This window comes from Nocardia sp. NPDC088792, from assembly GCF_044750615.1.
In the GTDB taxonomy this organism is placed as follows: domain Bacteria; phylum Actinomycetota; class Actinomycetes; order Mycobacteriales; family Mycobacteriaceae; genus Nocardia.
In genome coordinates, this window is sequence record NZ_JBIVKC010000005.1 from 170650 (window position 1) to 401335 (window position 230686).

Consider the following 230686-nt stretch of genomic DNA (forward strand, 5'->3'; position numbering starts at 1 on the left):
GCAGTGAGCCGTGCTGGAAGTCGGTTCGCGCCCCGTTCGGCACCGGGTATTCGTTGCTGGTCGGCAGGCCGAGCACGCCCGTGCCCGCGCCGAGTTGCAGGAACCGTTCCAGGATCTTGCCGACCACCGCGAACACCTGCCCGTCGGGTGTCGAGTACACGTAGCCGTTGACGAATTGCGCGTACTGTCCGCCGTCGGCGGTCGTGACGGGTTCCGATTTCGGTTGTCCCAGTGGGCCGTTCGCGCCGCCTTCTTGGTTCCAGTAGCGCGCCACGGAGCTCCGGTTCAGCATGCCCAGCAGCTTCTGGGTCAGATCGGCGAGCGCCGCGAGATCGGAGCTCGTGTCCGGGCTGCTGGGCGCGGTCTGCGGATTGGGGTTGCCCGCATTCTGTCCGGGCACCGGCCGCGGCTTGGTGGTCGTCGGTGCGGGCACTCCGCCCGCCGCGGTCTCGGCCATGGAGCGGATCTTGTCCATGAGCGCGTAGGCGGCGTCTCCCGGGCAGGTGGTGTTGCCGACGTCGCGGTGCGCGAAGATGATCGGCAATTTCACGGCCTGGCCCAGCGGGTATTTGGTGTAGTCGCTGCCCTCGGAGTACATGGTGGTGGACCCTTCCGGGTCGATGCCGGCGACCTTGGCGCGCCATCCGATGTACTGGGTCATGGATTGCACCGCGATATCGGTCGGCGGATCGTCCTCGTGGTCACCCATGAATGCCACGCCCGCGGTATTGATATTGAATCCGCCCGCGTGCGCGCCTTCGACGGGCTTGTCCATTCCGCCGTAGCGGCCTTCGAAGATCTGCCCGTACTTGTCGACCAGTGCGTTGTAGCCGATATCGCACCAGCCCAACGTTTTTGCGTGATACGCGTAGATCGCGCGCACGATGCCGGCGGATTCGGCCTTGGTGTAGTCATTGCGACCTGCGGTGTGGTGCACCGTGATTGCGTTGACGGCATCGTCGTAGGTCGGTTCCTCGCACCGCAGCGATTCGTCCGCGCCCCATTGCGCACGCGTGATCACCTTGGGCCCGCCGCCCGGCAGCGGCGCCGCCACCGCGGACAGGTTCTCGTCGATGGAGCCGCGCCCCGGATCGATGAGGACCGCGGCCAGCTTCTGCAGATCCACCTGCGCCGGATCGGTCTGCCCGGCCAGCGGTGCGGCATCATCCACGGGCGCCGCGGCCTTGCGTGTGGTCAGCACCTGGACGGCCTTGGTATTGCCCACGTAGATCGGCTCGGTGCCCGACTTCTTGGCCGGTGTATCCCGGCCTTCTTCCTGTTCGGCCGAATACCAAGGCCCCCAGGTGCCATCGGGCCGCTGCGCCCGGATCATGGCGGTGGTCCCGATCATGTCCTTGGCGGTCAGCGCGACCATGCTGAACGGTTTGTCCCTGGTCAGCAGCTTGACCTGCGCGCCGACCTTGTCGACGAGGTCGCGCGGCACGGTCCCGGAGTTGAGTGCGGGTGCGTTCGGATCCCCGGGCACGACCTGCTCCTGCGGTGCGGCCGGAGCGGTGGGATCACTCGGTGCGGCGGGCGAGTCGGCAGCCGGCGCCGGGTCCGCGATGAATCCGGGCTGGTTCTGCCCTAGTCGGGGTAGTGGAATTTCGCGGGGTAGCTGTACGCCGGGCGGCAAGGGCAGGCCCTGCGGCACCGGAATCGACTTGGGCAGCGGCAACATTCGCAGATCGGACAGGTGCAGGTCCGGCAGGTTCAACCCGGTCAATTCGCGCAGCGGCAATGTGATGTCCGGCGCCGAAGCCAAGGCCACCTCGGCCAGTTCCGCTGGTATAGCTGCCAGATTGCTCTCATCCGCGTTCTGGACATCTCGGGTGTCACTCAGGGCCAGCAGGCCGAACGGCGCCGTTATGGCCAGCACGGTGACAACCGGAAGGACGTAGGGGCGTTTCGGTCTGCGGTACGGCACGAGCATCTCCCTCATTCAGCTGAAACTCATGAACATCGCCGGGCCGTCAATGTTGATTCCGGACGCGTCAACGATCACACTAGTCCCAACAGTCACAAAATATGAACGTATGGTTGAGGATTAGGTTTGTGAGTAACTCGAATGTAGCCCTGACCTTCGAAAGAACAGGTATGACATGCCGAACGGGTACCTACAGGGGCGCCTCCGACGGCGCCGCCTGATCGTCCTATCCGTCACCGCCGTCACCTTCACCGGCGGCACCGCGGGCCTGCTCTGGGCCTGGCCCGACGGCGCCTTCCGCGCCACCGCGGGCGTCGGCCACGGCCGCGGCATGAGCCAGAACGGCGCCTTCGACCTGGCCGGTCAAGGCTGGAATGTCGACCGCATCCTGGCGAACTACTACCCCGGCGCCGACCTCGCCACCATCGGCGCCGCCACGATCCGGGTCCGCCTTCAGGGCCAGGACGACAAAACCCTCGACATCATCTCCGAATCCCCCTTCTTCGTAGCCGGCCGCCGTGTCATCCCCGGCCAGGCCGCCCATCTCGACCCCACCGCCACCGGCGCCAAGGTCACCATCACCCAGGGCTGCGACGGCAACACCCTCTGGGAGGGCGACACCGACGACCCCTGGGCCTACCCCGCCGCCGACGGCACCGACCGCCCCGCCAACGAACAACTCGAAATCTGCGGCGGCAACGCCTACCGAGGCGACCTCGGCGTAGCCCTCGACAACGGCGCCGCCCGCACCGTCAACGACGTCGACATAGACGACTACCTCCGCGGCGTCGTCCCCGCCGAAATGGTCCCCGACTGGGCCGACCGAGGCGGCGCCGAAGCCCTGAAAGCCCAGGCCATCGCCGCCCGCTCCTACGCCCTAGCCGAAAAGCGCTACTCCTACGCCGAAACCTGCGACACCACCGACTGCCAGATGTACCCCGGCACCGACAAGGAAGACCCCCGCACCACCACCGCCGTCCAAGCCACCACCGGCCGAGTCCTCGTGCACGACAACCACATCCTCCGCACCGAATACTCCGCCGCCCCCGACGGCAGCACCCCCACCCCCGCCTCCGCCATGGAGGTCGGCCCCGCGGTATCGGACTTCCCCGCCCCCCGAATGCCCTCCCTCCCAACAGTTCCGGACCTCCTACCCCCACCCGCAGCCCCCACCCCGGTGGACCCCACCACCCCGCCCGACCCGAACACCCCGCCCGACCCGAATGCCCCGCTGGACCCCAACATCCAGCTGGACCCGACCGCCCCAGCCAACCCCGCCACCCCTGGCGACCCGAATGCCCCAGCGACTCCGGGCATTCCACCGACCCCCGCTGTCCCGGCAGACCCCAACGCCCCCGCCAATCCCACTCAGCCCCCCGCAGTCCAGGACCCAACTCTCGCCGGCCCGACGGCCCCGACCACGGTGGACCCGGCCTCCCCGCGTCCCCCGGGCCAACCCCCGTCGAGGCCCAACCCCCGCACCCGAGTCGGCACCCCCGCCCCGCCGCCACCCAACCTGACCCCGTTACTCGACAACCTCTTCCGAATCCTGGGCGCCCGCAAGGGATCCCCGGACCCGGTGTCCCCGGCCGTGCCGGTACAGCCGGGCGGCACCGCCGCCCCGAGTACCGCCTCGACGCCCACCCCACCCGCCGAGCCCAACACCCGCTACTGATCATGCTGTGGTCAAAAACCCGGTGAAAGCCTCCTGACGGTCGGAAGAACCCATTTGCCGAGGTGGAAAACAGTTGGTGAAGGTTCCCTCCGCCATATTCCTGCGGGCGATAACTCGCGGTTAACTTGCTATCGCAGGTGGAATGGCTAGATCCGTTGCGCAAGAGCGGAACTCAAGAATTCAATGTCCGTTTGTGTATACTTCCGCCCGGCAGCATTACCCGAAGGTGATGCACCGCAGGGCATCACGGACAGGTGGAAGTATGCGTTGAGTGTGGGCGTGCCGTAGCGATTGTCGGGAGATCGCGCGGTGGGGTGTTGCTGTCCGATGGGGATCGAGCCGGCTCGGCGTTGCGCCAGGTTGCCACCATCGACTCGTCGGCGGTCTTTTCATGACTTGATCGGGTCGATTTTGGCAGTCCGCGCTGGCGGATCTTTACGAAGGGGAGTTGCACGGTGTCCGCAGACGCTCTGGTGGCGTGGTTCGTTCGAATTTTCGATCACGATGCCTTGACGATCGTGGCCGAGGGGTTGGGAATCGAGACGGCACAGCGAATCGTGCAAGGCGAGGCCACGATTGCGGACCTGTTCCTGGCATCGAATGTGCTGGGCTGGGAGTTGGGTGATCTGCTACCGGGTTCGTTCGACGAACTCCACGGCTCGGTTCATGATGTCCAATGGCGAGACGCCGAGTGCAGTGCATAACGCGAAGAGCTGATGCATATCGGGTGAGCGCTCCCCGTTTTCGAAGCGCTGAATCGTACTGACCGCCACGCCTGAGGCGGCGGCCAGCTGGGGTCGAGTGAGGCTGCGCCGTGCACGCGCGGCCCGGAGCTCATCACCCACTGCCCCGTTGATGCCGTCGTGGAGGTCCTGCAATTCCATACGGACCATCATGAAGTCCGAACGGCGTTCTTGCAAACACCTCTAAGCAGGTTCACAGCGGATCGTTATAAAGCATAACGATCCGGTAAAGGTCCCATACGGACTTGAGACAGGTCCGTATGGACCTTAGTGTACCCCGTATGGACTTGCTGAACAGACATATCGCCCTACGCGTGTCACAGGCGATGATCGTGGCCGATATGAGCCTCGTGCGGCTCTCGGCCCACACCGGTCTCTCCACGGCAGTCCTGGCCTCGAAGCTCACCGGCTCGGCCGCCTTCCTGGTTACCGAGCTGGTAATCGTCGCGTACGCCCTGAACCGCAGCCCCGACGAATTCCTGCCGCAGGACACCGGATCGCGCCGCGGCCGCGGGCGGAGCACCGCCGCATGATCGAGGTCCTGATTCTCGGCGGCACCTGGGCGCCGCAGGGTGATCCCGTCACCGAAACCTTCGCGCGCACGCTGGATCTCGCCCGCTTCGCGCCGCGCATGATTCCCTACCCGGCGGATTACGGCCGGGCCGTGTCGTTTTCGGAGAGCAGCGCCGCGGGGAAGGCCGCGCTCCTCGCCGCCATCGCCGCCACGCCCGGGCGAATTGTGATAGCTGGATATTCGCAGGGCGCCGCAATCGCCGGCGATGTGGCTGCCGAGATCGGCCGCGGACTGTGGCCGAACCTGGAGATCGAAGCCTGCGCGCTCATCGCGGATCCCCGCCGCCCCGCAGGACAATGCGTCGGCGTCGACCCCGGCGGCTACGGCATCGCCGGCCAGCGCTGGATCGGGAACGTCCCCGCTTTCTGGGCTGCGGCCCAAGGCGATCCGATCACCGCCCTACCCGCGGGAAACGCCCTCCGCCTGATCGCGGACCTGTCCGAATACCTCTGCCTCACCAGCCCCGACGCCGCGATGCGGTGGGGCCGCAGCCTGATCGACATCGCCCGCCACCGCCGACTCCAGCGCTGGTGGACCCCCAAGAACGTCAGCGCCTGGACCGGCGCACTGGCGTATGCGCGCGGCTATCTGACCGACGGCCGCCACACCGAGGACTATGTGCGTTTCGGGCATGCCGCCCGGCTCGCCGAAACCATCAATCGAGAGGTCGCGTGATGCAGTACGACGAGTCGGACCAGCTGTACCCGAGCACGGATGCTCTTCGCGATCTCGTTGCTGTACTGCGTGAAATCCCGGAATTGGCAACCGATCTGGAGGATGCGGTCGCCGGTCGCGTCCGCCTCGGCGATCCCAACTACCGCCTGCACTCCCGCACCAGCGACCAGCCGCTCCCGTTCAATCCGAAGGCGGCCGCCGTTCGCGACCGGTTGCACGCCGTGCTGGTCTCCTGGGTGCGCCTGATCTGTGAACAGCGCGCCCTCGAATACTCGGGCCCGACCTCGACGGGCGGCCTCGCCCGCTGGCTGGAGCGCAATATCATCGCCTTGGCCCTGACCGAGGGCGCGGAAACGGCTCCGAATGAAATCCGCTCCGCCGCTGCGGCTGCCGAGCAGATCGTCTGCCCTCCGCCGCAAAGGATCACGGTCGATGCCGCCGGTCTCGCGGCCGCCCGTCGGGCGCGCCTGAATGTCTCCGGCATCGCCACCCTGGCCAAGGAGCTGGGGGAGGAGTTCCATAACGTGACGGTTCGTCGTCTTCAAACCCTGCGTGATGCCGGCCGTATTCACCCGGTCCCGGGTCCATGGGCGATCGATTGGCCGGAACTCTATGTCGTCGGCGAGGTGCTGGATGCCCACCTGGCCTACCCGACCCGTCAGCGACGCAGTTCGAAAAAGCCTGTAGCCCAGTCTCATTCGAGGTCATCGGCGCTGGTCAACGCGAATTCCGGAACCAGGGCTTGACTTTCAAGATCGCTTAGGTGAAACTGATTGCAGCGCCACAGTTGCGCCTTCTTCCCCACTGAGGGAAACCTCCAAGGCTCGCCCCGCAGGCTACATCGCTTGCCGGCGGGCCTTTTTGCTACCCGACTCCCGATTATTCGAGAGGAGGTGAGACGCAATGCTCGTAGTTCTCCAGGACATCGTGAAGCTGGTCGGTGATCTGCTTCCGCTGCTGCTCCCACTGTTCGGGCTGTGACTCCCCGACCGATCCGGCTGCCACCACGCGAAAGGCCCGTAGTGACGATCTTCGGCATCGACATCTCCAACAACAACGGCCCCGACATCGATATGGCCGAGGTAGCCCGCGAGGGTTTCGCCTTCGTCTTCGCCAAGGTCACCGAGGGCGACTACTTCGTAGACGCCACCTGGCCGGCCTACCGCGAAGCCGCCTGTGCGAACGGTCTTTTCATCGCGGGCTACCACTACCTGCGCGGCGATTGCGATGTCGAGGCCCAGGCCGACCTGTTCCTCGAACACGTCGGCGACGTCCCCACCATGGTCGACTTCGAGGCGAACTCCGGTGACATCACGACCTTCTGGTCCTTCGTCGAAGCCCTGAACGCCTGCGGCCGCCGCCTGGACCTGTCCTACATTCCCCGCTGGTACTGGCAGCAGATCGGCAGCCCCGACCTCTCGCAGGTCCCCGGTCTCATCCAATCCAGCTACGTCAACGGCCGCGGTCCCGCGACCGCCCTCTACCCCGGCGACGACTCGTCGTTCTGGAACGGCTTCGGCGGCAAGGCCGTGGACCTGCTCCAGTTCACCGACTCCGCCCTGGTCGCAGGCCATTCGGTCGATGCCGACGCCTTCCGCGGCACCCTCGACGACCTGTGCTGCCTCTTGGGCACCCCGCACCCCACCGATGGAGGACTCATGGCCCTGACCGACTCCGAACAATCCGACCTGTACCGCAAGGTCACCGACATCTGGACCCAGCTGCACGGCCCGAACGGCCACGGCTGGCCCCAACTCGGCACGAATCCGCAGGGCGAGAACCTCACCCTCGTGGATGCCGTAGCCGGACTGGCGAATCACCTCGCCAACCCCGGCCCGCAGGCAGCGCAATGACCGCGCCCGCCTCCCGCTGGAAGGAAACACTATGCGTATCACCAAGGTTCCCGAACCTGCCTTAATCCGCTCGATCCTGGTCGCGGTCACCGGCATCGTGGCCTACCTCCTCGGCCGCCAGGTGAACACCCACTGGATCGAGGCCGTCCTCACCCTCTACGGCCTCTTCACCCCGGTAATCGCGGGCGCCGCCATCAGGCCCGCCGTCACCCCGATCTCGAAACCGGCCGGTGAGGGCTGATCCCATGTCCGTCAGCCCCGAACTCATCCAAGCCACCGGCGTGGCCATCGCCACCATCATCGGCGCCGTCACCGCCTGGCAGGCCCGCGAGGTAGCCAAACTCCGCGAACGCGTTGCCGCCCTGGAAGACCAAGCCATCAGCGACCAACGCCGCTTCCGGGACGCGATCCGCCTGATCCGCGCCCTCCAAAGCCACATCGACGAACTCCTGGCCTTCCTCCGCCTCCACGTCCCCGGCCAGGACCCACCCCCGGCGACCTACAAGATCCCCGCCACCCTCGAAGAGGAAATCTGACGGCCCTCCGCCGTCCCCAGCCCATGCGGCCGGCCCCCGAAACCACTCCACAGGTTAGTAACGCGGGCTCAGAGCCAGCCGCATGCCCGCCCCTTCGAGCGCGCCCGTCTCCCGCAGGTGGTCCGCGGTAGCAGACAAGGTCGCAGCACAAGGGGCGCAACGGGTCCCGCCCCCGACCCTCCCCTCATCCGGGGGCGGGACCCACCCAAATCCATAGATCCCGAGCCCGGGGAAGGGCTCGGGATTCTTTCATGCCCACACTCCGGAAGGCCCTGATACCGATGCCCGAAAAGGAAGTCGTCGAATCCATCAGCTTCGGCAACCACCAGCCCCCTCCGGAGTACACGAAAACCGACACCGGCCAACTGGTCACCCCCGAATTCCTGGCCCTCATCCAGCAATCCCTCTCCGGCAAGCTCACGCCGAACCAGCAAACCGAAGACCTACCCCCCGAGGTCCGAGCCCTAGCCGAAGAACTTTCGGTCATCCACCTCCCGGAATGGGAAAGCCAGGTAGGCCGAAAACTGGCCGAGCCCACAGTAACCGGCATCAAACAAGCCACCCGAGTAGCCGAATACCTCGTAAAACGCGGCGTCCGCCTCCACCCCGACCTCGAAGAAATCCGCTGGCTCACCACCCCCGGCGGCCAACCCGGCGTCTTCGACACCGGCATCCACATCACCAAAGACGCCAACGGCAACTGGCCCGCCCCCGACCCCGAAGACTTCTACGACCTCGACCAAATCCAGGTCACCCAAACCGAAGCCGGCCTCTGGTCCGCCACCCACCCCCGCGGCCTAGCGGTCGAGGCCCCCACCAAAACCGACGCCTACGCCGACCTCGTCGACCAGCTCCGCCGGCGGATCGAACAGGCCCGGCGGACCCGTGAAGCGTAGCCATGTCGACTACTCAGTTCGAGACGATGAAACCACCACCGTGGGTCGCCCTCCGCTCAACAGCATGGGACCGCCTGACCACCAACACCATTGCACGTGGTGACAACGCATACGGCGCAGAAGACGTTCGTGTTCATGATTTGTCTGTTTCGGGTCCTGTTGCCGCGGCACAGAGGTTTCGTCGGCTCCAGGATGCGCGGGATTTGACTGAATCGGTTGTTCCGGAAGCTGTTTCGGGTCAGCCGGTGGTGTTGCAGGATGTGGCAGGTCACATACCGCCGGTTTTGGTGAGGCCGGATCCTGAGTTGCCGCGCAAGGTGGAGGAGCGTACTGCGCCTCGTCCTGCGCCGGAGTCTCCGGCTCCTGTCCCGCCTGCGCCGCCGCCTCCGGCTGTGAGTCAGCCGCCGCGATCGTCTCCGTTCACTCAGATGTATGAGCTGCCGGGTGAGGGTGATCCGGGGGTGCCTTCTGCGAAGGTTCCGAAAACCTTGGAAGAGTTGGCGATTCCTGGCTATCAAGCTCCTTCGCCGCCGGTCAATCCGGTGATCCAGGAGATGATCAGTCCGGGCCCGACGAGCCCTGCTGCGGATTCCGGCCCGAAATCACTGTTCCCGGGCGTCCCGGGGCTCGAGGACCAGGTTGGTATTCCCAGGCCGGTTGAGGTTCAAGCGACTGCCTCTTGTGGGCTGCCGACGCTGGTTGTGCCTGGTGTGGTGCCGGATTCGATCACGCGTCCGGACATCCGCCTCATCCCCAAACCGGGCTATACCGCACAGCAGTTGAACGATGACATCAAGGCCTACTACCAGGGACGAGTCCCCTGGGTCGGCCCTGTCAATCCTTACGACGCCGCGAGAGCCCGTTTGCTCGCGGCGCAATACACGCCGCTGGAGCAGCGCAACGACCTCGAGTGGGCGTTCTACGAGCCAAAAAACGACGACGATCGGGCCGATCAGCAGGCGGCGTTTCGGCGTTTGCATGATGCCGGCATTCGGTGGAGAGATCCTGCTGTCGAGAAGTATCTGCACGACGACAAAACCCAATGGCTCATCGACCCCACTCAACCCGCGACCAACGCCGCGCCACCGCGGTTCTCACCCGCAGAGATTCGCCGGCAGATCATCGATATGAACCGTCCTGATGTCGATCCGAAGACGTTCCTCAACGATGCCCTGGTCGAGATGACGATCGGTCCGGCGATGGTGCTGTGGGATGCCGCCCATGATCGTGGCGACCACAGCGGCTGGGAAATCACCATGGCTGCAGCACAACTGGGCCTCGACGTACTGATGATCCCCGGCGTCGGCAGCGCCGCGGCGAGAGGTGCGGGTCTGGGCCTGCGCAAGATCGCGCCGGAATTCATGGCCTCACTCGAAGCAACGGACACCGCCGCCGACGCTCTCCGAATCAGCCGCCAATTCCAAGACCAGCAACTACTCAAGCAAATCGACACATACGGCCAACGAACCGGACTACCACCCACCCACATCGCACCCCCCCTGGAGCCAGCACCTACCGGCCTGAATGTAGCCCCGAATGTCGTAGCAAAGCCACCAGAATTGGTAGCTCCGAGCGCGGATTCGATCCTGGCCCGGCCGCTGCCCGAAGTACCTCCCACTTCACCGATCGCATCAGCAACCCACGGGTCGGTTGAGGCCGAGATCGCTGTGGCAACATCCTTTGGCCCCGCGAAGGCCACGATTGTCACACCACGTCCGCAAGAGCTCGGAGTGGGCCTGAACCATGGGGTACCTGATACTGGTCTGGCCGGAGCCATTTCGATTCGAGATATTGCGACGCCGGTTCCAAGTCGTATTTCGGATCCCAATTCACTTGCAATTCACTCTGAGTCGGCAGGCGAGAAGGTTCTTTCGCTCCTCTTCAATCGAGAATATTCGAATTTGATCGCTGTGAACTCGAAGAATTTCCATCTCGGTCTTCCTGGTTACGACCTCAACTGCACTAGGTGTGTCGTCGCAGCCGACCGAACTCTGGCTGGCACTCCGTCGGTCGCGGAACCGCTCAAGAGTATGGATAAAACTACGTACGTGTCGAAGGAACTCGGCGGAGTTTGGCGCGAAATGTCGAGCTATCGACAAATTGTTCGATATATGAATCAATGGGGGCCGGGCTCACGTGGCGTGGTCTTCATCGAGAGGGTGAACCGGGGACGTGGAGCGATCACCGGACATGTCTTCAACGTTGTGCACGACAAGAATGGTATCGTTTTCTTGGATGCGCAGAACGCCAAGTTCGCGCGGCTTGAGAATTTCAAGAAGCTACACTTCCTGAGGACAAATTAGAGATGAATGAAGAAGAGGATATCTCCGCCGCTCGGGTCAAAGCTCGGGAGTTGTTGGCTAGAATTGAAGACGAACCCGGAACGCTGAGGTTCTTCAACGGGGAGTTGGGGGTGCCGGAGTATGATGACTACGGCGATTTCCTGGTCTTCAATTGGAACAGCGTCGAATATATGAAATCGGGCGATAAACTTGATGCACTTATCGTTGGCCCGATTGCGGTGCCCAAGGGCGGCGCGGAAGACGCTTTCTTTGTCGGCACGAGCCTGGATGTGCCAGAGGCTTTGGAGAAGTGGCGTCGAGAACGGCTGAGTCAGCCTGGGTATGAAGTATGCGTTATCGAGGTCTCTTCGGGTGCCGCCGCCGGAACTAGTTTCCTGATGGACAGCAGAAAATTCGATGCTGGTGACGAATATGATAATGCTTGTCTGGACTTCTTTCTAGCGCTCAAGGGGTTGGGGATAGCTGTCGAGTTTGAATCGGAAACGATTCCGTTGAACTCTGATGGGCCTGAACTTCCTGATTGGACCGAACTTCGTGAATTGCTGTCAAATGATGGTCGAGCGGGTTCAGATTCCGAATAGATAGCTGAGGAGAAGTTCGAGTGCCGGATATGCCGCGTCAGCAAGAGCTCATCAATGATGTAGTTACGCATCTCTGGCTGAATGCGCCTTCGGGCAGGGTTGAGATAGATGCGAACTACACGGTCGCTGGAACGACCATGGGATTTGAATCGACTGTCCGCGAACATGGATGGTTCGCAGGGCGACATGGGGGGTCCGATAGGATTTCCGGAGGCGCTAATTGAAATGCGCGAACTCATGCATATTCCTGGAATGGGTTCGCGGTTCACGTTGTGCATGAAGATCATTAACTCGGGGGAGACTATCGCGGACTTCGGTTACGGCAATCCGGGTGATGACGCACTCAGTTGGCTGGATCTCGAAGGTGACCTGCCCCGAAATCCGCCGGATGAAGTGCCAAAATGGTCCGGACACTGTGCTGGTCTGGGAAACGGCGGAGATCTCCGAACCGTCGGGGGTGACAGCGGTTGAAATCGATCCTGTGGAATTTCAGGCTGAATGGCTCGCTGCGGGTGGCTGGTAGCCGCCTTCATCCGAGCGCTGCCTGATTATTGTCTATTGTCCATTGCGGACGACTTTACAATCTCGAGGACATATATGCTCAAGTCTGTTACGTTGCGTTCTCAGCCGAACGTAAATTGGTTTATCCCCGGATTCGTCAATATCGATGATATGCATGCCATCGATGATGGCCGTTTTGGCGCTAATTTCTCCGTGGTGTATGACACTGACAAACTGAATCAGATCAAGTCGGTGAACGTCGTATCGTCGCCGGATTCGTCGCCGGCCGGCACGCGGTCCGTGGGCAAGCTGCATATCAATGGTTCGCAGCCGGTGTATGTCTACTACACCGCCGAGGACGGCAAGACTTCCCATGTCGACAGGACGGTATGTGTGGTCGGCAGCCTGGCTGGGATGGAGTTCTATCTGCCCGGATTTATCGGGGTGGACAAGATCTCCAAAGATGAGTTCTCTGAACAGATCCGGGTTTACGCCCGATACAATCCGGCCGGTTCCCAGGTTCGGCGAGTGAAGATCAGGAGCATCGGCGTCGACCCAGGAGTCGGGATGCCGGCAGGTGCGACCAATCTGGGTCTCTACGAGCACGACGGCGGTTGGACGTACCTCGTTTCCACGGAAGAGATCATTCCGTTCCCGAACTGAAGCGGACCATTACAGGGGCCGGATCTTCATGGCGTACTTATATCTGATGGAAGGTGGTTGATCGATGGTCGAACGGATTGCGTTTCCTGACATCGAGAAGACACTGATCGACTTCCTGGCGAAGGAACTGGTGGCGGTATCGGATACTGCCAAAGTTGTTGCCAGGGTTCCTGATCCGCGTCCGGCGCGGATGGTGCGGGTTTCCCGCAATGATCGGAAGGCTCGGGTTGATGTGGAGGATCGGGAGGGGCGTCGTGGCGCTCATCTGATCCTGGATCGTCCCCGGGTGGTTTTCGAATGCACTGATGACGCCGGTAATGCGGCGGGTTTGGCGGCTCGGGTGCGGGGCATTGTGAATGCTGCTGCGCCGGGGTACGTCGGCTCCGTGTGGTGTGACTACGTGGAGGATGCCGGTGCGGAGAACGATACCGATCCGGTGACTGCCGCTCCGCGGTACACGATCGTCACCGACCTGATTGTGCGAGGCAAGATTCTCGCCTGACTCCACGTTCGTGTGAGTCGACTCTGAATGAACACATCCCTAGGGCCTGCGCAAAATCCCAAGGGAGATAACGAAAATGGCTCTGCCCTCCAGCAAGTTCATTGGCGCCGGCACCCCGAACATCGCCGTTACCGGTGGTGTTCTGGTCGCTCCGCTGGCCACCAAGCTGCCGATCGGTGCCGCCGGCACCATCGATCCCGCGTTCAAGGCGCTCGGCTATGTGTCCGAGGACGGCATCGAATCGATGGGTGAGCGCAAGATCGAGTCCGTCAAGGACTGGAACGCCGATATCATCGCGCAGCTGCAGACCGAGCACTCGGTGCGTTTCGGTCTGACCCTGTACGCGGTGTGGGACCAGGATGTCCTGGGCGAGGTCTTCGGATCGACCAATGTCGTCCCGACGCCGGCCACTTCCTCCACCGGCACGCTGTACACGGTCAAGGAGACCGGTACTCCGCTGCCGCGTCGCGCTTGGGTCTTCGACATGTTGAACGAGGACAAGAAGCTGCGCATCGTGCTGCCGAACGCCAAGATCACCTCGGTGACCGAGAAGAAGTTCGTCTCGAATGCGCTGGCCGGCTTCACCATCACCGTCGAGGCCTTCAAGGATGACGCCGGCGTGAAGGCGTACCGCTACCTGGACGACGGCATCAAGACCGCCTGATTCTCAGGCTCGAGCTCTCTCCGCTGACGGCCCTCGGCCGTCCTGCAAGCCCCCAACGGCGGCGGTACTTCAAACCTATGCGCAGGCCCGCCGCCGCCGTTGGGCCCTTTTTCTGCAACGCCCGTGTACTTCCATCTCACAACTCTTCGAAAGGGTCTGCGTAACAATGACTTCCCCGAAAGCTCCTATCGCGATCGCTACTCCGGCAAAGGTGAAGGACGACTTCTCCTACCGGGTGAACGGCATCGAGATCCAGCTGCCGTCCCTGTCCTACCTCAAGCCGGGCCTGGTCCGCCGGATCCGCCGCCTGGGCGACGTGGACGCGATGTACACCCTGCTGGAACTGGCACTGACACCCGAAGCGCTTGCGGCCCTGGATGATATGGATCCGGACGCCTACCACGAGATGCTGGAGGCCTGGCGCGCGCACTCGGGGATCAGCCTGGGGGAATCCTGAGCCTCGATGCTCTGATCGAAGAGCATTCCGAGGCAATCGAATACGACCTGATAGCCCTCGGCCTACGGCTGCGCCGGCTCGGTGACGAGTCACTGAGCTGGGGCGACCTCAAGGCTGTCGTCAAGTTCCTGCCGCCCGATTCGGCCTTGATGCGCACCCTGCATCCCGAAGCGCACCGCTGGCGGTTGGACCAGTACCTGCTGGCGGACATGGCCGACTGCCTGCGCTGGCTGGCCTGGTCCAAGACCGACGACGCCCGCAACGGGCGCAACCGGCCCGAGCCGATTCCGCGGCCCGGACTCGAATCCGGTCGCGAACGGACGGGGACGGCGATGGGCGTCGACCGGATGAACGAGTTCCTCGGCTGGGGTGAGTAGTTCCTCGCCGGTGGCCGAGCTCGGGCGCAATCGGCCCAGAAAGTGGATGTGAATTGTGGACAAGCAACGCCCACCGGCGATGACACTGCCGGACATTCTCGCGATGACGACCAGTGGGCAACCGGCACCCGGGAAGAAGATCGCGCTTCCCAGCGGGGCACTATGGGAAGGCGGACCCTCGGCGGGAACGTCACTCATCACCCTGCCCGACGGAGACCCGATTCTCGTTGCCGACCAGGGCTCGGGTGTACCGAATTCCCTTGTCGGACGGTCCGGTCCGTTCCGTGCACTGGCGCATGCCTTCGAAGAAGTGCTCGGTCATGTGCCGAGCTTCTTCACCGACCGCGTGGCGGCCCAGGCACTTGCGCTGCTGCGGGACGTCAAGGATCCCGATGACGTCGAGACCGAAACCCGGATCGTCAAGTTCAGCGCCAAGACCACGCTGCTCAACCCGGCCAAACGGGGCAACCGGCCCGGCTCGTCGACCGAGGGCATGGTGGACGAAGCTGCCGGGCAAGATGATTCGGCGCTGGACAGACAGAACCCGGTCCGCCGCGCACGTGGCGGCCTGGTATTCAAACCGGGGGATACGGTCACCGGCGGCGGGACGATCACCGGTCCCGGTGGCAGCGAATCCGACCTGATCCGGCTGGCCGCTTCCCCAGGCGAGTTCGTCGTCAACGCCGCCTCGACAGCGAAAACTCTGTCGTTGCTGGAAGCCATCAACTCCGGATGGGTTCCCTCCGCGCGATTCCTGGAGGGAATGCTGCCGGGTCTCGCAGGCGCTGATCCAGCCCGCACGACTGCACCGGATCCCCAGCAGTGGCGCGACATGCTCGGCCAAGGCGTCATCGCTGACGCATTGGGCGGCATGGGTAATGCTGCGGTCGATGCGGCCTCCTGGGCCGGCGCCGCACTGGGATCGGCGCTGGCCCCGATGTTCGGACCGGGCGGCCTGTTCGCTCCTCGCCCGGGCACCGGAGCCTCTACAGCGGTACAGAATGCGCAGGGCCTGAACGACTCTGGATCGGCAGTGCCGATGACGGCGTCCATCCAGGCCACGCCGTCCACGACGCTGGGCGTCTTCGGCGCAGGAAAATCATCGGGCTCTACCGCTGGCGCGTCCGGCGAGCTCGGATCGCTGGCGTCGGCTCTGAGCTCCGGGATCTCCGGCGCCGCCACTGCCGCGGGTAGTCGTTTGGGTGAAGCCCTGGGCTCGGTCATCTCGCCCGCGCTCGGTCCCGCCGGTGAACTGGCTCCGAAGATCGGCGAACAGCTGGGCCGCTTGATCGGATCTCGATTCGGTGGCGAACTGTCGACGTCCTTGACAGTCCAAGCGGGTGTCGGCGGCCAAACGGGTTCGGTGACCGGAACCGGTGGTGGCGGTGGCGGAATTCCGTCCGGCGCTGTCTACGGCGACGGTGGCGGCGATGGATCCGCGCCTGAACCGTCGAACAACGCCAGTGGTGACAATCGAATCGTCGATGGATCCGGTCCCGCCGGCTCCACTGGTGGCGGCTCGTCCGGTGCCGCAGTCGACCAGGGCTTCTGGCAGTACATGCCAGGTGCCGAGGACGGAAGTCTGGCTTCCGGTTGGGCGTATGTCGTTCCCGAGAACCAGACGAGAACCAACGCGCCTCCTGACGGCATGGCCATTCAGAACTTCGTCCGTGATAAGGGCGATCCGAAACGGATGGTGGAGGACTCGACAAGTCGGAACTGGGTCGATGTACTGACGGGAAAGGCAGAAGCGCCGGGCGCGGAGTCCCTCGCCGGCAACGCACACCAGTACAACCCGAGCGAGGGAAACCTCGCCGATCTGGTCCAACTGTCCGCGCGGAAGGTCGGCGAGGACCTGGGCACGATGCTCACGCCGATACTGGGACCGGATGCCCCCCAAAGTCTTTCGGCTCTCGCTAAAGACCTGATGAAGCCGATCGGGGAGGCGTACAGCGCGGCCGACCCCAACCATGTTTGGACGAACGCGCTGGGATACAAGCTCAGCGAGCTGACCGGTATCGAGTGGAGTCCCACTGGCACGCAGGGATCTTCGTCGTCGACATCACCTGACGCACCACAGCAGATCGGGTTCAGTGCCTTCCAATCCGGTATCCAGGGTCTGCAGCAGCATGGCGCGATCGGTGGAGTCACAGGAGCGATCTCCGGTGTGGCCTCGACCGCTGGCGGTCTACTCGGCGGTTTCATCGGTACCGCGGTGGCGCCATGGGTCGGACCACTCGGCCCAGTTGTCGGCCAGTTCCTCGGTTCGATGATCGGCGGCGCAATCGGTGATGAGCTCGGCCGCCCGATCGAATGGGTGGGCAGCGCAGTCAAAGAGCTGGTCGGAACAGGCTTCGGCCTCACCGACCTGGCAGCGGGCCCGGGCGGTCATACCGCCCGCGGCGATATCTACAACTTCAACGGCACGGACCCCAAGCGCGCGTCGATCGCCGTAGAGCGGGTTCGCCGGCGCCGGGCGGTGGCCCAGCAACGCGGAGGAGGTTTCGGGCGATGACCCACCAACTTTTGGAAACCCACGACACGAAAGTGGTCGTGTGGGACGTCAACGGACGGGTATGGCATCTGTCCGGAGTGAACTCCGGGCGGGAAGGCGTACGCCTGTCGCAGCAAACCGGATTCATGTTCGCGCCGGTGCAGTTGCTGGTTTCGGAAGGTGCGCGCCAGGACGGTGCCACCTTCCAGCGCTCGGTGCGTTCGAAGAAGGAATGGGATTTCCTCACCGTCATCTCCGGAGCGGCCAAAGACGGTGGTATGGACCCGATCCGGGACTTCCACGCCGTCCATGACGCCTGGTTCCGAGGCTGGTCCACCGACAAGCCGGTGACGGTCGGCTACTACACGCGCCATCAGGGCTGGCGATTCCAGCAGGCGCAGCTGGACGGTGCGCCGGAACCGGTGGGTGACGTGGACCCGGCCCGAAATGCCATGGCGGTGTACAAGATGTCCGCCACGGCGATGGATCCACTGGAACACCACTTCGACGAGACTTCCGTCTGGAGCAACACCTCCGGCATTGGTCAGGGTGTTGTCCGCATACGTAATGCCGCCGATCAGCCGGTGTGGCCGCGTTACACGATGAACGGCCCCGGACGCTGGTCGATTCTGGATCCGGTCGTCGGCGACCTGACCAGGATGGTCCAGACACCGACGTTGACCGCGAACCAGACCCTGCGCATCGACACCCATCCGCGCCACCGCACCGCTCGCCTCTACACCGACGGCGCATCGAAGCCGGTCAACGTGTGGGCGCAGCTCGCGGGCCGCCGTTGGCTGCAGTCGATGGCGCCGTGGAGCTCCACCGCCATCACCGTGCAGGTCGACGGCGGCACCACCGCGTCCAGCCTCGTCGCCACGGTGACCCCGCGATCCTCGAGGCCGTTCTGATGAGCGCGGGGACCTGGGATCCGCAGGACGAAGTACGGCGGATGGACGAGGAGTTCCTGGCGGATCAGGAGCGGGCGCGCAATCCCGATGTGCTGGTGCGCTATTGGAACAAGTTCATGGAGGAGGTGGGCGAGGAGCACAGCTACCTCTCCTTGGAGTTCACCTATCCGCGCAACTCCGCCGGCGGCCTGAAGATGATCTGCCCGCGCGACATGGTGCACTTCGACCACCTCTTCAACAACGAGGACGGTGAGGACGCCACCATCCCGATCACCGTGAACACCACGGGGTTCCGGTGGGACGGCTACATCACCAAGGCGTCGATCGTCCGAGATGACAACGGTGTCGAAACCGTCGACATCGAGGCCATCCACGCGTGGAACCACGTCGCCACCATCTGCTGCTGGGCCTCGCCGTTCGCGCCGATCCTGGCGCAGTTCCCGCGGCACCACATCCTGTTCGGTCCGGTCCGGACCCTGGTCACCACGTATCTCACGATGAACCTGATGCGGTTGCAGGCTCCGGGCTGGGCGCCCGCGGACGGTGCGAACACCCCGAAATGGAACGCCGGCGACACCTTGTTCCCGATCGCAGTCGTACCGGTCGATCCGCTGTACGACACCAGCCGATGGAGCGCGGCCTCCGCGCGATTCGATATGGCGGACAAACTGTTCCAGCCCATGCTCGAGGACTCCGGCGTCATGCTGACAGCCCGGTTCTTTCTGCCGGGTGAGGACAAGCAGCCGGCACCGGAGTACTTCTACCTCGAGAAGCCGACCGTGGTGCTGGAGACGGTCGACAAATCCGGCGTCACCGGTAGCACCGGCACGCTGCTGGACGGAATCCAGTCGTGGATCGAGGAATTCGCCGACGACGGCACCACGCCGATTCGATACCCGAATCCCAATTCCACCACCGAGTACGAGGCCGTCTACGGACAGCCCGGGAAGTTCGGCACCACCAAGAACTTCCCGTGGGTGTGGTATTTCGAAGGCGAGTACTCCGGCATCGGCGCATCCGAGATAGCGCTGCACAAGCCGACCGCCACCGATGTCATCATCGGCGGTCGTTCCCCGGGATGGGTCAACGCCGGCGTCGAAATGGTCATCAAGGGCTTCCTGTCGCTGATCGGTCTGGGATGGCTCTATCGAGGTCAGCTCAACGACGTGTTCCTCGCCTGGATGGTGTACCGGGATATGGAGCGCGCACGCCGTGCTGGTCCCTACGCGTTCCGCGAGCTCTACATCACCGGCAGCGACAAGGCGTTCAACCTCGACGGCCTGGTCGCCGCCCGGCAGGGCCTGCACCTGACCCGCGGCTACACCAGCCACAAGGTAACCATCGAGGACAACGCGCCCTACCTGCTCGGCCGGGACTTCGAACTCGGCGACCAGATCGGATTCGTGGTCGGTGAGCACGTTTTCACCGATTACGTCACCGAACTGACGTTCACCGACGACCGGCAGACACCGTCCGTCTGGCAGATCACCGTCGGCGACGGATCCGATGAAGAGGACTCGATCGTCAAGGCCTGGCAGCGGATGGGCCGTTTCGCGGCAGCCATCAAGGATCTGTCCACCGACGTCGGCGCCGACCTGGACTTGCTCATCTTCTAATCCCGCTGGGAGGAAACACTATGGCGGACATCAGTTTTCCCGCCCATCTCACCGTCGCCCGGCAGCCGGACGTGGATGGGGTTCCGGTATTGAACGCGCGGATCTCGGTCTCCGACGAGGTAGCCGGACTCGCCCTGCCCAAAGGCCCTGCCGGTCCACAAGGCCAGCGTGGCCGGCCCCGCACGACTTTCCGCAAGATGGGGGAGATCCCCACCGCTGCGGCCCGGCCCACCGGGCTCGGCGCCGAAGATCGCGGCAAGTGGTGGCATCGGCTGGACACCAACGGTATGGACGTGTGGACGGGCGCTGCGTGGCAGCATTCACCCGACGCGGTCGGGCCGAAGGGACCCGTAGCAACCGCAAACACGATCACCGTCACCGAAACCCGCAAAGATCCGAGCTATACACAGGCCGCCGTCGAGTTCACCGGCACCGGTGCACAGCAACTGACGGTGACCGTGCCGGCCGGCTATCGGGGATCTGCGGGGCCCGCCGGGGCTTCCGGTCCGATCACGAGTTCGCCTGACTACGACCAGGATTCCGCTCCGATCCCCGGCGGTGTCTTCGCTTATCACCGCGCGAGCCAGAAGTTCAGAGCTCAACCGCTGCCCGTGGGCGTCGGTCCCTGGGGCTGGTTCCAGGATGATTTCGCCGCCGATCAGGAAGCCGCCGTACCGCAACTGATCGCCGGAACCGTCAGCATTCCGGCGCAGCCTTTCAGCTGGCGCCCGGTCGTCTACGGACATCTCTGCATCAAGTCGGATGCCAACGGGTCTCAGTTCGCGCGCACCATGGTGCGACTGCACCATTCCCAGGGGCAGGTCGTCGCCGCGTCGGTCGGCGGCAGCGGCGTGTACTTCTACCAGCCGATCATCCCCACGTATCGAGACGAGCAGACAACAAAGACCCTGTCGCCGTCTTCCGCTTTCGCGGTGGTTCCCTCCGGTCAGCCGGCGAATATCGTCCTGGCCGCCGAACGATTCGGAAATGGCGAGGGCGCAATCGGTTTCAAGCGCGCGAACGCATCGCTGATCGTCTACGCCCAGCCCATCTGAACGAGGTCACATGTCCACCGTTGGTGAATACTTCAAATCAACCCTCATTCGCGGTATCGACGAGGGCATCGGCGCACCGGGCACGGTGCAGTCGATGCAGGTCACCCCGGCCGACGGTTCACTCGAACTGCTGACCGGCACCATTGGCCCGAAAGGTCCCGCGGGTGAACCCTGCCGGGCGTTCCGGTGGGAAGGTGATATCGCTGACCAGACCGCACTGGCCGCGCTCGCCCCGAAACTCGGCCCTGCACAGGCCGGCAGAGCATGGCGAGTCGTGGAAGGGAACACCCTGGTCTTCTGGAACGGAACCGGCTTCGACACCTTCACCGACGCCTTCGGTGCGGCGGGCCCGGACGGCGACTCCTGCACGGTGACCATCGGGACCGTCGAGACCGGTCCGGTGGGATCGGATCTCCAGGCCACCGTCACCGGCACCGCACCCAACCTGCGGCTCGATCTGCGGATCCCGCGCGGAGTAGACGGCCTGCAAGGAGATCCGGGCGGGCCCGGGCCGATCCGGAAGGCACCCGACTACGCCGACGGCACTCATGTCGATCGTGCGGTTCCTGTGTGGGACAAGACGATCGGCAAGTGGTCGCCACGTGCCTATCCCGGAATTCGTGGACCCTGGTCGATCGTCGAAAGCCAGGCTTGGGACGGTGGTCCGGGCTACGCCCCATCACAGAACAATGTCTCCGCTTCCCCGAACACGGTGGCGCGGTTGAACATTCCGGCACAGGACACCGATTGGCGGCCGATCATCACGGGTGGCGTCGTGGTCCAGAGCACGGACGGCAACAGCGCCTTCGACTCCCGCATCGACGCCGAAGTTCGCGTCGGCTCGGCGACCGGCCAGATCGTGGCTCTCGGATCGGGCATCGGCGCAGGCATCGACGGGCACTGCCGATTCCAGCCCTACTTCGGGACCCGGGTAACCCCCGGCAGCTCGGTCGGGGTCGTGCCGGCCGGACAGTCCACCACGTTGTACGTCGCGCTGCGCAGGACCGCGAACAGCTCGAACTACAACTACTTCCTGGGCGGCGCCCGGATCACCTGCTGGGCTCGTCCGGTCACCATGAGTACGGAGTGACACAGTGACCGAAGACCTGAACACCGTTTACGACGACGACATCGTGATCACCATGCGGGGCATCGCCGATTCGGTCGGGCTCCCGTACACGGTGAACCCGATCGAACACGTCGACCGCGAAGCACTGATCGAACTGCGGCAGGGTCCGGCCGGGCCGGCCGGGCCGGAAGGTGCGGCGGCCTGGCCCTGGGAATGGCAGGGGGACGTGGCCGATATCGCCGCCCTGCGAGCCCTGAAGCTCACCACGGCGGATGCCCGCAAGGCATGGCGCGTGATTGCCGAGAATGCCGTCTACTACTGGACCGGCCTCGACTTCATCGCATTCGCCAAGGCCTTCAACAGGCCCGGTACGACCGGCGCGACGAATCGGCTGACCGGCTCGGCCGTGGCAGGAGCAGTCGGATCGAAGGCCTCCGCACGAATCACCGGGACAGCTCCGAACCAGAATCTGGAAATCACCTTCCCCCGCGGCGCAACCGGTCCGGTGGGAGACCCGGGCGCGGCAGGCCGCATCCAGGACTCCGCCGATGTGGCCATCGACGCCGCCCACCCGCTCGGACAGGACTATGTCCTGGCCTGGAACACCAAGATCGGCAAATTCCAGCCGACCCCCAGCCCGCGACTCGGCGGCCCGTGGGCGATCGGTCAAGCGCAATTCAACGGTGGCACCGGGCTCACCGAGGATAGAAAAGTCGTCGCGTCCATCACCATCCCGAGCCAGCCGATGGCCTGGCGCCCGCTGGTCGAAGGCTGGCTCAGCTTCGGACCCGACACCGCCCAGCCCCGAACACGATGCGACGTCGAGGTTCGAATCGGCTCGCCGACAGGTGATTTGGTGGCCATGGGCCATGGCACCTCTGCCACGAACGTCAAGTTCGCGTTCATCTCGCCCGAGACCGAATACCCCCTGACGCCCGATTCGAATGTCGGAGTCGTCCCCGCGAATCAGACCGTCACTCTCTACGCCAGCGTGAAGCGCTCGCTCGGAACGGGTCGCTACACCGTCAACGCCGCCGACGCTCAGCTGATCGTTTACGCACAGCCCGTGTAGCACTCCGGCACAAGCGAATTCAACTGCCTCCGCCGCGGGGCCGCTCGCTCTCCTCAACCAGGTACGTCGATTTCGGCTGCCTACTGTTCGAAAGGACTGACCCATGCCCGAACTGCCTCCGCTGAAGTACGGAAAGGTCGTCGGACGCTTCCTCGCGAATATCGCCGATGGCGCCGACACCGGTGACCTCCCGGAATTCGTGCCGCTCACCGGCACTCTGACCTTTACCGCAGAAGCGCGCAAGGTGCTGGTGGGCGCTGCCCAACCGCCCGCCACCTACGTGCAGTTGCCCGAGTACTACGAATGCCCGCTCGACGAATTCGGTTACCTCACCTGGCGCGGTAGGCACGGCGTGCGGCTGGTCGCGCCCGGAGACGCGACGAACCCGAAGGACTGGACCTGGCGCGTGTCGTTCGACCTCTACTACGACGGTCGCTCGATCCCCATGGAACCGTTCAGCTTCAACGTCAAGGAGTACGTCGCCGGTCCGAACCCGGACGACCCCGACACCGGTTCCACCGGTCTGGTCGACCTGACGCTGGCCGCACCGATTCCAGCCAGCGCCGGTAACGCGGTCGTGCGCGGTGAGCGGGGCGCGGGCGTCCAGATCGACGGACAGGTCGCGACATACAACCAGTTGCCCGCCTCGCCGGCAGAAGGCACGCAGTATGTGGTGGCTGCCGACGGACTGTTGTACGTCTATCACGCGGCGGCCGGTGGCTGGACACCCAATGGCCAGGGTGTCGTGATCCGCGGCCCGGCGGGCACCACCGAATGGTCCGGCATCACCGGCAAGCCGGTCACCTTCCCGCCGGCCATCGGCGCCACCGCGACCACCGCTGTCGCGGGCGACGATCCGCGCTTGAACGATGCCAGAATGCCGCTCCCGCATACGCATTCGGTGACTCAGATCAGCGATGTCACGACCATGGGCCGGACGCTGTTGACCGCAGCCGACGACACCGCGGCCCGGACCGCACTCGGCGCTGTCGCGAACAATGACGGCCGCCTCGGTGATGCGCGTGTGCCCACCGCGGCGGGGCAGGCGTACGACATCGCCTTCAAGTCCCACACCGGAACTCGTGTCGCAGGCGCGGGCAATGTCATGCCCGAAGGGCTCCGGATCGAACGCCCGATCAATATCACCTCGATCACCTATCGGGGCGAGACCGCGGGCACCGGCAACCTTGTCGTGGAACTGCGTAAGAACGGCAACCCGGTGGCAGGCACCGCGGCGACCGTCGCCCCCGCCGCTCACGCCGGAGACACCATCGTGACCACCGGTGCGCCTTGGTCTTTCGCGGTCGGCGACCGGCTGACCGTCTTCATCACCACCGCCGACAACCCCGCCGGGAAGGGCCTGCAGGTCAGCCTGAAGGGAGTGACCGTCTGATGAGCGGCATGATCGTTGTCGCCGGGCGCACGGTCATGGAGGTCACCGACGACTTCAACCGAGCCGACGGCGGTCTCGGCGCGAACTACGTCACCATCGCGGCCACGCCCCGAATCCTCGGCGGCAAGGTACAGGGCGGTGTGCCGACCATGAACACGGCCGCCTTCTACGACGCGAGACACACCACCGCCTTCACCGGCGACTCGCAGGAAGTCTCCTTCGCGCTGGCGAATCCGGCCGGGATATTCGGAAATTCGCTCGGTGCCGGTGTCTTCCTGCGGTCCACCGTGACCGGCGACCGCGTGATCGGTGTCGTCACCGGCAGCACGGCTCTCATCGGAACCGTCACAGGCAACAACCCCGCCGACCGGGCTTCCGCACCGATCCCGACACCGACCACCGCGCGATTCACGGCGATCGGGAACACGTACAGCCTCTACGTGAACGGATCGTCGACGCCGACGGTGACCTGGACGGATACCGCGGGCGCTGCGGGAATCGGAGACGACAACCGCAACTGGGGCGTATACGTCACCGCCCAGACCACGTTCGCCGGCACCTCCTACGGGTACGCGATCGACGCGGTGACCGCGCGCGATCTATGAAATCGGCCGCCCACCCGCACTTCGTGCCGCCGGTGGGCGGCCGGTGAGAAAGACGAACCGAATGTCCTGGACCGGAGATCCGATCTGGCTGGCGGACGTCCTGCGTGAGGCAGGACTCCGCGTCATCGAACACGACGGCTGGCGCGACCGCGGCCACGGCGACTTCGCCGACCTCCGCGGCGTGCTCTGCCACCACACCGCCGGCGGCGGCCCCAACGATTGGCGCATAGTCCAATACGGCCGCCCCGACCTGGAAGGCCCACTGGCCCAACTGGTCCTGGAACGCGACGGCACCTACCGGGTCATTGCCGCCGGTGTCTGCTGGCACGCCGGCCGCGGCTCCTGGCCCGGCTGGCCCACCAACAACGCCAACTACCACGTAATCGGCATCGAAGCAGTATCCCGAGGCGACGGAACCGACTGGACACCAGCACAACTCGACGCCTACAGACGCGGCTGCGCCGCCATCCTCCGCCGCATCGGACGCACGGCCCGTGATTGCGTAGCCCACCGCGAATACAGCAGCGAAGGAAAGATCGACCCAGCCGGCATCGACATGCCCACCTTCCGCCGCGACGTCCAGTCCCTCATCGATGGAGAGGAAGCGCCGATGAGCCCAACAGAAGTAACCCAGCTCAAAGAATTCATCACCGCGTTCTGCGGCCCGATCAGCAGCGACGTCAAGGACATCCGCGAACAACTCTGCGGCCTCGCCCAGCGCAACACCGGCCAATACGCCGGCTGGCCCCAACTGGACAACCACACCGTCGTAGACGCCCTCGCAAACATCTACGCCCGCCTGGAACGCCTCGAGCGCTAGGGAGGCATCATGCCCAGTCCGAAACCGCCGGCACCACTCTCGTCCCCCCTCCGTCCCGTCTCCTCCTGGACCCCGGGCAACCCGAGCGCCGCCGGATCCACAAGCCCCACCAATAAGAGCAGAGTCTTCAACTTCAACAACCTCGACCAGCAGCACACCGCGCAACTGGTCACCCGCATCAACCGCGGCAACCAAATGAAGAAGTCCGCCCGAGCCACCAACCCGAGCTGACCTCTCCCAATCTCCGTTCGCCCCAACCGAATCAAATGCCAAAATCCCCATCCCGCGCCGGGATGGGGATTCTTCATGCCCACGCAAGAAGGGGGCCAGCCCGTGCCGATCGATCCTGCACAGCCTCACAACCCCCCTTCCTGGGTCACCACAAACAGCGCTTGGCTCAACCGCGTAACCAGCGGCGTGGACGGCTCACGATCCGACCGCACGGGCACTGCCGGCGGTGGTCGTGTTCATGATCTGACTGTTTCGAGTCCATTGGGTGCGGCTCAGAAGTTCCGGCGAATCCAGGATGTTCGCGAGCTGACCGTTTCGCATGCCCCGGTGCCTGTTTCGGCTCAGCCGGTGGTGTTGCAGGATGTGGCGGGTCGTATGCCTCCGGTGTTGCGTATGCCGGATCCGGAGTTGCCGGCGAAGGTGGAGCAGCGTACTGCACCGCTGCCCCCGGCACCTGCGCCGATTCCGCCGGCTGCTAGTCAGCCGCCGCCTTCGACTCCGTTCACTCAGATGTATGGGCTGCCGGGTGAGGGTGATCCGGGGGTGCCTTCTGCGAAGGTTCCGAAGACCTTGGAAGAGTTGGCGATTCCTGGCTATCAAGCTCCTCCACCGCCGGTCAATCCGGTGATCCAGGAGATGATCAGCCCCGGCCCAACAAGCCCTGCCGCAGATTCCGGCCCGAAATCACTATTCCCTGGTGTCCCAGGACTCGAAGATCAGGTTGGTATCCCGAGACCGATCGAAGTACAGGCAACTGCCTCATGTGAACTTCCGACGCCGGTTGTGCCGGGTGTTGTGCCGGATTCGATCACGAAGCCGGCCACGACTTTCCGCACTGGTTTCGGTTACACGCCACAGCAGTTGGCGGACGATCTCGCGATCTTTCGTCAGGGCCCGGTTGCTTGGGTCGGGCCGGGTAACCCCTATGACGTCGCGCGAGAGCGGTTGGAGGCGGCCCGATACACGCCGCTGGAGCAGCGCAACGATCTCGAGTGGGCGTTCTACGAGCCGCACAACGATGAGGAACGCGCGCTGCAGCAGGCGGCGTTTCGGCGTTTGCATGATGCCGGCATCCAGTGGAGAGATCCTGCTGTCGAGAAATATCTGCACGACGACAAAACCCAATGGCTCATCGACCCCACTCAACCCGCGACCAACACCGCGCCATCGCGGTTCTCACCCGCAGAGATTCGCCGGCAGATCATCGATATGAACCGTCCTGATGTCGATCCGAAGACGTTCCTCAACGATGCCCTGGTCGATATGACGATCGGTCCGGCGATGGTGCTGTGGGATGCCGCCCATGATCGTGGCGACCACAGCGGCTGGGAAATCACCATGGCTGCAGCATAACTGGGCCTCGACGTACTGATGATCCCCGGCGTCGGCAGCGCCGCGGCGAGAGGTGCGGGTTTGGGCCTGCGCAAGATCGCGCCGGAATTCATGGCCTCACTCGAAGCAACGGACACCGCCGCCGACGCTCTCCGAATCAGCCGCCAATTCCAAGACCAGCAACTACTCAAGCAAATCGACACATACGGCCAACGAACCGGACTACCACCCACCCACATCGGCACACCCAACCCCCCACACCCGGACCTACCAGCAATACACCCCGCCGCAGACCCGAAAATCCCGCCGCAACGAGAGGTACTTCCCCAAGCTGTCCCTTACAGCGATGCGGCAGCCCGGAATTCCGTGATTCAGGATTTCGCCGTCACCCTCGAGGGCGTCCCGGCGGTCTCTCCGGGCATCCACGTACCGCTGGATTCCCCGTTCAATCCGCAGGCCCTTCCTGATTTCAATGAATGGCGATTGCCTTCGCCTGATTACTACGCGCAGTGGAGTAGTGGGAGTTCGGCGGGCGACGGGATTTCTCGTATCAGCCCCAGTGAATTGAGATTCGGCGGGGTGCCTCTGGTCAAGGATGCACAGGCGGCAATTGCGCGAACAGGCTCAGATGATCTGCGAATCATTCAAAAGATGCTGGATCAGCACGGTGAGGATGTCGCGGGATTGCTACATCAGTATGGGATAAAGGGTAGAAAGAGCATTCCTGAATTCGATGGAGTGGACGATGTCGTGGCTCGATTGAATGAGAGCCTTGCCAATCTCGCTGAGGTACGGCGGCGGGGATACCCCTACCTTTTCGATTCAAAGAAGCAGTTCGACGAGGTCAAATCCGCGATTTTGGATGTGGCAGGCAAACGCGGCGTTGATCCTGCGGACGTGGAGGTAGTCGTACAAGGTAGTTCCTTGCACAAGCTGACCGCGGGTGACATCGATATCGCGCTGGTGGTAGATGCCGAGACCTTTGAACGGTATGGTCGGCAGTTCTTGGAGAATGCTACCTTGGACAAGGTTGCAAAGCAGATCGGAAAGGATGTGAAGAAAGGAAAGCTACCTGCCAATCGATGGGCGCCAAGAGAAGGGTCGGACAACCTCGGTGTAATAATGTATGAGACACTGGCAAATGGTGCGAAAATACAGATCTCCTTGATGAAGGAAGGTGGCGAGTATCTCGTTGCTCCCTATCTACGGTGAACTATCTGCCGACCGTGTAACCTACGTCGACATTGATCTCGAGACCGGAGTCTGGTCCGAGGTCGAGGCTGGCGGCGAGCTGGTTCCCGGAAGGATACTGGCGGCATTCCAGGGTGGCCAAGTGGTCCAAAAAATTCTCTTCAGTGATGGCACTCCGAGGAATGTGCAATATTTTGGAGTGCCGGAACCTGGCGCTGCACTTCGATGGCACGCGGCGAACTATCCCTCGGTCCGGGGTGAGATATGGCAGCCCTTTGCGAGGGAAGGGAGCGGCTCATGCCGAAAAGGGCACTTTACAGGGTCGAACGCGATTGTCGATATGGTCAAGATGGAATATCTGGATGATGACCTGGATTTGATCTCGGAGGAGTACTACACTCCCGACGGTCGACTGCTCGAGCGATTTGAATATCGCTACGATTCTGAGAAAGAGCTTCTTGAAACGCTGTCGTACAACCGGCATGGTGAGCTGATCGATATCGAGAGTCACGTCGATGAGTAGTCAGCATCCTCGGGAAATCAAGCGGCACAGCCACCATCGGCGGTTCGGGATTTCGGGCGTGTAGACGCGGACGTCTATGCGTGGGGTGAGCATGCGGATGCTGTGGACGAGGCGGTGGATCTACTTGTCCCATTCCGGGAGGAGGTGGAGTCGGCGATTTTTGGGGCAATCGGCAGAGCGTCAGTACGCGATGGCTATCCGGTAGATGCCAAAGTGGTGATTGAAGATGCTGCCCAGCAGTTGAGCGCGAACCTGAGCAGCGTCGATATCGATTTGAAGCTCGTCATCGACTTCCCGTTCGGTAGAGCGAATCTTCCGGCCTGGATGGTATAGATTTGCGGGGTGGATCATGACGGATGGTGACAACGCAGCCTCGGTGGTCGGCATCACTTTCGATCGAGCGGTATCCGCAGGCTTCCGCCCGGAGGCGGTCGAGGGCGCTACAGAATCCGAAATAGACTCAATGGTAGAGGCGCAAGGTGTAAGCCACATCCCCGATGCATTGCGTGCAGTTCTGCGAATTCTCGGTCGTCGCTGGGGGGCTGCCATGCCTGGAACTGTATTTGGGGTTCACGGTATGAGCGAGGATATCCGCGAGCAAGCGTTATGGTGCCTTGAAGAGGGCGGTGATCACGGAATGGTGGACCCGGGACACTTATTTGTCTTCTCGGCGGCGGGAGGCTACAGCTATCTCGTGATCGATGGAGTCGACCTGGAACAGCCAGATCCGCCGGTTTGGCTGCTGATCGAATCGTGCCAAGTAAAGCAGATCGCAAATTCTGTAACCGAATGGTTCGGTCGAGTCATCGACGAAGTTATTAACGAGAAGCGCCGTCTTTCGGAGCGGCGCGCAAAGGGACGGCCAGAACCTGCAAATGAGGCCAATTACCGATGGAGTGACGCCATCAATGAAGACTTCGGGAATGGGCGTCCGCCGGTTGTGACGCCCGAGTGATCCAGAAGGTTCTCTTCAAGAACGATGCTCCGCGAAGCGTGCAATACTTTGAGGTCGCCGCCATGATGACAATTTTTGATCGTTCGGAAGAGTGGCTGGGAGAAGAATGTCATTCGGTACCCCTGATCAATGGGTTCCCACTGTGGCCCCGCTCGACAGGGAAGCCGCGTCCGTACTCGAAGATTGGATCCGCGAAGGTCGACCATATGGACTGGATGCATCGGACTGTGATTTTAGTGGATCCGATCTGTCGGGAGTTGATTTCTCGGGAGCTTGCCTTATAGATGCTAAATTCGTCAATGTAGTACTGGAGCGCGACACTCGACGGTGCGGATCTCACCCATGCTTCGCTTTATGGTGTTGATGCCAGGGCATCGTCGCTTCGGTCGGCTCGAATTATGGGTGCGGACTTGGTTCGGGTAAATTTTTGCGATGCAGATCTTTCGGGCAGTATTCTTCAGCAAAACTTGTTCGAGGTTGCATTGAATGATAATACCAACCTATCCGGAATTACGGGATCTATTTTCGGGCCGGTCACGTTCGTTTCTGGAAATGTGGAATAAGAGATTTCTGGTGCTAATTTGCAGGAGTGGATACGGGAAAGGGGCGGATCTGTCGAAGTGTTGCCCATTCCGGGTAGGTAAGCGAAGTCAGGGCTGAGTGGTCAGTAGTTTCGCTGGATCAGGCGGCACAGCCACCATCGGCGGTTCGGGATTTCGGGCGAGTAGATGCGTACGTCCATCGGACGGGTCTGCTGGGCGACGATGTCACGGACGAGGATTCGGGTTCCGTCGGCTGACCGGGTGGGTGGGGTGTTGTGCCAGAGGTCGTCCCATTCGGGTGCCTGTCGGCAGGGTTGTAGCGCCTTGGCAACCTGCTCGTCGGAATCTATGTGTGGGGTGAGCATGCGGATGCTGTGGACGAGGCGGTGGATCTCCTTGTCCCACTCCGGGAGGATCTTGCGCGCAACGGGGTTCAGGAGCATCCATTCGACGAGGTTGGTGCCGGAGTCGAGGCCGGGGAATGTTGTGCGGTGGGCTGTATTGGCGGCGGCGATCGTGAAGGTCGGCAGTAGGTAGAAGCCGGCGGGATGGGGGAGGCTTTCGAGATCGGCCAGGTCTATTGCGGTCGGGTTCGCCGAGGTGTTCGGTGAGGTTCCGTAGACGCCGGCGAGGCTCGAGTCGAGGATGTATTTACGTTGCATCGAGGGGACACCCAACTGGTCCAGGAGCGCCTGCAGGGTAGGCAAGGTGGTTGGGCGGGTTCCCAGTTCGATCTTTTCGAGGAGGGATACCGAGATGTTGGCCAGGTGGGCGAGTTCCGTGCGGGTCAGCAGGGCATCCTGCCGGCGTTGCCGGATGTACTCGCCGAAATAATTGTCGGCCAACAGGTTTCACCTCTTTCGGGTGATGGGTGGGAGTCTGTGTACCGAGGTTTCCCACGGATTGTGCGGATGCGGGCTGTTGATCTCGCATCTACATACTTCGGATAATAGAACATATGTTCGAACGATAGCTGAAATGGTGCCACACCCTGCGACGGCGCGGGCGAGGCGGCATCGCTCCAGGGGTGGAAGGCGGTCTTGTGGACTGGATGGACAGATGTGTCGGCAACCGGGTCGGGCGGGCGTTGGCAGAGTCGGGCATCGGGACCGGGGAGGTGGCGAGGAAGGCGGGTATCAGGGCGGCTGTCTTTGCCGACCGGATGATCGCCCCCGCCACGTTCACTGTCGATGAGCTCGTGCTCATCGCTGTCGCGCTCGATCGGAACCCCGTCGATCTTCTTCCGGACGCTCGCTGCTTGCCGGACGCCGGATGTGATGTCTGCCTTGGCAGAAGCTAGTCGCGAGCGGACTCACTGCATACATTCATGACGACTTCACCCGACGGGCCTCCGGCTTGGCGGGTCGAGAAAGCGGGAAATCCATGTTCTGGAACGGTCATTCGCAGTCGCATAAACAGGTGCGTGGTAGCTGATGCCGTTGGTCGTTGTCGCCGGCACGGACCCCACCGCGGACTTCACGCCCTCCGCCATGACCAAGAGCTCGACCCATCAGATGGCCACCGAGTTCGGACAAGTCAGCGGCTGGAGCGCGGACGCGAAGAAATATCCGGGCTCCACCGTGCTCAACAATGCGCTCCGAGCGCAGAGCGCCAAATCGCGCGCGACCGTTACCGCCGTCCTTCCGTTCTCCGGAGGAGTCCCGGGTTTCATGGGCAAGCTCACGCAACGAGCACGGCTGGTGGTCAACGGTCGGCCGGTTGAAACCAGCTCAGAGGTGCCCGGGCCGGCGGGCACGATAGAGCTCACCGCGATCGTGGACATCAAGGCCGGTGATCTGGTGTCGGTAGAGGCATTCAGCACCGGTTTCACCTTCGCCGGCTCCCCGTCCATCATTTCTGCAGGCGAAAGCACTTACGTACGCATCGCCTGATACGGCAATGAACAGCGCCTGACCCAGTAGTCGAGAGTTCAACGGGCGGTGCACCTTCGGGTGTACCGCCCTTTTTGGTGTCTTCAGCTCAGGGTGATGTCGCCGAGGGATTCGGAGAGGGCGCGGAGGAGGGGGATGAGGGCTTCTCGGTCCGCTGGGGTGAGGCCGGTGAGGAGGCGTTGCTCGTTGGCCATGTGGAGGGGGAGGAGGTCGTCGACTAGTTGGCGGCCCTTATCCGTCAGGTGGACTCGGATGGCGCGGCGGTCCTTTGTGTCGGGGACGCGTTCGACCAGGCCTTTGGCGGTCAGGCGGTCTATGCGGTTGGTGATGGCACCCGAGGTGACCATGGCGGCTTTGTTGAGTTCGCCTGCCGTCAGGCCGGATTCGGGGTTCGAGCGGCGGAGGGTCGCTAGGACGTCGAATTCCCAGCGTTCGAGGGTGTGGGTGTGGAAGAAGTCGGTGAGGGCTCGGTCGAGGAGGCGGTGGAGGCGGGTTATGCGGCCGACTATTTCCATGGGGGAGGTGTCTACGTCGGGGCGGTGGGTGCGCCAGGCGGCGGTGATCTGGTCTACGGCGTCGGGCATGGGGGGCTCCCTCGGGAGGCGGGAATAATATTAATATTGAGATACTTAGTGTTGAGGTATCTACTGGTTGTTATCTCAACATTGAGATTATCAATGAGGAGCTTTGATGAACGGCTCGCGTGCGGGGTTTGCGGGGACGTTGGCGCTTACCGCGCTGACACCGCTGGTGTGGGGGTCTACCTATGCGGTGACCACGGAGTTCTTGCCGCCTGAGCGGCCTATGTTCACGGCGTTGATGCGGGCGTTGCCTGCGGGGTTGCTGTTGCTGGCGGTCACGAGGACGTTGCCGCACGGGCGGTGGGTGTGGCGGGCGGGGGTGCTCGGACTGCTCAATATCGGGGCGTTCTTTCCGCTGCTGTTCCTGGCTGCATACCGGCTGCCGGGAGGTGTTGCGGCGGTGTTGAGTTCGGCGTCGCCGTTGTTCGCCATCGGGCTTGCCGCGGTGGTGCTGGGGGATCGGCTGACGGGGCGGAAGGTGCTGGCGGCCCTGATCGGGATCGGAGGGGTGGCGCTGGTGGTGCTGCGGGCCACGGCCGCGCTCGACACCATCGGGGTTATCGCGGGATTGTCGGGGGCCGCGTCCATGGCGGGCGGCATCATTATGACGAAGAAGTGGGGGCGGCCCGACGGGGTCGGGCCGCTGGCCATGGCCGGGTGGCAGCTCACCGCGGGCGGGCTGATGTTGCTGCCGCTGGCGCTGATCGTGGAAGGGGCGCCGCCGGCGCTGGACGGGAAGGCCATCGGAGGCTATCTGTTCCTGGGACTGATCGGGACCGCGGCCGCGTATGTGGTGTGGTTCCGGGGCATCGGGAAGCTCAGGGCCACTTCGGTTTCGTTCCTCGGACTGCTGAGTCCGCTGTCCGCGGCGATCATCGGGTGGGTCGCGCTCGGGCAGTCGCTGGCGCCGCTGCAGATCCTCGGAATGGCGATCGCGCTCAGCGGGACCCTGCTGGGGCAGACCGCCCCCGCGCCACGTCCCGCACCGGCGGCCGAGCCCGAGACCGTGCCGGCCTCGCGGGCCGCTTGATACCGGTCATTCACCAGGCGGCAGGAATTCGAAGGAGTCGAAAGATTATGCGTATCACTGTGTTCGGAGCATCGGGGGATGTCGGTAGCCGAGTGATTGACGAAGCGTTGCGGCGCGGTCACCGGGTAGTAGCGGTCGCGCGGAATGCGGAACGATTGAACACGCTTCCGTCCGAAGTCGAAGTACGCCGGGGCAATGCGGCCCGCCCCGAGGATGTGGCGGCGGCCAGTGCGGGAAGCGACCTCGTCATCAGTGCGACCCGCCCGGTCCCGGGCCGCGAGCACGAGCTGCCCGAAGTCGCGCAGGCACTGCTGGAAGGTTTGGCGCACAGCGGGACTCGGCTGCTGGTGGTCGGTGGGGCGGGGAGCCTCACCCCGCCCGGCGCGGAGCTGCCCCTGAACCAGCAGCCGGACTTCCCGGCGGAACTGCTGCCGATCGCCGAAGCCTGCGACAAGCAGCTCACCGTCTTCCGGGCGGCGCAATCGGGGCCGGTGGCGTGGACCTATGTCAGCCCATCCGCGCTGCTCGAGCCAGGAGAACGAACCGGCGTCTTCCGGCTCGGTAAGGATGAGCTCCTGACCGATGACGAAGGGAACTCCTCGATCTCGATGGAGGACCTGGCGGTCGCCCTACTCGACGAGGCCGAGACGCCGCGCCACCACCGCACCAGATTCACCGTCGGATACTGAGTCACTGAAATATCCAGGCACACAAAGAAATACGGCCCGCGGGAGAGATCCCGCGGGCCGTATTCGTCGTTCGGGCAAGAGCCGTCAGAACGGGCGGAATCCCGCGCCAGCGCCACCCTGCGCGTTGATGTCGTCCAGCACGGTCGTGATGTTGGAGGCCAGCTCCGGCTCGTGGATCAGATCCCCCGCACCGGTGCACAACGGCAGCTCGACGTCGATCGGCCCGGCCTTGAAGTCCGTCCCGGCCACCACCATGCCGACCAGTCGGTCGCCCAGCAGTACCGGCGCGCCGGAGTCGCCGTGGTTGGCGCAGACCTGGCTGCGGAAGTAGTAGCTCTTGGTCTCCCACACGGGCCCGCAGGTGTAGCCGGTGGTGCGGCCGTTCTTGCAGACGATATTGCCGATCATCGGCGGGTTGCCGATGCCGTTGATGGTGGTCTGCGCGACCTGGCGGGTCGGGATGACGCGGGCCGGGTCGAAAACGATGACGGCCCAGTCCATATCGGCGTTATTGGCGGCGACCACGCCGATGCCGCCGCTGCGGGTGTACTCGGAGGCGACGCGCGCCCCGACCTCGCCGCAGTGGCCGGCGGTCAGGCCGACCAGCTTGTTATCGCGGTCGTAGCCGATCGCGGTGAGGGTGCAGTTGTTCACGCTGTCGGAGTCGGTGAGGTCCTCGATATAGACGCCGGAGCCGCCGCCCAGGGTCACCACCGGCGCCGCGTCGGCGGCCGTTCCGGTGAGCAGAGCAGTGGAACCGACCGCCACGACGGCCGCGGCCGCCCAGCGCAGAACTCGGGCGCGACCCGCAGTGAACATGTGTTTCCTCATCCCCCAACGCATCAAAAAATGGAGCCGCGCGCCGAAATCCGCTGTCGGGCAACGCGCTGCCGAATCCTTTCACAGCGCCGCAAAGCCGGGCAAGCGGGGTATCCCGGACAACCGATCCGGTGACCGATACCGGGACGGGCGCATACTGGTAATGGCTTGACCTTGACGCTACGTCAACTTGCATCCTGAATTCGTCGAGGAGAACGAGTGCGGAAAGGACGGGGAATGGAAACCGAGTGGTCCATCCAGGAATTGGCCAAGGCCGCCGGCACCACCAGCCGCACGCTGCGGCATTACGGTGAGATCGGCCTGCTGCCACCGGTCCGGATCGGATCCAACGGCTACCGCTACTACGGCCAGGAATCACTCGTTCGCCTGCAACGCATCCTTTTGCTGCGGGAACTGGGACTCGGCCTGCCGGCCATCGCCCAGGTCCTCGACGGACAGCAAGACGCCGCGGCCGCGCTGCGCACGCATCTGGAATTGCTGAAACAAGAGCAAGGCCGGATCGCGCGCCAAATCGCCTCGGTGCGAACCACATTGCGAAAAACGGAAGCAGGTGAGCAACTCATGGCCGACGAAATGTTCGACGGATTCGACCACACCCAATACAAGGACGAGGTCATCGACAAGTGGGGCAAGGACGCCTACGAGAAGAGTGACCGCTGGTGGCGCTCGCAGAGCAAGGCCGAACAGCAGGCCTTCATGCAGACCCACCGCGACATCGCCGCCGACTACGGCCGGGCGCACGCCGCCGGGCTCCCCGTCGACGGCGACGAGGTGCAGGCCATCGTGCAACGCCACTACGACTGGATCGGCGCCTCGCCCACGGGCGGACCCGTGACCGCCCAGTACTTCACCGGACTCGGCGAAATGTATGTGGCCGACCCACGATTCGGGCAGAACTACGACAAGCACGGCGCAGGCACCGCGGAGTACGTCCGCGACGCCATGAAGGCATACGCCGACGCCCGGCTGTAAACCGGATCGCCCCCGTCACCGCCACGCGGTAGAGTCCGCGCGAACGTGAGAGGGGGAGGTCCTGATGAGTTATCCATACGGTCAACAACAGCCCGGCTATCCGAATCCCGAGTATCCCGGTGGCGCCGGATATCCCGGACAGCAATATCCGGCCGCCGGATATCCGCAGCCCGGTTACCAAGCGCCACCGGGATATCCGCCGCAGGGATTTCCGGCATCGGGATATCCGCCCGCCTACCCGCAGCAGCCCGCGACCGGCGGTACCGCCATCACCGCCGGCGTGCTGGGGATAATCATCGGGATTCTCGCCACGATAGGCGGAGTCGCCGCCATGATCGCGGCGTCGGCCTTGAAGAAGGACGACTACTACGACTCCCCGTACAGCACGCACACGCACACCTCGGACAACGCCTCCACGGTGGCGACCGTCGTGGGCGTGGTCATCATCGTGGTGGGCCTGCTGTGGATCATGAGCGCGTGGCTGCTGCTGGCCCGCAAGACCTTCGGCCGCGTCATGCTGATCATCCTGTCCGGCATCGGCGTGGCCGGCGGCCTGGTCGATGCGGCCCGCACCCCCGGGGCCGGCCTTCTAGGGCTGCTGGTGGCGGTCGCCATCCTGGTCCTGGCCTCGGTACCGGCCACCGGTCGCTGGATCGCCGCGGGCAAGAACCGACAGCCCACCTACGCGCCGCCCACTTACTCGCCCTACGGCTACTGACAAGACGGTGAACGGCAAGAGCCGCCCGGCCTTTCGAAGCCGGGCGGCTCTTGTGCTATCCGAATCCTATGCGGCGCACATGGATTGCAGTACGCCCTTGAGAATCGGCATCCCGTAAGTGGTCGGCACGAACGCCAGGGTTTGCGCGATCGACAAGGGGGTCAGGATCGTATTGGCCACGCCCGTCCAGCCGGCGACGGTGTTGGCGACCGTCATCAGCAGGCTGGTGGTGTCCAGTGCCACCGTGATCAGCATGAAGAGGTTCTCCACCTTCACATCCGAGAGGGGCACGGTGTTGAGGCCGCGGCCCTCGTAGATGTCGAAGCCGAGGTTGGCGAGGAAGGTGAGCGGGCCGTAGTCGAGGGCGTCCACGATCGGGCCGAGCTCCTCGGTGCGGCGGATCATCATGACGTCCGCGACCCGGTTGTCGTGCAGGAAGCCCTGCAGCGCGGCCGCATTCGCGTTCACCGCGTTCGGATCCACCGGCAGGCCGGGGGTCGAGGCGAGGAAGTTACGGGTGCGCTCCACCAGATCCGAGGTCTTCAGCTCGGCCAGCGGGGTGCAGCTGCCGTTGGCGAGGGTCAGCTGCTCGGCCAGATCCATGAGCGGCTGCGGGATCTCGATGTGCTCGTCGGGCAGATCCAGCTGCAGCTTCTGGTACATCCCGGCGGCCCGGGTCTGGCAGCCCACCGTCGACAGTTGCCCCTGGACCGCGCGGGCCAGCGATTTCACGCCGTTGAACAGCGCGCCCACGATCGGCTTGAGTATGAACCCGACGGTCGGCACCAGGCTGAAGGCCAGCTGGGTCGGAATCTTCACGATGCGGGTGGCGAGGATGAACACCTCGATCACATCGTTGACGTTCAGCGAGGACGCCGAGACGGTCTTGTCGATGCGGCCGGTCTTGATGGCGTCCAGCGCGTTCACCAGATTGCTGACGATCGGATCGTCGAGGTACTGGGTGCGGTCGTTGGGGCCGGCCACCGGCAGCATATCGCGGTGCACACGGACCGTGGCGATCGTCGTCCGGAAGTCGTTCACCTGCTGGTCGTAGGCGGACTGTTCGGCGGCGGGGACCACGGTGCGGATGGCCGTGGCCGCCGCGTTGACGATGTCGTCGAAGGTCGGTGCGGCATTGCCGCAGATCGGGCCCGCATCGGCGACGGCAGTCGCGGCGAGAGTGTCCCCCTCGTCCGCGAACGCCGGGGCGGCGGCCGGGACGAGGGCGGCAGTGCTCAGCACGGCCGAAATCGTTAGCGCACCCATGAGGGGTGCGAAGCGGGCTAGTCGCAATGTAAGGGTCTTCCGGGTAGGGCGCGGCAGCCCGCGCACCAGCACAAACAACTGAACTGGTCGTACGCTCAGTTCGGGTGCCTATGTAATACAGCCCGTGTGACCGCGTTGTCCCCGTTTCGGTAAACACGGAGCAAAATTTTCGCCAAAGTCAACCCCCGCACGGGGGATCCGCGGACCCCGCGTGGGGGATGCCGGACACCGGTCACTACCGCACCTGTGAGAGCCAGCGCACCGCCGCACCCGATGCCGGTACGCTGGGCCACCGTGACCGTCGCATCCCCCTTCGATCTCATCGTCGTCGGCTCCGGCTTCTTCGGGCTGACCATCGCCGAACGCACCGCCAACCTGCTGGGCAAGCGGGTACTGGTGGTCGAACGCCGCTACCACCTCGGCGGCAACGCGTACTCGGAGGCGGAGCCCGAAACAGGCATCGAGATCCACAAGTACGGCGCCCATCTCTTCCACACCTCCAACAAGCGCGTGTGGGACTACGTCAACCAGTTCACCGAATTCACGAACTACCAGCACCGCGTCTTCGGCCTGCACAAGGGCCAGGCCTACCCGCTGCCCATGGGGCTGGGCATGATCTCCCAGTTCTTCGGCCGCTACTACAGCCCGGACGAGGCGCGCGCGCTCATCGCCGAGCAGTCGGCGGAGGTCGACAGCAAGGACGTGACCAACCTCGAGGAGAAGGGCATCTCGCTGATCGGCCGCCCGCTCTACGAGGCGTTCATCCGCGACTACACGGCCAAGCAGTGGCAGACCGATCCCAAGGAACTGCCGTCGAGCATCATCACCCGGCTGCCGGTCCGCTACACCTTCGACAGCCGCTACTTCAACGACACCTACGAGGGTCTGCCCAAGGACGGGTACGCCGCATGGCTGTCGAAGATGGCGGAGAACGACCTCATCGAGGTCCGCCTCGACACCGACTGGTTCGACGTGCGTGACGAGATCCGCGCCCAGAACCCGGACGCCCCGGTCGTCTACACCGGTCCGCTGGACCACTACTTCGACTACAGCGAGGGCGAACTCGGCTGGCGCACCATCGATTTCCAGACCGAGGTGCTGGAAACCGGTGACTTCCAGGGCATTCCGGTCATGAACTACAACGACGCGGACGCCCCCTGGACCCGCATCATCGAACCGCGCCACTTCCACCCCGAGCGCGACCACTACCCCACCGACAAGACGGTCATCATGCGCGAGTTCTCGCGCTTCGCCCAGACCGGCGACGAACCGTACTACCCCATCAACACCCCCGAGGACCGCGCCAAGGTGCTCGCCTACCGCGAGCGCGCCAAGGCCGAAACCGCCTCCGCCAAGGTGCTTTTCGGCGGTCGCCTGGGCACCTACCAGTACCTGGACATGCACATGGCCATCGGCGCCGCGCTCAGCATGTTCGACAACGTGCTGCGCCCGCACCTGGAGACCGGCGCCACCCTCGTGGACGAGGCCTGATGACCGCCCAACTCACTCGGGAAGACATGAGCACCGAGACCCGCGCCGTATCCCTGCTCCAGCGCATCATCCTGCCCCGGCCGGGTGAACCCCTGGACGTGCGCAAGCTGTACCTCGAGGAATCCGACACCAATGCCCGCCGCGCGCACGCCATCACGCGCACCGCGCTGGCCATCGGCGCGGAATCCGAGGTGTCGTTCTGCACCTACTTCAATGCGGTCCCGGCCAGCTACTGGCGACGCTGGTCCGTACTGAAGTCCGTGGTGCTGAAGCTGGAGATGTCCGGCCACGGCCGCGTCGACGTCTACCGCTCCAAGGCCGACGGCTCCCGCATCCACGTACAGGGCGACGAATTCAGCACGCCCGGCGACGGCGCGGCCGCGGCCGACTACGTCGAATTCGAAGTGGACCTCGGCCCGTTCGAGGACGGCGGCTGGATCTGGTTCGACATCACCACCGACTCGCACGTCGAAATGCGCAGCGGCGGTTGGTATGCGCCCGTCGAGGCGCCCGGCGAGGGCAGCATCGCGGTCGGCATGCCGACCTTCAACCGCCCCGCCGACGCGGTGAAAACCATTGCGGCCCTGGGCTCCGACCCGCTGGTGCTGGAGAAGATCAAGGCCGTCATCATCCCCGACCAGGGGACCAAGAAGGTCGTGGACCAGCCCGGCTTCGCCGAAGCCGCCCGCGCGCTGGGCGATCGGCTGGCCTTCCATGATCAGCCGAATCTCGGCGGCTCCGGTGGGTACAGCCGGGTCATGTACGAAGCGCTGAAAACCACCGACGCCGAATACATCGTCTACATGGACGACGACATCGAGATCGAGCCGGACTGCATCCTGCGCGCGCTCGCGTTCTCGCGTTTCGCCAAGTCGCCCATCCTGACCGGCGGCCAGATGCTGAACCTGCAGGAGCGCTCGCACCTGCACAGCATGGGCGAGGTCGTGGACCGCGGCATCTTCATGTGGACCTCGGCCCCGAACGTCGAATACGACCACGACTTCTCGAAGTACCCGCTGCGCGACCGCGACAACTCGAAGCTGCTGCACCGCCGCATCGACGTGGACTTCAACGGCTGGTGGACCTGCGTCATCCCGCGCCAGGTGGCCGAGGAGATCGGGCAGCCGCTGCCGCTTTTCCTCAAATGGGACGATGTCGAATACGGTTTGCGCGCAAGGGAACACGGCTATCCGACCGTCACCCTGCCGGGTGCGGCCGTGTGGCACATGGCCTGGTCCGACAAGGACGACGCCATCGACTGGCAGGCCTACTTCCACCTGCGCAACCGGCTCGTGGTGGCCTCGCTGCACCTGCCCAACGACGGGCGTCCGATGGTGGTCAACACCATCAAGGCCACGCTGAAACACCTGCTCTGCCTGGAGTATTCGACGGTCGCCATCCAGAACGAGGCGATCCGCGACTACCTGGCCGGTCCGGAGCAGCTGTTCGATCTGCTGCCCACCGCGCTGGGCAAGGTGCACGCCATGCGCAAGGAGTTCCCGGACGCGGTGATCGTGCCGTCCTCCACCGAACTGCCGCTGGCCTCCCACGCCGGAGTCGGCGCGGTCGGCGAACCCGGCAATCCGCTCGCGAAGGTCGTCCGGCTCGGCAAGGGCGTGCTGCACAACTTCCGCAAGGCGGACACCAAGCATCACGAGACCCCGCAGCTGAACGTCCCCACCCTGGACGCGCGCTGGTTCCTGCTCTCCCAGGTGGACGGCGTCACCGTCACCACCGCCGACGGCCGCGGCGTCGTCTATCGCAAACGGGACCCGCGGCAGGCCCTCGAACTGTTCAAGGAAGCCTTGCGGCTGCGCAAGGAGCTGGCCGAGCGTTTCCCCGAAGTGCGCGAGCAGTATCGTCGCGCGCACGCTCATCTCACGAGCAAAGCGGCTTGGGAGAACGTCTTCGGCATCGACACAGAAGGAAAGACGACGGAATGACCGCTGCACAGCCTGCTTCCGGGACCGACCGGAACCTGCATGTGGTCCCGGACGCCCCGGCCGGCGCCGCTGCCGCGCCCGCCGAGGTGAAGATCCTCAACGCTGTCCAGGGCACCATCGGCCGCAATCCCGCGGTCATCAAGGCCGCCCGCGGCATGTCCCACTTCGGTGAGCATTCGCTGGGCTGGCTGGGCATTTCCGCGATCGGCGCGCTCGTCGACAAGCCGCGCCGGCGGGAGTGGATCGGCGTCGGCGTGGGCGCGTTCGGTGCGCACGCGGCCTCGGTGGTCATCAAACGGATCGTCCGCCGGCCCCGGCCGAACGATCCGTCCGTGCAGGTCAACGTGTCGACGCCGAGCAAACTGAGCTTCCCGTCCTCACACGCGACATCCACCACGGCGGCGGCTGTGTTGCTCGGGAGGCTCACCGGGCTACCCTTGCCAGCGGTGCTCGTCCCGCCGATGTTGCTCTCCCGAGTCGTTCTCGGAGTGCACTATCCCTCCGACGTGCTCGCCGGTTCCGCGCTGGGCGCCGCATCAGCTGCCATAGTGCTCAGTGCCGAAAAGAGACTCGCGAAGTGACCACAGCCAAGGAAAGAGCCGTTGGGGATATGAGCGAAGAGCCGACCAGTACCGACCTAGCCGAGGCGGTCATCAAGGGCCCGCCGAAGTCGCTGGGCGCCGGCCTCGTCAAGGCGATCCGCCCGCGTCAGTGGGTCAAGAACGTCCTGGTGCTGGCCGCGCCGGCGGTCGCGGGCAAGACCGCCGCCGGCCATATCGTGCTCTCCGATCCGAAGGTGCTCGGCCACGTCGGCATCGCGTTCGTGGTGTTCTGCCTCGCGGCCTCCGGCATCTACCTGATCAATGACGCCCTCGACGTCGAGGCCGACCGGGCGCACCCGACCAAGCGGTTCCGGCCCATCGCGGCCGGCGTGGTGCCGGTCAATCTGGCCTTCGCGCTCTCGGTCGTGTTCCTGGCCGCCTCGATTCTCGGCTCCTTCCTGGCCAATTGGCATCTTGCCGTCGTGATGGCCGTCTACATCGGCATCCAGCTCGGCTACTGCTTCGGCCTGAAGCATCAAGCGGTGCTGGACATCTGCATCGTCTCGTCCGGCTTCCTGTTGCGCGCCATCGCGGGTGGCGCGGCGGCGGACATCAAGCTCTCCAAGTGGTTCCTGCTGCTCATGGCGTTCGGCTCGCTGTTCATGGCGGCGGGAAAGCGCTACGCCGAGTTGAAGATCGCGCTCGACACCGGTGCCAAGATCCGCAAGTCGCTGGAGTACTACACCCCCACCTACCTGCGGTTCGTCTGGACACTGTCGGCCACCACCGTGGTGGTCTGCTACGGCCTGTGGGCGTTCGACAACGACCCCTCGGTCCGGCACGCCGACAATGTCTGGTTCGCCATCTCCATGATCCCGTTCACCATCGCGATCCTGCGATACGCGGTGGACGTCGACGGCGGCGAAGCCGGTGAACCCGAAGAGATCGCCCTGGGGGACCGGATCCTCCAGTTCCTCGCAATCGCCTGGATCGGAGCGGTAGGTGTCGCTGTCTATCTCACCTGACGTGGTAGAGGGAGAAGAGCGAGGGGAGGGCGCACCGACCGCACAATTGGCGGTCGGTCGCGCCCGACGGCGCGCGGACGGTGCCGCGCGCCGCTTCACGCGACTATCCCGCGCCACGTTCATCGGTGGGATCGTGCTGACCGCGACCCTTTTCGCCACCGGCGCCTGGCAGCGCCGATGGATCGCCGATGACGGCCTGATCGTGCTGCGTACGGTGCGCAACCTGCTCGCGGGCAACGGACCCGTGTTCAACCAGGGCGAGCGCGTCGAAACCAATACCAGCGCGGCCTGGACCTACGTCGTCTGGTTCTTCAGCTGGCTGACCCAGGCGCGACTCGAATACGTGGTGCTCACCATCGCCCTCACCATGTCGGTGGCGGCCATCGTGTTCGCCATGGTCGGCGCGGGCAGGCTGTGGGGCGGAACGTCTTCCGCGCTGCTGGTGCCCGCCGGCGCCATCGTCTACATCGCACTGCCCCCGGCCCGCGACTACGCCACCTCCGGACTGGAGAACTGCCTCGTCATCTTCTGGCTGGGCGTGCTGTGGTGGTGGATGCTGCGCTGGGCGCAGGCCGACCGCGTGCGGCTCGCGAGCTACTTCGGACTGGTGTTCTGGGCCGGACTGTCCCCGGTGATCCGGCCGGAGATGACCGTCATCGGCGGACTCGCGCTGCTCATGGTGTTCTGCGCACCGGTGCCCTCGACGCGGTTGCGGCCGTGGATGTTCCGGGCGCTGGTCGTGGTGGTCGCCGGGCTGCTGCCGCTCGGATATCAGATCTGGCGGATGGGCTACTACGGTCTGCCCTACCCGAACACGGCCGTCGCCAAGGAAGCGGGCGGCGCCAAATGGCATCAGGGCTTCATCTACCTGTGGAACATGGTCGGGCCGTACTGGCTGTGGCTGCCGCTGCTGATCCTGGCCATCGCGGCCGCCGTGGTGGTGCGGGCCCGGCGCGTGACCGGCGGAAATCCGGCCGGCCGCCATGCATTCCGGGTGGGCGAGGACGAAGAGTCCGCACCCGCGGGCCGGAAGGCCCGGCTGCTCAGCCGGATCCATCGCTTCAGCGTGTGGCTGCGCACGCCCGCCGCCGTGGTGACCTTGTTCCCGGTCGGCGGCCTGCTGCTGGTCGTCTTCGAACTGCGCGTCGGCGGTGACTTCATGCACGGGCGCATGCTGCTGCCGCAGCTGTTCTGCCTGCTGCTGCCCGTCGCGGTGCTACCGCTGCCCAAGAGCCTCTTCCAAAGCGGCGAGAACCGGCGACTGGACTGGGTTTTCGTCATCGTGCTGGCCGCCTTCGTCGGCTCGGCGGCCTGGGCGGCGATCGAGGCCAACACCACCGCCATCAAGCTGCGCGGCACCATCGCCGCCAATGGCATTGTGGACGAACGCATCTACTACGTGCTCAACAGCGGGCACGCGCACCCGATCCTGGCCGAGGACTACCTGGACTATCCGCGCATGCGCGCCATGGTCCGCGATATCGCCAACTCGCCCGACGGTGCGCTGCTGCTCAACTCGCCGTCGTTCATGAACTGGTATCTGGATCCGCAGCCCGCACCCGAACCGGGCAGCGACAGCAAGCCGGAACACACCGTGTTCTTCCTGAACCTCGGTATGACCAGCATGAACGTGCCGCTGGACGTGCGCGTCATCGACCAGGAGGGGCTGGCGTATCCGCTTGCCGCGCACACCGATCGGCTCGAAGGCGGGCGGATCGGGCACGACAAGAGCATCTACCCGGACTGGGTGGTCGTCGACGCCGGCATGGTGGACCGGCACCCGTGGATGCCCTGGTATCTCGACGAGAAGTGGGTGGACCAGGCGCGAGTCGCCCTGACCTGCCCGCGGACCCAGGACCTGCTGGCCTCCTCGCGCTCCCCGCTGACCTTCAACCGGTGGCGGCACAACCTGGTGCAGTCACTCGGCTTCGCCAAGTACCGCATCGACCGCGTACCGAAGTACGAGATCGAACGCTGCGGCCTGGTGGACCCCCACCCGTCGGCCCCGGCCATGCCGGTACCCCCGCCGCCGGCGCCGCCGAAGTAGCAGAACAACTGAAGTAGTAGAACAACTCTCGGAACTCTCGGTCGCAAGCCCCTGAAACCCGGGCGGCAGTGAGGCCCCGCGCCCCGAATGGGCGCGGGGCCTCGTGCTTTCAGCGCCCCAGCCCTCGCATCTGCCACAACGGGACGCGGGCCCAATGCTTTCGAGGTGTGCAGGGCCGGGCGCTCACGCCCGGCCTCCTGTTTCGATGCGTCACGAGACCCCGCATCCTGAAAACGGGGTGCGGGGTTTCTTGTTGTTGGGCAATAACGGGTTTGGGGAGGTTTGTAACGTTTATGCTGTGGGATTCCTGTCGGGATCTCGGTTCGGTAACACGTAGGCGGCGGTTACGCGATACGCTCCACGAGGACGCCACTGCGACCCACATGCTATGTGCCGCAACGGTTGTCGCAATACGATCGGGAGGCCGGACGAATGCGGGGCGAGGCTGTGAATGGTGGGGCGCAGACTGGACATGCGCAGGGCAGAAATCCCAGGTCACGGAGTTGGCTGCGGAAGTCGGTGCTGAGTCTGGCACTGGCCGCCACTGTCCCGCTGGGAATCTCGGCGACCGTCTGCGCGGCGCCCGCGCATGCGGCATTCGACAATACGGGGCTGGACTTCTACGTCGACTCGTCGATGGGTCCCATCAAGTCCCGCGTTTTCCGTGCCGCGGACGGCAATACGAACCGCGTGGTCTACGCACTGGACGGTGAACGCGCCCGCGAGGACGACAGCGGCTGGGAACTCGAGACCTCGGTATCGCGCGCACTGACCGCCGCGAACATCAATGTGGTCATGCCCGTCGGCGGTCAATCCAGCTGGTACGCGGACTGGGCCTCGCCCAGCACCTTCCTCGGCCTGCCCGCCGGCACCGCCAGCGGCACCGACACCACCGGCTCCGGCGCCACCCAGGTACTCGCCGGCGGCCCGGGCAAGTCCTACACCTACAAGTGGGAGACCTTCCTCAGCCAGGACCTGCCCAACGCCCTGCACGATCGGCTCGGCTTCAGCTCCACCCGCAACGGCGTGTTCGGCCTGTCCATGAGCGGTGGTTCCGCCCTCATGCTGGCCGCCTTCCATCCGAACCAATTCGCTTATGCCGGTTCGTTCTCCGGTGCGCTGGATCTGTCGCTGCCCGGTATGAAGGACGCCGTCCGGCTGGCCATGGTCGATGCGGGCGGCTACAACATCAATGCGCTCGCGCCCGCGAAGGGTCTCGCCTGGCAGCATCTGGATCCCTTCGAGTTCGCGCCCAAGCTGAAGGCCAACGGCACGCGCCTCTATATCTCCGCGGGCAGCGGCTTGCCGGCCTCCACCGATGCCATCAATGCCTCCACCATCCAGGCCATGGGCATCGAGGCCATCGCACTGGTCGGCACCAAGGCCTTCCAGTCGCGGTACACGGCGCTCGGTGGCGGCAACGTGACCTATGACTTCCCGGCCGTCGGTGTGCACAACTGGAAGAACTGGGAGTCGGAGCTGAATCACATGCTGCCGGATCTCTCGGCCCACATCGGCTGAGTTGATCTTGATATCCCGTGCGCGCCTTCGGCATTCGCCCGATGTGATGGTGGATGCTGAAGTGGCGCAATATAGTTCACGGTAGTGGAGTGATAGCTGATGGATATGGGTCCGCGGGGGCGGAATTCGACTCTCGAGTCATATTCAGGCACTGTGCTGCGCCACATTCCGGGCTGTCAGTGGCCCTCGTCACTTTTGTCACAAACCGATAACGTCCCGTTAGCCCAAACACGATATGGTCGCCGAGACCTCAGCCGTGGTCACGAGCACGCGGTGAGACAGAACGACAGGAAAGGCCGGACAAAATAATGCGAGGCGAGAGACGTCAGAAGTCCCGCGGTTGGCTCCACAGATCCGTGATCGGACTTGCACTGGCGCTACTGCTGCCGTTCGGGGTGTCGGCGGCAATCGCCGCTCCGGCCGCCCACGCGGCACTGGATCCCGACGGGTTCGACTTCTGGGTCGACTCGGCCTCCATGGGCCCGGTCAAGTCCCGCGTCTTCCGCGCGGCCGACGGCAATACCGACCGCGTCGTGTACGCCCTCGACGGCATGCGCGCCCAGCAGGATCTGAGCGGCTGGGAAATCAACACCGACATCGCGCACCAGCTGACCGCCGCGAACATCAACGTGGTCATGCCGATCGGCGGCCAGTCCAGCTTCTACGCCGACTGGAACGCGCCCAGCGCCATCCTCGACCTGCCCGCGGGTTCCGCCACCGGTTCGTCCGGTTCGTCCTCGGGCTCCTCCTCGGGTTCGGGTGGCCTGCAGCTGTTCTCCGGTGGCCCGGGCAAGAGCTACCGCTACACCTGGGAAACCTTCATCTCCCAGGATCTGCGCAATGCCCTGCAGCAGCGGCTGGGCTTCAACCCCAACCGCAATGGCGTCTTCGGTCTGTCCATGGGCGGTTCGGGCGCGCTGACGCTGGCCGCCTACCACCCGGACCAGTTCTCCTACGCCGGTTCGTTCTCCGGCTACCTGAACATCTCCGCGCCCGGCATGCGGGAGGCCATCCGCGCGGCCATGATCGACGCCGGCGGTTACAACGTCGACTCGATGGCGCCGCCGTGGGGCCCGCAGTGGCTGCGCATGGACCCGTTCGTGTTCGCACCGCGCTTGAAGGCCAATGGCACTCGCCTGTGGATCGCGGCCGCCTCCGGTCTCCCCGCGGGTGACCCGGTCGCCTTCTCCACGCTGAACGGCATGGGCCTGGAGGCCCTGGCCCTGGTGAACACCCGTGCCTTCCAGGTACGTGCGGCCAGCCTCGGGCTGACCAACGTCACCTACAACTTCCCGGCCGTGGGCATCCACAACTGGAACAACTGGGCCAACCAGGTAACCCAGATGCTGCCGGACCTCTCGAACAACATCGGCTGAGTCCGATAACCGGATAATTCCGGCAAAAACGAAGGCCCTCACCCCTCCGGGTGGGGGCCTTCGTGCATCACCAGGCGGACTCGCCGCAACAAACGCTCAACACGCCGAGTCGGACGTCCGATACTCGGTGTCTATCGAAGAAGATCAGTTCTGCAGATCAGCGTTCTACTCATTGACGAGAAGGGCTAGGTCGATGCGGGGTCGAGGCTTCAAACGCACAGTGTTGAGCGTCGCTACGGCGCTGCTATTGCCGCTGACCATCGCGGGAATCGAGGCGCCCCCCGCCACAGCGGCACTCAATCTCTCCGGCTTCGACTTCTGGGTCGACTCGGCCACCATGGGTCCGATCAAGACCCGGATCTTCCGAGCCGCGGACGGCAATACCGATCGGGTGGTCTACGTGCTCGACGGTGAGCGCGCCCAGCAGGATCTGAACGGCTGGGAGATCAACACCAATGTCGCCGAGGTACTGCAGAGCTGGAACATCAATGTCGTCATGCCCATCGGCGGCGAGTCCAGCTTCTACGCGGACTGGGATCAGCCGAGCTCCTGGTTCGGCATTCCGCCGGGCGCGGGGTCCTCGGCCACGAACACCGGATCGGGCGTAACCGAGGCGCTCGGCGCCGGTCCGGGGAAGAGCTACCGGTACACCTGGGAGACCTTCCTGACCAATGATCTGCGCTGGGCGATGCGAGATCGGCTGGGCTTCAACCCATATCGCAACGGCGTCTTCGGACTCTCCATGGGCGGTTCGGCGGCGCTCACCCTGGCCGCCTATCACCCCGATGAATACAGCTTCGCCGGTTCCTTTTCCGGCTATCTGAACATCTCCGCGCCCGGCATGCGGGAAGCCATCCGGGTGGCCATGATCGACGCGGGCGGCTACAACGTGGACTGCATGGCCCCGCCGTGGGGTCCGAACTGGTTGCGCATGGACCCGTTCGTCTTCGCACCGACCTTGATCGGCAACGGGACTCGCGTCTGGGTGTCGGCCGGCAGTGGCGCGCCGATGCCGGAGGACCTGAGCATCCCGATCGGTGACGCCGCCGACCGACTCATCCGCGGTGCGCCGCTGGAAGCGCTGGCGCTGGCCAACAGCCGGGCCTTCCAGGTCCGCATGCTGTCGCTGGGCGCACAGAACGTGGTGTGGGACTTCCCCTCCGACGGTCTGCACGCCTGGACCAACTGGCAAGCCGACGCGTACCGCATGATCCCGGATCTGAGCGCGAATATCGGTTAGTCCGAGTCTGTGAAGGCCCTCGCCCCGTCCGGGCGGGGGCCTTCTATCACGATTCGGTATCCCGAGGTGTTTCTCCGGGCGCCACCTCGGTAGCGGGCCTATAGCTAGACGAGCGGCAACAGCTTCTGCATTTCGGCGGTGGTCAATGCTGACCACACTGTGAAAGGCGAGTCGATGCGGTCTGTTCGAGTGCGCGGGCGGTCTGTTCGAGTATGCGAGTGGTTGTCGGGCCGAGGCGGGTTGTTGCGGCGCGCGATGGTGAGTCTGGCATTGGCGGCGAGCCTGCCATTCCTGGCCGCTATCGGCGATGCCCTGCCCGCGCGGGCGTCTTTCGATCCGTCCGGATACGACTTCTGGGTGGATTCCGGTATGGGCCCGATCAAGTCGCGCATCTTCCGCGCACAGGACGGCAATACGCGGCGGGTGGTGTACGCACTCGACGGGTTGCGGGCGCGCAACGACCTTTCCGGCTGGGAGATCGACACCGATATCGAGCGCGTGCTGACCGCGTGGAACATCAATGTGGTGATGCCGGTCGGCGGCGAGTCCAGCTTCTATTCCGACTGGGTGGCACCGAGCAACACCAATGGACAGACCACCCCGTATACCTGGGAAACCTTCCTGACCAGGGATCTGCGTAATGCGCTGGCCGCTCGCCTGGGGTTCAACCCGAGTGGTAACGGCGTGTTCGGCCTCTCCATGGGCGGCAGCGCGGCGCTGGTGCTGGCAGCGTATCACCCGGATCAGTTCCGTTATGCCGCATCGTATTCCGGCTATCTCAATATTTCCGCGCCGGGTATGCGCGAGGGACTGCGCGCGGCGCTCCTGGATGCCGGCGGCTACAACATCGACTCCATGTGGGGTCCGCCGTGGAGCGAATTGTGGCTCCGCAACGATCCTTTCGTATTCGCGCCACTGTTGCGGGACAACGGTACCCGGCTCTGGATCTCCAGCGGTAATGGCCTGCCCGGTCCGCAGGACGTGGTGCACACGCCGATGGATGCCTTCAATGTCACGAATGCGATGGGGCTGGAGACGATAGCGCTTGCGAATACCCGCGCGTTCGAGGCCCGCATGGACTCGATCGGTGCGCGCAATGCGGTGTTCATCTACACGCCGGACGGTATCCACTCCTGGCACTACTGGGCGGATGAGGTGTACCGGATGCTGCCCGACCTGAGCGCCAACCTCGGTTGAGCCGTAAGGGATTTCCCGGCATCGCCGCGACATCACGTGCGATTCGCGATAAGGTCACCGCGACATTACGGTCTACCGTCATGGTGGAAATCGGCCAGCGATTAGCGTGACCTTGCCAACGCCTCGGAAGGTCGAATACTCTCCAGCGAGCGTAAGTGTGACCACACCGTGGAAGCGCTTCGCTCGCATCGAAGTGTCGGGATTCCTTGCGGGTGCTGATCGGGTATGCCGCAGCGGTTTTGCTGTTGCGCCGGCGACTCTGTCGCAGGTGTCAGCGGCTTCGCCGCGCCTGCCCGTTCGACAACTTAAAACACTGCAGTGGACAGGGCTGCGGTAGAGAAGGAGCAGTTTCCATGCGTTTCGGCAGGTCCGCCGTGCCGGCCGGGGTCTCGTCACGCCCGCGCCGCGCGAATCGCGGTTGGCGCACACGACTACTGATCGCCACGGCCGCCGCACTGGCTGTCCCGACCGCCGCACTGGCCACCCCATCGATCGCCTCGGCCGCGCCGGCGTTCGGTATCGCGAAGCGGATGAACCCGGGCGGGTTCGATGAGCTGATGGTGCCGTCCAGCATGGGCCCGATCAAGGTGCAGGTGCGCTGGGCCACGAACGGTGGCGGCTCCGCGGTGTACCTGCTCGACGGTATGCGCGCCCGCGACGATCACAGTGCGTGGAACAACCCGGACGAGGGCAATGCGCCCGGCGTCTTCGCCAATGACGATGTCACCCTGGTGATGCCGGTCGGCGGTCAGTCCAGCTTCTACGCGGACTGGGTGTCGCCGTCGAACACCAACGGCCAGAAGTACACCTACAAGTGGGAGACCTTCCTGACGAAGGAGCTCCCCGACTTCCTCGCCGGCTACGGCGTGGATCGCACCAACACGGCCATCGCCGGTCTGTCCATGGGTGGTTCGGCCGCGCTCATGCTGGCCGCGTTCCACCGTGACCAGTTCAAGCAGGCCACCTCGATGTCCGGCTACCTGAACCTGTCCGCTCCCGGTATGCGCGAGGCCATCCGCATCGCCATGCTCGATGCGGGCCGGTACAACGTCGACGCGATGGCCGCCCCGTGGAGCCCGGCCTGGCTGCGCATGGACCCGTTCGTGTTCGCGCCGCAGCTGAAGGGCCTGCCGCTGTTCATCTCCTCGGGCAACGGTATTCCCGGACCGTTCGATCACCCGGCCTCCGCGGGCGACGTGTTCAACACCGGTAACGCCATGGCCCTGGAGGCGCTGGCGATGGTGAACACCCGTGCGTTCCAGGCTCGCCTGGGACAGCTGAAGATCCCGGCCAACTTCGACTTCGAGGGCGCCGGCACCCACTCGTGGCCGTACTGGCACGACGAGCTGACGAAGGCGCGCCCGGGCATCCTGCAGGCCCTCGGCGTGGCGGGCGCCTGACCTGGTGTTCGACGATTTCCGGATCGTAATTTCATAGCTGTAGAACATGAACCGGCCACCCGTGAGGGTGGCCGGTTCTGTTATGCCTCCCCATGATTCGCGTCGACGGGGTAGAAAACTACTGTGACGCGAGTGGCGAGAGTTGGATGGGGGAGCGGTGGGCGCCGCGCTTGGCTGGCGGCGCTCGCGACGGCCACGGTAGCCCTTCTCACGGGGGGAACGGCCGTTGCGGATCCGGGGGCGGCGCAACCGCCGACCACCCCCGCGATCCGGAATACGGTGTGGCTGAGCAACAGACGCGTGGCCCTGTGGGTGGACTCGCCCGCCATGGGCACGCAGATCCAGGTACAGCTGCTGCTGGCCCGGGAATGGAACAGCAAGCCCGCCAGCAGGTTTCCCGCGCTGTACATGCTCGACGGGCTGCGCGCGACCGACGATCAGAGCGGCTGGACCAAGGATGCGGGGGCGGAGAGTTTCTACGCCGACAAGAACGTCACAGTGGTGCTGCCGATCGGCGGCGCGGCGAGCTTCTACACCGACTGGAAGCAGCTCGACAACAACAAGAACTACAAGTGGGAAACCTTCCTCACCAAGGAATTACCGCCGCTGCTGGATCGCGATTGGCGCACCACGAATGTGCGCGGCCTGGCCGGACTCTCCATGGGCGGTACCGCCGCCATGACGCTGGCGGCCCGCAATCCCGGCTTCGCCCATTACGCGGCCTCCTTCTCCGGTCTGCTCACGCTGACGACTCTCGGTATGCCGCAGGCAATTCAGTACGCCATGCGCGACGCGGGCGGCTACAACTCCGATCACATGTGGGGCACGCCGGACGACGGTGAGTGGCGGGCGCACGATCCCTACGAGCTGGCCGAGAAGCTGCAGGGCACAAGCCTGTACGTATCGAGCGGCAGCGGGCTGGCCGGCGTCTACGACATTCCGTCCGGGATCCCTGGGGTGAGCACCAACTGGGCGGGCATGGCGCTGGAGGTGCTGTCGCGCTTCACCTCGCTGCAGTTCGTGGCGAAGCTGAACAAGCTGAGTATTCCGGTGACGGTGAATTACCGTCCCTCGGGCACGCATTCGTGGCCGTACTGGGATTTCGAGATGCGGCAGTCGTGGCCGCAGGCGGCGGCCGCGCTGGGGGTGGAGGCGGCCAAGCCGGATTGCGCGTCGGCGGGTGCGATTCTGCCTGTGGCGCTGGCGAAGTCGTGGCTGGGGGATTGCCTGACGCCGGAGTATCCGCTGACCGGCGGTGCGGCACAGGATTTCGCGGGTGGCCGGGTGTTGTGGTCGCCGGGCGGGGGTGCGCACCCGGTGGGCGGCATGATCGGTGGCGCGTACGAGGGGTCGGCGGGACCCGGTGGGGCACTGGGCTTTCCGACATCGGACGAAACGCCCATATCTGGCGGGGTGCAGCAGGCTTTCCAGCACGGCATCATCGCCTTTCACGACGGCAGGACCGAGATACACGCCAACGGATAGGGTTACCCGCCGGTTATCTCCGGCCCGCCGGTAGAGTGCTCCGAGTCCCGTGACGCCCGTCACGTTCGGTGTGGATTCCCTGCGGTTCAGGAGCTTGATCTCATGGCAGCACAGGGCTCGTCGTCATGCCCGCGAGTTGGTTCGATCGGTAATACCCCCACCCGGCGCCGGCCGCGCGGCTGGCGGCGCTGGCTCACGGCCGCCGCCGCGGTCCTCACCCTGCCCGCGCTCGCGGGCCCGGCCCTCGCCATGCCGATGCACCCGCTGCACCGCACGCCCGAAGGCGGATTCGAGGAGCTGATGGTCCCGTCCAGCATGGGACCCGTCAAAGTGCAGGTGCAGTGGGCCCGGCACGGCGGCAACGCGGCGCTGTACCTGCTCGACGGGCTGCGCGCCCGCGACGACTTCAATGCCTGGACCTTCGAGACCAATGCCCTGAAGCAATTCGCCGACGACAACATCACCCTGGTGATGCCCGTCGGCGGGCAGTCCAGCTTCTACACGGACTGGCGGGCGCCTTCCAGTACCAACGGCCAGAAGTACACCTATAAATGGGAAACCTTCCTGACCGACGAACTCCCGGCCTTCCTGGAGGGCTACGGCGTCTCCCGCAACAACAATGCGGTGGCCGGACTGTCCATGGGCGGCTCGGCCGCGCTGGCGCTCGCCGCCTACCACCGGGACCAGTTCAAGCACGCCTCCGCGTTCTCCGGTTATCTGAACATCTCCGCGCCGGGCATGCGGGAGGCCATTCGCATCGCCATGCTGGACGCCGGCCGCTTCAATGTGGATTCCATGGCGTGGCCGTGGAGTCCGCAATGGCTGCGCATGGACCCCTTCGTCTTCGCGCCGCAATTGCGCAATCTGCCGCTGTTCATCTCGGCCTCCTGGGGCGTGCTCGGGCCCTACGATCACCCGGATTCGCCGATCGGCATCTTCAATACCGGCAATGCCGTTGCGCTGGAGGCGCTGTCGATGGTGAACACGCTGTCGTTCATGGCGCGGATGAATCAGCTCGGCATCGGCGCGCACTACAACCTGCCGGTGCACGGCACCCACTCCTGGGGTTACTGGCAGGACGAGCTCGCCACCGCGCGGCCGGACATCTTGGCCGCCTTGGGGGTTGCCTGAGGCTTCCCCGTAGGTTGCCTGAAGTGTGCTGAATAGCTGCGATTCCCGCGCGTCGCACCCCTCGATCGCCCGATCGAGGGGTACAAAGCTTGTGTGGTCAGAGTTGTTCGTGGGACGAAGAGGGCGCGCCTGCGTTGGATGGCATGCGCCGCCGCGGTCGTGTTTCCCCTGTCCGCGGGCACTTTCGCGGGAACCGTCCCGGCGCAGGCCGCACCGGACGCGCCACCGAGCGCACCCGCCACCATTCAGAAACTGGTGTGGCTCACCGACCGCCGGGTGGCGATGTGGGTGAATTCGCCCGCCGCCGGCGGACCCGTGCAGGTACAGATGCTGCTGCCGCGCGACTGGGGCGCCAAGCCCGATGCCAAATTCCCCGTGCTGTTCCTGCTCGACGGCCTGCGCGCCACCGACGAGGAGAGCGGCTGGACCAAGGACGCCGGCGCGGCCGGCTTCTACGCCGATAAGAACTCCCTGGTGGTCCTGCCCATCGGCGGCCAGTCCAGCTTCTACACCGACTGGTTGAAGACCGATAACGGCCGCAACTATCAGTGGGAAACCTTCCTCACCAAGGAACTGCCGCCGCTGCTGGAGAGTCAGTGGCGCGCCACCACCACCCGCGCCGTGGCCGGCCTGTCCATGGGCGGCACCGCCGCCATGATGCTGGCCGCCCGCAATCCCGGCTGGGTCAAGAGCGCGGCCTCCTACTCCGGCTTCCTCACCCTGACCACCCTCGGCATGCCGCAGATGGTCAACTTCGCCATGCACGATGCGGGCGGCTACGACTCCAATGACATGTTCGGCCCGCCCGGCAGCCCGTTGTGGAAGGAACACGACCCGTACGAGCTGGCCGACAAGCTCAAGGGCGTCGCCCTATATGTCTCCAGCGGCAGCGGTGTCGCGGGCCCGAGTGACGCGCCCTCGGATCTGCCCGGCATCACCACCAATTACGCGGGCATGGGCCTGGAGATCCTGTCCCGCTTGAGCACCCAGAACTTCGTGGCCAAGCTGAACAAGCTGACCATCCCGGTCTCGGTGAATTACCGTCCCTCGGGCACGCATTCGTGGCCGTATTGGGATTTCGAGATGCGGCAGGCCTGGGCGCAGACCGCCACCGCCATGGGTGTGGACGGCACGCCGCTGGACTGCAAGGTGGGCGGTGCGATCGCCGCTGTCGCGCAGGGCAGCAACTGGCTCGGTGACTGCCTCAGCGGCGAGTACCAGGTGCCGAACGGTGTCGTCCAGGACTTCCGCGGCGGGCAGGTGTACTTCTCGCCCACGGTCGGCGCGCAGCCGGTGGCCGGTGCGATCGGCGGCACGTATGCCGGGCTTTCCGGTGCGGCAAGCGGTTTGGGCTTCCCCACCGGTGGGGAACGACCGCTGCCGGACGGCCGGGGCCGCTTCCAGGGCTTCCAGAACGGTTCGATCTATTGGACGCCGCAGACCGGCGCGCAGCCGGTGCGCGGCGCCATCCTCGACACCTGGGGAAAGCAGGGCTTCGAGCGCGGCCCCGCCGGTTACCCGAACGGCGCGGAGGCGAGCACCCCCAATAAAGACGGTGTGGTGCAAGGTTTCGAGAACGGCCCGATGTACTTCAGCGCCAAGACCGGCGCGCATATGGTGCAGGGCCTGATCCTCAGTAGGTACGCCCAGCTCGGATTCGAGAACAGCCCTTACGGTTTCCCGGCCGCCGACGAGGCTCCGCTCAAGGATCTGGGCCGGTACACCCGCTTCGAGGGCGGCAATATCTATTGGAGTCCGCTCTCCGGCACCTGGGGCGTCCGCAACGGCCCCATCATGGATGCCTGGGGCGCAATCGGATTCGAGAACGGCCCGCTCGGCTACCCCGTGGCCGATGAGGGCCAGAATCCCAATGGCGACCTCCAGCAGAACTTCCAGACCGGCACCGTCGTGGTGCACGACGGCAAGGCCCAGGCGTTCGGCCTCGACGGCCGCCCCATCACCCCGGCCGCCCCGGTGGCCCAGCCGATAGCGCCCGCCACCCCGCCGCCCGCGGGAGCGCGCCCGGAAACCCCGCAGCCGGTGCCCCAGCCCGCCGCGCAGTGGCCGCTGGCCCCGCAACCCACTGCCCCGCAACCCACTGCGCCGCAACCGGTTCCGCCGCCACCCGCCGCGGCACAGCCCGCGGTGCGGCAGCCGGTCGCCCCGCCGCCCCCGGCTCCGGTCCCCCCGGCGCCCGCGGTCCCGGCCGCGCCCGTGGCCCCGCCGGAGGCGCCGCCCGTGGATCCCGGTCCCGCGCCGATTCCCGCGCTCGGCCCGGAAGTGCGTCCCAACTGACTCGATTCGCATTCCACAGCATGAGAACTGCATGAGGTTCCGAATTCGGGGGCGGACGCGCGGGCCGGTTGCCAGTAGCCTGGGGGCGACCTTGTGCCCGTAGACAGATATAGGAAGCGAATAAATGCAACGGATGCGTGGAAAGGTTTTCGGCGTGGTGGCCGCCGTCGCGGCCGCTGGACTGCTCGCGGCCTGCGGTAACAACGACTCGACCGCGACCAGCACGCCGACGCTGACCAAGACCACGTCCGCGACTTCTGTGGCGCCCACCACTACCGCGGGTGGCGACACCGGGTCGGGCCAGCCCGCACCGCAGAGCACCCAGGACGCCGCGCCTTCGGACACCTCGACCTCGACTCCCGAGCGTCCCGCGCCGGTGCCGAGCCAGTTCATCACGCCGCCGAGCGGTTCTCCGGCCTTGTCCGACAAGGAGAAGACCTACATCGACGAGCTGAAGAAGGCGGGTCTCAACCCGGGCTCCACCGATATCGCCATCACCGCGGGCAATCTGGTGTGCCAGGGCAAGGCCGAGAACGCGCCCCAGGATCAGATCATCACCTACGTCACCGCCATCGCCGGGTCCGATCCGTCCTTCGATCCGTCGAAGATGTCGGTCGATCAGGCCGGCAAGATCTACTACGACGTCGCCTCGAAGAGCTACTGCACCAAGTGACCACCCGACGCCGCTCCCGACGCCGGTCGAAACCGGCGGGTTGCCTGCTGCTGATCGCCGCCATCGTGATCGTCGTGATCGTGGCGCTGCTGCTGTGGTACCTGCTGGCCGGCCGGCTGCGGTTGCCGGGTCCCAAGCCCCCGGGTCCGACCCGTCCGACCTCGCAGCCGGCGTCCTGCCCGGATGTGCTGTTCCTGTCGATTCCGGGCACCTGGGAGTCGAATTCGAACGATGACCCGTACAACCCGACGGCGAATCCGAATTCGCTGATGTTGAACATCAGCAACCCGGTTCGGGAGAAGTTCCCGAACGAGCGGCTCGAGGTCTACACCGTCCCGTACGTGGCGCAGTTCTCCAACCCGGTCGCGATCCCGCCGGACGGGCAGTCCTCTTACAACAACAGTCGTTCCGAGGGCACGCAGCGCGCCAACGACAAGCTTGCTGCCACCTACCGCCAATGTCCGCTCACCTCTTACGTTCTGGTGGGCTTCTCGCAGGGCGCGGTGATCGCGGGGGATGTGGCCGCGCAGATCGGCGCGGGCAAGGGCCCGGTGCCGCAGGATCTGGTGCTGGGCGTGATGACCATCGCCGACGGCCGCCGCGACGAGAACGGTGCGAATCCGCCCACCGAGGTCGGTGTTTCGCCGCCCGGTGTGGGTGCGGAGGTGGCGTTGAAGGGCCTGAACGTGCCGGGCATCACGATGACCGGTCCGCGTGACGGGGGTTTCGGTGCGCTCGCCAATCGTTCATTCACTATTTGCGCGCCGGGCGATCTGATCTGTGATGCGCCGCGGCAGGCGCTCAGTCCCCTGAACATCATGGGCAGTCTCAATACCCTGGTCCGGGCCGCCGGCAACCCCGTGCACAGCCTCTACAACGGCGACCGGGTCGAGTCCGACGGCACCACGGCCACCGAGTGGACGGTCAACTGGGCCGCCGGCCTCATCCAGAACGCCCCGCACCCCGCCCACAGTTGAGCAATCGCTTACGTCCACGGACAGAGCCCCCAGTTTCGGGGTCACGTTGTAAGGTACTGCGCACCGGCTTGTCCGGTGCCGCAGCACAATCCGGACAAGCCCAGGAGCACGGTATTCATGACAGCAGTCGCCGCAGGGTCGGTGCTGTGCGGGATGCCTCCGGTCTCGTCCGGTGTGGTTCTCGGCACAGGCCGGGAAACCGCCGAACCGACCCGCCGGGTGCGGCAACTCACATCCGTGTCGGGCGCCGGGGGTATTCCCCACCCACATGGACACTTGACCACCGGTGATCCCGGTGTAGCAGACCGAGTGAGCTGGGATATGTTCGGCTGCTCCGGCGCATGGCCGGGCGGCTCCTCTGTAACATGTCTCTGGTTTGAGAACATCTAGCCAATAGACGGTCACCGCGCAGACCGCAACAAAATTCTGCAGGTTGGCTCTCGCACGGAGCTTCCGCGGGCGAAGAGAGTCGGGGCCTCACAGGTAACAGCGGCGTCAGCCGTCTCATGCCGCGTGTGCCTCGGAGGAGAAGAAGGAATGGACGAGACTTTCGACGATTACCTCGACGAAACGGGGAACATCACGATTCCCGAGGGGCGCACCCTCGTCGACTACGTCGAGAAGCACACCCACGGCAACGACGCCAATGATTTGGCGTACCGCTACATCGACTACTCACGTGAGCGCGACGGTGAGTATCAGGACCTGACGTGGAGTCAGTTCGGCACGCGGCTGCGCGCGGTGGCCGCCCGACTGCAGCAGGTGACCAAGCGCGGCGATCGGGTCGCGATCCTGGCACCGCAGGGGCTGGATTACGTCATCTCCTTCTTCGCCGCCATCTACGCGGGCACCATCTCCGTGCCGTTGTTCGATCCGGACGAGCCGGGTCACACCGACCGGCTGCACGCCGTGCTCGGCGACTGCACCCCCTCGGCGATCCTGACGGCCAGCTCCTCCGCCGCCGGCGTCCGCCAGTTCTTCCGCTCGCTGCCCGCCGCCCAGCGGCCGCGCATCATCGCCGTGGACGCCATCCCCGACAGTGTCGGGGAGTCCTGGGTGCGCCCGGACATCGCGGTGGACGACATCGCCTACCTGCAGTACACCTCGGGCTCGACCCGGACCCCGGCCGGTGTGGAGATCACCCACCGCGGGGTCGGCACCAATCTGCTGCAGATGGTGAACGCGCTCGACCTGAACTGGAATTCGCGCGGCGTCACCTGGCTGCCGCTGTACCACGACATGGGTCTGCTGACGGTGATCCTGCCCGCGGTGGGCGGTAAGTACATCACCATCATGTCGCCGTCCTCGTTCGTGCGGCGCCCGTCGCGCTGGATCAACGAGCTGGCCGCGGTCTCGGACGGCGCCGGAACCTTCGCCGCCGCACCGAACTTCGCCTTCGAGCACGCCGCGGTCCGTGGCCTGCCGAAGAACGGTGAGGCGCTTGATCTTTCGAATGTGCTGGGCCTGATCAACGGCTCCGAGCCGGTGACGGTCGCGTCGATGAAGAAGTTCAACGAAGCGTTCGCCCCGTACGGCTTGCCCAAGACCGCCATCAAGCCCTGCTACGGCATGGCCGAGGCCACCCTGTTCGTATCGGCCACCCGGCACGAGGACGAGGCCAAGGTCATCCATGTCGACCGCTACGAGCTGAACGCCGGCCGGGTGGTCAAGGTCGAGCCGGGTTCGGAGAACGCGATCGCGCAGGTGTCCTGCGGTTACGTCGCCTTGTCGCAGTGGGCGGCCATCGTGGACGACCAGTCCATCGACTCCCCGGAGGGCGCGGTCGAGCTGCCCGAGGGCCGGGTCGGTGAGATCTGGCTGCACGGCAACAACATCGGCATCGGTTACTGGGCGCGTGCCGAGGAGACCCAGAAGACGTTCCGCAACAAGCTGGTCAACCGCCAGGAGACCGGTTCGCACGCCACCGATGTGCCGCTGGACGGCAACTGGCTGCGCACCGGCGACTACGGCGTCTATGTGGACGGCGAGCTGTACATCACCGGCCGCGTCAAGGACCTGGTCATCGTGGACGGCCGCAACCACTACCCGCAGGACCTCGAGTTCTCCGCCGAGCAGGCCTCGAAGGCGCTGCGCCCCGGTTTCATCGCAGCCTTCGCGGTGCCGGCCAACCAGCTGCCGCCGGAGGTCTTCGAGCAGGGCAGCCACTCCGGTCTGCAGTTCGACGCCGACGATGCCTCCGAGCAGCTGGTGATCGTGGCCGAACGCGGTCTCGGCGCCGGCAAGGCCGACCCGGGCCCGATCGCGGACGCGGTGCGTGCCGCGATCTCCTCCCGCCACGGCGTCACCGCCCGCGACATCCTGCTGGTGCCCGCCGGCTCGATTCCGCGGACCTCGAGCGGCAAGATCGCGCGTCGCGCCTGCAAGGCCGAGTACATCGGAGGCACACTGCGTGGGGGTTACACGCAGCAGGCTTTCCCCGATGCACCAGAAGAGGAGTGAGGGAAACCCTCACGGTGAATGGCGCGAGTCCTTCCGGCTCGCGCCATTCATGCTTATCGCAGCGCCGCTCTCGGCGGAACGGCGAGAATCTCAACAACATAACTGCCGCGCACCCTACGCAGACAGGTAGCTTGAGGAACTGATGGCTGAGAACGAGGGCACGCCCCCCACCCAGAAGACCGAGAACGCCCGGAGCGAAGCGGAGACTCCGTCCCCGACCGGCACCGACATGTCGGTGGCGGACTTGCGCGAGTGGCTGCGTAAATGGGTCGCGGACGCGACCGGGCAGCCGATCGAGAACATCACCGCGGACCGGCCGATGGACGAATTCGGCCTGGCCTCGCGGGATGCGCTGGCGCTGGGTGGCGATATCGAGGAACTGACCGGTGTGGTGCTCAATCCCACCATCGTCTTTCAGCACCCGACCATCGAGTTGCTCGCCGAGCGAATCATCAACGGCGAACCGGACGTTCCGGACGAGGCTGCCGACGAAGCGTTCTACACAGCCGGTTTCGAGCCGGGCGAGGCGCACGATATCGCCATCGTCGGGTTGTCCACGCGTTTGCCGGGTGCCGGGGACACCCCGGAGAGCACCTGGGATTTCCTGATCGGCCGCGGTGACGGCATCAGCGATCTGCCCGACGGCCGCTGGGACGAGTTCAAGGGCGACGCCGGCATCGCCGAGCAGATCGCGAACGCCCAGACCAAGGGCGGCTACCTGCCGCAGGACGTGGTCAAGGGCTTCGACGCGGAGTTCTTCGCCATGTCCCCGATCGAGGTCGAGCGGGTCGATCCGCAGCAGCGGCTCATGATGGAGCTGACCTGGGAAGCCTTGGAGCACGCCCGGATTCCGGCGAACGAGCTCAAGGGTGAGCCGGTCGGTGTGTTCGTCGGTTCGTCCACCAACGATTTCGCGTTCATCATGGCGCAGTCGCTGGGCGCTCCCCGCGATCCCAATGTGCCGTTGTCGGCCGAGGCCTATGCCTTGATGGGTGCGTCGAACGGCATCATCGCCAACCGCGTCTCCTACTTCTACGACTTCCGCGGCCCGTCGGTCACCGTCGACACCGCCTGCTCGGCGACCCTGGTCGCGGTGCACGAGGCGGTGCGCGCGCTGCGCACCGGCGATGCCGATCTCGCACTCGCGGGTGGCGTGAACATGATCCTGGCTCCGGTGGCCTCGCTGGGCTTCGACATCAATGGCGCGGTCGCCAAGAACGGCCACATCAAGGCCTTCTCGTCCGATGCCGACGGCATGGTGCGTTCCGAGGGCGCGGGTCTGGTCGTCCTCAAGCGGCTCACCGACGCCGAGCGTGACGGCGACAAGATCTACGCGGTGATCAAGGGCTCCGCCGTCACCAACGACGGTCGTTCCGCCGGCTTGTTCGCGCCCAGCGTGGATGGGCAGGCCGAGGCCCTGCGCCGTGCGTACCGGGACGCGGGAATCGTGCCCACGCAGGTCGACTACATCGAGGCGCACGGCACCGGCACCCCGATCGGCGACCCGATCGAGGCCGAGGCCCTGGCCCGGGTGGTCGGCCGCGGTCGCGACGCCGACAAGCCTGCGCTGCTGGGTTCGGCCAAGACCAACTTCGGTCACCTGGAGTCGGGCGCGGGCGTGCCCGCCCTCGCCAAGGTGATCATGGCGTTGCAGCACAACGTCATTCCGCCGAACATCAACTACGCCGGACCGAGCCCGTTCATCCCGTGGGATCAGGCGCATCTGAAGATCGTCGACGAGCCGACCGAATTCCCGCGCTACAGCGGCATCGCGACCATCGGTGTCTCCGGTTTCGGTTTCGGTGGCACCAATGCGCACGTCGTCATCCAGGAGTACGTGGCGCCCGCTCCGGCCGCGCCCGCCGCCGCGTCCGTCGAGGATGCGCGCGAGGACCTGAGCCTCGAGGAGCAGTTGGACGACGAGGCCACCGATGTGGTCTCCGAGGCCGAGCGCATCGTGGAATCCGCTGCGCCGGAACCGGAGTGGAGCCGCGACGAGCCACTGCCGGTCATCATCCCGGTGTCCGCGTACCTGCCGTCGCGCCGCAAGCGCGCCGCCGAGGATCTGGCCGATTGGCTGGAATCCGAAGCGGGACAGGCGACTCCGCTCGCCGATGTGGGCCGGGCGCTGGCCAAGCGGAACCACAACCGTTCGCGCGGTGTGGTCATCGCCAAGACCCATGAGGAAGCCGTCGCAGGTCTGCGCGCCATCCAGGAGGGCAAGCCGGGTAACGGCGTCTACACCGCCGACGCCCCGGCCGCCAAGGGTGCGCTGTGGGTGATGGCCGGTTTCGGTTCGCAGCACCGGAAGATGGGCAAGCAGCTCTACACCGAGAATTCGATCTTCCGGAAGGCCGTCGACCAGGTCGACGAGCTGGTCGTCGACGAGGCCGGATACTCGGTCAAGGAAATGATCCTCGACGACACCATGGATTGGGATATCGGCACCGGTCAGGTCGGCACCTTCACCATTCAGGTCGGTCTGGCCTCGGTGCTGCGTGCGCACGGCGCCGAACCCGAAGGCGTGGTGGGTCATTCGCAGGGCGAGGTCGCCGGCGCCTACATTTCGGGCGGACTGCCGCTCGAGGACGCGGTCCGGGTCATCTGCGCGCGCTCCCGGCTGATGGCCGAGGGCGAGGCCATGCTGACCGATGATCAGGTCCGCAATATGGCCCTGCTGGAGTACAGCGCCGAGGACATCGAGCAGCTGAAGTCCGAGTTCCCCGACATCGAGGTCGCGATCTACGCCGCGCCGACGAACACGGTGATCGGCGGTGTGCCGGATCAGGTGCAGGCCATCGTGGCGCGCGCCGAGGCCGAGGGCAAGTTCGCCCGCGTGCTGCCGACCCGCGGCGCCGGCCACACCTCCCAGATGGATCCGCTGCTGGGCGAGCTGGCCGCCGAGCTGGCGGGCATCGAGCCGACGAAGCTCAAGCGCGACCTGTACTCGACCTCCCACCAGGACGCCGTCTACCGGGCGGGTCACGCCCCCGTGCACGATGTCGACTACTGGACCGGGAACATGCGCGGCTCGGTGTACTTCACCAATGCCATCCGCCAGGCCGTGGACGCGGGCATCACCACCTACCTGGAGCTGGCGCCGCATTCCGTCACGCTCATGCAGGTGCTGGGCACCACCTTCGCGGCGGGCGTGCACAATGCGGCGCTCATCCCGACCCTGAAGCGCAAGGAAGATGAGGGCGCCGCCGTCATCTCCGCGCTGGCGCAGCTGTACGTGCAGGGCCACAAGGTGGATCTGCCCTCGCTGCTGCCCGCCGGTGACTACGCCGACGTGCCGCGTACCGCCATGATCCGCAAGGAATACTGGCCCAAGACCGGTGCCGGCCTGTCCAATTCGGGCAACTCCCGGGTCCCGGGCGCGCATGTCGCACTGCCCGACGGCCGTCACGTGTGGGAGGTGCAGGCATCCGCCGTCACCGACCTCGCCGCGCTGGTGCAGGCCGCTGCCGCACAGGTGCTTTCGGAGGTCACGCTCGGAGCGACGGTGGCGCACACCGCGATTCCGGCGTCCGGCACCCTCACCACCACGCTGACCCCGCACCTGGGTGGCGCGTCGGTGTCCGTGCACGCCAAGGAGGGCAATGCCTTCCGCGCACTGTTCGACGCCGTCGTCAGCTCGGCCGCGCCGCTCCCGGAATCGACTGTGGCGCAGCCGGTCGCGGCCGTAGCCGCCGCCCCGGCCACCGCGGTCGAGGTGGTCGCGGCCGCAGGTGAGCGCTGGGATCCGAAGGGCAACCAGACGATCGAGCAGCGCCTGGCGCTGATCGTCGCCGAGTCCATGGGCTACGCCGTCGAGGACCTGCCCATGGAGATCCCGCTGATGGAGCTGGGTCTCGACTCGCTGATGGCCATGCGCATCAAGAACCGCGTCGAATACGAGTTCGATATCCCGCAGCTGCAGCTGCAGGCGGTCCGCGACGCGAGCCTGCTCGAGGTCGGCAAGGTGCTGCGCTACGCCATCGAGCACCGGGATCAGCTGCAGGAGCTGGCCGATCGCCAGGCCGCCGGCGAGGACATCTCGGTCGATGCCGATTTCATCGCGTCGGCCCGTGCGGCCGTGGCGGCGGGTACCGACCCGCTGGCAGCCCTGCCGCAGGTCGAGGCGTCGACCGGCACCACCGCGCAGACCAAGGCCGACGAGCTGGACGCGGTGACCGATGACGTGATCGCCGAGGCCACCGAGATCACCGAAGAGGCTGCGGGCGATCAGGCTTCGACCACGACCCCGGCCGACTTCGAGGCCGCGCCGCCGGTGGCCGGGACGGATAAGGACAACGTCCCGCCGCGTAACGGTCCGGAGCGGCTGGCCTTCGCTACTTGGGCGCTGGTGACCGGGAAGTCGGCGGGCGGTGTCTTCAATCCGCTGCCCGAGATCGACGACGCCACCTTCGAGAAGCTGGTGGCCCGGCTCTCCGAACGGGTCAAGGCGGAGGTCGATCCGGCCGAGGTGCGTGCCTGCAAGACGGTCGAGCAACTGGCCGAACTGGTAGAGCGGTTCCAGGGTCAGGGTTCCGATGTCGAAGGCTTCGTGCGCACGCTGCGTGCGAAGGACGCCGGATCCGATGCCCTGCCGGTTTTCGTGTTCCACGCCTCGGGCGGCAACACCCTCGTGTACGAGCCGTTGCTGAATCGTCTTCCGGCGGGTACTCCCATGTACGGCCTGGAGCGGGTCGAAGGCACCATCGAAGAGCGCGCACGCCAGTACATTCCGGAGATCCGCAAGCGGCAGCCGGAGGGCCCGTACTTCCTGTACGGCTGGTCGCTGGGCGGCGTCTTCGCGCTGAAGGTCGCGCAGATCATGCGGGACGAGGGTGCGGACGTACGGGTCGTCGGTCTGATCGATGTGGCAGTGCCGACCGAGCCGTACGACAATTCTCCCGAAGAGCGGGTCGCGCGGATCCGGCGGTACCAGTCCTTCGCGCAGAAGACCTACGGTTTCCAGGGCGAATTGGATGACGAGCAGCTGGAGGAATTGGCGGCTGCGTCCGATGCCGAACAGATCGAAATCATCCTGGAGCTGATCAAGTTCGCCGGGGTGGACATTCCGGGTGGCGTGATCGAGCATCAGCGCACGTCGTTGATCGACAGCAAGGAACTGCAGAAGCTGGCGCCGTCGAAGTACGACGGCCATGTCGCGCTGTACCTCGCGGATCGCTACCACGACGGAATGATCGAGCTGGAGCCACGTTTCGGCGATCGGCTGCCGAACGGTGGCTGGGAGGAGCACATGTCGGATCTGGAGGTCGTCCATATCCCGGGCGATCACATCCAGATCATCGACGAGCCGCGTATTGCGACGATCGGTGCGCACCTCACCAAGCTGCTGAACGAGAGCGACACCACCGCGAAATAGCATCATCGCGAATCAGGTTCTGCGAAAGTAGGTTTTGCCGAAAGGAGAACTCTTGAGCACCACCGCCGAGAAACTCGCCGACCTGCGACAGAAGCTGGACATCGCGAGGGAACCGGCGGGGGATGCTGGAGTTGCGAAGCGGGCCAGGAAGGGTATTCCTTCGGCCCGCGATCGGATCCAGATGTTGCTGGATCCGGGGTCGTTCGTGGAAATCGGTGCGCTGGTGCGCAATCCGGGCGATAAGCAGGCCTTGTACGGCGATGGTGTGGTGACGGGTCACGGGCTGGTCGAGGGCCGGCCCGTGGCGGTGTTCTCGCATGATCAAACCGTGTACGGCGGTTCGGTCGGGGAGATGTTCGGCCGGAAGGTCGCGGGCATCATGGAGTTCGCGGCCAAGGTGGGGTGCCCGGTGGTGGGTATCAATGATTCCGGTGGCGCGCGGGTGCAGGAGGCGGTGACCTCGCTGGCCTGGTATGCGGAGCTGGGTCGCCGGCAGGAGCCGCTTTCCGGTCTGGTGCCGCAGATTTCGATGATTCTGGGTAGTTGTGCGGGTGGTGCGGTGTATGCCCCGATCAATACCGATGTGGTGGTGGCGACCGAAGAGGCGTACATGTTCGTCACCGGTCCCAAGGTGATTCGTGAGGTCACCGGCGAGGATGTGAGCCTGGAGGAGCTGGGCGGCGCCCGCAGTCAGGCCGAGTACGGCAATATCCATCATGTCGCGAAGGATGAACGGGCGGCGTTCGATTGGGTGCGTGAGTATCTGAGTTATCTGCCGTCGAGTTGCCAGGAGTTGCCGCCGATCGTGAATCCCGGTCTGGAGCCGGAAGTTACGGAGTCGGATCTGGAGCTGCGCGGGTTGGTGCCGGATGCGGACAATGCCGGTTACGACATGTACGAGATTCTGATCCGCATCTTCGATGACGGCGCGTTCCATGAATTCGGTGAATCCGCGGGGAAGAACGTGATCTGTGGTTTCGCGCGGGTGGACGGCCGCACGGTGGGTGTGGTCGCGAATCAGCCGCTGGTTTATGCGGGTGCGCTGGATGCGCGTGCTTCGGACAAGGCCGCGCATTTCGTGCGGCTGTGTGACGCTTTCGAAATCCCGCTGGTGTTCGTGGTGGACACTCCGGGTTTCCTACCCGGGGTGGAACAGGAGAAGATCGGCGTGATCAAGCGCGGCGGTCGTTTCATCTTCTCGTTCGTGGAGGCCACGGTGCCGAAAGTGACCGTGGTGATTCGTAAGTCGTACGGCGGCGGTTATGCGGTGATGGGTTCCAAGCAGCTCGGCGCGGATGTGAATCTGGCCTGGCCGACGGCCCGTATCGCGGTGATGGGTGCGGAGAGCGCGGTGTCGTTGATCGGCGCGAAATCGCTGGATGCGGCGCCCGAGGAGCAGCGGGCCGCGATGCGGCAGCAGATGATCGATTTCTACAACGCGACCATCGCGACGCCCTGGGTGGCGGCCGAGCGCGGTTATATCGATGCCGTGATCGACCCGTCGTCGACCCGGTTGGAGATCCGGCGCGCCCTGCACTTGCTGCGCGGTAAGAAACTGGCCCGCAACCCCCGCAAACACCACCTGCTGCCCTTGTGACCTGGGTGTGACCGGTGCGGCTCGCCGATTGTGGCGAATCGACCGGTCACCTGCCCCGGATATGAGAGCCTTCAGCTATGAGTACCTCACCGAAGGCATTGCTCGAAGGTGGGCCGGATGGCCTGGAAACACGCATTGTGCCCATTACGCCACCTGGGGTGGAGTTGCGGGTGGCCTTCGGGGGCGGCTACGAGCGATTCAAAGTGACCTCGCGCTGGCAGGACACGATAGAGGGCAGTCTGCCCGTCTACGAGTGGGTCGCGCACGTAGACCATAAGCACTGACAAATAAAAGCAGTGGCCGCCCGCATTGCGGGCGGCCACTTGGATCATCTCGCGGGGGTAGTCCCCGCTACGACACGCGCAGTTTGCCGGGGGACCAGAGTCCCGAGCGGGTCACCGTATGGGTGTCCAGCTGGGCGGCCTTGGCGTCGTAGTACTGGTCGTAGCGTTCCAGGGAGCCCCAGTCGCGGTCCCAGTTGTCCTTCAGATAGGTCGGCACCGTGGTGGATTTGGCGAGCATCTCGGTCCAGCCGAGCGGGCCGCCGTTCTCCTCGGACTGCCAGGTGTCGGTGGAGCTGACGGCCAGCGGGCGGTCGGGGAGGATGCGGTAGTTCGGTACCTCGGCGACGCCGTCGCGGTGGTTGAACGGCCGCTGGCACGGGAACTGCAGGCCGACGGCCCAGTCCAGCAGGATGGGCTGATCCTTGCCGAGGAAGCTGTTGAGTGACACCAGCTTCGGGACGCGCGGCGGGGTGAAGGCGAGCCACTGGTCGCCGATGAGCACGCGGCGTTCGGCGTGGATGCGGACGGTGTCGGCGTCGCCGGGCAGTGCGGAGCGCGGGATGCGCAGGTTGCGCCACGAGGGGGCGGGCCCGATATCGCGGGGCAGGTATTCACCGAGCTGGGTGACGCTGCCGTCGGGATTGCGGTGGCCGTACTGCAGGACCAGTTTCTGGCCGTAGGTCATGTTCCCGGTGTCGTCGAAGGACAGGATGCGCCCGGCCGCCGACAGCACGATGAGCGGGGAATCCGGTGTGGCCGCGGGCAATCCGTACCAGCTGGAGGTGAGTTCGGCGGGCTGTTGCACACCGTTCTGGTAGCTGCCCTGGACGGGGGTGGTGGCCGGGTCGAGGCCGAAGGGCAGGGCGACGGTGGAACCGTTGACGCCTTCGGCGCCCTTGCCGCCGCCGGTGCCGGCGTTCTGGCCCTTGGCGAAGGCGGGGCCGATGGTCTGGCCGTCGGTGTTGCCGGTGCCCGGTTTCACCTCGACGCTGTCGGCGTCGATCTTGTCGGGAACGCCGTTGGGGGAGAAGCCGGTCGGGTTCTCGCCGGCGAGCGGGTCGCCGTTGGCGGGCGGGTGCGTTTCGTCGACGATCGGGGTGAGCCGGCCACCGTTCGGATCGTTCTCCACCAGTACGTCATTGGCGATGCCGCAGGTCTTGCCTGCCAGCGCATCGAGGTTGGAACGCCCGATGGAGTACGCGGGGTACTGCGTTGTCGCGCCCTTGACCAGCGACAGCACCTCGAAGAGCACCATGAACGCGGCGACGAGGGTGAGCGGCATGGCCGCGAAGCGGCGAATGCGCCGTCCGCGTGCGGTTTTCACGCCTTCCTCGGGTTTCGCGTAGCCCTCGCGCAGCGACTGCCACAGCACCACCGCCAGCGCCAGCGCGAACAGCACGAGCAGCAGTGTGTTCGACTGGTGTCCGTGCAGGGAGACGGTCTTGTCGAACCACGGCACGCCGTAGCTGGACACGTACCAGTAGCCGTTGATGCCGGAGAAGGCGACGGCCAGCATGAACAGCAGTCCGGCCAGGAAGATGGACCGGTTCTTGCGTGACCGCAGCGCGGTGGCGGAGACCGCGACCGCGGTGACGGCGGCCAGGGATCCGGCGATGCCCGCGTACGCGCCGAAGTGGTGGGTCCACTTGGTGGGGTTGAACATCATGAAGAAGAGGGTTCCGAAGACCACGCCCATGAGCCGCCAGGTGGGCCCGGACGCGATGCCCGGCACCTGCCGCCGCCGCAGCAGCACCAGCATGGTGGTGATGAGACAGAGGATCATGACGAGGAACGCGAACCGCCGCGACAGTGAGCCGTCCACGGTCGCCACGAACAGGTAGTAGTAGCGCAGGTAGTCCTCGTACCAGGCCAGGTTGGGCCCGATGATCTGCCGGACCCGGTCGGCCTCCATGATCCCGGCGAAGGTCTGGTCCGCGAAAACGACCACCAGCACCACGAATCCGGCCGCCGCGATGGGTGCGAGCAGGGCGACGGTGCTGCCGCGCCCGTACGCCTTGTGCCGCCGCACCACGATCTTCACGAACGGCCGCAGCCCGGCGAGCAGGGCGGCCACGCACATGAGGCCGGTCGGTGCGGCGGCGAGCGTGAAGGCCGCGAACAGCACCGCCAGGGCGGCGGGCAGCAGGCGTGAGGTGGCGATGGCGCGTTCGATGGACACCCAGGTCAGCAGCGCGCCCAGGGCCACGATGGGCTCCGACCGCAGGCCGTTGTCGTAGGGCAGCCAGAAGGCGAGGAACACCAGGCCGCCGGTCCAGAGCGCGACCTTGGAGGTGGCGACGCCGCGGCCGAGCCGCGGGACCACCTCACGGCTGATGACCATCCAGGAGAGAATTCCGCAGAGCAGCGCGGGAATTCGCACCCACGGGCTGGCGGTGGAGATGTCCGCGAAGACCTGGATGACGTAGTAGTACCAGCCGAACGGCGCTTCGGGGACGCCGAACCAGCGGAAGTAGTTGGCCAGGTAGCCGGCGTGCGGCGCGACCCGGACCATGGTGAGGATGTAGCCGTCGTCGGAGGTGTTGGCGCCCACGAAATGCCATACCAGCAGCGTGCCGATGACGCCGCCGTCGGCCCAGGTCGGCTTCAGCCAGTGCGAGGGGAAGAAGCGCCGGTGCCCGCGCCCGTCACTGGTGTCGAGGACGCCGAGCGCGCCCATGGCCAGCAGGGTCAGCAGCACCGCGGCGACGGTGGCGGCGATCTTGAGGATGCCGGGCACGGAGGAGAAGCGCGAGTCCACCGTCATGTGGAACGAAAGCCCCTCGGGGACCGCGCCTTTCATATCGGTGAAGACGCCGACCACCTGCGGCCGCAGGTCACCGTTCAGTGTCCCGTCGAGCGGGGCGACGGTGCCGTCGGGCAGCGTGCGGGTGAGGCCCTCGAACTGCGCGTACGTCTTGTGGATGTCCGAGGTGATGACGATCCGCGAGCAGCCGGCCATTTCGGACCGTGGCGCCGACGCCACCGGCGCATTGCGGTCGAGTACGTCGACGCTGTCCCCGGAGACGCGGACGAACAGGGCCTGCAGGTCCGCGCCCGTGCCCTGCGGGGGTGCGGTGGCCAGCAGCATGCCGCCGCGCGCATCGACCTGTTCGATTGCGCTGCACGGAATACTGACATTCAGGTCGATCGGGACCTGGGACATGAGCGGCGCCTGGACATTGCCCAGGGTGCCGCTCTGCGGCCAGTTCAACTCCGCGGCAGTCTGTTTCACCGGGAGGAACGGCGTCGCGAGCGCGAAGAGCGCGCCCAGCAGACCTGCGACTATCGCGATGAGCTTGGCGATCCGATAGTCGCGCGGTGTAGCGGGTGCGGTCGCCGGGTTTTCCGGCTTGGTCAACACTGCAGAGGCGTCGGGCACGGTTGCTGATCGTAGTGCCCCCGGGTGTGAGTGTTGCGGTTCACTACGGCAGGTCCGATCGCATGGTTCGCAACACGAAAGAGGCCCGCCCGGAATCGCGTTCCGAGCGGGCCTTTCCTCGCGATTACCGAGCGCGGATCGGTGCGTCCTTAGCGAGTCCCGAGCGCGTCTGCACGGTCACGTCCAGCTTGGCCGGTGCCGCGTTCTGGACATATGGGGTGTACTTCTCCAGCGAACCCCAGTCGCGACCGTAGTCGTGGTTCAGATACGTCGGAATCGTCTGCGACTTCAGCAGCAGCATGGTCCAGCCGAGCGGTCCGCCGCCGATATCGTCCTGCCAGGCATTGGACGCGTCCGCGCCGACCCGGTCGGGCAGGATGCGCCACTCCGGCACCTCGGCGACGCCGTCGCGGTGGTTGAACGGCCGCTGGCACGGGAAGGCCAGGCCGACATGCCAATCCTCCAGCACGGGTGCGGTGCGACCGACCAGCTTGTCCAGGGTCTCCAGCTTGGGCAGTCGTGGCGGGGTGACGGCCAGCCACTGCTTGGGCGTGATGTCGGCGGCGACGGCGACCAGGCGAACGGCATTGGTGCCCTTGGGCAGCTGGTCGAGCGGCACCCGCAGATTGCGCCAGGACGGGTTGGGCCCGATGTCGATGGGCCGGATGCGCCCGGTGTTCGTGACGGTCCCGTCGGCGGCGCGATTGCCGTATTCGACCCACAGGTCCTGGCCGTAGGTTTCGACGCCGTCCTTGTTGTAGGACTTGATGCGCCCGGCCGCGGTCACGATGAGCACCTTGTACGCGGGATTGTCGCGGAGGCTGTCGATATCGGCCCGGTACCACTGGGTGGTGAGGTTGGCGACCTGCTTCTCGCCGGTGGTGTAGCTGCCCATGATCGGCGTGGTGGCCGGGTCGAGGCCGAAGGGCAGGGCGACGGTGCTGCCGTTGATGCCGGTTTCGGCGCTGGTGCCGCCGCCGGTCCCGGCGCCGGTGGTATTGCTGGTCTTGTTGCCGGACTTGTCGTTGTTGACGGAGTTGGCGCTGCCGGTGACGGTTTCCTCGGCGTCGGCGGTGAGGTCGGCGGCCACGCCGTTTGGGGTGAATCCGGTGTTCTGCGCGGCCAATCCGTCGGCGTCGGAGCCCGTCCACGGGTGCAGCAGGGAGTCCTTGGTGTCGGTCTCGGCCAGCACCTCATTGGCGAGGGCGCACGAATCGCCCTTCAGGGCACGCAGATTCGATTCGGCGATGGAGTAGGCCGGGTACTGCGAGACGGCGGCCTTGGCCAGCGACAGCACCTCGAACAGCACCAGCACGGCGGCGGCGATGGTCAGCGGCATGCTGGCGAACTTGTCGAAGCCGCGCACCGGTTTGGGCCGCGCGTACGGCTCCCGGAAGTGCTGGAACGCCGCGATCAGCAGGCACAGCACGGCCAGGCCCAGGAACAGGGTGGAGAAGCCCTTGCCCGCGATGAGCGGCGCCTTGTCGTAGAACGGCACCCCGTAGCTGGATACGTACCACCAGCCGTTGGAGCCGGTGAAAGTCATTGCGAGCAGGAAGAATACGGCCGCCGCGAACAGGGTCCGGTTCCGCGGCGTGCGAATCCCCTTGACCCCCACCGCGACCGCGGCCAGCGCCGCCACCGAGCCCGCCAGGCCCGCGTACACGCCGAAGTGATGCGTCCACTTGGTGGGCGTGAACATCATGAGGAACAGCGACATGAAGATGATGCCGAGAATCCGCATGGACGGCCCGCGCGAGGTGCCCGGAATGCGGCCGTTCTTGCGCAGCGCCACCATGACGCATACGAACAGGCACAGCAGCATGGCGAGAATGCCGAAGCGGCGGGCCAATGACCCGTCGGGCGAGAGCATGAGCAGCGAATCCCAGCGGGTGCGCTCGTCGAACCACGCCACATTCGGCCCGATGAGCTTCCGGACCCGGGTCGCCTCCATGACCGAGGCGAGGGTCTGGGCCGCGAAAACCACGACCAGCACCAGGGTTCCGGCGGCCACGCCCGGCGCGAGCAAGGCGCCGTAGCGCAGCAGCCAGGAGCCTTCGCCCTTGGCGCGCTTGATGATGATCTGCAGCATCGGCCGCGCGCCCGCGATCAGCGCGGCAATGCAGATGAGCCCGGTCGGCCCGGCCGCCAGCGAGAAGGCCGCGACCAGTACGGCCACCCCGGCGGGCAGCAAACGCCCTGTGGCAATGGCCCTTTCGATGGAGGCCCAGGTCAGCACCGCGCCGGCCGCGATGAGCGGTTCGGGGCGCAGGCCGTTGTCGTAAGGCATCCAGGCGGCCAGGAACACCAGTGCGGCGGTCCAGACGGCCACATTGTCGCGGCGCACCCGCGCGCCCAGGCGCGGCAGTACCTCGCGGCTGATGACGAGCCAGCAGACGATGCCGGCCAGCAGGGAGGGCAGTCGTATCCACGGGCTGGAGTCGCTCACCCGGGTCATCCAGGCCAGTACCTCGTACGGCCAGCCGAAGGGGGCCTCGGCGACGCCGAACCAGCGGTAGTAGTTGGCCATGTAGCCCGAAACCCGGGAGGCGCGGGCCATATTCAGGATGTAGCCGTCATCGGAGGTGTTGGCGCCGATGATGTGCCACACCACCAGCGTGCCCAGCACGACGACATCGGCGAGCCGCGGCCGCCACCAGTGCGCGGGCAGCAGGCGGCGGTGCTTGCGGCCGTCGGTGTCGTCCAGCAGGTGCAGGGCGACCAGTGCGATAAGGGTGAACAGCACGGCGCCGACGGTGGCGAGGATCTTGAGCCAGCTGGGGCTGGAGGTGAAGCGGGCGTCGATGTGCAGTTCCGCGTGCGCGCCGCCGAGCTGGTCGCGGTTCAGATCGGTGAACAGGCCCACCACCTGCGGCCGGTTGTCACCGTTCACGCCGCCCTGAAAAGGCGTGCCGTCCTTGCGATTCACGCCGGTGAACTCGACCTTGGTGGCGGTGTTGTCGGAGTGCACGGTGAGTTCGCCGCAGTTCGCGATCTCCGATACCGGCGCCGAGAGCAGCGGGATATTGCGCACCAGCGCGGACACCGTGGGCCCGTTGGCGGGATCGTCCTCGACCTTCACGACCAGGCCGCGGTCGGTGGCCTTGCCGGACCCGACGGGCACCGTCGAGAACAGGTCGGTGCCGGCCGCGGCCTCGCGGATCACCGTGCAGGGCAGGCTCACCGACAGGTTCAGCGGCACATAGGACACGAGCGGCGCTTCCACGCTGGCCGTATCCCCCTGCGGCCACGTCAAAGTCGGCATGTCCTGTTTCACGGGCAGGATCGGCGTGATCACCGCCAGCAGAAAGCCCAGCAGTCCGGAGACGAGGGCGATGAGGCGGATGCGTGTGAACCTTCGGGTATCGCGCACGAGCAACGATGCTAGCCACCTGTCTCTCGGATACCGGCCGCGACTCGTCGCCGCCCACCTCACCCGGGGTTCGGGGGCCTGGCCCCCGAAATCCCCCTGTGCTCGGGGCGCACACGGCGGTAGCCGAATTCGCATTCGTGCGTCAGGATGGTTTGTATCCGAACTGGGCGAGGGGCCGGGCCGGGAAGAACTGAACGAGGAACCATGACCGAGCTGCGACCCGGTGCGGTGATTGCCGGGTATGTGATCGCGCGGCGTATCGGTGCCGGGGGGTCGGGCGTCGTCTTCGCGGCGCGACATCCGCGTTTGCCGAGGCTCACGGCCCTGAAGATCTTGAAGCGTGATGATCCCGGCAACGATGACGAGGTCTGGAAGCGGTTCGAGCGTGAAGCCGACATCACCGCCGAGTTCGATCACCCGAATATCGTGCAGGTCTTCGATCGTGGTGTCGCCGATGACCTGTTCTGGATCTCCATGCAGTTCGTGGACGGCCCGGATGCGGCGCAGCTGCACGATGTTTCGCCGGAGCGGGCGCTGCGCATCGCCGGTGAGATCGCCGCGGCGCTGGACTACGCGCACGGCAAGGGCGTGCTGCACCGGGATGTGAAGCCGTCCAATATCCTTGTGGCCGATCAGGACAGTGGTCGTCCGGAACGGGCGTTGCTCACCGATTTCGGTATCGCCCGGCTGCGGGACGAGACCACGCGACTCACGCATACCGGAAATATCTCCGCCACTTTCGCTTTCGCGTCCCCGGAGCAGGTATCGGGCAAACCGGTCGGTCCGCAATCTGATCAATACTCCTTGGCCTGCACGCTTTTCGTGCTCCTCACCGATCAGCGCCCCTTCCGCGCCGACAATCCGCTCGGCTGGGTCTACGCGCACACCCAGGAGAGCCCGCTGCGCGTCAGCGAGGCGCGCGCCGACCTGCCCGCCGAGATGAACACCGTCTTCGACCGCGCCATGGCCAAGGACCCGCAGGACCGCTACGACACCTGCACCGATTTCGTGGCGGCCGCCACCGCCGCCTACTACTCGGATCCGGCCAAGGCCGTCACCGCCCCGGCCCGCCTCCTCCCGTATCCGCCGCCCCCGCCGCCGCCCCGCCGGATAGCCGCGACGGCCCGGAAAAGCCGCCGGCAGCGGCTGTTCCGCAAGCGGATCCTGGTACCGGCCGCGGTGGTCCTGCTCGCCGCCGCCGGTACCGGTGCCGCCTTCTCGCTCGGCAGCTCACCGCCCGCCCCGGCCCCGGCCGGAGCGGTGCCGGAGAAGTTCCTGGGCACCTGGCTGGATACCGAGGGCCAGACCAATTACCGGCTCGAGGTGCAGCAGGGCCTGATCGGCGATTCGGTGCTCACCAATATCGTGGACGGCGTGCTGCCCGACGGCGCACCGTTCCACTGCTCGTTCTCGGCGCCGCTCACCCAGGTGCCCGGCGACGACCGGCTGCTGATCGGCACGTCCGTGATCGTGGAGAAGGATCCGGTCAATGCCTGCCGCGCCAACGGCCCCACCACCCTCACCCTGCTGCCGGACGGCCGGGTGAGCCGGAAAACCGATGTGAGCGGCCTGATCACGTATACCCGCCGTCGTCAGCTGGCCGAATCCTGGGGCGAACAGCGGGCCCTCGCACAGGCCTTCCCGAGCCTGGTCGGCGAGCTGGCCGCCAACGGCCGCGCGGTGGGCTGGCAGGGTGCGGTCTGCCAGCGACAGGACCCGGGTCCGCGCGACGGCGCGGCGCTCCAGGGAGCGCGGCGCGTCGTCTGCAATGGCGACGACACCACCGGTCAGGTGCATTTCGATGTCCTCGATTTCGGCACCCGGCCGAGCCAATCCGCGGGAGTGCTGTTCTTCGACAATCGGGCCCGGGCCACGCAGTTCCCGCACAAGGACGTGGCCGGCGCGCTGACCGTGACCACCGGCAGCGCCGCCGATCTCGCCGCCGTCACCTTCCCGGACGGCGATCCCCGGTCCCGATTCGTCATGGTGCTGCGGTGGCCGGGCCATACGACCGACAATGTGTTGAACGACTGGCTGTCGCGAGCGCCTTTGAAGTAAGGGGCGAATGCCCATGACCGATCTGCGACCCGGCGAAGTGGTTGCCGGATACGTCATCGAGCAACGGATCGGAGCCGGGGGTTCCGGAACCGTCTATGCGGCAAGGCATCCGCGACTACCCCGGCTGGCCGCCCTCAAGGTGTTCAGCAGGGACGATGTCGACACGGACGCGGAGCAGTTCCACCGCTTCCAGCGGGAGGCCGATATCACCGCCCGCTTCGACCACCCCAATATCGTCTCGGTCTACGACCGCGGAGTCGACGGCGGACGGCTGTGGATAGCCATGCAGTACGTGCCGGGCACGGACGCCGAAACCGAATGGGGCACAACGCCGGAGCGCGCCTTCCGGATCGCCGCGGACATCGCCTCGGCGCTGGACTACGCGCACGGCAAGGGCGTGCTGCACCGGGATGTGAAGCCGTCCAACATCCTGCTGTCCCCGGCGGAGGACGGGCGCGTGGAACGGGCGCTGCTCACCGATTTCGGCATCGCGCGGCTGCGCGACGAATCGACGCACCTCACCCGCACCGGAAATGTCGCGGCCACCTTCGCCTTCGCCTCGCCGGAGCAGCTGGCCGGGCAGCCCCTGGACCCGCGCACCGACCAATACTCGCTGGCCTGCACGCTTTTCGTGCTGCTCACCGGCGTTCGCCCGTTCCGCGCCACCGACATGGTGAGCTGGATGTACGCGCACACCCAGTTGGCGCCGCTACATGTCTCGGAGGTCCGTCCGGACCTGCCCGCGGCCCTGGACCCGGTCTTCGATCAGGCCCTGGCCAAGGACCCGAATCAACGCTTCGGCGGCTGCGTGGATTTCGTGGACGCGGCCTGGTCCGCCTGGGCGACCTTCGGCGTCCCGACGGTCACCGACCCGCAACGCCGTCCCCCCGGCCCCGCCGCCACCACGAACCGCTACCCGTCCGATCCGAGTGCACCACAGGGTGGCGTCCCACAGCGGAGTCCGACCTGGGGCGCGGACCCGCCCGCCGGCGTCCGGGATCGTTCGCCGAGCAACCCGCAGGGCCACTGGCCTTGGGGTGTGGACGCGGCGGCCGCGGGCGGTGCGGCCGACCGATCGCCCGCGGGCGGTGCGAGTTATCCGCGGGACTGGGAGACCATGCTGGCGCCGGAGCGCGGCACCCATCGGGCCGGCGGGGGCGGCGGAAACGGTATCGGCGGGCGGGTCCTGGTGGGCGCCATCGCCGGATTGGTGGCGGCGCTCGTCGTCGGCCTCGCACTGTGGGGCGTGGTGACGGTGGAGAGCGGCAGCCGGGCCCACAACACCCCGCTGTCCGCCTCGGTGCCGACCGCCGGTCTGGCTCCCACCGTGACCCCGGCCACCACGACGGTCACGCCCGTGGCGGCCGGTCAGGTGCCGGCGGCGCTGATCGGCAACTGGGCGGGCACCAGCAATATCAATACCGACGGCTATCAGCTCACCATCCGGCAGGGCGCCGTCAACCAGGTCGTCATGACCTCGATCGTGACGAACTACGGAAACGTCCTGTGCGCCTTCGACTATCAGCTGCTGAATTCCGACGCCGACTCCATCACCGTCGGCAATGGCGTGGTCACCACCGGCGGTTCGAGCTGCACACCCCAGAACCCGGAGACCGTCACCTTGAGCGGTGCCCAGCTCATCCGCGACCTGTCGGTCAGCGGCCGGGTCGTCTACAACCGCGGGAGCTGAGTGTTACTGGGCCTGTACCAGATTGCGGACATCCCAGACCCAGACATCGTCCACCTGCTGGCCGGGGAAGCCGAGCAGCTGGTCCACCGACTGCCGCAGCGCGTCCTCGTTGTCGGTGGGCGGGAGCACCACCACGTCGGCATGCCAGTAGCGCAGGTCGACCAGGGCCTGGGCGCGTTCGGCGTCGCCGATCGCCGGAACCTTGTTGGACTGCTGGGCTTTCAGCAGCAGGCTGGCGGTGGGCCGGTCGTCGGGACCGTAGCGGCCCTTCTTGCTGGTGCCGGTCGGGCCGACGAAATAGCCGCCGGCAATGGGGAATTCGAAACCGGAGTCGGCCTGCCAGCGCAGTGCGCGGGCGTCCACCGGGGTGGGTGGCGGCGCCATCACCACGGAGCCGTTCGAAACGTACTGGCGCACAGTGCCGTCCGCGAAGAATTCGGGCGTGGGCGACCGCTGCACCACCGGCAGGATGGTCGGGGTGAGCGGCACCAGCGCCAGCGCGATCGCCGCGAACCAGGCCAGCGGCCGCCAGTCGGTCGCCGATATGCGCCAATAGTCCAGGGCGCGTTGGGTTCCCATGGCCAGCACCACCGCGATGGCCGGGATGGCGGCCATGGTGAACCGGGATTCCAGCACCGAGTTCAGCAGCGGCACGTTCTCCAGATGCTTCCACGGCAGGCTGATACCGGTGTTGTGCCGCCCGATCATGAGCTGCGCGCCCAGCGACAGCACGGTGCCCGTGACGATCACCGCGGCGGCCGCGCGCACGATGCGCTCACGGAACATGAACATGACGGTCAGGCCGAGCAGGATCCACAGCGGCCAGCCGAAGTACGAGTTCTCCTCGGTGGCATTGATGGCCACGTTCTGCCCGGGCAGGAACATGCCGCCCAGCGATTCCGACGGGAACTGATACAGCGACTTGAGGTCGTTGTTCATCGGACCGTGGTCGATGGACCGGTAGGACTGCGGGCCGAAGAACTGCCACCACAGCGGAATCTCGGTGAAGGCGATGGTGATCAGCGCGGCCAGCAGCAGGGTCGGCGTCATGCCGCGCAGTACGCGCAGTCCGGTGCGCGGGGCGTGCAGGTAGTAGACGACCGCGTACAGGCCGAAGGCCAGCGCGAAGATGAGCAGCGGTTCCTCACCGAGCGCGATCTGCAGCGAGATCAGCAGGCCGAGCACGAACGCGTCCCGCAGCCGCCGCCGCTTGCGCTGTTCCGGCGGGGCGGCCGCGTGCCGGGCCAGCCGGATGAGCTGCAGGGCGATGAGCGGCAGCAGGGCCAGCAGCACGAAGTTCGGGTGGGCGTTGGCGTGCGAGATCATGGCCGGCGCGAAACCGCAGAACAGGCCGCCGACGGCCGCCGCGACCCGGGAGGTCACCAGTTCCCGGGAGAACAGCCAGTACCAGGCGAACGCGGTGCCGGACAGGCCCATGGTGAGCACCAGTACGAAGGTGACGGTCGGGCCGAACAGCAGGGTGACCGGGGTGAGCGGGACGCCGACACCGAACATGGCGGTATTGGCCATCATGTTCACGCCGTCGGGATAGTTCTGCAGGTTGGTGCCCAGCGGGTTGTGCAGATGCGCGACCTGATGCGCGGTGACGGCGAAGAACCATTCCCACATGGTCTGGTCCTGGCCGCTCTTGACGAGGTAGCCGCTGCCGGTGTTCCGCCACTGCCCCGACAGCACCAGCACCGCCAGCGACACGTAGCCGGCCGCGACGACGAGATCGGCCCGCGCCATCCGGATCCGCCGCGCGACACGCTGCGGCGGAGAAAGTCTGGGGGAGGCCGTATCCGGTACGGTCCGTTCGAGAACTGCTACCGCAGAGCCGTCTTCGGTTGTGCGGTCGGTTGCCCACCCCTGTGCCACGCGTTGACTCCTCTTGCCTTACACAATCAGCGGCCCACGCTACCGGGTTCGACTGAGATTGCACTGGCAAGTTGCGGAGTTATCCACAGAAACCATCCTTCATCCCCAGAAATCGACTGATTTCTGGGGATAAGTGATGCTTGTCTCGTTAGGGAGCCGATACTCGGACCACGAGTGTGAACGGGCCCACATTCGTCACCTTGAACCGCGGATCATCGAAGAGGGTCTTGGGGAACCCCACCGTGTACCGCTTCACATTCGGATCGTTCGGGTACACATCGGCGGACAGCCGCAACGTGTACTGATCGCCGGAGTTCCGGAACAGGAACGCGTCCGGCGCCCGCCACGGCGAGTGATTCAGCGCGTCGATCAACTCCGCCGGCGACGTCAGCGCCGACCACCGCTTGATTTCCGTTGCGCGCCCGTCGAAGTCGGCGAGCGGGTTCGCGTAATGCGAAGTGAGCTGCTGGAATCCGTAGTACGGGTAGATCGCCAGGAAGCTGGTATCGGCGGTGAGCACCACGCTCTTGTCGCGCGGCCGCCCGGTCTGCGCCAGCAGATCCGCGTCGATCTCCCGGTAATGCGAGACGGCCGACGGCGGCCGCTTGTCCGCCCGCTCCCCGTTCCCGTCGGTATCGGTGTACGCCGTGGTGATCTCCGCGCGCAGCACATGCGGAATATCCTGCGTGAACGCCACCGCGCCGATGATCGCCAATGCCGCGGCGACGGTCCGGAAGCGATTGGGCTCGTTCAGCATCTGATAAACGGCCCGCGCACCCTCCGCAAACCCGAACACGCCCGCCGCCGCCAGCAGCGTCAGCAGAATCGGCTCCAGCCGGAACGACAGCAGCGTGGTCCCCGCCGCCGTCGCCGCCATGGACAGCAGGCACCACAGATAGATGGCCACCACACTGATCCCGAGCGCCTGCGCGCGCCTCGAACTCGCGGCCCGCACCACCAGCCAGATGGTGCCGACCAGGCAGAAGGCGCCCAGCAGATCGAAATGCGCCATGGGCAGCGGCAATTCCGAACCGGGCTCGGGCAGATAGTGGAATGCGGTGCCGGACTTGGGAATGGTCCCGCCCAGCACCTTCAAGAAGAACGGCAGCCATACGGTGAGCGCCAGCACGCCGGCAATGACACCCATCGTGATGAGCCGCAGCAGAATCGGCCACACCGCCCGCCACGCGCGTTCGCGGCGCAGCTGAACTCCCGCCGACACCAAGGCCATCAGGCACACGGCGAATACGGCCACACCGAAGAACAGGCTGTAGAACGTCGCCGACAGGCCGAGGAAGAGCCCGGTCCCGACCACCGCACCCCAGCCCCCGGCCGTACCCGCGCCATCGGCCCCGAGCTCGGCAGGGCGGTAGAGCGCGCCCCACGCCAGCACCATGGCCGGCGCGAACAGCAGCACCAGCACCGCGCTGTACGCCTCCGGCGACCCGTACGCCAGCACCATCACCGTCACGGCCGCCGCGACGGCGATCGCCCAATCGGCCCGGATCAGCTTGGACCACAACACAAGCGCGATGACCGCCGCCACCGACAGCCCGAGAACGGCGAACGGCTTGAACGCCTCCCACCCGGCCATCCCGGTCAGCGCGGCGAACCGCCCGCCGAACCAGAACCACCCGCCCGGATAGAACGGCGGCAGATCCACGTAGTTCATATCGTGCAGCGCCGCACTGTCGGTCAGCCGCGTCAGATACTGCGTGCGGAATTCCTGATCCACCGAGATGCCGAGCAGATACAGCTTGGTGGCCGCCAGCGGCATTCCCAGCGTCACCGTCACCAGCGACGAAATACCGACCCAGGACAGCAGTTTCGCGACCCGGGCCCACCTGCGCAGCCGCAGCAGCAAGATCGCCACCACCAGCAATGCCAGCGCCACCACCTGACCCACGGTGGTGATGGCCTTGGTGACATTCGACGAATTGAACGCCGGCCAGTGCACCACCGAGAACGCGACCAGCCCGACCCCCGCCACCACCGCCGCAACCACGGCCGCCAGCACGGCCTCCCCGGCCGCACCCCCGGCCTGCCGCGCCAACAGCGACACCCGGCCGCCAGCCTGCTCGCTCATTCGCCTCCGCCTCCGGATTGGTGATCTGGACCGCCCAGCAGCCTAGCCAGCCCGCAAACGAAACGAGCGGTGGCCGGGGTCGGCCACCGCTCGCAGTGTCGTACTGAGTGCCCTTGTCAGATGGGCAGCTTGCGGAAGATCGGGCGCGGGACGTGGCGCAGGATCATCATCACGTAGCGGAAGGTGCCCGGGGCCCAGACGATTTCCTTGCCCTTTTCGGAGGCCGCGACCGCCAGGAGGGCGACGTCTTCCTTGTCGACGGTGAGGCCGTTCTCCTTGGCGTGCGCGGAGAGCTTGGTCCGCACCATGCCGGGCCGGATGACCGTGACACGCGGGCCGAACTTGGCCAGCGCCTCGCCGAGGCCCAGGTAGAAGCCGTCCAGGCCGGCCTTGGTGGAGCCGTACACGAAGTTGAAGCGCCGCACCCGCTCACCGGCGACCGAGGACATGGCCAGAATGCGGCCGAAGCCCTGCGCCTTCATCTTCTCGCCGAGCAGCACACCGACGGAAACCGCGGCGGTGTAGTTGATCTCGGCCATCATGACGGCCTTGCGCTGGTCCTGCCAGAAGATCTCGCCGTCACCGTCGATACCGAACGCGACGATCGCGATATCCACGTCACCGCCGGCCCAGGCCGCGTCGATGACGGCCGGGTGGGTGTCCGGCTCCAGCGCGTCGAAGTCGATGATCTGCACCTCGGCGGCGCCGGCGGACTTCATCAGCGCCACCGAATCCTCGCGCAGCGGATCCCCCGGCAGCGCGGCCAGGATGATGCGTGCGGGACCCTTCTTCAGGTACTCGGCGCAGATCGCCAAGCCGATCTCCGAAGTGCCGCCCAGCAGCAGAATGGATTGCGGGTTTCCTACCGCATTGATCACTGAAGCTCCAGCCTTCTCGCCATATCGGACATGAAAACGCCTGTGGGGTCGACGGTTCGACGAATCTTGATCCACTCGTCGATCCGCGGGTACATCTTGTGGAAGGTCTCCGCCGTGGTGCGGGAGTCCTTCGCGGTGTACAGCCGGCCACCGAATTCCATCACTCGCCGATCGAGTTCGGTGACGAGCTCGTTGAGACCCGGCCGGATCGGGAAGTCACAGCAGATGTTCCAGCCTGGCATCGGGAAGCTCAGCGGAGCCGGGTTACCCGGGCCGAACAGCTTGAAAACGTTCAGCGCCGAGATGTGCCCGGATGCCTGGATGTCGATGATGATCTTCTTGAATTCCTCGACCGCCTCGGTCGGCACCACGAACTGGTACTGCAGGAACCCGGCCGGACCGTACGCCCGATTCCACTCCGCGATCATGTCCAGCGGGTGGTAGAACTGCGTCAGGTTCTGGACCTTGCCGGTGTAGGTGCCGCCCATGGCGTAGTACGCCTCGCCGACCGCGCCCAGGGTGAGCCGGTTGGCGGTGATGCTCGGGAAGATGTTCGGCACCGTGAGCAGCTGCGGCGCATCGAATTTCAGCGGATTGCGCTGCTTCTTCTCGGGCAGCTCGTCCACCTTGGCCAGCCGGCCGCGAGTGATGGTGGCGCGCCCCAGCTTCGGCCGCGGGTTCATCACGTCGAACCACGCGCTCGAATACGTGTAGTTCTCTTCGCTGCCATCGCTGTGCGCGGCGATGGTCTCGTCCAGCGTGCTGGTCTTCACGCCGTCGTTGATGAAGTACGCGGTCTCCGTCGGGATCATCTCGATGGTCGCGCGCAGGATGATGCCGGTCAGCCCGTTGCCGCCGACGGTCGCCCAGAACAGCTTGGCGTTCTTCTTCGGCCCGATGGTCTGCACCTTGCCGTCGGCGGTCAGCAGGTCGACGGACCGGACGTGATTGCCGAAGGAGCCTTCGCTGTGGTGGTTCTTGCCGTGGATATCGGAGGCGATGGCACCGCCGATGGTCACCTGCCGCGTGCCGGGTAGCACCGGGACCCAGAGGCCGAACGGCAGCGCGGCCTTCATGAGCTGGTCCAGGCTGACGCCGCCGTCCACGTCGACCAGGCGGGAGTCGCGGTCGATGCGATGGATGCGGTTCAGCGCCGGCATGTCGATGACCAGGCCGCCGGAGTTCTGCGCGTGGTCGCCGTAGGAGCGGCCGAGACCGCGCGCGATGACACCGCGGCGCAGGTGCGGGGGCTTGGAGTCGTTGTCCTCGGCGACCATGGCGACCGCATTCGCGATCAGCTCCGGGTCACTGGTCGAGAGCACTTCGGAGGTGGTGGGTGCGGTACGACCCCAGCCGGTCAGGGTGCGCGTCCGCGTCGGCAGGCTGTAGTCGCCGCTCGACACGGTGTTCGCGGACGCCTTCGGCACGGTGTTCGCGGACGCCTTCGACGCAGTATCCGCACCGTCGCTGGTGGTCTGAGCTTTCGTGGACATCGGCATAGAGGCTACAGGCATAACCGGATCGAGGCTTGTGTCCGCTGTCCCCGGGACGGGGTCCCTCCAATACCGTCCCTGGGATTACTCTTCTGCGATGTGACCGCGGAACCGCATCTGCCCCTCCCACCCGAGCTGCCTCTCGTCGATGAGCCGGGCGGTACGGACGTCGATCTGAAGACCCAGATCATCCGCTTCGCGGCGACGGGCATCCTGTCCGCGATCGTGGACTTCGGCCTGTACACGCTGCTGTTCAAGGTGGCCGGGCTGCCGCTGCCGGTGGCGAAGTCGATCAGCTTCATCGCGGGCACCACCACGGCGTATCTGATCAACCGCCGCTGGACCTTCAAGGCCGAGCCGAGCCGCAAGCGTTTCATCGCGGTGATCGTGCTCTACGCCCTGACCTTCGCGCTGCAGGTCGGCATCAACCAGATCTGCTACTACGCTCTGCCGGACGAGTGGTGGCGCATCTTCCTGGCCTTCTGCGTCGCGCAGGGCACGGCCACCGTGATCAACTTCATCGTGCAGCGCGCGGTGATCTTCAAGATCAGCTGACATAAAAAGGGGGGTCTGGAGGGAAGCCCCCCAGACCCCCTCAGCTTCAGTACTCGACGAGAGCGTGGGCCGCTTCCTTCGCGTGGAAGTAGTCCCCGCCCTTCGCCCGGGTGCTGTCGGTGCCCCATTCGCGTTCCCGGGGCGCCGGGATCAGATGCGGGATGTGCTTGCGGCAGTGGATGTACGCCTCTTCCACATCGACCACCACCCAGCGTTCGGGCGCGCGGCCGCGGGTCTCGGCGAGCGGGAGGTCGGAGACGCAGCGGCGCATGAGGCTGTCGTCCACGATGCGGGCGGTGCCGTTGACGTGCAGTCCGATGAGGTCCTGCACGAAATCGACCATGAGAATGCCGACATGGGGGTTCTCGAGGATGTTCCCGAGGCTCGCCATCACCCCGTTGCCGCGGTATTCGGGATACGCGACGGTCCGATCGTCGATGACGTGCAGGAAGCCGGGTTGCCCGGCGCGGAAGCTGGTATCGCATTCACCGTGTTTGTCCGCGGTGGCGATGAAGGCCATGTCCATCCGGCGGATGAAGTCGATCATGTACTCGTTGAGTTGATCTCGTACTTGGTCGTGGTAGAAGCGCTCTGCCCGATCTTGGGTTCCGTACCGCTCCTGGAGTTCCCGTTCGCCGTCGCTGCCGTTTCTGATACCGGGCATCGTGCGACCCCTTGTGGTAGCTGAAAACCGGATGGAGAAGCATCGGCCCGCGGAACCAGGCCGCTCGAAATGCTATCCGGTTTAACTAGTTTCATCTGGCGAATGGGTGAACCGGCTATCGGCCCTGGTGGGACCGGTCGACTGTCGCCGCGCAAACCCTTCCGGAGAGAGCATCTCTCCGAACGCAAGATTGCGCTAGGGACCTTCGTCACTTAACCACCAGGATGCTGTCGGCCCCCTTGACGGATCACGGGGGCCGGTCTGCCGGTGGAGGAAAGTTTGCTGGGGCGGATTACGCGGGCGAGAGCGTCACCGGCACGCCGTTGAATACGGCATTCCCGGAGGGCGCGTCCACCAGCGAATCATCGGTCAGCACATTGGCGCTCACGCCGGCGTGCACCCGCGCGACCTGCTGCTCGCTGTCCCCGTGACCCCAGCCGTGCGGCAGGCTCACCACGCCCGGCATGATGTCGGCCGTCGGTTCCAGATCCACGGTGACCGTGCCCGCCGCCGACTTCACCACGGCATGCCCGCCCAGCCCGAGCCGTGCCACATCATCGGGATGAATGTGCAGCGTGCACCGGTTCGATCCGCCCACCAGCGGCGGAACATTGTGCAGCCAGCTGTTGTTGGAGCGCAGCTGCCGCCGCCCGACCAGCACCATCTCCGGTGCGTCGGCATCCAGCCGCGCCTGTAGCCGGGTCACATCGTCGAGCAGCGGCTGCGGTGCGAGTTCCACCTTCTTCGAGGCGGTGCGCAGGACGCCCGGCAGCCGCGGTTGCAGCGGGCCCAGGTCGATGCCGTGCGGATTATCCAGCAGCACTTGCAGATTCAGGGTGCCGCCGTTCCATTCCCCGAACGGGCCCAGGCGCAGCATGAGGTCGATGCGCTGTTCGGTGGTGTCCCGGCCGAGCAGTTCGTGGCGCCGGTCGGCCATGCCCGCCTTGTGCAGCGTTCCGGCGAGCACGATTTCGTCCACCACGGTGAGCGGGTCCAGGCCGGGCAAGCGCGGGGAGGCGGAGCGGGGTTCCTGACCACTCAGGGCGAGGGCCAGGCGGGCCAGCACCTCGGGCTCGGTCATGCGGCCGCCCGCCGCTACCAGGGGCCGGGAGTAGCGGGCGTAGTTGTGCACGGCGAAGTTGAGCAGCGCGAAATCGTAGTGCGAGGACTGCAGGATGCGCGCGGGCGGCAGGATGACATCCGCGTGCCGGGTGGTCTCGTTCAGGTAGCGGTCCACGCTGACCATGAACTCCAGTCCGGCGCAGGCGGTATCGAGCCGCGAGCCGCTGGGCGCGGACAGCACCGGATTCCCGGCCACCGTCACCAGCGCCCGGATCTGCCCCTCGCCCGGAGTGAGGATCTCGTCGGCGAGCGTGGCGACCGGCAGTTCACCCATGGCCTCGGGCAGTCCGCGGACCCGGCTGGCCCAGCGACCCAGACGGAAGGGCCGGCTGCGCACGATGCCCAGCGCCGCGCCGGTGGCGAACATGGCGCCGCCGGGTGTGTCGAAATTGCCGGTGAGCACATTGATCACATCCACCAGCCACTGCGTGAGCGTCCCGAATTCCGCTGTGCAGGTGCCGATCCGGGCGTAGACGGCGGCGGTCGGCGCGGCGGCCAGTTCCCGGGCCAGCCGCACCACCGTCGCGGCCGGCACCCCGGTCCGTCCGGCCACCACCTCGGGGGTGAAAGGCGCTGCGGCGGCGCGGACTTCGTCCAGCCCGGCAACCTCGACGCGGACCTCGGTGAGCTGCTCCGCGAACAGCGTGTGCACGATGCCGAACAGCAGGTAGGCGTCGCTGCCGGGCCGCACGAACAGATGTTCGTCGGCCAGCTTCGCGGTGCGGGTGCGCCGCGGGTCGACCACCACCAGCCGGCCCCCGCGCTTCTTCAGCGCGCGCAGTCGGCCCGGGAAATCCGGTGCGGTGCAGAGGGATCCGTTCGACTCCAGCGGATTGGCCCCGAGCATGAGCAGATAGTCGGTGCGATCCAGGTCGGGCACGGCCACGGTGAGCGGGTCGCCGAACATGAGCCCGCTCGACACCTGTTTGGGCATCTGGTCGGCGGTGCTGGCGGAGAACAGATTCCGGGTGCCCAGCGCCCGGATCAGCAGCGGTACGTACAGCGCCCCCGCCACGGTGTGCGCGTTCGGATTCCCCAGATACAGCGCCGCCGCCTGATTCCCGTGCGCGGCGGTGAGCTGCGGCAGCCGCTCCCGGATGACTCCGAACGCCTCGTCCCAGCTCGCGGTGCGCCAGGTGTCGGTGGCGCGATCCCGGATCATCGGCTCGGTGAGCTGATCCGGGTCCTCGTCGAGGTGCCCGAGCGTCGCCCCTTTGGGACAGATGAATCCCTTGCTGAACGGATCGGCCTGATCCCCGCGCACCGAGACCACATGGTCATCGGCGTCCAGGGTGAGTTCGAGTCCGCAGACCGCCTCACAGAGCGGGCAGGTGCGAAGGAGCGTGCGATGGCCATCCGTGACTTGGGTCATACCCCATGATCGCTCGTCACATCGAAAGTGAGAACAACCTGTTATTGATGTTGATCATCGATCATTTTGCAACGTTTCACTCCGGAGACGACGAAACCCGCGAATGCCGGGGAGCATTCGCGGGTTTCGTTCGATTGTCGGAGCTGTCAGGAAGCGATACGCGAAACCTTGGGCATGGCCCCTTTGGCGGCGGCACGCACGGCCGCGGCGATGGCCACTACCGGCGGAACCCAGCGCGCCTCGTGCGGCGCCACGCCCCAGTTGGCCTCGCCGGCCGAGAGCTGGGTGGGCGGCAACGGGATTCCCGCGCCGTCGGTGTGTACGACCACGCCGGCCGAGCGCAGCGCCTCGATTGCCATGGCCGCCTTGCGGAGACCCGTGACCAGGTGGATCTCGCGGCGCTCGGCGCCCGGGATCTCGATGACCGGTCCGGTCAGGTCGTTGGCCCGCAGGTAGCGACGGACGAATGCGGCGGTGTCGCCGGTGACCTCGATGCCCGCGATCTCCGAATCGGTGATCAGGCAGATGCCATTGGCGGTTTCGGCGACCGTCCAGCCGCGCTGGATGTAGTCCTGCACAGATTCGGCGACGGCTGACGAAAACGTCGTACGCACTGGATTCTCCATTCCCCGGTAGATCTATGTCCTGCTCTGTGCGGGGTATCGGAGGGAGGGGTTGGGGGTGTTACAGGGAGTTTTCCACTTCGAGACCGTTGCGCTCGACGTCGAGCCGTCTTGCGGTCCGATTTGACTCTGTTGTGCCTGTGACATGTCTGGGACATTACGGCGTGGCAACGCTGCTGCCTGGGACAACGCCGTTCGCTTCCTGTGAGGGTGGTGGCGAACTCCTGTGGGATACGGCCGATTACACACAGGAACGTGTTCTACGCCACATCGTCTGGGGCTGCCGCGCGCTCCCGGGACCGGTGAGACTGCGGGTGGGCCGAAATGGTCTGCGGGAGAGGAGAACGTCGGCATGACCGACCAATCGGGCGGCACGGCAGCGGAACTCGAGCAGGAACTGGCGGAAATCGAGGCGGAGGGGCGCTGGGCCGCCTTCAAGGAGTCGGCGGCACGCCGTATATCCCGGCGCGCCGAAGAAGAAGAGGAGACGGCGGCGGCGCCCGTCGAACCCTTCGCCAGTCCAAGCGCTTTCGGCTCCTGGAGCGTGGACGCCGTCCGTGGCCTGCTGGATGTGCAGTTCCATCGCACCGCCACCGCCACCCTGCTGCCACTGGCCTATCTGCTGGGCCTGGCAGGCGCTTTCGCCATCCCGATCGTGGGAACCATAGGGCTGTGGCGGGTTTCGGCCTGGCTGGGCATCGTCTTCGCGGTGGTGTTCGCGGTGCCGCTGGGCCTCACCATCGCCGCGGTGGTGCGCCTGCTGCTGGAATTCGTGCTCAATGCCTCGCGGCTGGCAAGCCGCGTCGAGCACATCTCGGTGCTCGCCGACGATCTTTTCCAAGCCCTTTCGGATGTGGCGGAACCTGTCAATCAGCTCTCGGAAGACATGCGCGCAGTGCAGTTCTGGCGCTACCGTAGGCGCTCCCCTCGCAAGTGAACGCCAAGTCGGTCCATGGATAGCCGAGTTCTCCTGTGCAACAATGCGATCGCACACTGGTATAGGGGGACGGATGGCTCTACCGCAGGGGATTACGGGTTCGACCATGCCGCGCCGGCAACTCGGCCGTCAGCTGCGCGACCTGCGCAATCGCGCGCGGATGACCACGCGCGTGGCCGCCCAGCGCCTGGAATGGTCGGAGGCGAAGATCTGGCGCATCGAGACCGGGCAGACCTCACTGCGCAGTCTCGACGTCGAGGCCATGTGCCGGATCTACGGTGCACCCGAGGAGGTGTTCGAGCCGCTCAGCGCCCTGGCCCGGGAAACCAAGGCGCGCGGCTGGTGGACCGAGTTCAGCGATGTGATCGACGAGGGGTACGAGGTCTACATCGGCCTGGAAGAGGCCGCCGCGCGGCTCACCACCTATGAAAACGAGCTGGTCCCCGGCCTTTTGCAGACCGAGGGCTATATGCGCGCGGTGCTCGCCGGCGCCTATCCCGGCATCTCGCCGGAGCAGATGGATCGCCGGGTGCGGGTGCGCATCGCCCGTCAGGCCCTCTTGACCCGCCCGGATTCCCCGCTGCAACTGGATGTGGTGATCTCCGAGGCCGTGCTCTGGCACCGCATCGGCGGTGAGGACGTGACCCGCGGTCAGCTGGAGCGGCTCCGCAAGATCGCGGAACTGCCGAATGTCCGGCTGCGCCTGATCCCCGCCGAGGGCGGCTACCACCACTGCATGGACGCGGGTCGCTTCGTGCTGCTCGAATTCCCCGTCGCGGCAGGTGAACCCACCGAACCGCCGGTGGTCTACGTCGAGTCCCTCACGGGTTCTTCGTATCTCGACAAGGATCACGACGTGGAGCGCTACCGCGAGGCGTTCGCGGCGGCCAACTCCCTTGCCTCGGACGCGATTCCGGCGATCGAGACCACGCTGGCCTCGATCTAGCCGGGTTCAGGAGAGCTCGCGCTCCAGCACCTCACGATGCGTGGGTGCGGCCTGTTCGTACAGGTCGCGCCCCTTCTCGGTGAGGCAGACGAAGATCGCGCGGCGATCATCCGTACACAGTGACCGATTGACGAGGCCGTCCCGCTCCAGCCGGGCGACGGCTCGCGAGAGCGCGCTCTGACTGAGGTAGATGTCCTGCGCGAGATCGCTCATGCGATAGCTCTCGCACTGCGCGTCCATGAGGCGATCGAGGGTTTCGAATTCACTGAGCCCGATGTGGTGGCGGCCTTGCAGTTCCTTCTCCAGGGCGCAAGAGGTCGTCGCGTGCCGGGCGAGCAGATCGCGCCATTCACTCACCAGTCCCGTGGCTACGGGCCGGGCGACAGGCGCTGTCGACTTCGGCATGCGGTCATCCTAGTCATCGAGAGCAACTCATGCAACCGCATTAAATGCTTGTGCATTTGATGCGTGCGCATGTACTGTCCTCTCTCGTGACTTCCACCGAGATCCGCCCCGCAGTGAGCAATGCGGCCGACGCCACCAAGTGGACCGGCCGGCTCTGGGGCATGCTCATCACTCTGTGCATCGTGCTCTTCCTGGACGGCCTCGACGTGTCGATGATCGGCGTCGCGCTGCCTTCCATCGGCACCGAACTCCACATCCAGACTTCGACCCTGCAGTGGCTGGTCAGCGGTTATGTGCTCGGCTACGGCGGCCTGCTGCTGCTGGGCGGCCGCACCGCGGACCTGCTCGGGCGCCGCAAGGTCTTCCTGATCGCGCTCGCCGTCTTCGCCGTGGCCTCGCTGGCCGGCGGTCTGGTGAGCTCGCCCGCGCTGCTCATCCTGACCCGCTTCATCAAGGGCCTGGCCGCCGCGTTCACCGCGCCCACCGGCCTGTCCATCATCACCACGAACTTCCAAGAGGGACCGGCCCGTAACAAGGCGCTGTCCATCTACACCGTGTTCGGCGCGGGCGGCTACTCCATGGGCCTGCTCTTCGGCGGCCTGATGACCGGCCTCGGCTGGCGCTGGACCTTCCTGCTGCCCGTTCCGATCGCGCTGGCCGCCTTGGTTTCCGCGTACTTCCTGGTCCCGAAGGACAAGCCGGCCGAGGAGGGCGGGCACGACCTGCTGGGCGCGCTGCTCTCCACCGCCACCATGCTGCTGCTGGTCTACACCGTCGTCTCCGCGCCGCAGGCCGGCTGGGCTTCGGCCCGCACCATCGGTTCGTTCGTCGCGGTCGTGGTGCTCGGCGCCGCCTTCGTCTACGTCGAGAGCAAGGTGAAGTACCCGCTGCTGCGCCTGGGCATCCTGCGCAAGGGCACCCTGGTCCGGGCCAGCCTGGCCATCATCGCGGTCGGCGGCTCGTACTTCAGCTGGCAGTTCATCACCACCCTGTACCTGCAGGACACCCTGGGCTGGTCCCCGCTGAAGCTGGCCCTGGCGCTGCTGCCGGTGGGTCTGCTGGTGGTCGCCTCGGCCTTCGTCTCCGACAAGCTGGTCGATCGCTTCGGCACCGGGCCGATCATCGCGGTCACCATGGTGGTCATGGGCATCGGTTACCTGATGTACCTGCGCCTGGACACCGCCCCCGCCTACCTGACGGTGCTGCTGCCCGCCGTGCTGCTGGTCGGCGTCGGCTGGATCGGCTTCCCCGCCATCAATATTCAGGCCACCAGCGGTATCGAGGACGACGAGCAGGGCCTGGCGGCCGGCGTGCTGCAGACCGCCATGCAGGTCGGCGCGGCCATCGTGCTCGCGGTGACCACCGCCATCGTCACCTCCGACGTGCCGAAGAACCCGACTCCGCAGGCCATGCTCGACACCTACCGTCCGGGCCTGGAGTTCGCCGCCGGCGTCGCCATCGTCGGTGCCCTGGTCGCCCTTACGGCCTTCCTCCCCAAGTTCCGGGCCAAGCGTCAGGAACAGCGTGAGGTGGAGGTCGAGCTGGTCGGTTGACGTGAACCCGCCGGGCCGAGCCTGTCGCTCACACGAGCTCGGTTTCCGGCCTCCTGAGATTCAGTCCGGCTGAATCGGAAAAGCGCTGGGGCGCACCGCGATCGCGGTGCGCCCCAGATGTATTTCGAGGATTCGTATGGTGCCGACTGATTTCGTGAGGATCCGGGTAACTCACCGGGTACGTCCAGAATCGGGTTGGGCGTCAACCGCCGGCACGCGTGCGCGGCCGGTGACGGCTCTCAGCCGCGCGCTGAAGTTCCGGGGAAGCGGGGGAGCTCCGCCAGGCGGGGTGCGGCCGCGTCCTTGGTGGAGCGGATGAACTCGAGGGGTTCGCCATTGCGGTTCACGGTCGGCCATTCGATGCCGAGGTCCGGGTCGAAAGCGTCCAGATCCCGGTCGAATTCGGGCGAGTACTCCAGCGAGCACAGGTAGTGGGCGATGGAGTCGTCTTCGAGGGACAGCAGTGCATGGCCCAGGCCCTCGGCCAGGAACACCGACTTGCGTTCCACATCGTCGATGATCACCGCGTCCCACTTGCCGAAGGTGGGTGAGCCGGTCCGCAGATCGACCACCACATCCAGGAAGGCCCCGCGTACGCAGGTCACGTATTTGGCCTGGCCGGGCGGGTTCTCGGTGTAGTGGATGCCGCGCAGCACGCCGGCTGCCGAGGTGGAGATGTTCACCTGCAGCAGATCGAACGGGCGGCCCACCGCCTTCTCGAACTCCGAGGCCTTGAACGACTCGAGGAAGACTCCGCGGTCGTCGCCCAGTAGCCGCGGCGTGAATTCCCACGCGCCCGGCACCGACAGTTCCCGAATCCGCATTTCCGCTACTCCCAGGCTCGCCCGTGCTCGAGCAGATCGAGCAGGTACCTACCGTATCCCGAGCGCACCAGGGGTTGAGCCAGGTCGTGCAGTTGCTCGTCGCCGATGAAACCGAGCCGCCAGGCCACCTCCTCCGGCACGCCGATCTTGAGGCCCTGCCGCTGCTCCACCGTGCGCACGTAATTGGCCGCGTCCAGCAGGGAATCGAAGGTACCGGTGTCGAGCCAGGCGGTGCCGCGGCGCAGCACCTGCACCTGCAGCCGGCCCTGTTCCAGGTAGGTGCGGTTGATGTCGGTGATCTCGTATTCGCCGCGGTCGGAGGGTTTCAGGTCGCGGGCGATGTCGACGACATCGTTGTCATAGAAGTAGAGGCCCGGGATGGCGTAGTTGGACCGCGGTTGCTTGGGCTTCTCCTCGATGGAAATGGCCTTGCCGCCGGCGAATTCCACCACGCCGTAGGCGCTCGGATCGGACACCCGGTAGGCGAACACCGAGCCGCCGTCCAGATCGCGGAAGCGCTGCAGCTGGGTGCCGAGGCCGGGACCGTGGAAGATATTGTCGCCCAGCACCAGTGCCGCCGAGTCATTGCCGATGTGGTCCGCGCCGAGCACGAAGGCGCGGGCGAGCCCGTCCGGTTCCGGCTGCACCACATAGGAGATGGACACGCCGAACCGGCTGCCGTCGCCGAGCAGCCGGGTGAAGGCCGCACTGTCCTCGGGCGTGGTGATGACCAGGATGTCCCGGATGCCCGCGAGCATGAGGGTGGACAGCGGGTAGTACACCATCGGTTTGTCGTAGACCGGGACCAGCTGTTTGCTCACGCCGCGCGTGATCGGGTGCAACCGCGATCCGGTGCCCCCGGCCAGGATGATTCCGCGCATGTCACGACAGTCTGCCAGTTCCGCCGCCGCGTGCGACGGTCAGGTTCCGAGTGGACCTCGAATCGATCACGGCGGTTTGCCGGTAGGCGATCCGGTCGATAAGTGTTGCGTAGGTCACGTTCTCATGGTGTTCTGAAATGACGCTATGTGAGATGTCAGCGCCGACTCTCAACGCGCCTGGGTACCGAGCTGTTTCGGTCCTCCGGACGATGGCTCGGCGCGCACAACAACGAGGTAGGTGCGCCATGGCTCAGGCCCACGAGGCTGGAACGGCCCACGACGACAGTGACCACTCGGTCGAAAACCCGCACGGAATCAGCGCATACGCCCGCGCCCTGACCGTGGCCTGCCGCACCATGATTCGGCCCGCGGGCGAATTGGTCCCGGTGAACGCCCTTTCCATGCCGATCGCGCAGACCGTCATCAACGGTCTCGCCAAACTCCGCCCGGCCCCGCGCGGGGTGGAGCGGGAGCAGGTACGGCTCAATGGTTTCCGCATGGAGATCGTGCGCCCGGCCGGCGCCCGCAAATCCCTGCGGGACGGCGCCATCATGTACATGCACGGCGGCGGCTTCTTCCTCTGCGGCCTCGACACCCACCGTCCCGTGGTCGCATCGCTCGCGCGGCGCACCGGACTGCCGGTGGTGAGCATCGAATACCGCCAGATCCCGGAGACCGATATCGCGGGTTCGGTCGACGACTGCCTGACCGCGTACCGATGGTTGCTCGGACACGGCGTGCCCGCCGCCCGCATTGTCTTCGCGGGTGATTCCGCCGGTGGCTACATGACTTTCGCGACGGCGCTGCGCGCCCGTGACGCCGGGCTGCCGGTGCCCGCCGGGCTGGTCGGGCTGTGCCCGGCGCTGGACCTGGACTGCACGGAGAAGCGCGCGCACCCCAACTACCGCCGTGATTCGCTGATCCCGTTGTCCGCCTTGGAATCCGTGGTCAAGATCGGTGCCGAGGTGGGCGGCCGGCTCGATCCGACCCTGTCACCGGTCAACAATGTGCTGGTCGGGCTGCCGCCCGCGCTGCTCATCGTGGCCGAGGACGAGGTGCTGCGGCGGGACAGCGAGATCATGGCGCAGCGGCTGGCCGCTTCCGGAGTGCCTGCCACCCTGGAGATCTGGCGCGGACAGGTGCACGCCTTCATGGCCATCTTCCCGAACATGCCCGAGAGCCGCGCCGCCCTGGCTCATGTGGCCCGGTTCGTCCGCGCCCGCATCGAGAGCGAGAGCGTGGCTCGTACCGCTTAGCGCGTGAGAACACCGAGCGTGTTTCCAGAATGGGGGTCCGGGGTCGGCGAGCCTCGGACCCCCATTCGCCCCTCCCCGGGGTCCGCGCTATCCAGCAGGTCCTGAGTGTGGTGCCATCTCGGCGACGTAGTGTTTCCGGTGTGCGACTCCTGGTAACCGGCGGAGCCGGCTTCATCGGCGCGAACTTCGTCCATCGGACCGTGGCCCGGCGGCCCGATGTCCACGTCACCGTGCTGGACAAACTCACCTATGCCGGCAATCGCGCCTCGCTGGCGCCGATCGCCGATCGCATCGAGTTCGTGCAGGGCGATATCGCCGACGCCGCGCTGGTGGACCGGCTGGTCGGCGGGGCCGACGCGGTCGTGCATTTCGCGGCGGAATCGCACAATGACAATTCGCTCGCCGACCCCTGGCCGTTCGTGCAGACCAATATCGTCGGCACCTATGCGCTGCTGCAGGCGGTGCGCAAGCACGAGGCGCGCTACCACCACATCTCCACCGACGAGGTGTACGGCGATCTGGAACTCGATGATCCGGGCGCCTTCAACGAGAGCACTCCGTACAACCCGTCCAGTCCCTATTCGGCGACCAAGGCCTCCAGCGATCTGCTGGTCCGGGCCTGGGTGCGCTCGTTCGGGGTGCGGGCCACGATCTCCAACTGCTCCAACAACTTCGGGCCGTACCAGCACGTCGAGAAGTTCATCCCGCGCCAGATCACCAATCTCATCGACGGCGTGCGCCCCCGCCTCTACGGTGCGGGCCATCAGGTGCGCGACTGGATTCACGTGGACGACCACAACAGCGCGGTCTGGGAGATCCTGCAGCGCGGGCGGATCGGGCAGACCTATCTGATCGGCGCCGACGGCGAACGCGACAACAAGTCCGTGGTCCAGCTCATCCTGGAGGCCTTCGGCCGCGCACCCGACGATTTCGACCACGTCACCGACCGGCCCGGCCACGATCAGCGCTACGCCATCGACGCCACCCTGCTGCGCACCGAGCTCGGCTGGGAACCCGAATACCGCGACTTCCGCAAGGGTCTCGACGCCACCATCGAGTGGTATCGCGAGAACGAATCCTGGTGGCGGCCACAGAAGGCCGCCACCGAGCACGCCTACGTCTCCGCGGGCGAGCAGGTCATCTGACCCCGGCGATGCCGCGGCGGACGCATATGCGCCGCGGCATCAGCCCCACACGATCGTCGTGTATTTGACGACCGCCGCGATCATCGCCACGGTCGTCGCGATGGTGACCGTGATCGCCGCCCCGCGCACCGGAATGCGGCCGTCGATACCGGTGAGCCGCAAGGGCATCCAGCGCAACAGCACGCACAGCGTGAGCAGGGCCAGCGGCACGAAGTAGCGGCCCTGCACACCGTCGATGATGAAATAGCCGACCGGCGTGAAGGACATGTACAACGTCACGTAGATCATGGCCACGCTCGCCAGCATGGTCAGCAGCACCAGCCAGGTCCGCAGCCGGTCCGCCGCCGCGCCGGTGAACCGCTCGGCCGTCCCGATGCTCACCGCGAACGCCAGCAGCGAGGCCACGATGGTCAGCGCCGGCACATCCACATAGGAGAAGCCCAGCTCACCGAAGAACTGTGTGAACCAGTGCTGATCGCGGCGCGCGATGCTGTCGCCGAAGACGCGCAGGAAGTGGATCGGATCGCTCAGGATGCCGTGCAGCTGGTCGCCGGGTCGCACCGTGCCCCACTGCTTCTGCGGCCGCATGAGGCTCATGCCGTCGCCGGTCGGCGCGGCGATCTTCATCCACACCGCGAACGCGATGGCGCCCACCGCCGCGGTCACCCACGGAATCACGCGCTGCCACCCGGCGACCGGCTCGGTACCGTCCGCGAGCAGCCGGCGCCGGCCGAAACCGAAGCGCCGCACCGGGATCAGCACGGTCAGCATGGCCAGCAGCACATAGGTCGGCTTGCACACCGGCAGCAGTACGGTGGCGGCCAAGGCGGCCACCGTCTCCGGCCGGGTCAGCCGCTGTCCCAGGAACAGGCCCTTCACGATGAGCGCCGAAACCAGGATGGCCAGCGCGTTGGTGACCGTATCGGCGGTCACCGTGCCCGCCTGGAACACCGCGATGGGCAGTACCGAGACGGTCAGCGCCAGCCACTGCACCCGGTGACCGCGCAGCGCGCGCAGGGCGTAGAAGACGATCAGCAGGTAGGTCAGCAGACCCGCGAGCCGGGTGATCTCCACCGTGTCCCCGACATCGGCGTTCACGGCCTCCGCGATCCGGATGCCCACTGCCGCGGGCACATACGGGATGGGGGAGTAGGCGGCGGTATTGGTGAACCAGACCTGCTTGGTCTGCTCGGAGACCGGCGCCGCGCCCAGCCGGTCGTAGGCGGCCGGGTCCTTGACCATCGGATCCGGCTCGTCCGGCGTGACCTGGTAGTCGTTGAAGGCGTAGCTCATCAGCGCGTCGATGCTGACCGGGACATTGCCGCCCCACGCCGGGCCGCGGTCGTCATGGATCTTCTCGGGCAGGTAGCCGCCGTGCGCGACCTGGTACGCGCGCCCGAACTGGGTGATCTCGTCGTGTCCCCAGAACGCGGGCGTCACCACCGACCACACCACGCCGAACACGCCCGCCAGCAGCAGGAACACCAGTGCCGCCGCGCCGCAGGATCGCTCGGTGCGGGAGATCAGCCCGCGCAGCCCGGATCGCGGGGCCGCCGCGGCCGGTTCGATCCGCTGCGGCGGCGCGAGCTTGCTTTCGCTCTCGGCACTGCCGTTTTCGTTCACTGGAGTAGCCACGATGTCCGATTCTGCTGTGCCGTCACCGGTGTGCGCGGCAAGCGGTGGCACCGTCATCGCCGCGAACCGCCCAGTCGCCCTGCGGTTTCCGTCTCACCCACGGCCGAATAGTGCAGGTACACCAGCCGGGCGGCCTCGTGCCGGGACCGGCGGATGCCGTCCAGGATGAGTCCGGCCGTCCAGGCCAGACTGCCGAGCAGGAGCAGGGTGAAGCCGAGGAACAGCGTGGGGAACCGGGGCACCTCGTGCGTCTGATAGAACTCGATCACGATCGGCACGATGAGAATCACCGACACGATCCACGACACCGTGCCGAACAGGCCGTAGAAGGCGACCGGCCGCTCGTGCCGGGCCAGGCCGGCGATCAGCCGCAGGATCTTGAAACCGTCGGTGTAGGTGCGCAGCTTGGATTCGCTGCCCTCGGGCCGATCCTTGAAACCGACCGGTACGGCGGTCTGCGGCACCCGCAGATGCAGCGAATGCACGGTCAGCTCGGTCTCGATCTCGAATTCCCGCGACACCGCGGGGAAGCTCTTCACGAACCGGCGGGAGAACACCCGGTAGCCGCTCAGCATGTCCTCGACGTTCTCGCCGAACACCTGGCCGACCACGCCGTTGAGGATCTTGTTGCCGGTCTCGTGGCCGGCCCGGTACGCGGACTCGCCGTCGAGCTCGCGGCGCACGCCCAGCACGTGGTCGTACGGGCCGGATAACAGCGCGTCGATCATCTTCGGCGCCGCGAAGGCGTCATAGGTGTCATCACCGTCGATCATGAGGTAGACATCGGCCTCGATATCGGCGAACGCGCGGCGGACCACATTGCCCTTGCCCTTGCGTTCCTCCCGTCGCACGATCGCTCCGGCCTCGCGCGCCTTCTCCGCGGTGGCATCGGTACTCCGGTTGTCGTAGACGTAAACGACGATTTCCGGGACGGCGGCTTTCAGATCGCTCACGACCTTGGCGACAGCGGCCTCTTCGTTGTGGCACGGCACGATCGCGGCAATACGCAACTCGGTGGAGTCCACCCGGTCAATCCTCTGATCGGAAGGCGAATATGAACACGGGGGAGGGTACCCGACCTTCACAGGTATAGGGGCGGGCCGGGCTGGGGTACCGTCGCCGGGTGTCAGCGAGTGAGCCCACGACGGTGAACGAATCGCCCTCGGACGGGTCTTTTATCGGCAAGGTGCGCGGGTTGTTGCAGCGCGGCGGCGCGTTCCTCGTGGTCGGTGCGATCGGGTTCGTGGTCGACGCCGGCGTCTACAACCTGCTGGTCTTCGCCGGCGGCGAGGGCCCGCTGTTCCATCAGCCGCTGCTCGCCAAGATCATCTCGATTGCGGTGGCCACGGTGGTCACCTATTTCGGCAACAAGTGGTGGACCTACTCGGACCATGCGGGCGACACCGGGATCCGGCACATCCTCACCTATGCGGTGCTCAATGTGCTGGCCATCGGACTGCAATTGGGATGCCTCGGCTTCTCCCGATATGTCCTCGGCCTCGACAGTCCGTTGGCGGACAACGTTTCCGGCACCCTCATCGGCCAGGCCGTCGCCATGGGATTCCGATTCTGGGCCTACGGAAAATTTGTCTTCACCCCCGCACGCGCTGCCGTACCGAATAGCGATTGATATTCTCGGGCGCGCCGAGCGTGACAGTGGGTGCGTCCACGTCGGGTGAGCCGGTGTCAAAATTCGAGGGATGTCGAGGGATTCATGGATGCGTCGGCTGGGCAGGCCGTGACCGAGATCAATGATCCGCAGACCGCTCCGGCGGCACTGCGCGCCGACCACGCCGCACCCGAGCGGCTGGTGCTGGCGCGCGGCGTCTTCAGCGGGCCCGCACCGCAGATCAATGACGACCTGTATGCCGTCGTCAAGGGCAAGGTGACGCGCGAGCGCTTCGCGCTACGCCTGGAGAAGGGCGCGAGCGTCTCCACCAACACCTACTTCGGGCGCTTCGCCGCCGCCTATTGGCAGCGCTGGACCCGCGTCACCGCGGTCGAGGTCGGCATGACCCTCGAGGTCACCGGCAAGACCCGGATCCGATTGGCCGCCTCCGATATCGCCGGGCACCGCCGTGTCGTCGATACCGCGGTGGTCCGCGAGGCCGGCCGTGTCACGCTGCACGCGCCGCTCGACATGTACATCGACGGCGGCGCCATCTGGCTCGAAATCGAGGCGCTCGGTGGCGAAGCCGTCATCACCGATCTGGAGTGGACGGCGCCCGCGCCCGATCACGTGCGCCCGGTCGCCATCGCCATCTGCACCTTCAACCGGGCCCAGGACTGCGCGAATACCCTTGCGGCACTGGCCTCGGACGCCATCGTGCTGAACGCCATCGACGCCGTCTACGTCGTCGACCAGGGCACCGACCTGGTGCAGGACCGGCCCCTGTTCACCGAGACCCAGCCGAAGCTGGGCGACAAGCTGCGCTACCTCCGGCAGCCGAATCTCGGTGGCGCGGGCGGCTTCACGCGCGGCCTCTACGAGGTCTCCGCGGCCAACGAGCACGCCGACGTCATCCTCATGGACGACGACATCCTGTGCGAGCCGGAAACCGTGTTGCGGCTCAACGCCTTCGCCAACCTGACCGTGGAACCCACCCTGGTGGGCGCGCAGATGCTGTTCCTGTTCAACCCCGACTACCTGAACGTCGGGGCGGAGGAAACCGATCTGGCCAAGCTCAAGCACGGCCAGAAGGTCGCCAAGGCGCTGCGCAACACCAGCATGCTCAAGAAGCATCAGGAGCGCCGGGTGGACGCCGGCTACCAGGCCTGGTGGACCTGCCTGATCCCCGCCGAGGTGGTCAAGCAGATCGGCCTGCCGGTGCCGGTCTTCTTCCAGTGGGACGACGTGGAATACGGTCTGCGGGCGCGTAAGCACGGCTTCGTCACCGTCACTCTGCCCAATGCCGCGGTCTGGCACGCCGACTTCTACTGGAAGGACTTCGACGACTGGGCGCGCTACTTCTCCTCGCGCAACTCGCTCATCGTCTCCTCCCTGCACCACGACCTGGATCCGAAAGCCATTACCCGCCAGCTGCTCCGGGAGATCGGCGAATACCTGGTCGGCATGCAGTACGGTCTGGCGCACACCACCCTGCAGGGCATCGAGGACTACCTGCGGGGCCCGGAGATCCTGCGCGACGGCGGTATCGAGGCGCTGGCCAAGGCCCGCGGCTCGCGCGGCGACTACCCGGAGACCATCAAGCATCCGGCCGCGACCTCGCCGATCCCCAACGCGCACTTCGGCTTGCGCCGCGCCGGCGGTGAGCCCAGCCGTCCGCTGCTGGTGCTGTTCAAGCGTGCCCTCAAGCAGTGGACCGGGCGCACCATTCCCGGCGTCGTCGGCATCACCCGCGAGGATGCGCACTGGTGGCATGTCGGACTGTTCGAGCAGGTCGTGGTGACCGATGCCTCGCAGTCGGGTGTCCGGATCCGCAAGCGGGACAAGGAAACCGCGCGTCGCCTGCTGTTGCGCGCCATTCGCGTGCTGCGGCAGCTCCGCAAGGAGCTGCCGGACCTCCAGAACCGCTGGCGCGCCGCGGTTCCGGAGCTCACCAGCCGTGAGAACTGGGAACGCCTCTACGGCATCCGCTGAAAACCGTGCGCTGAGTGATCAGCGCCGTTGGGCTTGTGCGGGCCCGGCGTCGGAATCGGCCTCCCAGCCGATGACGACGCCGTGCTGCACCAACTGCCCGATGAAGGCCGGACGCACCGGGTCGACAAGGATTTTCACGATGTCGGCCGCGGCCTCGTCGGGCGACTGAGCCTGCGCCATATCGGTGAACCAGGGGCGGGACGCCTCGGTGTCCACCAGGCCCGGGCACACCGCGCCGATGAACAGGTCCCGCGCCGCGGCGTCGGTGCGGGCGAAAACCCGTGCGGCCGCGACCTGCCCGATCTTGGACGGGTAGTTGATGGAGTCCGGCCAGCCGGCGGTCTTGTCCTTACCCGCCTCGACCAGGTCGGCGTAGGCCAGCATTTCCCGGTCCACATCGGCGAGCGTCATGGTGCCGGTGTCGAAGTGGTCGCGCAGGCTCGGAGCCAGATAGCGCAGACTGCCGAAAGCGCTTGCCACGATGACGAATCGGCCGCCGGTCCGCAGCAGCGGCCCGAATTCGCGGATCATCCGGGTGGCCCCGAGATTATTGGTGTTCACGAATTCCCGGACGGTGTCGGCGTCGCTGCGATCGGCGGACCGCCGCGCCGCCGCATTCGACACCACGACGTCGATCCCGCCGTGCCGCTCCCGCACCTGCGCCGCGGCCGCCGCCACGCTCTCCCCGGACCCGACATCCATCACCAGCGGGACCGCGCCCGGAATCTCGGCGGCGGCCGCCCGCACCCGTTCGGCATTCCGGCCGCTGAGATAGACGGTCGAGTCCGGACCCAGCCGCTCGGCCAGTTGCGCGGCGATCGCCCGCCCGAGACCCTGATTCGCGCCGGTGACAAGAGCAATAGTCATGTCCCGAACGTAATGCCGGGGACCCGGTCGCGCCGCCCGAACCGGGCTGCGGTCAGAGGAAGAGGTCGGTGGTCAGCGGGCCGTCACCCGGGACCACGCGGTACTTCTCCAGATCCGTGATGCCGTGTGCGGCAAGGACATCGTCGTCGAGGAAGAAATTGCCGGTGGTGTCCTTGGCCGGTGAGGTGAGGACCAGATAGGCAGCGTCCGCGTAGATATCGGGGGTGCGGGAGCTGGAGATCATGTCGTCGCCGCCCAGCAGGTTGCGCACCGCCGCCGTGGCGATGGTGGTGCGCGGCCACAGCGAGTTCACGCCGATGCCGTACTTGCGCAGCTCCTCGGCCAAACCCAGGGTGGTGAGCGACATTCCGTACTTGGCGATGGTGTACCCCAGGGCCTGGCCGGCCCACTTCGGGTCCAGGTTCAGCGGCGGGGACAGGGTCAGGATGTGCGGATTGCGGCCGGCCTGCGCGGACTCCTTCAAGGCCGGGATGCTCAGCTTGGACAGCAGGAAACTGCCGCGGCAGTTGATGTCCTGCATGAGGTCGTACTTCTTCATCGGCAGCAGTTCGGTGGGCGACAGGTCGATGGCGGAGGCATTGTTCACCACCAGGTCGATGCCGCCGAAACGCTGAATCGTCTGCTGCACGGCATCGGTCACCGCCTCGTCGTCGCGCACATCGCCGAGGTACTTCAGCACCGTGCCGCCGGCCTCCTCCAATTCCGCCGCCGCCGTGTGGATGGTGCCCGGAAGTTTGGGGTGCGGCGTATCGGTCTTGGCGATGAGGGTGATGTTCGCCCCGTCGGCCGCCGCCCGCTTGGCGATCTCCAGGCCGATGCCGCGGCTACCGCCCGACATGATCATGGTCCGGCCCGCCAGCGGCTTCAGTGCTTCCGTCATGTCAGCTCCTGTTCTCCTGCTTCCGCCCCGGTTCCGATCATCCGCGAGGTTGCGGACGGGCGGGGCAAAAATGCCGGTTAGTCCTCCACCCGTATTGATTACGGGCTTTCCCCCGTTGAAGACACGGTATGTCAGAAATGAGCCATATGCAACCAGTTGCATAGGTGGTGCTGGCCCCACCTCGACTCGGGTGCGCGCGTCATGGGCGCGACACGCACTGATCTCTAGCGTTGCCGAACATGAACAAACGGAACACCGTGTTCGCCGGACTGGCTGCCGCGGCCGCCGTCGCCGTGGGTGCGGCCTTCGCCCTCCACGCGACCGAGACGAGGTCGAGTGCGCCGTCCGAGGCCCTCGACCGGTACTACGGCCAGACCCTCACCTGGCAGCCCTGCCACGAGCCGGACCTGGACCAGGCCGGCGCACAGTGCACCGACGTGACCGTGCCGCTCGATTACCGGAAGCCGCGGGGACAGACGATCACCGTTGCCATCTCGCGCATCCCGGCCACCGACCCGAAGCTGCGGCACGGGGTCATCCTGTCCAATCCGGGCGGCCCCGGCGGTCCGGGCCTCGACTACATGGTCGGCGTCGGCAAGGCCATGACACCCGATGTGCGCGCCCGCTACGACCTGATCGGCATGGACCCGCGCGGCGTCGGCCGCTCCGCCGCGGTGAACTGCCAGTGGCCCACCGGTTTCGGACTGCAATCCGCCGGCATCGACGCCGCGAAATACGCCGAATCCGTGGCCACCCAATCCGATCTCGCCCGGCGCTGCGCCGCCGCCGAAGGAGATCGGCTGCCGTACTTCACGACTCGCAATACCGCCCGCGATATGGACGTCATCCGCGGCGCGCTGGGCGAGCAGCGCATCAGCTATATGGGCACCTCGTACGGCACCTACCTGGGCGCCGTCTTCACCCAGATGTTCCCGGAACGCAGTGACCGCATCGTGCTGGACAGTGCGGTCGACCCCATCCGGTACGGCGCCGTCGACATGGTGCAGGACATGGGCGCGGCCAATGAGGCGGCACTCGACAAGTGGGCCGACTGGACGGCCTTGCGGGACAGCGAATACCACCTCGGCACTACCCGTGAACAGGTGCGCGGCGCGGTCGTGAACCTCATCCACCGGGCCGCCGCACAACCGATCCGGGTCGGTGACAACACCGTCGACGACCACCTGCTGCCCATGCTGCTGTTCATGCGGCTCGATGATCAGCGCAGATTCGACACCGTCGCCGCCCTCGTCCGCACGCTCGCCGACGCCGCCGACGGCCGGGCCATCCAACCCGATCCGAATCTGAAGGACGTCCTCGACGTGTTCGTGCGCGCTCAGCCGCGTGACAAATCCGAGCAGATGGCCATCATGTGCGGTGATGTCGGCGTGCCCCGCGACCCGGCCTGGTACTGGGCCGATATCGAGGCATCACGGGCCACCGAGCCCGTCTTCGGGGCCTTCGCCGACAACATCACCCCGTGCGCATTCTGGGCGCCGCCCATCGAATCGCCGACGGTGGTGCACAATTCGGTGCCCGCACTGATCATCCAGTCCACCGGCGACACCCGCACCACCTACGCCAATGCGCAGGGCATGCACCGGGCACTGACCGCCTCCCGGCTGGTCACCCTCGAAAATGTCGCCATCCATTCCATTTTCGATCGCTGGCCGAACGCCTGCGTGGATGCCGCCGTGAACACCTACTTCCGCGACGGCACCCTGCCCGCAGCCGATCAGAGCTGCCGTGACGACGGCTAGCGCTTGCCACGCTCCTGATACATGCGGCGCTGGTTCTTGTTGATGTCCTTCCACACCTTCTTGCGTTCCGCGCGGAGACGCGAATCGGTGCGGGCCGCCATCCACTCGTTCTCGCGGGTCAGCTTGCGGAAGCTGTCGAGGCGGCGCTGCGGCAGGGCGCCGGCTTCGATGGCCGCCAGCACCGCGCAATCCGGTTCGGTCCGATGCGTGCAATCGGCGAAACGGCATTGTGCGGCCAGGGATTCGACATCGCTGAAGGTGCGGCCCAGGCCCTCGGCGGCATCCCAGAGACCCACCGAGCGCAGGCCCGGGGTGTCGATGAGTGCGCCGCCGCCGGGCAGCGGCCGCAGTTCGCGATGCACGGTGGTGTGCCGGCCCCGCTTGTCCCCGGCGCGAACCTCGCTGGTGGCGAACACCTCCGTGCCGAGCAGGGCATTGGCGAGCGTGGATTTGCCCGCACCGGACGGGCCGACCAGCGCCACGGTGCCGTCCAGCAGCGCGGCCAGCACCTCCATGCCGAAGCCGGTGGACGCACTGAGGGCCAGCACCGTCACGCCGGGTGCGACCGCGCGCACCTCGTCCAGCGAAAGATCCTGTGCCAGATCGGCTTTGGTCAGCGCCACCACCGGCTGGGCGCCGGATTCCCAGGCCAGCGCGAGCAAGCGCTCGACCCGGCCGAGATCCACATTGTCCCCGGGCACGCAGATCAGCACGGTATCCACATTCGCGGCGAGCACCTGCTGCGCCGATCGGGCCCGGGCATCGGAATGCCCCGAAACGGCCGCCCGCACAATGGCGGTGCGACGCGGCAGCAACTGGTGCACGGTGCGAGCGGAATCGATGCCCACCCAATCGCCGGTGCACAACCCGGCGACCTCGGAATCCGAACGCGGGCAGCGCGCCCGGACCACGGCGGCCTGCAGGCGGCTGGCGTAATCGGCGGTGGGCAGGGGTGCGGCGACATCGCATTCGCTGCGATCCATGCGGATCACGCGGGCCGGAATCAGCGAATCACCGAGCAGCGGCAGATAATCGGCGGCCAGCGCAGGGGTCCAGCCGTAGGGAGCGAGCAGGTCGAAATCGACCAGAGACATGATCGGAGAGTCCTTTGTCGGGCCGAGCCCGTTCGTGGACTCAGCGCGGGAGGTTCGAGGGGGATACGCGCGGCGCGAATGTTCGCGCGGGCACGACAATCCGTTCTGTCGTAGTCACGGTCTCCACCTCCTTCTCTCCTTCGATCCGAACAAGACGGCACAACCCTGTCAGGCCGGCCGATTCAACGCAATCTATTTTCCAACCCGACAAGCCGGGGTTTCAGGGGTTTACCCCTGAGAGCTACGAGAGTTGTCTCAACTCTGCGGCTTGTGGAACTGCTCCCGGCGGCCCAATCGCTGTAGCCGTAACCACTCCATGAGCCCCGCGGGGTCCTTCTGCTGCACCAGGAAGAACCAGCCGAAGCGGGCGACCTCCTGCGGCAACAGCTTTCGCATACCGGGCTGAGACATCAGGTAGCCGCGGTTGCGATACGTGAAGTACCGCTTCACCGGGTCGTCCGGGTACTGGGTGTGCATGCGGCCACCCAGGATCGGCTTGAACTCCGCCGAGCCGTTGGGGTGCAGGTAAGCGGTCTGCAAACAGGTACCGAACGGCAGGCCCGAACGCACCAGGCGCCGATGCACTTCCACCTCGTCGCCGCGCACGAACAGCCGCAGATCGGGCACGCCGATCTTGTCCACGGCTTCCGCGGAGATCAGCGCGCCGTTGAACAGCGAGGCGATACCGGGCAGGAAGTCCTCGTCGCCGAGTTCGGACCGCAGCCGCCGCCACACCACGCCGCGGCGCAGCGGGAAGGCCAGCCGGTCCGGATCGTCGATATCCGCCACCACCGGCGACACCTCGACCAGCCGATGCCGCTGGGCGCAATCGAACAGGGTGGCAAGCACTTCCGGGCCCTCGGGCCGGCCGTCGTCGTCGGCCAGCCACACCCAGTCCGCGCCCATGGTGAGCGCGTGCAGCATGCCGAGCGCGAAACCGCCCGCGCCGCCGAGATTGTGTTCCGAACCGAGATAGGTGGTTTCGATCGGCTGCTGCTTGACCAGCTCCCCGACCTCCGGCTCATTGCCGTTGTCCACCACGATCAGATGGTCCAGCGGCCGGGTCTGGCTGCCCAGTACCTTCAAGGATTCGGCCAGCTGGTCCCGGCGTTTATGAGTGACGACGATCGCGACGATGCGGGCATCATCGCTGTAGAGAGGGCCGGCCTGCTGGGTCATGCGGGATTCCGTTCCGGTTCTTTTTCACGTTCCAGATCCCGCAGCACCTGCGCCACGTGATCGCCCGCCTCCGGGCCTTCGTAGGCGCGCACCACTTCCTCGATGCCGCCGTGCATACGAATGTTCCCATGGTCGATCCACAGCGCCGAATCGCACAGCTGCGCCAGGAACTCGTTGGAATGGCTGGCGAACACGAGAATGCCGGAGCGCGAGACCAATTCCTGCAACCGGATGCGCGCCTTCTTCATGAATTCCGCGTCCACCGCGCCGATGCCCTCGTCCAGCAGCAGGATCTCCGGATCGATGGAGGTCACCACGCCCATGGCGAGCCGCACGCGCATACCGGTCGAGTAGGTGCGCAGCGGCATTTCGAGATAGTCGCCCAGTTCGGTGAATTCGGCGATCTCGTCGACCTTGGCGAGCATCTGCTTCCGCGTCTGCCCGAGGAACAGGCCGCGAATGATGATGTTGTCGTAGCCGGAGATCTCCGGGTCCATGCCGACGCCGAGATCGAAGACCGGCGCCACCCGCCCGCGGATCCGGGCGCTGCCGCGGGTGGGTTCGTAGATACCCGCGAGCATGCGCAGCAGTGTCGATTTGCCCGCACCATTGTGGCCGACCAGGCCGATCCGGTCGCCTTCCTTCAGCGACAGATTGATATCCCGCATGGCCTCCACGACCACCACATCGGACGAGTTGCGCCCGATGGCGCCGCCCGCCTTGCCCATGAACGCCTTCTTCAGCGAACGGGACTTGGCGTCGAAGATCGGGAACTCCACCCACGCGTTCTGGGTCTCGATACTCACATGGTCGGTCATTGAGCCTTCACACCCAGTAGGGAACGCGGGAACGGAACTGCTTCATCGCCAGGATCGCGACCGCCCAGCCGACGACGGTGATCACCAGCACCACGAGCCAGGAACGCAGTTCCAGCGGCTGGCCCAGCAGTGGCGCACGCACGATCTCCAGATAATGGTAGGTCGGCACCAGCTCGACCAGCTTCGCGCGATCGCTCACCGCGCCGCCCTGCTCGTGCAGCGAGGTGGTCTTCCACATCACCGGTGTCAGCACGAAGAGCATCAGCGTCATGCTGCCCAGGATCGGCGCGATATCGCGGTAGCGGGTGCTGAAGATGCCGAATGCGATGGTCACCCACATGGCGTTCAGGAACAGCAGCAGGATTCCGGGTATCGCCATCAAGCTGGTCCAGCTCAGGTCCCGCCACACGCCGAACCCGATCACCATGGCGACATAGATCACCACGTTGTGCGCGAAGAAGAGGAACTGCCGCCACACCATTCGATAGACATGCACGCTCAACGCCGATGGCAGCTGTTTGATCAACCCCTCGTTCGCGATGAAGACATCGGAACCCTCGAGAATGCTGGCACTGATCACATTCCAGGTGATCAAGCCGACCGTCACATACGGCAGGTAGTTGCTCAGCGGCTGGTGAAACAGCGTGGCGTACAGGAAGCCCATGGCCGCGGCCTGCGCCGCGGTGGAGATGGTGATCCAGAACGGGCCGAGGACCGAGCGGCGGTACCGCTGCTTGATGTCCTGCCAGCCCAGCGACAGCCACAGCTCACGCTGGGAGAAGCCGTCGCGGAAGTCCTTGTATGCGCGGCGGAGAGTTTGCGAATCCGACACGATCGGCACCCGAGCATTGTCCGGGGTCACTTCGGCCGTGGCCGAGTCGGGGGGAGCAGCAGCAGGCACAGCACCCGACCTTAGCGAATGGCCAGGAGTTTGCGTCGCGAACCTGCCGCCGACCCCGTCATCTATGTCTAGAGATACTGGCCACTTCCGCCGGAGGACGCCTGGCCGCCGCGCGGATCGGCGTGCGAGGCGCCGGGCGGGAGGGCTTGGCGCATCTGTTCCAGTTGGGCGCGGGCGGCCATCTGCTGGGCGAAGAGGGCGGTCTGGATGCCGTGGAAGAGGCCCTCGAGCCAGCCGACGAGCTGCGCCTGCGCGATGCGGAGTTCCGCGTCGGAGGGAATGGTGTCCTCGGTGAACGGGAGCGCGAGCCGCTCGAGTTCCTCGCGGAGTTCGGGGGCGAGACCGGTCTCCAATTCGCGGATGGAAGTGCGGTGGATCTCACGCAAGCGGCTGCGGGAGGCGTCGTCCAGCGGTGCGTGCCGGACCTCTTCGAGCAGCTGTTTGATCATGGTGCCGATGCGCATGACCTTGGCCGGCTGCTCGACCATGTCCGCGAGCGATTCATCCTTTTCGCCCGCGCCGTCCGAATGCACTTCACCGACAACCTGTCCGGTGATCTCGATCGGTTCGCCACCGATCTGCGCCGCCGCGGGGATGAAAAGCTTGCCCTCGGGCCCGACCACGACAATGTTTTCGGGAAGCCCCTCCGATTGCGTCATACCCCCCATCCTGCCGCGTGATCGCCCGCCTTGCCGAGCGCACCCATCACGATTGCGTGCGCGAAGCTGTAACCACGAGGCCGCCTGCGACGAAGGACGGTTGGCGCGGACAGAGACGTCCCGTCCAGTTTGTGCGGTACGTGCAGGTCGAAATGAACCTTCCATGCCTACCGTTACCTTCGCGTGCCATCGCCCTTTAGAGTGGCCACCATGACTTACGACGTCGCACGGGTGCGGGGCCTCATACCGTCCCTGGGCGACGGCTGGATCCACCTCGATCCGCAGGCGGGGATGCTGGTCCCGGATTCGGTATCACGGGCCGTATCAACGGGTTTCCGGACCTCCGCCTTCTCGCACACCAACCGGCACGGCGCCGCGAAACGCAGCGCGGCCATTCTGGAGGCCGCCCGGGAGGCGGTCGCGGACCTGGTGGGCGGGGACCCGGCGGGCGTGGTGCTGGGACCCGATCGGGCGGTACTGCTGGCCTGGCTGGCCGAGTCGCTGAGTTCCCGGCTCGGACTGGGCACCGGGATCGTGCTGTCGCGTCTGGATGACGAGGCGAACGTCGCGCCGTGGTTGCGCATCGCGAATCGCTATGGCGCCCATGTGCGCTGGGCGGAAGTGGAGATCGAGACCTGCGAGATGCCGGCCTGGCAGTTCGAGGAACTCATCGGACCGACCGCCCGATTGGTCGCACTCACCGCGGCCTCCCCGATCGTCGGCTCCGCACCCGCCGTGCGCGTCGCCGCCGACCGCGTGCACGAGGTCGGCGGTTTACTGGTCGCGGACTGCTTCGGCGCGGCGCCCTACGCGCTCATCGATATCGACGAACTCAATGCCGACGTGATCGCGCTCAGCGCGCCCGCCTGGGGCGGGCCGCAGATCGGCGCGCTGGTCTTCCGGGATCCCGCGTTCCTGGACCGCATTCCGTCCATGTCGCTGAATCCCTATGCCAAGGGCGCGGAACGGCTGGAGGTCGGCGGCCACCAGTACGCGCTGCTGGCCGGGCTCACGACTTCCATCGATTACCTCGCCGGACTGGACGAGCGCGCCAAGGGCACTCGCCGGGAACGGCTCGAGGTCTCGATCACCTCACTGCAGGACTATCACGATCAGCTCTTCGAGCACCTGATGGCGGTGCTCGACACCATCCCGAATCTGACGGTCATCGGCCGCGCGTCCACTCGCATTCCGACGGTGAGTTTCACCATTTCGGGCATGCAGGCCGAAAAGGTCTCGGCCAAACTCGCGGACGCCCGCATCGGCACCCTCAGCGGTTCGCACGGCGGCAGCCGCCTGCTGGACGCGCTCGGCGTGAACGACGAGGGTGGGGCCGTCACCATCGGATTGGCCCCGTACACAACCAGATTCGAGATCGAACAACTGGGTCGCGCCCTCGCCGCTCTCGATACGTAGCCAACCCCTGTGCCCGCTATCGGCCCCCGCCACTACTGTGGCGGGGGCCGATCAAATTTCTAGGGCTCGCGGATAGCCAAAACCACCTTGCCGACGGATTCGTCCGAATCGAGCAGGCGGTGCGCCTCGGCGACATCGGTGACCGGAAGCTCGGCGGAGACCACCGGCACCACGGTGCCGTCGGAGATCAACGGCCACAGGTGACGCCGGAGTTCGCTGATGATCTCCGCCTTCGAACCGTGCCCGTGCTCGGGACGGCGGCGCAGATTCGTGGCGTGAATGGAACCCCGCTTGCTCACCAGCACACCGAGATTCACTTCGGCTTTGACGCCGCCCTGCATCCCGATGATCACCAGATGCCCGTCCTCGGCGAGCGCCTCTACATTTCGTTCGAGATAGGACGCGCCCATCACATCGAGAATGATGTCCGCGCCCGGATATTCGGACCGCAGCACGGTCACGAAATCCTGCTCCCGGTAATTGATCAACGTGGTCGCCCCCAATTCCCGGCAGCGATCCAGTTTGAACTGCGACCCGGCGGTGACCGCGACCCGCGCGCCCAGCGCCCGCGCCACCTGGATGGCATGCGTGCCGATCCCGCTGCCGCCGCCGTGGATCAGCAGCAGCTGCCCGCCGTGCATCCCGGCCCGCATCACCAGGTTCGACCACACCGTGGCCGCGACCTCGGGCAGCGCGGCGGCGGCGGACACATCCAGGCCCTCCGGGACCGGCAGGATCTGGGACGCGGGCGCATTCACCCGTTCGGCGTAGCCGCCGCCGGACAGCAGCGCGCACACCACATCACCCGGACGCCAATCCCGCACGCCCGCACCGACTTCCGCGACCACGCCGGAGACCTCCAGGCCGAGGGTCTCGCTCGCGCCGGGCGGCGGCGGATACAGGCCCTGCCGTTGCAGCAGGTCCGCGCGGTTCACCCCCGCGGCCACCACATCGATCGCCACCTCACCGGGGCCGGGTGCGGGCAGATCCGCTACCTCCGCCCACTTCATGACCTCAGGCCCACCGAAACCATCGAGCGTCACTGCATACATGACTCCGAGCGTACGGGCCGAGATCGTCGCCGACCGTCACCACGGAATGTCAGACCTTCCACGGCGGGGCCACAGCTGGAACTCAGGTTCGGGGATCACTGTGTAATCACGACATCCGTTAAGGAGAGTTCCATGATCGCCACAGTGTTTCTGATCGCTGCTTTTGCCCTTTTCGCCGCAATGGCGATTTCCGGGTTCGTCGCCGAGGAAGCGCCGCAGGCTCTGGTCCGTATTCGCCGCCGCTAATACCCTCGCGTCATGGCGTGCAGGTACTAGCGTTCGGTGCATGAGCAGTTTCGTCGACTTCCAGAACGAGATCTACCTCTCCGGCCTCGCGGGCATCGTCCCCTCGCTACCCATGACCGCGGCGGGCCTGGAAGAGCGGGCTCGGGAAGTCCTCGACCCGGCGGCCTTCGCCTACGTGGCCGGCAGCGCCTCCGCCGAACGCACCGCGCACGCCAATCTCACCGCCTTCGACAAATACCGGCTGCTCCCGCGCATGCTGCGCGGCTCGAGCGCCCCCGGCGCCCGCGATCTGTCCATCGAAATCCTCGGAACCCGGCTCGCCGCACCGATTCTCACCGCCCCCATCGGGGTCCTCGGCCTGCTGCACGAGCACGGTGAGGCCGTGATCGCCGAGGTGACCCGCGAACTCGGCATCGGCATGGTGCTGTCCACCGCCGCCTCCACCACCATCGAAGAGGTGGGTGCGCGCGCCGGCGCCTGGTGGCATCAGCTGTATTGGCCCGATGACAAGGAATTGGCGCGTTCTTTCGTCGAGCGCGCCGAAAAGTCCGGTGCGAGCGCCATTGTGGTCACCGTCGACACGCCCGCCTTGGGCTGGCGGCCCCGCGATCTGGCCCTCGGGCACCTGCCGTTCCTGCAGGGCAAGGGAATTGCCAACTATCTGTCCGATCCGGTCTTCCGGGCGAAACTCACCGCCGACCCGGAGGAGAGCCCGGAGGCCATGCGGGCCGCCATTCTCACCTGGACCGGACTGTTCGGGAATCACGGTCTGCGGCCCGCCGATATCGCCCGCCTGCGGGACTGGACCGAATTGCCGATCGCCGTGAAGGGCGTGCTGCACCCCGACGACGCCCGGCAGGTGGTGGATGCGGGCGCGGATGCCGTCATCGTCAGTAACCACGGCGGCCGGCAGGTGGACGGCGCGGTCGCCGCCCTCGATGCGCTGCCGACGATCGTCGCCACGGTCGGTGATCGCGCGGAGGTGTTGTTCGACTCGGGTATTCGCGCCGGATCGGACGTCATGATCGCGCTCGCGCTGGGCGCGAAAGCAGTCCTGTACGGCCGTCCCTGGGCCTACGGTCTCGGTCTCGCCGGCGCGGACGGCGCCCGGCACGCCTTGCGTACCCTGCTCGCGGATTTCGATGCGGCCATGGGGCTTTCCGGCTGTACCGCGCTGCATGATCTGTCCCGGACCATGCTCTCCTCGCATCGTTGACCTATATGTCTGTATCGCTGACGCATTCGAGTCATATCGCTGACGCATATGTACAGCTGCCCCGGGTACTCCAACGTCACTGTGAATAGAATCGAGCCCGTGGTTGTCGAACCCGGGGGACGCTTCGCGGCCGAACCGCGGTGGCTCACCCCTGAGCAGCAACGGGCCTGGCGCGCGTACATGAACGGCAGCCAGCGGCTCATGGCCGACCTCAACAAGCAACTCCAGCGCGACAGCGATCTCTCCTTCGCCGACTACCGCATCCTGGTGAAACTCTCCGAGGCCCCGGGCCGCGCCCTGCGCATGAGCGACCTCGCCGACGGCGTGCTCTCCTCCCGCAGCCGCCTGACCCACCAGATCCGCCGCATGGAAACCCAGCACATGGTCCGCCGCATGGCCGCCGAGGACGACGGCCGCGGTGTCCTCGCCCAGCTCACCGAGGAAGGAATGCGCCGCCTCCGCGCCGCCGCCCCCGGCCACGTAGCCGCCGTTCGCCGCTTCTTCGTAGACCTCCTCACCCCCCAGCAACTCGCCGCCGTAGCCACCGCCCTCGATCTGGTAGACCAGGCCGCCGACCACCGCGCCGCCGTCCCCCCACCACCCACCCCGGACTGACCACCCCGTCCCGCCCCCGGCCGCGCCGGGATCTCCGAAGCGCACCCCCGCCCCGATCGGTTACGATCAAGCGCCTGGAAGCGTGGCAGAGCGGCCGAATGCACTCGCCTTGAAAGCGAGCGTCGCGAGAGCGACCGGGGGTTCAAATCCCTCCGCTTCCGCTGAGAACACGATGCTGGACAACGTACTGCGCGCCGCGCCGGGACTCGGTCCCGGCGCGGCGCGTTCGTATGGGGCGTGCCCCTATCGGCCGGCGGTGGCGGCGTCGTACATTTCCGCGAGGTCGCGCTTCAGCGCGGTCCGCGAATCACCGTCCAGGTAGATCATGTGACCCGACGGGTAGAAGCGGGTCGAAATGTTCTGCCGGACAGTGGGATCCACCAGCGGCATGGCCTGGAGGTCCAGCACCGTCTGGTGGAACGGCGTGACGTAGTCGAAGTAGCCGTTGGCGGACAACACCTTCAGGTCCACATTGGCCGCCATGACGGCGGCCAGGTCGCCGGCGGTGTACAGGGACGCGGGGCCCTGCTTGGTGCCGGTCGGGTCGACGTGGGTGAAGTCCCAGTTGAGGAACGCCTGATTGTTCAGGTCGGTGAACGACGAGGTCGAGGTGTACTTCAGCTGTTCGTTGAGGTACCAGTTCCACATCGTGGTGTAGACGCCGGAGACCGCGGCCATGGTCGGATCGTTGCCGCCGGAGTTGGAACTGACGGTGGCCGAGATGCCGGTTTCGATGGCGGTCACGCGGCCGTCGTAGGCGCCGAGCGCCAGGCCCTGCTCGACCAGCAGCGTGGTCAGGAACGGCTGCCCGATGGCGAGGCTCCAGGACCGCAGCACGGCCTTGTCGATGCCGGTGTAGGCGGCGAGCTTGTCGACCACCGCCGGATCGGCCTTCGGGAACGCCTTCAGCGCGATCCCGTAGTCGCCGTCCGCGAACTGCTCGACCTCCTTCGCGAAGGCGGGCAGATCGGTTGGCGGCGGGGTGATCCCGAGCCGATTGTGGTACCAGGCGTCGGCGGCCGCGGTCGGCAGCAGGCCGGCGGCATTACCCGAGGTCCGGTAGTCGAGGATCGACGACTGCAGCGTGATGCCGTTCAGATCGATGCCGTCCTCGTGCAGCGCGTAGGCGAGCACGCAACTGCGGGCGGTGCCATACGATTCGCCGAACAGGAACTTCGGCGAGTTCCAGCGGCTGTACTTGGTCAGGTACCGCTTGATGAAGTCCTTGACCGATTCGGCGTCCTGATCGGTGCCCCAGAACTCGCGGTTCTTGTGCGGCGCAATGGCGGCCGAGTAGCCGGTGCCGACCGGATTGACGAAGACCAGATCGGTCTTGTCGATCAGGCTGTCCGGGTTGTCCTCCATCGAATACGGTGCGGGAGGCGTGAAGTCGGGCATCTTGGTCTTGATCCGGCGCGGCGCGAACGAGCCCAGCAGGGTGAACACCGCCGAGGAACCGGGACCGCCGTTGTAGACGAAGGTGACCGGGCGATCGGCCTGCTGACCGTCCTGGGTGAACGCGACATAGAACATCTTCGCGTTCGGCTGCGAACTGCTCGGGTCGACGGTGACCAGATGTCCCGCGGTCGCCGTGTACGCGATCTCGCTGCCATTGATGGTGATGGTGTGATGCGTGACGGCCGCGTTTTCCGTTGCGTCCGTGACATTGTCATCGGGGCCCATGCCGTACGCGACGGTATCGTCGAACGGCTGATCGGCGCTGCCGTCGGCGGGGGCCTGCGGGCCGGCTATCGAATCGATGGTCATGCTGTGTCTTCTTTCTCTCGGGGGGAGTGCCTACTCGGGCTGTGCCGGATCGAAACCGGCGAGGCCGAGCTTCTGGCCGATCGCGGCGAGTGCCGTGACGACGTCATGGCCGGCCAGGCACGGGTGGCCGGTGTTCTTCTGGCTGGGTGGCAGGTTCTGCCGGGAACCGATGCCGCCCAGGCCGTCCACGACGAGGTCGGCGTGGTAGGAGATCCATTTGAAGGCGTCCGCGACGGTGAGCGGATTGCCATAGGCATCGGTGAGGGTGTCGGAGAGTTGCATATCGGTCCTTCCTGTGAGGAGATCGGTGAGCTGGGCGGCGGTGCCGCGGAAGGCGTCGGCGTCCACGGATTCGCCTGCGACGGAGGCACTGTCGGTGAACTGCCAGAGCTGCGGGGTGCCATTGCCGTACGGCGCCCAGCCCGGGCCGGAGTCGCCGCCTGCGCCGCCGTAGAGGTCGCTGGCGTAGCCGCCGCCGCTGACCGGGTAATTGGAGGCGACCAGGCCGGAGACCTGGGAGAGGTCCGGTCGGCCGATCTGCTGCCAGTACCAATTCGGCAGGTAGGTGAGGGCGACGTGGACGCCCGCGGAGTTGAAGGCGGCGACGAGATTCCAGTAATCGGTGATGGTTCCGGATTTCGCCTCGAAGTCGATCATCACCTGGGCGCCGCCGCCGTTCCCGACGAAGGTCTGCACCTGCGATGCCGGGGAACAGGATGAAATGGCGTAGTGGTAGCCGATGATCGGCAGTCCGGCGGCCTGTGCGGCGCTCAGGTAGCCGGGCCAGGTGGTGTCCTGGAAGTAATTGCCCTCCGAGACCTTCGCCTCGACCCAGGAAAAGCCTTCCTGTGCAACCTGATTCAGGTTCAGTACCGGGCTGTTGTTGTTGGAGATATCGATTCCGTACAGCGTCATGCGTCCTCCCTTGCGAGCAGGTCGTGGGATGTGCGATTTCGGCCCGGCGCTTCGCCTCGAGGGGGTGCGGGCATGAAAAAACCCGATCCGCGAGTGGGACCGGGTTGGGATGCGATTGATGAATCGCGTTGTGGCGCAAGCCTATCCGACATTCCTTCGGTGCGCCACCCCCATTTTCTCGTGCCGCTTTCTCAGGTCGTGCAGGACGTCACCGGCGTTATAGAGGTTCTGCCGATCGCGGGTCCGGCCCCGGACCGGGATCGGATCCGTCTTCCGGTAGGCCATGTCGTGGATGGTCTTCGGTTTCACGGTGAGGCCGAGCCGGTCCCGGACGATATGGGCGAGCTGTCCGGCGGTGTAGTCGCGGGTCTCGAGTTCGGCCTGGATGCGAGCGTCATTGTCGGCCTTGACCGTCACGGTGCCGCAGCCGCCACAGGTGATCCGGAGATCGTCGTGCGCGGCGCGCAGATCGCCGCCGCAGCCCGGGCAAGGCCCCTGATAGGCGAGCACGCGTGGACGGTCGACGGCCCGGAACGCCCGCCCGTGCGCGTCCCGGATCTCGTCGACGGCCTCGTCCGCGTCCGGACAGCAGGCGAGGTCGGCGAGATGCCGTTCGAGCCAGCGGGCGTAGCCGTCCGCGCGCAGCTCGCCGGGCCACGGCACGCCCCGCTCCGTGCAGACGTGGACGGTCCAGGCGCGCAGCGTGCCGTGCAGATCGGTCGCGATATCGCTGGCCGCCGGATCGTAGGGGAGCGGGGTGGCGGCGGGGCCGCGTCGCCGGCTCGATCCTCTGGTGCCGTAGCGGGTTCGGCGGGTGATGACATTGTCGAGCTCGGCGACGAGCCAGCCGTGGATATCGCGCAGCTCGACGACCAGGCTCCCGACCGGAACCGGTCCGCCGCTGATCTCAGACATGAAGGTGCTCCTCGGTACGGGATTCGGGCCCGGCCGCGCCGGGGCGCCGGACCATGGCGGCACGCACCGCGGCGATCCCCCGGCGCGCCCGTTCGGCGGTGCCGGCATCGTGGTCGCAGACCTGCGTGCCCTGATAGCCGTGCTCGTCGCAGAGGCCGCAGCGCGAGATCGCGTGCGCCCGATGGGCATCGAACCCGCGGCGAGCGGTACCGGGTATCGGGTGCCGGGTGTCAGGGGAAAAGAACCGATCCGGATCACCGATCCGATCGGTCATCCCATCGGTGATCGGCGCCGGAATGGGCAGCAGCTGTGCGAGTTTGGCCGCGGACATCGGGTGTGTCCACGACGAGAACTCGGGGAACTCCCGATGGAGCAGCTCGATCTCGGTGAGGACGGCCGCACGCAGCTTCCGGGACGCCACGGCGTGGTAGGCATTGACGAGCGCGACGGCCATCTTCGGATTGCGGAGCAGTTCGTCCCAGCGAATGTGCTTGCACAGCAAGGCTTCTTCGGTTTCCGGGTCGAAGAGTCCGAAGCCGGCGGCCGCGTATTCGGCGGCGGCCGCCTCGACAGCCGCCAGGGTCCAGCCCCGGGCGCGTGGCAGTAACCGCGCCGGGCGCCAGTCGACGCGCCCGCAATACGAGACGCCGGGGCCGTGGCGCAGCACGTAATCGAGATGCTGTGCGGCGGGGGTGAGTTCGGTGTATTTCGCGTCATCCCAGATCCACAGGGGGTTGCGGGCGTATTCACGCGCCATGTCGTACTGCTTTCGGGTCGGTGGTCACCGGCTCGCCTCCTTGGGTTCGAAGAATCGGGCGGGTGAGATCTCGAGGGCGGTGGCGATGCGTTCCAGCTCGCCGAGCGTGAAGGGGGTGTGTCCGTCGAGCCGGCCGCTCATGGTGGCGTCGGTGATTCCGGCGTCGCTGCCGACTCTTTCCTCGCTGTGCCCGGAGGCAGTGATGAGGGATCGGACGCGGGTGGCTACCTGGTGGGGCCAGGACCGCAGTATCTCCATATGGAGACGATAACTCCAAACGGAGTCACTCACAACCCGGCTATGACGGGTCATGCCTTGGCGAGTCTCCATATGGAAACTAGAGTGGTCCCATGGCCACAGGCGCACGGACAACGGGATGGCTCACCGAGGCGGTCGCGGCCGAGATCCGCGCACTGATGGGACGACGCGACATCAACCAGGCCGGGCTGAGCCGGGCGACCGGCATCCCCAAGGCCACGGTGTCGTCCCTGCTCGGACTGCGGAAAGCGATGGATCTGGAACAGTTCCACGCCATCTCGGTCGCGCTCGGCGCCGAACCCGACGAGCTCATGCGACTGGCGATCGCGCATGCGCGCAGCCTGGAACGCAACCACCCGGAACAGATGCCCGAACCCGTCGACTACGTGAAGATCTACCGCACCGCGGGCCCCGACTGGCCCGCCGACGGCGCATAACCCTGCCGCCGGCCCGGGCAGGCGATACCGGGCGGCGTCGCGGGCCGCCACAACCAGCACGACCAGCGGTCCTCGGTGAACATCCAGCAGCCCTCCTCGTCGGACGGCGGATTCCACACCGCGTGCACCGCCGCACCGGCCAGGATCTTGATGTCCTCGGCCGTGGCGTTCCAGCACGGCATGGCCTCGACGACACCCTCCAGCAGCACATCGATCCGGCCGAACTTGGCCATCCAGCCCTCACGGGTCAGCACGTACTCGATCGGACCCAGTATTCCGCGCAGCAGTGAAATTCCCAGCCCGGCAAGCTCTTCCAGCGTCACCCGCAACGCCGGCACCTCGAGCGGTGCGTTCCACATTATCGAATACCCCTGTCCCGCAATCGAATGATCGAGGGCGGAGCGGCCTCGCGCCCCCAGTGCACGAGCTGGTCATAACCAGGACTTTCATCCTGTCAATGCATCTCGGGCACAGGCAAGATCTGGAAGTCGCCCAAAATAGGGGGTAGCGGCGCGCAGGGTACCCCCGGTAAGGGGTAGTTAAACCGCAGCATGCGCAAAGGAGCCGACAATGCAGGAAGTGGAAGGGATGGCACTCGAATTGCCCACCCTGGCCGCGTTCGTGAGGCGACTACGCATCCGCCGGGGGTGGACCCAACGGCAGCTCGCCATCGAAGCACACCTGGGCCTCGGCACCATCCGCAAGATCGAACAGGACGCACCGGTCAGCATCGGCGACCGCGCCCTCACCGCTCTCGCACAGGCCTTGTGCGACAACACACATGAGCGCGTGCACCTGCGCGCCCTCGCCGGAAAATCCGAGACGTCCACCGGTCTCGGCGTCACCGCGGCCGGACTCGTCGGGCGTGTCCTGGCCGCCTTCGAACCGTCACCGGCGGCCTGGCTGTACAACTGGCGCGTCGATCAGGCCAACGACACCTACCGCCGGTTGTTCCCCGGACTGGCCGAAGCGGAGAACCTGCCGCTCTGGGTGTTCCGCGATCCACGCGCCCGGCTGGTACTGCGCGACTGGCACCGCGAAGCCGACGCCGTCGCCGGGATGCTGCGGCACACCGCGACAGACCCGCATGTCCGCACCGCCACCGCCGGCGTCATCAAATCCGTTGAGACAGTGCACGAATTCCGGCGGGCATGGGAATCGGAAGTGGTCTACATCCACCGCCCCTGTGCCCGGCGCCGCATCTGGGTGCCGCGCAGTGAGCAGTTGATCCACCTCGAGGAGACGCTGATCCCGGTGACCGCCGGGGGTCTGCTCACCCTCGGCGTCGTCCGCGAGCAGGCCGCGAGATCAGGACGGAGCTACCAGGAAATCGCGTAGCAGCCGGGCCGGGCCGCCCAGCCCGTCGGCCAGCTCCTGCACGGTGGTGAGCGAGAACGACTGCTCGCCATTGCCGTAGATGACGATGGCGGGCTGGGCGATCTGGTCGAGCAGCGGCGTGAGGTCCTCGTGATCGAGCAGGGCCCAGGTGGCGAGTTCCAGTCGATCCCGGCCGTGCGCATGCCATTTCCGGATCCACGCCTCACGCTGATCGACGGTGAACGGCGTTGCCGCACTGGACATCAGCGCCAGCCGCGTCACCCGCGACGGGTACTGCAGCGCCATCCGCATCGCGATGAACCCGCCCTGCGACAGCCCGCCCGAAACGACCCGATCGATCCCGAGCTCGTCCAGGATCGCCCAGGCGTCCCACGCCAGATCCCAATAGGTGTAAGGGTTTCCGGCATCGGTGGTCAGTCCGTGCCCGCGGGCGTCCATGGCGATCACGCGATAATCCGGCGACAGCTGCGCCGCGATGTCGTCGAACATGTGGCCATCCATGAAGAAACCGTGGTGCAGCATCACGGCGGGACCGTCACCACCCGTATCGAGGTAGTGGATGGTGGCATCCTCGGTGGTCACATACGGCATGTACACATCCCTCCGGTGTCGTCGAGAACGCTGCCCCGACAGGCTAACCGGAGTGAGTGCCCGCCGTATCGATCTTGATGGGCACGCGTCCAAGAGGGTGGGGGATGGGTGTGCCGCCTACGAGTTCGGCAGCCCCGCAAGGAAATCGCGGATCAGCGGATCCGTGAGTTCGGGATGCGTCCACGTCACCGCGTGCGCGGCCGCGAACGCGTCGATCGTCTCCACCCGGGCCGGGCCGCCCATCGACCCGGCCATGGCCTCGGTCTTCGCGCGGGTCTGCACCGGGTCGCCGACGCCGTGCATCAGCAGCGCGGGAGCGGTGATCTCCCCGAGCCGGTCCTCGATGCCCTCCCGATCGATGAGCGCGCGCCCGGCCAGCAGCGGCCGCCGCCGATCCCCGGCCAGCCACTTGTCCACCCAGAACTGTTGATGCCGTTCGACATCGCCGCCGATCTGCTGCACCGCGATGAGCTTGGCGAGGGGTTCGAGCGGCTCGTCGCCGAGAATCCAGCTGTCCATGATGACCCGCTCGAAGACCGGCCGCTCGAAACCGTCGTAGGCATCGGCCCGGGAACCGACGAGGATCAGGCCGCGCACCCGGCCCGGCTGTTGCAGGGCCATGCGCAGTCCGGTCCAGCCGCCCTGCAACAGGCCGCCGGTGACGATGCGGTCCAGCCCGAGCCGGTCGGCGACCTGCCAGGCATCCTGCGCCAGTCGCCAGTAGTCGAAGGGCACGCCCGGATCCTCGGTCAGGCCGTGGCCGCGCGAGTCGACGGCGATCACCCGGTAGTCCGGCGCGAGTGACCGCAGCTGCGGCGCCCACATATCGGCGTCCATGAAGATCCCGTGCATGAGCAGCACGGCGGGACCGTCGCCGCCGGTGTCGAGATAGTGGATCTTCGCACCGTCATCGGTGGTCACAAACGGCATGGCAGAGGCCCCCTCGCGCAGGTTTCCGGTCGTGCCTGCGGGTCTCCGAGGCGCACCCGACGATAACAGGAACGTGTTCCAGTCAGCATCGGGCGCGGGAAACCGGACAGCGCACCGGAATTCGCGACTACCCCAGGAAGCGCGCGACCGTCGCGGGATCGGTGGCGAAGGCGAGGAAGCGATCGTTCTCGTGCGGATCGCCGGCGGTGATGCGGACACCGTCCGTGCCGTAGGGCCGGATAACCACGCCCGCCGCCTCGCTCGCCGCACCGTACTCGGCGCTGCGGTCGCCGAGCGGCAGCCACAGGAAGTTGGCGTGACTGTCGGGGATCCGGTAGCCCGCCGCGACCAGTGCGTCCCGCATGCGATTGCGTTCGGCCACAGTCGCATCCGTGCGCTCCAGCAGCTCGTGCCGGGCCTCCAGCGAGGCGATGGCCGCCGCCTGCGACACCCGGTTCACGCTGAACGGGATATGCACCTTCATGAGCGCCTCGATGACCTTGGGGTCGCCGACCGCGTAGCCGACGCGCAGGCCCGCCAGGCCGTACGCCTTCGAAAACGTGCGCAGCACCAGCACATTCGGGCGATTCCGGCCCAGCTCGACACCGTCGACGCGGTCCTCGGCGGGCAGGCGCAGGTACTCGAAGTAGGCCTCGTCCAGCACCACCAGCACGTTCTCGGGCATGGCGTCGAGGAAGCGTTCGATGGCGGCGCGGCCGTGCGCGGTACCCGTCGGATTGTTCGGGTTGCAGACGAACACCACCCGGGTATTCGGCGTCACGGCGGCGGCCAGCGCGTCCAGGTCGTGTGCGTAATCCGCGTTCAGCGGCACCAGTACGGCCTTGGCCCCGGCCACCCGCGTCACGATCGGGTACGCCTCGAACGAGCGCCACGCGAACACCACCTCGTCGGTGGGCAGGCCGCAGGTGATCTGCACCAGCTCCTGGCACAGCGCCACACTGCCGCAGCCGGCCGCCACGTTTTCCAGCGAGACACCGTGGAATTGTGCGATGGCCGTGCGTAATTCGGTCGCGTTGTTGTCCGGGTACCGGTTGGACAGCTCCACCGCTTCGGAGATGGCCTTCGCCACCGACGGTAGCGGCGGGAAGGTCGTCTCGTTGCTGGCTAGTTTCACGGCACCGGGGTTGGTGCGGCCCGCGACGTACGCGGGGATGGCATCGAGGTCCGGTCGAATGTGCGGGCTCACACCCTCCACCCTATGTCGCGGACCGGTCGTGGTGGTCCGGTGGTGGGATGAATTTTGGCGGGAAAGCTGTCCGGCAGTTAGCTGGACCCGGGACCGTGTCGGAAAATATCCATCGTTTCGGGGTTCCGGAAAGATTTATCACGAATTTACCTAGCACAACTACGCTGGTTTCATGTCGGGCATTTATCGAGAGTTGGCACCTGTGCACGACACGTCTGCGGTCCCGCTGATCGTCCTCGAACCCGAGGGTCACACTCGCGGCGGCATCGTGGTGTTGCACGAATCACGCGAATTCACCGAGCAATTGCTGGAACTCATGCACTCGCTCGCCGCCGACGGCTGGACCGTCCTCGCCCCCGACCTCTTCCACAGAGCCAACGGCACCGGCCCCGACCGCGTCTTCGGCGAGGACCTCTTCGCGGACTTCGACGCCTGCTCCGAATGGCTCACCGGGCACGGCGTTTTCCGCGACTGCATCGGCGTCCTCGGCTTCGACTCGGCCGGCACCGCCGCCGTCCTCGTCGCCACCAACCGCCGCCTCGGCGCCGCCGTCTCCGTCGCCGCCCCCGGCATCGACAACCCCTTGACCCCGCAGGCCCTCGCCCTGACCGCCGCCGTCCCCGCCCTGCAATCACCCTGGCTCGGCCTCTACGGCGCCGACGACCCGCTCACCCCGCCCGACCAGGTCGACCGCCTCCGCGACGCCGCCGCCTGCGCCGACGTCGCCACCCTCGTCGTCAGCTATCCGGGCCTGCACCACCGCCCCGACCACCCCGGCTTCGACCCCACCGCCCTCGACGACGCCTTCGTCCTCGACGCCCAGACCCGCATCTTCGAATGGTTCGACAGCCACCTCCGCTGACCCCCCACGGCACCCCCGCTGACCAGCCGATTTGGCGTCTTGGTCAGCCGCTGTGTAATCTTTCGTCCCGGCGGTTCGAAAGGACCGGGCCCTCGGAAGAAGGCTCCAGGAGGCGTGCCAGAGCGGCCGAATGGGACTCACTGCTAATGAGTTGTCCCTTCACGGGGACCGGAGGTTCAAATCCTCTCGCCTCCGCCAAGCCCGGTACGCCGGGCCGAAACAACTGAACAAGCTTGCGCCCGTAGCTCAACGGATAGAGCATCTGACTACGGATCAGAAGGTTGGGAGTTCGAGTCTCTCCGGGCGCGCAAGAAACGGTCCCGCACCAATAGGTGCGGGACCGTTTTGCATTGCGCGGCAAGCGGCCCGGTCCCGCCATGACCGAAATGGCCCGCAAGATCACCGCGGCCCTAGACGCCGCCTGAGGGGAAGAACGGTGGTTGGTGCGCTCCCCTCCGTCGCACCAACCACCCGGCGGGAGCGCCCCGCGGGTAGCCGGGCGTGCAGGTTCCAGCACCCACTCGAGCCTCTTTCCGGGGCGTGAGAAAGTCAATGCGGTTGGGTCGCACCAGGGGTGAGACTTCGTCCCTGGAGCGGTGTGGTGTGGATGACAGAGCAAGGTGGATGTGGATGAGCAAGAGTCAGCTGGCTGTGTTCGTGCGGTCGCGGCGCGACACGCTCGGTATGACGCAGGCGCAGCTGGCGGGGAAGACCGGATGGTCGAAGTCCGCGATCGAGAAGGTCGAGGCGGGGACTCTCACGCCGGGGCTCGAATTCGCGGGGGCGCTGTTCGACGCGCTGATGGTGCCGTACATCTATCGGGAGCGGGTGGTGGCGGCGCTGTATCCGGGTGCGCTGGACCGGATTCTGGGACAGGTCTCGGGCAGGCCGGATGCCGATGCACTCGCTGATCTCGAAGACCTGCCGTATCCGGCGGCCTATATCGCGTTGCCCGAGGGGGAGGTGCTGGGCGCCAATACCGCTTGGGCCGAGGCATTTCCGGGGCCGAAGGGGACGTCGAACATGTTCGACTACCTGTTTACCGAACCGACCGCCACGGACGTGCTCGTGGACTGGGAGCTGATCACGCACGGGTTCACCTACGGGTTACGCATGATGGGGCCGATCTCGGTGCCCCAGAACGTCATCGACGGAATCGTCGAGCGCTGCCAGGTGCATCCCGACTTCGAGCGCATCTACAACACCGACCCGCCCGCGGCCACGACCCTGCAGCCGGTGCTGCGGATCCGCACGCCGGGTACGGGGGAGATCCGGAATCTGCGCATCAAGATCGACAAACCGCATCTGCCACACAGCCCCTGGGTCACCTACCGTCTCGTCCCGGTGCGCGAACTGTAGATTCGCCTGTGCTACAGGCGAATCGGCGCTATTTCCAGGCGGCGAGCTCGGGCAGGTCGCCGGTCAGATCGGTACCGGGGGAACGGCCGATGAGCCAGGCGGTCAAGGCGCAGGCCGGACCCGAGACGGTCGAAACCGGAGCGCCGAGGGTGCCCGTGTAGCCGGTGTCGGTCGCGGTGATCGTGCGGCCGGGGCCCGTGATGGTGGCGTCGAGCTCCGCCACGGACTGGGGGAGCAGCCGCGCCACGAAATCGGGCGACCACTGCGCCGGCGTATAACCGATGTTCAGGTCCACGTGGTGGATCTCCACCTCCAGCAGCCGCATCCACAGCACGCGCGTGGCCGGCATCTCCCCGCCCTTGCGATTGCGGACGACCGCCGGCCACCGCTCCGCGGGCATGGCCCGCGCCAGCGCCAGCCAGCGCTCGGAGGCCGCGGTGAGATCCTCCAGCTGTTCCCGCAGCGGACGCGGCGCGCCCGCCTCGATATCGGCCTCCCGCAGGAACTGGCTTGCGTACTGCGGGGTTTCGATGCCGGTGCGGGCCCACAGCAGCAGATTCACCAGACTGTCCGCATTGCGGGACAGATGGGCCAGCACATGGCCGCGGGTCCAGCCCGGCAGTAGCGAGGGCTCCACCAGATCGGCATCGGTCAACTCGCCGACGGCGGCGAGCAGGCGGCCGGTCGCGGCGGCGATGGTGTCGAGCTGAGCGGTGAGTTCCGGTGCGTCGCTGGTCACAATCCGACCCTACCCAGGGTGCTGCCCGGAATCGCGTTCAGCGACAACGATTTGCACCGCCAGCACCACCAGCCACAGCGACATGGCGCCCACCTGGATGCGCTGGGCGATGCCGAGACCGTAATTACCGGGCAGATTGTCCGCGATCAGCATCCACGCCGTCACCACCGAACCGACGATCAGGATCCACAGTCCGGTATGCCGCAGGATCGGCCAGCGCCGATATTTGAACGCCGCCACGCTGAACGCGACCATCGCGGCATAGATCGAGAACACCGCCAGACTGCTGGTCAGCGCATGCAACTGATGCAGCTGAGGGAAAAGACCGGTGTCCACATAGCGTTTCGGGGCGGTCGGATCCGCCGCCTGCAGGGGCGCCTGCGCATCCCAGATGGTGGCGCCGCCGAAGCAGACCAGCGCGATCCAGCCGATCGAGGAGTAGAGCCGGCGCGAGAACAACAGCAGCCCACCCAGACCCGCCACCACGAGCAGCGATCCGGAGACCGTGTCACCCGTGGTGAAAACCCACCGGAACGGTGCGCCCTTCTCCGCCAGCTGGCTCAGGAAGGTATTGGTCGGATCGCTCTTGATCGGGAGGATGAACTCCAGCACCCACGACGAATAACCCAGTCCGGCGAATGCGATGAGGATCGCGATGATCCACCGGAGGAATCGCCGCCACCGTGACTGCCGGACGCTGTGGTCCGTCGCCGGTTCCTGATGCTCCTGTTCGGTTGGGATCATCGACGCGCTCGCTTTCGGTGGCCTGCCCTCACTCGCTATCGACTGCCTTGCCCGCAGTTCTGTGCTCCGGACTGGTCGGACGGTCCGGCTATCGCTGTCCATTGTCGCGTATCGCGTTTACCCGGCCGTCACACCGCTCCGGCCAGGGCGCGCCATACCGAGTCCGCCGCGGTGGCCACGCCCTCGTGCTCCCACACCCGCACCACCGTCCACCCGGCCTCGGTCAACCGCATATCGGTATCCCGATCCCGCGCCACATTCCCGGCCAGCTTCGCCGCCCACCACTCGGCATTGTGCTTCGGGTGTGTCGCATGCTCCGGACAGCTGTGCCAGAAACATCCATCCACATAGACCGCCACCTTCCGCCGCGGGAACACGATGTCGGCGCGCCTGCGCAAACCCGGCAGGGGCGCCCTGTCCACGAAGAACCTCGCACCCCTGCGATGCAATTCCCGCCGCAGCTCCAATTCCGGTTTGGTCCCCACCCGCCGCTGCTTCGCCATGCGCGCACTCGTCGCCGCATCGGTACCCGGCCGTGCGCTCACCCCCGCACCCCGCCCTGCCACCGCGTCGTCACGAGGCCATCATCGTCACCGCCGCGAGCACCGACAAGGACGACCCCCGGCGCGGTATCAGGCGGCCTCGCGGGGCGCGCCGCCCATCCGCTCGAGATGCGATTCGACATCGTCGAGGAACCCGGCCGGGAAACGCAGACTGCCCATCCGGGTACGCCGCAGGAAACCGGCCGTGGCGCGCGCCGACAGCAACCGCGGATCATCGAGGAACCAGCGCAGATCCTCGTACGGGGCGTGAACGGGCCAGGTGGACACCGGCATTCGATACACCACCCCGTCCCGGCCCCACGCCGCCGCGGGCCAGCTGCGCCGCGTATGCGGTTCCCCCTCGGGGAAGGGATCATCGGCGGGATCGGCCAGCCGCGAACCGATCCAGTCGGCCATGCGGACACTCACCGCATTACCCGCCAGCTTCCAGCGATGACCCTTCCGCACGCCGGGGACCGTCAAAGCCGGTGCGGTCCAATCACGATCGAAACCCTGCAGGCGTTCCCCATCGGTGATGCCCGGGGTGACGAGCTCACCGGACGGCAGCCGCACCGCGGGCGGACTCGCGATACCGAGCGCCGAACCACCCTTCAAGGTGGGTATCGCGTTCACCGCCCAGCCCAGGCCGCGATTGCCTTCCGTCCAATAGAAGCCGCAGGGATCGTGCGCGGGATCACCGACCTCGCGCGGGCCCGCATCCGCGCCGAACAGCACCGGCCGCGGATCCTCGGTGCGCGACGCCAGCATCAGCACCCGCTCCCGGCGCTGCGGCAGGCCGAACGCCCGCGCATCCACCACCCGGTAGGCCCACAGGTAGCCGAGCTCCTCCAGCGCCGCCGTGATGTGCCGCATGGCCGCACCACCACCCAGTTGCAGCATGAACGGCACATTCTCGATCAGCAGCCAGCGCGGTCCGCGCCGGCGCCGCACCAGCCGGAACACCTCGTCCACCAAACCCGAACGCGGCCCGGTGATTCCGGCCGTACGCCCGGCCTGCGACAGGTCCTGGCACGGGAAACCGGCCGCTACCAATTCCGTACCGGCGGGCAGCGACCGCAACTTGGTCACATCGGAATGCAATGGCACATCCGGGAAATGCGCGCCGAGCACCGCCTGCGCCCCCACATCGATCTCACACAGCAGGTCACTGCGCCAGCCGTGCGCCGAGAGCCCCAGCTCCAGCCCGCCGATGCCGGCGAACAGGCCGACCATCCGCGCGCCTGTCACAACAACAGTCCCTTTCACCGGAGTCCCCCTGCCGGAGAGCACGTTACTCGAGTTCGCTGAGACACACCGTGATCAACACCCGCACCCGGGCGCGCCCGAGAGGCGGTAGCTATCACCGGGCAGCACCACGACACCCAGGACAAAGGCCGCATAACGGGGACTTCGCGCACCGATCCGGCCCGGCGCGAGTGACCTCCGCCGCGCGTGCGCGGGTGCGCGTACCCGTGCACGTACGGTTATAGGCGTGACGGATAGCGGGAGCGAGGAACCGAAGCCACCGACGCCCAAATGGCCCTCGATACTGACCTGGCGGGCGCACAACGGCTCGCGCATGGAGTCCGTCCGGGTGGTGCTCGGCGGCAATCGGATTCGCGCCGCGGGCCGCATCATCGCCGGTGAATGCGAGGACCACCCGGCCTTCAGCGCCTCCTACGACCTGGTCACCGACGAGAACGGGGTGACGCGCCGGCTATCCCTGCGCAGCACCCTCGCCAGCGGCGAACGGCACGCCTCCGTCGCCCGCGACGAAGAGAACTACTGGCTCATCGACGCCGGCAATACCCACGTGCGCTCCACCTTCGGCGGCGCACTGGACGTCGACGTGGTGCTGAGCCCGTTCTTCAACACCCTCCCCATCCGCCGCTACGGCCTCGCCCACGCCAGCGAGGACGTCCAGGTCCCCGTCGTCTACGTCCGCCTCCCCGACCTCCTCGTCCAGGAAGCCTCCCTCACCTACAGCAGCGGCCCCGACGGCATCCACGTCCTCTCACCCGTCTCCTCCGCCACCGTCACCGTCGACGCCGACGGCTTCCTCCTCGACTACCCCGGCCTCGCCGAACGCATCTGAGTTCGGCGTCAAAGGGATTCGATGACGCCGCCTTGGCGGCCGGCTTCGGCGAGCCGGGTGTGCCAATCGTGGTCGCCGGGGCGGATATCGGTAATGGGCCGGCGCTGGTTGTCGTCGAAGTCGACGCGGGCGGAGTGGCCGGCCTCGGTGAGGTCCGTCAGATCGGCGGAGGCGCGCAAGGTGTCTCGGGCCGCTTGCAGGACGCGGAGGGTGTCGTCGAGGACCTCGGCGAGGGCGGCGGCGTTCGGCTCGCAGATGGCGCGGACCAGTTCGGGGGCGGTGGCGGCGACTCGGGTGGCGTCGCGGAACGAGCCGGCGGCCAGGCCCAGCGCCAGTGCGCCGCCGTTCGAGCCCTGCATGGCGAGGGCCTCCGCCAGCACGTGCGGCAGGTGCGAGATGCGGGCCACCGCGCGGTCGTGCTCGTCCGAGAGCACCGGCACCACGACGGCGCCGCAGTCCAATGCCAGCCGGGCGACCCGCTCCCAGGTCTGCGCGTGCACACCGGGATCCACGCTCACGGCCCACGCGGCATCCTTGAACAGGCCGGGAGTGGATGCGGCCCAACCGGATTCGCTGGTGCCGGCCATCGGATGCCCGCCCACGTAGCGGGCGCCCAGCTCATGCCGGTGCACGGCGGCGGTGACCGGGGCCTTCACACTCACCACATCGGTGAGCGCGCAGTCCGGGGCGAAGGCCTTCACATCCGAGAGCACGCCCGCGATGGCGGGCATGGGCACGCCGATCACGATCAGCGCATCCCGGGCGGCCGCCCGGCCGAGGACCGCGGCCACGTCGCTGACCACGTCGAATCCGTCGGCACGCGCGGCCTTCGCACCGGTTTCGGATCGGTTGTAGCCCCACGCCTCGTACCCGGCGGCGACCGCGGCGCGCAGCACGGAACCCCCGATCAACCCGGTACCGAGGACACAGACAGCAGGTTTCGGATCGCCCGTCATACCACCAGATTCGCATACGACTTCAACATTTCCCCCGAAGCGGACTACCGTTGCGGCCATGGCAGCACAGCGCTCGAGCACGAACAGGGCGGCGTCGGATGAATACGACGACGTAGAAGGGTTCGCAGTGGCGGTTGTCCGCGAAGAAGCCAACTGGAAAGTGACGCCTTTGAGCGAGGCCGCACTGCACAGTCTCACCGCGGCCGAGCAAGAGCTCCGCGCCCTGCGAAGCTCGGGCGCCGTCTTCGGCCTGCTCGATGTCGACGACGAATTCTTCATCATCCTGCGCCCGGCCCCGACGGGCAGCCGCATGCTGCTGTCGGACGCCACGGCCGCCATCGACTACGACATCGCGGCCGACGTGCTGGAGCAGCTGAACGTCGAGATCCCGGACATCGATCCGGACGAACTCGACGACGTCGAGCCCTGGGAGGAGGGTGACCTCGGTGTCCTGTCCGACCTGGGCCTCCCCGAACCCGTGCTCAGCGTCATCCTTGCCGAGACCGACCTCTACCCGGACGAGCAGCTCGGCATGATCGCCCAGCGCCTGGGCTTCGCCAACGAGTTCTCGGCAGTCCTGGACAAGCTCCCGCGCTGACCGTGCCGTCCGATTCGGTGACCACCGATGAGGCGATGATCCGCGCAGCCATCGAAGCGGCGGCTGCCGCGGATCCTCGCGATGTCCCGGTCGGCGCGGTCGTCTTCGACGGCTCCGGCCGCGAACTGGCCCGCGCCGCCAATGCCCGTGAGGCCCTCGGTGATCCGACCGCCCATGCCGAGGTCCTCGCCCTGCGCGCGGCCGCGCGGGTGCTCGGCGATGGCTGGCGGCTCGAGCACGCGACCCTCGCGGTGACCCTCGAGCCCTGCACCATGTGCGCCGGCGCCCTGGTCCTGTCCCGTATCGGCAAACTGGTCTTCGGTGCCTGGGAACCGAAAACCGGCGCCGTGGGCTCCCTCTGGGACGTGGTCCGTGACCGACGTCTCAATCACCGCCCCCAGGTCCGCGGCGGCGTCCTCGAATCGGAATGCGCCGCTTTGCTGGACGATTTCTTCAAATCCCAGCGCCCGTAGCGCTCTTTCCAGCCGATTTCGGTATCGGCGGGGTCGTCCGGTAAAGTCACCACCGGTGGCGTGTCCGAGCGGCCTAAGGAGCACGCCTCGAAAGCGTGTGAGGGGTAACCCCCCTCCGAGGGTTCAAATCCCTCCGCCACCGCCACGGCCCCTTGCCTGTTAACGCAGGTGAGGGGCCTTTTTCTTGCTCAGGCAGCAGCCTGATTGGGCTCCGTGACAAGATTTTGACAAGTGCAGCTACCAACGCTCGTCGCGGCGGAACCCTTGCCGCCCGAATACTTCTCGTCCATCGCCGACGCTACGCGGTCCAAGTCGTCGTCGAATAGGTCCGCGTAGGTGTTCAGGGTTTCTTTCGCATCCTTGTGGCCTAGCAGTCGCGCCAGCGCCAGGACGTTCGCACCTGCCGACACCGCCAGTGAGGCGCAGGTGTGGCGGAGATCGTGCGGAGTGATCGGCTGTACCTTCGATCGCTTCACCGCACCCGCGAACCAGCCGTCTGCCGACTTCGGGCGCGTCAGGTACTTCTCGGGGTCCTCCGGGTGCGGGAATACGAGTGCGTCCCTGGGTTTCTCCTTCACGTGCTGCCGCAGCCGCTCGAGGATGAATCGCGGTACCGGCACCGTACGGATCTCCTTGCCCTTGGTCTCACCCTCCGCATGATCGACACCAAGCTGTACGGCGTTGTCGGCGACCGTGATCCGGGCACGTCGAAAGTCGATGTCACGCACCCGAAGCGCGATCACCTCGCCCCAGCGCGGACCGCAGTAGGCGAGCACGAGCACGAAGAGTTCGTGTTGCCCGGACTGCTTCGCGAGCCTCTGCACGTCTGCCGAGGTCAGGTAGACGTGACGCTTCTTTTTCTTGTCCGGCAGGTTCTCGACACCGCGCGCCAGGTTCTTCGGTAGCCGCTTGGCCTTCACTGCGGCGTCAAGGATTCCGGCAAGAACGCCGTGCGCCCTGATGATCGTGGTCGCACCGTCTGAGACCTTGCCGCCCTTGGCTTTCTGCGCCTCGGCCTTCTCCATCGCGGCGATGCGCATCTCAGTGATCCAGGCTTCCACCGCTTCCAAGCTGATATCCGCGATGCGGACGTTGCCCCAGCGCGGTTCGACGTGGTTGCGCCATGCTGCATCGAGGGTGCGGTAGTTGGATGGCGCTGTGGCTGCCTTCTTTCCCCTCAGCCAGGCGGGGGCCAACTCCGCGACCGTGATGCGGCCCAGGGACGGAGCTACGTACTCCCCGTCCATCTTCTGCACTTCCACCTTGCTGGCGAAGGCATTAGCCTCGGCTTTCGCTTGAATCCGCGCTTGCTGGTCGGTTTGCCATCGGGCTTGTTGTAGGCGACAAGATACCGAAGTCCCTTGTCTCCCTTGATCTTTGGATCTGGCTTCACGGTGTACTCGTGAACTGAAGCCACTTACGGGTTCTCCTTCGATATCTCTTCCAGCAGCAGGACCATGCGCCGGAGCGCTTCGGCCTGCCGGTGCGGCGGTAGGGCCGCGTACATGGGGCCTAGGGCGTTGGCGAGCAAATACACCGGGTCGCTCGGATCGAGCTCGACCGGCGGGGATGGCATGGCCTCCCTTGCTGCGGCGGCGATGCCGTCCAGCAGCAAGAGCAGGGTTCCGATGTGTGGGGTGCCGCCCGCCTCCATGTGCTTGATGGTGCGCAGCGGGACGCCGGACAGGTCTGCCAGGCGGACCTGGGTCAGGCCCAGGGCTCGGCGATCTCGAATCACTATGCTCGCGAGTGCTGATCGATCGGACGAGTCGATCCGGCTTCCCGTGCGAGCACGGTGCAGTAGCCAGCGGACTTCTTCGTCATGCTCGGTATCAATCGCGGCAGCGCGGTCTCGATCGTCGCCATCCACGGGGGTTCACCTCCATTCATTCTTGCCCCCACTTAGGGCAAAAAAACTAGCATAACCGCCCCCGATCGGGGGTGTCATAGGTGCCATTATCGCTGCTGGTGGTGGGTATATTTGTGGACCGCAGCGTGCGGCACGTGAAGATATTGCACCTGCGATGGATGAATAAGGAGCCTGAGAATGACCGTCCCGATGAGCCCCGCCGACGCTGCGCGAGCTGCTGGGTGCCATCAGAACTCGATCTACGCTGCGCTGCTGGCGGGCGAGCTGAAGGGCTACCAGCGCACCGTGCCCAAAGGTCGCTGGCGGATCTTCCCTGACGATCTGCACCGTTGGATCAGGTGCGAGTAGCCTGCCGGGGCTTGCGCGGCTCGCAGAGCCCTCGTTCGGTCGGCTCGTCCGCAGCGCACCTCTCACATGTCGTCCGTGGGTCCGGTTTCGAAGGCACTTGTTTGATCCAGTAACCGCATGTAAACGCCGAAATGTGTCCCCGATTACCCCAGGTGGTAATCATCTGGCCAAGCTGAAAAGCCGGGGAAGAATGGTTGGCGGACGGGTTGCCCCCACGGTGGGTGACACGGACCGGTTACTGACAACTGAATAACGTTAGGCGGCAACATGAAAGCCAAGACCGTCGATGGCCTCGTTTCGACGAAGCAGGCCGGGGAAATGATCGGCGTCTCTCCGCAGACGATTCGCAACTGGATTCATGCGGGGAGGCTGACGGGCTTTCGGGTCGGGCCGCAGCGCTTCCGGCTTGATGCTGAAGAACTTCCCAAGGCCGTTGAGGTGATTCAAAAGGGTTACACCCGGTGAAGCGCGAAGCGAGCGGGCATCGCGGCTATACCTGAACCGGTCGCCCACAGATCAAGTGCGGCAGCGCACTGCTTGCGTCCACCGACACGGCGGACATCGTGCGTGCGGCTGCCTACGTCTCCGGACCGCCAAGGTCCTCTAGACCGTCAGGTCGCCATTTCAACGACACAGTCAGCGCGGCAGTCGCGACCCACCGGTTCGGCACGGGCGGACACCTGCGGTGCTTGTGCTCATGAGGAATCTCCTCAAATTCCCTCCAATCTCCCTGCGCCCGTGGAGTAATACGGGTGGCCCGGTATCGGTCTGACCGTCTTGTAAACCGCCGGGGCCGTCGCCCGTCAGAGGGGCTGGTGCGGGCGTGAACCGATTTCTTCGCGGGATCGGGCGCGCCCATAATTCCGATCGCGAGTGGCCGACCTGGTAAAGGCGGACTCGGACAGGGACAGCTGTGGTGGCTGTACCGGCCCTCGTGAGTATCCCGGTCCCGGCGGCTCGAGCAATTCCCGTAGCCGCGTACATGTCGAACGACGAAACTGCCTCTGCATACCCATACGGAGAGCATGGTGTTCGGGGTGTTCCCGCACTTGCGCAGTACGGGGTACTTCTCACTCCTCACCAACCAGCAGCACCCCACCAGAGAGACTGAACACGAGCGGGCAGGGCGAATACGGCGATCAACCGCCTCAGGCAACGAGGGGACCCGGCACCGAGCAAGGACCGGGGTCTCCTGTATCCGAAAGGGGTTGGCTCGACTGGCATCACCCCCCTTCGCCGACCGCACCAGGCAGGGCCGGCGCCGATTGCTCACCGTGGCCCGGGACCCAGCAACGCACCGAGGCGGCTGTGCCAGCGGTGAATTCGTCCACGTTGGACACTGCCCGCCCCTCGCTCAGGTCCAATTCGATTGCGTCGGAGTCTGTTCCCATCATGTCGGCGATCATCAACCCGGCGACCATCCGAATCTGGCGCTTGTCCCGAACCAGAGTCCAACAGTCGATCGCGGGTACGTGGGCGATCCAGTGAGCACCGCAGCAGTGAACCTTCACCAGGTACCGCACTGCGCCACCCCCGGCCGTTCGGCGCGGTGCAATCGTCCCGCGGATTCTAGGACCCGCAATGCGGCCGCTTTCTGTCTGCATCGCACGGATTCGTTGTGCAAGTGGATCTGCGAAAGTCGGTGTGCCTGTTCGACAGTGAGCGGGCCAGGGTCGAATCCGCAGTGGTCGTAGTAGGCGTAGTCGTTCGGTTCGTCCGACCCGTTCTCGAACCGGACCGCAACACGAACGGTGGCGTAGTCCACGTTCATGACGCCACCCCCAGCGCACCGGCGGCCAAGAACCCGGACGGTATCGCGAACTCAGGATGCGGGTTCAAGCTCAGTCGGTACATGATCCGCTCGCCCGTGAACGCCGACCGTCCATGCAACCACCGGTGGTTGTGCAGCACATAGCCCTGCCCCGGCTCCAGTTTGAACCGGATCATGTGGCGCTCGATCGCGGCATCGAGGGTGGGGAGCCATCGGGTGATGTCCGGTGAGTACTGCACCAACCCGTCACGCCGGTAGCGGACCCGAATCCGACCACCCTTGGCCTGCTCGAAGACCGAGCCCAGGTGGCCGGACGCGCCGCCGAACAACGCCGTTCGAGGCTGCGTGAGAGCTTCCACGGCTCCCGGCCAGTTCTCGGCGAGATCGGAGTACACCGCTCGTCCGTCGATGGCAATGCATTCGCCTCCTGTCACACTCTTGCGCCCGCAGACCACGAGCAACAGCGCGGGTGGTTCCGGAACTCCGGAACGGTCGGTGTGCGGCAATAGGGAACCGGTGCCGAATCCCTCGAACCCGAGCCGATGTGCGAGCCCCGCTCGGTGTTCAAGCGTGGTTACCCCGTCATCGCCGCTGTCCCGGTGCGGAACGACCTGGCCGAGGGATGCTCCCAACGTGACCAGCTGCGCTCGTGTGCGGATGCTGTCGAATCTGGCGAGCCCGTCAGCAGCGAGCCCAGCCGCCACCCCTGCCGCCCAATCCTGCTGTAAGTCAACGAACATGGCTCAAACCGTGCGCTCGGCACGATTGCTGTGTCCACTGACAAACTGTCAACGCCAACCACCCGGCTACCCGACCGACGCGGTGCTAGCGTCGCGGACATGACCTCCGGATACGTGCCGCACATGTACTCGATCTCGATCAAGGGCGTAGTCGTTCGTGACGGACAGGTGCTGCTGCTGAAGAACGAGCGCGAAGAGTGGGAGTTGCCGGGCGGCCGGATCGAACCGGGCGAGACGCCGGAGGAGTGCGTGGCGCGGGAGATCACCGAAGAAACGCAGTGGCCAGTCACGACGGGGCCAATCCTCGACTCGTGGATGTACTACATCAACGAGGTGGAGCGGAACGTGTTCATCGTGACCTACGGGTGCTACCCGGATACCGATGCCGAGCCGGTGCTTTCTCACGAACACAAAGAGGTCGGGTTGTTCCACGAGGCCGAGATTGCCGGGCTGAATATGCCCGACGGGTACAAGCGCTCGATCATGACCTGGTTCGCGCAGCTGAGGGCAGCAGAAAGCGTCTAGGAGACGGACAGTGGCCGACAGCAGGTGTCAGGCATGCGGCGTAACCATCAGCCGTTACGCGGAAAGCCCCGTGTGCCCCACCTGCGCCACCAACACCGACGCTGGACGGTCCGTCGTTCGAGCCGCCCCCATAGCGTCTGCCGTCTGGCTGTGGGCTACCGCTGAAGCTTCGACCGCTATCGCAACGAGAGACCTGCCTACGATCCTTCGGGCATATCGACGCATCAACGGAACCAGCCAGGCAGCGCTGGCCGAACTGCTGGGCTACGACAACTCGTATGTGTCGATGCTCGAAACCGGACGCCGGGTGATCAGCGACGTAGGGACCCGCAGGCACATAGCCGCTCGCCTTGCCCTGCCCGCACATGTGCTCGGTGTGACCGACGTAGACGACGCCGAGTTTCGGGCAATGCTCCAATTCGGTGACAGCACGGTACGTCTCGCCGAGATAGCCCGACAGGCCGGTCGTGCCGTCGAAGCCGTCAACGAGTTGTGGCCGCTGGTCGCCCGGCTCGAAGCGCGAGCGTCCGAGGGGCACATGGAGCGTGACAGCCTGGTCCTACTGGCGCAGGCGCGCGTAGCACTCGGCGTTTCACTCGGCACAGTGCTCCCCGAAGAACGGCTTTCCTCAGCCGCTCGCTGGACGGGCCAGGCCGTGAAGATTGCCGCCCACCTGGACGATTCACACTTCTACGCGCACACGCTGCGGATGCATGGCAACGAACTGCGCAAGGCAGGACATCCCGGCGCGGCAGTCGCACGACTTGACCATTCCCTCCAGCTGTCGAACGACCCAGCGGACCAGGGCGGATCGCTCGCATTCATGTGCCGGGCCACTGGCGAACTCGGAGACGTCGAGCGATTCGACAGCGCGCTGAACACCTACCGAAGCCTGCTGGAGAAGAACACGGGCAGCGGCCTGCTGTTCCAGCCGTTCACACTGCGGGAGATCGAACTACGCGGCCTCATGGGTACAGGGCGGGTAGCAGAAGCCTGCACACTCGTTCATCGCCAGGCCGGACGCCCGGCGGCTCCCCAGTGGCACATCATCGAACGGGTCACCACAGGCGAAGTGCTCGTCGCAAGCCACGACATCGAAGGTGCGACAGACGCTTTCGTTGAAGCAATCGGATCTGCGGAGTGCCATCGGCTACCACACCAGATACAGCGGATCATTCGAGCAACCGCGAAGGGCGGGATGCGCGAACTTGCCGGCGAAGGCAGCGCTGCTCTCCATCGCACTCGAACTACGCTCGCGGCACGCTAGACCCTGGGGGATGACCCTTGCCCCTGGTGTCGCGACAGCGTCTCGCATAGCAGGGGCCTGGCTGTACGGGTTCCAGGGTTGCGGCATCCATTCCCCAGTACGATGGCGACGGACCATGCACCACAACGGAATTGGGGGCGGAGTGACTGAGCCAGCACGGGAGAAGGCGCGGGGACCCGAGCTTGGATATCAGCGGCTTGATCGGTACATCGCCGCGTACGACTGGGCTGAAAGGTGCATCGACACCGGCCACTACCTTGAGGCGATCGCCGTGCTGGACTCCCTTATTGGTGATCGCCTCGCTAGTCGCTACACCTACATCCGGAGGGAAGAACCGATCGATCTCCCCGCTGTGGGTGAGCTGTGCAGTCGGCTGCTGAAGGGCTTCAGGAAGGCCGAGAACCCTCGTGTGGAAACTGACCCCCGCTTCTGCGCTGTGATCGAGGAAATCCAGAAATGGGCCAAGACTCGAAATTCTGCGATGCACCAGACCGCGAAGATCCTCCGCAACGGTGCCGTGAGCGTCGCTTTCGTCGACATCCTTGAGGATCACCGCCAAACCGCCCTGGATGGCGTCGCATTGGTGCGGCAGTTCGATGAACTAGACACAGCAGCTCGGAGGCAGGCGGGGAAGCTTCCAGGTACGTACCCGAACGCGTTCTTTCCGGAGAAGCGGATCGCGCGCTCTTGGATGTAACTGTCGGCGGCGGTGCGAGCCCCTGCGAAGGAATGGCCGCTTAGAGGGCCGCAATCGTCATGAAGGCTGTAACCCCGAGCGCGAACAGGGCCGCCACCTGGATAGCAAGACCGATTGCCACACATAGTGCTTTGAACGCGTTGGAGCGGCGCAAACTCACCAGGGTGGAGATAGACAGGGTCGCGACGCTGTGGCGAGCGCTTACCTCAGTGTCGGTCCAGTGGGTCGCCAACATATGGGTGAGCGTCTCGGGGGTAGCCACCTCGTGTGGTTTGTTCCAACCCGCTACGACGCCGCACACTGTGGCGGCCACGAACAGGGACAACGTCACACCCACTGCGATCAGTACTGCTGACGGCAGCTGTGGAACGGCCGGAGTCCTGGTTACTGCCGTAATGACCGCGAGCAGGGTGAACAGCGCGCCCGAGGTAGTGATCAGCGCCTGCCCGCGGGCATCGTAGGCAGTCCGTCGTTCGTACTCGGCCGCCAACTGGGCTTCGATAAACGTGACGAAGATCTTGCCCTGGTCCGTCATCGGTCTTGCTCTGATCGGTCATCACGTTGTTCGAACTGTGCTTGGTCTTCTTCGCGGACGTGCTCCACCTTGAGCCAGCCTGTATCTGTCGGTGGCGGCTCGCGCTCATCAGCTGCTGGCGCAACCTGTGTGCTCGGCTCCGCAGGTGCAGGTGCAGGTGCAGGTGCAGGTGCAGGTGTGGGTGTGGGTGTGGGTTCAGGTTCAGGTTCAGGTTCAGGTTCAGGTTCGTGATCGTTCGACATACACGTTTCATCGCACTACCTGCAACTGGCTTTATAGCTATAACGAATGGAAAAGGTGTTCGTTCGCTGACCGGCGAGCGAACCTGCCAGGTTTGGCGGCGCATCGACCAAGCTCGACAACAAATCGTCGACACCCCGTCGCGACGTGGCCTGATATCGCCTCGCGTGAGCCTAACGCTCCAGATCCATGTGGAGGATTGAGCGGACGGCCGACCGGTGCTGCCTCGTGCGGTGGAGGGTATCCCTCTCCCTTTGAGTGAATTCGTGTTCCTCGCATGCCGTTAGAACTGGCTCCACCAGCGGGAGTAGCTGTTCGAGCGTCCAGGCGATGTACCGACGCGATGGGTGCGAACTGTCACTACGCAGGCGCGGATAGGCGGGTTCATCGAGAAAGACGACAGGCCATCGGCCAATCCTCGCGTCGATGAGATAGCTGCGGACCAGGGCGAGGCGTTGCCGCACCTCCGCTGCCCGAGGACCGCCCGGTACCGAGCCCCGAGAAGCCTCAAATCGACGGAATGCCAATTTGTCGCGGATTTCCCGAACAGCTTGCTGGTACCAGGATTCCGAACCACTGGCCAACTTGCGAACTACCTCGTTGACGTCGTGCGCTGTCTCGCACTTCGTAGCTTCCTTCTCGGATGTGAAGGGCAGTAGGCGAGCCTCGGGTACGCACGCCGCAAGGAACTGCAAGCCTGCTTCCACCTGGGTGGTTTCGGCCAGCATGCTGCCGGTCCATCGGCGGACGTTGAGAATCGCATCCAAGTCCTGAAGTCGCCGCTCGGCTTCCCGTTGGCGCCTTTCCAATAGGTCGGCTGCGGCATTGCTGCGTAGATCCCCCACGCTCGTCAGCGTGATGCTTCGGCCGGTTGCATGTTGAATTGCGCCTGACTGGAAGCCTGACTCCGACATCAGTAGGCCACGGTCGGCCCCCAGGTCACCGCAGATGTCTGCAAGAGCTGCGACCTTTTCCTTGGTCACCGCGCTCTTCCAAAGCTTGCATTCGACTACCCACAGGACATCGACACCGGCGATCACGCGCCGGGCCGATACGTCGATCTCGTGGACCACTCCGCGAGCCGATGTGAGCTTTTCGGCCACCTTGGTCGCGAACCCTAGGTTGCTCAAGAGATCTGCGACCCTCTGTTGGTAGCGCTGCCATTCGGGTTCCCCCATTTGCCCTCCTTGCAAGGCGAGATTGCGGGTGGCGATGCGCACCATATCGGGCTTGGCCGACAGGTTCAGAACCCTAGGAACCCGTACACGCCGTGAACCACTGAGAGGTGCGCTGCGCGGTGAGGGGTGCCGAGGAGGGTCCCCCGGGTGGGGGTATTTCAGCAGGCCAGTGCGGTGTTATTCGACAAGAATCTGACAAGAAACCCCGGTCAAAGACAGTCTCTGACCGGGTATGCGTGTGAATGAGTCCGTGGGCCTAACTCGCTGTTTGCGGAATATCCCCTGGTCATGGTAGGGGGATGGCGGAGAGTTCAAATCCCTCCGCCACCGCTGCAAGCAGCCCCGCACCGATTTCGGTGCGGGGCTGCTTCGTTTCCCGGGTCGTTTCATTCTGGTTGGGGCGGAAAAGAGTTCGGCCCCCGACCTGGAAATAGGCGGGGGCCGAACGGGTTTCAGGGTGCCGGGGTCAGCCGACGGGGACCGGTTCCTTGTCCTCCGCCGGTGGGGCGGCGGATTCCTTCAGGGCGGCCAGTTTCGCGCCCTCGACGTCGATGTCGGGGAGGATGCGGTCCAGCCACTTGGGCATCCACCAGGCTGCGGGGCCGAGCAGGGCCAGCAGGGAGGGGATGAGGACCATGCGGACGATGAAGGCGTCGAAGAAGACGCCGGCCGCCATGGCGAAGCCCATCGACTTGGCCACCACATTGGGTTCCAGCATGAAAGCGGAGAAGACCGAGATCATGATGACGGCCGCCGAGGTCACGACGCGGGCGCCGTGGTGGTAGCCGGAGATCATGGCTTCCTTGGCGGACTTGCCGTGCACGTACTCCTCGCGCATTCGCGTCACCAGGAACACCTGGTAGTCCATCGCGAGACCGAATACCAAGCCGATCAACATGATCGGCAGGAAGCTCACCAAGGGGTGTGGTTCCACCAGGTTGAGGTGGCCCTCCTGGAAGATGAGCACCGTCGCGCCGAAGGTGGCCGCCATGGAGAGCAGGAAGCCCAGCGCGGCGGTCAGCGGGACCAGGATCGAGCGGAACACCAGGACCAGCAGCAGGAAGGCCGCGCCCGCCACGATCGCCAGGTAGGGCGCGATCTTGTCGAGCAGCGCCGCGGACACGTCCGCGTAAATGGCTGTGGTGCCGGTGATTCCGTACTGCATGCCGTAGCGGTCCTGGAACTGCGATTCCGCGTCCCGGGCGTGCTTGACCAGATCCTTGGTCTGCTGCGCGTTCGGACCCTCCTTGGGGACGCCCATGAACAGGGCGGCTTCCTGGTCCTGGCTGCGCTGCGGGAAGGTCAGGTAGTCCATGCCGTCGTAGGTGCGAAGCTTGTCCTGCAACGCCTTGACGGCCTCGTCACGCTGGTTCTCCGGCGTCTTCGACAGATCGACGGCGATCATGAGGGTGCCGTTGGCGCCCTCGCCGAAGCCGGCGGTCTGCAGGTCGTACGCCTTGCGGATGGTGGTGTCCTTCGGCATCGAGTCGCCGCCGGGCAGACCCAGCTGCATGCTCAGCGCGGGCGCGGCCAGCAGGCCGAGCAGCACCACCGAGACGGCCAGCGTCAAAGCCGGCGCCTTGCCGATGAATCGGGCGAACCGCATGCCGTTGGTGACGGAATGCTCGTCCTCCGGATTGTGCTGGGCGACCAGCGGCAGCTTCGGCTTGAACAGGAAGCGGCCGAACGCGCCCATCAGCGCGGGCATCAGGGTGACGGCCACGAGCACCGCGAACGCGGCCGAGACCGCACCGAAAACGCCCATATAGGTGAGGAATCCGACGCCGACGAAGCTGAGGCCCGCCAGCGCGATGATCACGGTGAGACCGGCGAAGATGACCGCGGAGCCGGCGGTGCCGACCGCGGTGCCCGCGGCCTCCTCCGGATTCCTGGACACGGCCAGCTCGTGTTTGTACCGGGACACGATGAACATGGCGTAGTCGATGGACAGGGCCAAGCCGATCATGGACGCCAGGATCGGCGTGAAGGTCGGCACGGTCAGCCAGTGCGTGCCCCACATGATGATGGAGATGGCGGTGCCGACACCGATGAGGGCGGTGAGAATCGGCACGAAGGCGGCCACGATGGCGCCGAACGCGATCACCATGACGACCAATGCGACGGCGATGCCGATCATTTCGGAGCTACCCGACGACCCGCCCGGATCCTGCGCGATGGACCCGGTGAGCTCCACCTGCAGTCCGGCCTGGCGGGCGTCGGCGCCCACGTCGTAGGCCTTGTCGCGGTCCGACTTGGTGATGTCGGCGAACTTGGCGATGTCGTACTTCGCCTTGATGGTGGCGACCGAGTCGGGATCGGTCTTGTTCAGCACATTGAGCGGCACGCTGCTGCACACGCTGGAGAAGTTGGGTGCGGAGCGGTCGGCGCCGAGGCAGTCGACGCCGGTCTTCTGGCTGATCTGTTTGGTCAGGTCGATCGGGTTCTGCGCCGGGATCGACTTGTCCAGAATGTCGAGGCCGTTCAGCTTGTCGACGAAGGCTTGCAGCGCAGCCGCGTTCGCGGGATCGGTGAGCCGCTGGCCCGCGGGTGCGGCGATCACGTAGGTGCCGGTGACCGCGTTGGGGTCGAAGTCCTTGGAGCTGCCCGGGAAGTGCTTGTCCAGAATGTCGGTCGCCTTCTGGGAAGGCAGGCCGGGCATGGTGAAGCTGTCCTGGAACGGCTTGGCGAGGGTGCCGCCGACGCCGCCGATGATGATGAGCGCGGCGATCCACGCTCCGATGACGAGCCATTTTCGGCGGAAGGCGAACTTTCCCCACCGGTAGAGGTATACGGACACGAGGGGTTCTCCTGGCGATGGATTCTGCTGGTGTGCAAGCACTTTCGGGTGCTGAAATTGCGGGCACGAAGGCAGCACTGCCGCGGGAGCCACTGCACGCTCCCCGCCTCCACGAAATAATCTGCCTACCGTGCGGTAGGTAGACTACCGAGCGAATAAGCGGAGGAACAACCTCGACTCTAAGTGGTGTTCATCGCTTCCGGAGCGGTGGTGAGAGGATGAGTCAATGAGTGGCCGAACCGGATCCGGAACTGTTATCGCAGGTAGGAGCACCAAAGACGCGATTCGCGAGGCCGCGATCCAACTATTTTCGAGCAAGGGATTCGAACAGACCAGCCTGCGCGAGGTCGCCGATGCGGTGGGAATCACAAAAGCCTCCCTCTACTATCACTACGCCTCGAAGGTCGATCTGCTGATCGCCATCATCGAGCCGATGTTCGAGGACCTGCGCGCCTTGGTCGAAAGCCTCGACACCAGGCCGCATTCGCCGCAGAGCGTGCGGGAAGTGCTGACCGTCCAGGTCGATTCCATGCTGCGCAACCGCCGCACCGGCGTGCTGTGCATGCGCGACACCGTCGCCATCGTGAACGCCCTCGGCAATCGCTACCCGGACCTGCTCGAACTGCATCGCCGCATGTGCCGCTGGGTCGCCGGCCCCGACGCCGACGACGCCACCCTGCTGCGCGCGGCCTCCGCCATGGAGGTGCTGAGCACCGCGCTCATGTCGCAGGAGATCGTGCCGAACGCACCGGAGCGGGAGATTCAGGACGTGCTCCTGACCGCCGCGCTCGGTGTCCTGAATGTGGCGCGATAACCTTTCTCTTCGCCACCGAGCAGATCAGGAGTCACCGTGCACATCACCGCGAAGGTCGATTACGCGGTGCGCACGCTCGTGGAAATAGCCAAGGCGCAACCGGATTCGGTGAAGGCCGACACCATCGTGGTGGCCCAGGACATTCCACCCAAGGTGCTCGAGTCGGTCGTCGCGGATCTGCGACGTGGCGGACTGGTCACCAGCCGCCGCGGCCCCGACGGCGGCTATAGGCTGGCCCGCCCCGCCACCGAGATCAGCATCGCCGAAGTGATCCGCACCGTCGAAGGCCCGCTCGCCTCGGTCCGCGGGCAACGCCCCGAGGACGTCAGCTACCCGGGCGCGGCCGAACCGCTGCAGCGTGTCTGGATCGGTTTGCGCGTCAATATCCGCGCCGTCCTGGAACGCGTCACCATCGCCGATATCGCCCACGATCTGCTGCCGCCCTTCCTGGACGAACTGCTGCACGACCCGCACGCCTGGAACCGCAAACCCCGCCCGACCGCACCCGGCGGCATCGCCCTGCCCGCCGAGGAACGCGTCGTGCCCGCGGACGATCGTGATCCCGGCTGGCGGGATCTGGACACGCCGGATATCTGAGGCTTTGCGGACCGCGAACATCCGAAAATCCTCGAGCAGGCCCTCCCCACGAGGCGGTAGCCTGCGAACATCATGTTGATCAGACTTCTCCGCACCTACATGGCGCCCTACCGCAGGCAATTGGCGGGGGTCGTCGTGCTTCAGCTGATCTCGGTCATCGCCATGCTGTATCTGCCCACCCTGAACGCCGACATCATCGACAAGGGCGTGACGAAGGGCAATATCAGCTACATCTGGAGCACCGGCGGCTGGATGCTGCTGGTGACCGCCATCCAAATCTGCGCGCAGTCCGCCTCCGTCTATCTGGGCGCGCAAGCGGCCATGGGCGCGGGCCGCGATATGCGCTCGGCGCTGCTGCACCGCGTCGGCACCTTCTCCGCCCGCGAGGTCGGCACCTTCGGCGCCCCCTCACTGATCACCCGCAATACCAATGACGTACAGCAGGTACAGCTGCTGGTGGTGATGAGCGCGACCATCCTGGTGATGGCCCCCATCATGTGCGTCGGCGGCATCATCATGGCGTTGAAGGAGAGCCTGGCGCTGTCCTGGCTGCTGCTCATCGCGGTGCCGGCGCTCGCCCTGTCCATGGCGTTCATCATCGCCCGCATGGTGCCCGGCTTCCGGCGCATGCAGGCCCGCATCGACGTGGTGAACCGCGTACTGCGCGAACAGATCACGGGCATCCGGGTGGTGCGCGCCTTCGTGCGCGAGCGGCAGGAGACCACGCGCTTCGGCGTCGCCAACACCGATCTGACCGCACAGCAGCTGTTCGTCGGCAAGTACACGGCGCTCATGTTCCCGACCATCATGCTCATCTCGAATGTCACCACGGTGGGCGTGATCTGGTTCGGCGGGCACGCCATCGACCGCGGCGACCTGCAGATCGGCCAGCTCACCGCCATGCTGACCTACATCGTGCAGATCCTGATGGCGGTCATGATGGCCTCCATCCTCGCCATGATCGCACCGCGTTCGGCGGTGTCGGCCGAGCGCATCGCCGCGGTGCTGGGCACCGAATCCTCGGTCGGCGAACCGCCTCTGCCGCAGGCGTTCAAGGGCGATCCCGGCACCGTGGAGTTCGCGTTCGCGGAGTTCAAGTTCCCGGGCGCGGAGAAGCCGGTGCTGCGCTCCATCCAGTTCCGCGCGGATCCCGGCACCACCACCGCCATCGTCGGCGCGACCGGTTCCGGCAAGACGACACTGGTGAACCTGATACCGCGGCTCATCGACGTCACCGACGGCGCGATCTACGTGGGCGGCACCGATGTCCGGCACATCGAGCTGGAGACGCTGCGCGGCGGGATCGGCCTGGTGCCGCAGAAGGCGTACCTGTTCTCCGGCACCATCGCCTCCAACCTGCGCTACGGGAATCCGGACGCCACCGACGACGAACTGTGGCACGCCCTCGAGATCGCGCAGGCCGCCGATTTCGTGCGCGATATGCCGCAGGGACTGGAAACGCCGGTGGCACAGGGCGGTACGACCGTATCCGGTGGTCAGCGGCAACGCCTGGCCATCGCTCGGGCGCTGGTGCGCAAACCGCGCATCTACCTGTTCGACGACTGCTTCTCGGCGCTGGACGTCGCGACCGACGTCCGGGTGCGGGAGGCCCTGAAACCGGAGACACGCGACGCCGCGGTCATCATTGTGGCGCAACGGATCTCGACCATCCGCGAGGCCGATCAGATCGTGGTGCTGGAGGACGGCGCCATGGCCGGCATCGGCACCCACGCCGAACTGGTCCGCACCTGCGACGAATACCGCGAGATCGTGGAATCCCAGTTCAGCGCGGAGGAGGTGCGATGAGGCCCGGAGCCCCCAATCTCGGTTCCCCGGACGCGAAGGCGAAATCCTTCGGCCCGTCCATCAAGCGGCTGCTGCGCCGGCTCGCACCCGAAAAGCTTTTGCTGTCGGCGGTTTTCACGCTCGCCGTGGCCTCCGTGGTGCTGAACACCCTGGGCCCGCAGATCCTCGGTAGAGCCACCAACATCATCTTCGACGGCGTGGTCGGCAAGGAGCTACCCGCCGGCGTCACCAAGGGTCAGGCGGTCGAGCAGCTGCGCGCCAGCGGCAACGGCACCTTCGCCGACATGCTCGCCAATATGAACGTGATCCCCGGTACCGGTGTGGATTTCACCGCCGTCGGGCACGTGCTGGCCTGGGTGCTGGCCCTGTACATCGGGTCGTCGCTGTTCGGCTGGCTGGAGGCGCGGCTGCTGATCGTCGTCATCAACCGCACGGTGAAGCGGCTGCGCGCGGATATCGAGGACAAGATCCACCGGCTGCCGCTGAGCTACTTCGACAGCATGCCGCGCGGAGACGTGCTCTCCCGCGTCACCAATGACGTCGACAATGTGGCGCAGACGCTGCAGCAGACATTGAGCCAGTTGATCATTCAGGTGCTGTCGGTGATCGGCGTGCTGATCATGATGTTCTGGATCTCGCCGCTGCTGGCTTTGATCGCGCTGCTCACCGTGCCTTTGGCGATCATCGTGACCGCACAGATCGCCAAGCGTTCCAAACCGCACTTCGTGGATCAGTGGAAGTACACCGGCGCGGTCAACTCGCAGGTGGAGGAGGCCTTCACCGGGCACGAGGTGGTGACCGCCTTCGGGCGCGGCCGCGAGGTCGGCGAACGCTTCGACGAGACCAACGACAAGCTCTACAACGCGTCGTTCAAATCGCAGTTCATCTCCGGCCTGATCATGCCCGCCATCATGTTCCTCGGGAACCTGAACTACGTGCTGATCGCCGTGGTCGGCGGCCTGCGGGTGGCGTCGGGCAATCTGTCGCTGGGCGAGGTGCAGGCGTTCATCCAGTACTCGCGCTCGTTCACGCAGCCGCTCACCCAGATCGGCTCGATGATGAACCTGCTGCAGTCGGGTGTGGCGTCGGCGGAACGCATCTTCGAGATCCTGGACGCCGAGGAGCAGACGCCGGATCCGGAGGTCGAGGACGAGCGGCCCGTGGATCGTGGCCGGGTCGCGTTCGAGAACGTGTCCTTCCGCTACGAGCCGGAGACCCCGATCATCGAGGACCTGTCCCTGGTGGCCGAGCCCGGGCACGTGGTGGCCATCGTCGGACCGACCGGTGCGGGCAAGACCACGCTGGTCAACCTGCTCATGCGGTTCTACGAGGTGGACTCCGGCGCGATCACCATCGACGGCGTCGACATCACCCGCATCACCCGCGATCACCTGCGGGCGCGCATGGGCATGGTGTTGCAGGACACCTGGCTGTTCGGCGGCACCATCCGCGAGAACATCGCCTACGGCGACCCGAACGCCTCCGAGGACGAGATCCTCGCGGCGGCCCGCGCGGCGTACGTGGACCGGTTCGTGCACGCGCTGCCGCACGGCTACGAGACCGTCATCGACGAGGAGGGCTCGGGCGTCAGCGCGGGCGAGAAGCAGCTCATCACCATCGCCCGCGCGTTCCTGGCCAAGCCGTCCATCCTGATCCTGGACGAGGCCACCAGTTCGGTCGACACCCGCACCGAACTGCTGGTGCAGCACGCCATGGCCGCGCTGCGCCGGGACCGCACGAGTTTCGTGATCGCGCACCGGCTTTCGACGATCCGCGACGCCGACACCATCGTGGTGATGGATCACGGCCACATCGTCGAGCAGGGCACGCACGACACCCTGCTCGCCGCGAAGGGCTTCTACTACCGGCTCTACAACGCACAGTTCGCGGCGGCCATCACCGACGGCGAGGGCGAGAACGTCGACCTGCCCGACGAGGACGCCGTCTCGATCGGCAAGTAGTCACCCCGCCCGTTCACCACACCGCCCGGCCCGCACCGCAAAGGTGCGGGCCGGGCCTTTTTCGCAGGGTGGGAGGATAGACGCCGTGTCTGCTGCTTCCGAGTTCTCGTTCAAGGTCGGTGCCCGCCTCGAAGGACGGCATGGACGGACGGGCGTGATCAGTACCCCGCACGGGGATATTGCCACGCCCGCCTTCATTCCCGTCGGTACCAAGGCGACCGTCAAGGCGGTGCTGCCGGAGACCATGAAGGAACTCGGTTCGCAGGCCCTGCTCGCCAACGCCTACCACCTGTACCTGCAGCCCGGGCCGGACATCGTCGACGAGGCCGGGGGACTGTCCGAGTTCATGAACTGGCACGGCCCGACCTTCACGGACTCGGGTGGCTTCCAGGTCATGTCGCTGGGCGTGGGATTCAAGAAGGTTCTCGCCATGGAGGCCGTCGGCGTCCAGAACGACGATGTGATCGCCAAGGGCAAGGAACGCCTCGCGCACGTCGATGACGACGGCGTCACCTTCCGCTCCCACCTGGACGGTTCGAAGCATCGCTTCACCCCCGAGGTGTCCATGGGCATCCAGCATCAGCTCGGCGCGGACGTCATGTTCGCCTTCGACGAGCTGACCACGCTCATGAATACCCGTGGCTACCAAGAGGAATCGCTGGAACGCACCCGCCGGTGGGCGCAGCGCTGCCTCGACGAACACGAAAAGCTCACTGCCGCACGATCACACCGCCCGTACCAGGCCCTGTTCGGCGTCATTCAGGGCGCGCAGTACGAGGACCTGCGCCGCAAGGCCTGCCAGGATCTGGAGGCGTTGCGCGGCGAGGCCGGAACGGGTTTCGACGGGTACGGCATCGGCGGCGCGCTGGAGAAGCACAATCTCGGCACCATCGTCGGCTGGTGCTGTGACGAACTGCCGGAACAGAAGCCGCGCCACCTGCTCGGCATCAGCGAGCCCGAGGACATCTTCACCGCCGTGGAGCACGGCGCGGACACCTTCGACTGCGTGAATCCCTCACGCGTGGCCCGCAATGCGGCGATGTACACCGACGAGGGCCGCTACAACATCAATACCGCGCGCTTCAAGCGGGACTTCACGCCGATCGACGAGACCTGCGATTGCTACACCTGTCAGCACTACACCCGCGCCTACATTCATCACCTGTTCAAGGCGAAGGAGATGCTGGCGTCCACCCTCTGCACCATCCACAACGAGCGCTTCACCGTGCGCCTGGTGGATCGCGTCCGTGAGAGCCTGGACGGCGGCTACTTCGACGACTACAAGACCGATTTCCTCGGCCGCTGGCGCGGCCGCATCAAAGCCCCTGGGCTGTAAGGGATTTCGACGCGACCGTGCCCGGGCTCGGGAGTCGGGTTTCCCTACTCGAAGATCGCGGCCCGCGAGCGGGGCGCGTAGCTGGGTTCGCGCTTCTTGAGGAAGGCGATGCACCGGTAGGAGATCGGCAGCACCATCATCTCGACCAGGGTCTTCCAGATGAAGCCCACGATCGTGTAGTTGATGTAATCCGGCCAGGTATGGATGCCGATCGCGGTCGCCGCGATGGAGCAGAACACGAAGGTATCGCCGAACTCACCGGCCACCGTGGAGCCCAGCAGGCGGGCCCACAGATGCTTCTCCTTGGTGCGTTCCTTGATGAGCACCAGGGTGATCGAGTTCAGGAACTGCCCCACGAAGTACCCGGCGATACCGGCGAAGGCCAGCTGCGGGGTATTGCCGAGCACGCTCTGGAACGCGCCGGCATCCTCTTGCAGATCGCCCGTGGGCAGTTTGATGACGAGCCAGAAGCAGGCGATCATCAGGAGCAGCGCACCGAACCCGTAGTAGACGATGCGGCGGGTGGCCCGGAAGCCGTAGACCTCGCTGAGGATATCGCCGATGACGTAGGCGAGCGGGAAGAGGAAGAACGCGCCGTCGGTATTGAGCGGCAGCAGTTGGAGCGGGCCCCAGGACAGATGGTGCCCGGAGAAGAATTGCACGCCTTTGGTGACACAGACGTTCGAAATGAGCAGGACTGCGGTGAAGGCGACCGCCACCTGCGTGAAATAGCCCCCCGCGGCCGTAGCGAATGCTGCATGCTCGGGCGCGGGGTGTCCAGATCGGTCTGGATCGACCGTTTTCGTTTCACTCACGCGGGCAAGTATCCATGCTCCGACCACTCGTTATGGTGTGGTGGGGTGGCATAGGCTGAGTCAATGACGAATCCCGGCGATTCCGACGAGTGGTGGGAGCAGTACGGCGGTGAGGGCGTCACGCCCGACACTCCGTCCGCGACTCCCCAGCCGCCGGTGACTCCGCCCCCGGGGCAGTACCGGACGCCGCAGCCGCAGTTCCCGAATTACCCGCCGCCGCAATCGGATCCGAGCGGTTATCCTCAGCAGTCCAACCCCGGTGGCTATCCGCAGCAGTCGAATCCGCTGGGTTATCCCCAGCCCGGTTATCCCCAGGCCGGTGGTTATCCCCAGCCCGGCCCGTCCACCCCGCCGCCGGGCTACACCTACCCGGCCGCCTATTCGCCGTACGGCTACGCGCAGCCCGCCCGCACCACGAACGGCCTGGCCATCGCCTCGCTGGTCGTCTCCATCGTCGGCGTCCCCGGCATGTTCTTCTGCCTCTTCCTACCGGTCGGCCCGATAGTCGGCCTGATCCTCGGCATCGTCAGCCTCAACCAGGTCAAGAAGTCCGGCCAGCAAGGCCGCGGCCTTGCCTTGGGCGGCATCTGGGTCGGCGCCATCGCCACCGTCATCGGCATAGTCCTCCTCTGCCTCCTCATAGTCGGCAACATCCACTCGACCACCTGAGAAGAGACGGGCGGCGCATCCGTCAGCATGACCGCTTTGCCCAGAAACGAGACGGGCAGCGCATCCGTCAGGATGCGCTGCCCGCTTTTGCTTTTCGCCCGAAGAGCTAGCTCTTCACGACCTGCGTGCCGCCGGCGAACTTGTCGTGCCAGCCCTGCTTGTTGGGGTCCTGCTCGATGGTGACCGCGATGTAGATCTGCAGACCGATGCTGATCAGCGTGCCGAGGCACGGGATCAGGCCGATCACGACGAACAGGTTGCGCTTGGCCGAGGTGGCCGGGTCGATGGGCCCGCCGCCGGGACCGAGCACCCGCAGGCCGAGGATCTGCTTGCCGAGCGTGCGACCCTGCGTGGTCTCCATGAGGATGAAGTAGCCGTACAGGATGATCGGCAGCAGGACTTCCCACACCCAGCCGAGCGTGCTCGGCAGGAACGCGTAGATGATCCCGCCGGGGATGCCGATGATCAGGCTGTCGATCAGGCGGGCCGCGAAGCGCAGCCACAGGTCGCCCGGTCGCGCACCGCCGCCGAAGCCCGGTCCGCCGCCGAAGCCGGGACCGCCCGGGTACGGCTGGTACGGCTGCTGGCCGAAGCCCGGCTGCTGGCCGCCGTAGGGCTGATCCTGCGGCCCGAAGCCCGGCTGCTGCTGGCCGAAGCCCGGCTGCTGGTTGTAGGGATCCGGCTGCTGGCCGTACGGCTGCTGACCGTAGGGCTGCTGCGGCTGCTGGTTGTAGGGGTCGGACTGGCCGTAGGGCTGCTGAGGCTGCTGGGGCTGCCCGTAGGGATCGGACTGTCCGTACGGCTGCTGGGGCTGCTGCCCGTAAGGCTGGTTCTGCGGGTACGGCTGCCCGTACGGCTGCCCGCCCTGGGGATACTGGTTGGGGTCGTACCCACCGCTTGTCATTGTTTGGCCGTCCTCGTCGGAATTCGTGCGGGATCTGGTCGAGTGGGTACGTTACGGTTGCGAGCTGGGTTGTAACAACCCGTTCGGGTCCAGTGTCCACGGTTCTCCGGGCAGGTTTTCCGGCCGAAAGCCCTTCAGTAGCTCACGCGGCGTGTCGGCGCCGGGAAATCCGAGTGATTCCGCGATGAATCCCAGCACTTGCGCGGGTGTTTCGCCGAGGGCCTGCCGGTCGCGCAGGGTGACGGCGCCGTCGCGTTTGGCGAGGCGCTGTCCTGCCGTGTTCAGGACCAGTGGCACATGTGCGTAATGCGGCACGGGCAGGCCGAGCAGGGTGGCGAGGTAGGCCTGCCGCGGGGTGGAGGGCAGTAGGTCGTCGCCGCGCACGACCTGGTCGATCTGCTGGTCGGCGTCGTCGACCACGACCGCGAGGTTGTAGGCGGGGGTGCCGTCGCCGCGGCGCAGCACCAGATCGTCGACGGCGCCGCGGTATTCGCCGTGCAGTTCGTCGGTGATGATGAATTCGGTGAGTTCGGCGCGCAATCGCAGTGCGGCGGGCCGTCCTTCGTCGCGGCGGGCTTGCTGTTCCTTTTCGGTGAGGTTGCGGCAGGTGCCGGGGTAGGCGCCCATGGGGCCGTGGGGTGCGGTGGCGGCCTGCTGGATTTCCCTTCGGGTGCAGAAGCACTCGTAGGTGTGGCCCGCGGCGGTGAGCCGTGTGATGGCTTCTTGGTAGAGCGGTAATCGTTCGGACTGTGCGACGACGGGCGGGTCCCAGTCGAGTCCGATGGCGGCGAGGTCTTCGAGTTGGCGTTGTGCCGCGCCCTTTTGCACGCGGTCCAGGTCTTCGATCCGCATGAGGAATCCGCGGCCGGTGGAGCGTGCGAACAGCCAGGCGAGCAGTCCGGTCCGCAGATTGCCCAGATGCAGATCGCCCGAAGGGCTGGGCGCGAAGCGTCCGTTCATGTGGAGCAATGCTACTTCGCATGCTTCGCAGCGCCGCTGGTCATTCGCAGTCGTGCGGGCGCACACACGGGACGTGCGCGGTGGCAGCGCGGATGCGAAGTCAGCGTGATTGTGTGAGGTGCGGTCGAAGATCGTTGTCGGAGAGCGGTTTTCCCTGTTCAATGGCGGTGAGCAGGGTTTCGGCGGAGATGATGAGACCGGTGCTGTCGATGTCGTAGGGGGCGGGGCCGTAGGCGGCGAGTCGGTCCCGGGCGCGTTCGAGGAGTGTGCGGGCGCCCTTCGGATTGCCCCGTTGAATGTGGGTGAGGCCAACGGCGAACTGCGCGAGCCCCTGCCACAGCGACTTTTCGGCGAACGGGCCGTTCTTCCAGGCGGCTTCGAGGACCTCGTGGGCGTTGAAGGGGAGTCCGTCATCGATCAGCTGCTGGGCGTAGGTGAGGGTTTCGGCGGGCGGCAGGTCGAGATCATCGGGTATGCGCGGTACGCCGGCGCTGCCGAAGGGGAGAGGTCGCCCAAACCGGTCACGGGGTCGGGCATTCCGGGCACGTCCGTCGTCGTCCCGATCCCGCTCGGTCTCCTGCTGTCCGTTTTCGCCCATGCCTCCATGATCCCCGATCTTCGGCGTGAGGGTTCGTGGGGAGTTTGCCAGGAGGTCAGCTATTGGTCCGGCAACGGAATTGCGAGTATCGAAATTCCTCCGTACTGAAATAACGGCTATCTCTAGGCAAATAATTTGCTGGCTAACCTTGCCTCAAATTTGCTGATTGAAAACGAAAGAATGCGATCTCCCTATGTCGAACCTGCTAGTCTTTAGCCCGGGAACGGCCATCGGGGGTGCATTCCCATCGTGAAGTGCAGAGAAAGGGTTGTACGGCGCGGTTGCGTACAACCCGGGCGTACGAGGGGTTCGCCAATCTCGGCGGATCCCAGTGTCACCAAGATCGATGCCAGCAGGATCTCGTGCTTGACGCAGCAAAGGAGCTAGTACCGTGAAGGTGGATTACACAGGCGCTGTTTGGCGTAAGAGCAAACACAGCGGCCCCAACGGCAACTGCGTGGAGGTCGCATTTCTCCGGGACGGCAATGTAGCGGTCCGCGACACGAAGGATCACGGCTTCGGCCCGATCCTGGCTTTCACCCCCGGCGAGTGGGATGCGTTCGTCGCCGGCGTAAGTGACGGAGAGTTCAAGCGGGCCTGACCGGCCGCGCGATTCCGGGAGAAAAACGAAGCCCCGAGTCCCGGAGACTCGGGGCTTCCGCGTTTTTGGGCCCCTCCGCTTCGCTCCGGGGCCGGGTTCTCGGCCCTGAAGTCTCGGTTCTTCCCTCCCTCCGCTCCTCCGCTTCGCTCCCCCGCTCCACTCAGTCCAGAACCGAGCCGGCCGCGAACCATGAGGGTCTTCAGTCGGAGTGTTCTTGGATCTGTCTGAGGACCGCGAGTTGCCTGTGTTCGGCTTCGCTGTCGTTGGCGGCGTTGGTTTCTCGTTCGTCGGGCGGGTCGGCGCGGAAGAAGGTGCCGGTGCCGGGGTGGCCCGCGAGGCCGAGCTGGTTCAGTTTTCGTGGCACTCGTGCGCCCTGGTATTCGAGGGGGATGGGGTGTCCGTGCTCGTCGACCGGGCCCAAGGGCTGGTGGATCTCGATGTATTCGCCCTGCGGCAGGCGGCGGATGACGCCGGTCTCGATGCCGTGCTCGAGGATGGCGCGGTCGCCGCGCTGCAGGCCCAGGCACAGGCGGTAGGCCACGAAGTAGGCGAACGGCGGCACCAGCAGCAGGGCGATGCGGAAGAACCAGGTGGTCGCATTGAGCGAGATACTGAACTTCAGGGCGATGATGTCATTGACGCAGGCCAGCGTGAGAATCACGTAGAACGCCAGCGACATGGCCCCGATCGCGGTGCGCACCGGCACATCTCGTGGCCGCTGCAGCAGATTGTGCCGCGCGCGATCACCGGTGAGGCGTTTCTCGATCCACGGATACCCGATGAGCAGGCCGAAGATCAGCGGCATGACGATCGCGACGGAGAAGGCGGCGGGCACCGTATGGCCGAAGATATACAGCTCCCACGGCGGGAACAGGCGCAGGAATCCGTCGGTCCACATCATGTAGAAGTCCGGCTGGGTGCCCGCGGAGACCTGGGACGGGTTGTAGGGACCCAGATTCCAGATCGGATTGATCTGCAGCAGTCCGCCCATGATGGCCAGCACGGCCAGCGTGAACGCGAAGAACGCGCCCTGGTCCAGCGAGAACACCGGCACGATGCGGGTGCCGATGACGTTCTTCTCGGTGCGTCCGGGCCCCGGGAACTGGGTGTGTTTCTGATACCAGACCAGCGCGATGTGCGCGCCGACCAGCGCCAGCATGATGCCGGGCAGCAGCAGTACGTGCGCGATGTAGAGCCGCGGAATGATGATGTCGCCCGGGAATTCGCCGCCGAACAGCAGCCATTCCAGCCAGGTGCCGATGACCGGTGTGCCGAGCGGGATGCCGGCGAAGGCGGCGCGCAGTCCGGTGCCGGAGAGCAGGTCGTCGGGCAGCGAGTAGCCGAAGAAGCCCTCGAACATGGCCAGGATGAGGATGATGGCGCCGAGCACCCAGTTGGCCTCGCGCGGTTTGCGGAAGGCGCCGGTGAAGAAGACCCGGCACACGTGGATGATCATCGACGCGGTGAACAGCAGTGCGGCCCAATGGTGTACCTGCCGCACGAACAGTCCGCCGCGCACGTCGAAGGAGATCTGCAGCGCCGATTCGTAGGCGCGGGACATGGTGACCCCGCGCAGCGGCTGGTAGGTGCCGTTGTAGACGACGTCCGTCATGGACGGGTCGAAGAACAGCGTGAGGTAGATACCGGAGATGATGAGGATGATGAAGCTGTAGAGCGCGATTTCGCCGAGCAGGAACGACCAGTGGGTCGGGAACACCTTGTTGACGGATCTTTTGACGAATGCGGCGCCCCGGTACCGTTCGTCCATCGCATCCGCTTGCTCGGCCGCGCGTTCGGCGAGCCGGTTTCTTCCTGCTGCCGTGGTTTCGATTGCCATTGCGGTCACCCCGCCCCCGGGAGAGATGTGAAGGCTTCTACTACACACGGTAGCACCCAGAGGGGTTGGCTCGTACCGGCTTTCGTTATGGTCGTCGCGTGAATTCGCTGTCGCCGCGGGATGCCGCCGTCTACTGGTTGTCCCGGCGTTCGCGCACCGATCTGTTCCTCCTCTACTGCTTCGAGGAAACCAATCAGTCGACCGAGTTACTGCGGGCCGGAATCGTAAAGCGGGTCAGTGGTATTCCGGATTTGCTGATACACGTGCTGGACACTCCTGCAAACATTGCGTATCCGATTTGGGCGCCTTGCGAATTCATTGACGAGCAGTTCGCCGACCACGGCCGCACCGCCGCTACCTGGGCGAATCTCGAAGCCGCGGTGGGTGATCTGCTCGCAGCAAGCCTGTGTGCAAATCACCGCCCCTGGCGGCTGCACGTATTTCGCGAGGTCAGCGAGGCCCCGGGATTCGCTGGAGATCGGCCGGCCCTCGTAGCTGTCCTCCAGCTATCGCATGCGCTGGCCGACGGCCGCCGCGCCGCCGACCTCGCCCGCGCCCTCTTCACCGGAGACGCCGACCGTAGTGACGACGCCGGCCGCGCCGACGACGCGAAGGCCCGGCCCACGCCGCCGGTCCGGATGCCGGATGTCGTCGCGCGCTGGAGTGCCGCCGCACTGGCGTTGCCCACGATCCCGATCGGCATGGCGCGCACCGTTATTCGCGGTGTGCGGGCCTATCGTGCGCAACAGGAGCTGGCGGAACTCACGGCGGCCGCTGCCATTCCAGCGCCGGCCCCGACCGTCGCGCCGAATCTGCTGAACGGCGGGGGAGCGGCGCCGGGCGGTCACGCGGTGCGCATGCTCGTCCGCGACAGGGACCGGCTGCTGCTGCCGGACCGCACCGTGACCGTGGTGGCGGCCACCGCGATCTCGCTGGCCCTGGAACGCTATTGCGCACACCGCGGCGTGCCCGCCGGGGAATTACGCGCCCAGGTGCCGCTGGCGCTCGCCGTGAACCCCGTGGAGCGCAACAGCTATCGCGACCTCTCCGTGGATCTGGCAGTGGGAGAGCCGGATCCGCGGCGCCGCGCGGCCCGGATCGCCGACGACCTGACCCTGCGCCGTGAGCGTGCCTCACACCCACTGCAATCGGCACAGGACGCCGCCACGGCCGCGGTCCCCGCCCCGCTGCTGCACCGTGATGCGATACGCGCCCCGATCGATGTGCTGCCGGAACGAGTCTCGGGTCACACCGTCATCTCGAGTGTGAATCGTGGCGCGGCGGACCTGTTCTTCGGCGGCCGAGTGCGGTTCACGTCCGGCTTTCCGGCCTTGGGTGCGGTGATGCATCTGACCCACGGCGTACACGGCCTCGGCGACAGCGTCACGGTCTCCGTGCACGCTGACACGGCGATCTTCCCGGATCTGGATGCCTACGTCGCTTTGCTCGACACGGCCCTGGACGAGGTGGTGAACGACGAAGGCTCCGGCCGGATCGAGTCCGGCCGGAGCCTTCGGGAGCGGAGGATAGGGGATTTGAACCCCTGAGGGCGTTAACCCAACCCGCGTTCCAGGCGAGCGCCATAGGCCACTAGGCGAATCCTCCGTCGAGCAATATACCGGCTGCTCCCCTGGATTACACAAATGGGGTGGTCGAGGGCTATTTCTTCATCCCGTCGAGGGCTTTCTGCACCTGCTGCTTGGCGACGGTGGCCACATCGTCCTTGGTGACGGATTCGCCGGAGCCGCGCTGCAGGCTGATCTCGACCTTCACCGAGACATTGCTGTCCTTGGTGGCGACCGTGTAGTCGAGGTCGTTGAAGGAGGAGTAGTCGCGGGTCTCGGCGTGCCAGTAGGCCTCGGTGCCGAGGCCGCTCACGTCACCGGAGGTGCGGCCGGAGCCGGTGGTGCCGGTGTCGTACTGCTTCCACGAGTCGTACTGCGGTCCGCCGTAGGCGCCGGTGTATTCGACGTCGAGCTGGATGCGCGCGGTGTTCTGGGTGTACTTGTCGGTGGTGGAGTTGCTGTAGTACTCGGCGGTGCAGGTCATGCGGCCGCCGGCGTAGTCGCTGGGCTGGGTCTCGGAGTGTTCCGGGTTGCCCTTCTGGGTGCTCGACCACTTGGTGAGCGCGCTGGGGTCGATGACGCTGCAGGCGTTGGTGATATTGGCCATGGAGTAGTTGCCGTTCATGGCTTTTTTCTTGTCATCGCTCAGCGACGAGATCGGGCTGTCCTTGTGGGTGAAGGCCACGATGCCGATGACCACGCCGACGATGACGACCAGACCGATGACGCCCGCGATGATCAGTCCCGTCTTGCTGCCGCTGTTGCGCGGCGGCGTCGGGTAGCCGCTGTAGCCGGGCGCGGGGGACTGCGGCGGGAATCCGGGCTGGGCCTGCTGCGGGAATCCGGGTGCGGACTGCTGCGCATAGCCGGGCGCGGACTGCTGCGCGTACGCGGGTGCGGCCTGTTGCGGGTAGCCGGGCGCGGACTGCTGGGGATAGCCCGGGGCCGACTGTTGTGCATAACCCGGCGCGGGCTGCTGCGGATAGCCGGGCTGCGACTGCTGCGGGTTGGCGGGCGGGAACTGTTGTGCCGCCGCGGCATAGTTCAGCATGGTCGGGTCGGCGCCGGTGACCGGCTGACCCGCATCGGTTCCGGCGGGCGGGGTGGCCCACCACTGTGCGGTCTCCTGCGCCTTGGCGGGATCCTGTCCTCCGCCCGGTCCTGAATTCGAGCTGGTCATAAGTCTTTCCCCTCCGGTCCAGCGGGACTCCCCCGCCGTGTCGGAGAGATCGTAACGACCCGGCGCGGCGATGTCGCCGGTGAGCCGCTACACTGGCCGACGGATCCAGCGCGGCGCGCATCCTGTGAACTCCCCCAGGGCCGGAAGGCAGCAAGGGTCAACGGGCTCTGCCGGGTGCGCTGGGTCCCCTTATCTTTTGTGGGGGCTGCGACTTTTCCGGGGGACGAAGTCGCCGTATATCGCTCCCGATTCGCCGGGCTCTCCGAGTAACCTGGGCGCTTGGGTCTGCGCGCGCGCCGACCTGGAAAAACACTCAACCGCCCTTGGAAAGGCTGTCTGATGCCCCGGCAAACGCAACTCGGTTTGATGAGCCATGCGGAACTCGTAGCGGAACACGAGACGCAGACCGCGAACTACGCGAAGCTCGAGACCGAGAAGCTGACGCTGGATATTACGAGGGGTAAGCCCTCGCCTGAGCAGCTGGATCTCTCGCTGGAGCTCCTCGCACTGCCGGGCGTCGACGACTACAAGGACGCCAACGGCACGGATGTGCGCAATTACGGTGGCCTGCACGGCCTTCCGGAGCTGCGCGCCATCTTCGGCGAACTCCTCGGCATTCCGGTGTCGAACCTGCTGGCCGGCAACAATGCCAGCCTGGAGATCATGCATGACGCCATCGTGTTCGCGCTGCTGCACGGCACGGTGGATTCCCCGCGCCCGTGGTCGGCGGAGCCGGTGCGCAAGTTCCTGTGTCCCGCACCGGGTTACGACCGGCACTTCACCATCACGGAGTCCTTCGGCTTCGAGATGATCCCGGTCCCGATCGGCCCCGAGGGCCCGGATGCGCACGCGATCGCGCAGATGGTGGCCGCGGATCCGAGCATCAAGGGCATGTGGGTGGTGCCGAACTACTCGAACCCGACCGGTGTCACCTACTCCGAAGCCGTGACCCGCGAACTGGTTTCGATGCCCACGGCGGCCCCGGACTTCCGCCTGTTCTGGGACAACGCGTACGCCGTGCACCCGCTCACCGATACCGCCGCGCCGGTGCAGGATGTGCTGGGCCTGGCGGCCGCGGCCGGCAACCCGAACCGTCCCCTGGTGTTCGCGTCCACCTCGAAGATCACCTTCGCGGGTGCGGGCGTGAGCTTCTTCGGCGGCTCGACCGCGAACCTGGAGTGGTACCTGAAGTATGCGGGCAAGAAGAGCATCGGCCCGGACAAGGTGAACCAGCTGCGGCACGTGCGCTTCTTCAAGGACGCGGCGGGCGTGCGGGCGCACATGCAGAAGCATCGCGCGATCCTGGAGCCGAAGTTCAAGCTGGTGCTGCGGATTCTGGAGGACCGGCTGGGCGCCTCGAAGGTGGCGTCCTGGACCGAGCCGAAGGGCGGCTACTTCATCAGCCTGGATGTGCTGGAGGGCACGGCCTCCCGGGTGGTGGCGCTGGCGAAGGCCGCGGGTATCGCGCTGACGCCGGCGGGCGCCTCGTACCCGTACGGCCGGGACCCGGAGGACAAGAACATCCGCATCGCGCCCAGCTACCCCTCTCTGGGTGAGCTGGAGAAGGCGATGGACGGTCTGGCCACCTGCGTGCTGCTGGCCGCGAGCGAGAAGTTGTCGAGTTTGTAAGCGTGGGAACGTGATACGAGGGCCGTACCCGGAATGGGCACGGCCCTCGTGCTTTTCACGCTGCTTCAGGCCGGCTTGTGCGCCAGTACCGCGAAGATGGTCACCGACAGGTGGATGTCGCCGCTGGCCGCACCGGCCTCCAGATCGGCGATGAGCCGGTCGCGCTGGGCCTGGGTGATGGCGCTGCGCGCCACCGCCATATCGGCGACCCGGGCGACGAGCGCGCCCGCGCCGATGCTGCCGTCCTGGATGAGGGCGTGTGAGCCGATATCGTCGACGACCAGCCCGGCCTGGGTGAGCTGACCCGAGAGGCGGCGTCCGGCGTACGGGTTGGTGGTGCCGGCGATCATGGTTTCGATGACCTCGTGCACCACGTGCCGGTCGCCCGGATGGACGACGGCGGTGCCCCAGTCGCTGTCCATGACGACGACCCGGCCGCCGGGCTTCAGGACGCGGGCGATCTCGCGGGCGGCGCGGGCGGGTCCGGTGAGGTGCTGGAAGACGCGCTCGCACAGGGCGACATCGAAGGTGTCGGAGCCGAAGGGCAGTCCGTAGGCGTCGCCGGAGACGAATTTGGCGGTGGAGCCGGATTGGCGGGCGCGGCGTTCGGCGGCGGCCAGCAGGTCCGGATCGGGTTCGACGCCGAGGGCGGTGCCGGTCGGTCCGACGCGGTCGGCGAAGGCCATGACCTCGGAGCCGGTGCCGGCGCCGATATCGACGGCGCTTTCGCCGGGGCGGGTGGCGAGCGCTTCGTGCGCCCAGGTCCGGAGCCTGCGGATGCCGGGTAGTGCGGCTTGCAGGTCTTGGACGTCGACCAGTTGGTCCTGGCCGTCGCGGTCGAAACGGTCCGGTCGCAGTCCGGACCCTACGCCGTCGTGCGGCGTGTTTCCCACTGAAGAAATAGCCATGGTGTCGGGCATGCGCCGAAGCCTAGTCGTGACCCGCGTCACCGCAACGCAGGATGGATGGGATGATCGGAGCATGGTGAGCCGAAAGCTGGTTATTGCGCAGGATCCCGCCGCCGACGAACTGCTTTCCACGGATGATTTCGCCCTTTTGGTGGGTATGGCCCTCGATCAGCAGTTTCCGATGGAGCACGCATTCCGTGGTCCGCAGAAACTCGCCGACCGCATGGGCGGATTCGATATCCGGAAGATCGCGAACGCGGATCCGGAGGAATTCGAGGAACTGGCCGCTACCCCGCCCGCCATTCACCGGTACGGCCGGTCCATGGGCCGCCGGGTGCAGGAGCTGGCCCGATTCATTGTCGAGCACTACGACGGCAAGACCTCCGCGCTGTGGACCGAGGGCGACCCGGACGGCAAGGAAGTATTGAAGCGATTGAAGGCGCTGCCCGGCTTCGGCGATCAGAAGGCGCGAATCTTCCTCGCGCTATTGGGTAAACAAGAAGGCCTGCGCGCACAGGGCTGGCGCGAGGCCGCCGGCGCGTACGGCGAGGAGGGGTCGCGGCGGTCGGTGGCCGATGTGACCGATGCCGAATCACTGACCCAGGTCAGGGAATTCAAGAAGCAGGCGAAGGCCGCCGCCAAGGCGAAGTAACCGCCGCGGCGTTTCCGCACCCCTTGCGATCGGGCCGATCCCAACCCTGTCGGCGGCCGCGCGGGAGTGTTGCACTGGGGCGATGGGCGAGTTGACCTCGATCCGCGGCGGGGCCGCCGCGTTGACCTCAGTCGACGGTACGGATCTCCGGCGGACGTTCGCGCACTTCCCCAGCGGGGTGGTGGCGGTATGCGCCCGCATCGGGGGTGTGGCGCACGGGCTGGTGGTGAGCACCTTCGTGCCCGTGTCGCTGGATCCGCCGTTGGTATCCATCTGCATGCAGTATTCGTCGCAGACCTGGCCGGAGCTGGAGCAGGCGAGCCGGCTCGGCCTGAGCCTGCTCGACGGTGAGCAGCGGGAGGCGGCGCTGAATCTGAGCTCCCGCACCGGGGATCGTTTCCGGAATGTGGAGCTGCGCACCGGGAACGGGAACGCGGCGTTCATCGCGGGCGCCACGGCCTGGCTGGAGACCTCGGTGCATGCGCAGGTGCCGGCCGGTGATCATGCGGTGGTGTTGTTGCGGGTGCATCGCCTGAGCGTGCGCCCGGAATCCGAGCCGCTGGTCTTCCATCGCAGCGGTTTCCGCGCGCTGCACGACGGGGCGGGGGATATCAGCGAAGCCGCCAGCTAGTCCTGTTGCGGCGCAATTCGATTCACGGTGATCCGGAACGGCGACAGTCGCCGGTCCGGTTCGTATCGTCGTCATCACCATCCAGAGCGATCGAGAGACCTGGCTCGTAGACGTCGCAGCAACCCCCTTCACGTTCGGGTGCGGGTGCTTCCCGCCAGGACCGATGGAGGGACATTGTCATGAGCATCCTGGCCGCGCCGCCGGAACGGCGCGAGGAGGTCGACGACGGCGCGTTGCCGATCGCTCGCCGGCGGCATCCGTGGCGCTGGGTGACGGCCGCTGTCGCATTGCTGCTGGTTGCGCAGTTCGTGCACGGGCTGGCCACCAATCCCGGCTGGGATTGGTCCACTTTCGCGCAGTATGTGACCGCGAGGTCGGTGCTGGCGGCCTTGAAGGTGACCCTCGAACTGACGTTCTGGGGCACGCTCCTCGGTTTCCTGCTCGGGATCGTGCTGGCGATCGGCCGGTTGTCGAAGAATCCGGTGCTGCAGACGATCGCGTGGACGTACATCTGGGCGTTCCGCTCGATTCCGCTGATCGTGCAGTTGTTGTTCTGGTTCAACCTGGCGTACCTGTACAAGACGGTGTCGATCGGTATTCCGTTCGGACCGGAGTTCGCGCACTTCCAGACGAACCAGGCGCTGAGTGGTTTCACCGCCGCGGTGCTGGGCCTGGCCTTGCATCAGGCGGCGTATTCGGCGGAAATCATTCGCGCCGGGATCATTTCGGTGGATCAGGGGCAGTGGGAGGCGGCCAAGTCGCTGGGGCTGCCCTGGCGTCGCCAGTTCTTCACGATCGTGGCGCCGCAGGCCATGCGCGGCATTCTGCCGAATGCGGCCAATGAGGTGATCAGTCTTTTCAAGGGCACGTCGATCGTGTCGACGATGGCGATCGCCGAGTTGTTCTATCAGGTGCAGGTCATCTACGGCCGGAACGGCCGGGTGGTGCCGCTGCTGATGGTGGCGACGGTCTGGTACATCGTGCTGACCTCGGTGCTGAGTGTCATCCAGTTCTATATCGAGCGGCATTTCGCGAAGGGCAGCGTGCGGAAATGAGCGAGTACGCGGTCGAATTGCGCGGCATCCGTAAGTCTTTCGGTGCGCTCGAGGTGCTGGGCGGGGTCGATCTCGCGGTGCGGCCGGGTGAGGTCGCGGTCATCCTGGGGCCGTCGGGTTCCGGGAAGTCCACGCTGTTGCGCACCATCAATCACCTGGAACAGGTGGATGCCGGCACGGTCCGGGTGGGCGGTGATCTGGTGGGGTACCGCCGCAAGGGCAACAAGCTGCACGAGCTGTCCGAGCGCGAGATCCTGCGGCAGCGGGCGCGCATCGGTTTCGTGTTCCAGAACTTCAATCTCTTTCCGCACCTGACGGTCCGGGAGAATGTGGCGCTCGCGCCGGTCGCCTCGCAGGGCCGCCCCAAGGCGGAGGCGAATGCCGAGGCGCTGGAGCTGCTGGCGCGAGTCGGCCTGGCGGACAAGGCCGATGAGTATCCGCGCCGCCTTTCCGGCGGCCAGCAGCAGCGTGTCGCCATTGCCCGCGCGCTGGCCCTGCGGCCGGAGGTGGTGCTGTTCGACGAGCCCACGTCGGCGCTCGATCCGGAGCTGGTGGGTGAGGTGCTGGATGTCATCCGGGACCTGGCCCGGGACGGTTCGACGCTGGTGATCGTCACGCACGAGGTCGGTTTCGCCCGCGAGGTGGCCGACACCGTGGTGCTGCTGGACGCCGGCCGCATCATCGAACAGGGTCCGCCGCGCGAGGTGCTGGACAACCCGGCCCACGAGCGCACCAAAGCCTTTCTCGCGCATGTCCTCTGACGTGCCGCCCTCACGTAAGGAATCACATTTCATGTCTCTGGCGCGCCGCCGCAGGCGAACCGGCGCTCTCATCGCCCTCACCGTCCTGAGCCTGCTCACCGGGGCCTGTGGCAAGGGTGACGGTGGTGCGAGCGAGACCCGCGCGGTCAACGGGACCACCTACGACCTGAGCCCGGAGCAGTCGACCCGTATTCACGCCGACAAGGTGGATTCGATTGCGGCGCAGGTGCCGGCCGCCATCCGGCAGCGCGGCACGCTCATCGTGTCGGGTTCGGTCGGCGCGACGCCGCCCCTCGGTTTCTACGCCACCGACGACCGCACCGTGATCGGTTCGGAGGTCGATATCGCCTGGCTGGTGGCCGACATCCTGGGGCTGAAGGTGGATCACCGCACGGCCGATTTCGCGCAGAACTTCGTCAAGGTCGACTCGGGTGAGGTGGACGCCATCGTCTCGAACATCACCGTCACCGAGGAGCGCAAGGAGAAGTACGACTTCGCCACCTACCGGCTGGACAATGTCGCGCTGGAGGTGCCGAAGGATTCGGACTGGACCTATACGGACCGGAAGTCGCTGGCGGGCAAGCGGATCGGCGTCACCTCGGGCACCAATCAGGAGCAGCTGCTGGTGAAGTGGAACGACCAGAACGTCGCCGACGGACTGCCCAAGCTGGATCTCGCCTACTACCAGCAGAACAACGACTACTACCTGGCGCTGGCCTCGCATCGCATCGACGGCTACGTGGGCCCGAACCCGAGCGCCCAGTATCACGTCGCGGCGGTCGGCCAGTCGAAGGTGATCGCCACCTGGTCGGGCGCGGGCGACGCACTGCAGGCCGAGATCGCGGTGCTCACCAAGAAGGACAACGGCCTGATCGGCCCGGTGCAGCAGGCGTTGCAGTACGCCATCGAGCACGGCGCCTATCAGAAGGTGCTCGACCACTGGGGGCTCGGCGGCGAGGCCGTGAAGCAGTCCCGGATCGATCCGCCCGGCCTGCCGAAGAGGGGATGAGCGTGACCCGCACCGTATTTCATGTCGGACAGCACGACCCGCTGGCCGCGCCGCTGCTGGCGGAGCTGGCCATCGAATACAGCACGCGTTACGGCCGCACGGTCGGTGAGGTGCATGCCGGGCTGCTGGCCTATCCGGCGCAGGATTTCGCGCCGCCCTACGGCGATCTGCTGGTCGTGGTCGAGGACGGAGAGGTGGTGGCGGGTGGCGCCTTCCAGCGCTACGACGCCGGAACCGCCGAGCTGAAACGCATCTGGACCTCGGCCGAGCATCGGCGCAAGGGTCTGGCCCGTTTCGTGCTGGAGCAGCTGGAGGCCGAGGTCGCCAAGCGCGGTTACCGGCGCATCTTCCTCACCACGGGCCCGCGGCAGCCGGAGGCGGTCGCGCTGTACAAGGCCACCGGATATATCCCACTGCCGCAGGACGTGGAAAAGGAAGTCGGTTTCGTGCACCCCTTCGAGAAGTTCATCGGCTCCGAAGCCGAGGCGGTGCCGGCATGAAATTCCTGCTGCTGACACTGATCACGCACGTCCCGGACCCGATCACCGGCACCACCGAGAGCTCGCGACAGCGGCTGCGCCGGGTCGTGGACAGCGCGAAGCTGGCCGAGGAGCTCGGCTACGACGGTTTCGCGGTGGGGGAGCGGCACGAGGACCCGTTCATCTCGGCCGCGCCGCCGGTGGTGCTGAGCCATATCGCCGCGGTCACCTCCCGCATCGCGCTGTTCACCGGTGTGACCACCCTGAGCCTGCTGGATCCGGTGCGCGCCTTCGAGGACTACTCCACGCTGGACAATCTCTCCGGCGGCCGCCTCGAACTCATCATCGGCAAGGGCAATGGCGCGGCGCAGGCCAAGCTGTTCCATGTCACCACCGATGATCAGTGGGACCGCAATCGGGAAGGCTACGAACTCTTCCGGCAGCTCTGGGAGAGCGACAGCGTCACTTGGAGCGGCCGCTTCCGTCCGTCCCTGACGGAGGCCAAGGCCCTGCCGCGCCCGTTGCAGCCGCGGCTGCGCATCTGGCACGGCAGCGCCACCAGCCGGGAGTCCGCGGATTATGCGGCGCTGCACGGTGATCCGCTGTTCTCGGCGAACGTCACCTATGCGGTGGATCCGTACGCGGAACTGGTCGAGCACTATCGGGAGCGCTGGGCGGCCTACGGGCACGACCCGGCCGAGGCCCTGGTAGGTGCGGGCACCGCCGGATTCCTGATCACCGAGAACTCGCAGGACGCGATCGACGCCTATCGCCCGATCTTCCAGGCGCGGCAGGCGTCGGCCCGGAAGTTCAACGTGCCCATCGTCTTCGAGACCGTCGAGGATTTCGCCGCACGTTCCTCCGCGCTCATCGGCAGCCCGCAGCAGGTGCTGGACAAGCTGTCCCGCTATCACGAGCGACTGGGCCACGAAGTGGTTCATCTCAATGCCGACGGTGACGGCCGCACGGATAAGCAGCACCGCGAAAGTCTCGAACTGTTCCAGGCGGAGGTGGCGCCCGAACTGCGCCGCCGCATTCCGAGCCGTCCGCTCGGCGCCGATCGCTACCCCTCCGGAGATCCCCGATGAAGCTCGCCTCCTCCCGAACCCGGCGACCGCTGGCCCTGGCCGGCGTGGTCGCCGCCACCCTCGGCCTCGCGGCCTGCGGTGGTGGTTCGGACAGCCCCGGCGGTGCGCCCACGGGTCCGCCGCAAGCCGGAGGCACCCTGCGTTACGGCCTGTCGCAGGCGCCGACCTGCTCGGATCCGGCACAGTCGGGAACGAACCAGACGCTGTATGTGACGCGGCAGGTAGTGGATTCGCTGCTCGATCAGGATCCCGATTCCGGGCAGCTGAAGCCGTGGCTGGCCGACACCTGGTCCGTATCGCCCGACGGCAAGTCGTTCACCTTCCACCTGAAGCCGGGCATCACCTTCAGTGACGGCACCCCGCTCACGGCGGATTCGGTACGCAAGAACTTCGACTCGATCGTGGCAATCGGCGGGGTGAAGGCGCCGCTGGCGGCGAGCTACCTGTCCGGGTACACGGGCAGCACCGTGGTCGATCCGCAGACGGTGCGGGTGGACTTCGGCGCGCCGAATGCCCAGTTCCTGCAGGCGACTTCGACGCCGCAGCTGGGCATCCAGGCCGATGCGACGGTCGCGAAACCGGCGGAGGACCGCTGCCAGGGCGGCAATATCGGCAGCGGCCCGTTCACCTACGCCGACTGGAAGCAGAACGCCTCCGTGACACTGGCGAAGCGCACCGGATACGCCTGGGGCTCCGCCATTTTCACCGATAAGGGCGATGCCTACCTGGACAGGATCGTGTTCACGGTGGTGCCGGAATCGGGTGTGCGCACCGGCAGTCTCGCCTCCGATCAGCTGGACGCCGTCAGTGATGCGCTGCCGCAGGATGTGCCGCAGATCGAGGGCGGTGGCGGCCGGGTGCAGTTCACCTCGAATCCGGGCGTGCCCTTCGGCATCCAGCCCAATGTGACGCGCGGCGTGCTGCGTGACGCCGCGGTGCGGACCGCCCTGCTCACCGCCATCAACCGCAAGGAACTGGTGGACACCGTGCTGGGTCCGCAGTTCAAGACCGCGACCAGCGTGCTCGCCTCCAAAACGCCCGGCTATGTGGATCTTTCGGCGCGGGTGAAGTTCGATCAGGATGCCTCGAAGAAGATCCTCGATCAGGCGGGCTGGGTGCCGGGTGGTGACGGGATCCGGGCCAAGGATGGGCAGCGGCTGTCCTTCGCCGTGATGTTCAGCTCGGTGTTCGCGGGCAATCAGGCCATCCTCGAACTGGTTCAGCAGCAGGTGCGCGCGGTCGGGATCGACCTGCGCCTGGAGCCGACGGCCTTCGCGGATGCGGCGGTGCGCGAGAAGAACGGCGACTTCGACGCCGACTACTACAACTCCAGCCGCGCCGACGGTGACATCCTGCGCACCACCTTCGGCGTGGGTCAGCGCAATCTGAACGAACGTGCGCCGGAACCGAAGCTGGACGGCCTGCTGGCGCAGGAACTGTCGACCATCGACGATGCCCAGCGCACCCGCCTGATCGGCGATACCCAGAACGCGGTGCTGGACCAGGGACTGTGGATTCCCACCCTCGAACTGTCGCAGGCCATCGGCGTGGGCAAGAGCGTGGCGGATCTGAAGTTCGAGGCGTCGGCGCGGTTGCAGTTCCACGACACCTGGCTGAAGCGGTGATCCCATGCGCCGCTATCTGATCGGACGGGTACTGCAGGCGATAGGCGTGCTGTGGGCGGCGTTCACGCTGTCCTTCGTCGTGCTGTACCTGCTGCCCGGAGATCCGGTGGAGCTGGCCGCGAGTGCGGCCGGGCCCGGCAGTCCGGTGGACGCGGCCGCGGTCGCCGAGATGCGGGCGCGGTACGGCCTGGACAAGCCGGTGTGGGAACAGTATTGGACGGCGCTCACCCATGCGCTGCACGGTGATCTGGGCCGGTCCATCCAGAACGGCCGCACGGTGACCGGCACGCTGGGCGATGCGCTGCCGTCGACCTTGGCGCTGACGGCGTTCGCCCTGGTGCTGGCGGTGCTCGGCGGGGCGGGCCTGGCGCTGGCCGCTTCGTATACGCGGCGATCGTGGCTGCGCGGCCTGCTCACCGCGCTACCGCCGATCGGCGCGTCCATGCCGGGATTCTGGCTGGGCCTGATTCTGCTGCAGGTGTTCTCGTTCCGGCTGAAGGTGGCGCCGGCGTTCGGCGGCCACGGTTTCAGCGGCACCGTGCTCCCGGCGATCACGCTGGCCGTTCCGGTCGGTGCGGTCATCGCGCAGGTGCTGTACTCCAGTCTCACCACCACCTGGCGGCAGCCGTTCGTGGAGGTGGCCTTCGCCAAGGGCGCCTCGCGCTGGTGGGTGCAGGTGCGGCACGTGCTGCGCCCCGCGGCCGCACCGGCGCTCACCGTGACGGGTTTGTGGGTGGGCACGGTGCTCGCGGGTTCGGTGGTCACCGAGACCGTCTTCTCCCGTCCGGGCATCGGCCGGGTGACCCAGGAAGCCGTACTGAACGAGGACATTCCGGTGGTGCAGGGCATCGTGATCTTCGCCGCGCTGGTGTTCGTCACGGTCAACCTGCTCATCGATCTGGCCTACCCGTTGCTCGATCCGCGTGTGGTGCGGCGTGATTCCGGTAAGGAGCGGGCGCATGCCTGATGCCGTCGCGTTGCGTGAAAGACCGGACTCGGGTGCGAAGCCGGGACTGCCCGCGGTTCCGGTACGGCAGGCCGGACAGTGGGTTCGAGGCAACCCGGGAGTGGTGATCTCGGGTCTGATCGTGCTGCTGGTGTTCGGCTGGGCCGTGCTGCCGGGGATCTTCGCGAGCGGGGATCCACTGCGCGGGATCCCCGCGCAGAAGCTGCGCGGGCCGAGCGCCGCACATTGGTTCGGCACCGACAATCTCGGCCGGGATCTGTACACCCGCGTGGTGCACGGCACCGGATTGTCCTTGAGCGCCACCGTGTTCGCGGTGGTCATCGGGTTGGTCGCGGGCGCGCTACTGGGGTTGGTGGCGGGCGCGGTGGGCGGCGTGGTGGACACCGTGCTCATGCGGATCGCCGATGTGCTGCTGTCGATTCCGGACCTGCTGGTCGCGCTGGTCGCGATCACCGTGCTCGGGCTGGGCACCCGCAATGTGGCGATAGCCGTGGGTGTTTCGCTGATCGCCCGGTTCGCCCGGGTGATGCGCGGTGAGGTGCTGCGGGTGCGGCAGGCGCCGTATGTGGAGGCGGCCTTCGCGTCGGGTGTGCGGTGGCACACGGTGCTGCTGCGGCATGTGCTGCGCAATGCCTACGGTCCGGTGGCGGCGCTGGCGGTCATCGATTTCGGCATGGCGGTGCTGTTCATCTCCTCGCTCAGCTTCCTCGGTTACGGCGCGAAACCGCCCACGCCCGAATGGGGAACCCTGATCTCGGACGGCCGCGGCTTCCTGGCCACGGCCTGGTGGCTCACCACCATTCCGGGCCTGGTGATCATCGTCCTGGTGCTCGCCACCCAGCGGCTCGCCCGCGCACTGCACAAGGACGATGCCCGATGAGCGAAGCACTACTGCGCATTGCCGATCTCCGGGTGGAGTACCGGGGAAGCACCGGAACGACGACGGCCGTCCAGGGCGTTTCCCTGGAGGTGCGGCCCGGAGAAACCCTGGCCTTGGTCGGTGAATCAGGTTCCGGCAAGTCGACCCTCGCGCATGCGGTGATCGGCCTGCTGCACGGCGGCGTGATCACCGGCGGGGAGATCAGCTTCGGCGATGAGCGGATCGAGGCGGCCTCGCAGCGTGCGCTGCAACGCATCCGCGGGGCGCGCATCGGCCTGGTGCCCCAGGATCCGGGCACCTCGCTGAATCCCGTGCAGCGCATCGGCGATCAGGTCGGCGAGGTGCTGCGCATCCACGGCCGCGCCGACCGCCGCACCGCACGGCTCGAGGCCGTCCGCATTCTCGAGGAAGCGGGCCTGGACCGCCCCGAACTGCGGGCCCGGCAATATCCCCAGGATCTCTCGGGTGGCCAGCGGCAGCGTGTCCTCATCGGCATGGCGCTGGCCTGCCGCCCCGAACTGGTCATCGCCGATGAGCCGACCAGCGCGCTGGACGTGACCGTGCAGCGCCGCATTCTCGATCACCTCGCCGCCCGCACCCGCGAGGCGGGCACCGCCGTCCTGCTCATCACCCACGACCTCGCCGTGGCGGCCGAGCGCGCCGACCGTATCGCGGTCATGCAGCACGGACTGATCGTCGAAACCGGTGCCGCCGCAGACGTACTCGGCAACCCGCAGCACGAATACACTCGGCGGCTGATCGCGGCCGCACCGGCCCTCGATCCCGTCGAATCGCGGACGAGCGCCGGTGATCGCGCGGCGGCCGGGCCGCCGCTGCTCTCGGCTACCGGGCTGCGGAAGACCTTTCACATCGCGCGCGGTGTCGAGCTGACGGCGGTGGCGGATGTCTCGCTGGAGATCGGGCGCGGCGAAACACTCGCTGTCGTAGGCGAATCCGGATCCGGGAAGTCGACCACCGCGCGGATCATCGCGCGGCTGGCCGAGGCCGATGCGGGCACCGTCACCTTCGACGGGGCGGATATCACCGCCCTGCGCGGTGCCCGGCTGCGGGAGCTGCGCCGGCGCATCCAGGTGGTGTATCAGAACCCTTATGTCTCACTGAATCCCAAGCTCACCATCGAGAAGATCGTGGCGGAACCCTTGCAGGCGTTCGGTATCGGTGATCGCCGTTCGCGCCGGGCGAGTGTGGAAGAACTGCTGGACCAGGTCGCCTTGCCGGGCGGTTATCTCGATCGCCGCCCCTCCGAGCTATCGGGCGGGCAGCGTCAGCGTGTGGCCATTGCGCGTGCGCTGGCGCTGCGTCCCGAGCTGCTGGTGCTGGACGAACCGGTCTCGGCCCTCGACGTCTCGGTGCAGGCGCAGATCCTGGAACTGCTGGAACGCCTGCAATCGGAGCTGGGCCTGGCCTACCTGTTCATCTCGCACGACCTGGCCGTGGTGCGCCGCCTGGCCGACCGGGTGGCCGTCATGCGGCAGGGCCGCATCGTCGAAACCGCCGCGACCACAGCGCTTTTCGGCGATCCACAGCACGAGTACACCCGTGAGCTGCTGGCGGCAGTGCCGAGAGCGGCCACCCCCACCCCGCTCGAAAGGACAGCCTGATGCCGCAAATCTCACCCTTGCTGCTGGGCCTGGAACTGGCCGGCACCGGCGCGCACCCCGCGTCCTGGCGGCGGCCGGATTCCCGGGCCGAGGAGCTGTTCGGCGCGCACTACTGGGTGGACGCGCTGCGGGCCGCCGAGGACGCGGGCCTCGATCTCGCCTTCCTGCCGGACTCCTTCGCACTGCAATCCGAGGGCGCGATCGGCCGCCTGGACGCGGTCGCGGTGGCCGCCCGCGCCGCCGCGCTCACCCGCCGCATCGGCCTGATCCCGCAGGCCACGGTCACCCACACCGAACCGTTCCACCTGTCCAAAGCCATTGCGAGCCTGGACTTCGCGACACACGGCCGGGCGGGCTGGGAGATCGCCGTATCCGAGGGCGACGCGAAACTGTTCGGCCGCAAGCCCGAACAGGACGACCGCTCCCGCTGGGCGGAGGCCGACGAAGCGGTGGAGGTGGTCACCCGCTTGTGGGACAGCTGGGAGGATGACGCCGAAATCCGCGACCGGTCCACCGGCCGTTTCATCGACCGCGAGAAGCTGCACTACATCGACTTCACCGGAACGCATTTCGCGGTGAAGGGCCCGTCCATCACACCGCGTCCCCCGCAGGGGCAGCCGCTGGTGACGGTGCGGGCCGCCGATCCGCACAGCATCCGGCTGGCCGTGCACCGCGCGGATCTCATCCGCATCACCGCGCCGAGCCTGGCGGCCGCGGCCGCGGCCCGCTCCGAACTCCGCGCCGCCGTGGCGGCGGCCGGGCGCGATCCGCATCGGGTGCGCGTGCTGCTGGATGTGGATATCCACCTCGCGGCCACGGCCGATGCGGCCGCCGCCGACGTCGCGCAACTCGAGGACTGGATCGCCACCGATGCGCCGCGGACGGTCTTCCACATCGGCACCGCCGCGGAATTGCGCGCGGTGCTGCGCGAGGTCGAAACCTCCTGCGCGGCAGACGGTGTGGTGCTGCGCCCGCTGGCGCTGGCCGCGGCCCTGCCGTATCTGCCGGCGCTCACTCCGACCCTGCGGGATCGGCTGGGCCTGCCGCGTCCCGTCAACCGCTACGCGCACGCTTGAGGAGAGTCATGCCGGACCATCGGATACGCAAGCAGATTCACCTCGCCGCGCACTTCCCGGGCGTCAATCACCACACGGTGTGGACCGATCCGGAGTCGGGCAGTCAGATCGATTTCGAGTCGTTCGTGCACCTGGCCCGCACGGCCGAACGCGGTCTGTTCGACTTCTTCTTCCTCGCCGAGGGGCTGCGGCTGCGCGAGCACCGGGAGCGCATCCACGACCTGGACGTGGTGGGCCGGCCGGACACTTTCACCGTGCTCAATGCGCTCGCGGGCGTCACCACGCGGCTCGGGCTGGCGGGCACCATCAACACCACGTTCAACGAACCCTTCGAGCTGGCAAAGCAATTCGGCTCGCTGGATCACCTGTCCGGTGGCCGGGCGGCCTGGAATGCGGTGACCTCCTCCGACGCGTTCACCGGGGAGAATTTCCGGCGTGGTGGCTATCTCGAGCATGCCGAGCGGTACTCGCGCGCCGCCGAGGTGGTGGATGCGACCCGCGCGCTGTGGGACAGCTGGCCCGCCGACGCGCTCGTGGTGGATCGGGAGCGGGGCGTGTTCGCGCAACCCGCGCCGACCGTGCACTTCAATAGCGACCAGTTCGATATCGACGGGCAGTTCGTACTGCCGCGCAGCCCGCAGGGATATCCGGTGCAGATCCAGGCCGGGGACTCCGACGAGGGCCGCGAATTCGCCGCCGCCAAGGCCGATGTCATCTTCAGCGCGCACGGTGAACTCGCCGACGGGCAGCGTTTCTACACCGATGTGAAGGACCGGCTCGCCAAGTACGGCCGCGCCCGTGACGACCTGAAGATCCTGCCCGCCGCGAGCTTCGTGCTCGGCGACACGCCGGCCGAGGCCCAGGAGCGGGCCCGTCACCTGCGCCGGCAGCAGGTGACGCCGCAGACCGCCATCGCCTTCCTCGAACAGGTGTGGGGCCGTGACCTGTCCGCCTACGATCCGGACGGCCCGCTGCCCGAGATCGACCCGGTCGAGAATGTGAACATCACCCGCGGCCGGGTCCGGCACGCCAAGGATCCGCGCGCCATCGCCGACGCCTGGCGCGCCAAGGCCGAGGCCGAGGGTCTGTCCATTCGCGACCTCATCATCGCCACCACCGCCCGGCAGCAGTTCGTCGGCACGCCCCGGCAGGTGGCGGCCGATATCGACCACTATGTGCAGTCCGATGCGGCGGACGGGTTCGTGCTCGTCCCGTCCCTCACCCCGGCCGGGCTCGACGAATTCGCCGACCGGGTCGTCCCGGAACTGCAGGCGCTCGGCAGCTTCCGCACCGAGTACACCGGCGCGACCCTGCGAGACCACCTGGGCCTGCGCCACCCCCATCACGGCACCGAAGGAGTACGCGCATCATGACCGCTACCGACACCGCCACCGAATTCGACCGGCAGTGGGACGTATTCCGAGCCGAACGCGACACCTGGGCGCGGCAGCCGCTGGGCTGGCTGAGCATCACCGGATTGCACTGGCTCGGCGACACCGACGAGACCGTCGACGGACTGCCGGGGTTGTGGCGCACGGACGGCGAAAACGTGTACGTGACCGTCGAATCCGGCGCGGACCTGCGGCTCGACGGTCAGGCGCTGCCCGCCGCGGCCGTGCTGACGCCCGCCGAGGGCGCGCCCGGCCTGGAGGTCCGTACCGGCGACCGGATCATCGAAGTCATCCGGCGCACCGGGCAATTCGCGCTGCGCATCCACGATCCGGCCGCACCCACGCTGGCGGCCTACACCGGTATCCCGGTGTACGAGGCGGATCCGGCGTGGGCCCTCACCGGACTCTTCGAACCGTACGAATCGGCGCAGGTGGTCACCACCGGCGCGGTGGTGGCGGGCCTCGAACACCACCACTCCGCCGCGGGCACGGTGACCTTCGAACTCGGCGGCGCCACGCAGCGGCTCATCGCCTTCGGCTCGGCCGAGACCGGCCTGCACGCACTGTTCACCGACGCCACCGGCGGGGTCACCACCTACGGTGGCGCGCGCCGCCTCGACCTGGGCCGACCGGCGGCCGACGGCTCGCTGACGCTGGACTTCAACCGGGCGGTGAACCTGCCCTGCGCCTTCACCGATCACGCCACCTGCCCGGTGGCGCCGGCCGAGAACCGGCTCACGGTGAGTGTCGAAGCGGGCGAGCAGGATCCGCGCAAGGAGCAGTCGCTATGACCATCCCACTCTCGGTACTGGACCTGTCGCCCGTCAGCGCCGGCTCGACGCCGCAGCAGGCCCTCCGCAATACCATCGACCTGGCGCAGCAGGCGGAACGCCTGGGCTACCACCGCTTCTGGGTGGCCGAGCATCACTTCGCGCAGGTGGCCGGCGCCGCGCCGACCACTCTCATCGGATTGATCGCCGCCGCAACGGAATCCATCCGGGTCGGTTCGGCGGCCGTACAGCTCGGCCACCACACCTCTGCTTCCGTGGTGGAAGCCTTCGGCACCATCGACGCGCTGTACCCGGGTCGGCTGGATCTCGGCCTCGGCCGCTCCGGTCACCGTGGCGGCCAATTACGTTCCGCCGCGGACCGGCCCGCCACCGCACCTGCTGCCGAGCCGGTGGTCGAACGGGCTACCGAGGTGCGGGGTGGCGTCGTCATCCCGCCGCCGTTCAATCCTGCGAAGCTGCTCGACTTCACCAAGTTCGCGGCGGGTTTCGAGGCGCTGCAACTGCCGGGTGCGCAGTCACTGCCCTATACCGAGCAGGTGCAGCAGATCAGTGATCTGCTGGCGGGCACCTATACCTCCGCCGACGGGGTCGCCCTGCATGCCGTCCCGGGCGAGGGCGCGGATGTGCAGCTCTGGCTGTTCGGCAGCAGCGGCGGCGAAAGCGCGCAGCTGGCAGGACGATCGGGCTTGCCATTCGCCGCGAACTATCACGTCTCCCCGGGCACGATCATCGAAACCGTGGAGGCCTACCGCAAGGCGTTCCGCCCCTCGGCCCGCTTCCCGCGCCCCTACCTGGTGGTGTCCGCGGATGTCGTGGTGGCAGAGGACGATGCGACCGCCCGGCGCCTGGCCGCCAGCTACGGTCACTGGGTCTACAGCATCCGCAGCGGCGCCGGCGCGGCCGAATACCTGGACCCGGCCACCGCCCCGCCGCTCACCGACGCCCAGCGCGAGCTGGTCGAAGACCGCCTGGTCACCCAGTTCGTCGGCGCCCCGGCCACGGTGGTGGAACGCCTCACCGCCCTCCAGCAGCTCACCGGCGCAGACGAACTCGTCATCACCAGCGTCACGTACGACCACCAGGACCGCCTGAACTCGCACCGCCTGCTGGCGCGCGAATGGGGCCTCTCCCACGTACGCGCCGCCTAGAGACTCTCCGGCCACTCACCCTGGGAAAGGGGACTCCCCACCGTGAGCGGCCGGAGACCGCACCCGCGTAAATGGGCCTCGCGCGCGTGCGGCAGATAGGGGCCGGGCTCGGACACGTGGACCTGTCCGAGCCCGGCCCGCCTTCCTCAGAAAAGAATTCCCCCGCCGGGCGGCCCCGGCGGGGGAATTCGCTTGTCCCCGCTACAGATACGCCCGGCACCGAACGGCTCGCGGATCGGGCTGCCAACGCGGCGGGCCTGTGCGTCGCGGGGACCGGGTCGGTCCGCAGGGAGCGGCGCGACCGTGCCTGTATTGCCCGCCGCGGCCTCCGTGATGACGCAGGTCGATATGCCCGGAGGAATGGTTCCGGTCGGAGCACGTTTCGGGTGATCGTCCCGAAAATGCTTCTGGTCCAGAGATTTCTGGCGTGCTGACGCCGACCGGCGGCGATCTCTCGCCGCCGGTCGGCTGCTTCGTAAGGAGGTTGGGTCAGCGGGCGGCGCGAGTGGCGCGGCGCATGGCGGACAGCGGGTCGGCGTAGAAGACGCTGAGGCTGGTCACGGCTGCGGCGAATTCCTGTACGCGGCCACCGAAGCGGCTGATGCGGAGGTCGGCGGTGGGGAGGGTGGTGCTGTCGTGGAAGGCCTTGGCGACCTTCTCCATTCCGGGGCGGTAGCCGGTGAAGGCCTGGCCGCCCAGGATGACGCGATCCGGATTGAACATGTCGCGCACCAGGGCCGCGGTGCGGCCGAGGATCTCGGCACGCTCGAAGAGCAATTCCTGCGCCGCGCCGTTGCCGTTGTCGGCGGCGCGGTACAGGTCCGCGATCACCGGGCGTCGCGGCGCCTCCGGCTTGCGCAGGATGCCCTTGCGCACAGCGCGTTCCAGCAGGTAGCGCTCACCGACGGTGGCCTCCAAGCAACCGCGCCGGCCGCAGGTGCAATCCACATCCGAACCGGTCGGCAGGTGCGCGACCGAACCCGGGCCGTTCGCCGGGGTGTGCACCCGATCGTGCAGCGTCACCGCGAGACCGGCGGTTTCCCGCGCGTAGAAGTAGAGGCTGCTGCCGGGCCGCTCGGTCTCGGCCGGGTCGCGCCCGTTGAGCAGCAGCTCGGCCGCGGCCATGGCCTCCACGTGCGCCGACACCGATACCGGCAGATCCAGCACACTGCTGAATACGGCCGCCACCGGCGCCGCGGTCCAGCCGAGCCGCGGATGGTCGACCACCCCGCCCGCCGGATCGACGCGACCCGCCAGCGCCACACCCGTCCACAGCGGCTTGCGCCGCGGCAGCCGATCCAGGAAGGCCTTGGCACTGCGCGCCACGATGGTCAGTGCCGCGTCCTGACCCGTTTGCGGCGTGGCGATGTCGAGTCCGCCGAGAATCCGGCCGGACAGATCGGCGGCCACGATGCGGGTCACCGTGGACCCGATGTGCACGCCGACGGTCACGTACGAGTCGGTGTCGACCTCGAACGGCACCCGCGGCCGGCCGACCGCGCCGGAGGCGGTGAGGTCCGCGCGCTCGCGCAGCAGGCCGGCCGAAAGCAGCGCCGACACTTGACGATTCACGGTGGCGATGCTGGAACCCGTGGACTGGGCCGCGACATCGCGGAAGATGGGGCCGCGGGTGGCGGCGCGCAACACGGCGGCGGCCGGGTTGTCGGTGATACGGAGTTCGGCCGGGACGGCCGGACGGGCCGGAGCCAGTCGGGCGGTCGCGACGGTGGTACTGAGCGGACGCTCGAGAATGGGGCTGGACATGGCTTCGAGTCCTTGCTGCGGTCCCGTCGGCTAACGAGACGAATGCCTACATGGAGGTATCAGCGGTGCAGCGAGAAGCCCGGATTCCAGGAATCAGGGGTCAGTACTCGGCTGCGCGACGGCAGGGACAACACAGTTCCCGTTGCCGCGGCAGCCGCACACCCAGCGCGACGGTCACATACGTGACCCGCGTTGCGGTGGGCTGACTGGAAGACATGGGATCAAATTAGCATTCCACTCAGCCGGAGCGGAAGGCACGCACGGGTGTCCCGGCCGCACAGTGCTTCCGGAGGGCATTCACACCAAACCCTTCGGAATCCCGGTTGTTCCACTGAATCTTTTGTGCCAGTTGACTTTTGCCGTCAGCTCTGAACCGATGCCGCGTGCGCCGGAAGAGTGACGGACGACACAAACTCCTCTCACATCTCGAGAACGAGCCCCTGGAAACTTCAACTACCAACCCCACTCTCGCGGCACGGGCGGCACACGCATTCCGATCACCGTGATTTCAAGCCCGGCGCTGGTGGGGAGGGTGGCGCAATAGCCGGATCGCCCGGTGTTCCGGCAGGCCGCGCGTGGGCGCGGGCGGCGCAATGACGCACACCCGCGGGCGTGCCGGCGGTGCGCTCCGCGCACGGCCCGTAACTGGCCTTAGAGTCTGAAACCGCAGGTCAACAGCGGAAAGGAGATCGAGGTGTCGTCGGAACCAGTGCCACTGCGACCCACCGTCCGCCGGGCCGACCGGGCCCGCCAGGTGGCGGATATCTTGCGGCAGCAGATTCATTCGGGCGGCATCGAGGGTGCGCTGCCCTCGGAGCAAGAGCTGTCCACCGAGTTCGCCGTCTCCCGCAATACCGTGCGCGACGCGCTCGCCCTTCTGAAGGACGAGGGCCTCATCGAACGCGCCCCGAAGGTCGGCACCCATGTGGCCCGCCGCAAATACGACCACGGACTGGACGCCCTGCTCGGGCTCAAGGAGGCCATGCGCGGCCACGGCGAAGTCCGCAACGAGGTCCGCGCGGCACACCGTCTCATCCCGCCGCCCGCCGTGGCGCGCAAACTCCGGCTGGAACCCGGACAGCACGCCGTCTACATCGAACGCCTGCGCTGGTTCGGCGAACTGCCGCTCAGCCTCGACCTCACCTACCTGGTCCCCGACATCGGCGATCGGATCCTCACCCGCGACCTCGAAACCAATGACGTGTTCGCGCTCATCGAGGAGATCAGCGGCGGCCGGCTCGGCTCCGCCGACCTGGCCCTGGAAGCCATTACCGCCGACGCACATTCGGCCATGAACCTGCAGCTGCCCGAGGGCGGCGCCCTACTACTGCTCGAACGACTCACCGAACTCGAGGACGGCCGCCCCGTTGACCTCGAATACATCCGCATGCGCGGCGACCGGATCACCATGCGCGGCAGCCTCACCCGGCCGCCGGAGCGCACCGATTGGAGGCTGACCTGATGGCCCTGGTCAATCAGCGGGCCGATGTGCCCGTGACCATCGACGAATCCCTGTGCATCGAAGGCTGCACCTTGTGCGTGGAGATCTGCCCGCTCGACTCGCTGGCCATCAACCCGGACAACGGCAAGGCGTACATGCACGTCGACGAGTGCTGGTACTGCGGCCCCTGCGCGGCGCGCTGCCCCACCGGCGCCGTCACCGTCAACATGCCCTACCTGCTCCGCTGAGGAAAACCATGACGCAGCACCCCGTCCGCCTGGAGATTCCGGATCTCGCCGCCACCACCCGCCTCGACTGCGATGTCCTCGTCATCGGCGGCGGCACCGCCGGCACCATGGCCGCCCTCACCGCCGCCGAAGCCGGCGCGCACGTGCTGCTGCTGGAGAAGGCCCACGTCCGGCATTCGGGAGCGCTCGCCATGGGCATGGACGGCGTCAACAATGCCGTCATTCCCGGCAAGGCCGAACCCGAGGACTACGTCGCCGAGATCACCCGCGCCAATGACGGAATCGTCAACCAGCGCACCGTCTATCAGACCGCCACCCGAGGCTTCGCCATGGTGCAGCGACTGGAACGGTACGGCGTCAAATTCGAGAAGGACGCCTATGGCGAATACGCGGTCCGCCGCGTCCACCGGTCCGGGTCGTATGTACTGCCCATGCCGGAAGGCAAGGACGTCAAGAAGGCGCTCTATCGCGTACTGCGGCAACGCAAGATGCGGGAGCGCATCCGCATCGAGAACCGGCTCATGCCGGTGCGAGTGCTCACCGACGGCGGGCGCGCGGTCGGCGCGGCCGCATTGCACACGCGCACCGGCGAATTCGTCGCCGTCGCGGCCAAGGCGGTGATCCTGGCGACCGGACCGTGCGGCCGGCTCGGCCTGCCCGCCTCCGGCTACCTCTACGGCACCTACGAGAACCCCACCAATGCGGGCGACGGCTACGCCATGGCCTACCACGCGGGCGCCGAACTCTCCGGCATCGAATGCTTCCAGATCAACCCGCTCATCAAGGATTACAACGGGCCCGCCTGCGCCTATGTCGCCAATCCGTTCGGCGGATACCAGGTCAATGCGCTCGGTGAACGGTTCGTGGACTCCGACTACTGGTCCGGGCAGATGATGGCCGAGGTCGAACGGGAGATCGAATCCGCCAGGGGGCCCATCTATCTGAAGGTTTCACACCTGCCCACCGAGACCCTCGACGCGCTCGAAGGCATCCTGCACACCACCGAACGCCCGACCCGCGGCACCTTCCACGCCAACCGCGGGCACGACTACCGCACCCACGACATCGAGATGCACATCTCCGAAATCGGTTTGTGCGGTGGGCATTCCGCCTCCGGCGTGTGGGTCGACGAGAACGCGCGCACCACCGTCCCCGGCCTCTACGCCGCGGGCGACCTGGCCTGCGTGCCGCACAACTACATGATCGGCGCCTTCGTCTACGGCGATCTGGCCGGCGCGCACGCCGCCGCCACCCTCGCGGACGTCGCCGCCCCGGCCGACCTGCCCGCCGACCAGCTCGCCGCCGCGCACGAACTCGTCTACCGGCCACTGCGCAATCCGGACGGCCCGCCGCAGCCGCAGGTCGAATACAAACTGCGCCGCTTCGTGAACGACTATGTCGCCCCGCCCAAGACGGCCACCAAACTCTCCCTCGCCATCGAAACCTTCGACCGCATGCGCGGCGACCTCGAGGCCATGGGCGCCACCACCCCGCACGAACTCATGCGCTGCGCCGAGGTGACCTTCATCCGCGACTGCGCCGAAATGGCCGCCCGCTCCTCCCTGACCCGCACCGAATCCCGCTGGGGCCTCTACCACGACCGCGCCGACCTCCCGCAACGCGACGATGCGGAGTGGCGCTACCACCTCAACCTGCGCAAGACCGGCGACGGGCGCATGGAGTTCCTGAAGCGGCCCGTGGAGCCCTACTTCGTCCCGGTCCCCGGCCTCGATGACCTGCCCTCCACCGACCCCACCGTCATCCCGGTCGAACAGCCCCCGCTCATCGGCAGCCCGCCCAACCTCGAGGCGGAGGCGACGTCGGACGGCCTCGGCACCCGCGCGGAAGCTCCCAAAGTGGTTGTCGCGCCACGCATTGCGCTGGTCCTCACCCTCGACGCCCCGTCGGTATCGGACCTGGAATCCTTCCTCACCGACCCGGACCCGCGCGTGCGCGCCACCGCCCTCGCCGTCCTGACCGAGAACACCCCCGACGGCTTCGGCGACCGCCTGATCGCCGCCCTCGCCGACGAGGACGCCGAAGTCCGTGCGACCGCCGTGGCCGGTTTACGGGAACTGGTCGAAATCCTGCCCGCCGCAGACGATCTCGCCGCCCACGCCGACTCACCGGACCCCATCGTCCGCGCCACCGTCGTGGATCTCCTGCGCGCCTTACGATCCGGAACCCCGGAACTGTTCGCCGAGGCCGCCATCGACCCCGACCACCGCGTCCGCATCCAAGCAATCAACGCCCTGATCTCCCTGGACGACTGGTCCGCCCTCACCACCGCCGCCCACGACGACAACCGCGAGGTCCGCATAGCCGCCGCCCGTGGCCTGGCCACCATCGGCCTCGCCGGCGCCGACACGGTCCGCACCCTCATCGCGGATCGCGACCCCTTGGTCCGAGCGGCAGCCCTCACCGCCCTGTCCCGCCTCGGCACCACCACCGACGCACCCACCCTGATTGCGGCACTCCGCGATTCGGCCTGGCAGATCCGTGAGGCCGCCGCCCGCGGCCTGGCCGGCGTAGGCCCGGACCGAGCCGCGGAACCCCTGACGTCCGCCCTCACCGACATCCACCCCGATATCCGCAAAGCCGCCGTCCTGACCCTCAGCACCTGGCCCGAATCCTCAGCCGCCCGCACAGCCCTGAAAACCGCGCTGGCCGATACCGACGCCGACGTCCGCGCCTACGCCCGCCGCGCTCTCGCGATCCACGCCTAGGGGATCGGGCGACGGCGGATGTATCGGTCGTTTCTCGATATCAGATGTGGTCCGGGCCGGTCCGGAACAATCCTTCGAGTTTGGTGATGAAGTAGGGGAATTGAGCGGCGAAGCGGTGCAGGGTGCGATCGGATTCGAAACCGCCGAACCAGTACAGGCCCGGGTGGCCGTCGGCGGTGGGGTCCAGGTCGCGGCAGGTGCGGACCCACTGGTCCGTTCGATGCGCTGCCACCTCGAAGGGCAGGGCGCGGGAGAAGGCCTGCTCCTGATCGGCCGGCGGAATACGCTGCGGGGTAAGGGTTTCCAGGCCGCGGCCCATGGCCTCCAGGCGGGCGGTGAGGTCGCGGCCCGCGGTGGTGCGCGACGGCAGATAGCGGGGGAGCAGCATGGCCGCCACACCCGCCAGGACGATGGCGATACCGACCAGTGCGTGCCGGGCCGGGCCCAGGGCCAGCCACAGGGTCGCGGCCACACCGGCCACGACCAGCACCGCGCCGAAACGGAATTCGAGGCCGCGGCGGGTACGGTCGACGAAGAGCTCGGCGGCCACCGCATCACCGACCAAGGCGGCGCGCACCGCGGACAAGGGCACCCGTCCCGAGCGCTCGGACAACAGCGCCGAATCGACCCCGTCCGGCAGCAGCGCGGCGTACACCGCCCGCTCATGGGCGGTGAGATGTTGATCCGGCGGATTCATGCGCGTGATACGCCAATCCGAATCATCCACCGCGGTGATCCAGATATAGCTGCGCACAGCCAGATCCACCACCGTCCCCGCCAGGGCCGACGCCTCCGCGGCGCCGTCCAGCAGGAGACCCGCGATGCCCGGCAGCACGCCATCGGGCGAGGTGAACGCCACTCGATCGCCCTGGCGCACCATCGGATCGATGATCTCCGACCCGGCCGGCGCCGAACGCCGCGACCACAGGATGTAACCGCCCGCCGCCGCCAGCGCCAGCGCCAGGAGACCGAAGGCCGCCAGCACCGGACCCGTCACCGAGAACGCGCCCTGCGCATTGTCGTCCTGAATATCCGCGTTCGCCTTGACCGTGCCGGGCGGCAACTGCAATGTCACATCCAGCACATCGCCCTTGTGTAGATCGGTCTTCTCCAAATGCGCGAAACCGTCCGGCTCCACCTGAATATCCGTGCAGTCCTGCGGATTCGTGGGCGGGCCGATGGTGCACTTGGTCACACCCATGCGGAAACTGGGGCTCGACACCGTGGCGCTGATCGACTGCACATCGGTGTTCAGCACGCCGGTCCAATGGAAAACCTGCGCACCCGTCGCATCACTGACCGTGTTGTGCACCGTGTACTCGAACGTGGCGGTACCGGACCGCGCATCGATGGTGAAACGGTCGTCCCCGACCGTCGCGTCCCCGTCCCCGGTGGCCTGCACGTCGCTGACCTGGAAACTGCGCTGCACATTCGGGTCGACCTGCACCCGCAGCGGCAACACCTGCCGGAACTCCCCGCCCGCAGGCACTTCCACCGTCTCGGTGACCCGCAGCAGACCGTCATCGCCCAGATTCACGTCCGCGGTGATCTTCACCCCGTCCGCCTGCGCACGGGCAACCGGCGCGACCGCACCCATGATCGCGAGGAGCATCGCGACCAGGGCGGCCCCCCGAAAAATCTGCATGGACAGCTACTTTAGACAGCTTGCTATCCTTCCTCAGCGGTCAACGCACAGGTCTACGGAGCCGGCCGGTTATCTCTGAAGGAACGAGGGGGTGCAGGGGATGACTCGCCCACCATCCGGCCACGGACCCATACCCCCAGGTGAAAACCCCCGCACCCAGCCCCCGCGGCCACCCGCCCCCGGCGTTCCGCCCGCAGCCGGCAACCCGCCGCAACGTCCCGCAGACCCCCAGCACCCCGGCGGTCCCGGCTACCCGCCGCCGCGCCCGGGCACCCCGCCCCCGCCCGGAAACCCTCAATACCAGGGCAATCCGCCGCAGCGCCAAGGCCATCCACAGGGCCCGAACAATCCGCAGCGGCCGGTTGGTCCACAGGGTCCCGGAATTCCACAGGGACCTGGTTATCCACAGCGCCAGGGCTTTCAGTCCGCGCCGCCTCCTGGATACGGGCGGGTCCTGCCGCCCGGCGGGCAGCCCGGTTATCCACAGCCTGTCCCGGGCGCGCGACCTGGTCAGGGGACGCCGGTCGGTCCCGGCATGCCCGTTTACGGGATGCCGCCGGGTTCCGCTGTACCGCCGGGCTTCTCACCGCCCGTATACCGCCCGCCGCTGCCGCCGACCGGCGGCTTCCAGGTCATGGGCGTGCCACCCCGCCCTGCGGCGCGGCGCGGGCGTGTCGTCCCGCTGCTGATCGTGCTCGTGGTGCTGGTGACCGCCGGGCTCCTGCGTACCGCCCTTGTCACCGGCCTGCACCACCTCAGCTCCGGTGACAATGTGCAGACCACGTACGCCCCCGACACCGGCGGCGAGAACCGCGGCATTGCCGAGACCGCGAACAATCCCCTGCTCACCAATGACGACTACACCCTGATTCCGGCGAAATGCGATTACGCGCCGTGGGGCACCCAGGTCGATGTCGCGCGGAAATTCTTCGAAACCGCCGCCGACTGCCTGCACAATGCGTGGAAACCATTGTTCGACAACATCAAACTGCCCTTCGACCCGCCGAAACTGAAGGTCACCGCCGACACCAACGGCATCACCACCCTGTGCACCGGCAGCAGCAATAACTTCGCCGCCTTCTACTGCGCCGCCGACCGGACCATCTACCTGCCCATAAGTCAGCTGCAAACCGACCTGTTCAAGAACAACTGGGTGGTCTACCTGTCCGTCTTCGCTCACGAATACGGACACCACGTGCAGGCCGAAGCCGGCATTCTGGGCAAGGTGCACCAGCAGCGCCGCGACGCCGGCGCCCGCTCCGACACCGGCCTCGAATTATCCCGCCGCACCGAACAACAGGCCCAATGCTTCGACGGCATGTACCTGTCGTCCTCGAAGGGCGGCGGCTCACTCACCCCGGCCCAGATCACCACGGCCCAGAACGACGCCTACCACCGCGGCGACGGCCCCGGCGACATGCGCGACCACGGCAGCGCCCAGCACATGGGCGACTGGTGGGTGATCGGCTACAGCAAGGACCGTGCGGCGCAATGCAATACCTTCAGCGCCGCCACCGCCGACATCAGCTGAACGGCCCGTCGCTGAGACGCTTCACCGAATGCCCGCCGCTGTGCCCGTGCACGCCCTCGGCGTACGCCGTCTCCGCGTGCAGCGCGAAATCCACACCGCCGATCTCGTCCTCGCGGCTGACACGGAACCCGATCGTCTTGTCCAGCAGCTTGCCCAGCACAAAGGTCACCCCGAAGGCGAACGCCGCCACCACGAGCACGCCGACCGCCTGCTTACCCAGCTGCCCCAGCCCGCCGCCGTAGAACAGACCCTTCGGCCCGCCCGTCATGACCGCACTGGCCAGGAACCCGATCAGCAGCGTGCCCACGATGCCGCCCACGAAGTGCACACCGACCACATCGAGCGAATCGTCGTAATTGCCCTTGAACTTCCAGCCCACCGCGAACGAACACACCACGCCCGCAACCAGACCCACCACCACCGAACCCAGCGTGTTCACTTCACCGCAGGACGGCGTGATGGCCACCAGACCCGCCACCGCACCCGAGGCCGCACCGAACGTGGTCGGCTTCCCGTCCCGGCGCAACTCCACCACCAGCCAGCCCAGCATGCCCACACAACCCGCCACCAGCGTGTTCAGGAAAACCGCCGCCGCAATACCGTTGGCCTGCAAGGCCGAACCGGCATTGAACCCGAACCAGCCGAACCACAGCAGACCCGCGCCCAGCAGCACGAACGGCAGATTGTGCGGCCGCATCGCATCCACCTTGAAACCCACCCGCGGACCCAGCACCAGCGCCATGGCCAGCGCCGAAGCGCCCGAAGCGATCTCGACCACCAGGCCGCCCGCGTAATCGAGGGTGCCCAGACGCTGTAGCCAGCCGTTCGGCGTCCACACCCAGTGCGCGATCGGCGCGTACACGATGAGCGCCCACACCGGCACGAAGATCACCCAGGCCGCGAACTTGGCCCGATCCGCGATGGCGCCGGAGATCAGCGCCACGGTCAGAATCGCGAAGGTCAACTGGAAGGTGACGTACAGCAGCTCCGGAACCGCCGCGCCCGTACTCGAATTCACCACGTGCAGCGTGGTGGGATTGATGCCCGCCAGCCCGATATGCCCGAGATTGCCGATGATCCCGCCGCCCGCGTCATCCCCGAAGGCCAGGCTGTACCCGAACAGCAGCCATACGACGGCCACCAGCGGAATCGAAATGAAGCTCATCATCAGCATGTTCAGCACGCCGGTCGAGCGCACCATGCCGCCGTAGAAGATCGCCAGGCCCGGGGTCATCAGCAGCACCAGGGCGGTGGCCGCGAGCAGCCAGGCCGTGGCGGCCGGATCGAGGGTCGGATTCATCGTGGGCAACTCCTTCCACGCGTGATCGCGTTTCGTGGAAGTTACCGAATCCTCACGTTAAGGCGCTGTTACGAAAATATGGTTCCGGATACCTGGCCGTAACAGTTTCAGCTGCGACGATCCCGCCCTTTACGGGCGATCGCCCGCAAACCACGCGGACCGGGTACGGGCAAGCCGTCCTCGAGGGACATCCATTCGGCGATGCTCAGCCACTGCTGCTGCGCCCGCGCATCGGCTGTGTCGTTGAACACTCGCCGGCCGCGATCGTCGCGCAGTTCGTACGCGAGAACGGACCAGCGCGGCGGCCGGGCGTGCTCGGCGACCTGATCCCGCAGATAGGCCGCGACCAGCGTGCCGATGGTGTTCACCGGCCGCAGCGATACCCGGTTTCCGTACCGCGCGGCATGGAAACGCCTTCCGGCACACAGGGATCGGGGCGTCGCGTTGTAGGCGATCCAGCCGGCGCGCTGCGCCCGCTCGATGAGCCACAGATGCTTGATCGCGGTCGGCGGGATATCGCCCACCCGATCGCGGATGAGGTCGATGACCGGTTCCGACAACAGAATGTCGCGGCGCGTCGGCCCGGTGCCGTGTAGTACCCAGTACTCGTCGGTGAGCTTGGCCAGGACCCGGCCGAAATCGTCGATGCTGCGCTGCGCCCGGCGGCCCAGCCGCTCGATGCGCTCGGCCTCGGCGCGCATGTCGTTCTGCACGATGAGGGTCTCGATGGCGGCGAGCGTCGGCACCTGACCGCGCTGCAATAGTTCGAGAATGGCGCTCGCGGTGGCCGGATCGGCCGCGGCCGAGACCGGCAGCGAAGCGCGCTTGATGTCGTAGGTCGCCGGATTGATGGCTCTGGAGAGCAATCCGACCGCGGCATTGTCACCCGCGAATTCGGTGCTGGAGAGCCAGGCTGCGGCGATGTCGTCGTGCGACGGCACTGGGAAGATCCTCCGGAAGATTTGGTTGTGCCCCGGTCGGGATGAGGGACCGGCCGGGGCCACCAACCTGATGAAGGTTTGGCTACCGAAGTTGCCGAGGTCCACGTTAGCCAAACGATTGCGATCTTGCGCTATCGATTGATGGGATCGTTATGTCCGCAATGCGGAGTTGAAACCGAACGCGCGTCAGTAAATGGTGATCTTGGCTGGAGACGGCGTCCGGGTAGGGCTCGCGAGAATCACGCTAAGAATTTGCTGAGACAATTCCCGGGCCTTGAGTTCGGTCCGGTCGGTATCGAACAGGCGCGGAGATTGCATGTGATCTACATCACATAGCTGACGGCTCTGGAGTCGTAGCGCGGCGTCGGACTGTCGGCAGCTCCCGGTACCCTTCTGCCGTGGCTCTGTACCGGAAATACCGACCGGCAACATTCGCTGAAGTGGTGGGGCAGGAGCACGTCACCGAACCCCTGAGCACCGCACTCGATACCGGCCGGATCAGTCATGCATACCTGTTCTCGGGTCCGCGCGGATGCGGCAAGACGTCCTCCGCGCGCATCCTCGCGCGCTCGCTGAACTGTGTGCAGGGCCCGACCTCCACACCGTGCGGCGTGTGCTCGTCCTGTGTGGCCCTCGGCCCGGGCGGGTCCGGCAACCTCGACGTCATCGAACTCGACGCCGCCAGCCACGGTGGCGTCGACGACACCCGCGAACTGCGTGACCGCGCCTTCTACGCGCCCGCCGAGTCGCGCTACCGCGTCTTCATCGTCGACGAGGCGCACATGGTGACCACCGCGGGCTTCAACGCGCTGCTCAAGATCGTCGAGGAGCCGCCCGCCCACCTCATCTTCGTGTTCGCCACCACCGAACCGGACAAGGTCCTCCCGACCATCCGGTCCCGCACCCACCACTACCCCTTCCGGCTGCTGCCGCCCGCCACCATGCGCGGCCTGCTCGGCAAGATCTGCGACCAAGAGGGCGTCCAGGTCGAGGAATCGGTCTATCCCTTGGTGATTCGCGCCGGCGGCGGCTCTCCGCGCGACAGCCTCAGCGTCCTCGACCAGCTGCTCGCGGGCGCCGGCCCCGACGGCGTCACCTACCCCCGCGCGGTCTCCCTCCTCGGCGTCACCGACGTGGCCCTCATCGATGACGCGGTCGGATCCCTCGCAACCGGCGACGGCGCAGCCCTTTTCGGCACCATCGACCGCGTGGTCGAGGCGGGCCACGACCCCCGCCGCTTCGCCACCGACCTCCTCGAGCGCCTCCGCGACCTCATCCTCCTGCGCGCCGTCCCCGACGCCACCGACCGCAACCTGGTCACCGGCCCCGGCGACGTCATCGAGCGCATGCGCGCCCAAGCCGCCTCCCTCGGCCCGGCCACCCTCGCCCGCCACGCCGAACTCCTCCACGAGGGCCTCGGCGATATGCGCGGCGCCACCAACCCCCGCCTCCTCCTCGAGGTAATCGCCGCCCGCATGCTCCTCCCCGCGGCCACCGACACCGAAACCGCCACTCTCCAACGCCTCGAAACCCTCGAACGCCGCCTCGCCGGCGGCGCCCTCCCCGCCGCCCCGGCCGCGCCCCCCGCCCGCCCGGCGGACTCCGCCGCGCCGCGTCCCACGGATTCGCCGGCCGCCCAGCCGTCGAGCCCCCCGGCTCCCGCGGCCGGCGGCCCCTCACGCCGCCGTGGCGCCGAGGCCCTCGCAGCCCTGCGCGCCGAAAAGACCGGCACCCCAACCACTCCCACCCCAGCCGCGGCGCTTCCCGCCCAGGCCCCAGCGGTAGCGCCTGCCGCGTCGGCCCCGGTGCAAACGCCTTCGGCCCCGACGGCGCAACCCGCCGCTCAGGCCCCGACTGCTCCTGCCCCTGCCACGGCGCCCGCTGCTCAGTCGCAGACGGCGTCCGCCCAGGACTCGGCGGCTGCTGCCATGGCAGCGGACGTAGTTGGTTCGGCGCAAACGCCTTCCGCTCCGATCGCCGCTCCTCCGGCGCAGGCTGCGGCCCCCGCCGCCGAGCGGCCTGTTCAGGCGGCTGTACCCCAGCCGGACGCGGTGGCGGCGCCTGCGGTCCGGGCTGCCGCTGCCGAGCCCGCGCCGGCCGCAGCAAGCGCCCCGTCGGCGCCTGCGTCTACTGCGGAAGATGCTGTATCGCAGGCTGATTCGCGTGGTGGTGACACCGCCGTGGCGGCGGAAGCGCGGGACGACAGCGTGCCCGATGCCGGGGATACCGCGCGGCCGGCGGCGGTCCGGCCGCCCGAGATGAATGCGGTGCGCGTTCCGGTGGCCGAATCTCCCGGCGCGCAGCCGGAATCCGCCGCGCAAGCGGCGACAGTAGCCGCGCCGGGGCAGGGCTCCGAGGCTCAGCCCGTTGCCGAACTGTCCGATCCGGCAGGGCAGAGCGAGGTGGCCCTTCCGATCTCTGCGCCCGATGAACCGGTCGCGCAGGAGGTTTCCGGCGCGGTCGATGCTGCCGCTGCACCTGCCCATCCCGCCGAACGCGCGGCGGCCCAGCGAGCTTCCGTTGAAGGCGCGGATGAGGCTGCGGCGATCTCGGAGCCGACGGAGGCTGGTTCTCAGCAGCGCGTTGCCGCCACAGCTCCTGCCGCCATGGCGTTCGAAGCCTCCGGTGGGGTTGATTCTGAGGCTGCGGCAGCGGAATTCGAGCAGGTCGACGTATCCGGCGCGGGCGAGGTGCCCGAATCCGGTGCTGCGGCTGTCTCTCCCGTGGGTGGGAGCGAGGATGTGTTGCGGGAGATCGAGGCTGCCTGGGCTGATATTCGGGCCAAGGTGCGGGAGTTCGGTGCTGCGGTGCAGGCCTTGTTGTCGGGGGCCTCGGTGGTGCGGGTGGAGGGGGAGACGATTGTCTTCGCGCATCAGCATGCGCCGTTGGCGCAGCGGCTTTCGCAGCCGAAGAACCTGGATGCGGTGCGGTCGGCCGTCAAGGCCGTGCTGGGGCGCGAACACGATGTGAAGTGGGAAGTCGGGGGTGCGCCGCAGGCCGCCGCCGCGCCGCCGGCGGGTGGGGGCGGGACGGCTCCGGCGGGGGCGAAGACCGCGGAGAAGAAGACCGCGCCGAAGTTCTCGCGGCCCAGCCAGGCCAAGACCGCCACGGCGGCGGGGCCGGCGGCAGCGACCGCCATGGGTGCGGACGATTGGGGGACGACGCCTACCGCCGGTGCGAGCACCGCCGGGGCGGCAGTGATCGCACCCGCCGTCGCGGATAGTGGTTCGGCGGGTGGAGTCGCCATTGTGCGGAAGAGCGCGAGCGCGGGCGGCGGGGTGGCCGCGCCCGAGGCGGATCCGTGGGCCGGGGGGAATGGGTCGAGTGACCGGTTCGCGCCGCCGGAGGACGATATTCCGCTACCCGACGGGCCGGACCTTCCGGATGACCCCGGGCCTACCGACTACTCGCCAGTAGGTTATGACGGCGTCCCACCTGCGACTACGCCGGAGGAGGAAGAGGAGATGCTGAAGGAATCGTCGCTCCCGGTGCCCCCCGGCGAGCGCCGCGACCCCGATGAGGTGGCGTTGGATCTGCTGCGGTCGGAGTTGGGGGCCACACCTCTGGAGGGTTGACAGTTCCCCTGTGAGGCACATTAAGTTAACCGGAGTTCGCATCCGGCGGTACTATGATCGGGTGGCCGTGAGTATCGGTTTCGCGAGGTTCTAAGGTATGCCCAGGCAAAGGGACTACCGGAGCGTCAACAAGCCTGCTCGTGACGCTGTTTGTACAGCGTCAGGACGGCCGGTCTCCGGACTGGCCGGCGAGGTTACGAGCGGCCGCTCCGCACAACGCGGTGTCGGCGCACCTTAAGAGAGGACAACTCGGATATGACCACTGAGGCCTACATTTACGAGGCCATCCGCACTCCGCGCGGCCGTAACCGGAAGGGCTCGCTGCACTCGGTCAAGCCGATCGACCTGACCACCGGTCTGGTCGCGGAGCTGCGTAACCGGTTCCCGAACCTGGACGAGGACCGCATCTCGGACATCATCCTCGGCGTCGTCTCGCCGGTTGGTGATCAGGGTGCCGATATCGCCCGTACCACCGTTCTCACCGCGGGTCTGCCCGACACCGTCGGCGGCGTTCAGATCAACCGCTTCTGCGCCTCCGGCCTGGAGGCCGTCAACCTGGCCGCCCAGAAGGTCCGCTCCGGCTTCGACGACCTGGTCCTGGCCGGTGGCGTCGAGTCCATGTCCCGCGTGCCGATGGGCTCCGACGGCGGCGCCATGTTCATGGATCCGTGGACCAGCTACAACGCTTACATTGTGCCGCAGGGCATTTCGGCCGACCTGATCGCCACCATCGAGGGCTTCACCCGCGACGACGTGGACGCCTACGCCGTGCGCTCGCAGGACCTGGCCGCCAAGTCCTGGGACAACGGTTACTTCTCCCGCTCGGTCGTCCCGGTCAAGGACATCAACGGCCTGACCATCCTGGACAACGACGAGCACCTGCGCCGCGGCACCACCGCCGCCGACCTGGGCAAGCTGAACCCGGCCTTCGCCGGCATCGGCGACATGGGCGGTTTCGACGCCGTCGCCCAGCAGCGCTACACCTACGTCGAGAAGATCGACCACGTGCACACCGGCGGTAACTCCTCCGGCATCGTCGACGGCGCCGCGCTGGTGCTGGTCGGCTCCGAAGAGGCCGGCGCCGCTTCGGGTCTGACCCCGCGCGCCCGCGTTGTCGCGACCGCCACCTCCGGCGCCGACGCCACCATCATGCTGACCGGTCCGACCCCGGCCGCGCACAAGGCGCTCGCCAAGGCGGGCCTGACCGTCGACGACATCGACCTGTTCGAGATCAACGAGGCCTTCGCCTCCGTCGTGCTGAAGTTCCAGAAGGATCTGCAGATCCCCGACGAGAAGCTGAACGTCAATGGCGGCGCCATCGCTCTGGGTCACCCGCTGGGCGCCACCGGCGCCATGATCACCGGCACCATGATCGACGAGCTGCACCGCCGCAACGCGCGGTACGCGCTGGTCACCCTGTGCATCGGCGGCGGCATGGGTGTCGCCACCATCATCGAGCGCGTCTGACGCCCACCGACTTTCGTCATCAGGAGACTCAAAAACAATGACCGAGAACATGATCGGCTGGGACAAGGACGCCGACGGTATCGTCGTGCTGACCATGGATGACCCGAACCAGGGCGCCAACACCATGAACCAGCTCTACAAGGACTCCATGCGAGCCACTGTGGACCGCCTGGTGGCCGAGAAGGACGACATCACCGGTGTCGTCATCACCTCCGCGAAGAAGACCTTCTTCGCCGGCGGCGACCTCAAGAACATGATGCAGACCACCCCGGCGGACGCCGCGGCCATCATGGAAGAGCTCACCTTCATCAAGAGCGACCTGCGTCGCCTGGAAACCCTTGGCAAGCCGGTGGTTTCGGCCATCAACGGCGCTGCCCTGGGCGGTGGCCTGGAGATCACCCTGGCCACCCACCACCGCATCGCGGCCGACATCAAGGCCGTGCAGCTGGGCCTGCCCGAGGTCTCCCTCGGCCTGCTCCCCGCCGGTGGCGGCGTCACCCGCATCACCCGCCTGCTCGGCATCGCGAACGGCCTGATGGGTGTGCTGCTGCAGGGCAACAAGTTCACCGCGCAGAAGGCGAAGGCCACCGGCCTGATCCACGAGGTCGTGGCTTCGGTCGAGGAGCTGGTCCCGGCCGCCAAGGCGTGGATCAAGGCCAACCCCGAGGGCGGCGTGCAGCCGTGGGACGTCAAGGGCTACAAGATCCCGGGCGGCACCCCCACCACCCCGGCCCTGGCCGCCAACCTCCCGGCCTTCCCGGCCAACCTGCGCAAGCAGCTCAAGGGCCAGAACATGCCGGCCCCCAAGGCCATCATGGCGGCCGCGGTCGAGGGCGCGCAGGTCGATTTCGACAATGCGTCGCTGATCGAGTCCCGCTACTTCGTCTCGCTGCTGACCGGCCCGGTCGCGAAGAACATGATCCAGGCGTTCTTCTTCGACCTGCAGCACATCAACAACGGCGGCTCCCGCCCGAAGGATGTGCCGAAGCGTGAGATCAAGAAGATCGGCGTGCTGGGCGCGGGCATGATGGGCGCGGGCATCGCGTACGTCTCCGCCAAGGCCGGCTTCGAGGTCGTGCTGAAGGACGTCACCATCGAGGCGGCCGAGAAGGGCAAGAACTACTCGGAGAAGCTCGAGGAGAAGGCGCTCTCGCGCGGCAAGACCACCGCGGAGAAGTCGGCCGCGCTGCTGGCCAAGATCCACCCGACCGCCGATCCCGAGGACTTCGCGGGCGTCGACTTCGTGATCGAGGCCGTGTTCGAGAACCCGGAGCTCAAGGCGAAGGTCTTCGGCGAGATCGAGGACATCGTGGACGCCGACGCGCTGCTCGGTTCCAACACCTCGACCCTGCCCATCACCCTGCTGGCCAACGGCGTGAAGCGGACCGAGGACTTCATCGGCATCCACTTCTTCTCCCCGGTCGACAAGATGCCGCTGGTCGAGATCATCAAGGGTGAGAAGACCTCCGACGAGGCGCTGGCCCGGGTGTACGACTACACCCTCGCGATCCGCAAGACCCCGATCGTGGTCAACGACAGCCGCGGCTTCTACACCTCGCGCGTGATCGGCAAGTTCATCAACGAGGCCATCATGATGCTCGGTGAGGGCATCGACCCGCAGACCATCGAGCAGGCCGGTCTGCAGGCGGGCTACCCGGCGGCGCCGCTGAAGCTGTCGGACGAGCTGAACTTCACCACCATGCAGAAGATCTACAAGGAGACCGCCGAGGCGATCACCGCCGCCGGCGGTTCGATCGACGCCGCCTCGGGCGAGACCGCGAAGATCCTCGACAAGATGGTGGGCGAGTTCGACCGCAAGGGCAAGGCGGGCGGCGCCGGCTTCTACGACTACGCCGACGGCAAGGCCACCGGCCTGTGGTCGGAGCTGCGCTCCACCTTCAAGACCTCCACCGAGCTGCCCGCGGGCGTCTCGCTGCAGGACCTGAAGGACCGCATGCTGTTCGCGGAGGCCATCGAGACCCAGAAGTGCTTCGACGAGAACGTGCTGACGTCGACCGCCGACGCCAACATCGGCTCGATCTTCGGCATCGGTTTCCCGGCCTGGACCGGTGGCACCCACCAGTTCATCGTGGGCTACCCGGGCGGGCAGGAGGCCTTCGTGGCCCGTGCCGACGAGCTGGCCGCGAAGTTCGGCGAGCGCTTCGAGGTTCCGGCCTCGCTGCGTAAGTAAGGGAGCTGCGGGCGCATTTGCGCCACAGTCCCGATGTTTCGGTTCGGCCCGGATCGCGTTCCTCGCGGTCCGGGCCGTACCCGTTTCGGGCCTGGATGTCATCCGGACCGGTTGCCGCTTTTGTACCTTGTCGAAATCTCCCCAGGCTGCTATCTGCCGCGCTACGTTTGAAATATGCGCGGATGAAGCGTGAGCACGCGCTCGTTTCAGTGCGAGGTGGTGGGAGATGAGTCCACAGGCGCGTCCGGGAGATTCCCGGAACGATTCGACCCCTCCCGAAGACTCCACCCAGACCTACCTTCCGGTGCGGATCATCGACGAGCTCGAGGCCATGGGCCTCGTCGAGGCGGAGGAGATCGGGCGGGGCGGGTTCGGGGTCGTGTACCGCTGTGCCCAAAGGGTTCTGGACCGCATCGTCGCGGTGAAGGTGCTGTCCACCGAGATAGACGACGAAAGCCGCGAACGGTTCCTGCGCGAGGAACACGCCATGGGCCGGCTCTCCGGGCATCCGAACATCGTGGACATCCTGCAGGTGGATGTGACGCCCAGCGGGCGGCCCTACATCGTGATGCCGTATGCCACGCACGGCTCGCTGGAACAGCTGGTCCGCGAGAACGGCCCACTGACCTGGGCGGATTCCCTGCGGGTCGGGGTCAAGCTGGCGGGCGCCATCGAGACCGCGCACCGCGCCCAGGTCCTGCACCGGGATGTGAAACCGGCGAACGTGCTGCTCAGCCGGTACGGGGAGCCGCAGCTCACGGATTTCGGAATCGCCCGCATCCCAGGCGGATTCCGCACCTCGACCAGCCTCATCACGGGCTCTCCGGCGTTCACCGCGCCGGAGGTGCTCAAGGGTGACGAGCCGACCGTGCGCTCGGATGTGTACGGTCTCGGCTCGACCTTGTTCGCGCTGCTGACCGGTCATGCGGCCTTCGAGCGGCAGTCGGGGGAGAAGATCGTCGCGCAGTTCCTGCGCATCACCAGCCAGCCGGTGCCGGATCTGCGGGAGCTGGAGATTCCGCCCGACGTGGCCGGCGCCATCGAGGCCGCCATGGCGCCGGAGCCGCGGGATCGCCCGGAATCGGCGGTGGAGTTCGGTGAGCTGCTGCGCGCCGTGCAGAGCGAGCACGGGCAGGTGCCGGACGAAATGGCGCTGCTGGCCGCCGATCCCGTCGGGGGCCAGATGGACATCACTGTGTCGCAGCACAATTCGCGGCGCACCATAGCGAACAGGCCGCGCACCCGCTCGCTGACCTTCCGCTCGCCGGTGTCACCGAGCGCCGCGCTCCAGCCGCCGGGCAATACGCTGCCGCCCACGGCCACAACGAAATTCCAGCCACCCAGCCCGGCCCGCGAGCCGGTGCCGCGGCCGCGACTGCTGGATACGCTGCGGTACGGCGGGAAACGCCGGCTGGCCGTGATCCACGGTCCGGCGGGCTTCGGCAAGAGCACCCTCGCGGCGCAGTGGTGTGCCGAACTGACCGATCGCGGAACGGCGGTCGCCTGGATCGCCATCGATCACGACGACGACAACGAGGTGTGGCTGCTCGCCCACATCATCGCCGCCATCCGGCGGGTGCGGCCGGAGCTCGGCGCCGGGCTGGAACAGATATTGGAGGAGCGGCCCGCCGAGGCGGTCCCGTACGCGGTGACCGCGCTCATCGACGAGGTGCACGCGGGGGACAAGAGCATCGTGGTGGTGGTCGACGATTGGCATCGCATCACCGATTCCGGGGCGCATCGGGTGATGGAGTCCCTCCTCGACAACTGCTGCCACCATTTGCGTTTCGTGATCACCAGCCGGGAACGGGCGGGCCTGCCGTTGAGCCGCATGCAGGTGGCCGACGAGCTGGTGGAGATCGGTTCCGCCCCATTGCGCCTGACCGCGGCGGAGACCCGGCAGATCCTGGTGGACCGGATGGGCCTGGCGCTGACCGATCAGCAGGTGGAGCAGATTCACACCGCCACCGACGGCTGGCCCGCCGCGATCCAGCTGGCCGGGTTGTCGCTGCGCGCATCCGATCACGACGCGGAGAAGCTGATCGCGCGACTCTCCGGTGACAACAAGGCGATTCGCGAATACCTGGCCGAGAACGTGCTGGACGGGCTGGAACCGCGGATGCTGGACTTCCTGACCGCCATCGCGGTGCCCGAACGGGTGAACGCCTCATTGGCCGAAGCCCTCACCGGCGACCGTGAGGCGGCGGAACTGCTGGACCAGGCCGAGCAGCGAGAACTGTTCGTGCACCGGACTTCCGACGAATCCAGCTGGTATCGGATGCAGCCCATGGTGGCCGAGCATCTGCGCGCCCGGCTGGATCGCGCGCAGCCCGCGCAGCTGAAGGCCCTGCACCGCAAGGCCTCCCGGTGGTTCGCCGAACATCAGCAGATCCGGCAGTCGGTGGATCACGCGCTGGCCGCCACCGATTTCAAATACGCGCTGGACCTGGTCGAGAACGGTGGCATGGATCTCATCGACCGGTCCCGGCTGGCGACATTGTTCGGGACGGTGTCGAAACTGCCGGTGCAGCAGGTGGCTTCGCGCTCCAAGTTATTGATGGCGCTGGCGCGCGCGAATGTGAACCTGCAGCAGTCGGGTGCGGCCCGCAGCGCGCTGGGCCGGTTGTCGAACATGCTGGCCCGTAGTTCGCCGACCGATGCCGAGGCGGTGAACCAGCGCTGTCAGGCCGCGGTGCTGGCGGCCGCCGATCAGGTGGCGCGGGATCGCACCGAGGGGGTGCTGGATCGCCTCACCGACTGTCTGCGGCTGGCCGATGAGCTGCCGGCGTGGACGGTGTCGACCGCCGCGAATCTGACGTCGTTCGTGCGGTTGTGCGAGTTCGATTTCGAGGGCGCGCGGGAGATGCAGGAGTGGGCCGCGCCGTATCACCAGCGGTCGGCGGATCCGCTGGGCGAGGTGTTCGGGTTGTGTGCCCAGGGCGCGGCCGCCTACGAGCAGCTCGAGATAGCGGCCGCCACGCGATATTTCGAGCAGGCGTGGCAGACGGCCCGGGATCGTGCGGGGTCGCGCTCGCATTCGGTGCGGGTGGCGGCGGCGCTGCTCGGCGAGGTGGCCTATCGTCGCGGTGACCTGGATACCGCGGAGGCGCTGCTGGATCAGAGTCACGATATGACGGCCCGCGTGGGCCCGGTCGATTTCCTGGTGACCATCTTCGTCACGGGTGCGCGGGTGAAGGCGGTGCACGGCGATCTGGAGACCGCGGGCGCCCGCCTGGACGAGGGGGCGCGGATCGCCGCGGAGCGCAAGCTGACCCGGCTGGCCGCGCACGTGCGGGCCGAACGCCTGCGGCTGGGCCTGCCGTCCGATGCGCTGACCGCCGGGCTGGTCACCGATCCCATGGTGCGGGCGCAGCGGCATGCGACGGGTGCGGCGGCGCTGGCGGCGGAGGCCGAGGAGATAGCCACCATCCGGGCGCTGCTGGCGCGGCATTACCGCGGTGACGATCGCGGTTACGACGATCTCGCGCCGCTGGGCACCGATGACACCGCGGTGAAGCGGGCGCGGGCGCTGTTCGGCCGCATTCGCGAGCAGCATCGGCCGCGGGCCGAACTCGATTCCGCCTTGCTGCTGGCGGAGTGCCTGTCGGCGGCGGGCTGGCTGGGTGAGTCGATCGGCACGCTGTCGCCGGTGGTGGTGCGTTGTGCCGAATTGGGCTGGCGGCGGCCGCTGTTGGACGCTGGTCCAGGGGTGCTGAACATTCTGCGAACACTGCGCCACGAGATGCCGCTGGGCGCCGGGGGGCCCGGGGAGGACGAGGCACCGCGCGCTTTCCTCGAATCGCTGCTTTGACCAGCGCCGGGACGGCGGCGGGACTATGCTGGGCGCACGTCCGATCCGCCGGCCCGAGGGTCCGGTCGGCTACGTGGATGTTGCCGTTGTATTACGTAACCAGCCGGCATGGAGCTTATTCACAGGGTTTCTCGAGGATTGGTGTCGAGAATCGCCGACGTGCCTGTGACGTCGATGCTGCAATCTCCTCCCGTGGTGCCACCGGCACCTCAAATGCCTGCGCAGACCCAGGTCGGGTACCCGGGCTTCCACCATGGCATTTCGCTACTTCACGGCTGGCTGCCGCAGGTCATCACCTTCGTGGCGGTTTTCCTGCTGATCGTGGCCTTCGCGCGGTTCACCCGGCGCTGGTGGCTGCTGTGGGTGCCGATCTGTCTGGTGATCGCGGTCGGAATTGCCTGGGCGTCCTGGATCTACACCAATAACCAAGGCCTCGCGTCGGATCCGGCGCCGGTCCTCTTGTGGATCACCATCGGCATGGCCGGCGCGGTACTGGCCGCCGCCGTGCTCGGTATCCGCACCGGACGCTGGTGGCAGCGTACGGCGGCCATCCTGGCCGTGCCGGTGGCGCTGCTGAACGTCGGTGTGGTGCTGAACCAGTGGGTCGGCTACTACCCGACCGCGAATGCCGCGTGGGACGCGCTGACGGCCGAACCGCTGCCGCATCAGACCAGCCTGGCCTCGCTGACCTCGCTGCGGAACACGAATGTGGATACCGGCAGGATCGTGCCGGTGGACATCCCGGAGTCGGGCAGCCACTTCAATCACCGCACCGAGTACGTGTACCTGCCGCCGGCCTGGTTCCAGGGCGCCAACCCGCCCACGCTGCCGGTGATCATGATGATCGGCGGCGAGTTCAACACTCCCGCGGACTGGGTGCGCAGCGGTCAGATCATGCCGACCGTGGACAACTTCGCGAAGTCCAACAACGGTCAGGCGCCCATCATGGTGTTCGTCGACTCCGGCGGCAGCTTCAACAATGACACCGAATGCGTGAACGGCCCGCGCGGCGACGCCGCCGACCATCTCACCAAGGATGTGCCTTCGTACGTCGAGTCCACCTTCGGCGCGTCCTCGGACCCGGCCAAGTGGGGCATCGTCGGCTGGTCCATGGGCGGCACCTGCGCGGTGGATCTGGCGGTCATGCATCCGGACCTGTTCGGCACCTTCGTGGACATCGCGGGCGATCTGGGCCCCGACGCCGGCAACAAGCAGCAGACCGTCGCCCGCCTCTTCGGCGGTAGCGAGGCGGCGTGGGCCAGCTACGACCCCACCACCGTCATGCAGAAGCACGGCCCGTACACGGACACGGTCGGCCTCTTCGACGATCTGACTCCGCCCGCGTGGCAGAAGAAGATGATCTCCGACCCGAACGTGAAGAAGATGCTGCAGCAGGCCCAGCCGAGCGAGAGCACCGTCGGCATGGGCGGCCGGGACGGCTTCGGTGACACCGGTGAGGTCGGCGCGGCCGAATCCCTGTGCGCCGAAGGCCAGAAGGTCAATATCAACTGCACGGTCCACACCACCGAAGGCGGCCACACCTGGCAGTTCGCCGCGGCGGCATTCACCTCTTCGCTCCCGTGGATGACCGCCCGGCTCGGCATCCCGGTGCAGGGCATGTCGTCCTGATTCAGGGCTCAGGGACGACATAAAGGCGGCGGCGCGGAAGGGAATCCGCGCCGCCGCCTTGCTTATTCGGGTTTCAGGGGTTGTTATGCGTTCCACCAAGGCCGCAGCGGCACCGTCCAGGCGCTGTCCGGGCCGAGCTTGACGCCCAGCACCTGGTGCAGCTGAACGACATTGCGTTCGAAGCCGAGCTGGCAGCCGGCCATGTACAGGCCCCACACCTTGGCGGTGCCCTCGCCGACCTCGTCGACGGCGGCGTCCCAGTTCTTGACCAGGTTGTCGCACCATTCGGCGAGGGTGAGCGCGTAGTGGTAGCGCAGGTTCTCCTCGTGCATCACCTCGAGGCCCACGTTCTGGGCCTCGCTGATGATGCGGCCGGACCCGGCCAGCTCACCGTCGGGGAACACGTAGCGGTCGATGAAGTCGCCCGCCTTGGTGATTCGCGTGTTGTCCGGCCGGGTGATGGAGTGGTTGAGGAACAGCCCGCCGACCTTCAGCTTCGACTTGATGAACTCGAAGTAGGCCGGGTAGTTGGCGACGCCGATGTGCTCGGTGAGCCCGATGGAGGACACCGCGTCGAAGCCGCTCTCGCGGATGTCGCGGTAGTCGGAGTGGCGGACCTCGGCGAGCTCGGCGAGCCCTTCCTCGGCGATCTTGGCCTGCGCCCATTCGGCCTGTTCGGCCGAGAGGGTGGCGCCGATGACCTTGACGCCGCGCTTGGCGGCGAACCGCACCATGCCGCCCCAGCCGCAGCCGATGTCGAGCAGGCGGTCGCCGGCCTTCAGGTTCAGCTTCTCGAAGACCAGGCGGTACTTGTTCTCCTGGGCCTCTTCCAGGGTCCAGTCGGTGTCCCCGTAGGCGGCGCAGGTGTAGGTCATGGACGGGCCCAGCACGTATTCGTAGAACGTGTTGGATACGTCGTAGTGGTGGTGGATGGCCTCGGCGTCGCGAGTCTTGCTGTGCCGCAGCCCTTCCAGGGCGATGCGGCGCCAGCGCGGCATGGCCTCCTGCGGCGGCGGCGCGACCGGCTTGAGCAGGTCCCAGCCGAGCGAGCGCGCGATGACCACGAGCTGCAGGGCGGTGGGGCGGCGGAACTTCATGCCCGCCATGGCCTTCAGCAGTTCGTACGGGTCGCCGGGGTGGACGCCGTGCGCGGTCAGGTCGCCGGCGATGTAGGCGCGGGCCATACCGAGATCGCCGGGTGCGGTGGCGATGTAGTTGACGCCGCGCGGCGTCTTGATCTCCAGGCCGAAATCCGAGTCCTGGGGTCCGGTTGTGCTGCCGTCATATGCGGTGATCTTGAGCGGCACGGGCCCGTCGATGAGGGTCTCGAAGATCTCGGCAATGCTGAGTTTTGTTCCGAGTTCTGTGAATACGTCGGAACGATCTTTGAACGTGGTCACTTGCGTTGCACCGCCTTCGAATACAGATCCAGTAAGCGAGAGTCCGGGTCGTAGTGTTGCTTGAGCTCGGCGTAGGTGTCGCCGCCGTAGTACAGGTCGGCGAATTCATCCTTGCCGTAGTACGCGTCCGAATACAGCGATTTGTGACCGTCCAGTTTGGAGACCTGCAGTTCGATGGCGCGGTTCGCCACGCCCTCGCCCTGTCCCGGGACGGTCGGCACGGCCGACCAGAAACCGACGTTCACATACGTGCGGTCCGGTTCCAGCGGATACAGCGGCCACGGCCGCTCCCCGCCGGTGTCGCGCAATCGCAACGGGCACAACCAGATCGGCTCGATCGGAATCTCGCGCAGGAACCACTCCAGGAAATCGGCGGTGCGCTCGATGGGCACCTCGACGTCCTGCACGACCCGTTCCTGCGGCGGATTGCCCTTGCGGGCCTCCAGTTTGTCGCCGATGTGGTACTTGTGATCCAGCGCGATCAGCTTCCAGTAGAAGCTGCTGCGCAGATACTGTTTCGGCCAGAACCGCCGGATGCTCGGATTCTGTGCGCCGAAAGCCCGTGAGCACCAGAACCAATCGGTATCCCAGCGCCACAGGTAGTCCGCGATGGTGAGCCGGTCCCGCTTCGGTTCCTTCGAATCGTGCTGGATCGACCGGTAGAAGATGTTCTCGTCGGTGTAGTCGCTGACCGGTCCCGGCTCGTCGGTCTGCCGTCCCACCGTCAGGTAGCTCTCGTCGGCGGTGAACACCACGCCGTCGAGGTAGTCGACCTGCTCGCCCGCGTAGGCGCGGTCGGCGATGATCCGGGCCATAGTGGCCTCGAGCTCGCGCAGATCGTGAAAACGTATGTGCCGCAAGGCGACATAGGGCTGTACGGTTTCGAGCTCGATCTTCAGCCGGGTGGAGTAGCCGAGCGTGCCGTAGGAGTTGGGGAAGCCGCGGAACAGGTCCGAGTGCGCGCCGTCGCGGGTGGCGGTGATGATCTCACCGGCGCCGGTCAGCACGTCGATCTCCAGCACCGACTCGTGCGGCAGGCCGTTGCGGAACGAGGTGGATTCGATGCCCAGCCCGGTGACCGCACCGCCCAGGGTGATGGTCTTGAGCTGCGGCACCACCAGCGGCGCCAGCCCGTAGCGGAGGGTGGTGGCGACCAGGTCCTCGTAGGTGGTCATGCCCGCCACGTCGGCGGTGCGCGCTCCGGGGTCGACCTTGATGACCTGCGTCAATCCGGACACGTCCAGTCCGGGTGCGGGGTTCTTGGCGCGCGCACGGAACAGATTCGAGGTCTTCTTGGCCAATCGCACGTTGGCATCCCGTGGGATGGCGCGGTACGAGGCCAGGAGGCGGTCGACTCCGGCTCGGTGCGCGGCGAACCCTGATTCCTGTGCGGCCGGTGCGCGGCCGGCCTTCCCCAACAGACTCACTGCCACCTCGGAAACCTATCGTGCACCGACCGGTACGGCCAGCAGGGGAACCCCGGCGGGGCGGGTTTTCACTCATAGTTTGCATACCAGTCGAAGGGTGCTACCAGCCGCGCTTCGTGGTTATTCCCGCCCGAATCGTGACGATTGTTACGTTAGCTAACGGTTTGATGACCGTTGCGCCGCCGCCATTCCACATTCGACCAGGTGTGAAACCGGATACCGACTGATCCGGAGAGCCCGAAATCGGGCGTAGCATGACCGGGCGGCAACAGGGAAGCCCGTGCAATCAGTAAGGAGCACATGGTGGGACAGGTCAGCGCCTCCAGTTCGATCGTCGTCACGGCCGATCCGAAGCGCACCCTCGAAGCGATCGCGGACTACGAGACGGTGCGCCCGCGCATCCTCTCCCCGCACTACCGCGACTACAAGGTGGTCGAGGGCGGCAAGGGCGCCGGCACGGTTGCCGAATGGACGCTGCAGGCCACCGAGAAGCGCTCCCGCAATGTGCGCGCCGCCGTCACCGTCTCCGATTCCATGGTGACGGAACGCGATTCGAACTCCTCCATGGTCACCACCTGGACCGTCACCCCCTCCGGCAGCGGCTCCCTCGTCACCGTGCGCACCAGCTGGAAGGGCGCCGGCGGCATCGGCGGCATCTTCGAAGGCATCTTCGCCCCCCTCGGCCTGAAGAAGATCCAGGCCGAGGTGCTGCAGAACTTGAAGCGGGAGCTGGCCTAGCCCTTGGGCCGCTGTTGGAGGCCCGTAACCAAGCCAGTTGGCTGACGAGCCGGCATAGAAGATCCAGGCCGAGGTGCTGGAGAACCTCAAGAAGGAACTCGCTTAAGCCGCTGGGCTAGTCACCAGCGATATCGAAGAGGTTGCCCTCCGGATCGGCGAATGTCGTCCACACGACGCCGTATTCGTCGAAGTCGCCGATGTGCTTGGCGCCGAGGGCAACCGCGCGTTCCCGCTGACCGGGCAGATCATCGGTGTGCAGATCCAGGTGCACGACGTTCTTGCCCGGGGTCTTGTCCCCGACCTGAATGAACATGAGCGTCGGGCCGTTCCCGCCGCGGCCGACGGTGGCGAAGAAGGCATTCGCCTCCGGATCCACCGGGCGTTCCAGTAGCTGCGCCCAGAAGCCGGCCAGCTCGGCGGCATCCGCGCAATCGAAGGTGATGTTGGCGATGTCGAGTGCCATGTCGTATCCCTTTCAGAGCCGGCCGATCGGCCAGCAGACCTCGGTGCGGTAGTCGGCCGGCTCGGCATCGCCGGGTCCGACCAGGTAGCGCTCGCGGATCGGTTCCGCGAGCGCGGTGTCGTGTTCGGCCACATGGCTGCCCAGGGCGCCGTAGGTGCGGTCGAAATCGGTGAACGGGCCCGCATGCACCGCGATGGCGAAGCGGCGGGCGGGCAGGTCGATCACGGAAGTGCCGAAGCGTTCCCGGTGGCGTTCGTCGATCGGCACGAAGGCGACCACCTCACCCGTGTCGTCCTCGAAGAACCCGGACGCGTAGCTGGCCCCGCCGGGCCCCGCGGGCGCGATATTCGCGGCGGCGAGCGTCTCGTACAGCGTGCCGAAACTGCTCTCGCACCAGACCTCGATCGCGTTCCGGGTCACCACATCGCTGATCGCCAGCACGGGATGGCTCGGGATGGAACGGTATTCGACGCTGATGCGGTGCGACGGCAACAGCAGTGCCTTCAGCGACGCCACCACATCCCGCGTGCGGGTGAGTTCGGCTTCCATCCGGTCCAGATGCGCCCGCAATGCCGCATCCCGCGCCGCTTGGCTGGGTGCGCGCAGCACCTCCCGGATCTCCGGCAGCGGCATGTTGAGTTCCCGCAGCCGCCGGATCAGATGCGCCTGATCCACCTGATCGGTCGAGTAGAACCGGTAGCCGGAGCTCGGGTCCACCGAGACCGGTTCCAGCAGTTCGACCTCGTGGTAGTACCGCAGCGTCTTCACCGTGAGGTACGTGAGCCGGGAGAACTCACCGATGGGAACGGTTGCCGTCATGCCCTAAGCGAACACTCTCCAGTGACGGGAGAGTCAAGAAACGCCGTGGGCGGCGGCGACTAGGCTGGTCGGTAATCGTCCCCGCAGAGAGGAATCCCCGTGCAGCCCGGTGGAGAGTTCGATATCCAGCAGTTGATGGCCCAGGCCCAGCAGATGCAGCAGGCCGTCATGGCCGCGCAGCAGGAGATCGCGGAGTCCGAGGTGGACGGCGAGGCGGGCGGCGGTCTGGTGCGCGCCAAGATCCGTGCCACGGGTGAGGTGCTGTCGCTGACCATCGATCCCAAGGTGGTGGATCCCGAGGATGTGGAGACGCTGCAGGATCTGGTGATCGGTGCGCTCAATGACGCCATGAACAATGCGCAGGCGCTGGCCGCGGAACGTCTGGGACCGCTCGCGGGCGGCCTCGGCGGCGGCGCGCTCCCCGGTTTCTGAGGGTAGGGGCAGGTGTACGAGGGTCCGGTACAGGATCTCATCGACGAGCTGGGCAAACTGCCGGGCGTCGGCCCGAAGAGCGCACAGCGCATCGCCTTTCATCTGCTTTCGGTGGAGCCGCCGGAGATCGATCGGCTCCAGGCGGCCCTGCAGAAGGTGCGGGACGGGGTGCGGTTCTGCGCCGTCTGCGGCACGGTCTCGGACGGCGAATTGTGCCGGATCTGCTCGGATCCGCGTCGCGACCGCAGCATGATCTGTGTGGTCGAGGAGCCCAAGGATGTGCAGGCCATCGAGCGCACACGGGAATTCCGCGGCCGCTATCACGTGCTCGGCGGCGCGCTGGATCCATTGTCGGGCATCGGCCCGGATCAGCTGCGCATCCGGGAATTGCTGACCCGCATCGGAAATCAGGATGACGGCGTCGATGTCACCGAGGTCATCATCGCCACCGACCCCAATACCGAGGGTGAGGCGACGGCCACCTATCTGGTCCGCATGCTCCGGGATTTCCCCGGCCTCAGCGTGACTCGCCTGGCCAGCGGCCTGCCGATGGGCGGCGACCTCGAATTCGCCGACGAATTGACCCTCGGACGTGCGCTTTCCGGTCGCCGAGCGCTCTGACCCTCGTTTTAGGTCCAGGTCGGCGGTGCGGGTAGCGCCGCCGGCTGTGGGCAGGGAATGTGCTGGCTGTTCCGGGGTATTTCCGCGCCGGCGCCGCTGGCGTGCAATGCCACAGCAATGGCGAATGTGGCTGCCAGTCCCGCGACAACGGCCAAACCCTTGCGTAACACCGGGGTGCTCAACTTCGGGCGTAGCTTCATAAACCGAATACTACGTCCCGCATATCAAAAGCCGAGTTTTTCCCATTTCAGCGTGTCGAATCGTGACCGATCGTCGTTCGCCCAATCCCAAATGAGCTGCGACACAATTCGTGCGTCATCCGTGACCGCCGCGAAATGCTTTTCCGGTGACCCGTCCCGATATTCGAGGTCATAATGCCCGTCCTCGTGCCGGTAGGTCTGGATATAGAACTGATCTCCACGATCCGCGATCAAATACGGTCCGGGCGCCCCGAGTTCGGGAATCCACAGCTCCACGAGGCTCTTTGTTAGATAAGGGAATTCACCCGCCCCGCCGTGGGTGACGGCGAGCGGCACGGACCCGTCCGGATCGATCAGCCAGGACAGCTGCGGATCGTAGACCGCGTAGCCGCGCGGCGTCGCGAGCTCGAAGAGCAGTCCGCGCACATGCCCGATGGCGTCGTACGGACTCGACACGAACAACGCCTGCCCGAGCGCGGAATCGGCGACCGGGCCGACGGCGAGGAAGCTGTCCGCTTCCGGCAGTTCGGCATTGCGCTTGTCGAGTTCGGCCGCGATCTCGGCAATGGCCGCCGCCACCGGTTGCCCGTCCTGGGCGGTCAGGAAACCGTCCACCTCGGTGGCGGTGGAAACGGCGCCGGCGGGTAGCAATACGTGGTCGTAGCTCACCCGGCCAGGCTAGTGTCCGCCCCGAGGTCGAGGCACTCGCACCCCCCGGCTACATCCGAGCAATCGGCGATCCAGGTGTGCCGCAGCCGATCCGGCACGATGCAGGCGGGATCGGTGCATTCCGCCGCGCGGGCGGCGTGCACGATCAGCGTGCCGTGGCAGTGATCGAGGGCCGCTTCGCAGAGCGAGCAGGTGCTCATGCAACTCCTCCAATCGTCTTTACGGTCCTATCACCTGGGTGTGACAACTGTGGGAGGTCACCGCGTGTCGCCCGCGCTGTCGGGAAATACCGCACCGCGGTGCCCGTCTGCGTGGTGCACTGGAGTAATGGGAATCAAGGTTTCCCTCGAACATCGCACCTCCTACACCTTCGACCGCCCCGTGCGTATCCATCCGCACGTGGTCCGGCTGCGGCCCGCGCCGCATACCCGGACCACCATCGAGGCGTATTCCCTGCGGGTGTCCCCGGGCGACCATTGGGTGAACTGGCAGCAGGACGCGTTCGGTAATTTCCTGGCGCGCTTGGTCTTCAACGAGCCGGCGACGGAACTGTCCATCGTGGTCGGATTGATCGCGGATATGGACGCCATCAATCCGTTCGACTTCTTCGTGGAGGAGGCCGCGGAACACTTTCCGTTCACGTACTCCCCGCAGCTGGCCGCCGATCTGGAGCCGTACCTGCGACCGGTGGACGAGAACGAAACCGGTTCCGGGCCCGGCGCGTCGGTGCGCGACTGGGTGCGTGAGCATGCGCCCCAGGGCCGGCCGCGCACCATCGACTTCCTCATCGACCTGAATCAGGCGCTGCGGCAGGATGTCGGGTACACCGTCCGGATGGAGCCGGGTGTGCAGGCGCCCGATCACACATTGGGCGCCGCGCTGGGGTCCTGCCGGGATTCGGCGTGGCTGCTGGTTTCGATCCTGCGCGAGTTCGGGCTGGCCGCCCGCTTCGTCTCCGGCTATCTCATCCAATTGGCCCAGGACGTACCGTCTCTGGACGGCCCGTCCGGCCCGCCCGCCGACTTCACCGACCTGCACGCCTGGACCGAGGTGTATCTCCCCGGCGCGGGCTGGGTCGGCCTGGACCCCACCTCCGGCCTGTTCGCCGGCGAAGGGCATATCCCGCTCGCCGCGACCCCGCACCCGGTCTCCTCCGCGCCCATCACCGGCGCCACCGATCCGGTGAACGCGACCCTCGACTTCTCCAACACGGTCCGCCGCATCCACGAGGATCCCCGAGTAACCCTGCCCTACACCGATATTCAGTGGGAGCACATCACCGCCGCCGGCGCCGATATCGATGCGCGCACCCGGTCCGCCGGCATCGACCTGACGATCGGCGGCGAACCCACTTTCGTCTCGATCGACGATCAGACCGCCCCCGAATGGAACACCGAAGCCGACGGCCCCCAAAAGCGTGAACGCGCCGCCGACCTGGCCCAGCGCCTCCGCCGCATCTACGCCCCCACCGGCCTCGCCCAATACCGCCAGGGCAAGTGGTATCCGGGAGAACCACTGCCCCGCTGGGAAATAGCCCTCCTCTGGCGCGCCGACGACGAACCCCTCTGGCGCCACCCCGAATTCCTCGACGACCCCTGGCTCCCCCCGACCGACCACCCCCCAACCCCGCCCGCCCGGTTCGACGAGATCGGCAGCGGCCACCGGACGAACGTGCACAACGTAATCGACACGGGCGCCGCGATGGCCGGTGGCGATGCGGCGGACCCGGGCGGCGCGGTGGACACCGGTGGCGCGAAGGCCGTGAGTGATTCGAAGGGCTCTGGCGCCACGATGCACTCGGGCCGCGCGGTGGACTCGGCCGACGCGGTGAACCTCGGCGACGCGGTGGACTCGACGAACGTGATCGACTCGGCCGACGTGATCGACCCGGGCGACGTGATCGACCCGGGCGACGTGATCGACCCGAGCGATGCGATCGACGCAAGTGGTGCGATGGCCGTGGGCGACGCGATTGACTCCGCTGAGGTGGTAGACCCCGGCGAGGCTCTGGACGCGGGCGACGCGATCGATACCGGCAGCGCTATCGAAGTTGGCGATGAGTTCAGCATGGGTGATTCGGTCGGGGCCGAGGAGCACGGCGGGCCGCGCGAGAGGATGGATGCGGGGTCGATTGCGGCTGCTTCCGGTAAGCGTCGCGCGAAGGCTGCCGAGGAGCAGCGGCGGGCGCATCTTGCGGGTGAGCGGCGCCGGGCGGGTAAGACGGACCAGTCGGATCTCGCTGAGGCCCTGGCGGACCAGTATGGGAGCGGCGGTACGAAAGGCCGCAGCGACAGTGCGCTTCCCGGCGATGCCGGGCCTGGCGACGAGACGGGTGCGGAAGGCGAGCTGCGGCAGCGGATCAACGGGATCGACGAACGCGCGAGCGGTGTGTCCGGGACGCAGCGCATGGGTGTCGTGGGTGAGCGCCGGGGGCGTCCGGACGATGGGAGCGTGGCGGCGGTCGCTACTTTGCCGCGATCGGCGTCGGGGGTGATATCGGCGGAATCCGTTGTCACGCCGGCGGAGTCGGAGACGGCGCGGGCGGTGCTCAGCCATATTGCCCGGGGGCTGGGGCTGCCGGATGGTCAGGTTCGGGCCGCCTATGAGGATTCGTTGTTGCGGACGGCGGCGAAAGTGGCTGTGCCCTATGGGGAACCGGTCGATCCGCGAGAGGATCTGGTGCCGGGGGAGGATTCGGCGCAGGCGCGCAAGGAACTGCTCGCCAGGCTGGATGCCGCCGTCGGTGAGCCGGCCGCCTTTGTGCTGTCGTTGTATCGGCGTGCCGATGAGGCCGGGTGGGCCAGTGCGGACTGGCGGCTGCGGCGCGGGCGAATCGTATTGACGGAGGGTGATTCTCCGGCCGGATTGCGGTTGCCGTTGCGTTCGATCGCCTGGAATGCGCCGCCGCCGCGTCCCGAGGCCGACCCGTTCGCCCCGCGCCTGCCGCTGGCTCCCGAGGAGCCGCCCGCGATAGTGGAGTCGGCGGCGCGGGCGCCGATCACCGCGCTGGTCGCGGAGGTTCGCGCGGGCCGCCTGTTCGTATTCCTGCCTCCCGTCGAGGAATTCGGCGCCTTCTGCGATCTGGTGCGCCGGGTGGAGGAGGCGGTGGTGGCGGCCGGGCAGCCGGTCGTGCTGGAGGGTTATGCGCCGCCGGTCGATGGCAGGCTCCATTCGCTCTCGATCACTCCGGATCCGGGCGTGATCGAGGTGAACGTTCAGCCGACCTCGACCTTCGCCGAGCAGTCGCGCTTGCTGGAGACCCTGTACGAGCAGGCCAGGCTGGCCCGGTTGAGCACGGAATCCTTCGATGTGGACGGCACCGACCGCGGTACCGGCGGTGGCAATCACATCACGCTGGGTGGCCGCACGCCGGCGCGTTCGCCGCTGCTGCGCCGCCCGGACCTGCTGGTTTCCCTGCTCACGTATTGGCAGCGGCATCCGGCGCTCTCGTATCTGTTCTCGGGCCGCTTCATCGGCCCGACCTCGCAGGCGCCGCGCGTCGACGAGGGCCGCGAGGATGTCCTGTACGAGTTGGAGATCGCCTTCGCCGAGATCGCGCGATTGAGCCATCGCGACTCCGGTGAAGGCGGCGCTCCCGCAGCCGGACAGCCCGCCCCGCCGTGGGTGGTCGATCGCGCGCTGCGGCATCTGCTCACCGATCTCACCGGCAATACCCATCGTGCCGAGTTCTGTATCGACAAGCTGTACAGCCCGGATTCGGTGCGCGGCCGGCTCGGTCTGGCCGAGTTGCGTGGGTTCGAGATGCCGCCGCATTTCCGTATGGCCATGGTGCAGTCGCTGCTGGTGCGGGCGCTGGTGCTGCGGTTCTGGGAGCAGCCGTACACCGCGCCGCTGCTGCGGCACGGCGCGAATCTGCACGGCCGGTATCTGCTGCCGCATTTCCTGCAGGCCGATATCGCCGATGTGGCGGCCGATCTGCACTCGCACGGTATCGAATTCGATATCAGCTGGCTCGATCCGTTCTTCGAATTCCGTTTTCCGCGGTTCGGCACGGTGGTACTCGGGGATATGGAAGTGGAACTGCGCGGCGCGATAGAGCCGTGGAACACCTTGGGCGAACAGACCACGGTCGCCGGTACGGCCCGCTATGTGGATTCGTCGGTGGAGCGGTTGCAGGTGCGAGTGGTCGGCGCCGATCGGGGCCGCTATGCGCTGACCTGCAATGGTTTCCCGCTGCCGTTGATCCCGGCGGGCCGGGCGGATGTGCAGGTGGCGGGTGTCCGGTATCGGGCGTGGCAGCCGCCGGAGTCCCTGCATCCGACCATCACGGTGGACGCGCCGCTGGTGTTCGATGTGGTCGACCTGGAGACGGGCCTGTCCCGTGGTGGTTGCAGCTATCACGTCAGTCATCCGGGCGGCATGTTCTATGCGGGGCCGCCGGTGAATTCGATGGTGGCGCAATCCCGGCGCAACAGGCGTTTCGAAGCGACGGGTCATACGCCGGGGCCGGTCGACATCGCGGAGTTGCGTGCCAGAATGGCGGTACAGGCCACGGACATCGGTGCGCCCGGGATTCTCGATCTGCGCCGGGCGCGCACCGTCTGGGGCATGGGCGACCGCTAGGCAACCGGGAGCGCCATGACCGATCCAGCCGGACGTTGGACCACCCTCGCCGCGCGTCGTGAGGTCCTCGAGGAATTCGCGAAATACCGTGCGGCCGCCGCCGATACGGGCGGCTTCGATGCCTGCGGGCTGCCCACCGGCGGCTACTACGACGAACTCGCCGACCGCGACGGGCAATTGCGCAGCATGTGGGCCGACCTGTCCGCGGACTTCCTGGATCAGGGCCGGGAGGGGTTGCAGCGCATAGACAGCCGGGTGCGCCGTCTCATCGAGGACGACGGCATCACCTACACCGAACTCACCGACGCCACCCAGCCCGCCGCGCCCGCCCCGTGGCGGCTGGATCCGATCCCGCTGCTCGTCGCCGATGACGACTGGGCGGAACTGGAAACCGGTGTGGTGCAACGTTCCCGTTTGCTGGACAAGATCCTGGCCGATGTGTACGGGCCGCGCCGCACGCTTACCTCGGGACTGCTGCCCCCGCAGATCGTGTTCGGGCACACCGGATATGTGCGGGCCGCGCACGGGATCACCCTGCCGGGACGGCATCAGCTGTTCCTGCACGCCTGCGATGTGAGCCGGTACGGCGACGGTGGGTTCCGGGTGCTGGCGGACTGGGCGCAGGCGCCGTCCGGTGCGGGCTATGCGCTGGCGGATCGGCGCGTGGTGTCCGCGGCCATTCCGGAGGCCTTCGAGCTGGCCAGCCCCCGGCCGCTCAATCCGTTCGTGCGGGCCATGCGGCTGATGCTGGTGGAATCCGCGCCGCGCACCGCCGACGAGGAGCCCGTGGTGGTGGTGCTCAGCCCGGGCGCACATTCCGAAACCGCCTTCGATCAGGCGCATTTGGCGTCGGTACTGGGTTTCCCACTGGTGGAGAGCGCGGATCTGGTGGTGCGGGACGGGCGGCTGTGGATGCGATCGCTCGGCACCCTGGAACGGGTCGATGTGGTGCTGCGGCGCGTGGACGCCGAATTCTCGGATCCGCTGGATCTGCGCCCGGATTCGCGACTCGGCGTGGTCGGGCTGGTGGAAGTGCTGCGCCGCGGCGCGGTGTCCGTGGTCAACACCATCGGCAGCGGACTGCTGGAAAGCCCGGGCCTGGCGGCGTTCCTGCCGCGGCTGTCCCGCGCCCTGCTCGACGAAGACCTGAAATTGCCCGGCGTGCAGTCCTATTGGGGCGGTGACGACCTGGAACGCACCCACCTCACCGCCAACCTGCCGCGCCTCATCCTGCGCTCCACGGTGGACAACGAAACCGTTTTCGGCCCGCTGCTCACCCGCGCGCAGCGTGCGGAGTGGCGGGATCGCATCGCGGCCGAAGGCTGGAAATGGGTGGGCCAGGAGCCCGCCCGCTTCTCGGTCGCCCCCGCCGTCGCGGGCTCGGGCGGTCTGGACGCCGCCCCGGTGGCCCTGCGCCTCTTCTCCCTCGCCGGTCGTGTCGGCTACCGCATCATGGCGGGCGGCCTGGGCCAATCCCATCAGCGTGGCGGCCCCGACGGCATGATCGGCGAGGCCGCCGCCAAGGACGTCTGGGTTCGCGCCGCCCCCACCCCCGTCCCCGCGGTCGAGGTGGCCGAGGAACGCGTCCGCCGCGCCCCCGCCCGCCCGGCCCTGGACGTGATCAGTTCTCCCCGCGTCCTCGACGACCTCTTCTGGCTGGGCCGCTACGGCGAACGCGCCGAGGTCACCGTCCGCCTGCTCTCCGCCATCCACGACCGCTATCAGGACTATCGCTATCGCCCCTGGCTGGACGGCGCGGAAGCCATGCCCGTCCTCATCACCGCCCTGGCCCGCATGACCGGCTCCACACCCCCCGCCCCGAAACGCACCACTGCTCAGCCGGTTTCCCTGAACCGTCGCAAGCAGCGGCGTACCCGTATGAGTCAGCAACAGGGTCCGGGTGGTCAGGTGCAGAGCATGGGCGCGACGGGTGACCCGAAGCCGGTGCGCCGCGAGTATTCCGACGAGCCGACGGTGCCGATCGCGCTGCCCGGGGCATCGCGGCGGGATCACCAGTATCTGGTGTCGCTGACCATCGATCGGGAGTTGCCGGGGTCGCTGGCGTTCGCGGTGGAGCGGTACGCGAAAGCGGCTCGGGCCGTGCGGGATCAGTTGTCGCAGGACACGTGGATGGTGCTGGGGGCGATCGATCGGGCGTTGTCGGAGTATCGGGGCGGGCGCGGGGATCGGGGGGCGGCGCTGGCGGCGGTGCATTCGCGGACGCTCGCGGCCTTGCTGTCGCTGGCGGGGATCGATGCGGAATCGACCGTGCGGGACAGTGGCTGGCATGTGATGGATATCGGGCGGCGGATCGAGCGGGCGCTGGCGCTGACCTCGCTGCTGGCGGCGGCCTTCACCGACTCCTATCCGGAGGAGGTCGGCCGGGTGGTGACCGAGGCGGTGCTGCACGCCACGGTGTCCTCGGTGAGTTATCGCCGCCGGCACCGGGATTCGGTGAGCATTACCGCGGTGGCCGGGCTGCTACTGTTCGACGAGCACAATCCCCGCTCCCTCGCCTACCAGCTGGAGCGGCTCGAAGCCGATCTGAGCGTGCTGCCCGCCGCCTCGGGATCGTCTCGGCCGCAACGACTCTTGACCGATGCCCAGCGCATGCTGCGCCGCGTCGATCCCGCCGATCTGGAGACCACGGACGCCGAGGGCCGCCGCACCGAACTGGCCGAGCTGCTCGACGGCGTGAACCTGCGGCTGCGCAAGCTCTCCGAATCCTTCGAGGCCACCAGGCTGGCGGCGCCGGGCGAGATCCAGCCGCTGTGGGGTTCCACCCGGGTGGTGGGATGAGCCGTTATCGGGTGCTGCACCGCACCATCTACGTGTATTCGGATACGGTCACCAGTTCGTACGGCCGGGCGTTCCTGACGCCGCGGGACTTCCCGGGTCAGCGCCTGCTGTCCCATGAGGTGCGGGTCGATCCGGTGCCGTCGGATCGTTCGGTCGGCGCCGATGTCTACGGCAATACCACCCTGTATTTCCATGTGACGTCGGAACATCGGCGGCTGGAGGTGACCGGTGAATCGGTGGTCGAGGTGGCGGGTCCGGCCACGCCGGTCGCCGCGACGCCGTGGGAGCAGGCCCGCCCGCATTCCGGAAACGGCCCCCTGGCAGTGGAATTCATGCTCGACCTGAATCCGCCGGAGATCATTCCCGAGGTCGCGGCCTATGCCGCCGAATCCTTTCCGCCGGGTCGTCCGCTGGCGGCCGCGGTCACCGAGCTGACCAACCGGATCTACACCGACTTCACCTACAAGTCGGGATCGACGACCGTGAGCACCAGCGTCGCTGATGTTTTCGCCGCCCGGAAGGGCGTATGCCAGGATTTCGCCCGTCTCGCCATCGCGTGCCTGCGTTCCCGGGGTCTGGCCGCGCGCTATGTCTCGGGTTATCTCGCGACGGATCCGCCGCCCGGTAAGCCGCGCATCGTCGGCGCGGACGCCACGCACGCGTGGGCGGCGGTCTGGCTACCCACGGGCGGCCCGGGTCGCTGGCTCGGTTTCGATCCGACCAATGATCAGTTCGCCAATGAGCGTTACGTGACGCTGGCGTGGGGCCGGGACTACGCGGATGTGCCGCCGTTGCGCGGCATCATCTACACCGACGCGAAGGAGAGCACGATCACGGTGTCGGTCGATGTGGCCCCGGTCGATTCTGCCCCGATTGATGTGGCCGCGGCGGAGGTATAGCCCTCCCATGCGCGACTTCCACTGCTCCGAATGCGGCCAGCAGCTGGCCTTCGAGAACTCCCTGTGCCTGCATTGCCGTAGCCCGCTCGGTTTCAGCCTGCCCGAGCGCGCGCTGGTGATCTCCGACGGCAAGTATCGTCCCTGCGCCAACCTGCAAGTGGCGCAATGCAACTGGTTGGTATCCGAAGCCGACCCCGCCGACCTGTGCGAATCCTGCCGCCTCACCCGCACCCGTCCCGCCGACCAGGACGACAAGTGGCTGAGCGCCTTCGCCGATGCCGAAGCGGCCAAACGGCGCCTGATCCTGGAACTGTCCGAACTCGGCCTGCCCCTGATCGACCGGGCCGCCGACCCGGACCACGGCCTCGCCTTCGACCTGCTCGCCAGCGCCCGCGAACAGGTTTTCACCGGCCACGACAACGGCGTCATCACCCTCGACCTGGCCGAGGACGACGATGTGCACCGCGAACAGCTGCGTGTCGAGATGGCCGAGCCGTACCGCACCCTGCTGGGCCACTTCCGGCACGAGATCGGCCACTACTACTACCCGATCCTGGTCACTCCCGCCGACCGTGACCGTTGCCGTGAACTCTTCGGCGATCCGGATCTCGACTATCAGGCGGCCCTGGACCGCCACTACTCGTCGGGCCCGCTGCCCGGCTGGGAGTCCACGCACGTCTCCTCGTACGCGACCATGCATCCCGCCGAGGATTGGGCCGAGACCTTCGCCCACTACCTGCATATTCGCGACACCCTGGATACCGCGGCCGCTTTCGGTTTCGCGCCCGCCGGGGCCACGCTGGACAGCCCGCAGCCGGGTCATGCCGGTTTCGACCGCATCATCGATCTGTGGCTGCCGCTGGCGTGGGCGCTCAACATGATGAATCGCGCCATGGGCCATCCGGATCTGTATCCCTTCGTGCTGGCGGGCCCGGTTCTCGACAAAATGCGCGTCATTCACGAACTCTGCGCGGCGGCCGTGCGGTAGCTGCCACACTCGGTGTGTGGCCCCCGCCTCCCCGAATCACGGTCATCTATTTCGGACCTGTAAACTCGTCGGCATCATGCAGCGGGCACTTCTTCTCCTCGGCCGCCGCGACGGGTTCTGATACGGACCGGCTCCCGTCGCGGGTGTTCGTCGTGCCGGTCTACCCAAACCCTGGGATCAAGCCACACCTTCGGAGATAATCGCCATGTCCCCTGCTGACGCATTCGTATCCGGTACGCGCACCATCACCGTGCCGGCCAAGCCTGCTCCCGCCGATCAGCCGGCCTGGAACAAGCAGAAGAACTCTTCCATGCCGACCTTCCGTTATCGGCCGTTCGCCGATGAGGTCGAGCCCATCACGGTTCCGGACCGCACCTGGCCGGACAAGATCATCGACCGCGCCCCGTCCTGGTGTGCCGTGGACCTGCGTGACGGCAATCAGGCCCTGATCGATCCGATGAGCCCGGCCCGCAAGCGCCGCATGTTCGATCTGCTGGTTCGCATGGGCTACAAGGAGATCGAGGTCGGCTTCCCGTCCGCCTCGCAGACCGATTTCGATTTCGTCCGCGAGATCATCGAGGACGGCGCGGTCCCGGACGATGTCACCATCCAGGTGCTGACGCAGTGCCGGCCCGAGCTGATCGAGCGCACCTTCGAGGCCTGCAACGGCGCACCGCACGTGATCGTGCACTTCTACAACTCGACCTCGATCCTGCAGCGGCGCGTGGTGTTCCGCGCGGACCGCGCGGCCGTCAAGAAGATCGCCACCGACGCCGCCACCCTGTGCCTGGAGGTGGAGAAGCGGTACCCGGACACCGACTGGCGCTACGAGTACAGCCCGGAGTCCTACACCGGCACCGAACTGGACTACGCCCGCGAGGTATGCGACGCGGTCTCGGAGATCATCCAGCCGACCCCGGCCAAGCCGCTGATCATCAACCTGCCCGCCACCGTCGAGATGGCCACGCCCAACGTGTACGCCGACTCCATCGAGTGGATGCACCGCAACCTGGCCCGCCGCGATTCCATCGTGCTGTCGCTGCACCCGCACAATGACCGCGGAACCGCCGTCGCCGCAGCCGAATTGGGCTACCAGGCCGGCGCCGACCGCATCGAGGGCTGTCTGTTCGGCAATGGTGAGCGCACCGGCAATGTCTGCCTGGTGACGCTGGGCATGAACCTGTTCTCCCGTGGCGTGGACCCGCAGATCGACTTCAGCAATATCGACGAGATCCGCCGCACGGTCGAATACTGCAACCAGCTGCCGGTCGCCGAACGCCACCCCTACGGCGGCGACCTGGTCTACACGGCGTTCTCCGGTTCGCACCAGGACGCCATCAACAAGGGCCTGGACGCCATGAAGGCCGTCGCCGACGCCGCGGGCGAGGACGTCGCCGACATCACCTGGGAGGTCCCGTACCTGCCCATCGACCCGAAGGATGTGGGCCGCACCTACGAGGCCGTCATCCGGGTGAACTCGCAGTCCGGCAAGGGCGGCGTCGCCTACATCATGAAGACCGATCACGGCCTGGTGCTGCCGCGCCGCCTGCAGATCGAGTTCTCACAGGCCATCCAGCGCATCACCGACGGTGAGGGTGGCGAGGTCACCCCGAAGGAGATGTGGGATGTCTTCGCCGAGGAATACCTGACCCCGATCCTGCCGCTGGAGCGTATCCGCCAGAAGGTCACCGCCTCCGAGATCGACGGCGGCGTCGACCACATCGAGGCGGTCGTCAAGGTCGAGGGTGTCGAGCAGGAGATCTCCGGTGAGGGCAACGGCCCGCTCGCCGCGTTCATCGACGCCCTGGCCGGCATCGGCTACGACGTCCGCATCCTGGACTACAGCGAGCACGCCATGTCCGCCGGCGACGACGCGCAGGCCGCGTCCTACGTCGAGGTGGCGTTCGGCGACAAGGTCACCTGGGGTGTCGGCATCGCGACCTCTATCACCACCGCTTCGCTGCGGGCCGTGGTGTCGGCCGTAAACCGCGCCGCGCGCTGAAACGAGACCTACGGCGAGCCCGCTCCGAAAGCCTCGGGGCGGGCTCGTTTTTCGATGAACCGCTGGTTGCCGTGGGGTTGCGCGGGTACGCGAAGGTCCACCAGACCAGGGTATGAGTCGCTCGGTAATGCTAGCGTTGGGCTGCATTAGCGCCGAGCTCTCTGTTCGAGCTGTCGAGCAGATGGGGGACACGTGACCACGAAAGATCAGAATTCGACCGCGCAGCCCGGTACGGGCACGCCGGGTGACGCCGACGACGCCGTCAAGGCGGCGGAGGCCGACGCCACGGCTGCCGCGGACGGCCACACCGCACCGAAGGACGGAGCCGACTCCGAGGAGCAGGCGGCCGGGTTCTTCCCGCCGGTGCCGGATTCGATCGATCAGACGACCGTCTTCAATCCGGACGGTACGCCGCCCTTCGCCGGGCAACCCGGGCAACCGGGCTTTCCGCCCTACGGCGGACCGGGCGAGGGACCGAATCCGTTCGCGCCGGGTGGCCCCGGACCGCATCCGTTCGCGCCCGGTGACGGGCCGAATCCCTTTGCGCCGCAGGGGCCGTACGGTTCGCCGCAGCCGGGCGGGCCGCAGGACGGGCCGTTCGCCGCGCCGGGCCCCAACGGGCCGTTCCCGGGCGGACCGCCCGGGTTCCCGCCCACCGGCAACTTCCAGATGCCGGACGGCGGTCAGTTCGCGCCGCCGCCGAATCCCGGTGCGCCCGGGGCGTTTCAGGCGCCCGGCCCGTACGGGGAAGTGCGGGACGAGACCCCGTACGGCGAGATCCGGCAGGAGATCGGCAGCGACGGCATGGTCCGGCGCGTGTTCCCGGAACAGCAGGGCGAGCAGCCGGGTCCCGAGCAGGGGCACTTCGGCGGGCCCGGGCAGCCGGGGCAGTTCGCGCCGTCCAATGATCAGCCGGGCGGGCCCATCTACAGCTGGTCGCCGCCGCCCGCGGCGCCGCCGCAGCAGCACGGACCGCAGCAGGGGCCGCCCCCGGGCTGGAACGGGCAGCCGCCGCAAGGCTTTCCGCAGCAGCCGGGCTTTCCGCAGCAGCCCGGGTATCAGCCGGGCGGGTTCGGGCAGCAGCAACCGCCGCCGCCGGGGCATTCGGTCAATGACCTGAACCTGTTGAAGCGGGCGCGCCGCGCGCCGCGCAGCGGGTGGCGGCGGGCCGTGCACAAGGTGTCCGGTGGCGCCATCAATCCGGGCGAGTCGTCGGCGGATATCGTCTTCTCGCAGCTGGTGGATCGGGTCAATCAGCCGGTGCGCGGCGACTATCGGATCGCGATCCTGTCGCTGAAGGGCGGCGTCGGCAAGACCACCACCACGGTCGGTCTCGGCTCCACCTTCGCTTCGCTGCGCGGTGACCGGGTGATCGCCATCGACGCCAACCCCGACCTCGGCACGCTGGCGCATCGCGTGCCCCGGCAGACCCGCTCCACGGTGCGGAATCTGCTGGAGGACAACCACATCAGCCGCTACTCGGATGTGCGTGCGCACACCTCGCAGGCGCCGAGCCGGCTGGAAGTGCTTGCCTCCGAGCAGGATCCGGCGGTGTCGGAGGCCTTCTCGGAGGCCGATTACCGCAAGGCGATCGGCATCCTGCAGCAGTTCTACAACATCATCCTCACCGACTGCGGTACCGGTCTGATGCATTCGGCCATGGCCGGTGTGCTGGACATGGCGAGCTCGCTGGTGCTGGTCACCTCCCCGGCCATCGACGGCGCGCGCAGTGCGTCGGCGACGCTGGACTGGCTGGATCACCACGGCTACCACAAGCTGGTGGAACGAACCGTGGTGGTGGTCAACGCCTCCCGCAAGGGCTCCTCCACGGTGGACCTGGACCAGCTCCGCAAACTGTTCCTCGACCGCACCCGCGCCGTCCAGGTCGTCCCCTTCGACGACCACCTCGCGGAGGGCGCCGAGATCGACCTGGAACTGGTCTCCAAGCCCACCCGCCGCGCCCTCCTGGAACTGGCCGCCATGGTCGCCGACGATTTCGGTTACCACGCCCAGCAGCATCCGGGTTTCCCGCCGCAGCGCTGACCCGCAACCGAAACGCAGCCCCGCAGTAGAAACTGCGGGGCTGCGTTTTTCGCGGGGGGTGGCCGATGGCGCCGCTCGGCCGTACGGCTGCGGGGAATATTCACACTTCGCTTCCGGCGCACGCGCTTTCGCGGGTCAGGCGTGGACGAGTGGGGCCAGGGCGCGGCCGGCCAGTTCCACGGCGCCGGACTCGTGGCCGTTGGTGACCAGGTTGACGATGATGCCGTCGATGCCCTGGTCGAGGACGCGGGTCTGGATCTGCTCGGCCACCTGGTCGGGGGTGCCGGCGAACTGGCGGTCGGCGATGCTCTGGCGGAGGGCTGCCGTCGGCAGGGCGGACAGGTCGGTGATGCCTTGGCGGGCAAGGATTTCGGCCTGGGCTTTGCGGGCGCGGTCACCGTCCTCGTCGACGATGACGAAGGCCAGGAAGCTGGTTTCCAGGGTCTTCGGGTCACGGCCGGCCTCGTCGCAGCGGGCGTGCAGGGCATCCAGCTTGCGCGGGAGTTCCGAGGCATTGCAGATGATGTTGAGGTGATCGGCGTAGCGGGCGGCCATGCCGAAGGTCTTCTTCTCGCCGCCGCCACCGAGCAGGATCGGCAGGTCGTCGCGCACGCGTGGCTCGTTCATGGCGTCCCGGGTGTGGTACCACTTGCCGTCGAAGGTGGAGCGCTGTCCGCGCAGCATGGGCGTGATGATCTGCAACGCCTCCTCCAGCCGCTCGAAACGCTCGGTGAAGGTGCCGAATTCGAAGCCGTAGGCCTGATGTTCGAGCTCGAACCAGCCCGCGCCGATACCCAGCACGGCCCGCCCGCGGCTCACCATGTCCAGCGTGGTGACGGTCTTGGCGGTGAGCGCCGGATTTCGGTAGGTGTTCCCGGTAACCAAGGCGGACAATTGGATTCGCTCGGTGGAGGCGGCCAGGCCGGACAGCGCGGTGTACGCCTCCAGCATGGGTTCGTTCGGCTCGCCGATCACCGGCAACTGGTAGAAGTGGTCCATGACGAACGCGGCGTCGAACCCCGCCGCCTCCGCCTCGCGTGCCTGCGCAATGACCGCCGGGAACAGGTCCTTGGGCGCGACACCGTAGCTGAAGTTGGGCATTTGGTATCCGAGGCGAATGCTCATGCGGTAACGCTATGACTTGGAGTGCACTCCAAGTCAACCTCCGAAACTTGCCGCGAGTCGTGGACCGTGAGTCGTAGACTCGGCACATTCAGCGTCTGGTCTCAGCCAGTGAACCGAGGAATGCCATGACAGCAACCGCCCCGGATGCGATCGCGTCGATCGTCGTCGAGCAGGATGCGAAACGAGTCTGGACGGCCCTGACCGATCCGGCCGAGATCTGCCACTACTTCTTCGGCACCCAGGTGATCACCGACTGGACGGTCGGCGGAACCATCGTGTTCCAGGGGGAATGGCAGGGCAAGACCTACCGTGACCATGGCCGCATCCTCGCCTTCGACCCACCCCACCTGGTCACCATGACCCACTACAGTCCGCTCACCGGCCTCCCCGACCTGCCGGAGAACTACCACACCGTCAGCTACCTGCTCGAGCCCGCGCCCGAGGGCACCACGGTCACCATCCGCCAGGGCGGTAACCGCAGCGCCGGCGAGGTCACCGAATCCGAGCGCACCTGGAACCTGGTCCTGACCAACCTGAAGAACTATCTGGCACAGGACTGATCGCAGGTCAGGAAGGTTCAGCGGTGGCGCGCTCCGCGGCAGACCGGAACGCCGCGAGAACCGCGGCGACGGCCGGCCGCTGCTCGGCGTGCGGCCGAGTGGCCAAGTCGTAGACGCGCGCCGCGCGAACGCCGGCCAAGCGCAGCATCACCAGGTCCGGGTGGCGGACGGCATGCCGGGGCATGAGCGCAACGCCGTAACCGGAAGCCACCAGCGCTTCGATCACGCTGAACTCGATGAGCCGCTGCGCGATTCGCGGCTGCACGCCGGTGATCGTGGCAATCGAACGCAGCACATCGTCCACGGGAAACCCACTGCGCACGCTGATCCAGGTCTCATCGGCAAGCTCGCCCGGCACCACCGCGCCCTTGCCTGCCAGCCGATGCCCGGCCGCCACCGCCACATCGATCGGCTCTCGCATCAGCAACCGCGACGCAACCCGCGGCCCGGTGATCGACGGCGACCGCTCGTCCCGATGCGTCAGCACCACATCGTAATCAGCCAGCAACCGCGGCACCTCGGAAGACGGCACATCCTCATCCCGCGCAACGACTTCCACCCCACTTCCCGCCAATTCGGCCAGCACCCGCGGCAGCAGCAACGCCGCCCCGGAAGGAAACAACGCGACCCGCACCTGCCCCCGAGGCGACCCCCGATAGGACGCCATCTCGGTAGCGGCCCGCTCCATGGCCGCCAGCACCTCGTCCGCCCGCACCACCAACGCCCGCCCCGCATCGGTAAGCCGCACCCGCCGTCCATCCGGCTCCAGCAACGCCACCCCGGCTTCCCGCGCCAACACCTTCAACTGCTGCGAAACCGCCGAAGGCGTCATCGAAAGCGCCTCCGCCACCGCCGCCACCGTCCCCCGATCCGCCAATTCCCTTAAAACCCGCAACCTTTCGACCGACATGAGCGGCCCACCCACCCGGCCGACCGCCCCCGCCTCGCCGCTCGCCGATCCCCCTGTCACATCATCGATTTCGTCGAGCGGTACAGCGCGGTCACCAACCGGACCCCCTGGATCGTGCAGTGAATCCGCGGTTCCGCCGGGCGAGCCGTCTTCATCGTCGGACGGGCCGACAGCCTTACCGACCGGGCGCGCGGTGCCGCCGGAGCCCGGTCCGCTGGCGTCGCGTGATGCTGTGTCGTTGCCCACCACGGCCGCGATGTCGTTCAGCTGCCCGTCGGTGACGTCCTGCGGCGCTCCGGCGGCGCGAGCGGCTGTCGCGACATCGCCAGGGGGCGCTGCCATCTCGCCGCGAGGCGTTGCGCCCTGCTCGTGCGGAGTCGCGATTTCGTCCCGGGGCGTAGCGGTTTCGGCGCCGGCGGCGAGGTTTCCATGGCGGTCGATGACGGGGAGCTCCGCTGCCATACCGTCGATCCCTGCCGTGGCGTCGAGGTCGACGATCGGCATTTCCATTGCGGCAGGGCTGTTTCCGGGTGCCGCGGCGCTCGCCGGGGCGCCGGGTGATTCCGGTACGGCTGTGGCAATAGCCGGGCGCGGGGATCTGGATCGCACTCGCCGGGGTTGCGGGGCACGCAGCCCGGCGGTCGGCAGGCTGGGATTCGGGTCCGCGCCACGTGTGGGGTCCGGCCGGTGGGGAGTTCTGTCCGGGTCGTCGGCGCGACGCTCCGGTGTGCTCTCGGGCGCTTCGGCGCGGTTTGCTGAATCTTCACCGGAGTCGGAGCCATGGGCCTGGGGTGGGGCAGTGGGGCGGACGCGGCGGGGTGGGGGTGGGGTGCGGGGTGCCGGGCCGGGTGGGGTGGCCGGGAGGCTTTCGGTGGGGGGCATGCCGGGGAGGCCGGGGAGGGGGCGGGTGCTGGGGGGTGGCGGGGTGGAGCCGGGTCTGGCGGGGTCGGGCATAGGTAAGTTGTACTACATCGTTTGTGCAGAACAATTCGATTGTTCTTACTTATCAACGGTCCCCACTATGTGGGGCATGACCAATCGCGATCGACTGCTCGGCCTCGCCGTGGTGGTGCTGTGGGGGTTGAACTTCCTGGCAATTCATGTGGGGCTGGAGCATTTCCCGCCGTTCTTCTTCGCGGGGCTGCGGTTCGCGGTGATCGCGGTTCCGGTGCTGATCTTCGTGCCGCGGCCGCAGGTGCCGTGGCGGTGGCTGTTGCTGTACGGGGTCGGGTTCGGGATTCTGCAGTTCGCGTTTCTGTTCACCGCCATGCGGGCGGGCATGCCGACCGGGCTGTCCTCGCTGGTGCTGCAGGCGTCCGCGCCGTTCACGGTGCTGCTGGGCGCGCTGTTCCTGCGCGAACGATTGCGTGGCATCCAGCTCGCGGGCATCGCGGTGGCGATGGCCGGGATGGCGGTGATCGGGTGGGATCGCGCGCATCACGCCGCCCTGCTGCCGCTGGTGCTGACCCTGCTGGGCGGGCTGGGCTGGGCGTTCGGCAATATCGGATCCCGGCTCGCCGCGGCGGAATCCGGTGCGGGGGTGAATCCGCTGCACCTGACCCTGTGGATGGCGGTGGTCCCGCCGCTGCCGATGTTCGCGCTGTCGGCCCTCACCGAGGGCGTGACCACGGGCTGGCGCGATCTGGCGAATTCGTTCTCCGCGCACGGCTGGCCGGCGTACGCGGCGCTGGCCTACATCGTGCTGCTGGGCACGATCGCGGGCTCGGGTCTGTGGACGTATCTGATGAGCCGCTACGCGGCTGGCACGGTGGCGCCGCTGTCACTGATGGTGCCGGTGGTCGGTATCGCCGCCTCCTGGGTGTTCCTGCACGAGACCCCGTCGGTGCTGTCGCTGGTGGGTGCGGTGATCGTCATCGCGGGCGCCTTCACGGCCACCGCGGCGGGGCGTCGATCCGGCGGGACAACGGCTCCGGCGAGTCGCGGTGACGCCACGCCGGAGATGGGGGAAATCCGCGAGCAGGGTGAATCGGCGGCGAACGTGGCCCGCACGTTCGGCGCCAGGCCGCAGCCGGTCGAGGCCTGACGAGCGCCAGTGGCCTGAAGCTACACTGCCGCAACCTTTTTCGTGAGCGCCCGCTGACCCGGCGGGCGCGTCACGGCGTCCATGGGCGCCCCCGGCGCAATCCCTGTGACAGCATTCACGCCTCGTTCCGGGCCCTCGGCACGAAGTTTTCCACCCCAACCGACCATCTGTCTGCGACAGCTCCTTAGTATTCGGTCCAGGCGTGGGAGGTAACGGGATGGCAGGACAGCGGATGTCCGTCACGCGGCGGACGGTGCTGCGTGGTGCGGTAGCGGCCGGAGCGCTGGCAGGGGCGGTGGCGGCGGGGGCCGCGAAACCGTCCCGGGCGAGCGCCGATCCGGGCCGTAGGGTCGCGGTGCTCGGTGGTGGCGTGGCGGGCATGACCGCCGCGCACGAACTGGCCGAGCGCGGGTACGACGTGACCATTTACGAACGGCGGGCGCTGGGCGGCAAGGCGCGCAGCATCGCGGTGCCGGGCACCGGCACCGGCGGCCGCCCCGACCTATGGGGAGAGCACGGCTTCCGCTTCTTCCCCGGCTTCTATCACCATATTCCGGACACCATGCGGCGAATCCCGTTCGCGGGCAATGCGAACGGGGTCTGGGACAACCTGGTGGCCGCCCCCGAGGCGCGCTTCTCCCGCACCAGCGGCGACGATCTCATCATTCCGATGGGCAAGGCCGGCCGGATCTGGGCGACCCCCGACGACTTCCGGGAAACCGTGAGCTCGGCCATCTCGACCTCCACGAAGATGGGTGAGGTCGACGCCCTGTACTTCGCCAACCGGCTGCTGGTGTTCAACACCAGTTGCGACGCCCGCCGCGACGATCAGTGGGACAAGACGTCCTGGAGCGACTATGTCGGTTCGGGCCACCGCTCCAATGAATTCCGCATGCTGCTCTCGCGCACGCTGACCACGCTGCTGGTGGCGGCCAAGGACAATCTGGCCAGCACCAAGACCATCGGCAATATGGGAGAGCAATTCCTCGGCAATCCGATGGAGGCCGGCAATGACGGCCCCCTCGACCGCCTGCTGAACGGCGCCACCACCGACGCGTGGCTGCAACCGTGGGCCGACCTGCTGCACGGTATGGGCGTGCAGGTGGTCAATGCCGAGGTGCGGGGCCTGGAACTGGCCGGCAAACGCATTACCGGCGCCCAGATCGTCGACGGCTCGGGCGCGTCCCGGACGGTCGACGCCGACTACTTCGTGTGCGCGGTCCCGGTGGAGGTGGCCCGCACCCTGTGGACGCCCGAAATCCTGTCGCTACGACCGGAATTGGCGGGCACGAGCCAGCTCACCGTCGACTGGATGACCGGCATCCAGTTCTATCTGAAGAACCAGACCGATATCGCGCGCGGCCACACCGCCTACGTGGATTCGCCGTGGTCGCTGACTTCCATTGCGCAGAACCAGTTCTGGAACCGCACCCCGTTCTCCGGCATGGGTGACGGCACGGTCCAGGACTGCCTGTCGGTGGACATCTCCGACTGGAACACCCCGGGCATGCTGTACGGCAAACCCGCCAAGGAATGCACGCACGACGAGATCTCCCGTGAGGTGTGGGCGCAGCTGAAGGCGCATCTGGACACCCGCAAGGACCTGCTGCGCGACGACGACCTGCACTCCTGGTTCCTGGACACCGGCGTCACCTGGGACGCCCAGCAGGGCCGCAACGCCAATATCGATCCGCTGCTGATCAATACCGCCGGCTCCTGGGCATTACGTCCCGACACCCACGGTCAGGACCTCGAAAACTTGTTCCTGGCAGCCGATTACGTGCGCACCAATGTGGACCTGGCCACTATGGAGGGCGCCTCCGAGGCGGCGCGTACGGCGGTCAACAAGTTGCTGGATGTGGACGGTTCGAATGCGCCGCGCTGCAAGCTGTTCACGCTGTACCGCGCGGAGGTGCTGGAACCGTTCCGGCAGCTGGACATCGCCCGGTACGCGTCGGGTCAGTCCAATATGTTCGACGCTCCCGCATAAGGCATCGGTGCGATAAAAACCCTGGTGCGCATCCTCACCGGAGGCGTTGAATCGAAGTCATGAGCGAGATCTCGGACCCGGCCGAATTACGTGAGCTGCTCGGTGCGCCCGGCCCGCGCGCCGTCAGCAAGGAGCGGGTCGCGCTGCATCCGCGCGACCGCGAGTGGATCTCCCTGTCCCCGTTCATCGTCGTGTCCACCAGTGACACCGACGGGAACTGCGACGCCTCGCCGAAGGGTGATCCGGCCGGTTTCGTGCGGGTGCTGGACGACACGACCATCGCGATTCCGGAGCGCCCGGGCAACCGTCGCGCCGACGGCTATCTCAATATCCTGAGCAATCCGCATGTCGGCGTGCTGTTCCTGATCCCGCGCCGCGGCGAGACCCTGCGCGTCAACGGCCGCGCGAAACTCGTGCGGGACGCCCCCTACTTCGACGACATGATCGTGAAGGGCCACCGCCCGATCCTCGCCATCGAGGTGGAGATCGAGCAGATCTTCTTCCACTGCGCCAAGGCCTTCCTGCGCAGCAACCTGTGGAAGCCGGAGAAGTGGGAGGACAACGATCTGCCCCCGCACGCCCACCTGGTGAAGGAATTGCAGCCGAACACCGAGGAATCGGTCGAGCAGCTGGAGCACTACTACTCCGAGGTGTACGAGAAGCTGCTCTACAACACCTGATTGCGGCGTAGCTCACGTCCGCGGCGTCGATACCGCCTGCGCATCGGCCGGGGGTTGCCAATAAACTCGCCCGCGTGGCAGACATCTCGATGCGCGGACGACTCGCGCTGGTGGCGGCGAAGGCGGCCTCACGGGCGTCGCAGGCGGCCGGGCGTGGCAAGGGATCCATGATCGGCGGCCTGATCGCGCTGAAGATCGATCCCACGCTCATGACCCAGCTGGGCCGCGGCCGCCGCACGGTGCTCGTGACCGGCACCAACGGCAAGTCCACCACCACCCGCATGACCACCGCCGCGCTGCAGACGCTCGGGGATGTCGCCACCCAGGCCGACGGCGCCAATATGGATGCCGGAATCGT

Annotated in this window: 198 protein-coding genes, 5 tRNA genes, 1 other RNA gene, 3 pseudogenes and 1 riboswitch (2 of these 208 running past the window's edge); of the genes and pseudogenes, 137 read left to right on the forward strand and 70 right to left on the reverse strand. The window is 66.7% G+C overall.

The annotated features are described in order from the left end of the window. Positions 1–1927: the 5' portion of an N-acetylmuramoyl-L-alanine amidase gene (locus ACIP5Y_RS32990; protein WP_400356137.1), read on the reverse strand. It extends 173 nt beyond the left edge of the window; 1927 of the gene's 2100 nt are visible here — the first part of the coding sequence; its start codon is at positions 1925–1927; its stop codon lies off the left edge, out of view. Between the two features lie 175 nt (positions 1928–2102). Between ACIP5Y_RS32990 and ACIP5Y_RS32995 the strand changes: the two genes are divergently transcribed. Both ACIP5Y_RS32995 and ACIP5Y_RS33000 read left to right on the forward strand, forming a co-directional pair. Further along, entirely contained in the window at positions 2103–3602 is a 1500-nt protein-coding gene (locus ACIP5Y_RS32995) for a SpoIID/LytB domain-containing protein (RefSeq protein WP_400356139.1), read from the forward strand. A gap of 455 nt (positions 3603–4057) precedes the next feature. Further along, the gene (locus ACIP5Y_RS33000) at positions 4058–4306 is read left to right on the forward strand and encodes a hypothetical protein (RefSeq protein ID WP_400356964.1); all 249 of its coding nucleotides are present in this window, start codon (positions 4058–4060) and stop codon (positions 4304–4306) included. Here ACIP5Y_RS33000 and ACIP5Y_RS33005 read toward each other — a convergent pair. Beyond that, on the reverse strand, positions 4232–4498 hold the full coding sequence (locus ACIP5Y_RS33005; RefSeq protein WP_400356140.1) for a helix-turn-helix domain-containing protein: 267 nt from the start codon (positions 4496–4498) through the stop codon (positions 4232–4234). The two genes, ACIP5Y_RS33000 and ACIP5Y_RS33005, sit on opposite strands and share 75 nt — an antisense overlap. 128 nt (positions 4499–4626) lie before the next feature. Here ACIP5Y_RS33005 and ACIP5Y_RS33010 point away from each other — a divergent pair, with 128 nt between their 5' ends. From ACIP5Y_RS33010 to ACIP5Y_RS33165, 32 genes and pseudogenes are all read left to right on the forward strand, one after another. Then, entirely contained in the window at positions 4627–4878 is a 252-nt protein-coding gene (locus ACIP5Y_RS33010) for a hypothetical protein (protein WP_400356142.1), read from the forward strand. Continuing rightward, positions 4875–5594, forward strand: a complete 720-nt coding sequence (locus ACIP5Y_RS33015; protein WP_400356144.1) for a hypothetical protein — start codon at positions 4875–4877, stop codon at positions 5592–5594. The genes ACIP5Y_RS33010 and ACIP5Y_RS33015 overlap by 4 nt, the downstream gene beginning before the upstream one ends. Next, on the forward strand, positions 5594–6340 hold the full coding sequence (locus ACIP5Y_RS33020) for a hypothetical protein (RefSeq protein WP_400356146.1): 747 nt from the start codon (positions 5594–5596) through the stop codon (positions 6338–6340). Before ACIP5Y_RS33015 ends, ACIP5Y_RS33020 begins: the two co-directional genes overlap by 1 nt. A gap of 231 nt (positions 6341–6571) precedes the next feature. Continuing rightward, the gene (locus tag ACIP5Y_RS33025) at positions 6572–7447 is read left to right on the forward strand and encodes a glycoside hydrolase family 25 protein (RefSeq protein ID WP_400356148.1); all 876 of its coding nucleotides are present in this window, start codon (positions 6572–6574) and stop codon (positions 7445–7447) included. Between the two features lie 31 nt (positions 7448–7478). After that, the gene (locus ACIP5Y_RS33030) at positions 7479–7688 is read left to right on the forward strand and encodes a hypothetical protein (RefSeq protein ID WP_400356150.1); all 210 of its coding nucleotides are present in this window, start codon (positions 7479–7481) and stop codon (positions 7686–7688) included. 4 nt (positions 7689–7692) lie between these two features. Continuing rightward, positions 7693–7983 carry a hypothetical protein gene (locus ACIP5Y_RS33035; RefSeq protein ID WP_400356152.1) on the forward strand — a complete coding sequence of 97 codons (291 nt, stop codon included), beginning with the start codon at positions 7693–7695 and terminating at the stop codon, positions 7981–7983. Positions 7984–8234: 251 nt separating this feature from the next. Further along, entirely contained in the window at positions 8235–8879 is a 645-nt protein-coding gene (locus ACIP5Y_RS33040; protein WP_400356153.1) for a hypothetical protein, read from the forward strand. Between the two features lie 428 nt (positions 8880–9307). Next, a complete protein-coding gene (locus ACIP5Y_RS33045; RefSeq protein WP_400356155.1) occupies positions 9308–11182 on the forward strand; it encodes a toxin glutamine deamidase domain-containing protein in 1875 nt (624 codons plus the stop codon). 2 nt (positions 11183–11184) lie between these two features. Further along, complete coding sequence (locus tag ACIP5Y_RS33050) at positions 11185–11763, forward strand: hypothetical protein (RefSeq protein WP_400356157.1); 579 nt, start codon at positions 11185–11187, stop codon at positions 11761–11763. 165 nt (positions 11764–11928) lie between these two features. Then, on the forward strand, positions 11929–12234 hold the full coding sequence (locus ACIP5Y_RS33055) for a hypothetical protein (protein ID WP_400356159.1): 306 nt from the start codon (positions 11929–11931) through the stop codon (positions 12232–12234). Between the two features lie 126 nt (positions 12235–12360). Then, the gene (locus tag ACIP5Y_RS33060; protein WP_400356161.1) at positions 12361–12927 is read left to right on the forward strand and encodes a hypothetical protein; all 567 of its coding nucleotides are present in this window, start codon (positions 12361–12363) and stop codon (positions 12925–12927) included. A 64-nt stretch (positions 12928–12991) separates the two neighbouring features. Next, positions 12992–13429 (forward strand): hypothetical protein, encoded by a 438-nt coding sequence (locus tag ACIP5Y_RS33065; RefSeq protein ID WP_400356162.1) that lies wholly within the window; start codon positions 12992–12994, stop codon positions 13427–13429. 76 nt (positions 13430–13505) lie between these two features. Next, complete coding sequence (locus ACIP5Y_RS33070) at positions 13506–14093, forward strand: hypothetical protein (RefSeq protein ID WP_400356164.1); 588 nt, start codon at positions 13506–13508, stop codon at positions 14091–14093. 166 nt (positions 14094–14259) lie between these two features. Next, positions 14260–14550, forward strand: a complete 291-nt coding sequence (locus ACIP5Y_RS33075) for a hypothetical protein (protein WP_400356166.1) — start codon at positions 14260–14262, stop codon at positions 14548–14550. Positions 14551–14699: 149 nt separating this feature from the next. Continuing rightward, a complete protein-coding gene (locus ACIP5Y_RS33080) occupies positions 14700–14927 on the forward strand; it encodes a DUF5361 domain-containing protein (RefSeq protein ID WP_400356168.1) in 228 nt (75 codons plus the stop codon). 103 nt (positions 14928–15030) lie between these two features. Beyond that, the gene (locus ACIP5Y_RS33085; RefSeq protein ID WP_400356170.1) at positions 15031–17442 is read left to right on the forward strand and encodes a hypothetical protein; all 2412 of its coding nucleotides are present in this window, start codon (positions 15031–15033) and stop codon (positions 17440–17442) included. Continuing rightward, complete coding sequence (locus ACIP5Y_RS33090) at positions 17439–18332, forward strand: phage tail protein (RefSeq protein WP_400356172.1); 894 nt, start codon at positions 17439–17441, stop codon at positions 18330–18332. Before ACIP5Y_RS33085 ends, ACIP5Y_RS33090 begins: the two co-directional genes overlap by 4 nt. Beyond that, on the forward strand, positions 18332–19948 hold the full coding sequence (locus ACIP5Y_RS33095) for a phage tail protein (protein ID WP_400356174.1): 1617 nt from the start codon (positions 18332–18334) through the stop codon (positions 19946–19948). Before ACIP5Y_RS33090 ends, ACIP5Y_RS33095 begins: the two co-directional genes overlap by 1 nt. Before the next feature lie 20 nt (positions 19949–19968). After that, entirely contained in the window at positions 19969–21003 is a 1035-nt protein-coding gene (locus tag ACIP5Y_RS33100; protein WP_400356176.1) for a hypothetical protein, read from the forward strand. 10 nt (positions 21004–21013) lie between these two features. Next, positions 21014–22093 carry a hypothetical protein gene (locus ACIP5Y_RS33105; RefSeq protein WP_400356178.1) on the forward strand — a complete coding sequence of 360 codons (1080 nt, stop codon included), beginning with the start codon at positions 21014–21016 and terminating at the stop codon, positions 22091–22093. Positions 22094–22097: 4 nt separating this feature from the next. Continuing rightward, positions 22098–23144, forward strand: coding sequence for a hypothetical protein (locus ACIP5Y_RS33110; protein WP_400356180.1), 1047 nt, complete (start codon positions 22098–22100; stop codon positions 23142–23144). Positions 23145–23247: 103 nt separating this feature from the next. After that, on the forward strand, positions 23248–24537 hold the full coding sequence (locus ACIP5Y_RS33115; protein ID WP_400356182.1) for a hypothetical protein: 1290 nt from the start codon (positions 23248–23250) through the stop codon (positions 24535–24537). After that, positions 24537–25142, forward strand: coding sequence for a hypothetical protein (locus ACIP5Y_RS33120; protein ID WP_400356184.1), 606 nt, complete (start codon positions 24537–24539; stop codon positions 25140–25142). Before ACIP5Y_RS33115 ends, ACIP5Y_RS33120 begins: the two co-directional genes overlap by 1 nt. 61 nt (positions 25143–25203) lie before the next feature. Further along, the gene (locus ACIP5Y_RS33125) at positions 25204–25962 is read left to right on the forward strand and encodes an N-acetylmuramoyl-L-alanine amidase (RefSeq protein ID WP_400356186.1); all 759 of its coding nucleotides are present in this window, start codon (positions 25204–25206) and stop codon (positions 25960–25962) included. A gap of 9 nt (positions 25963–25971) precedes the next feature. Further along, on the forward strand, positions 25972–26193 hold the full coding sequence (locus ACIP5Y_RS33130) for a hypothetical protein (RefSeq protein WP_400356188.1): 222 nt from the start codon (positions 25972–25974) through the stop codon (positions 26191–26193). 75 nt (positions 26194–26268) lie between these two features. Next, positions 26269–27546, forward strand: a complete 1278-nt coding sequence (locus tag ACIP5Y_RS33135; RefSeq protein WP_400356189.1) for a hypothetical protein — start codon at positions 26269–26271, stop codon at positions 27544–27546. A gap of 60 nt (positions 27547–27606) precedes the next feature. Beyond that, on the forward strand, positions 27607–28737 hold the full coding sequence (locus ACIP5Y_RS33140; protein WP_400356191.1) for a hypothetical protein: 1131 nt from the start codon (positions 27607–27609) through the stop codon (positions 28735–28737). Next, positions 28703–29239 carry a hypothetical protein gene (locus ACIP5Y_RS33145; RefSeq protein ID WP_400356193.1) on the forward strand — a complete coding sequence of 179 codons (537 nt, stop codon included), beginning with the start codon at positions 28703–28705 and terminating at the stop codon, positions 29237–29239. The genes ACIP5Y_RS33140 and ACIP5Y_RS33145 overlap by 35 nt, the downstream gene beginning before the upstream one ends. Positions 29240–29341: 102 nt before the next feature. Next, entirely contained in the window at positions 29342–29572 is a 231-nt protein-coding gene (locus ACIP5Y_RS33150; RefSeq protein WP_400356195.1) for a hypothetical protein, read from the forward strand. Positions 29573–29588: 16 nt separating this feature from the next. Further along, the gene (locus tag ACIP5Y_RS33155; RefSeq protein WP_400356197.1) at positions 29589–30194 is read left to right on the forward strand and encodes an SMI1/KNR4 family protein; all 606 of its coding nucleotides are present in this window, start codon (positions 29589–29591) and stop codon (positions 30192–30194) included. Between the two features lie 106 nt (positions 30195–30300). Continuing rightward, positions 30301–30558 (forward strand): pentapeptide repeat-containing protein, encoded by a 258-nt coding sequence (locus ACIP5Y_RS33160; protein ID WP_400356198.1) that lies wholly within the window; start codon positions 30301–30303, stop codon positions 30556–30558. 25 nt (positions 30559–30583) lie between these two features. Further along, positions 30584–30757 (forward strand): annotated as a pseudogene (locus ACIP5Y_RS33165) (pentapeptide repeat-containing protein); the annotation flags it as partial. A gap of 101 nt (positions 30758–30858) precedes the next feature. Here ACIP5Y_RS33165 and ACIP5Y_RS33170 read toward each other — a convergent pair. Further along, entirely contained in the window at positions 30859–31581 is a 723-nt protein-coding gene (locus ACIP5Y_RS33170) for a helix-turn-helix domain-containing protein (protein WP_400356200.1), read from the reverse strand. A 197-nt stretch (positions 31582–31778) separates the two neighbouring features. Here ACIP5Y_RS33170 and ACIP5Y_RS33175 point away from each other — a divergent pair, with 197 nt between their 5' ends. After that, positions 31779–32036, forward strand: a complete 258-nt coding sequence (locus tag ACIP5Y_RS33175; RefSeq protein ID WP_400356202.1) for a hypothetical protein — start codon at positions 31779–31781, stop codon at positions 32034–32036. Positions 32037–32226: 190 nt separating this feature from the next. Next, a complete protein-coding gene (locus ACIP5Y_RS33180; protein ID WP_400356204.1) occupies positions 32227–32628 on the forward strand; it encodes a hypothetical protein in 402 nt (133 codons plus the stop codon). A gap of 83 nt (positions 32629–32711) precedes the next feature. On the opposite strand, the gene ACIP5Y_RS33185 is transcribed toward ACIP5Y_RS33180, so the two are convergent. Continuing rightward, positions 32712–33212: a MarR family winged helix-turn-helix transcriptional regulator gene (locus tag ACIP5Y_RS33185; protein ID WP_400356206.1), complete on the reverse strand. Its 501-nt coding sequence runs from the start codon at positions 33210–33212 to the stop codon at positions 32712–32714. Between the two features lie 106 nt (positions 33213–33318). Here ACIP5Y_RS33185 and ACIP5Y_RS33190 point away from each other — a divergent pair, with 106 nt between their 5' ends. Both ACIP5Y_RS33190 and ACIP5Y_RS33195 read left to right on the forward strand, forming a co-directional pair. After that, on the forward strand, positions 33319–34239 hold the full coding sequence (locus ACIP5Y_RS33190) for an EamA family transporter (protein ID WP_400356208.1): 921 nt from the start codon (positions 33319–33321) through the stop codon (positions 34237–34239). Between the two features lie 47 nt (positions 34240–34286). Continuing rightward, the gene (locus ACIP5Y_RS33195) at positions 34287–34928 is read left to right on the forward strand and encodes an NAD(P)-dependent oxidoreductase (protein ID WP_400356210.1); all 642 of its coding nucleotides are present in this window, start codon (positions 34287–34289) and stop codon (positions 34926–34928) included. Positions 34929–35012: 84 nt separating this feature from the next. Here ACIP5Y_RS33195 and ACIP5Y_RS33200 read toward each other — a convergent pair whose 3' ends face one another. Then, positions 35013–35747, reverse strand: a complete 735-nt coding sequence (locus ACIP5Y_RS33200) for a S1 family peptidase (RefSeq protein WP_400356212.1) — start codon at positions 35745–35747, stop codon at positions 35013–35015. 237 nt (positions 35748–35984) lie between these two features. Between ACIP5Y_RS33200 and ACIP5Y_RS33205 the strand changes: the two genes are divergently transcribed. Together ACIP5Y_RS33205 and ACIP5Y_RS33210 are read left to right on the forward strand one after the other, a co-directional pair. Further along, entirely contained in the window at positions 35985–36740 is a 756-nt protein-coding gene (locus ACIP5Y_RS33205) for a MerR family transcriptional regulator (RefSeq protein ID WP_400356214.1), read from the forward strand. Positions 36741–36804: 64 nt separating this feature from the next. Next, a complete protein-coding gene (locus ACIP5Y_RS33210; RefSeq protein WP_400356216.1) occupies positions 36805–37458 on the forward strand; it encodes a hypothetical protein in 654 nt (217 codons plus the stop codon). A 66-nt stretch (positions 37459–37524) separates the two neighbouring features. On the opposite strand, the gene ACIP5Y_RS33215 is transcribed toward ACIP5Y_RS33210, so the two are convergent. Next, positions 37525–38700: a hypothetical protein gene (locus ACIP5Y_RS33215; RefSeq protein ID WP_400356218.1), complete on the reverse strand. Its 1176-nt coding sequence runs from the start codon at positions 38698–38700 to the stop codon at positions 37525–37527. Positions 38701–38997: 297 nt separating this feature from the next. Here ACIP5Y_RS33215 and glf point away from each other — a divergent pair, with 297 nt between their 5' ends. From glf to ACIP5Y_RS33310, 19 genes and pseudogenes are all read left to right on the forward strand, one after another. Further along, on the forward strand, positions 38998–40215 hold the full coding sequence (gene glf, locus ACIP5Y_RS33220) for a UDP-galactopyranose mutase (RefSeq protein WP_400356219.1): 1218 nt from the start codon (positions 38998–39000) through the stop codon (positions 40213–40215). Beyond that, on the forward strand, positions 40215–42158 hold the full coding sequence (locus ACIP5Y_RS33225) for a glycosyltransferase (RefSeq protein WP_400356221.1): 1944 nt from the start codon (positions 40215–40217) through the stop codon (positions 42156–42158). Before glf ends, ACIP5Y_RS33225 begins: the two co-directional genes overlap by 1 nt. Then, positions 42155–42739, forward strand: a complete 585-nt coding sequence (locus ACIP5Y_RS33230; protein WP_400356223.1) for a phosphatase PAP2 family protein — start codon at positions 42155–42157, stop codon at positions 42737–42739. Before ACIP5Y_RS33225 ends, ACIP5Y_RS33230 begins: the two co-directional genes overlap by 4 nt. Before the next feature lie 29 nt (positions 42740–42768). Then, positions 42769–43725, forward strand: a complete 957-nt coding sequence (locus tag ACIP5Y_RS33235; protein ID WP_397006053.1) for a decaprenyl-phosphate phosphoribosyltransferase — start codon at positions 42769–42771, stop codon at positions 43723–43725. Between the two features lies 1 nt (position 43726). Next, on the forward strand, positions 43727–45772 hold the full coding sequence (gene zomB, locus ACIP5Y_RS33240) for a flagellar motor control protein ZomB (RefSeq protein ID WP_400356225.1): 2046 nt from the start codon (positions 43727–43729) through the stop codon (positions 45770–45772). A gap of 432 nt (positions 45773–46204) precedes the next feature. Next, positions 46205–47293, forward strand: a complete 1089-nt coding sequence (locus ACIP5Y_RS33245; protein ID WP_400356226.1) for an alpha/beta hydrolase — start codon at positions 46205–46207, stop codon at positions 47291–47293. A 308-nt stretch (positions 47294–47601) separates the two neighbouring features. Beyond that, positions 47602–48669, forward strand: a complete 1068-nt coding sequence (locus ACIP5Y_RS33250) for an alpha/beta hydrolase (protein WP_400356227.1) — start codon at positions 47602–47604, stop codon at positions 48667–48669. A gap of 193 nt (positions 48670–48862) precedes the next feature. Then, on the forward strand, positions 48863–49909 hold the full coding sequence (locus ACIP5Y_RS33255) for an alpha/beta hydrolase (protein ID WP_400356229.1): 1047 nt from the start codon (positions 48863–48865) through the stop codon (positions 49907–49909). A 174-nt stretch (positions 49910–50083) separates the two neighbouring features. Continuing rightward, positions 50084–51106: an alpha/beta hydrolase gene (locus ACIP5Y_RS33260; protein ID WP_400356231.1), complete on the forward strand. Its 1023-nt coding sequence runs from the start codon at positions 50084–50086 to the stop codon at positions 51104–51106. Positions 51107–51459: 353 nt separating this feature from the next. After that, on the forward strand, positions 51460–52506 hold the full coding sequence (locus ACIP5Y_RS33265; protein ID WP_400356233.1) for an alpha/beta hydrolase: 1047 nt from the start codon (positions 51460–51462) through the stop codon (positions 52504–52506). A gap of 123 nt (positions 52507–52629) precedes the next feature. Continuing rightward, a pseudogene (locus tag ACIP5Y_RS33270) lies at positions 52630–53949 on the forward strand (alpha/beta hydrolase-fold protein); the annotation flags it as partial. A 144-nt stretch (positions 53950–54093) separates the two neighbouring features. Next, on the forward strand, positions 54094–55122 hold the full coding sequence (locus tag ACIP5Y_RS33275) for an alpha/beta hydrolase (RefSeq protein ID WP_400356235.1): 1029 nt from the start codon (positions 54094–54096) through the stop codon (positions 55120–55122). A gap of 138 nt (positions 55123–55260) precedes the next feature. Beyond that, a pseudogene (locus ACIP5Y_RS33280) lies at positions 55261–57054 on the forward strand (alpha/beta hydrolase-fold protein); the annotation flags it as partial. A 487-nt stretch (positions 57055–57541) separates the two neighbouring features. Beyond that, positions 57542–58090, forward strand: coding sequence for a DUF732 domain-containing protein (locus ACIP5Y_RS33285; RefSeq protein ID WP_400356237.1), 549 nt, complete (start codon positions 57542–57544; stop codon positions 58088–58090). Then, the gene (locus tag ACIP5Y_RS33290) at positions 58087–59067 is read left to right on the forward strand and encodes a cutinase family protein (protein ID WP_400356239.1); all 981 of its coding nucleotides are present in this window, start codon (positions 58087–58089) and stop codon (positions 59065–59067) included. The genes ACIP5Y_RS33285 and ACIP5Y_RS33290 overlap by 4 nt, the downstream gene beginning before the upstream one ends. Positions 59068–59604: 537 nt before the next feature. Further along, positions 59605–61527, forward strand: a complete 1923-nt coding sequence (gene fadD32 / locus ACIP5Y_RS33295; protein ID WP_400356241.1) for a long-chain-fatty-acid--AMP ligase FadD32 — start codon at positions 59605–59607, stop codon at positions 61525–61527. Positions 61528–61669: 142 nt separating this feature from the next. After that, entirely contained in the window at positions 61670–66901 is a 5232-nt protein-coding gene (gene pks13 / locus ACIP5Y_RS33300; protein WP_400356243.1) for a polyketide synthase Pks13, read from the forward strand. 52 nt (positions 66902–66953) lie between these two features. Continuing rightward, entirely contained in the window at positions 66954–68498 is a 1545-nt protein-coding gene (locus ACIP5Y_RS33305) for an acyl-CoA carboxylase subunit beta (protein WP_400356245.1), read from the forward strand. Positions 68499–68575: 77 nt separating this feature from the next. After that, positions 68576–68782: a DUF5988 family protein gene (locus ACIP5Y_RS33310; protein WP_397005880.1), complete on the forward strand. Its 207-nt coding sequence runs from the start codon at positions 68576–68578 to the stop codon at positions 68780–68782. A 67-nt stretch (positions 68783–68849) separates the two neighbouring features. Here ACIP5Y_RS33310 and ACIP5Y_RS33315 read toward each other — a convergent pair whose 3' ends face one another. Together ACIP5Y_RS33315 and ACIP5Y_RS33320 are read right to left on the reverse strand one after the other, a co-directional pair. Then, positions 68850–72161 (reverse strand): arabinosyltransferase domain-containing protein, encoded by a 3312-nt coding sequence (locus tag ACIP5Y_RS33315; protein ID WP_400356247.1) that lies wholly within the window; start codon positions 72159–72161, stop codon positions 68850–68852. Positions 72162–72285: 124 nt separating this feature from the next. After that, the gene (locus ACIP5Y_RS33320) at positions 72286–75534 is read right to left on the reverse strand and encodes an arabinosyltransferase domain-containing protein (protein ID WP_400356249.1); all 3249 of its coding nucleotides are present in this window, start codon (positions 75532–75534) and stop codon (positions 72286–72288) included. Positions 75535–75738: 204 nt separating this feature from the next. Between ACIP5Y_RS33320 and ACIP5Y_RS33325 the strand changes: the two genes are divergently transcribed. Together ACIP5Y_RS33325 and ACIP5Y_RS33330 are read left to right on the forward strand one after the other, a co-directional pair. After that, positions 75739–77592 carry a serine/threonine-protein kinase gene (locus ACIP5Y_RS33325; protein ID WP_400356251.1) on the forward strand — a complete coding sequence of 618 codons (1854 nt, stop codon included), beginning with the start codon at positions 75739–75741 and terminating at the stop codon, positions 77590–77592. Positions 77593–77605: 13 nt separating this feature from the next. Then, complete coding sequence (locus ACIP5Y_RS33330; RefSeq protein ID WP_400356253.1) at positions 77606–79282, forward strand: serine/threonine-protein kinase; 1677 nt, start codon at positions 77606–77608, stop codon at positions 79280–79282. Positions 79283–79285: 3 nt separating this feature from the next. On the opposite strand, the gene ACIP5Y_RS33335 is transcribed toward ACIP5Y_RS33330, so the two are convergent. The 4 genes from ACIP5Y_RS33335 to ACIP5Y_RS33350 form a co-directional block, all read right to left on the reverse strand. Next, positions 79286–81160: a glycosyl transferase gene (locus ACIP5Y_RS33335; protein WP_400356255.1), complete on the reverse strand. Its 1875-nt coding sequence runs from the start codon at positions 81158–81160 to the stop codon at positions 79286–79288. A gap of 148 nt (positions 81161–81308) precedes the next feature. Beyond that, positions 81309–83246, reverse strand: a complete 1938-nt coding sequence (locus ACIP5Y_RS33340; protein ID WP_400356256.1) for a galactan 5-O-arabinofuranosyltransferase — start codon at positions 83244–83246, stop codon at positions 81309–81311. Positions 83247–83362: 116 nt separating this feature from the next. Beyond that, complete coding sequence (locus ACIP5Y_RS33345; protein WP_400356258.1) at positions 83363–84124, reverse strand: decaprenylphospho-beta-D-erythro-pentofuranosid-2-ulose 2-reductase; 762 nt, start codon at positions 84122–84124, stop codon at positions 83363–83365. After that, positions 84121–85617 (reverse strand): FAD-binding protein, encoded by a 1497-nt coding sequence (locus ACIP5Y_RS33350; RefSeq protein WP_400356260.1) that lies wholly within the window; start codon positions 85615–85617, stop codon positions 84121–84123. Before ACIP5Y_RS33350 ends, ACIP5Y_RS33345 begins: the two co-directional genes overlap by 4 nt. 99 nt (positions 85618–85716) lie before the next feature. On the opposite strand from ACIP5Y_RS33350, the gene ACIP5Y_RS33355 reads away from it, so the two are divergent. Then, positions 85717–86172 (forward strand): GtrA family protein, encoded by a 456-nt coding sequence (locus tag ACIP5Y_RS33355; RefSeq protein ID WP_400356262.1) that lies wholly within the window; start codon positions 85717–85719, stop codon positions 86170–86172. 46 nt (positions 86173–86218) lie between these two features. Here the strand turns inward: ACIP5Y_RS33355 and ACIP5Y_RS33360 are convergent, their stop codons facing one another. The 3 genes from ACIP5Y_RS33360 to ACIP5Y_RS33370 all read right to left on the reverse strand — a co-directional run bounded on the left by ACIP5Y_RS33360 (position 86219) and on the right by ACIP5Y_RS33370 (position 89944). Next, entirely contained in the window at positions 86219–86836 is a 618-nt protein-coding gene (locus ACIP5Y_RS33360; protein ID WP_400356264.1) for a pyridoxamine 5'-phosphate oxidase family protein, read from the reverse strand. 292 nt (positions 86837–87128) lie between these two features. Next, the gene (locus ACIP5Y_RS33365) at positions 87129–89330 is read right to left on the reverse strand and encodes a molybdopterin-dependent oxidoreductase (RefSeq protein WP_400356265.1); all 2202 of its coding nucleotides are present in this window, start codon (positions 89328–89330) and stop codon (positions 87129–87131) included. Positions 89331–89476: 146 nt separating this feature from the next. Further along, positions 89477–89944 carry a hypothetical protein gene (locus ACIP5Y_RS33370; RefSeq protein ID WP_400356267.1) on the reverse strand — a complete coding sequence of 156 codons (468 nt, stop codon included), beginning with the start codon at positions 89942–89944 and terminating at the stop codon, positions 89477–89479. 361 nt (positions 89945–90305) lie between these two features. Here ACIP5Y_RS33370 and ACIP5Y_RS33375 point away from each other — a divergent pair, with 361 nt between their 5' ends. Continuing rightward, a complete protein-coding gene (locus ACIP5Y_RS33375; RefSeq protein ID WP_400356269.1) occupies positions 90306–90890 on the forward strand; it encodes a DUF4282 domain-containing protein in 585 nt (194 codons plus the stop codon). Positions 90891–90963: 73 nt separating this feature from the next. After that, positions 90964–91836 (forward strand): helix-turn-helix domain-containing protein, encoded by an 873-nt coding sequence (locus ACIP5Y_RS33380; RefSeq protein ID WP_400356271.1) that lies wholly within the window; start codon positions 90964–90966, stop codon positions 91834–91836. Positions 91837–91842: 6 nt separating this feature from the next. On the opposite strand, the gene ACIP5Y_RS33385 is transcribed toward ACIP5Y_RS33380, so the two are convergent. Then, positions 91843–92241 (reverse strand): MarR family transcriptional regulator, encoded by a 399-nt coding sequence (locus ACIP5Y_RS33385; RefSeq protein ID WP_400356273.1) that lies wholly within the window; start codon positions 92239–92241, stop codon positions 91843–91845. Between the two features lie 161 nt (positions 92242–92402). Between ACIP5Y_RS33385 and ACIP5Y_RS33390 the strand changes: the two genes are divergently transcribed. Continuing rightward, positions 92403–93794, forward strand: a complete 1392-nt coding sequence (locus tag ACIP5Y_RS33390; RefSeq protein WP_400356921.1) for an MFS transporter — start codon at positions 92403–92405, stop codon at positions 93792–93794. A 239-nt stretch (positions 93795–94033) separates the two neighbouring features. Here the strand turns inward: ACIP5Y_RS33390 and ACIP5Y_RS33395 are convergent, their stop codons facing one another. Beyond that, positions 94034–94618, reverse strand: a complete 585-nt coding sequence (locus tag ACIP5Y_RS33395) for a dTDP-4-dehydrorhamnose 3,5-epimerase family protein (RefSeq protein ID WP_400356275.1) — start codon at positions 94616–94618, stop codon at positions 94034–94036. A 5-nt stretch (positions 94619–94623) separates the two neighbouring features. Then, positions 94624–95499 (reverse strand): glucose-1-phosphate thymidylyltransferase RfbA, encoded by an 876-nt coding sequence (rfbA, locus tag ACIP5Y_RS33400; RefSeq protein ID WP_400356276.1) that lies wholly within the window; start codon positions 95497–95499, stop codon positions 94624–94626. Positions 95500–95744: 245 nt separating this feature from the next. Here rfbA and ACIP5Y_RS33405 point away from each other — a divergent pair, with 245 nt between their 5' ends. Together ACIP5Y_RS33405 and rfbB are read left to right on the forward strand one after the other, a co-directional pair. Further along, positions 95745–96755, forward strand: coding sequence for an alpha/beta hydrolase (locus ACIP5Y_RS33405; RefSeq protein ID WP_400356278.1), 1011 nt, complete (start codon positions 95745–95747; stop codon positions 96753–96755). A 140-nt stretch (positions 96756–96895) separates the two neighbouring features. Continuing rightward, complete coding sequence (gene rfbB, locus ACIP5Y_RS33410) at positions 96896–97900, forward strand: dTDP-glucose 4,6-dehydratase (protein WP_400356280.1); 1005 nt, start codon at positions 96896–96898, stop codon at positions 97898–97900. 39 nt (positions 97901–97939) lie between these two features. Here the strand turns inward: rfbB and ACIP5Y_RS33415 are convergent, their stop codons facing one another. Continuing rightward, positions 97940–99535 (reverse strand): DUF2142 domain-containing protein, encoded by a 1596-nt coding sequence (locus tag ACIP5Y_RS33415; RefSeq protein ID WP_400356282.1) that lies wholly within the window; start codon positions 99533–99535, stop codon positions 97940–97942. Positions 99536–99588: 53 nt separating this feature from the next. Further along, on the reverse strand, positions 99589–100560 hold the full coding sequence (locus tag ACIP5Y_RS33420; protein WP_400356284.1) for a glycosyltransferase: 972 nt from the start codon (positions 100558–100560) through the stop codon (positions 99589–99591). Positions 100561–100658: 98 nt separating this feature from the next. On the opposite strand from ACIP5Y_RS33420, the gene ACIP5Y_RS33425 reads away from it, so the two are divergent. Both ACIP5Y_RS33425 and ACIP5Y_RS33430 read left to right on the forward strand, forming a co-directional pair. Further along, on the forward strand, positions 100659–101165 hold the full coding sequence (locus ACIP5Y_RS33425) for a GtrA family protein (protein WP_400356285.1): 507 nt from the start codon (positions 100659–100661) through the stop codon (positions 101163–101165). A gap of 84 nt (positions 101166–101249) precedes the next feature. Next, entirely contained in the window at positions 101250–103136 is a 1887-nt protein-coding gene (locus ACIP5Y_RS33430; protein WP_400356287.1) for a glycosyltransferase, read from the forward strand. Positions 103137–103154: 18 nt separating this feature from the next. Here the strand turns inward: ACIP5Y_RS33430 and ACIP5Y_RS33435 are convergent, their stop codons facing one another. Both ACIP5Y_RS33435 and ACIP5Y_RS33440 read right to left on the reverse strand, forming a co-directional pair. Next, a complete protein-coding gene (locus ACIP5Y_RS33435; RefSeq protein WP_400356289.1) occupies positions 103155–104003 on the reverse strand; it encodes an SDR family NAD(P)-dependent oxidoreductase in 849 nt (282 codons plus the stop codon). A gap of 52 nt (positions 104004–104055) precedes the next feature. Next, positions 104056–104904: an SDR family oxidoreductase gene (locus tag ACIP5Y_RS33440; protein ID WP_400356291.1), complete on the reverse strand. Its 849-nt coding sequence runs from the start codon at positions 104902–104904 to the stop codon at positions 104056–104058. Positions 104905–105143: 239 nt separating this feature from the next. On the opposite strand from ACIP5Y_RS33440, the gene ACIP5Y_RS33445 reads away from it, so the two are divergent. Further along, positions 105144–106664, forward strand: coding sequence for an alpha/beta hydrolase (locus tag ACIP5Y_RS33445; protein ID WP_400356293.1), 1521 nt, complete (start codon positions 105144–105146; stop codon positions 106662–106664). On the opposite strand, the gene rsgA is transcribed toward ACIP5Y_RS33445, so the two are convergent. From rsgA to ACIP5Y_RS33470, 5 genes are all read right to left on the reverse strand, one after another. Next, a complete protein-coding gene (rsgA, locus tag ACIP5Y_RS33450; RefSeq protein ID WP_400356295.1) occupies positions 106661–107758 on the reverse strand; it encodes a ribosome small subunit-dependent GTPase A in 1098 nt (365 codons plus the stop codon). The two genes, ACIP5Y_RS33445 and rsgA, sit on opposite strands and share 4 nt — an antisense overlap. A 255-nt stretch (positions 107759–108013) precedes the next feature. Further along, on the reverse strand, positions 108014–108937 hold the full coding sequence (locus tag ACIP5Y_RS33455) for a glycosyltransferase (RefSeq protein WP_400356296.1): 924 nt from the start codon (positions 108935–108937) through the stop codon (positions 108014–108016). Continuing rightward, a complete protein-coding gene (locus ACIP5Y_RS33460; RefSeq protein ID WP_397005815.1) occupies positions 108934–109755 on the reverse strand; it encodes an ABC transporter ATP-binding protein in 822 nt (273 codons plus the stop codon). The genes ACIP5Y_RS33455 and ACIP5Y_RS33460 overlap by 4 nt, the downstream gene beginning before the upstream one ends. Positions 109756–109762: 7 nt before the next feature. Beyond that, positions 109763–110590: an ABC transporter permease gene (locus ACIP5Y_RS33465; protein WP_400356922.1), complete on the reverse strand. Its 828-nt coding sequence runs from the start codon at positions 110588–110590 to the stop codon at positions 109763–109765. Positions 110591–110724: 134 nt separating this feature from the next. Beyond that, the gene (locus tag ACIP5Y_RS33470) at positions 110725–111315 is read right to left on the reverse strand and encodes a bacterial proteasome activator family protein (RefSeq protein WP_400356298.1); all 591 of its coding nucleotides are present in this window, start codon (positions 111313–111315) and stop codon (positions 110725–110727) included. Positions 111316–111525: 210 nt separating this feature from the next. On the opposite strand from ACIP5Y_RS33470, the gene ACIP5Y_RS33475 reads away from it, so the two are divergent. Continuing rightward, complete coding sequence (locus ACIP5Y_RS33475) at positions 111526–112731, forward strand: cysteine desulfurase-like protein (RefSeq protein ID WP_400356300.1); 1206 nt, start codon at positions 111526–111528, stop codon at positions 112729–112731. A 59-nt stretch (positions 112732–112790) separates the two neighbouring features. Here ACIP5Y_RS33475 and ACIP5Y_RS33480 read toward each other — a convergent pair whose 3' ends face one another. After that, entirely contained in the window at positions 112791–113783 is a 993-nt protein-coding gene (locus tag ACIP5Y_RS33480; RefSeq protein WP_400356301.1) for an NAD(P)H-quinone oxidoreductase, read from the reverse strand. Positions 113784–114069: 286 nt separating this feature from the next. Between ACIP5Y_RS33480 and ACIP5Y_RS33485 the strand changes: the two genes are divergently transcribed. The 3 genes from ACIP5Y_RS33485 (at position 114070) to ACIP5Y_RS33495 (ending at position 116021) form a co-directional block, all read left to right on the forward strand. Continuing rightward, on the forward strand, positions 114070–115245 hold the full coding sequence (locus tag ACIP5Y_RS33485) for an alpha-hydroxy-acid oxidizing protein (protein WP_400356303.1): 1176 nt from the start codon (positions 114070–114072) through the stop codon (positions 115243–115245). Positions 115246–115425: 180 nt separating this feature from the next. Beyond that, positions 115426–115860: a MarR family winged helix-turn-helix transcriptional regulator gene (locus ACIP5Y_RS33490; protein ID WP_400356923.1), complete on the forward strand. Its 435-nt coding sequence runs from the start codon at positions 115426–115428 to the stop codon at positions 115858–115860. A gap of 76 nt (positions 115861–115936) precedes the next feature. Next, positions 115937–116021 (forward strand) — tRNA-Ser (locus ACIP5Y_RS33495). 82 nt (positions 116022–116103) lie between these two features. On the opposite strand, the gene ACIP5Y_RS33500 is transcribed toward ACIP5Y_RS33495, so the two are convergent. The 5 genes from ACIP5Y_RS33500 to ACIP5Y_RS33520 form a co-directional block, all read right to left on the reverse strand. Then, the gene (locus ACIP5Y_RS33500) at positions 116104–117627 is read right to left on the reverse strand and encodes a S10 family peptidase (RefSeq protein ID WP_400356305.1); all 1524 of its coding nucleotides are present in this window, start codon (positions 117625–117627) and stop codon (positions 116104–116106) included. 30 nt (positions 117628–117657) lie between these two features. After that, the gene (locus ACIP5Y_RS33505; protein WP_400356307.1) at positions 117658–118542 is read right to left on the reverse strand and encodes a GH25 family lysozyme; all 885 of its coding nucleotides are present in this window, start codon (positions 118540–118542) and stop codon (positions 117658–117660) included. A gap of 141 nt (positions 118543–118683) precedes the next feature. Continuing rightward, positions 118684–119457: a hypothetical protein gene (locus ACIP5Y_RS33510; RefSeq protein ID WP_400356309.1), complete on the reverse strand. Its 774-nt coding sequence runs from the start codon at positions 119455–119457 to the stop codon at positions 118684–118686. Beyond that, positions 119450–120214, reverse strand: a complete 765-nt coding sequence (locus ACIP5Y_RS33515; protein WP_400356311.1) for a hypothetical protein — start codon at positions 120212–120214, stop codon at positions 119450–119452. Before ACIP5Y_RS33515 ends, ACIP5Y_RS33510 begins: the two co-directional genes overlap by 8 nt. Before the next feature lie 24 nt (positions 120215–120238). Next, on the reverse strand, positions 120239–120472 hold the full coding sequence (locus ACIP5Y_RS33520; RefSeq protein WP_400356313.1) for a hypothetical protein: 234 nt from the start codon (positions 120470–120472) through the stop codon (positions 120239–120241). 92 nt (positions 120473–120564) lie between these two features. Here ACIP5Y_RS33520 and ACIP5Y_RS33525 point away from each other — a divergent pair, with 92 nt between their 5' ends. After that, entirely contained in the window at positions 120565–120909 is a 345-nt protein-coding gene (locus tag ACIP5Y_RS33525) for a helix-turn-helix domain-containing protein (RefSeq protein ID WP_400356315.1), read from the forward strand. Here the strand turns inward: ACIP5Y_RS33525 and ACIP5Y_RS33530 are convergent. Next, positions 120867–121268, reverse strand: coding sequence for a hypothetical protein (locus ACIP5Y_RS33530; protein ID WP_400356316.1), 402 nt, complete (start codon positions 121266–121268; stop codon positions 120867–120869). The two genes, ACIP5Y_RS33525 and ACIP5Y_RS33530, sit on opposite strands and share 43 nt — an antisense overlap. Positions 121269–121479: 211 nt before the next feature. Here ACIP5Y_RS33530 and ACIP5Y_RS33535 point away from each other — a divergent pair, with 211 nt between their 5' ends. Continuing rightward, positions 121480–122247: a helix-turn-helix domain-containing protein gene (locus ACIP5Y_RS33535; protein ID WP_400356318.1), complete on the forward strand. Its 768-nt coding sequence runs from the start codon at positions 121480–121482 to the stop codon at positions 122245–122247. Here ACIP5Y_RS33535 and ACIP5Y_RS33540 read toward each other — a convergent pair. The 3 genes from ACIP5Y_RS33540 to hisC form a co-directional block, all read right to left on the reverse strand. Further along, entirely contained in the window at positions 122218–122838 is a 621-nt protein-coding gene (locus ACIP5Y_RS33540; protein ID WP_400356320.1) for an alpha/beta fold hydrolase, read from the reverse strand. The two genes, ACIP5Y_RS33535 and ACIP5Y_RS33540, sit on opposite strands and share 30 nt — an antisense overlap. A 117-nt stretch (positions 122839–122955) precedes the next feature. Beyond that, positions 122956–123768, reverse strand: a complete 813-nt coding sequence (locus ACIP5Y_RS33545; RefSeq protein ID WP_400356322.1) for an alpha/beta fold hydrolase — start codon at positions 123766–123768, stop codon at positions 122956–122958. 127 nt (positions 123769–123895) lie between these two features. Next, positions 123896–124975, reverse strand: coding sequence for a histidinol-phosphate transaminase (gene hisC, locus ACIP5Y_RS33550; RefSeq protein ID WP_400356323.1), 1080 nt, complete (start codon positions 124973–124975; stop codon positions 123896–123898). 172 nt (positions 124976–125147) lie between these two features. Between hisC and ACIP5Y_RS33555 the strand changes: the two genes are divergently transcribed. The 4 genes from ACIP5Y_RS33555 to ACIP5Y_RS33570 all read left to right on the forward strand — a co-directional run bounded on the left by ACIP5Y_RS33555 (position 125148) and on the right by ACIP5Y_RS33570 (position 127196). Continuing rightward, complete coding sequence (locus tag ACIP5Y_RS33555) at positions 125148–125837, forward strand: dienelactone hydrolase family protein (protein WP_400356325.1); 690 nt, start codon at positions 125148–125150, stop codon at positions 125835–125837. A 108-nt stretch (positions 125838–125945) separates the two neighbouring features. Next, a tRNA-Ser gene (locus ACIP5Y_RS33560) sits at positions 125946–126035 on the forward strand. Between the two features lie 37 nt (positions 126036–126072). Further along, positions 126073–126145: transfer RNA gene (locus ACIP5Y_RS33565), tRNA-Arg, on the forward strand. Positions 126146–126467: 322 nt separating this feature from the next. Beyond that, a complete protein-coding gene (locus ACIP5Y_RS33570; RefSeq protein WP_400356327.1) occupies positions 126468–127196 on the forward strand; it encodes a helix-turn-helix domain-containing protein in 729 nt (242 codons plus the stop codon). Positions 127197–127224: 28 nt separating this feature from the next. On the opposite strand, the gene ACIP5Y_RS33575 is transcribed toward ACIP5Y_RS33570, so the two are convergent. The 4 genes from ACIP5Y_RS33575 to ACIP5Y_RS33590 all read right to left on the reverse strand — a co-directional run bounded on the left by ACIP5Y_RS33575 (position 127225) and on the right by ACIP5Y_RS33590 (position 130454). Continuing rightward, complete coding sequence (locus ACIP5Y_RS33575; protein ID WP_400356329.1) at positions 127225–127935, reverse strand: maleylpyruvate isomerase family mycothiol-dependent enzyme; 711 nt, start codon at positions 127933–127935, stop codon at positions 127225–127227. A 9-nt stretch (positions 127936–127944) separates the two neighbouring features. Continuing rightward, positions 127945–128679: a DUF998 domain-containing protein gene (locus ACIP5Y_RS33580; protein WP_400356331.1), complete on the reverse strand. Its 735-nt coding sequence runs from the start codon at positions 128677–128679 to the stop codon at positions 127945–127947. Between the two features lie 128 nt (positions 128680–128807). Beyond that, entirely contained in the window at positions 128808–129224 is a 417-nt protein-coding gene (locus ACIP5Y_RS33585) for a very short patch repair endonuclease (RefSeq protein ID WP_400356333.1), read from the reverse strand. Between the two features lie 87 nt (positions 129225–129311). After that, positions 129312–130454, reverse strand: a complete 1143-nt coding sequence (locus ACIP5Y_RS33590; protein ID WP_400356924.1) for a DNA cytosine methyltransferase — start codon at positions 130452–130454, stop codon at positions 129312–129314. 259 nt (positions 130455–130713) lie between these two features. On the opposite strand from ACIP5Y_RS33590, the gene ACIP5Y_RS33595 reads away from it, so the two are divergent. Further along, positions 130714–131316: a putative glycolipid-binding domain-containing protein gene (locus ACIP5Y_RS33595; RefSeq protein ID WP_397005772.1), complete on the forward strand. Its 603-nt coding sequence runs from the start codon at positions 130714–130716 to the stop codon at positions 131314–131316. Between the two features lie 8 nt (positions 131317–131324). Here the strand turns inward: ACIP5Y_RS33595 and ACIP5Y_RS33600 are convergent, their stop codons facing one another. Beyond that, on the reverse strand, positions 131325–132272 hold the full coding sequence (locus ACIP5Y_RS33600) for a prephenate dehydrogenase (protein WP_400356336.1): 948 nt from the start codon (positions 132270–132272) through the stop codon (positions 131325–131327). Positions 132273–132330: 58 nt separating this feature from the next. On the opposite strand from ACIP5Y_RS33600, the gene ACIP5Y_RS33605 reads away from it, so the two are divergent. The 3 genes from ACIP5Y_RS33605 (at position 132331) to ACIP5Y_RS33615 (ending at position 133488) form a co-directional block, all read left to right on the forward strand. Next, positions 132331–132870, forward strand: a complete 540-nt coding sequence (locus ACIP5Y_RS33605; RefSeq protein WP_400356337.1) for a tRNA adenosine deaminase-associated protein — start codon at positions 132331–132333, stop codon at positions 132868–132870. Positions 132871–132905: 35 nt separating this feature from the next. Next, complete coding sequence (locus ACIP5Y_RS33610) at positions 132906–133343, forward strand: nucleoside deaminase (RefSeq protein ID WP_400356925.1); 438 nt, start codon at positions 132906–132908, stop codon at positions 133341–133343. Between the two features lie 54 nt (positions 133344–133397). Then, a tRNA-Ser gene (locus ACIP5Y_RS33615) sits at positions 133398–133488 on the forward strand. 43 nt (positions 133489–133531) lie between these two features. Here the strand turns inward: ACIP5Y_RS33615 and ACIP5Y_RS33620 are convergent. Then, entirely contained in the window at positions 133532–134590 is a 1059-nt protein-coding gene (locus tag ACIP5Y_RS33620; RefSeq protein WP_400356926.1) for a tyrosine-type recombinase/integrase, read from the reverse strand. 170 nt (positions 134591–134760) lie between these two features. Beyond that, positions 134761–135213 carry a helix-turn-helix domain-containing protein gene (locus ACIP5Y_RS33625; protein ID WP_400356339.1) on the reverse strand — a complete coding sequence of 151 codons (453 nt, stop codon included), beginning with the start codon at positions 135211–135213 and terminating at the stop codon, positions 134761–134763. A gap of 177 nt (positions 135214–135390) precedes the next feature. Between ACIP5Y_RS33625 and ACIP5Y_RS33630 the strand changes: the two genes are divergently transcribed. Both ACIP5Y_RS33630 and ACIP5Y_RS33635 read left to right on the forward strand, forming a co-directional pair. Continuing rightward, entirely contained in the window at positions 135391–135561 is a 171-nt protein-coding gene (locus ACIP5Y_RS33630) for a helix-turn-helix domain-containing protein (protein ID WP_400356341.1), read from the forward strand. A 267-nt stretch (positions 135562–135828) separates the two neighbouring features. Further along, positions 135829–136026, forward strand: coding sequence for an excisionase family DNA-binding protein (locus tag ACIP5Y_RS33635; RefSeq protein WP_400356343.1), 198 nt, complete (start codon positions 135829–135831; stop codon positions 136024–136026). 758 nt (positions 136027–136784) lie between these two features. On the opposite strand, the gene ACIP5Y_RS33640 is transcribed toward ACIP5Y_RS33635, so the two are convergent. Both ACIP5Y_RS33640 and ACIP5Y_RS33645 read right to left on the reverse strand, forming a co-directional pair. Continuing rightward, positions 136785–137084, reverse strand: coding sequence for a hypothetical protein (locus ACIP5Y_RS33640; RefSeq protein ID WP_400356344.1), 300 nt, complete (start codon positions 137082–137084; stop codon positions 136785–136787). A gap of 244 nt (positions 137085–137328) precedes the next feature. After that, positions 137329–138072 carry a TauD/TfdA family dioxygenase gene (locus ACIP5Y_RS33645; RefSeq protein WP_400356346.1) on the reverse strand — a complete coding sequence of 248 codons (744 nt, stop codon included), beginning with the start codon at positions 138070–138072 and terminating at the stop codon, positions 137329–137331. A gap of 99 nt (positions 138073–138171) precedes the next feature. Between ACIP5Y_RS33645 and ACIP5Y_RS33650 the strand changes: the two genes are divergently transcribed. The 3 genes from ACIP5Y_RS33650 (at position 138172) to ACIP5Y_RS33660 (ending at position 140561) form a co-directional block, all read left to right on the forward strand. After that, on the forward strand, positions 138172–138597 hold the full coding sequence (locus tag ACIP5Y_RS33650) for an NUDIX domain-containing protein (RefSeq protein WP_400356348.1): 426 nt from the start codon (positions 138172–138174) through the stop codon (positions 138595–138597). A gap of 10 nt (positions 138598–138607) precedes the next feature. Further along, the gene (locus tag ACIP5Y_RS33655; RefSeq protein ID WP_400356349.1) at positions 138608–139864 is read left to right on the forward strand and encodes a multiprotein-bridging factor 1 family protein; all 1257 of its coding nucleotides are present in this window, start codon (positions 138608–138610) and stop codon (positions 139862–139864) included. A gap of 142 nt (positions 139865–140006) precedes the next feature. Further along, positions 140007–140561, forward strand: coding sequence for a hypothetical protein (locus ACIP5Y_RS33660; RefSeq protein ID WP_400356351.1), 555 nt, complete (start codon positions 140007–140009; stop codon positions 140559–140561). Between the two features lie 40 nt (positions 140562–140601). Here ACIP5Y_RS33660 and ACIP5Y_RS33665 read toward each other — a convergent pair whose 3' ends face one another. The 3 genes from ACIP5Y_RS33665 to ACIP5Y_RS33675 all read right to left on the reverse strand — a co-directional run bounded on the left by ACIP5Y_RS33665 (position 140602) and on the right by ACIP5Y_RS33675 (position 145311). Continuing rightward, entirely contained in the window at positions 140602–141096 is a 495-nt protein-coding gene (locus ACIP5Y_RS33665) for a hypothetical protein (RefSeq protein ID WP_400356353.1), read from the reverse strand. A 413-nt stretch (positions 141097–141509) separates the two neighbouring features. Beyond that, positions 141510–142514, reverse strand: a complete 1005-nt coding sequence (locus ACIP5Y_RS33670; protein WP_400356355.1) for a restriction endonuclease — start codon at positions 142512–142514, stop codon at positions 141510–141512. 466 nt (positions 142515–142980) lie between these two features. Next, positions 142981–145311 (reverse strand): MMPL family transporter, encoded by a 2331-nt coding sequence (locus ACIP5Y_RS33675; RefSeq protein WP_400356356.1) that lies wholly within the window; start codon positions 145309–145311, stop codon positions 142981–142983. 226 nt (positions 145312–145537) lie between these two features. Between ACIP5Y_RS33675 and ACIP5Y_RS33680 the strand changes: the two genes are divergently transcribed. The 5 genes from ACIP5Y_RS33680 to tgt all read left to right on the forward strand — a co-directional run bounded on the left by ACIP5Y_RS33680 (position 145538) and on the right by tgt (position 151825). Beyond that, positions 145538–146125, forward strand: a complete 588-nt coding sequence (locus ACIP5Y_RS33680) for a TetR/AcrR family transcriptional regulator (RefSeq protein ID WP_400356358.1) — start codon at positions 145538–145540, stop codon at positions 146123–146125. A gap of 36 nt (positions 146126–146161) precedes the next feature. Next, positions 146162–146722, forward strand: a complete 561-nt coding sequence (locus ACIP5Y_RS33685) for an RrF2 family transcriptional regulator (protein ID WP_400356360.1) — start codon at positions 146162–146164, stop codon at positions 146720–146722. Positions 146723–146794: 72 nt separating this feature from the next. Beyond that, a complete protein-coding gene (locus ACIP5Y_RS33690; protein ID WP_400356362.1) occupies positions 146795–148528 on the forward strand; it encodes an ABC transporter ATP-binding protein in 1734 nt (577 codons plus the stop codon). After that, positions 148525–150489: an ABC transporter ATP-binding protein gene (locus ACIP5Y_RS33695; protein ID WP_400356364.1), complete on the forward strand. Its 1965-nt coding sequence runs from the start codon at positions 148525–148527 to the stop codon at positions 150487–150489. The genes ACIP5Y_RS33690 and ACIP5Y_RS33695 overlap by 4 nt, the downstream gene beginning before the upstream one ends. Before the next feature lie 85 nt (positions 150490–150574). Continuing rightward, positions 150575–151825 (forward strand): tRNA guanosine(34) transglycosylase Tgt, encoded by a 1251-nt coding sequence (gene tgt, locus ACIP5Y_RS33700; protein ID WP_400356366.1) that lies wholly within the window; start codon positions 150575–150577, stop codon positions 151823–151825. A 44-nt stretch (positions 151826–151869) separates the two neighbouring features. Here tgt and ACIP5Y_RS33705 read toward each other — a convergent pair whose 3' ends face one another. Then, positions 151870–152640 carry a queuosine precursor transporter gene (locus ACIP5Y_RS33705; RefSeq protein ID WP_400356367.1) on the reverse strand — a complete coding sequence of 257 codons (771 nt, stop codon included), beginning with the start codon at positions 152638–152640 and terminating at the stop codon, positions 151870–151872. Between the two features lie 63 nt (positions 152641–152703). Between ACIP5Y_RS33705 and ACIP5Y_RS33710 the strand changes: the two genes are divergently transcribed. Further along, positions 152704–153309, forward strand: a complete 606-nt coding sequence (locus ACIP5Y_RS33710) for a DUF4190 domain-containing protein (protein WP_400356369.1) — start codon at positions 152704–152706, stop codon at positions 153307–153309. A 106-nt stretch (positions 153310–153415) separates the two neighbouring features. Here the strand turns inward: ACIP5Y_RS33710 and ACIP5Y_RS33715 are convergent, their stop codons facing one another. The 3 genes from ACIP5Y_RS33715 to ACIP5Y_RS33725 form a co-directional block, all read right to left on the reverse strand. Beyond that, positions 153416–154213 (reverse strand): RDD family protein, encoded by a 798-nt coding sequence (locus ACIP5Y_RS33715; RefSeq protein ID WP_400356371.1) that lies wholly within the window; start codon positions 154211–154213, stop codon positions 153416–153418. Between the two features lie 51 nt (positions 154214–154264). Beyond that, positions 154265–155173 carry a tRNA glutamyl-Q(34) synthetase GluQRS gene (gluQRS, locus tag ACIP5Y_RS33720; protein ID WP_400356372.1) on the reverse strand — a complete coding sequence of 303 codons (909 nt, stop codon included), beginning with the start codon at positions 155171–155173 and terminating at the stop codon, positions 154265–154267. 100 nt (positions 155174–155273) lie between these two features. Beyond that, positions 155274–155771 carry a DUF309 domain-containing protein gene (locus tag ACIP5Y_RS33725; protein ID WP_400356374.1) on the reverse strand — a complete coding sequence of 166 codons (498 nt, stop codon included), beginning with the start codon at positions 155769–155771 and terminating at the stop codon, positions 155274–155276. A 391-nt stretch (positions 155772–156162) separates the two neighbouring features. Here ACIP5Y_RS33725 and ACIP5Y_RS33730 point away from each other — a divergent pair, with 391 nt between their 5' ends. Next, positions 156163–156372, forward strand: coding sequence for a DUF397 domain-containing protein (locus ACIP5Y_RS33730; RefSeq protein ID WP_397005744.1), 210 nt, complete (start codon positions 156163–156165; stop codon positions 156370–156372). Positions 156373–156571: 199 nt separating this feature from the next. On the opposite strand, the gene ACIP5Y_RS33735 is transcribed toward ACIP5Y_RS33730, so the two are convergent. Further along, complete coding sequence (locus tag ACIP5Y_RS33735; protein WP_400356376.1) at positions 156572–158209, reverse strand: cytochrome bc complex cytochrome b subunit; 1638 nt, start codon at positions 158207–158209, stop codon at positions 156572–156574. A gap of 98 nt (positions 158210–158307) precedes the next feature. On the opposite strand from ACIP5Y_RS33735, the gene ACIP5Y_RS33740 reads away from it, so the two are divergent. Further along, positions 158308–159756: a wax ester/triacylglycerol synthase domain-containing protein gene (locus ACIP5Y_RS33740; RefSeq protein ID WP_400356378.1), complete on the forward strand. Its 1449-nt coding sequence runs from the start codon at positions 158308–158310 to the stop codon at positions 159754–159756. On the opposite strand, the gene ACIP5Y_RS33745 is transcribed toward ACIP5Y_RS33740, so the two are convergent. After that, positions 159730–159814, reverse strand: a tRNA-Ser gene (locus tag ACIP5Y_RS33745). The genes ACIP5Y_RS33740 and ACIP5Y_RS33745 overlap by 27 nt on opposite strands. Before the next feature lie 54 nt (positions 159815–159868). Then, entirely contained in the window at positions 159869–160954 is a 1086-nt protein-coding gene (locus ACIP5Y_RS33750; RefSeq protein WP_400356380.1) for a hypothetical protein, read from the reverse strand. A gap of 98 nt (positions 160955–161052) precedes the next feature. Here ACIP5Y_RS33750 and ffs point away from each other — a divergent pair. Both ffs and ACIP5Y_RS33760 read left to right on the forward strand, forming a co-directional pair. Next, positions 161053–161147, forward strand: an RNA gene (gene ffs, locus ACIP5Y_RS33755) — signal recognition particle sRNA small type. A 146-nt stretch (positions 161148–161293) separates the two neighbouring features. Then, positions 161294–162583, forward strand: a complete 1290-nt coding sequence (locus tag ACIP5Y_RS33760; RefSeq protein ID WP_400356381.1) for an aminotransferase class I/II-fold pyridoxal phosphate-dependent enzyme — start codon at positions 161294–161296, stop codon at positions 162581–162583. Between the two features lie 65 nt (positions 162584–162648). Here ACIP5Y_RS33760 and ACIP5Y_RS33765 read toward each other — a convergent pair whose 3' ends face one another. Further along, positions 162649–163491 (reverse strand): methyltransferase domain-containing protein, encoded by an 843-nt coding sequence (locus tag ACIP5Y_RS33765; protein ID WP_400356927.1) that lies wholly within the window; start codon positions 163489–163491, stop codon positions 162649–162651. A 73-nt stretch (positions 163492–163564) separates the two neighbouring features. Here ACIP5Y_RS33765 and ACIP5Y_RS33770 point away from each other — a divergent pair, with 73 nt between their 5' ends. The 15 genes from ACIP5Y_RS33770 (at position 163565) to ACIP5Y_RS33840 (ending at position 178666) form a co-directional block, all read left to right on the forward strand. Continuing rightward, positions 163565–164143: an HhH-GPD-type base excision DNA repair protein gene (locus ACIP5Y_RS33770; protein WP_400356383.1), complete on the forward strand. Its 579-nt coding sequence runs from the start codon at positions 163565–163567 to the stop codon at positions 164141–164143. Between the two features lie 82 nt (positions 164144–164225). Next, positions 164226–164774 (forward strand): flavin reductase family protein, encoded by a 549-nt coding sequence (locus ACIP5Y_RS33775; RefSeq protein WP_400356385.1) that lies wholly within the window; start codon positions 164226–164228, stop codon positions 164772–164774. A gap of 74 nt (positions 164775–164848) precedes the next feature. Beyond that, positions 164849–164944, forward strand: a riboswitch (SAM riboswitch). A 9-nt stretch (positions 164945–164953) separates the two neighbouring features. Next, the gene (locus tag ACIP5Y_RS33780) at positions 164954–165829 is read left to right on the forward strand and encodes an amino acid ABC transporter permease (RefSeq protein WP_400356387.1); all 876 of its coding nucleotides are present in this window, start codon (positions 164954–164956) and stop codon (positions 165827–165829) included. Beyond that, complete coding sequence (locus tag ACIP5Y_RS33785) at positions 165826–166590, forward strand: amino acid ABC transporter ATP-binding protein (RefSeq protein ID WP_400356389.1); 765 nt, start codon at positions 165826–165828, stop codon at positions 166588–166590. The genes ACIP5Y_RS33780 and ACIP5Y_RS33785 overlap by 4 nt, the downstream gene beginning before the upstream one ends. 31 nt (positions 166591–166621) lie before the next feature. Beyond that, a complete protein-coding gene (locus tag ACIP5Y_RS33790; protein WP_400356391.1) occupies positions 166622–167599 on the forward strand; it encodes an ABC transporter substrate-binding protein in 978 nt (325 codons plus the stop codon). Beyond that, complete coding sequence (locus ACIP5Y_RS33795) at positions 167596–168099, forward strand: GNAT family N-acetyltransferase (protein WP_400356393.1); 504 nt, start codon at positions 167596–167598, stop codon at positions 168097–168099. The genes ACIP5Y_RS33790 and ACIP5Y_RS33795 overlap by 4 nt, the downstream gene beginning before the upstream one ends. Beyond that, the gene (locus tag ACIP5Y_RS33800; RefSeq protein ID WP_400356395.1) at positions 168096–169166 is read left to right on the forward strand and encodes an LLM class flavin-dependent oxidoreductase; all 1071 of its coding nucleotides are present in this window, start codon (positions 168096–168098) and stop codon (positions 169164–169166) included. Before ACIP5Y_RS33795 ends, ACIP5Y_RS33800 begins: the two co-directional genes overlap by 4 nt. Next, on the forward strand, positions 169163–170791 hold the full coding sequence (locus ACIP5Y_RS33805; RefSeq protein WP_400356396.1) for an ABC transporter substrate-binding protein: 1629 nt from the start codon (positions 169163–169165) through the stop codon (positions 170789–170791). The genes ACIP5Y_RS33800 and ACIP5Y_RS33805 overlap by 4 nt, the downstream gene beginning before the upstream one ends. 4 nt (positions 170792–170795) lie before the next feature. Continuing rightward, positions 170796–171758, forward strand: coding sequence for an ABC transporter permease (locus ACIP5Y_RS33810; RefSeq protein ID WP_400356398.1), 963 nt, complete (start codon positions 170796–170798; stop codon positions 171756–171758). Continuing rightward, entirely contained in the window at positions 171751–172638 is an 888-nt protein-coding gene (locus ACIP5Y_RS33815; protein WP_400356400.1) for an ABC transporter permease, read from the forward strand. The genes ACIP5Y_RS33810 and ACIP5Y_RS33815 overlap by 8 nt, the downstream gene beginning before the upstream one ends. After that, the gene (locus ACIP5Y_RS33820; RefSeq protein WP_400356402.1) at positions 172635–174260 is read left to right on the forward strand and encodes a dipeptide ABC transporter ATP-binding protein; all 1626 of its coding nucleotides are present in this window, start codon (positions 172635–172637) and stop codon (positions 174258–174260) included. The genes ACIP5Y_RS33815 and ACIP5Y_RS33820 overlap by 4 nt, the downstream gene beginning before the upstream one ends. Further along, positions 174260–175336, forward strand: a complete 1077-nt coding sequence (locus tag ACIP5Y_RS33825) for an LLM class flavin-dependent oxidoreductase (RefSeq protein ID WP_400356403.1) — start codon at positions 174260–174262, stop codon at positions 175334–175336. Before ACIP5Y_RS33820 ends, ACIP5Y_RS33825 begins: the two co-directional genes overlap by 1 nt. Before the next feature lie 8 nt (positions 175337–175344). Continuing rightward, positions 175345–176709, forward strand: a complete 1365-nt coding sequence (locus ACIP5Y_RS33830; RefSeq protein WP_400356405.1) for an NtaA/DmoA family FMN-dependent monooxygenase — start codon at positions 175345–175347, stop codon at positions 176707–176709. After that, positions 176706–177518 carry a DUF1684 domain-containing protein gene (locus tag ACIP5Y_RS33835; RefSeq protein WP_400356407.1) on the forward strand — a complete coding sequence of 271 codons (813 nt, stop codon included), beginning with the start codon at positions 176706–176708 and terminating at the stop codon, positions 177516–177518. The genes ACIP5Y_RS33830 and ACIP5Y_RS33835 overlap by 4 nt, the downstream gene beginning before the upstream one ends. Beyond that, entirely contained in the window at positions 177515–178666 is a 1152-nt protein-coding gene (locus ACIP5Y_RS33840; protein WP_400356409.1) for an LLM class flavin-dependent oxidoreductase, read from the forward strand. The genes ACIP5Y_RS33835 and ACIP5Y_RS33840 overlap by 4 nt, the downstream gene beginning before the upstream one ends. Positions 178667–179155: 489 nt before the next feature. Here the strand turns inward: ACIP5Y_RS33840 and ACIP5Y_RS33845 are convergent, their stop codons facing one another. Further along, positions 179156–180430 (reverse strand): ROK family protein, encoded by a 1275-nt coding sequence (locus ACIP5Y_RS33845; protein ID WP_400356410.1) that lies wholly within the window; start codon positions 180428–180430, stop codon positions 179156–179158. A gap of 694 nt (positions 180431–181124) precedes the next feature. Between ACIP5Y_RS33845 and ACIP5Y_RS33850 the strand changes: the two genes are divergently transcribed. From ACIP5Y_RS33850 to ACIP5Y_RS33860, 3 genes are read left to right on the forward strand one after another with little or no spacing between them, the layout of a single operon-like run. Then, positions 181125–181892: a GntR family transcriptional regulator gene (locus tag ACIP5Y_RS33850; RefSeq protein ID WP_400356412.1), complete on the forward strand. Its 768-nt coding sequence runs from the start codon at positions 181125–181127 to the stop codon at positions 181890–181892. Continuing rightward, positions 181892–182119, forward strand: coding sequence for a ferredoxin family protein (locus ACIP5Y_RS33855; protein WP_280269230.1), 228 nt, complete (start codon positions 181892–181894; stop codon positions 182117–182119). The genes ACIP5Y_RS33850 and ACIP5Y_RS33855 overlap by 1 nt, the downstream gene beginning before the upstream one ends. 29 nt (positions 182120–182148) lie before the next feature. Then, the gene (locus ACIP5Y_RS33860; protein ID WP_400356928.1) at positions 182149–184845 is read left to right on the forward strand and encodes a fumarate reductase/succinate dehydrogenase flavoprotein subunit; all 2697 of its coding nucleotides are present in this window, start codon (positions 182149–182151) and stop codon (positions 184843–184845) included. 40 nt (positions 184846–184885) lie between these two features. On the opposite strand, the gene ACIP5Y_RS33865 is transcribed toward ACIP5Y_RS33860, so the two are convergent. Then, entirely contained in the window at positions 184886–186490 is a 1605-nt protein-coding gene (locus ACIP5Y_RS33865) for a DUF2207 family protein (protein WP_400356414.1), read from the reverse strand. A 535-nt stretch (positions 186491–187025) separates the two neighbouring features. On the opposite strand from ACIP5Y_RS33865, the gene ACIP5Y_RS33870 reads away from it, so the two are divergent. After that, positions 187026–188021 (forward strand): neutral zinc metallopeptidase, encoded by a 996-nt coding sequence (locus tag ACIP5Y_RS33870; RefSeq protein ID WP_400356416.1) that lies wholly within the window; start codon positions 187026–187028, stop codon positions 188019–188021. Here ACIP5Y_RS33870 and ACIP5Y_RS33875 read toward each other — a convergent pair. Both ACIP5Y_RS33875 and ACIP5Y_RS33880 read right to left on the reverse strand, forming a co-directional pair. Further along, positions 188014–189321: an ammonium transporter gene (locus ACIP5Y_RS33875; protein ID WP_400356418.1), complete on the reverse strand. Its 1308-nt coding sequence runs from the start codon at positions 189319–189321 to the stop codon at positions 188014–188016. The two genes, ACIP5Y_RS33870 and ACIP5Y_RS33875, sit on opposite strands and share 8 nt — an antisense overlap. 107 nt (positions 189322–189428) lie before the next feature. After that, a complete protein-coding gene (locus ACIP5Y_RS33880) occupies positions 189429–190262 on the reverse strand; it encodes a hypothetical protein (RefSeq protein WP_400356420.1) in 834 nt (277 codons plus the stop codon). Between the two features lie 398 nt (positions 190263–190660). Between ACIP5Y_RS33880 and ACIP5Y_RS33885 the strand changes: the two genes are divergently transcribed. The 5 genes from ACIP5Y_RS33885 to ACIP5Y_RS33905 all read left to right on the forward strand — a co-directional run bounded on the left by ACIP5Y_RS33885 (position 190661) and on the right by ACIP5Y_RS33905 (position 202935). Beyond that, positions 190661–193837 (forward strand): DNA polymerase III subunit gamma and tau, encoded by a 3177-nt coding sequence (locus ACIP5Y_RS33885; RefSeq protein ID WP_400356422.1) that lies wholly within the window; start codon positions 190661–190663, stop codon positions 193835–193837. A 255-nt stretch (positions 193838–194092) separates the two neighbouring features. Next, entirely contained in the window at positions 194093–195304 is a 1212-nt protein-coding gene (locus ACIP5Y_RS33890; protein WP_400356424.1) for an acetyl-CoA C-acetyltransferase, read from the forward strand. A 37-nt stretch (positions 195305–195341) separates the two neighbouring features. Next, the gene (locus ACIP5Y_RS33895) at positions 195342–197495 is read left to right on the forward strand and encodes a 3-hydroxyacyl-CoA dehydrogenase NAD-binding domain-containing protein (RefSeq protein ID WP_400356426.1); all 2154 of its coding nucleotides are present in this window, start codon (positions 195342–195344) and stop codon (positions 197493–197495) included. 226 nt (positions 197496–197721) lie between these two features. After that, positions 197722–201306 (forward strand): protein kinase, encoded by a 3585-nt coding sequence (locus tag ACIP5Y_RS33900; RefSeq protein ID WP_400356428.1) that lies wholly within the window; start codon positions 197722–197724, stop codon positions 201304–201306. Positions 201307–201519: 213 nt separating this feature from the next. Continuing rightward, positions 201520–202935, forward strand: coding sequence for an alpha/beta hydrolase-fold protein (locus ACIP5Y_RS33905; protein ID WP_400356430.1), 1416 nt, complete (start codon positions 201520–201522; stop codon positions 202933–202935). Positions 202936–203018: 83 nt separating this feature from the next. Here ACIP5Y_RS33905 and ACIP5Y_RS33910 read toward each other — a convergent pair whose 3' ends face one another. Further along, complete coding sequence (locus tag ACIP5Y_RS33910) at positions 203019–204335, reverse strand: class I SAM-dependent methyltransferase (RefSeq protein ID WP_400356432.1); 1317 nt, start codon at positions 204333–204335, stop codon at positions 203019–203021. Continuing rightward, positions 204332–205762 carry an FAD-binding oxidoreductase gene (locus ACIP5Y_RS33915; protein ID WP_400356929.1) on the reverse strand — a complete coding sequence of 477 codons (1431 nt, stop codon included), beginning with the start codon at positions 205760–205762 and terminating at the stop codon, positions 204332–204334. Before ACIP5Y_RS33915 ends, ACIP5Y_RS33910 begins: the two co-directional genes overlap by 4 nt. Positions 205763–206065: 303 nt before the next feature. Between ACIP5Y_RS33915 and ACIP5Y_RS33920 the strand changes: the two genes are divergently transcribed. Beyond that, positions 206066–206500: an SRPBCC family protein gene (locus ACIP5Y_RS33920; protein WP_400356930.1), complete on the forward strand. Its 435-nt coding sequence runs from the start codon at positions 206066–206068 to the stop codon at positions 206498–206500. A 115-nt stretch (positions 206501–206615) separates the two neighbouring features. Here the strand turns inward: ACIP5Y_RS33920 and ACIP5Y_RS33925 are convergent, their stop codons facing one another. Together ACIP5Y_RS33925 and ACIP5Y_RS33930 are read right to left on the reverse strand one after the other, a co-directional pair. Continuing rightward, complete coding sequence (locus ACIP5Y_RS33925) at positions 206616–206963, reverse strand: VOC family protein (protein WP_400356434.1); 348 nt, start codon at positions 206961–206963, stop codon at positions 206616–206618. Between the two features lie 12 nt (positions 206964–206975). Next, entirely contained in the window at positions 206976–207782 is an 807-nt protein-coding gene (locus ACIP5Y_RS33930) for a MerR family transcriptional regulator (protein WP_400356436.1), read from the reverse strand. Positions 207783–207881: 99 nt separating this feature from the next. On the opposite strand from ACIP5Y_RS33930, the gene ACIP5Y_RS33935 reads away from it, so the two are divergent. Further along, positions 207882–208214: a YbaB/EbfC family nucleoid-associated protein gene (locus tag ACIP5Y_RS33935; RefSeq protein ID WP_400356438.1), complete on the forward strand. Its 333-nt coding sequence runs from the start codon at positions 207882–207884 to the stop codon at positions 208212–208214. A 12-nt stretch (positions 208215–208226) separates the two neighbouring features. Beyond that, positions 208227–208835, forward strand: coding sequence for a recombination mediator RecR (gene recR / locus ACIP5Y_RS33940; protein WP_397005672.1), 609 nt, complete (start codon positions 208227–208229; stop codon positions 208833–208835). Positions 208836–208843: 8 nt separating this feature from the next. Here recR and ACIP5Y_RS33945 read toward each other — a convergent pair whose 3' ends face one another. From ACIP5Y_RS33945 to ACIP5Y_RS33955, 3 genes are read right to left on the reverse strand one after another with little or no spacing between them, the layout of a single operon-like run. Further along, positions 208844–209035 (reverse strand): hypothetical protein, encoded by a 192-nt coding sequence (locus ACIP5Y_RS33945; RefSeq protein WP_400356440.1) that lies wholly within the window; start codon positions 209033–209035, stop codon positions 208844–208846. Positions 209036–209059: 24 nt separating this feature from the next. Continuing rightward, positions 209060–209704, reverse strand: coding sequence for a hypothetical protein (locus ACIP5Y_RS33950; protein ID WP_400356442.1), 645 nt, complete (start codon positions 209702–209704; stop codon positions 209060–209062). After that, the gene (locus ACIP5Y_RS33955) at positions 209701–209904 is read right to left on the reverse strand and encodes a hypothetical protein (protein ID WP_397005668.1); all 204 of its coding nucleotides are present in this window, start codon (positions 209902–209904) and stop codon (positions 209701–209703) included. The genes ACIP5Y_RS33950 and ACIP5Y_RS33955 overlap by 4 nt, the downstream gene beginning before the upstream one ends. Positions 209905–210031: 127 nt before the next feature. Here ACIP5Y_RS33955 and ACIP5Y_RS33960 point away from each other — a divergent pair, with 127 nt between their 5' ends. The 6 genes from ACIP5Y_RS33960 (at position 210032) to ACIP5Y_RS33985 (ending at position 223019) form a co-directional block, all read left to right on the forward strand. Beyond that, positions 210032–214288: a transglutaminase family protein gene (locus tag ACIP5Y_RS33960; protein WP_400356445.1), complete on the forward strand. Its 4257-nt coding sequence runs from the start codon at positions 210032–210034 to the stop codon at positions 214286–214288. Positions 214289–214303: 15 nt separating this feature from the next. Further along, positions 214304–217087: a circularly permuted type 2 ATP-grasp protein gene (locus ACIP5Y_RS33965; protein ID WP_400356447.1), complete on the forward strand. Its 2784-nt coding sequence runs from the start codon at positions 214304–214306 to the stop codon at positions 217085–217087. After that, the gene (locus tag ACIP5Y_RS33970) at positions 217084–217986 is read left to right on the forward strand and encodes a transglutaminase N-terminal domain-containing protein (RefSeq protein ID WP_400356449.1); all 903 of its coding nucleotides are present in this window, start codon (positions 217084–217086) and stop codon (positions 217984–217986) included. Before ACIP5Y_RS33965 ends, ACIP5Y_RS33970 begins: the two co-directional genes overlap by 4 nt. A 7-nt stretch (positions 217987–217993) precedes the next feature. Next, positions 217994–218974 (forward strand): putative zinc-binding metallopeptidase, encoded by a 981-nt coding sequence (locus ACIP5Y_RS33975; RefSeq protein WP_400356450.1) that lies wholly within the window; start codon positions 217994–217996, stop codon positions 218972–218974. Positions 218975–219179: 205 nt separating this feature from the next. Beyond that, a complete protein-coding gene (leuA, locus tag ACIP5Y_RS33980) occupies positions 219180–220976 on the forward strand; it encodes a 2-isopropylmalate synthase (protein ID WP_400356452.1) in 1797 nt (598 codons plus the stop codon). A 192-nt stretch (positions 220977–221168) separates the two neighbouring features. Continuing rightward, positions 221169–223019 carry a MinD/ParA family protein gene (locus ACIP5Y_RS33985; RefSeq protein ID WP_400356454.1) on the forward strand — a complete coding sequence of 617 codons (1851 nt, stop codon included), beginning with the start codon at positions 221169–221171 and terminating at the stop codon, positions 223017–223019. Between the two features lie 135 nt (positions 223020–223154). Here the strand turns inward: ACIP5Y_RS33985 and ACIP5Y_RS33990 are convergent, their stop codons facing one another. Continuing rightward, positions 223155–224144, reverse strand: coding sequence for an LLM class F420-dependent oxidoreductase (locus tag ACIP5Y_RS33990; protein ID WP_400356455.1), 990 nt, complete (start codon positions 224142–224144; stop codon positions 223155–223157). A gap of 125 nt (positions 224145–224269) precedes the next feature. Between ACIP5Y_RS33990 and ACIP5Y_RS33995 the strand changes: the two genes are divergently transcribed. Continuing rightward, positions 224270–224704, forward strand: coding sequence for an SRPBCC domain-containing protein (locus ACIP5Y_RS33995; RefSeq protein ID WP_400356456.1), 435 nt, complete (start codon positions 224270–224272; stop codon positions 224702–224704). 7 nt (positions 224705–224711) lie between these two features. Here the strand turns inward: ACIP5Y_RS33995 and ACIP5Y_RS34000 are convergent, their stop codons facing one another. Further along, positions 224712–225614 carry a LysR family transcriptional regulator gene (locus ACIP5Y_RS34000; protein ID WP_400356931.1) on the reverse strand — a complete coding sequence of 301 codons (903 nt, stop codon included), beginning with the start codon at positions 225612–225614 and terminating at the stop codon, positions 224712–224714. Between the two features lie 1030 nt (positions 225615–226644). On the opposite strand from ACIP5Y_RS34000, the gene ACIP5Y_RS34005 reads away from it, so the two are divergent. The 4 genes from ACIP5Y_RS34005 to ACIP5Y_RS34020 all read left to right on the forward strand — a co-directional run. Continuing rightward, positions 226645–227658 (forward strand): EamA family transporter, encoded by a 1014-nt coding sequence (locus tag ACIP5Y_RS34005; RefSeq protein ID WP_400356458.1) that lies wholly within the window; start codon positions 226645–226647, stop codon positions 227656–227658. A gap of 217 nt (positions 227659–227875) precedes the next feature. Then, a complete protein-coding gene (locus ACIP5Y_RS34010; protein WP_400356460.1) occupies positions 227876–229648 on the forward strand; it encodes an FAD-dependent oxidoreductase in 1773 nt (590 codons plus the stop codon). 59 nt (positions 229649–229707) lie between these two features. Next, entirely contained in the window at positions 229708–230328 is a 621-nt protein-coding gene (locus tag ACIP5Y_RS34015; protein ID WP_400356462.1) for a pyridoxamine 5'-phosphate oxidase family protein, read from the forward strand. A gap of 89 nt (positions 230329–230417) precedes the next feature. Then, on the forward strand, positions 230418–230686 hold the start of the coding sequence (locus ACIP5Y_RS34020) for a MurT ligase domain-containing protein (protein WP_400356932.1). 964 nt of this gene lie beyond the right edge of the window; only the first 269 of its 1233 coding nucleotides appear in the window; it begins with the start codon at positions 230418–230420; its stop codon lies beyond the right edge, outside the window.

Bases quoted from the DNA above. Each gene is read 5' to 3' on its own strand.
- ACIP5Y_RS33870 (WP_400356416.1), top strand. From the start codon at position 187,026: ATGCCCGTTTACGGGATGCCGCCGGGTTCCGCTGTACCGCCGGGCTTC.
- ACIP5Y_RS32995 (WP_400356139.1), top strand. From the start codon at position 2,103: ATGCCGAACGGGTACCTACAGGGGCGCCTCCGACGGCGCCGCCTGATC.
- ACIP5Y_RS33620 (WP_400356926.1), bottom strand. From the start codon at position 134,590: ATGGACGGGGAGTACGTAGCTCCGTCCCTGGGCCGCATCACGGTCGCG.
- ACIP5Y_RS33945 (WP_400356440.1), bottom strand. From the start codon at position 209,035: ATGAAGCTACGCCCGAAGTTGAGCACCCCGGTGTTACGCAAGGGTTTG.
- ACIP5Y_RS33375 (WP_400356269.1), top strand. From the start codon at position 90,306: ATGACCGACCAATCGGGCGGCACGGCAGCGGAACTCGAGCAGGAACTG.
- ACIP5Y_RS34005 (WP_400356458.1), top strand. From the start codon at position 226,645: ATGACCAATCGCGATCGACTGCTCGGCCTCGCCGTGGTGGTGCTGTGG.
- ACIP5Y_RS33115 (WP_400356182.1), top strand. From the start codon at position 23,248: ATGCCCGAACTGCCTCCGCTGAAGTACGGAAAGGTCGTCGGACGCTTC.
- ACIP5Y_RS33510 (WP_400356309.1), bottom strand. From the start codon at position 119,457: ATGTCTGAGATCAGCGGCGGACCGGTTCCGGTCGGGAGCCTGGTCGTC.
- ACIP5Y_RS33535 (WP_400356318.1), top strand. From the start codon at position 121,480: ATGCAGGAAGTGGAAGGGATGGCACTCGAATTGCCCACCCTGGCCGCG.
- ACIP5Y_RS33340 (WP_400356256.1), bottom strand. From the start codon at position 83,246: ATGAGCGAGCAGGCTGGCGGCCGGGTGTCGCTGTTGGCGCGGCAGGCC.
- rfbA (WP_400356276.1), bottom strand. From the start codon at position 95,499: ATGCGCGGAATCATCCTGGCCGGGGGCACCGGATCGCGGTTGCACCCG.
- ACIP5Y_RS33555 (WP_400356325.1), top strand. From the start codon at position 125,148: ATGTCGGGCATTTATCGAGAGTTGGCACCTGTGCACGACACGTCTGCG.
- ACIP5Y_RS33600 (WP_400356336.1), bottom strand. From the start codon at position 132,272: ATGACGGGCGATCCGAAACCTGCTGTCTGTGTCCTCGGTACCGGGTTG.
- ACIP5Y_RS33530 (WP_400356316.1), bottom strand. From the start codon at position 121,268: ATGTGGAACGCACCGCTCGAGGTGCCGGCGTTGCGGGTGACGCTGGAA.
- ACIP5Y_RS33030 (WP_400356150.1), top strand. From the start codon at position 7,479: ATGCGTATCACCAAGGTTCCCGAACCTGCCTTAATCCGCTCGATCCTG.
- ACIP5Y_RS33810 (WP_400356398.1), top strand. From the start codon at position 170,796: ATGCGCCGCTATCTGATCGGACGGGTACTGCAGGCGATAGGCGTGCTG.
- ACIP5Y_RS33015 (WP_400356144.1), top strand. From the start codon at position 4,875: ATGATCGAGGTCCTGATTCTCGGCGGCACCTGGGCGCCGCAGGGTGAT.
- ACIP5Y_RS33805 (WP_400356396.1), top strand. From the start codon at position 169,163: ATGAAGCTCGCCTCCTCCCGAACCCGGCGACCGCTGGCCCTGGCCGGC.
- ACIP5Y_RS33930 (WP_400356436.1), bottom strand. From the start codon at position 207,782: ATGACGGCAACCGTTCCCATCGGTGAGTTCTCCCGGCTCACGTACCTC.
- ACIP5Y_RS33770 (WP_400356383.1), top strand. From the start codon at position 163,565: ATGGTGAGCCGAAAGCTGGTTATTGCGCAGGATCCCGCCGCCGACGAA.
- ACIP5Y_RS33865 (WP_400356414.1), bottom strand. From the start codon at position 186,490: ATGCAGATTTTTCGGGGGGCCGCCCTGGTCGCGATGCTCCTCGCGATC.
- ACIP5Y_RS33475 (WP_400356300.1), top strand. From the start codon at position 111,526: ATGACTTACGACGTCGCACGGGTGCGGGGCCTCATACCGTCCCTGGGC.
- ACIP5Y_RS33395 (WP_400356275.1), bottom strand. From the start codon at position 94,618: ATGCGGATTCGGGAACTGTCGGTGCCGGGCGCGTGGGAATTCACGCCG.
- ACIP5Y_RS33695 (WP_400356364.1), top strand. From the start codon at position 148,525: ATGAGGCCCGGAGCCCCCAATCTCGGTTCCCCGGACGCGAAGGCGAAA.
- ACIP5Y_RS33605 (WP_400356337.1), top strand. From the start codon at position 132,331: ATGGCAGCACAGCGCTCGAGCACGAACAGGGCGGCGTCGGATGAATAC.
- ACIP5Y_RS33830 (WP_400356405.1), top strand. From the start codon at position 175,345: ATGCCGGACCATCGGATACGCAAGCAGATTCACCTCGCCGCGCACTTC.
- ACIP5Y_RS33900 (WP_400356428.1), top strand. From the start codon at position 197,722: ATGAGTCCACAGGCGCGTCCGGGAGATTCCCGGAACGATTCGACCCCT.
- ACIP5Y_RS33360 (WP_400356264.1), bottom strand. From the start codon at position 86,836: ATGCCCGGTATCAGAAACGGCAGCGACGGCGAACGGGAACTCCAGGAG.
- ACIP5Y_RS33780 (WP_400356387.1), top strand. From the start codon at position 164,954: ATGAGCATCCTGGCCGCGCCGCCGGAACGGCGCGAGGAGGTCGACGAC.
- ACIP5Y_RS33365 (WP_400356265.1), bottom strand. From the start codon at position 89,330: ATGACCCAAGTCACGGATGGCCATCGCACGCTCCTTCGCACCTGCCCG.
- ACIP5Y_RS33445 (WP_400356293.1), top strand. From the start codon at position 105,144: ATGAACAAACGGAACACCGTGTTCGCCGGACTGGCTGCCGCGGCCGCC.
- ACIP5Y_RS33480 (WP_400356301.1), bottom strand. From the start codon at position 113,783: ATGTATGCAGTGACGCTCGATGGTTTCGGTGGGCCTGAGGTCATGAAG.
- ACIP5Y_RS33735 (WP_400356376.1), bottom strand. From the start codon at position 158,209: ATGGCAATCGAAACCACGGCAGCAGGAAGAAACCGGCTCGCCGAACGC.
- ACIP5Y_RS33195 (WP_400356210.1), top strand. From the start codon at position 34,287: ATGCGTATCACTGTGTTCGGAGCATCGGGGGATGTCGGTAGCCGAGTG.
- ACIP5Y_RS33200 (WP_400356212.1), bottom strand. From the start codon at position 35,747: ATGTTCACTGCGGGTCGCGCCCGAGTTCTGCGCTGGGCGGCCGCGGCC.
- ACIP5Y_RS33750 (WP_400356380.1), bottom strand. From the start codon at position 160,954: ATGACCAGCTCGAATTCAGGACCGGGCGGAGGACAGGATCCCGCCAAG.
- ACIP5Y_RS33225 (WP_400356221.1), top strand. From the start codon at position 40,215: ATGACCGCCCAACTCACTCGGGAAGACATGAGCACCGAGACCCGCGCC.
- ACIP5Y_RS33380 (WP_400356271.1), top strand. From the start codon at position 90,964: ATGGCTCTACCGCAGGGGATTACGGGTTCGACCATGCCGCGCCGGCAA.
- gluQRS (WP_400356372.1), bottom strand. From the start codon at position 155,173: ATGAACGGACGCTTCGCGCCCAGCCCTTCGGGCGATCTGCATCTGGGC.
- ACIP5Y_RS33325 (WP_400356251.1), top strand. From the start codon at position 75,739: ATGACCGAGCTGCGACCCGGTGCGGTGATTGCCGGGTATGTGATCGCG.
- ACIP5Y_RS33995 (WP_400356456.1), top strand. From the start codon at position 224,270: ATGACAGCAACCGCCCCGGATGCGATCGCGTCGATCGTCGTCGAGCAG.
- ACIP5Y_RS33960 (WP_400356445.1), top strand. From the start codon at position 210,032: ATGGGAATCAAGGTTTCCCTCGAACATCGCACCTCCTACACCTTCGAC.
- ACIP5Y_RS33330 (WP_400356253.1), top strand. From the start codon at position 77,606: ATGACCGATCTGCGACCCGGCGAAGTGGTTGCCGGATACGTCATCGAG.
- ACIP5Y_RS33055 (WP_400356159.1), top strand. From the start codon at position 11,929: ATGGATGGTTCGCAGGGCGACATGGGGGGTCCGATAGGATTTCCGGAG.
- ACIP5Y_RS33500 (WP_400356305.1), bottom strand. From the start codon at position 117,627: ATGACCATCGATTCGATAGCCGGCCCGCAGGCCCCCGCCGACGGCAGC.
- ACIP5Y_RS33680 (WP_400356358.1), top strand. From the start codon at position 145,538: ATGAGTGGCCGAACCGGATCCGGAACTGTTATCGCAGGTAGGAGCACC.
- ACIP5Y_RS33835 (WP_400356407.1), top strand. From the start codon at position 176,706: ATGACCGCTACCGACACCGCCACCGAATTCGACCGGCAGTGGGACGTA.
- ACIP5Y_RS33065 (WP_400356162.1), top strand. From the start codon at position 12,992: ATGGTCGAACGGATTGCGTTTCCTGACATCGAGAAGACACTGATCGAC.
- ACIP5Y_RS33955 (WP_397005668.1), bottom strand. From the start codon at position 209,904: ATGAGCACCTGCTCGCTCTGCGAAGCGGCCCTCGATCACTGCCACGGC.
- ACIP5Y_RS33155 (WP_400356197.1), top strand. From the start codon at position 29,589: ATGACGGATGGTGACAACGCAGCCTCGGTGGTCGGCATCACTTTCGAT.
- ACIP5Y_RS33160 (WP_400356198.1), top strand. From the start codon at position 30,301: ATGTCATTCGGTACCCCTGATCAATGGGTTCCCACTGTGGCCCCGCTC.
- ACIP5Y_RS33635 (WP_400356343.1), top strand. From the start codon at position 135,829: ATGAAAGCCAAGACCGTCGATGGCCTCGTTTCGACGAAGCAGGCCGGG.
- ACIP5Y_RS33650 (WP_400356348.1), top strand. From the start codon at position 138,172: ATGACCTCCGGATACGTGCCGCACATGTACTCGATCTCGATCAAGGGC.
- ACIP5Y_RS33895 (WP_400356426.1), top strand. From the start codon at position 195,342: ATGACCGAGAACATGATCGGCTGGGACAAGGACGCCGACGGTATCGTC.
- ACIP5Y_RS33820 (WP_400356402.1), top strand. From the start codon at position 172,635: ATGAGCGAAGCACTACTGCGCATTGCCGATCTCCGGGTGGAGTACCGG.
- ACIP5Y_RS33775 (WP_400356385.1), top strand. From the start codon at position 164,226: ATGGGCGAGTTGACCTCGATCCGCGGCGGGGCCGCCGCGTTGACCTCA.
- ACIP5Y_RS33765 (WP_400356927.1), bottom strand. From the start codon at position 163,491: ATGGCTATTTCTTCAGTGGGAAACACGCCGCACGACGGCGTAGGGTCC.
- ACIP5Y_RS33190 (WP_400356208.1), top strand. From the start codon at position 33,319: ATGAACGGCTCGCGTGCGGGGTTTGCGGGGACGTTGGCGCTTACCGCG.
- ACIP5Y_RS33845 (WP_400356410.1), bottom strand. From the start codon at position 180,430: ATGTCCAGCCCCATTCTCGAGCGTCCGCTCAGTACCACCGTCGCGACC.
- ACIP5Y_RS33665 (WP_400356353.1), bottom strand. From the start codon at position 141,096: ATGACGGACCAGGGCAAGATCTTCGTCACGTTTATCGAAGCCCAGTTG.
- ACIP5Y_RS33440 (WP_400356291.1), bottom strand. From the start codon at position 104,904: ATGACGGAAGCACTGAAGCCGCTGGCGGGCCGGACCATGATCATGTCG.
- ACIP5Y_RS33455 (WP_400356296.1), bottom strand. From the start codon at position 108,937: ATGACCCAGCAGGCCGGCCCTCTCTACAGCGATGATGCCCGCATCGTC.
- ACIP5Y_RS33010 (WP_400356142.1), top strand. From the start codon at position 4,627: ATGGACTTGCTGAACAGACATATCGCCCTACGCGTGTCACAGGCGATG.
- ACIP5Y_RS33050 (WP_400356157.1), top strand. From the start codon at position 11,185: ATGAATGAAGAAGAGGATATCTCCGCCGCTCGGGTCAAAGCTCGGGAG.
- ACIP5Y_RS33670 (WP_400356355.1), bottom strand. From the start codon at position 142,514: ATGGGGGAACCCGAATGGCAGCGCTACCAACAGAGGGTCGCAGATCTC.
- ACIP5Y_RS33080 (WP_400356168.1), top strand. From the start codon at position 14,700: ATGCGCACCCTGCATCCCGAAGCGCACCGCTGGCGGTTGGACCAGTAC.
- ACIP5Y_RS33060 (WP_400356161.1), top strand. From the start codon at position 12,361: ATGCTCAAGTCTGTTACGTTGCGTTCTCAGCCGAACGTAAATTGGTTT.
- ACIP5Y_RS33645 (WP_400356346.1), bottom strand. From the start codon at position 138,072: ATGTTCGTTGACTTACAGCAGGATTGGGCGGCAGGGGTGGCGGCTGGG.
- ACIP5Y_RS33235 (WP_397006053.1), top strand. From the start codon at position 42,769: ATGAGCGAAGAGCCGACCAGTACCGACCTAGCCGAGGCGGTCATCAAG.
- ACIP5Y_RS33040 (WP_400356153.1), top strand. From the start codon at position 8,235: ATGCCCACACTCCGGAAGGCCCTGATACCGATGCCCGAAAAGGAAGTC.
- ACIP5Y_RS33385 (WP_400356273.1), bottom strand. From the start codon at position 92,241: ATGCCGAAGTCGACAGCGCCTGTCGCCCGGCCCGTAGCCACGGGACTG.
- ACIP5Y_RS33205 (WP_400356214.1), top strand. From the start codon at position 35,985: ATGGAAACCGAGTGGTCCATCCAGGAATTGGCCAAGGCCGCCGGCACC.
- ACIP5Y_RS33815 (WP_400356400.1), top strand. From the start codon at position 171,751: ATGCCTGATGCCGTCGCGTTGCGTGAAAGACCGGACTCGGGTGCGAAG.
- fadD32 (WP_400356241.1), top strand. From the start codon at position 59,605: ATGGACGAGACTTTCGACGATTACCTCGACGAAACGGGGAACATCACG.
- ACIP5Y_RS34000 (WP_400356931.1), bottom strand. From the start codon at position 225,614: ATGTCGGTCGAAAGGTTGCGGGTTTTAAGGGAATTGGCGGATCGGGGG.
- ACIP5Y_RS33005 (WP_400356140.1), bottom strand. From the start codon at position 4,498: ATGATGGTCCGTATGGAATTGCAGGACCTCCACGACGGCATCAACGGG.
- ACIP5Y_RS33825 (WP_400356403.1), top strand. From the start codon at position 174,260: ATGCCGCAAATCTCACCCTTGCTGCTGGGCCTGGAACTGGCCGGCACC.
- ACIP5Y_RS33795 (WP_400356393.1), top strand. From the start codon at position 167,596: ATGAGCGTGACCCGCACCGTATTTCATGTCGGACAGCACGACCCGCTG.
- ACIP5Y_RS33275 (WP_400356235.1), top strand. From the start codon at position 54,094: ATGGCAGCACAGGGCTCGTCGTCATGCCCGCGAGTTGGTTCGATCGGT.
- ACIP5Y_RS33840 (WP_400356409.1), top strand. From the start codon at position 177,515: ATGACCATCCCACTCTCGGTACTGGACCTGTCGCCCGTCAGCGCCGGC.
- ACIP5Y_RS33610 (WP_400356925.1), top strand. From the start codon at position 132,906: ATGATCCGCGCAGCCATCGAAGCGGCGGCTGCCGCGGATCCTCGCGAT.
- ACIP5Y_RS33725 (WP_400356374.1), bottom strand. From the start codon at position 155,771: ATGGGCGAAAACGGACAGCAGGAGACCGAGCGGGATCGGGACGACGAC.
- ACIP5Y_RS33255 (WP_400356229.1), top strand. From the start codon at position 48,863: ATGCGGGGTCGAGGCTTCAAACGCACAGTGTTGAGCGTCGCTACGGCG.
- ACIP5Y_RS33130 (WP_400356188.1), top strand. From the start codon at position 25,972: ATGCCCAGTCCGAAACCGCCGGCACCACTCTCGTCCCCCCTCCGTCCC.
- ACIP5Y_RS33715 (WP_400356371.1), bottom strand. From the start codon at position 154,213: ATGACAAGCGGTGGGTACGACCCCAACCAGTATCCCCAGGGCGGGCAG.
- ACIP5Y_RS33090 (WP_400356172.1), top strand. From the start codon at position 17,439: ATGACCCACCAACTTTTGGAAACCCACGACACGAAAGTGGTCGTGTGG.
- ACIP5Y_RS33855 (WP_280269230.1), top strand. From the start codon at position 181,892: ATGGCCCTGGTCAATCAGCGGGCCGATGTGCCCGTGACCATCGACGAA.
- ACIP5Y_RS33070 (WP_400356164.1), top strand. From the start codon at position 13,506: ATGGCTCTGCCCTCCAGCAAGTTCATTGGCGCCGGCACCCCGAACATC.
- ACIP5Y_RS33265 (WP_400356233.1), top strand. From the start codon at position 51,460: ATGCGTTTCGGCAGGTCCGCCGTGCCGGCCGGGGTCTCGTCACGCCCG.
- ACIP5Y_RS33285 (WP_400356237.1), top strand. From the start codon at position 57,542: ATGCAACGGATGCGTGGAAAGGTTTTCGGCGTGGTGGCCGCCGTCGCG.
- ACIP5Y_RS33230 (WP_400356223.1), top strand. From the start codon at position 42,155: ATGACCGCTGCACAGCCTGCTTCCGGGACCGACCGGAACCTGCATGTG.
- ACIP5Y_RS33690 (WP_400356362.1), top strand. From the start codon at position 146,795: ATGTTGATCAGACTTCTCCGCACCTACATGGCGCCCTACCGCAGGCAA.
- ACIP5Y_RS33095 (WP_400356174.1), top strand. From the start codon at position 18,332: ATGAGCGCGGGGACCTGGGATCCGCAGGACGAAGTACGGCGGATGGAC.
- ACIP5Y_RS33800 (WP_400356395.1), top strand. From the start codon at position 168,096: ATGAAATTCCTGCTGCTGACACTGATCACGCACGTCCCGGACCCGATC.
- ACIP5Y_RS33570 (WP_400356327.1), top strand. From the start codon at position 126,468: ATGAGCAAGAGTCAGCTGGCTGTGTTCGTGCGGTCGCGGCGCGACACG.
- ACIP5Y_RS33580 (WP_400356331.1), bottom strand. From the start codon at position 128,679: ATGATCCCAACCGAACAGGAGCATCAGGAACCGGCGACGGACCACAGC.
- ACIP5Y_RS33470 (WP_400356298.1), bottom strand. From the start codon at position 111,315: ATGACGCAATCGGAGGGGCTTCCCGAAAACATTGTCGTGGTCGGGCCC.
- ACIP5Y_RS33245 (WP_400356226.1), top strand. From the start codon at position 46,205: ATGCGGGGCGAGGCTGTGAATGGTGGGGCGCAGACTGGACATGCGCAG.
- ACIP5Y_RS33120 (WP_400356184.1), top strand. From the start codon at position 24,537: ATGAGCGGCATGATCGTTGTCGCCGGGCGCACGGTCATGGAGGTCACC.
- ACIP5Y_RS33630 (WP_400356341.1), top strand. From the start codon at position 135,391: ATGACCGTCCCGATGAGCCCCGCCGACGCTGCGCGAGCTGCTGGGTGC.
- ACIP5Y_RS33710 (WP_400356369.1), top strand. From the start codon at position 152,704: ATGACGAATCCCGGCGATTCCGACGAGTGGTGGGAGCAGTACGGCGGT.
- ACIP5Y_RS33185 (WP_400356206.1), bottom strand. From the start codon at position 33,212: ATGCCCGACGCCGTAGACCAGATCACCGCCGCCTGGCGCACCCACCGC.
- ACIP5Y_RS33125 (WP_400356186.1), top strand. From the start codon at position 25,204: ATGTCCTGGACCGGAGATCCGATCTGGCTGGCGGACGTCCTGCGTGAG.
- ACIP5Y_RS33350 (WP_400356260.1), bottom strand. From the start codon at position 85,617: ATGTCCACGAAAGCTCAGACCACCAGCGACGGTGCGGATACTGCGTCG.
- ACIP5Y_RS33875 (WP_400356418.1), bottom strand. From the start codon at position 189,321: ATGAATCCGACCCTCGATCCGGCCGCCACGGCCTGGCTGCTCGCGGCC.
- ACIP5Y_RS33965 (WP_400356447.1), top strand. From the start codon at position 214,304: ATGACCGATCCAGCCGGACGTTGGACCACCCTCGCCGCGCGTCGTGAG.
- ACIP5Y_RS33135 (WP_400356189.1), top strand. From the start codon at position 26,269: ATGCCCACGCAAGAAGGGGGCCAGCCCGTGCCGATCGATCCTGCACAG.
- ACIP5Y_RS33310 (WP_397005880.1), top strand. From the start codon at position 68,576: ATGAGTACCTCACCGAAGGCATTGCTCGAAGGTGGGCCGGATGGCCTG.
- ACIP5Y_RS33485 (WP_400356303.1), top strand. From the start codon at position 114,070: ATGAGCAGTTTCGTCGACTTCCAGAACGAGATCTACCTCTCCGGCCTC.
- ACIP5Y_RS33045 (WP_400356155.1), top strand. From the start codon at position 9,308: ATGTATGAGCTGCCGGGTGAGGGTGATCCGGGGGTGCCTTCTGCGAAG.
- ACIP5Y_RS33035 (WP_400356152.1), top strand. From the start codon at position 7,693: ATGTCCGTCAGCCCCGAACTCATCCAAGCCACCGGCGTGGCCATCGCC.
- leuA (WP_400356452.1), top strand. From the start codon at position 219,180: ATGTCCCCTGCTGACGCATTCGTATCCGGTACGCGCACCATCACCGTG.
- ACIP5Y_RS33210 (WP_400356216.1), top strand. From the start codon at position 36,805: ATGAGTTATCCATACGGTCAACAACAGCCCGGCTATCCGAATCCCGAG.
- ACIP5Y_RS33590 (WP_400356924.1), bottom strand. From the start codon at position 130,454: ATGGTCGGCCTGTTCGCCGGCATCGGCGGGCTGGAGCTGGGGCTCTCG.
- ACIP5Y_RS33925 (WP_400356434.1), bottom strand. From the start codon at position 206,963: ATGGCACTCGACATCGCCAACATCACCTTCGATTGCGCGGATGCCGCC.
- ACIP5Y_RS33785 (WP_400356389.1), top strand. From the start codon at position 165,826: ATGAGCGAGTACGCGGTCGAATTGCGCGGCATCCGTAAGTCTTTCGGT.
- ACIP5Y_RS33890 (WP_400356424.1), top strand. From the start codon at position 194,093: ATGACCACTGAGGCCTACATTTACGAGGCCATCCGCACTCCGCGCGGC.
- ACIP5Y_RS33260 (WP_400356231.1), top strand. From the start codon at position 50,084: ATGCGGTCTGTTCGAGTGCGCGGGCGGTCTGTTCGAGTATGCGAGTGG.
- glf (WP_400356219.1), top strand. From the start codon at position 38,998: ATGCCGGTACGCTGGGCCACCGTGACCGTCGCATCCCCCTTCGATCTC.
- ACIP5Y_RS33540 (WP_400356320.1), bottom strand. From the start codon at position 122,838: ATGCCGTATGTGACCACCGAGGATGCCACCATCCACTACCTCGATACG.
- ACIP5Y_RS33460 (WP_397005815.1), bottom strand. From the start codon at position 109,755: ATGACCGACCATGTGAGTATCGAGACCCAGAACGCGTGGGTGGAGTTC.
- ACIP5Y_RS33760 (WP_400356381.1), top strand. From the start codon at position 161,294: ATGCCCCGGCAAACGCAACTCGGTTTGATGAGCCATGCGGAACTCGTA.
- ACIP5Y_RS33180 (WP_400356204.1), top strand. From the start codon at position 32,227: ATGACCAAGAGCTCGACCCATCAGATGGCCACCGAGTTCGGACAAGTC.
- ACIP5Y_RS33020 (WP_400356146.1), top strand. From the start codon at position 5,594: ATGCAGTACGACGAGTCGGACCAGCTGTACCCGAGCACGGATGCTCTT.
- ACIP5Y_RS33490 (WP_400356923.1), top strand. From the start codon at position 115,426: ATGAACGGCAGCCAGCGGCTCATGGCCGACCTCAACAAGCAACTCCAG.
- ACIP5Y_RS33075 (WP_400356166.1), top strand. From the start codon at position 14,260: ATGACTTCCCCGAAAGCTCCTATCGCGATCGCTACTCCGGCAAAGGTG.
- ACIP5Y_RS33790 (WP_400356391.1), top strand. From the start codon at position 166,622: ATGTCTCTGGCGCGCCGCCGCAGGCGAACCGGCGCTCTCATCGCCCTC.
- ACIP5Y_RS33525 (WP_400356315.1), top strand. From the start codon at position 120,565: ATGGCCACAGGCGCACGGACAACGGGATGGCTCACCGAGGCGGTCGCG.
- ACIP5Y_RS33905 (WP_400356430.1), top strand. From the start codon at position 201,520: ATGCCTGCGCAGACCCAGGTCGGGTACCCGGGCTTCCACCATGGCATT.
- ACIP5Y_RS33405 (WP_400356278.1), top strand. From the start codon at position 95,745: ATGGCTCAGGCCCACGAGGCTGGAACGGCCCACGACGACAGTGACCAC.
- rsgA (WP_400356295.1), bottom strand. From the start codon at position 107,758: ATGTCTCTGGTCGATTTCGACCTGCTCGCTCCCTACGGCTGGACCCCT.
- ACIP5Y_RS33975 (WP_400356450.1), top strand. From the start codon at position 217,994: ATGCGCGACTTCCACTGCTCCGAATGCGGCCAGCAGCTGGCCTTCGAG.
- ACIP5Y_RS33100 (WP_400356176.1), top strand. From the start codon at position 19,969: ATGGCGGACATCAGTTTTCCCGCCCATCTCACCGTCGCCCGGCAGCCG.
- ACIP5Y_RS33250 (WP_400356227.1), top strand. From the start codon at position 47,602: ATGCGAGGCGAGAGACGTCAGAAGTCCCGCGGTTGGCTCCACAGATCC.
- pks13 (WP_400356243.1), top strand. From the start codon at position 61,670: ATGGCTGAGAACGAGGGCACGCCCCCCACCCAGAAGACCGAGAACGCC.
- ACIP5Y_RS33515 (WP_400356311.1), bottom strand. From the start codon at position 120,214: ATGGCGCGTGAATACGCCCGCAACCCCCTGTGGATCTGGGATGACGCG.
- ACIP5Y_RS34010 (WP_400356460.1), top strand. From the start codon at position 227,876: ATGGCAGGACAGCGGATGTCCGTCACGCGGCGGACGGTGCTGCGTGGT.
- ACIP5Y_RS33085 (WP_400356170.1), top strand. From the start codon at position 15,031: ATGACGACCAGTGGGCAACCGGCACCCGGGAAGAAGATCGCGCTTCCC.
- ACIP5Y_RS33105 (WP_400356178.1), top strand. From the start codon at position 21,014: ATGTCCACCGTTGGTGAATACTTCAAATCAACCCTCATTCGCGGTATC.
- ACIP5Y_RS33970 (WP_400356449.1), top strand. From the start codon at position 217,084: ATGAGCCGTTATCGGGTGCTGCACCGCACCATCTACGTGTATTCGGAT.
- ACIP5Y_RS33520 (WP_400356313.1), bottom strand. From the start codon at position 120,472: ATGGAGATACTGCGGTCCTGGCCCCACCAGGTAGCCACCCGCGTCCGA.
- ACIP5Y_RS33435 (WP_400356289.1), bottom strand. From the start codon at position 104,003: ATGACTATTGCTCTTGTCACCGGCGCGAATCAGGGTCTCGGGCGGGCG.
- ACIP5Y_RS33390 (WP_400356921.1), top strand. From the start codon at position 92,403: ATGCTCATCACTCTGTGCATCGTGCTCTTCCTGGACGGCCTCGACGTG.
- ACIP5Y_RS33505 (WP_400356307.1), bottom strand. From the start codon at position 118,542: ATGACGCTGTACGGAATCGATATCTCCAACAACAACAGCCCGGTACTG.
- ACIP5Y_RS34015 (WP_400356462.1), top strand. From the start codon at position 229,708: ATGAGCGAGATCTCGGACCCGGCCGAATTACGTGAGCTGCTCGGTGCG.
- ACIP5Y_RS33990 (WP_400356455.1), bottom strand. From the start codon at position 224,144: ATGAGCATTCGCCTCGGATACCAAATGCCCAACTTCAGCTACGGTGTC.
- ACIP5Y_RS33545 (WP_400356322.1), bottom strand. From the start codon at position 123,768: ATGCCGTTTGTGACCACCGATGACGGTGCGAAGATCCACTATCTCGAC.
- ACIP5Y_RS33430 (WP_400356287.1), top strand. From the start codon at position 101,250: ATGGATGCGTCGGCTGGGCAGGCCGTGACCGAGATCAATGATCCGCAG.